We start from the raw sequence: 177,039 nt of genomic DNA, 5'->3' as shown, positions 1-177,039 counted from the left end.
TTGCCTCCCGCCGCACCCGGCGACAAAGAGAACATTACGCACACCCACACCCACACACAAATCCAGATGCCGCTTCTGAGCGTGTGCAAGAGCACCGCTGGCGCGATTTGGCCCTGCGGTACCTCCCGCTGCTATTCGCGCGCGCTCGCGCACCGCGGAATCGAGCAGTCAGACGTCGTACGCACCCGAAAACGGCGATGGCCGCCCGGTGCCGAAGCACCGAGCGGCCATCACCGCGAGTGACGAGCTCAGTTCGAGTAGGAACCGAAGTCGAAGTCGTCCAGGGCGACCGCCTGGCTGCCGCCGAACTCGTAGTCGTACGACTCGTAGCCGGTGACGGCGTACGCCGCCTGGCGGGCCTCCTCGGTCGGCTCCACCCGGATGTTGCGGTACCGCTCGAGGCCGGTACCAGCCGGGATCAGCTTTCCGATGATCACGTTCTCCTTCAGGCCACGGAGGCTGTCGGATCGACCGTTGATCGCGGCGTCGGTGAGCACCCGGGTGGTCTCCTGGAAGGAGGCCGCCGAGAGCCACGACTCCGTCGCGAGCGAGGCCTTCGTGATGCCCATGAGCTCCGGCCGACCCGAGGCCGGACGACCGCCCTCGGAGACGACGCGACGGTTCTCCTGCTCGAACCGGGAGCGGTCGACGAGGTCGGAGGGCAGCAGGTTGGTGTCACCCGACTCCAGCACGGTGATCCGGCGCAGCATCTGCCGCACGATGATCTCGATGTGCTTGTCGTGGATCGACACGCCCTGGCTGCGGTACACCTCCTGGACCTGGTCCACCAGGTGCTGCTGCGTGGTGCGAACACCCAGGATGCGCAGCACCTCCTTCGGGTCCTCGGTACCGGCGGTCAGCTTGGTGCCGACCTCGATGTGGTCACCGTCGCCGACCAGCAGCCGCGAGCGCCGCGAGACGACGTACTCCTTGACCTCGCTGCCGTCGTCCGGGGTGACCAGGACCTTGCGGGCCTTGTCGGTCTCCTCGATCTCCACGCGGCCGGCGGCCTCGGAGATCTGTGCGTAGCCCTTCGGGGTGCGGGCCTCGAAGAGCTCGACCACGCGGGGCAGACCCTGCGTGATGTCGTCCGCGGAGGCCACACCACCGGTGTGGAAGGTACGCATCGTCAGCTGCGTGCCCGGCTCACCGATGGACTGGGCGGCGATGATGCCGACCGCCTCACCGATGTCGACGAGCTTGCCGGTGGCCAGCGAGCGGCCGTAGCACTTCGCGCAGGTGCCGGTGTGCGCCTCGCAGGTCAGCACGGAGCGGACCTTGACCTCGGCGATGCCGGCCTCGATCAGCTCACCGATCTTGACGTCGCCCAGGTCCTCACCGGCGGCGGCGAGGACCTCGCCGGTCTCCGGGTGGGTCACCTCGACGGCGGCGCTGCGCGCGTAGGCCGCGGTCTCGGCGTTCTCGTGCTTGACGACGGTGCCGTCCTCGAGACGCTCGCCGATCACCTTGGGCAGACCACGCTCGGTGCCGCAGTCCTCCTCGCGGATGATCACGTCCTGCGAGACGTCCACCAGACGACGGGTCAGGTAACCCGAGTCGGCGGTACGCAGCGCGGTGTCGGCCAGACCCTTGCGAGCACCGTGGGTGGAGATGAAGTACTCCAGGACCGAGAGGCCCTCACGGAAGTTCGCCTTGATCGGGCGCGGGATGATCTCGCCCTTCGGGTTGGCCACCAGACCACGCATGGCGCCGACCTGGCGGATCTGGTTGAAGTTACCGGAGGCGCCCGAGTAGACCTGCATGTAGATCGGGTTGGACGGCTGGGCCTTGAAGGCCTCCTCCATCGCGTCTCCGACCTTCTTGCCGGCCTCGGTCCAGATCTCGATGAGCTCCTGACGGCGCTCCTCGTCGGTGACCAGACCACGCTCGAACTGCTTCTGGATCTTCGCGGCCTGCGCCTCGAAGCCGGCCAGGATCTCGGCCTTGTCGTCCGGGGTGGTGACGTCCGCGATGGAGACGGTCACACCCGAGCGGGTGGCCCAGTAGAAGCCGGTGTCCTTCAGCGCGTCCAGCGACGCCGCGACCTCGACCTTGCCGTAGCGCTCGGCGAGGTCGTTGACGATCGCGCCCAGCTGCTTCTTGCCCACCTCGTAGTTCACGAAGGGGTAGTCCGCCGGCAGGGTGTCGTTGAAGATCGCGCGACCCAGCGTCGTCTCGACGATCGCCTGCTCCGGGCCCTCCGAGCCGTCGACGACGGCGTCGTCGAAGCGGATCTTGACCCGGCTCTGCAGGGTGATCTCGTTGCGGTCGAACGCCATGATCGCCTCGGCCTGCGAGGAGAACACCCGGCCCTCACCGATGGCGCCCGGGCGCTCGGTGGTGAGGAAGAACAGGCCGATGATCATGTCCTGGGTCGGCATGGTCACCGGACGGCCGTCCGAGGGCTTGAGGATGTTGTTCGTCGACAGCATCAGGATCCGCGCCTCGGCCTGGGCCTCGGCCGACAGCGGCAGGTGCACCGCCATCTGGTCACCGTCGAAGTCCGCGTTGAACGCGGTGCAGACGAGCGGGTGGATCTGGATGGCCTTGCCCTCGATCAGCTGCGGCTCGAAGGCCTGGATGCCGAGGCGGTGCAGCGTGGGCGCACGGTTGAGCAGTACCGGGTGCTCGGTGATGACCTCTTCGAGGACGTCCCACACGACCGGGCGGGCGCGCTCGACCATCCGCTTGGCGGACTTGATGTTCTGCGCGTGCGACAGGTCGACCAGGCGCTTCATCACGAACGGCTTGAACAGCTCGAGCGCCATCTGCTTCGGCAGACCGCACTGGTGCAGCTTCAGCTGGGGACCCGACACGATGACCGAACGGCCCGAGTAGTCGACGCGCTTGCCGAGCAGGTTCTGACGGAAGCGACCCTGCTTGCCCTTGAGCATGTCCGAGAGGGACTTCAGCGGCCGGTTGCCCGGGCCGGTGACCGGACGACCACGACGGCCGTTGTCGAACAGCGAGTCGACGGCCTCCTGGAGCATCCGCTTCTCGTTGTTGACGATGATCTCCGGGGCGCCCAGGTCCAGCAGACGCTTGAGGCGGTTGTTCCGGTTGATCACGCGGCGGTACAGGTCGTTCAGGTCCGAGGTGGCGAACCGACCACCGTCGAGCTGCACCATCGGGCGCAGGTCCGGCGGGATGACCGGGACGGCGTCGAGGACCATGCCCTGCGGCTTGTTGCCGGTCTTGCGGAAGGCGTCGACGACCTTGAGTCGCTTGAGCGCGCGGACCTTGCGCTGGCCCTTGCCGGTGGCGATGGTCTCGCGGAGGCTGTCGACCTCGGCCTCGATGTCGAACGACTGGAGGCGCTTCTGGATCGCCGTGGCGCCCATGTGGCCCTCGAAGTACTTGCCGAACCACATCTTCATCTCGCGGTACAGCACCTCGTCACCCATGAGGTCCTGGACCTTGAGGTTCTTGAACGTGTCCCAGACCTCCTCGAGGCGGGAGAGCTCGTTCTCGGTGCGCTTGCGCAGCTGCGCCATCTCGCGCTCGGCGCCGTCCTTGACCTTGCGCTTCTGGTCGGACTTGGCACCCTCGGCCTCCAGCGCCGCGAGGTCCTCCTCGAGCTTCTGGGTGCGGTCGGCGATCGCGACGTCGAGGCGACCCTCGATCATCTTGCGCTGCTGGCCGATCTTGGCCTCGAGCGAGGACAGGTCGCGGTGACGCGCCTCCTCGTCGACGGCGGTGATCATGTACGCCGCGAAGTAGATGACCTTCTCCAGGTCCTTCGGGGCGAGGTCGAGCAGGTAGCCGAGACGGCTGGGCACGCCCTTGAAGTACCAGATGTGGGTCACCGGGGCAGCGAGCTCGATGTGGCCCATCCGCTCACGGCGGACCTTGGAGCGGGTCACCTCGACACCGCAGCGCTCGCAGATGATGCCCTTGAAGCGCACGCGCTTGTACTTGCCGCAGTAGCACTCCCAGTCCCGGGTGGGACCGAAGATCTTCTCGCAGAAGAGGCCGTCACGCTCGGGCTTGAGCGTGCGGTAGTTGATGGTTTCCGGCTTCTTGACCTCGCCGTGGCTCCACGTGCGGATGTCGTCCGCGGTGGCCAGGCCGATCTGAAGCTGGTCGAAGAAGTTAACGTCAAGCACGGGGCTGTGAGTCCTTCGTTAGTTCTTTGAAAGTGAGGCTGGGGACTGAGGCTGCTCCCCCGCCGGGCCGGGCCGCCGGACCGAGTGGGTCCGGTCGTCCCGGCCGGCGGGGAGCATCACGCTCAGACTTCTTCGACGCTCGAGGGCTCGCGACGCGACAGGTCGATGCCGAGCTCCTCAGCGGCACGGAAGACGTCGTCCTCCGCGTCGCGCATCTCGATGGTGGTGCCGTCCTGGGACAGGACCTCCACGTTGAGGCAGAGCGACTGCATCTCCTTGACGAGAACCTTGAACGACTCGGGGATGCCGGAGTCGGGGATGTTCTCGCCCTTGACGATCGCCTCGTAGACCTTGACGCGACCGGGCACGTCGTCGGACTTGATGGTGAGCAGCTCCTGGAGGGCGTAGGCCGCGCCGTACGCCTCCATCGCCCAGACCTCCATCTCGCCGAACCGCTGGCCACCGAACTGGGCCTTACCGCCCAGCGGCTGCTGCGTGATCATCGAGTACGGACCGGTGGACCGCGCGTGGATCTTGTCGTCGACCAGGTGGTGCAGCTTCAGGATGTACATGTAGCCGACCGACACCGCGTCCTTGAACGGCTCGCCGGAGCGACCGTCGAAGAGCGACGCCTTGCCGTCCTCACCGATCATCCGCACGCCGTCCCGGTTGGGGAGCGTCGCGCCGAGCAGGCCGGTGATCTCGTCCTCGCGGGCACCGTCGAAGACCGGGGTCGCGAGCTTGGTGTTCGGCTCGGCGGAGTCGGCACCGATCGCGGTCAGGCGCTGGGCCCAGTCCTGGTCCTGCAGGTCGGCGTCGATGTGCCAGCCCTGCTTGCCCAGCCAGCCCAGGTGCAGCTCGAGGATCTGGCCGATGTTCATCCGTCGCGGCACGCCCAGCGGGTTCAGCACCACGTCGACCGGGGTGCCGTCCTCCATGAACGGCATGTCCTCGATCGGCAGGATCTTGGCGATGACGCCCTTGTTGCCGTGGCGGCCGGCGAGCTTGTCGCCGACGGAGATCTTCCGCTTCTGGGCCACGTAGACGCGGACCAGCTGGTTGACGCCCGGGGGCAGCTCGTCGCCGGCCTCGCGGTCGAAGACCCGGACGCCGATGACGGTGCCGGACTCGCCGTGCGGGACCTTCATCGAGGTGTCGCGGACCTCGCGCGCCTTCTCACCGAAGATCGCGCGCAGCAGCCGCTCCTCCGGGGTCAGCTCGGTCTCGCCCTTCGGGGTGACCTTGCCGACGAGGATGTCACCGGTGGTGACCTCGGCGCCGATCCGGATGATGCCGCGCTCGTCGAGGTCGGCGAGCATCTCCTCGGAGACGTTCGGGATGTCCCGGGTGATCTCCTCGGGGCCCAGCTTGGTGTCGCGGGCGTCGACCTCGTGCTCCTCGATGTGGATCGAGGTGAGGACGTCCTCCTGCACCAGGCGCTGGCTGAGGATGATCGCGTCCTCGTAGTTGTGGCCCTCCCACGGCATGAACGCCACGAGCAGGTTGGTGCCCAGCGCCATCTCGGCCATGTCGGTGCACGGACCGTCGGCGATCGGCGAGCCGACCTCGACCCGGTCACCCGCGGCGACCAGCGGGCGCTGGTTGATGCAGGTGCCCTGGTTGGAGCGCTTGAACTTGGCCAGCTTGTACGACGAGTAGGTGCCGTCGTCGTTCATGGTCTCGACGAGGTCCGCGGAGACCTCCTTGACCACACCGGCAGCGGTCGCGCAGACCACGTCTCCGGCGTCGACGGCGGCGCGGTACTCGATGCCCGTGCCGACGATCGGGCTGTCCGACTTGATCAGCGGGACGGCCTGACGCTGCATGTTGGCGCCCATCAGCGCGCGGTTGGCGTCGTCGTGCTCGAGGAACGGGATCAGGGCGGTCGCGACCGACACCATCTGGCGCGGCGAGACGTCCATGTAGTCGACCTCGTCGGCCGGGACCTCGGAGACCTCGCCGTCGCGCTGGCGGACCAGCACGCGCTCGTCGACGAAGCGGAAGTCGGCGTCGAGCGCGGCGTTCGCCTGCGCGATGACGTAGCGGTCCTCGTCGTCGGCGGTCAGGTAGTCGATCTTGTCGGTGACGACACCATCCTCGACCTTCCGGTACGGCGTCTCCACGAAGCCGAACGGGTTGATCCGGCCGTAGGAGGCGAGCGAGCCGATCAGACCGATGTTCGGGCCTTCCGGCGTCTCGATCGGGCACATCCGGCCGTAGTGCGACGGGTGGACGTCTCGGACCTCCATGCCGGCGCGGTCACGGGAGAGACCACCCGGGCCCAGCGCCGACAGGCGACGCTTGTGGGTCAGGCCCGCGATCGGGTTGGTCTGGTCCATGAACTGCGAGAGCTGCGAGGTGCCGAAGAACTCCTTCAGCGCCGCGACGACCGGGCGGATGTTGATCAGCGACTGCGGCGTGATCGCCTCGACGTCCTGGGTGGTCATCCGCTCGCGGACCACGCGCTCCATCCGGGCCAGGCCGGTGCGGAGCTGGTTCTGGATGAGCTCGCCGACGGTCCGCATCCGGCGGTTGCCGAAGTGGTCGATGTCGTCGGCCTGGACCTTGATCGGCTTCTCGTCGGGGCCGAGCACGACCTCGCCCTCGGCCACCAGGTCGGGGGCCTCGGTCGGGGTGCCGGCCGCGTGCAGCTGCACGAGGTAGCGGATCGTGGCGACCATGTCCGCGATGGTCATGGTCTGCTGGTCGAACGCCTCGTCCTGACCCAGCTTCTTGTTGATCTTGTAGCGACCGACCTTGGCCAGGTCGTAGCGCTTGGGGTTGAAGTAGTAGTTCTTCAACAGGGTGAGCGCGGCCTCGCGCGTCGGCGGCTCGCCCGGGCGCAGCTTGCGGTAGATGTCCAGGAGCGCGTCGTCCGGGCCCTGGGTGTTGTCCTTCTCCTCGGTCAGCTGGATCGACTCGAACTGACGGAGGTCGGCCATGACGGCCTCGTAGTCGTAGAGCTCGCCGGTGTCCTCGGCGATGGCCTGCAGCGCCTTGAGCAGCACGGTGACGTTCTGCTTGCGCTTGCGGTCCAGGCGGACGCCGACCAGGTCGCGCTTGTCGACCTCGAACTCCAGCCACGCGCCACGGCTCGGGATGAGCTTGGCGGTGTAGATGTCCTTGTCGGAGGTCTTGTCGGCGCTGCGCTCGAAGTAGACGCCGGGGGAACGGACGAGCTGGGAGACGACGACCCGCTCGGTGCCGTTGATCACGAAGGTGCCCTTCGGGGTCATCAGCGGGAAGTCGCCCATGAAGACCGTCTGGCCCTTGATCTCGCCCGTCTCGTTGTTCGTGAACTCGGCCGAGACGTAGAGCGGCGCGGAGTAGGTGAGGTCCTTCTCCTTGCACTCGTCGACCGTGTACTTCGGGTCGTAGAAGACCGGGTTCTCGAACGAGAGCGACATGGTCTCGGAGAAGTCCTCGATCGGCGAGATCTCCTCGAAGATCTCGGTCAGGCCGGACTTGTCCGAGACGTCCTCACCGGCGGCGCGACGGGCCTCGACCCGGGCCTGGTGAACGTCGTTGCCGATCAGCCAGTCGAAGCTGTCGGTCTGGAGGGCGAGGAGCTGCGGGAGCTCGAGCGGTTCGTTGATCTTCGCGAAAGAGATGCGGGGCTTACCGGGAGTGGTGCGCGCGGCCAAGAGTTGTCCTTCGACGGGTTTCGCCTTCGAGAGCGCCGACCGACCACTTCCCCGGCCACCGGACAGGCCAGAGAGCATATGAGGGCAGGCGCAAAGCGCCACATTACCCGAATTGCGCGCGCGACACAATATCGGCATGGGACCGGCCCAGGGTACCCCGGAGAACCCTGCGGAGGATCATGCGCCGGACTCGTTGCCAGGTCAAGCACCTGCGCCAAATCGGGCGCGGCGCAGGCGGGCGCCGCCCGGGGGGACTCAGCTGCAGTCGCCCTCGGTGCAGATGTCGTCCAGCAGCCACCGGCCGTCGTCGTCGACCAGGGTCAGCGTCGCCCACATCCGCAGCGTGAACGGCTCGACGCCCTTCTTCTGGACCCGCTGGTCGATGAAGGCGACGACGGTCGCCCGGTCCGCGTCCGCCGAGACCCGGGTCAGGGCCACGTACGGCGCCTCGGCGGTCACCACCACCCGCTGACGGCGCGCCTCCTCGGCCAGCGCCGGCCAGGAGCTGGCCTGCCGGGCGGCCATCTCGTCGGTCATCTGCGCCTGGATCCGGGCCAGGCCCTCGTCCATCGTCCGGTAGTCGTAGCCCAGCAACGGCACGATCTCGTCCGCGGCAGCCGCCTGGGCGGACAGCCCGGCCGCCGCCTGCGCGTCCGCCGCTTCGGCCACCTCGCGCGGCGAGTCCTCCGCGCGGGCGCCCGGCAGCGTGAGGATCCAGGCGGCGAGCGCGACGGCGAGCGCCGCGGCGACCCCCGCCGTCCACAGCGACCAGGTCGGTGGGCCGGTGCGCGGCGGGCGCGCGGCGGGCCCGGCCGCCTCGTCGGCCTCGTCGGCCTCGTCGGACACGTCGGCCTCGTCGGACACGTCGGCCTCGTCGGACACGTCGGATGCGTCGGCCGGATCCCCGGTCACGACCGCCTCGTCCTGACGGCTGGTCGCCAGCTCCTCGTCGTACGCCGCTCGGCGGGTGTCGTCGAGCAGCACCTCCGCCGCGGCGCTGAACGCCCGGAACCGCCGGTCACCCGGGTCGAGATCGGCGACCGCGCGCTTCCAGGCCTCGCGCACCTCACCCGTGCTCGCGGCCTCGTCGACGTCGAGCAGGTCGTAGAGGCTCGGGCTGGTCACTGCTCCCCCTCGGCCTGGTCGCCGGCGCTCTTCCCGCCGTCACCGGTCCCCGCGCCCTGGCTGGGCAGCTCGCCGGGCAGGCCGGCGCCGTCCTGCGGGGTGGACTGGGCCAGCGAGGGCAGGTCGTCGTCGACGTCGTCGAGGTCGTCGACGAGCCACTCGCCGTGCTGACGGACCAGCGAGACCTGGTAGCGGAACCGCTCCGGGTCGAACTCCACCCAGGTCTTCCTCTTGTCCGGGTTCGGGTAGCTGAAGGTGGCGGTGCCCGCGACCAGCAGCTCGGCGGAGTCGGCGTCCGCCGAGGCCACGCCGACCGCGTAGACCTGGGCGCGGCGGCGGACGTCGAGCTCCGCCACCGTCTGCTCGGCGTAGGTGAGGTTGGACTCGAAGACCGCTCCGAACTTGGCGGTCATCTCGTCGGCGAGGGCGGCGTACTCCGGCATCGTGCCGGCGTCGTCGAGCAGATCGGGGCCGTAGGTGTTGAACCGCTGCACGAAGTCCGCGGCGACGCCGAGCAGCTGCTCGTGCTCCAGCGATACCGGGGCCGGCGGGTGCCGCAGGTCGTCGAGCCGCGCCAGCGGACCGCCCCCGTCGGTGTCGCGCCAGACGACGACGCCGCTGGCGACCACGGCCAGCAGCGCGACCGCGGCCAGTACGGCGAGCAGGCCGCGCCGGGACGCGACCGAACGGCGGGCGCTCGAGCCCCGGGCACTGTCGTCCCGGCCGGTCACGCGACCACCCCTACTGCCCCATCAACGGTTGCAGGTACAGCCACTCCCACGAGTCCTCCCCCAACGACGGCGGCGCCACGCTACCCGCGCGGGAGGCCGAACCCGTCGAGGACGCGGCCGGCGCGCCCCAGGTCAGGGTGCCGCTGGCGATGTCGTAGCGCGCCACCGGGGTGCTCTGCCCGCCGCTCAGCAGGGGCTGGACCCGCGACAGGTTCTGCGGGCCGCGCGCGTTGCTCTCCGTGATCGGCTCGGTGCAGCCGGCCTTGGTGTTCATCGGGATGTTGTCGCCCTCGTTCGGGCCCCGGCGGTCGGTCGACTCGTAGCCCTCGCGGCACAGCTTGTGCCCGAGGATGCCGCCGAGGTTGCCGGGCACCTCCAACCCGAGCGCGAGGCCGAAGTGGGCGTCGTACCTGCCGCTGCCCGGCGACTTGGCGACCACGGTGTAGGCGCCCGCGACCGCGTACGGGTAGAGGATGAGCAGCTGCTTGACCCCGGGCAGGTTCGCGACGACGACCTCGCCGGTGGTGACCAGGTTGCGCAGCAGCGAGGACAGGTGCACGTCGTTCTGCTCCAGCAGGGTGCGCAGCTGGTCGGCGGCCAGCGAGCCCGAGTCGATGACGGCCCGGAGGTCCTTGTCGGCACCGGCCACCGCGGTGGTGAACGCCGAGAGGTCGCGGGCGAAGACACGGAGCGAGCTCTCGGTGTCGGCCTGCCCGCGCAGCACGGTGTTGCCGTCGCGGATCAGCGCCGTGGTCAGGTCGAAGTTCTGCTGGGCGAGATCGATGAAGTCGTTGCCCGTGTCGATGATCCGCTGCAGGTCCTCGCCGGTGCCGGCGAACGCCTGGCCGAGGGACTCGATCGTGGTGCTCAGGTCCTTGCGGTTGATGCTGGAGACCGTGCCGGCGATGTCGCCGAGCAGCTGGGCGGTGCTGATCGGGGTGGTCACCTCGGCGATCTGCGAGCCCTCCTGGAGGTACGGCGCGGCGTCGGTGCGCGGCTGCAGCTCGAGGTACTGCTCGCCGACCGCGGACCGGTTGCCGACCAGCGCCCGGGAGTCGGTGGGGATCTGGTCCCACTGGCGGTCGATCTGGAGCACGATGTCCACGCCCTGCTCGGTGAGCCGGAGCTCGTCGACCTTCCCGATCCCGACGCCGCGGTAGGTGACCTCGGCCCCGGCGAAGATCCCGCCGGACTCCTCGGCGTGCGCGGTCACGGTGTACGCGCGGTCGACCACGAGCCGGTCGAGCTGGGCGTAGCGGGCGCCCACGAACGCGACGCCGATGAGTGTGATCAGCGCGAACACGATCAGCTGGATGCGGGTACGACGGTTGATCATCGGGCCCCCTCCCGGCTGCCGTCGGGGTCCCCGAGGGGGCCGCTCATCACGCGCAGCAGGCCCACGTCGTACTTCTCGTCGAAGGCACGCCAGTCGCGCTCCTCGCGCGCCTGCCGGGCATCTCCCGGCGCCACCCGGTTGAGCCCCAGGAGCCCGGAGAGACCGGAGAGACCGCTGCTCGCCCCCTCGGCGACCCCGCTGAGCAGGTCCTGGAGCGCCCCGGCCGACGAGCCGCTGCCCGAGCCGCCGGCGCCGGCCGCGGCACTCGGCGACGAGGCGCGGCCACCGCCCAGCAGGTTGCAGACCGCCCTGAGCCCGAGGGTGTCGCAGATCGAGTCGAGGGTGAAGTCGGGCAGCCGGAGGCAGGAGGTGAGATCGGCGGGCGCCGTGGCGCAGCCCCGCAGCGTCTGCTGCGCACCCGGGCAGAGGTTGTCGAGGCCGAGCAGGTCGGACAGCGGCAGGTCCGGCAGCGCGTTGACCGGGATGCAGGCCAGGTCCGTGATGCTGGAGAGCACGCCGGAGATGTCGAGGTCGAGGTCGATGGAGAGGTTCACGTAGTCGCCCATGTGCAGGTTGCGCGCCACCTGCGGGTCGCGGCCCACCGACTCGTCCACGAACGGGAAGGTGACGAACGTGCTGAACGCGCGGACGAAGGAGTCCCCGGCGGCGTTGATCTGGGTCAGCACCGGGTTCAGGTCGCGCAGCAGGTCGACGGTGTCGTCCTGCACGTTGCGGATCACCCGGGTGCCGACGTCGCCGAGCTCGGAGAGACCCTGCAGCATCGCCACCAGGTCCTCGCGCTGCCCGTCGAGGGAGTCCAGGGCGTCGGGCAGCTCCTCCAGCGCGAGGTCGATGCTGTCCATGTGCTCGCGGGCGGTGGACGCGAGCCGGTCGACGGCGTCGATCGCGTCGACGATCTCGGCCTTGCGGTCGTCGAGCCGCGAGACCAGGTCGTCGACCTGGGTGAGCACCGAGCGCGCGGTGTCCTCCCGGCCGCCGAGCACCTGGTTGACCTCCTTGGTGATCGACTTCAGCTGGGCGACGCCGCCGCCGTTGAGGATCAGGCTCACCGCACCCAGCACCTCCTCGACCTCGGGGTTGCGACCGGTCGCCGAGAGCGGGATGTCGTCGCCGTCGTCGAGGCTGCCGCGCCCGCCCTTCGCCGGGGCGTCGAGCGAGACGAACTTCTCGCCGAGCAGGCTGGTCTGCCGGATCGAGGCCGTCGCGTTGTCCGGCAGGCCGGTGTCGCCGCGCAGGCGCAGGGTGACCACGGCGTGGGTGCCGCTGAGCCGGATGTCGGTCACCTCGCCGACGCTCACGTCGTTGACCTTGACCGAGGACTGCGGCACCAGGTCCAGTACGTCGCGGAACGCGGCGGTGACCTCGATGGGGTCATCCCCGACGTCCGCGCCGCCGGGCAGCGGCAGCTCGTAGACGTCGAAGCTGCAGCCGGACAGCAGCACCGCGCCGGCCACGACGGCGGCGGCCCCACGCAGCAGTGATCGCATCCGTCCGCCCACGTCAGTCCACCTCCACGAGGCCGCTGAGCGTCGGGTCGTAGTCGTCACGCGTCCAGCTGCCGGTCCCGAACGGCGACACCCGGCCCAGCGGCAGGCTCTTGATCAGGTCGCAGAGGCTCCCGTTGGTGTCGGCGCCGGAGACGATCGCGCAGAGCACCGTCTGCGGGTTGTTGATGGACTCCGCCACCAGGTTGGTCAGGTTCGCGTTGGTGTCGAGCGTGCCGGCCTGCGGGTTGTAGGTGAGGGCGAGGTTGTTGATCGCCAACGGGCCGTCGCGCAGCACCTGGTTGAGCTCGTCGCGGCGCTTGACCAGCACCTTGGAGACGCGGTCCAGGCCGGCGATGTTGCGGGTCAGCGCGCCGCGGTTCTCCTGGACGAAGCCGCTGACCTGGTCCAGCGCCACGCCGAGGTTGCTCAGTGCCGCGGTGAGCTCCTGCCGCTCGCCGGCCAGCAGGCTGGAGACCTGCCCCAGCGAGCGGTTGAAGCTGCGCACGGTCTGGTCGTTCTCGGCCAGGGTCTGGAGGAAGGACTCCAGGCGCGCGGCGGAGCCGAAGAGCTCCTCCTTGTTGTCGTCCAGGGTGGCGCTGAGGTCGCCGAAGTCCTCGATCGTCCGGCGGAAGGCGGCGCCCTGGCCGCCGAAGTTCTTCGCGGTCTGCGCCAGCAGGTCGCTGAGCGCGCCGTTCTTGTTGGCGCCGTTGGGCCCGAGCGCCACGCTGAACCGGTCGATGCTGTCGTAGATGTCGTCCAGCTCGAGCGGGACCGAGGTCCGGCTCTGGGCGATCGTGGCGCCGTCGGCCAGCACGGGACCGCTGGTGTAGGCCGGGCTGAGCTGGATGAATCGGTCTCCGACCACCGAGGGCGAGACGATCATCGCGTCGGCGTCGGCCGGCACCCGCACCTGGTTGTCGTAGCGCAGCACGACCTTGACCCGGGTGCCCTCCGGCACCACCTGCTCGACCTCGCCCACCGACACCCCGAGCACCCGCACGTCGCTGCCCTCGTAGACCGAGACGGTCCGCGGGAAGTAGGCGGTGACGGTCTTGGTGCCGTTGCCGGCCCCGAACATCCACACGGCACCGACGACCACCAGCCCGATCACGACCAGGATCGGCAGGTTCCGCCGCAGCACGTCCGCGAGCCCGCGCATCAGTTGACCCCCGCGTCCGGGCCCGGGACGGGCGGCAGGTTGTAGATGTAGGTGTCGAACCACGGTCCGTTGCCGAGCGTGCTGGCGAAGACCTTGTAGAAGGGCGCCGCGAGCCGCAGCGAGTTGTCCAGGTTGTCCTCGTTCTTGTTCAGCACCTCGACGACCGACTCCAGGTGGTCCAGGGCGGGCTTGAGGTCGGCGCGGGTCTCCTTGACCAAGCTGGTCAGCTCGCTGCTCAGGTCGGCCGTGGAGACCAGCAGGTCGTGGATCGCCTGGCGCCGGGCCAGCAGGGCCTGGAACAGCACGTCCGCGTCGTCCATCAGCGCCACGATGTCCTCGTCGCGGGCGTCGAGGACCGCGGAGACCCGGTCGACGTTCTTCAGCAGCGAGTTGATCTCCTCGCTGCGCGAGGCGACCACCGTCGAGAGCTCGGAGACGCCCTTGAGCGCGGCACGGAACTCCTCGGGCGTGTTCCGGGTCAGGTCGGCCAGCGTGGTGAGCGCTTCGGCGAGCTGGTCGGTGTCGATCTTCGCGGAGGTCTCCGCCAGCCCCGTGAACGCGTCCACGACGTCGTACGGCGAGGAGGTGCGCGCCGTGGGGATCGTCGCCCCCTCCGCGAGCTCCCCCGAGCCCGCCGGCTCCAGCGCCAGGAACATCGAGCCCAGGATGGTGCCGACCTTGATCCCGGCCCGCGTGGAGGCCCCCAGATCGGCGTCGCTCTTGATCTTGAAGCCGACCCGGACGACGTCGCCGGCGAGCTCGACGGAGTCCACCCGGCCGACCCGGACGCCGGAGATCCGGACCTCGTCGTCGACCTTGAGCCCACCGGCCTCGGAGAACTCGGCGTAGTAGGTGTCGCCGCCGCCGATCAGCGGCAGGTCCTGCGCGCGCAGGGCGGCCAGCACGACGAGCGCCAGCACGGCGATGCTGATCGCGCCCACGATGACCGGGTTGCGCTCCTGGAACGGCTTCATCGCGTCATCCCCCCAGGCTGCAGCGCTCGGCGCCGACGTCGATGACGGGGCGGGCGATCACGGAGCCGTTGTTGCGCACGGTGACGGCCAGGTTGCAGAGGTAGAAGTTGAACCACGATCCGTAGGTGGCGGTCCGTCCGATCTTGTTGAGCTTGATGGGCAGCACCTGGAGGGTGCGGTCGATCTCGGCCCGGCCCTTGTCGAGCAGGGCGGCGGTCTTGCGCAGCTGGGCGACGTCGGCGACCAGCGGCTCGTGGATGTCCTCGGCCAGGGAGGCGGTCTGCACGGAGAGCGCGGAGATGCTGTCCAGCGAGGAGAGGATCGCCTGCCGGTCGTCCTTGAGCCCGCCGACCAGCGTCCGGAAGCTGCCGATCAGGCGGGTCAGCTGCCGGTCCCGGTCCGCGACGTGGCCGAGCACGTAGTCGAGGTTGTCGAGCAGGTCGCCGATCACCTGGTCGCGGTCGGCCAGCGTCTGGGTGAGCGAGGCCGTGCTCGCGAGCAGGCTCTCGACGGTGCCCCCCTCACCCTGGAAGACCTTCACGATCTCGGCGGAGAGCTGGTTGATGTCGTCGGGCGAGAGCGCCTGGAAGAGCGGCTTGAAGCCGTTGAACAGCACCGTCAGGTCGACCGAGGGCTGGGTGCGGGCGATCGGGATGGTCTGGCCCTCGGCCATCGTGTCGCTCGAGCGGCCGTCCTGGGTGAGCGCGATGTAGCGCTGCCCGAGCAGGTTGCGGTAGCGGATCGTGGCGTTGGTGGCTCCGTCGAGGCGGACGTCCTCGGCGACGGAGAAGGTGACCTCGACGCGGGCGTCGGGCTGGAGCGCGACGTCGTCGACCGTGCCGACGCGCACCCCGGCGACCCGGACGTCGTCGCCCTTGGCCACGCCCGTCGCGTCGGCGAAGACCGCGTGGTACTCCTTGCTGCTGCCGAAGGAGAAGTTGCCGATCGTGGCGACCAGCAGACCGGTGGCCAGCCCGGTGGTGACCACGAAGACCAGCAGCCGGACCAGGGCACCGGTGGTCTGCTTGTCGAAGCGCGCCATCACCGCTCACCCCCCGCGCTCGCGCCGCCGGCGCTGCCGGCCGTGGCCACCGTCGGCGCCGCCAGCAGCAGGTCGAGGTCGCCGGCGCCGGCGTAGGCCTCGCCCAGGAAGTCGCGCAGCAGGCCGAGGTCGGTGGGGTCCCCGCGGAACGCGGAGCCGCTGTCCGCGCCGGCGGCCCGGGCGGTCTCGGCGCCGAAGCCGGGAGCGACCCGGATCGTGCCCTTGCCGGTCGGCCGGTCCACTCCGTCGTCGAAGTTCGGGAAGTCGTTGAACGGGTTGGCCTGCGAGCCGACCGGGTCGGGCAGGCCGAGGCAGTTCGGGTCGTTGTCCGCACCGAAGTGCGGCTTGTCGCCGGCGTCGTAGGACCGCGGCTGGTTCGGGATGAACTCCAGGATGATGTGCAGCACGTAGCCGCGGAACGCCTCCGCCAGGCGGCCCTGGATGACGTCGATGCCCCGCGGCAGGCAGCTGAGCAGCGGAGAGTAGCGGGCCAGCACGCGCAGCTCCGTCGCGGTGAGGGCGGTGGCCTCCTCCAGCGCCTGGCCGTTCTCGGCCAGGAAGCCGGTCGCCGTCGTGGAGAAGGAGCGGACGTCGCGGAGCAGCTGGTTCAGCACGGTCTCCTTGGCCTCGAGCGTCCCGGTCGTCTTGACCGTGTCGTCGAGGATCCGGGCGACGTCCGGGAGGATGTCGGCGTAGGTGTCGGCGACCTCAGCGGTGAGCCGGATGTCGTCGAGCAGCGCCGGGATCTGCGGGTTGATCCGCTTCAGGTAGGCGTCGACCGTCTCCAGGTTCTCGCCCAGCTGCTCCCCGCGGCCCTCGAGCGCGGTGGAGATCGCCGAGAGGGTGGCGTTGAGGTCGGCGGGCCGGACCGCGCGCAGCAGCGGGTAGAAGTCGGCGAGCACCTCCTCGACCTCGGTGCTGACCTCGGTGCGGGGGATCACCGCGCCGGCGGCCAGCGTCCCGCTCGGGCCGCTCTCGGGGATGACCAGGGAGACGTACTTCTCGCCGAAGAGCGTCTTGGGGAGGATCGCGCCGGTCACGTTGGCCGGGACCACCTCGGCCTGGTCGGGGTAGAGCCCGAGCGTCACCGTCGCGCCCTCGGGGCCGTCGACCTCCGTGGCCAGCACCTCGCCGACCAGCACCCCGCGGATCTTCACGTCGGCGCGGTCGGGCAGCTGCAGCCCGATCGTGGAGGTCTGCAGCGTGACCTCCTCGTAGTCCGCGAACTTCTTGGTGAACGCGGCGTACGTCAGGTACACCGCCACCAGGAGGAGGACCACGAAGACGACGCCGAGCAGCCTCGGCGCGGCCAGCACCCTGTTCATCGACTCACCCGCATCGGCTCACCCGGCCAGCCGGACGGTGGTCGAGGCGCCCCAGATGGCCATCGAGAGCAGCAGGTCCACGACGTTGATGGCGACGATGCTGGTCCGGACCGCGCGGCCCACGGCGACGCCGACGCCCGCCGGGCCGCCCGAGGCCGTGTAGCCGTAGTAGCAGTGGATCAGGATCACGATCACCGCGAAGACCAGCACCTTGCCGAAGGACCAGAGCACGTCGGCGGGTGGCAGGAACGCGTTGAAGTAGTGGTCGTAGGTGCCGGCGGACTGCCCGTAGAAGACGGTGACCACGAGCCGGCTGGCCACGTACGAGGAGAGCAGGCCGACCACGTAGAGCGGCACGATCGCGATCAGTCCGCCGAACACCCGGGTGCCGACCAGGTACTGCATCGAGGGGATCGCCATCACCTCGAGCGCGTCGACCTCCTCCGAGATCCGCATCGCGCCGAGCTGGGCGGTGAACCCGCAGCCGACCGTGGCGGCGAGCGCGATGCCGGCGACCAGCGGCGCGATCTCGCGCGTGTTGAAGTACGCCGAGACGAAGCCCGCGAACGCCGAGGTGCCCAGCTGGTCGAGGGCGGCGTACCCCGAGAGGCCGACCTGGGCGCCGGTGAAGAAGGTCATCCCGAGGATCACGCCGACGGTGCCGCCGATCACGGCCAGGGCACCGGTGCCCAGCGTGGTCTCGGCGAGCACGCGCATCACCTCGCGCGGGAACCGCATCACCGACCGCGGCAGGTTGATCAGCACGCGGAGGAAGAAGGAGAGCTGGTTGCCGAGCGCGTCGAGGCCCTTGAGGGGGCGCTCGTAGACCGCCTTCACGTTCGCCATCGCGCGCCTACCCGCCCTTCGCGGGGACGATCTGGAGATAGATCGCGCTGAGGACGAAGTTGACGAGGAACAGCAGCAGGAACGTGATCACCACGGACTCGTTGACCGCGTCGCCGACGCCCTTCGGACCGCCGCCGGCGTTCATCCCCTTGTACGCCGCCACGACGGCGGCGATGAGCCCGAAGATGAGCGCCTTGACCATGCCCACCCAGACGTCGGGGAGCTGGGCGAGCGCGGCGAAGCTGGCCAGGTAGGAGCCCGGCGTGCCGCCCTGGAGCAGCACGTTGAACACGTAGCCGCCGGCGACGCCGACCACGCTGACCATGCCGTTGAGGAAGACCGCGACCAGCATGCAGGCGAGCACCCGGGGCACCACCAGGCGCTGGATGGGGTCGATCCCGAGGACCATCAGCGCGTCCAGCTCCTCGCGGATCTTGCGGGCACCGAGGTCGGCGGCGATCGCCGAGCCGCCGGCGCCGGCGATCAGCAGCGCGGTCGCGATCGGGCCCGCCTGCTGGATCACCGCGAGCACCGAGGCGGAGCCGGTGAACGACTGCGCGCCGAACTGCTTGATCAGACCGCCCACCTGCAGCGCGATCACCGCGCCGAAGGGGATCGCGACCAGGGCCGTCGGGACGATCGTCACCGACGCGATGAACCACGCCTGCTGGATGAACTCGCGGGTCTGGAAGGGTCGCCTGAAGAGTCCGCGCCCCACGTCGAGGCCGAAGGCGAAGAGCGAGCCAACGGTCCCGACCGGCGCGAGCACCCGTGCCGAAGTCGAGGACAAGGGCGCCTACTCAGGCCAACGCGGCGTCAGAGGTGAACGACCCCGGAGGCGGGGTGATGCCGTTCTCGCGGCACCACTCCCCGGGGGGCCGCTGGCTGCGCCGCGGGATCCCGTTGGAGGGCTCGAGCTGCAGTGCGATCGGCGGCAGCGGCGGGAGGTCCATGTCCTTCTCCGCGAGCAGCTCGTCGGCGTCCTTCTCCTCCGACATGCCGATCGGCCCGACCCGCTGCGCGTTGAGGAACTGGCGGACCACCGGCTCCTCCGAGCTCAGCAGCATCTCGCGCGGCCCGAACATCGCCAGGTGCTTGTGGTAGAGCAGGCCGATGTTGTCGGGCACGGTGCGGGCCGTGTTGATGTCGTGGGTGACGATCAGGAACGTGGCGTCGATCTGAGCGTTGAGGTCGACGATCAGCTGGTTCAGGAAGGCCGTGCGGACCGGGTCCAGGCCGGAGTCCGGCTCGTCGAACAGCACGATCTCGGGGTCGAGCACGAGGGCGCGGGCGAGACCGGCGCGCTTGCGCATACCGCCCGAGATCTCGCCGGGGAGCTTGTCCTCCGCGCCGAGCAGGCCGACCAGGTCCATCTTCTCCATGACGATGTCGCGGATCTCGGACTCGGACTTCTTGGTGTGCTCGCGCAGCGGGAAGGCGACGTTGTCGTAGAGGTTCATCGAGCCGAACATCGCGCCGTCCTGGAACAGCACGCCGAACAGCTTGCGGATCTCGTAGAGGTCCTTCTCCGAGCAGGAGGCGATGTCGGTGCCCTCGATGATGATCGAGCCGCTGTCGGGCTTGAGGAGGCCGATCAGCGCCTTGAGGAAGACCGACTTGCCGGTGCCGGACGGGCCGAGCATCACGCAGATCTCCCCGGCCGGGACGGTCAGGCTCACGTCGGCCCAGATCAGCTGCTTGCCGAACGACTTGGTCAAGCCGTCGACGGTGATCTCCACACCCATCTCGTGCCTCTCCTCGCTACTCCCCCAGCCACCGGGCGACCCCCGTCGCAGCAAGCAAGCCGCAAACGCCCCTACTGGGGAGTACAACGCGGCCTGCGGGGGGAGGTTACGGGCCGGCCGTGGCGCGCGTCACTTTGTTGCGGGAGCCGGCGCGGGCGGCACCGGCTTGTGCGTCGGCGTTCCGGCCGCGCCACCGGCGGGCGGGCGGGTGCGGGAAAAACGCATCGGGCCGCCAAGAGCAAGCTCTTGACGGCCCGATGGGCGTTCACGCGGCCCGGCAGACCGGGCGCGAGGTCACTTGAGGGTGACGGAGGCGCCGGCGGCCTCGAGGGCCTCCTTCGCCTTCTCCGCGGCGTCCTTGCTGACCTTCTCGAGGATCGCCTTCGGGGCGCTCTCGACGAGGTCCTTGGCCTCCTTCAGACCGAGCGAGGTGAGGCCGCGCACCTCCTTGATGACGTTGATCTTCTTGTCGCCGGCCGACTCGAGGATGACGTCGAACTCGTCCTGAGCGGCAGCGTCGTCAGCGTCGCCAGCGGCGCCACCGGCGGCCGGGGCAGCGGCAACGGCAACCGGAGCAGCGGCGGTGACGCCGAAGGTCTCCTCGAACTCCTTCACGAACTCGGAGAGCTCGATGAGGGTCATCTCCTTGAACGCGTCGAGGAGCTCGGCGGTGGTGAGCTTCGCCATGATGGCGTCTCCTTCATGCTTGTGGCTCGCGCTGACAGCCAGCGCGGGCCTGGGTTTCAGGTGGTGTGGTACGTCGGCCTGGGATCAGGCGTCAGTGGACTCGGCGGCCTCGTCGGCAGCCGGGGTGTCCTCTGCAGCGGCCGGCGCGCCGGCACCACCTGCGAGGATCGAGGGGTCCTCCTGGGCCTTCGCCTCCAGGGCGCCGGCGAGCCGGGCAGCCTGGGCGAGCGGGGCGTTGAGGAGGTAGACGGCCTGGCTGAGCGAAGCGAGCATCGCGCCCGCCATCTTGCCCAGCAGCACCTCGCGCGACTCGAGATCGGCCAGCTTGGCGATCTCCTTCGCGTCGAGGACGTTGCCGTCCAGAACGCCACCCTTGATCACGAGGGTGGGGTTCGCCTTGGCAAAGTCACGCAGACCCTTCGCCGCCTCGACGACGTCGCCCGTGATGAAGGCGATCGCGGTCGGGCCGGTGAGGAGGTCGTCGAAGCCGTCGATCCCCGCCTCCTTGGCGGCGATCTTGGCCAGCGTGTTCTTGACCACGGCGTAGTTGGCGTTCTCGCCGAGGGACCGGCGGAGATCCCGCAGGTCCTTCACGGTGAGACCGCGGTACTCGGTCAGCACAGCGCCAGCGGCGTCACTGAAAGCCTCAGTGATCTCCGCGACGGCGGCCTGCTTGTCTGCCCGCGCCATGGGTCTCCTTCCGGATTCGGATGAGATCGCCGGCTGTTCGGGGCCCGAAACGACGAACGCCCCGGGCGCAGGCCCAGGGCGTGATCACCGGCGCCGCGAACGGCGCCTGTCATGCTCTGTCTCCTGCGCGGGTCGCCCACCATCGGCGGGACCTTCCGTCAGTGGCTCGTGGAGCTACCGACGACCAGCGGTCTCTGGTTACAGGCAACAGATTGACACACGGGAGCGCCTGCACCCAAATCGCCGAGGCCCGTCGTACCGTCCGCGGGCGGACCCGCGCGCGCGGGATCGCGCGGAACTTGGCACGATGGTCCCGTGACCTCCTCCACGCCGACGACGCCGTTGACCGAACTGTCCACCGAGGAGCTGGCGGCCCGTCTGCAGACCGCCCGCACCGACTACGCCGCGCTGGTCGAGCGAGGCCTCAAGCTCGACCTGACCCGCGGCAAGCCGGGCAGCGACCAGCTCGACCTCTCCGACGGCCTGCTGCAGCTGCCGACCTCGACGAAGGACCGCGCCGGCGTCGACGTACGCAACTACGGCGGCCTCGACGGCCTGCCGGAGATGCGGGAGATCTTCGCCGACCTGCTCGGCGTGGACCCGGGGCAGGTCGTGGTCGGCGGCAACTCGAGCCTGACGATGATGTACCAGGTGGTGACCTGGCTGCTGCTGGCCGGCGCCCCGGACTCGCCGCGGCCGTGGTCGCAGGAGCCCGTGGTGAAGTTCATCTGCCCGGTCCCCGGTTACGACCGGCACTTCACCATGCTCGCCGAGCTGGGCATCGAGATGGTCACCGTGCCGATGAACGAGGACGGTCCGGACGTGGCCGCGGTCAAGGCGCTCGTCTCCGACGACCCGAGCGTCAAGGGCATGTGGATCGTGCCGACGTACGCGAACCCGACCGGCTCGGTGTGCTCGGCGGAGGTCGCCGCCGAGCTGATGGCGATGCCGACCGCGGCGCCGGACTTCCGGATCCTGTGGGACAACGCCTACGCCGTCCACCACCTCACCGACGTGGAGACCAAGAGCGCCGACGCCCTCGGCCTGGCCGCGGCCTCGGGTCACCCCAACCGGGTGATCATGTTCGCCTCGACCTCCAAGATCACCTACGCCGGCTCCGGCGTCGCCTGCCTGGCCGCCTCGGCGGAGAACCGCGCCTGGTACCTGGCCCGCCTCGGGTTCGCCTCGATCGGCCCGGACAAGGTCAACCAGCTGCGGCACGTCGAGTTCTTCGGCGACGCCGACGGCGTGCGCGCCCACATGCGCAAGCACCGCGACCTGATCGCGCCGAAGTTCGCCGCGGTCCAGGAGGCGCTCGGGTCGCGGCTGGCCGGACTCGGGATCGCCACCTGGAGCGACCCCGTCGGCGGGTACTTCGTGGACCTCAACGTCCTCGACGGCACCGCGTCGCGGGTCGTCCAGCTCGCCAAGGAGGCCGGCATCGCGCTGACGCCGGCGGGCTCGGCGTTCCCGCACGGCAACGACCCCGACGACCGCAACATCCGGCTGGCGCCGACGTTCCCGTCCCTGGACGACGTGGTCACCGCGATGGCCGGCGTGGCGGTGTGCGTCGAGCTGGCGGCGCTGGAGCAGCTGACCGCCTGACACCCATCTGCCGAGTGGGTGGGAAGCGCCGGTCGAGTAGGCCGGTCGACCGGTGCTTCCAACCCGTTCGGCCGGCGCTCTCCACCCACTCGGCCGGGGCTCTCCACCCACTCGGCCGTCGTGGTTGCGCCGGGAATGCGCGAAGCCCCGGCCACCTCACGGTGACCGGGGCTTCGTCGTACGCCGGGGCGTGGATCAGGCAGTCGCCTCGTCCTCGACCGCGACGTTCTTGATGCGGTTCGGGTCGACCTGGACGCCGGGGCCCATGGTCGTGGAGACGGTGACCTTCTTCAGGTAGCGGCCCTTGGAGCTGGACGGCTTGAGCCGCAGCACCTCCTCGAGCGCCGCCGCGTAGTTCTCCGCGAGCTGGGTCTCGGAGAAGGACGCCTTGCCGATGATGAAGTGGAGGTTCGCGTGCCGGTCGACCCGGAACTCGATCTTTCCACCCTTGATGTCGGTCACGGCCTTGGCCGGGTCCGGGGTGACGGTGCCGGTCTTCGGGTTCGGCATGAGGCCACGGGGGCCGAGCACGCGACCGAGGCGGCCGACCTTGCCCATCATGTCCGGGGTCGCGACCACGGCGTCGAAGTCGAGGTAGCCGCCGGCCACCTTCTCGATGAGCTCGTCGCCACCGACCTCGTCCGCACCGGCGGCGCGGGCGGCCTCGGCCTTGTCCGCCACGGCGAACACGAGGACGCGGGCGGTCTTACCGGTGCCGTGCGGCAGGTTGACGGTGCCGCGCACCATCTGGTCCGCCTTGCGGGGGTCGACGCCGAGACGCATGACGACGTCCACGGTCTCGTCGAACTTCTTCTTGCTGGTGGTCTTCGCGATCTTGATCGCGGCCAGCGGGGCGTAGAGCTCGTTCTTGTCGAACTGCTCGGCCGCCGCGCGGTAGGTCTTGCTGCGCTGCATGAGTGGTCCTTAGGTGTAGATCAGGAGATGTGGTTAACGAGCCAGCGCGGCTCTCCCACAGTGGGTCAGGCCTCGACGGTGACGCCCATGGAGCGGGCGGTGCCCTCCACGATCTTCATGGCGGCGTCGATGTCGTTGGCGTTCAGGTCAGGCATCTTGGTCGTGGCGATCTCGCGCACCTGGTCCTTGGTCAGCTTGCCGACCTTCTCCTTGTGCGGGACGCCCGAGCCCTTCTTCAGACCGGCGGCCTTCTTGATCAGCTCAGCGGCCGGCGGGGTCTTCGTGATGAAGGTGAAGGAGCGGTCTTCGTAGATGGTGATCTCGACCGGGATCACGTTGCCGCGCATGGACTCCGTCTGGGCGTTGTACGCCTTGCAGAACTCCATGATGTTGACGCCGTGCGGACCGAGGGCGGTACCGACCGGCGGAGCCGGGGTGGCGGCACCGGCCTGCAGCTGCACCTTGACGAGTGCTGCGATCTTCTTCTTGGGAGGCATGCTCAGTTCTCTTTCTTCTCGTGGTCATGACGAGGACCTGCGCCCTCTGCCACCTTCGTCGCCCCCACTGACTCGGGGCAACCCGGACATTCTCCTCGCGATCGGCCCGTACGGCGAATCGGCGACGAGCGGTGCGGGCAAGCGAAACGGGCCGACAGCCCCGAGGGACTGCCGACCCGCGTCGGAGGATCGGCACGGCGTCAGACGCGCTGGATCTGGCTGAAGCTCAGCTCCACCGGGGTCTCGCGGCCGAAGATCTCGACCAGCGCCTTGACCCGCTGGGCCTCGGCGTTGATCTCGGTGATGGTCGCGTGCAGCGTGGCGAACGGGCCGTCGACCACCATCACGGAGTCCGAGACGGCGAAGTCCATGACCTCGATCGGCTTCTTCGCGGCGGCGGCGGGCGTCTCCGCGGTCGCCGACGCGGCCTCGACCGGGGCCGCGGCCTCCAGCGTCGGGCGCAGCCAGTTGACGACCTCGTCGATGGTCAGCGGCACCGGCTGGTGGCTGTGGCCGACGAAGCCGGTCACCGACGGGGTGTTGCGCACGGCCGACCAGGACTCGTCGGTCAGGTCCATGCGGACCAGCAGGTAGCTGGCGTAGCGACGCTGCTTGACCATCTTGCGCTGACCGTTCTTGATCTGCGCAACCTCCTCCTCAGGGACGACCACCTCGTAGATGTAGTCCTCCATATTGAGGGAGTGGATCCGGTTCTCCAGGTTCTGCTTGACCCGGTTCTCCATGCCGGAGTACGTGTGCACGACGTACCACTCGCCCGGCTTGAGCCACAGGTCGCGGCGGAACTGCTCGAGCGGGTCGTCGTCGCCGTCGACCTCGTCCGCGCCGTCCTCGTCCGCGCCGTCCTCGTCAGAGTCGGCCTCGTCCAGGCCCTCGGTCTCGTCCAGGGTCGCCTCGTCAGCCGCCTCGACGACGTCCTCGGTACCCGTCTCCTCGGTAGCGACAGCCTCGTCGCCGTCGATCTCCGGGTCGTACTGGTCCGACACGTGTTGCTCCATCACTTGCGGGAATTGGTCACGACTGCGCTGGTCAGCATCGCCGATCAGATGTCGTCGGCGCCGGTGAACACCGCGAACGCCAGCTTGCCCAGACCCAGGTCGAGCAGCGAGACGAGCGCGATCATCACCAGCACGAAGGTGACGACCACCAGGAAGTACGTGACCAGCTGGTCACGGGTGGGGTAGACCACCTTGCGCAGCTCGGCGACCACCTGGCGGTAGAACGTCACCGGGCCGGTGCGCTTCTCGGGGTGGTTGCTGCCCGACCGGCCATCCTTCTGGCCGTGGACTGCAGGCGTGTCCGACACGTCCTCACCCTCTCCATGCGTCACGACATGTGAGCCGTTTGCCTTCGTTGTCAGTTTTGCAGGGCACGAGGGACTTGAACCCCCAACCTTCGGTTTTGGAGACCGATGCTCTGCCAGTTGAGCTAGTGCCCTCCGCGTGTCCTTCCCGATGCTTCGAGCCCGGGTTCACGGGCGCGACTCATCATGGGGGAAAGCCACCAGGGGTGGAGTCTACGCACACCGGCCAACGGGTCACCAATCCGAGGGTCCCCGGAGTGTCCCGGCGCCCACCGGCGCGGAGCCCGGCGCGTTCCCGGCGCGTTCCCGGCCGCGTGCCAAGATGTGGCGACCATGACTGAACCGCGGGACCTGCGTCGACTGCCCAAAGCACACCTGCACCTGCACTTCACCGGGTCGATGCGGCACGCCACGTTGCTGGAGCTGGCCGAGCGCGACGGGATCGCGCTCCCCGACCTGCTGGTCTCGGAGTGGCCGCCCCGGCTCTCGGCGGCCGACGAGAAGGGCTGGTTCCGGTTCCAGCGCCTCTACGACATCGCCCGCTCCGTGCTGCGCACCCCCGACGACGTACGCCGCCTGGTGCGCGAGGCCGCCGAGGACGACGTCGCCGACGGCAGTCGCTGGCTCGAGATCCAGGTCGACCCGAGCGGGTACGGCGCGCGCTTCGGCGGCATCACCGCGTTCACCGACCTCGTCCTCGATGCCACCCGGGAGGCCACGGCCCTGACCGGGCTGCCGATCGCGGTCGTGATCGCCGCGAACCGCACCCGGCACCCGCTGGACGCGCGCACCCTGGCCCGCCTGGCCGCCCAGTACGCCGACCGCGGCGTGGTCGGCTTCGGCCTCTCCAACGACGAGCGCCGCGGACGCACCGAGGAGTTCGCCGGCGCCTTCGCGATCGCCGAGCGCGCGGGGCTGCTGCTCGCGCCGCACGGCGGGGAGCTGCGCGGGCCCGACCACATCCGCACGTGCCTGGACTACCTGGGCGCACAGCGGCTGGGCCACGGCGTACGGGCGGCGGAGGACCCGGCGCTGCTCGACCGGCTGGCCGAGGCCGGCGTCGCCCTCGAGGTCTGCCCGGTCTCCAACGTCGCGCTCGGCGTCTACTCCGACCTGACCTCGGTGCCGCTGCCGACGCTGCTCGAGGCGGGCCTGACGGTCGCCCTCGGCGCGGACGACCCCCTGCTCTTCGGCTCCCGGCTGGCCGGCCAGTACGCGACGATGCGGGCGGCTCACGACCTCTCCGACGGCGCCATGGCCGACCTCGCCCGGATGTCCCTGCGCGCCTCCCGGGCACCCGCGGAGGTCCGGGCCGCCGCGGAGTCCGACATCGACGCCTGGCTGGCCGCTCCGCCCACTAGGGTGCCGGGGTGACCGACCCCGGGACTGCTCCCCCGCCGCACCATCCGCCGCCACCGTGGGTGGGCGCGCCGCCGACCCACCCCCAGGCGGTCACCGCGATGGTGCTGGGCATCGTCAGCATCGCCTCGATGATCCTCTCCTGCAGCGTGGCCGTGACGCTGCCCGGCGGCCTCTGCGGGCCGTTCGCGATCTGGCTCGGCGCCCGCGCGGGCCGCGAGATCCGGCGCGAGCCGTGGCGCTGGTCCGGCGCCGGCCTGGCCACCACCGGCCTGGTCACCGGGATCGTCGGCACCGTGCTGTTCCTCCTGGCCGCGGCGGCGGTCGCCGTCTTCCTCGCCCTGTTCTTCGTCGGGCTCAGGGAGACCGGCGGCCTGGACGACCTGATGCGCGTGATGGCGCGCTGAGGGTCGCTGCCGCGCAGCTCGGGGCCCGCAGCCTCGGGGCCCGCAGCGTCAGAGCTGGCAGCCCAGCGTGACCGGCTCGTTCTCCAGCTCGATCCCGTAGCGCTCGAGGACGCCGTCGCGGATCTCGCGCGCCAGCGCCAGCAGCTCGGAGGTCGCCGCGCCGCCGCGGTTGGTCAGCGCGAGCGTGTGCTTGGTGGACAGGCTCACCGTGCCCCCGTCACCGGGGTAGCCCTTGGCGTAGCCGGCGTGGTCGATCAGCCAGGCAGCGCTGGTCTTCACGGTGCCGTCCGGCTGCGGGTACGCCGGCGCCCCCTCGGGCACGAGCGCCGGGTCCACCACGGGGTTGGTGAAGAACGAGCCCGCGCTCCAGGTGTCGTGGTCGGCCGCGTCGAGGACCATGCCCTTGCCACGGCGCAGCCCGAGGACGGCGGCGCGAACCTCGGCCAGCGGGGCGCTCGCGCCGACCTCCACGCCGAGCGAGCGGGCGAGCTCGGCGTACGCCACCGGCGCCGACAGCTCGCCCCGAGCGAACCCGAAGGTCACCGAGAGCACCACGTGGCGGCCGCCGGCCGCGTCGAACCGGTCCCGCTTGAACCGGGAGGTGCGGTAGCCGAAGGCACAGTCGGCCGCGTCGAAGGTGCGGACGCCGCGCAGCCGCCGGTCCCAGACCCGGACGCGGCGCACCGTCTGCGCGACCTCCTGGCCGTAGGCGCCGACGTTCTGGATCGGGGTCGCGCCCACCGTGCCGGGGATGCCCGAGAGCGCCTCGACGCCGACCCAGCCCTCGGCCACCGCCCGGGCGACCAGGTCGTCCCAGACGACGCCCGCGGCGACCGTCACCTCGACGTGGTGGTCGTCGGGCCCGGACTCCTCGGTCACCGTCACCGCGTCGCGGTCGGGCACGCCGAGCGCGACCACGGTGCCGTCGAAGCCCTCGTCGGCGACGACCAGGTTGCTGCCGCCACCGAGGACCAGGAGCGGCGTGCCCGCGGCGTCGAGGGCGTCGACCGCGGCGATGATCTCGTCCTCGGTCGCCGCCGTCACCAGCGCTGCGGCGGGTCCGCCGAGGCGGAGGGTGGTGCGATCGGCCAGCCTGGCGGGAACGGAGTGCTCAGGCACGGACGACGGCCTTGGGTGCACCGAGCACCTTGGCGTCGGCGCAGGTGACCTCGAGGGCGAGCGTGGCGCGGCCGTCCTCGACCGACTTCACGGTGCCCGCCACCCGCACCCGCGCGGCGCCCTCGGCGGGCACGACCACGGGAGCGGTGAACTTGCAGCCCAGCTCGAGCACCTCGGCGCCACCGGTCCACCCGGCGACCGCGCGGCCGACCAGGGCCATCGTGTACATGCCGTGCGCGATCACCCCGGGCAGGCCGACCGCGAGCGCGATCTCCTCGTCCTGGTGGATCGGGTTGTGGTCGCCGCTCGCCGCGGCGTAGGCGACCAGGTCGGCGCGGGCGACGTCGTACTCGACGGGCGCCAGGGTGGCGCCCTCGGTCAGCTCGATCGGGGCGCTCATGCCGCACCTCCACGGTGGACGAGGGTGGCGGTCGTGGTGCAGACGGGCGCGCCGGCCTCGTCGGTGATCTCGCTGGTGGTGGCGATGATGTCGTTGCCACCGATCTGACGGAGCTTGGTGACCTCCATCGTGGCGGTCAGCACGTCGCCGACGCGGACCGGGCGGTGGTAGGTGAACTTCTGGTCGCCGTGCACGATCCGGCTGAGCTCGACCTCCTCGGCGGCCAGGAAGGCCAGCATCGCCTGGAAGGTGACCACGATCGGGAACGTGGGCGGCACCGCTCCGCTACCGTCGGACGACCCGACGGCGGCAGCGAAGTCCTCGACGGCTTCGGCGGTCACGGTGTACGGAGCGGTCGGCGGGAAGGACTTCCCGACCAGCGTGGAGTCGATCGGCACGTGCCCACCCTAGGCGGTCGGGGCGCAGGGGGGAGGATCGTGCGCCTCACACGGAGGAGACGCGGGGCCGCCGCCTCGGCGTTGGTCGCCCTGGTCCCAGCCCTGGTCGCGGGCTGCTCCTCGGCCCCCGGCAGCCCCGAGCCCCGCGGCTGCGGACCGGTCGCGTACGCCGAGGTCGCCGGGCGGGCGCCCGGCTACCTCGATCCGCCCCTGGCCGCGACGCCCAACGACCACGCGCTGTGCGCCGGCACCTGGCTTCCGCCCACCCGCGCCGAGGCCGCGGCCGGCGCGGCGTTCGTGCCGCAGGGCCTCGCGGTGCGCGGCCGCACCGCCTGGGTCGGCGGCCACGACGACGGCCCGGTCGGCGGCAAGTTCTGCCGCGTGCTGCGCCTGGACCTGAGGACCGGCCGGCGGGAGGCCGACAGCGGACTGGTCGAGGGCCCGACCGACGGCGGCGCCGGCGCGCGGTGTCGCCACGGCGGCGGTCTGGCCCTCGACGAGCACGGGTTGTGGCTCGCCGAGCGGGTCCGGCTCTGGCTGCTGGATCCGGGCACGCTGGAGGTGCGACGCTCCTGGGCGCTGGAGGCGCCCGTCTGGGGGTCCGTGCTGATCCTCGACGGGCGTGGCCGCCTCGGCGTGGTCGGCTACCGCGAGCGGCGCCCCGCGGCGGTGCACTGGTACCCCACCGCCACGCTGGTCGAGCCCGGCCTGACCAGCGTGACCGCGGAGCTGGCGAGCCGGGTGAGCCGTGCCCCGCACAGCGCCCAAGGTGCGTTCTGGGCAGACCTCGACGGCGCCGGGCGGGCGCGGGCGTGGTTCGTGCAGTCGACCACCCGGTGCGGCGTGCTGCGCACGGGTGCGAGGCGGCTGGGCTTCCTGCCCGGCGCGGAGGGCACGTCGTACCACCGGGGGCGGTTGTGGGTGGTCAGCGAGGCGACCGCGCGGCCCTACTTCTCACTCGGCGGACGGCCGGTGGTGCCGGAGCTCGCACGGTACGACGTGACGCGGCTGCGCGAGTGGGCCGAGGCCGACTGCGAGCCCTGATCGACGGGCCGGCGCCCGCGGGTCGACAGCAGCCGCTGCCGACTCCCGGAAAGCACGACGACCCCGGCCTCCCTGTCGGGAGCGCCGGGGCCGTGCGACGTGCGTCAGCCGGTGACCGGTGAGGTCAGCGGGTCTCGCGGTGCGCGGTGTGCTTGCGGCACCGCGGGCAGAACTTCGCCAGCTCGAGCCGGTCGGGGTCGTTGCGGCGGTTCTTCTTGGTGATGTAGTTGCGCTCCTTGCAGTCCACGCATGCGAGCGTGATCTTCGGGCGAACGTCGCTGCTCTTGCTGGCCACAGGAAGTCCTTCGTCGGTGGAGATGGTGCGTGGATTGGTAGCGGGAACGGGGATCGAACCCGTGACCTCACGATTATGAGTCGTGCGCTCTAACCGTCTGAGCTATCCCGCCACATGAGTAGGGCGCCTCCGCGACCCCGCTGCCGCGTGGTGACCTCGGAGGCGCCCATTCTCAGAGCCCCTTTACGGAATCGAACCGTAGACCTTCTCCTTACCATGGAGACGCTCTGCCGACTGAGCTAAAGGGGCAACGAGGAAGAACCATACCGGTCTGCCACCCAAGGGTGAAATCGAGGAAGCACTTTCCCCGACGGGCGGTTCTGACCTGCTGTTTTTCGGGTCCGGTCGACCCCTGCCGGCCCCGCGCTCAGTCCTGCACCCGGGCCCAGGGACGGGCCCGCTCGAGCTCGTAGGCCAGCCCCAGCAGAGTCGCCTCGCCACCCGCCGCCGCGCTGAAGCACATGCCCTGCGGCAGGCCGGACGCGCTGGTCGCCAGCGGCAGCGACAGGGAGGGATCGCCGGTGGCGTTCTGCAGCGGCGTGAACGCCACCCAGTCCAGCAGCCGTTCGAGCACCGTGTCGAAGTCCTGGGTCGGGTCGAGGTGCCCGATACGGGGCGTCGGCGAGGCCACCGTCGGCGTCAGGATCACGTCCTGACCTGCGAAGAAGCGACGAGACTGCCGCTGCGAGGACCGCAGCCGGGCGATCGCGGCGGGCAGCCGGTGCAGCCGCCGGGCGGCGTACCGGGCCAGGCCGAGGGTCAGGTGGTCGCACCGGGAGGCGTCCCAGGAGCGGTCGAACGTCCAGCGGCCGGAGCGGACGACGACCATGGCCAGGAAGCCCCAGTAGAGCAGGAAGTCGTCGGCGAACGTGTCGCCGACCGGCACGTCCTGCTCGGCGATCTCCGTCACGTGGTGCCCCAGCTCCTCGAGCAACGCGGCGGTGGCGACGACCTGCTCGCGCACCTCCGGTGTCGCGCCGCGACCGGCCCACGAGGTGACGAACGCCACCTTCAGCCGCCGGTGCGAGGGCCGGGTGATGTCGCCGATCGGCGGCAGGTCGAGGCGTCGGTAGTGCTTCTCCGACTCGCGCAGGAAGGCAGCGGTGTCCCGGACGCTGCGGGTGAGGACGCCGTCGGCGACGATCCGGACCGGCATCTGCCGGTGCAGGGCGTCCTGCGGGACCCGACCGCGGGTGGGCTTGAGGCCGACCAGCCCGCAGGCATGCGCCGGGATCCGGATCGACCCGCCGCCGTCGTTGGCGTGCGCGATCGGCACCGCGCCGCCCGCCACGAACGCGGCCGCGCCGGCGGACGAGGCGCCGGCGATGTGGTCGGGATCCCACGGGTTGCGGACCGGACCGAGCCGCGGGTGCTCGGCGGCCGCGCTGAACCCGAACTCCGAGAGCTGGGACTTGCCCAGCACCAGCATCCCGGTCGCGCGGTAGGTCCGCGCGAACTCCCCGTCCACCTCCGCGCGGCGGGCGGTGAACGCGTCGGTGCCGTGCTGGGTCGGCATGCCGGCGACGTCGCAGTTGTCCTTGACCAGCGTCGGGATCCCGGCGAAGAAACCGTCGCGGCGGGTCACCGACTCCCGGCGGGCCTCGTCGAAGGCGGCGTACGCCAGGCCGCCCAGGGCGGCGTCGAGCTTCTCCATCCGCGCGATCGAGGCCTCCACCAGCTCCCCCGGCGAGACCTTGCGGGCGCGCAGCCGCGCGACCAGGCCGACGGTGTCGTCATCGCCGAGGGCATCGTCGGTGAAGGCATGCACGCGGGTCATGGGCCCGGAGGCTACTGCCAGCCCGGGGCCGCGGCACGGGACTCACCAGAGGATCAGGGCGATCACCGGGAGCAGCAGGCTGGTGGCCAGCGCGGACAGGCCCATCCCGAGCCCGGCGAAGGCCCCCTCGACCTCGTCCTCGCGGAGCATCCGGGAGGCGCCGATGCCGTGGGAGACCGTCCCGACCGCCAGTCCCCGGGCCCGACGGTCGCGGACCCGGAACAGGTTGAGGACGGCGGGGCCGGTGAGCGCGGCGACGATGCCGATCGCGATCGCGAACGCGGCCGCCAGCGGCGCGATGCCACCGAGTCCGTCGGCCAGCGCGATCGCCACCGGGGTGGTGGCCGACTTGGGCGCGAGCGTCCGCTGCAGCACCTCGTCGGCGCCCAGCAGGCGGGCGAGCAGCACCGTGGAGGTCACCGAGACCACCGCACCGACCACCACCGCCACCAGCATCGGCAGCACGAACCCCCGCAGCTGGCCGGACTGGCGGTGCAGCGGGACCGCCAGCGCCACGACCGCGGGCCCCAGCCAGAACGTGATCAGGCCGACCCCCGCGCGGTAGTCGGCGTAGTCGACGCCGAGCAGGGTGATCGCCCCGCCGACCACGGCGATCGCCACCAGCACCGGCTGCGCCACCGGGTGCCCGCCCAGGCGTCCTTGCAGCCAGCGCCCGGCCTGGTAGCCGGCGAGGGTGATCCCGATCAGCCCGAGCGGGGACCGGGCGACGTCGAGCACCACGTCCCCCACGTGCGCCGGGCCGCTCATGCGGCTCGACCGTGGTGAGCCGGCGGCAGGTCGTCGCGCGGACGCCCGGTGAGCCGCTCCAGCCCGACCGCGGTCCAGCCGACCGCACCCATCCCGAGCAGCCACGAGCCGAGCATCGCCACCGCGATCGGCAGCGCGTCGTCGCGGAAGACACCGAGGTAGGCGACGATCCCGACGCCGGCCGGCACGAAGAGCAGCTGCAGGTGGCGCAGCAGCGCCGTCGAGGCGCGGACGATCGGCGCGTCGTCCCCGGTACGACGGATCCGGAGGGCCACGAAGCAGAGCAGCATCCCGACGACCGGACCGGGCACCGGGACCTCGAGGATCCCGACCACCAGCTCGCCGAGGATCTGGAAGCCGATCAGGTAGGTCAGGCCCCGGATCACGCGGCGCCCCGCCGGTGACACCCGGCCAGGTGCGGGTCGGGCAGCCCCAGCGCCTGCAGCAGCGCGTAGAGCGTGGTCGGCCCGACGAAGGCGAAGCCGCGCTTCTTCAGGGCCTTGGAGAGCGCGGTGGACTCGGGCGTGCTGGAGGGCCAGTCGGCCGCGGTGACCGGCGGCTCCGCGTCCTCGGCGGCGAACCCCCGGATGAACGCCTCCAGGCCGCCGTCGGCGCGCAGGTCGACGGTGGCGCGGGCGTTGGCGATGGTGGCCTCGATCTTGCGTCGGTTGCGCACGATGCCGGCGTCGCCGAGCAGCCGCTCCACGTCCGGCTCCTCGAAGTCGGCGATCACCTCGGCGTCGAAGCCGGCGAAGGCCGTCCGGAACCCGGGGCGCTTGGCCAGGATGACCGCCCAGGAGAGCCCGGACTGGAAGGCCTCCAGGGTCATCCGCTCCAGGTAGGCGGACTCGCCGTGCACCGGCATCCCCCACTCGCTGTCGTGGTAGTCGCGCATCGGCCCCGCGGCCGCTCCCCACGGGCAGCGCGCCAGCCCGTCCTCGCCGGTGATCGGTCCCATGGCGGACATCTTGGACCATCGCGCCGACGCGACCGGCGTCCGCGGACGGGGCTGTGGATCAGCGGCGTTCGCGCAGCCGCACGGTGGGGAGGACCGGCGCGGGGATCGGCGGCAGGGTCTCTCCGAGCACCACGCCGAACCGCCCCTCGGCGACGGCCTGGCCGTCGGTCACCGGCGTCCCGTCCGGCCCGACCACCTGCTCCTGCCACGCCGCCCGGAACGCCACGACCTCCTCGTGGCTGCGACCCACGAAGTTCCACCACATCACGATCGACTCGCCGAACGGCGTACCGCCGAGCACCAGCACGCGGGCGCCCTCGGGGCCCGCGTCGAGCCGGAGCCGCCGGGCGCCGGGCGGCACGTAGGCGAGGTCGGCTGCCTTCGCGTCGACGCCGCCCTCCCCGGCGCCCACCTCGAGGTCGCCGACGTCGACCAGGACGCCGTGCTCGAACGCCGGGTCCACGTCCACCTCCAGCACCGCGCCGGGTTCCAGCACCACCTCGGCGCCGAGCAGCGGCGTGAAGGTGGCCACCGGCGAGTCGCTGCCGAGCAGCGAGCCCAGGAAGACGCGCGCCGACCAGCCCGGACCGGCGACCCGCGGCGGGGCGTAGTGCTCGAACCCGGGCGCGGTGTCCCGGGCGGCATCGGGTAGCGCCACCCACAACTGCGCGCCGTGCAGCACCTCGGTGTCCGCCGTGGAGACCTCCGAGTGGCTGATCCCGCGGCCGGCGGTCATCAGGTTGACCTCACCGGGCCGGACGGTGGCGTGGTGGCCGGCGCTGTCGCGGTGCGTGATCTCGCCCTCGAAGAGCCACGAGACGGTCTGCAGCCCGGTGTGCGGGTGCGGCGCGACGCTCATCCCGCCGGAGTCGGCGACGCGGTCGGGGCCGTAGTGGTCGACGAAGCACCAGGCGCCGATCAACGAGCGCGACCGCTGCGGGAGGGTACGACGCACGCGCATCGCGCGCGGGCCGCCCAGCGGCACCTCCCGCGGCGCCAGCACCTCCAGGTCGCCCACGCGGCCCGGGGCGCAGGCCACCTCGTCCGGACGTGCCTCGGGGTTGCTCATCGCCGCATCATCCCCGAACCGGCGCCGGTCCGGGGCGGGATCGACGCGTCGCTCACCGCCCGCCACCGTGCGGCTCGAGGCGCACCACCACCGACTTGGAGGTCGGCGTGTTGCTGCCCACCGCCACCGAGCCGAGCGGCACCAGCGGGTTGGTCTCGGGGTAGTAGGCCGCGGCGCAGCCGCGGGGCTGGTCGTAGGGGACCACGCGGAACCGGTCCGCGCGCCGCTCGACGCCGTCCCCCCAGACCGCGACCAGGTCGACCAGGTCGCCGCCGGCGAGACCCAGGTCGGCCACGTCGTCGGGGTGGACGAAGACCACGCGGCGCCCGTTGCGGATGCCCCGGTAGCGGTCGTCGAGCCCGTAGATCGTGGTGTTGTACTGGTCGTGCGAGCGCAGCGTCTGCAGCAGCAGGTGCCCCTCGGGCAGGTCGAGCACGTCCAGCGGGCTCACCGTGAGCACAGCCCTGCCGGCCGCGGTCGGGAAGACGCGGGCGTCGCGCGGCGGGTGCGGCAGCACGAAGCCTCCCGGCTGGTCGATCCGGCGTTCGTAGTCGTCGAAGCCGGGGATCACCCGGGAGATCCGGTGCCGGATCTCGCCGTAGTCGGTGCGCAGCCGCTCCCACGGCACGCCCGAGCCCGGGTGGTCCTCGGCGAACAGCGCGAGCGCGATCGAGCAGACCACGTCGACCTCCGAGCGCAGCTCCGGGGAGGCCGGCGCGAGCGGCCCGCGCGAGGCGTGCACCATCGACATCGAGTCCTCGACCGTGACCCGCTGCGGGCTGCCGCCGGTGAGGTCGCGCTCGGAGCGGCCCAGCACCGGCAGGATCAGCGCGGTCGTCCCGGGCACCGCGTGCGACCGGTTCAGCTTGGTGGAGATCTGGACGGTCAGGTCGGCACGGCGCAGCGCGGCCTCGGTGACCGGGGTGTCCGGCGCCGCGGAGGCGAAGTTGCCGCCGAGCCCGACGAAGACCCGGGCGGCACCGGTGCTGAGGGCGCGGATCGCCTCGACGACGTCGAGGCCGTGCTCGCGCGGGACCGGGATCCCGAACTCGACCTCGAGCGCGTCGAGGAACCAGACCGGGGGCCTCTCCCAGATCCCCATGGTCCGGTCGCCCTGGACGTTGGAGTGTCCGCGGACCGGGCACAGTCCGGCCCCCGGGCGCCCGATGTCGCCGCGCAGCAGCGCCAGGTTGACGACCTCCTTGATCGTCGCCACCCCGTGCCGGTGCTGGGTCAGCCCCATCGCCCAGCACCACACGGTGGCGGCCGAGTCGCGGATCATCGCCGCGCCCTCCTCGATCTGGTCGCGGGTCAGGCCGGTCGCCTCCTCCACCTTGTCCCAGTCCAGGTCGGCCAGCCCTTCGGCGTACGCCGTGAAGCCGACGGTGTGCTCGGCGAGGAACTCCTCGTCGATGGCCCCCCACTTGAGCAGCAGCGCGCCCCACGCCTGGAACAGCGCCAGGTCGCCTCCGAGTCGGATCGGGAGGTGGAGGTCGGCGAGCCGCGTGCCGTGGCCGACCACGCCCCGCGGCCGCTGCGGGTTCTTGAACCGCCCCAGCCCGGCCTCCCGGAGCGGGTTGACCGAGATGATCCGGGCGCCGTTGTCCTTGGCGACCTCGAGCGAGGCGAGCATCCGGGGGTGGTTGGTGCCGGGGTTCTGACCGGCGACGACGATCAGGTCGGCGGTCTCGACGTCGGTGAGGGTGACCGAGCCCTTGCCGATCCCGATCGTCTCCGTCAGCGCCACCGAGGTCGACTCGTGGCACATGTTGGAGCAGTCCGGGAGGTTGTTGGTGCCGAAGGCGCGGACCAGCAGCTGGTAGACGAAGGCGGCCTCGTTGGAGGTGCGACCGGAGGTGTAGAAGACGGCCTGGTCGGGGTGGTCGAGCCCGCGCAGGTGATCGGCCACCAGCGCGAACGCCTCGTCCCAGCCGATCGGTGCGTAGTGGGTGGCGCCGGGCCGCAGCACCATCGGCTCGGTCAGCCGGCCCTGCTGGCCGAGCCAGTAGTCGCCGTGCCCGGCGAGGTCGGCGACCGAGTGCTCGGCGAAGAACCCCGCGTCGACCCGGCGCAGGGTCGCCTCCTCCGCGACCGCCTTGGCACCGTTCTCGCAGAACTCGGCGACGTGCCGGTGCCCGGCCTCGGCGTCCGGCCACGCGCAGCCCTGGCAGTCGAAGCCGTCGGCCTGGTTGACCCGGCGCAGGGTGGCGGCGCTCCGGCGTACGCCCATCTGCCCGACGGCGTGCCGCATCGCCGCGGCCACCGCGCGCGGACCGGCGGAGTGCTCGGGCGCCGCGGACACCTCCAGGCGGGACTCGTCCGGCTCTCCGTTCGGTGCGCGCGTGGCCATGCTGCCCAGTCTTCCCCCGCCGTCAACCGCCGCCGGCCGCGACGAGCGCTCATCTGGCTTCCACCCCGGGGTCGTCGTCCGTTCATCGGGAGCCGGCACGGTCTGCCGCGTGCGCATCGCCCAGCTCGCCAACTTCGTCGGGGCGGCGTCGGGCGGGATGAGGACGGCCGTCGCCGAGCTCGGCCAGGGGTACGTCGACGCCGGCGTCGAACGGCTCCTCGTGGTGCCCGGCCCCGCCGACTCGGTCCGGGAGACGCCGCTCGGTCCGGTCGCCACCGTCCGCGCCCCGCGGGTGGGCGGCGGCTACCGGCTGATCGTCGAGCCGTGGCGCCTGGTCGACACCCTGGAGCGGTTCGCGCCCACCTCGATCGAGTGGAACGACAAGCTCACGCTGCTGCCGGTCGCCTGGTGGGCGCGGCGCGCGGGGGTCCGCACCGTCTGCCTCTCACACGAGAACCTCACCGACATGTTCGCGCTGCGCAGCGGGAAGCCGACCACCGCGAAGGTGTCGATCGGGCTGGTGAACCGGCTGGTGGTGCGCAGCTTCGACACCCTGGTGGTCACCTCCCGCTACGCCCAGGACGAGTTCCGGGCGCTCGCCGACGCGGCGGACTGTCCGCTCGAACGGGTCCCGCTCGGGGTCGACCTCGCGACGTTCCGCCCCGCGCCCGGTGGGACCGACGCGCGCGGGACGGACGACGGCGTGCTCCGGCTGGTCCACGTCGGCCGGCTCTCCCGGGAGAAGTCGCCGCACCTGGCGGTCGCCACCGCCGTCGAGCTGCATCGACGCGGGATCCCGGTCCGGCTGGACGTGTACGGCGAAGGCCCGCACCTGGGCGAGCTGCAGGCGATCGCGGAAGGGGCGCCGGTCACCTTCCACGGCTTCGTCGGCGGCCGCGACGAGCTGTGCGCGCGGGTGGCGGCGGCCGACGTCGCGCTCTCGGTGTGCCCCGGGGAGACCTTCGGGCTCGCGGTGCTCGAGGCGCTGGCCTGCGGCACGCCGGTGGTCACCGCCGACCGCGGCGGCGCACGGGAGCTCGTCGACGCCCGGTGCGGCGCCTGGGGTGCGCCGGAGCCGGGCGCGCTGGCCGACGCGGTGCTCCGGCTCGCCGCGCGACCGGCCCGGCTGCGGCGTACCGGGGCGCGGGCGCGGGCCGAGGAGTTCCCGTGGTCCGCCACGGTGCAGCGGATGCTGGCGGTGCACGCCGGGGAGCGGCTCGAGGTGCCGGTGCCGGCCTGACCCGCGAGCTCGTCAGCGCAGCGCCAGCCAGCGCGATGAGGCGATCCGGTCGATCCTGTCGCGGGCGCGCGGCGTGAGCAGCAGGACCGGCACCAGCACCGCCACCGTCATGCAACCCAGCACGATCGCGAGGTAGGCGCCGTGCAGCGAGGAGTCCAGCGGCGCGACCAGGCCGAGCACCACCGAGAGGGCCAGGAGCGCGCTGGTCGCGCCGCGGCTCAGCCGCAGCGTCGCCAGGAACGGCGGCAGCAGCAGGAAGTACCACAGGTGCACCACCGGGCAGAGGACCACGAACAGGCCCCCGCTCACCGCCGCCGCGCGCACCGCGGCGGCGGCGTCGGCGGTGGGCCAGCGCAGCGCCACCCACGCGGAGACGCCCAGCGCGGCCAGCACCCCCGCCGTACGCAGCAGGTCGCGCAGCGCGTCGGGCCCCAGGCCGAGACCGGCGGCGGCCGCGAGCGCGTCGAGCAGCCGGCCGACCGTGGTGCTGATCGACAGCGGCGTCTCGACCTCGCCGGGGACCGTGAGGGCACCGATCCACCCGTGGCCCAGGCCGGTGGCTGCGCCGAGCCCGAACAGGGTGACGAGCGAGACCAGCGCGACCGCGCCGAGCCGGCGCAGCCGGGCCCACAGCGCGGCCGCCGGTGGCAGGCCGACCAGGGCGACCGCGACGCAGACCAGGCCGCCCGGCAGCTTGACGGCGGCGGCCAGCCCGCCGAGCACCGCGCCCCACGCCCAGCCCCGCTCCACGGCGACCACCAGCGCGGCCGCCATCAGGCCGACCATCAGCAGGTCGTTGTGGAGCCCGGCGACGCCGTTGGCCAGCATCAGCGGGGAGGCCAGCACGATCGCCGAGGCCAGCGCCGGGTTCGCACCGGTCCACCGGGCCATCCGCGGCACCGCCCAGGCGAGCAGCGCCAGGCCGGCCAGCGCGAAGCAGCGGTGCGCGATCACCAGCATCCAGGGGTTGCCGGTGACCCCGGCGACCAGCCGCCCCAGGAACAGCGGAAGCGGCCCGTACGGCGTGGAGGTCTCCATCCACATCGGGTCCACCGCCTGCACGATCGGTGCCGGCTGCCCGTGGAGCAGCGACCAGAACCCCGGTACCAGCGCCGCGGGGCCGTGGTCGTAGGGCGAGAGCCCGTGCCGGGCCAGCATGCCCTGGGCCGCGTAGGACCACCCGTCGCGGGAGAAGAGCGGGGGCGCCAGCAGCAGCGGCGCCGCCCAGACGACGGTGGCGAACCGGACCAGGCCCAGGGCGTCGGCCTGGTCCCGGGCGGCCGAGGTCGCGACGTGGCGGCACAGCGACAGCCAGGCGCTGGCGGCCAGGGCGAGCCCGACCAGCACCATCGTCAGCCCGAGCATCCGACCGGCCTCGGTGCCGCGCGCCGCGGCCAGGGTGGCGGCGCGGAGGACGGGGGCCGAGCTCGGGATGGTGGCGACGAGGAACCCGCCGGCGAGGACGAGCAGGCTGCCGAGCAGTCCCCGGAGCAGCGGCGGCACGGAGGTCACGCCCGGACGCTAGGGAGCCCAGCCGTCGCGGAGCTGAACGCGCCTCCAACCCCCGGCGACCGCTGGGTCGCCGGCACCCTCCGGCCCGATTCCACCGCTTTTCGAGGATGCCCCGGTGGCGGCGGCGCACCTAGATTGCACCGCGCGGACGCGAAGGCCCGGCGGGTCCGGCCACGAAGGAGGCACCATGTCGACCGCCCCTCCCCCACCCCCCGGCTACGAGCCGCCCCCCGGTGGGTACGGCGGCCCGCCGGCCGGCGGCTGGGACCTCGGCGCCGCGCTCTCCTACACCTGGGCGAAGTTCCAGGACAACATGGGTCAGCTGGTGCTGGCCACCATCGGCGTCTGGGTGGCGGTCGCGATCGTCGGCATCGCCAGCACCGGGCTCCTCGTCGCGCTGGCCGACGCCGGCACCCCGTGGCTCCTCCGGTCGCTGCTCCAGGCAGCCCTGTACGGCGCGGTCTTCGTCGTCGCCCAGCTGATCGCGGCGGCGCTGATCCGCGGCTCGCTCAGCATCACCGAGGGCCGGGACTTCTTCGCCGTGGACGCGTTCAAGTTCGCGCAGGTCGGCCCGGTGCTGGTCACCGCGCTGCTGGTCGGCGCCGCGACCGCCGTCGGCTACGTGTTCTGCGTCCTGCCCGGGATCGCGATCGCCTTCCTGACGATGTACTCGCTGTACTTCGTGGTGGACGAGGACCTGCCGCCGGTCGAGGCGATCACAGCCAGCTTCAACCTGGTCAAGGACAACCTCGGCAACGCGCTGCTGTGGTGGCTGGTCGGCGGCCTGATCGCCGTCGCCGGCTTCGTCCTGTGCTTCGTCGGCGCCCTGGTCACGATCCCGTTCGTGCTGATCGGCACCGCCTACACCTACAAGGTGCTCACCAGGCAGCCGGTGGCGGACTGAGCCGGCGCACCGTGGGTCGGCGAGAACTTCCGCCGACCCACGGCCCCACGCGGCCCGTCCGCACTACCGTGCCGGCATGGGGCTCCTGACACCGGTCGCGGTCAAGCTCGGCTCGTTCGCGTGGATGCCGCGGCTGCTCCCGCAGATCACGTGGACCGACAAGACGCTGCAGCGCGCCACCCGCGGGAAGGTCGGCGTACTCGACCTCGCCGGCCTGCCGAACCTGATGCTCACCGTTCCCGGCCGCAAGACCGGGATCCCCCGCTCCACGCCGCTGCTCTGCGTACCGCACGGCGGCGGCTGGCTCGTCGCCGGCTCCAACTTCGGCGGCGCCACCGCCCCGGTCTGGGTGGGCAACCTCCGAGCGGCCGAGACCGCCCAGGTCCGCTACCGCGGTCGCGAGCGGACGGTCACCTGGCGCGAGGTGACCGGCGCGGAGAAGGAGCGGCTCTGGGCGCACATGCGCACCATCTGGCCCAACTACGACAAGTACACCGAGTGGACCGACCGGGAGATCCCCGTCTTCCTCCTGTCGCCGGTCTGAGGCCCGCCGCGGGCGGCTACGCGAACCATCCCGACGGGGAGAGCTCGTTGCCCATCCGCGGCACGTACTGGTCGAAGTAGACCCGCGAGATCAGCTCGCGCCGCGACCGCACGTCGGCCTTCTCGAAGACCGACTTCAGGTGGTCCTGCACCGTGTACGCCGACAGGTGCAGCGTCTGCGCGATCTCCTTGGTGTCCACGCCCTGGAGCACCAGCTGGGCGACGTCACGCTCGCGCGGGGTGAGCCCGAAGGCGGCGACCACCAGTGCCACGATCTCCGGCGGCCGGGCCTCCTCGATCGTGACCACGACGTCGCCGTCCCGGTCGCCGAGCGTGCTCAGCGGTCCGGCCTGCAGCACCAGCCACGTGCCGGTGCCGGTCCGGACGCGGCTGCGCGCCGGGTTGCCGCCCTCACCGCGCCCGAACCGGCGGGCGGCGCCGATCAGCGCCGCGATCGGGGCGAGCGGGTCGCCGTGGTGCGGCCCGCTGACCAGGTCGACCAGTCGTTGCTCGGCGGCAGGCGTCATCTGGGTGATCTGGTTGTCCGGCCCGACGATCACCACCGCGGGCCCGGCCGCGGACGACGCGCCCGCGGCCCCCTCGGCGATGCGGGCCAGCAGTCCGGCGCGGACCCCGCGGGCGAACGGCGCGGCGAGCGAGGCCAGGAACGCGACCTCGCCGGCGTCGAAGGGCCGGTCGTCCCCGCCCCGGAACAGCGCCATCGCGCCCCACGCCTCGCGACCGTCGCGGAACGCCATCCGGGCCTCGTCGCCGAAGCCGAAGTGGGGCTTCATGAACGCCGCCATCCGGTGCGAGCGCTCCACCTCGCCGTCGGTCACCAGGTGCACGCCCGCAGCCGGAACGGCGGCCACCGCGAGCTCGGTGAAGGCGGTCTCCTCGACGGTGCCGTACTCGACGATCCCGAACTCGTGGTCCCGGCTGTTGCACTCACGCAGCGACCCGTACTTGCGGGCGCTGGTCATCATGTGGGTCGCCGGGTCGTGGGTCGCCACGCAGGCGGCCACCCACGGCACGGCGCGCCGGACCGAGTCGACGGCCTCGCCGAGGAACTCGTCCAGGTCGAGACCCGCCCGGGCCACGACGTCGACGTCCTGGCGCACGCGCTCGGCGGTCAGTCCTCGGGCCATGACAGCAGTGTGCGCCGAACCCCGGCACGGGGGAATCCCAGATTCCTGGGTGGTACAGACATCCCAGGCGTGACGCGGGAATCTCCCCAGCCGATCGGGATGGTCCGCGCGGATGGCGACGACCAGGGTCTCTGCCATGACAACCACCCCTGACATCACGCTCCGCTCGCGCCTCACCACGGACTGCGAGCTCCACCTGCCCGGCGACCCCGGGTACGACACCGCACGGCTGGCCTGGAACCTGGCGGTCGCCCAGCGGCCCGCCGCGGTGGCCCTCCCCCGCACCCCCGAGGAGGTCGCCGACGTCGTCCGCGCCGCCGCGGATGCCGGACTGCGGGTCGCACCGCAGACCACGGGCCACGGCGCCGCCGCACTCGGCGAGCAGGACCTCGACGACGTCGTCCTGGTCAAGCTCGCCGCGTTGACCGGCGCCACCGTCGACCCGACCGCGCGGACCGCCCGGGTCCTCGGCGGCACCCAGTGGCAGGAGGTCGTCGAGGCGGCCGCGCCGTACGGGCTGACCGCGCTGCACGGCTCGGCGCCTGACGTCGGCGTCGCCGGCTACCTGCTCGGCGGCGGCCTCTCCTTCTACGGCCGCAGCCACGGTGTCGCGGTGAACTCGGTCCGAGCGGCCGAGGTGGTCACCGCCGACGGCGCCCTGGTACGCGCCTCGGCCACCGAGAACGCCGACCTGTTCTGGGCGGTCCGCGGTGGCGGGGGCAACCTCGGCGTCGTCGTCGCCCTCGAGATCGACCTGCTCCCGTACGCCGAGGTGTACGCCGGCATGCTGCTGTGGGACCGCGAGCGCGCCCCCGAGGTGCTGCCCGCCTGGGTCGAGTGGAGCCGCACGGCGCCGGAGTCGGCGACCACCTCGCTGCGGGTGATGAGCTTCCCGCCGCTGCCCGAGCTGCCGCCGTTCCTGTCCGGCCGTGACCTGATCATCATCGACGGCGCGATCCTCGAGACCGACGCCGACGCCGACGCGGTGCTCGCGCCGCTGCGGGCGCTCGGCCCGGAGATGGACACCTTCGCCCGGGTCCCGGCGGCCGCGCTGACCCAGGTGCACATGGACCCGCCGGTCCCGTCCCCGGCGGTCGCCGACCACTCCGTGCTCGGCCCGCTCGACGACGAGGCCGTCGCCACGCTGCTCGCCCAGGTGGGGCCGGGCACCCGCAGCGGACTGATGTTCGCCGAGCTGCGCCACCTCGGCGGGGCCTTCGCCCGGCCTGCGGCGGGAGGCGGCGTACTGGCCTCGATCGCGGGGGACTACGCGCTGCTCTGCCTGGCGATGGCACCGACCCCCGAGGCGGTGGTGGCCGGCAAGGCCGCGGCGTTCAGCGTGGTCCGGGCGATGGCACCGTGGGCGCAGGCGTCGCTGGTGCCGACCTTCGCCGAGACCCGGGTCGATGCCTCCCGGTTCTACGGCGACGAGGAGTGGGAGCGGCTGCTCCGGATCCGCGCCGAGGTCGACCCGCACCGGGTCTTCGTGGCCAACCACGCCCTGTGAGGGGTGGCGACCCCTCGGCGTCGGGGCTCATCCGGCACGGAGCAGGTCGGCCGCCTCCTCCCCGACCATGAGCGTGGGCGCGTGGGTGTTCCCGTGGGTGATCCGCGGGAACACCGACGCGTCGGCGACCCGGAGGTGTCCCAGTTCGGCACGTGCATCGGGGGTCCATCAGTTGGCGCCGACGTTCGGGTTGTCGACCACGACTGGGGGCAATGCCCGAACTCATTCGGCTGCTGCCAGAGGGCGACGTCCCGCAGCCGATCGGCTTGTGACGCGCTCCGCGTGCCGATCGGCTCGCGGAGCGGCAGGTGGGTGGCGCGGCGGCGGCAAACGGGGAAACCTCCCGCGGTTGCGGCGCGGGTGATGGACCATGGCTGCGGTATCCGCCATCCGCGGAGATGGTCCCCGACCGAAGGATGAGCACGCGATGGGTTTGATCCGTTGGTCCGGCGCAGTCTCCGCAACGCTCGCGGTCCTCGCTGTCCTCGTGCTGAGCGCAACGGTCAAGGCCCCAACCGTCGAGGCGGCGTACGACTCGAGCCGTGCGGCATGCGGTTCCGCCCTGACGGTTGTTCAGCGGGGAACCGGATACGCCGGCGGCGAGATGCGGGCGGACGAGGACTCGTTCGACGCGGCGTGTGTGCGTCGGGCCGAGACAAGGGTTCGCGTTGCCGTCGTCATGGGCGGGACGGCTGCCGTGCTCGCGGGCGGCACCTTCATTCTCCTGCGACGGAGGCCGAAGAAGGCGCGACCGCGCACAATGAGCAACTCCGCGTCCGCGATCTGAGCCATCCGTCCCACCGCATCCACGACCTGCGATCTGCGGTCCCGGTGGCCGATCCGCCACCGGCACGCTCCCGCGTGGCCATTGGTCAGCGGCGAGGAGCGTGCAGCCACATAGGCGATCTTGTACGTTTCGGCGTTTCGCGCGCATACTGGCCACATGAGTGAGATGACCGTGAGCGAGGCTCGGGCACGCCTTGCCGACGTGATCGACGAGTCCCGCGTCGCGCACGACCCGGTCTTCCTGACCCGGCGTGGCCGCCGGGTCGCGGCGATCATCGATGCCGATCAGCTCGAGAGCCTGATCGAAGCGGCGGAGGACCTCGCTGACATCCGAGCCGCACGGGATGCCCGCAAGGAGATCGACGCCGGTGAGGCTCCGATCCCGTGGGATCAGGTCAAGGCCGACCTCGGCCTCGCATGACCCAGCCCAACTACCGCATCGAGGTCTCTCAACCCGCGGTGCGGCAACTCCGGAAGCTCGACCCGAGCGAGCGCCGACGGGTCCAGGCCGCTATCGAACTGCTGGCCTCGAACCCCCGGCCGCCCGGTGCGAAGAAGCTGGTTGACGGAGACGGCGAGTGGCGCGTGCGCACTGGCGACTACCGGATCGTCTACGAGATCCGTGACGAGGTGCTGGTGATCCTCGTCCTCGCAGTTGGCCACCGGCGCGAGATCTACCGTCGCCGCTGACCGATCCGCACCCGGGGCCTGGGCTGGCCTGTAACACGCTGTTGCACGCACTGGTCGGTCGTTGAGGGCGCTTCGATCCCGTTGGAACGGGCTGGAAGCAGCGCCAACGGCCTGTCAGAGCACGCAGCAGCGTGTTACATGGGCCCTCCGCACGGCGGCGCAGACCCGGAGACGGGTCGTGTGCCCCACACCCCGGCATGGCGGGTTCTCGGGCACACGACCCACCTCACGCGCCCGCACGAGCACACCCCGCAAGCCGAACCCCCACCGGCCAGCACCGACCGATCGGCCTCGTGGACAGCGGGGCCGTCTGCGCCGTATCCGATGGACCCGTCCGGTGAGATGGCCGGGACGGGGGCGTCATGCGGCACACCACGACGCGTGCTGACCACCTCGAACCTGGCTCGAGAACCAGATCACGGATCGCGCGCGCATCGCACGACGAGCAGAAACGAACCAGCCCTGACCAGCGTATTCGCTGGCCAGGGCCGATTTCTGTGCCGTGGCAGGTAGTGGATTCGAACCACTGTAGGCAATGCCGGCTGATTTACAGTCAGCTCCCTTTGGCCGCTCGGGCAACCTGCCGGGCTGTCGTCGATCAGCGCTCCGGTTAACCCCGGGTTTGCTGCTCGGTGACGACGCGAAACAATAGCGCAGCAACACCCGGAGACCGAAAACCGCACACAACCAGCGCAGGTGACACCATGGCCGACTCCTCCTTCGACATCGTCAGCAAGATCGACCGCCAGGAGGTCGACAACGCTCTCGGGCAGACCGCCCGCGAGATCGCGACCCGGTTCGACTTCAAGGGCACCGGCGCCACCATCGAGTGGAAGGGCGAGCAGGCGATCGAGATCAGCGCGTCCGCGGACGACCGCGCGAGCGCCGTGCTCAGCGTCTTCCAGGACAAGCTGATCAAGCGCAACCAGTCGCTGAAGATCCTCGACGCCTCCGAGCCGCGCCAGTCGGGCCAGGTCTCCAAGATCGGGATCACCCTCAAGGAGGGCATCACCTCCGAGGACGCGAAGAAGATCTCCAAGCTGATCCGCGACGAGGGCCCGAAGGGCGTCAAGGCCCAGATCCAGGGCGACGAGCTGCGGGTCTCCTCCAAGAAGCGCGACGACCTGCAGGCCGTGATCGCGCTGGTCAAGGGCCAGGACTACGACTTCGCGGTGCAGTTCACCAACTACCGCTGAGACGAGGACTCGGCGCGGTACGACGGCCGGCCCGCGATCGGGTCGGCCGCTGTCGCGCGGCGCCCGTCCCCTAGATGTGCAGATACCCCTTGTCGTGGGCTTCGGGCGGCTTGCCCGTGGCGAGCCGCCTCGTCCTGCCGCAGTAGCTGCACGTGTGGAACGCACGTCCCCCGTCGCCGGTCACCGGATTCCAGTGGTGCCACCCCACTGCGCAGGCCACTCCCCGCCTGATGCTCATGGCGCTGCTCCTCTCCCGAGACCACCAGTGTGCGCCCGCGAGGGCGAACGCGACAGGGGGCGCGGCGGGCCGGGTCAGGTCGTCGGCCGCTCGACGCTGACGGGAGCACCCCAGTCCGAGAAGTCGACCCGGACGCCACTGGGGCCGTCGCCCTCCTCGAGCGCTTCGAAGTAGCGGACCTCGAGGCGCACCGGGCGTTCGGCGGCGTCGACCCACAGCATCCCCAACACGGTCGCGGGCAGCTCGACCCCGGGCAGCACCCCGAGGGCGCTGTCCTCGACCTGGTCGCGCAGCAGCACGGTGCTGTCCAGGCCGAGGCGGTAGGAGGTGACCGCCCCCGGGACGTCCGCGTCGGGTCCCTCCTCGGCGGCGCTGATCACCGCGTCGAGCGTCACGCCGATGTCGCCCATGAGGTCACGCACGCCGGCGACCGAGGGTCCGGTGGCCGAGGCCGCGGAGACGGCGTGGAAGGCGTCGCCGCCGAGGCTCATGAAGAGGTCACCGTCGACGCGGCGGACGACGAACTGCTCCGGGTCGGACGGGGAGCGCTCCACCACCTCGAGGTCACCCTCCTCGCGCCGGAGGTCCAGATCGGCCTCGAGCTTCGCCGGTGCGGCGAGACCTCCGATGGACAGGTGCACCGACGACTGCTCGTCGATGGCGGCCTGCACCCGCTGCACGACGGTCCCCTCGCCCTCATCGCCGGCATCGACACCGCCGTCGGGACCCGAGGCGCAGCCAGCGAGCAGCACCAGCGCCGCCACCACGACCCCGACCGGACCGGTACGCCGACAACGCCCCATGCGTCACTCCCCTGACGACGGCCCGCCCCGTCGGCGAGTCCGACCGGGGCCGCGGGCACGTCCGCGCGCCTATCCTCGCCCCCGGGACCGAGTCCCGGACGGATCTGTCAGGAATCACCGAGATCCACCTACCCCCGATCGGGCAGGCGCCGACCACGCCTCCGGGCTAGCCTCCCCAGGTGAACCCATCGGCGCGGGTCGAGATCACCGCACCGCTCGAGCTGGTCTGGCAGATCATGCTGGACACCGACCGGTACGGCGAGTGGAACCCGTTCGTGGTGCGCGCGGAGACCACGCACCCGGCCGCCATCGGGAACCCGATCGTGCTCCATGTGGTGTGGGCGAACGGCCGCCGAACCCGGTCACCCGAGCGGATCACCGCGCTGGACGCGCCCTCGACGGTGGACGGCCGCACCGCCGCCCGACTCTCCTACAGCTACGAGGGCTGGCCGGCCCGCCTCGGCCTGGTGCGGGGCACCCGGCACCAGCGGCTGCAGCAGGTGGGCGGCGGGCCGACGGTCTACGAGACCGTCGAGGAGTTCTCCGGTCCGCTGGTGCGACTGGCCGGTCCGGCGCGGGTCGCCGACGGGTTCGCCCGCCACGCCGAGGCGCTCAAGACGCGCGCCGAACAGCTGGCCCGCTGACCCCGATCCGCGAGTCGGCAGCAACTCGCTGCCGACTCGCGGAACGCCCCAGGACTCGGTGGAGCCCAACCCCCGGCTCGATGGAACCCGATGCCCGGCTCGGCTCAGACGGCGACCATCGCCGGCACCGTGGTCGCCCCGACGGCCGGCGTCAGCCAGACCCGGCTGCCGAGCTCGAGGTCGAGCGCGTGCGCGTGGCTGCGGGTGAGCACCACCGAGACGGGGCCGCCGCGGTGGTGCGCGGCCACCGAGTCGTCGAGCTCGACGGTGAGCCGCATCTCGAAGCCGACCCGGAGCATCCGGACCACCCGTCCGGGCAGCGCCCCGGCCTGGCCGGGCTGCACCGCCACGTCGATGTCGTGCGGCCGCAGCCGCAGCGCCCCCAGCACGGTGACGTCGCCGAGGAAGCCCATCACGAAGTCGTTCGCCGGCTCGTCGTAGAGCTGGTCGGGGCTGCCGACCTGCTCGATCCGGCCGCCGTTGACGACCACGATCTCGTCGGCGACCTCCATCGCCTCCTCCTGGTCGTGGGTGACGAACACGGTGGTCACGTGCACCTCGTCGTGCAACCGGCGCAGCCAGTCGCGCAGCTCCTTGCGGACCTTGGCGTCCAGCGCCCCGAACGGCTCGTCGAGCAGCAGCACGCTGGGCTCCACCGCGAGCGCGCGGGCCAGCGCCATCCGCTGCCGCTGACCGCCGGAGAGCTGGGAGGGCATCCGGTGCGCGAACGGCGCCAGGTGGACCAGCTCCAGCAGCTCCTCGACCCGGCGCCTGACCTCGGCGCGCGGCCGCTTGCGGATCTCCATGCCGAACGCGACGTTCTTGGCCACGGTCATGTGCTTGAAGACCGCGTAGTGCTGGAAGACGAAGCCGACGTTGCGCTGCTGCGGAGGCAGCCGCGTGGCGTCGACGCCCTCGATGACCACCGTGCCGGAGTCGGCGGTGTCGAGCCCGGCGATGATCCGCAGCAGCGTCGACTTGCCGCCGCCCGAGGGCCCGAGCAGGGCGGTCAGCTGGCCGGTCGGCAGCGAGACGCTGACGTCGTCCAGGGCGTGGAAGTCGCCGTACTTCTTGGTGATGTTGCGAACCTCGATGGACATCAGTGGTTCTCCTTGGGTCGGAGGATGGAGACGACGACGATGCAGAGCACGCTCACGAAGGCGAGCACGAAGGAGACGGCGTACGCCGAGGACTGCTGGAAGCCCTGGTACTGGGTCTCGACCAGCAGGGTGGCTGTCTGGGTCCGGTCGACGACGTTGCCCGACACGATCTTGACCGCGCCGAACTCGCCGAGGGAGCGGGCCAGGCTGAGCACGACGCCGTACACGACGGCCCACTTGATGCTGGGCAGGGTGATCCGCCAGAAGGTCTGCCGGCCGTTGGCGCCGAGGCTGCGGGCGGCCTGCTCCTGCTCGTCGCCGATCTCGGTGAGCACGGGCACCACCTCGCGGATCACCAGCGGAAGCGCCACGAAGCAGGTCGCCATCACCATGCCGGGGCCGCTGAAGATCACCTGGATACCCCACTGCTCCAGCGTCGGGCCGAACCAGCCGGTGCGGCCGTTGTAGACCAGCAGCAGGGCGAGGCCGACGACGACCGGCGAGACCGCCATCGGCAGGTCGACGAGCGCCGAGAGCAGACGCTTGCCGGGGAACTCGTAGCGGACCAGCAGGATCGAGATGGTCACGCCGAAGACCAGGTTGATCAGCACCGCCTGGACCGCGACCTGCGCGGTCAGCAGCAGTGCGTGGGCGACGTGCGGGTCGCCGACCAGGCCGAGCACCGGTGCCACGCCGTCGGCGAACGCCTCCCGGACCACCGTGGAGACGGGCCAGGCCACGAGCAGGGCGACGTAGCCGACGGCCACCAGCCGCAGCAGCCAGCGCACCGGGGTGGTCACCTCAACCACGGCGGCTCACCCGCCTCTGCACGATGTCCAGGGTGACGATCACGAGCAGCGCCACGGCCAGCATCAGGCTGGCCACCGCGGCCGCGGACGCCGTGCTGCCGTTCTCGACGTAGGTGAGCACCCGGACCGAGACCACCTCGGTGTCGAACGGACGGTTGCCGCTGAGCAGCACCAGCGATCCGTACTCCGCGATCGCGCGGGCGAAGGAGAGCGCGGCGCCGGCGGCGATCGCGGGCACCAGCGCCGGCAGCACCACGCGGCGCAGGATCGTGCGCCGGTCGGCGCCGAGCGAGGCGGCGGCCTCCTCGGCGTCGGGCTCGAGCTCGCCGAGCACCGGCTGCACGGTCCGTACGACGAACGGCAGCGTGACGAAGGCCAGCGCCAGCGTGACCGCGCGCTCGGTGTAGGCCCAGTCCAGGCCCAGCGGGCTGGAGGGGCCGTAGAGGCCGAGCAGCACCAGGCCGGCGACGATCGTCGGCAGCGCGAACGGGATGTCGATCACCACGTCGAGCACCGCGCGGCCCCGGAACCGGTCGCGGACCAGCACCCAGGCGATGATCGTGCCCATCACCACGTTCAGCCCGGTGACCAGCAGCGCCTGGCCGACCGTCAGCCGGATCGCGGCCAGGGTCTGCGGGCTGGTGACCGTGTCCCAGTAGCCGGCCCAGCCGCGCTCGCTCGCCGCCACCACCACCGCGGTGAGCGGGATCAGCACCAGCAGGCTGAACCAGGTCACCGAGACTCCCAGCGCGAGCGAGGAGGCGGGCGTCAGGTTCGTGGCGGCACCCGACCGGCGCCGCCGCAGGCGGGCTGGCCTCTCCGTCAGGGGGACGGCGGTCATTCCACGGCCTCCGACCCCGACGCCGCGATCAGCGCGGGGATGATCCCGACCGGCTCGCCGTCCTCGCCGTCGGCGAAGAACTTGTCGCCCGCCTCGCCCCAGCCGCCGAAGTCGCCGTCGATGGTGAACAGCTGCGCCGGGGCCGGGAACGGGTCGGCCGGGTCGTTGGCACCCGGCACCTCGGGCAGCTCGACGCCGTCGACGCCGTCGACCGGGCGGAAGCCGAAGCCGGCGTACAGCTCCTGGGCCGGCGCGGACTCCATGAAGTCCAGGAACTCCTGGGCGCCGTCCGCGGCGCCGACGGTGACCGCCGCCGGGTTCTGGATCAGCAGGGTGTCCTCGGGGACGACGTAGTCGATGGCCTCGCCGTTCTGCTTGGCCAGGATCGCCTCGTTCTCGTAGGAGAGCAGCACGTCCTGGTCGCCCTCGACGAAGGCGGAGGTCGCCTCCCGGCCCGAGGCGGGCAGCACCGGGGTGTGGGCGAGGAGCTCGGCCACGTACTCCTTCGCCTCGGCCTCGGTCCCGCCGTTGCCGATCACGTGCGCCCACGCGGCGAGGATGTTCCAGCGCGCGGCACCCGAGGAACCCGGGTTGGGGGTGACCAGCTCGACGCCCGGCTTCACCAGGTCGTCCCACCCGGTGATGCCCAGCGGGTTGCCCTCGCGGACCACCAGCACGACCACCGAGGAGGTGGCGATGCCCTCGGTCGGGGTGTCCCGCCAGTCCTCGGCGACCAGTCCCTCGTCGACCAGGCGGGTGACGTCGGTCTCGAGCGAGAAGTGCACCACGTCGGCCCGGGCGCCGGCGACGACCGCGCGGCTCTGGTCCCCCGAGGGCCCGTACGACGGCGCGAAGCTCACGTCGGCGCCCGCATCGGTCCGCTCGAAGGCGTCGTAGACCCCCGCGTTGGCGGTCTCCATCACCGAGAACGCGACCACCGCCAGGTCGCTGCCCGTGCTCGCCGCACCGGTCGAGGTGCAGCCGGCCAGCGCGACCGTCCCGGTCACCGCCAGCGCCGCCGCCTTCATCGTCCGCTTCATGTCACAGCTCCTGTGCCTGGGGGCCGATCGAATCGACCCGTCTGAATTAACTCAAGCAGATTACTAGTCTTTAAAGACATAGATTGGCAAGCCGGGGGCGCTGGCGAGTCGTGCGGCGCGCCCATGCACAGTCGTGCGGCGAGGCGCGCCACGCTCAAGGAGCGAGCATCGCCAAGGAATATATGATTTTGCCGTTTATCCTTGTGTGGTGCGCTCGCGGCAGGCTGGACAGCTGTCCAGCCTGCTACCCAGAACGCGCGCCAAGAAGTGGAACAGGTTCTAGAATGGGCGGCGGGTGCGAGGCGGCACCTGCACGCCCCAGGACGAGGGAAGTAGATCGACGTGAACCAGACCAAGCAGGTCAAGCAGCTCGATCGGGTGATCATCCGGTTCGCCGGCGATTCCGGCGACGGCATGCAGCTGACCGGCGACAGGTTCACCCAGGAGTCGGCCGTCTTCGGCAACGACCTGGTGACCCTGCCGAACTTCCCGGCGGAGATCCGCGCACCCCAGGGCACGCTGCCCGGCGTCTCGTCGTTCCAGATCCACTTCGCCGACCACGACATCCTGACCGCCGGCGACCGTCCCGACGTGCTGGTCGCGATGAACCCGGCCGCCCTGAAGGCCAACGTCGGCGACCTGCCGCGGGGCGCCACGATCATCGTGGACACCCACGACTTCACCAAGCGCAACCTGGACAAGGCCGGCTACGCCACGAACCCGCTCGACCAGCTCGGCGACGCCAACGACCAGCTCGGTGAGTTCAACGTCTTCACCCTCGACCTGACCGGCATGACCGTCGAGGCGGTCAAGGAGTTCGGGCTCTCCCGCAAGGACGCCGGCCGGTCCAAGAACATGTTCGCCCTCGGCCTGCTGTCCTGGATGTACGGCCGGCCCACCGAGCCGACCGTGGCCTTCGTGGAGAAGAAGTTCGCCAAGAAGCCCGACATCCGCGACGCCAACATCGCCGCCTTCAAGGCCGGCTGGAACTTCGGCGAGACCACCGAGACGTTCGTGGTCCAGTACGAGATCAAGCCCGCCGCCCTGGCGCCCGGCACCTACCGCAACATCACCGGCAACCTGGCGCTCTCCTACGGTCTGGTCGCCGCCGGAGTCCGCTCCGGGCTCCCGGTCTTCCTGGGCTCCTACCCGATCACCCCGGCCTCGGACATCCTGCACGAGCTGTCGAAGCACAAGGCGTTCGGCGTCACCACGCTCCAGGCCGAGGACGAGATCGCCGGCATCGGCTCCGCCATCGGCGCCGCCTTCGCCGGTGCGCTGGGCATCACCACCACCTCCGGTCCCGGCATCGCGCTGAAGTCCGAGGCGATCGGCCTCGCCGTGATGACCGAGCTGCCGCTGGTGATCGTCGACGTGCAGCGCGGCGGTCCCTCCACCGGCCTGCCCACCAAGACCGAGCAGGCCGACCTGATGCAGGCCATGTACGGCCGCAACGGCGAGGCGCCGGTGCCGATCGTGGCGCCCCAGTCGCCCGGCGACTGCTTCGCCGCGGCGGTCGAGGCCGCCCGGATCGCGGTCACCTACCGGACCCCGGTGATGCTGCTGTCCGACGGCTACCTGGCCAACGGGTCCGAGCCGTGGCAGATCCCGGCCGTCGACGAGCTGCCCGCGATCGACCCCGCGTTCGCCACCGGCCCCAACCACGTCTCGGCCAAGAGCGCCGCGAGCGGGAGCGAGGAGCCGGACGAGTTCTGGCCCTACCTGCGCGACCCCGAGACGCTGGCCCGCCCCTGGGCGGTGCCCGGCACCGCGGGCCTGGAGCACCGGATCGGCGGCCTGGAGAAGGGCGAGGGCCACGGGAACATCTCCTACGACCCCGCCAACCACGACCTGATGGTCCGGACGCGCCAGGCCAAGATCGACCGGATCGCCGAGTCGCTGCCGCCGCTCGAGGTCGACGACCCGTCCGGCGCCGCGAAGGTGCTGGTGATCGGCTGGGGCTCGACGTACGGTCCGATCGGCGCCGCCGCCCGCCGTGTCCGCCGCGCCGGGTACAACGTCGCGCAGGTCCACCTGCGCCACCTCAACCCGTTCCCGAAGGACCTGGGCGCGATCCTGAAGCGCTACGACAAGGTGCTGGTCCCCGAGATGAACCTCGGCCAGCTCTCCCGCCTGCTGCGCGCCGAGTACCTCGTCGACGCCGTCGGCTACAACCACGTCTACGGCCTCCCGCTCAAGGCGGCCGAGCTCGCCGAGGCCATCGGCCACCTGGTCGCCGAGGCCGAGGAGATCCCCGTGGATCTCGGTGAGCACGGCGCCAACCCGCCCGCCGACCACGAGGAGGCACCGCTCCGATGAGCACCACCGATCTTCCCCTGCCCGTGCTGCGCGCCGGCACCGACGGCGTCCCGGCGCTGGCCGAGGGCCAGACCCAGACCGCCAAGGAGTTCTCCAGCGACCAGGAGGTCCGCTGGTGCCCCGGCTGCGGCGACTACGCCGTGCTCAAGGCCGTCCAGTCCTTCCTGCCCGACCTCGGCCTGCGTCGCGAGAACATCGTCTTCGTCTCCGGGATCGGCTGCAGCTCGCGCTTCCCGTACTACCTCGACACCTACGGCATGCACTCCATCCACGGGCGCGCGCCGTCGATCGCCACCGGCATCGCGACCGCGCGCGAGGACCTGTCGGTCTGGGTGGTCACCGGCGACGGCGACGCGCTCTCGATCGGCGGCAACCACCTGATCCACGCGCTGCGCCGCAACGTGAACATGACGATCCTGCTGTTCAACAACCGGATCTACGGCCTGACCAAGGGGCAGTACTCCCCCACCTCCGAGACCGGCAAGGTGACCAAGTCGACCCCGGTCGGCTCGATCGACAACCCGTTCAACCCGGTCTCCCTGGCGCTCGGCGCCGAGGCGACCTTCGTGGCCCGGACCATCGACTCCGACCGCAAGCACCTCACCTCGGTGCTCGCCGCGGCGGCCGCCCACCGGGGCACCTCGCTCGTCGAGATCTACCAGAACTGCCCGATCTTCAACGACGGCGCGTTCGACGCGATCAAGGGCATGGGCGACTTCGACCGCGACTCCGCCCAGCACGCCGTGATCCCGCTCGTGGACGGCCAGCCGATCACCTTCGGCGTCCGCGACGACGAGACCGGGCTGGGCGACAAGGCGCTGGTCCGGACCGCCGGGGGCAGCGTCGAGGTGGTCGACACCGCCTCGGTGGCGGTCGAGGACCTGCTGGTCCACGACGCCGCCGACCCCGACCCCTCCCAGGCGTTCGCGATCAGCCGGCTCACCGACGCCGGCTACCTGAACCGCTCGCCGATCGGGATCTTCCGCCAGGTCGAGAAGCCGACGTACGACGACCAGGCGCGCGCCCAGGTGGCGCACGCCCAGGCCGCCTCCGCGGGCAGCGCCGAGGAGCGCCTGGCGGCGCTGATCAGCGCCGGCGACACCTGGACCGTCGCCTGATCCGACCGCCACGCCGTACCGCCACGCGGGCCCCGTCCACCACGGACGGGGCCCGCGTGCGTCGGCACCTATGCTGACGCGGTGTCGGAGTCGCGCCGGGGGCTGCTGTTCGGGGTGGTCAGCTACCTCCTCTGGGGACTCTTCCCGCTCTACTGGCCGCTGCTCGAGCCCAGCGGCCCGGTCGAGATCCTCGCCCACCGGATCGTCTGGTCGGCGCTGACCATGGGCCTGGTGGTGCTGGCCACCCGGCACCTGCCGCAGATCCGCGCGATCCTCGACGACCGCCGTACGACTCTGCTCCTCGTGGTGGGAGCGGTGACGATCACCGTCAACTGGGGCACCTACATCTTCGGGGTCAACACCGGCCGGGTCGTCGAGACCTCGCTCGGCTACTTCATCAACCCGCTGGTGACCGTGCTGATGGGCGTGCTCATCCTCGGCGAACGGCTGCGCCCGGGCCAGTGGCTGGCCCTGAGCATCGGGTTCGCCGCGGTGGTCGTGCTCACCGTCGACTACGGGCGGCCGCCGTACGTCGCCCTGGTGCTGGCCTTCTCCTTCGGCACCTACGGCCTGGCCAAGAAGACGGCCGGCGCGGGCGCCGTCGAGAGCCTGGCGTTCGAGACCTCCGTCATGGCGCCCTTCGCGCTGGCCTACCTCGCCGTGCTCGGCGCCGGCGGCGGGGCGCACCTCGCCGGGGAGGGCCCCGCGCACGTCGCGCTGCTGCTGTCCACCGGGGTCGTCACGGCCGTGCCGTTGCTCTTCTTCGGTGCCGCGGCGACGCGCATCTCACTCACCTCGCTGGGCCTGATCCAGTACCTCGCACCGATCCTGCAGTTCACCCTCGGGATCACGGTGATCGGCGAGCACATGCCCCCCGGCCGCTGGATCGGGTTCGTCCTCGTCTGGCTCGCGCTGACGCTCTTCACCTGGGAGGCGCTGCGCTACCGCAGGACCCAGCTCGCGATGGTCGCCGAGGCGACCGCCGCCTAGCAGGCTCAGGCCCGACGACGCCCACCGCCGGCACGCGGCGGATCAGGCCGAGCGGATCGCCACCACGTCGGCGAAGGCCTCCAGCGCGGCACGCACCGAACCCTGCGGCAGCACCGCCAGCAGCTGCTTGGCCTCCTGCGCCCGGGCGACCACGTAGGCCTGGGCCTCGTCCATCGCCGGGTGCTTGCGGAGCAGCTCGAGGGCCTCGGCGTGGGCCTCGGCGTCGGCGGCCAGGTCGGTCCTCTGCGGGTCGAGCAGCTCCAGCAGCCGGGCGTCGGCGGGGTCGGTGGAGGCGCGCGCGATCAGCACCGGCAGCGTCGGCACGCCCTCGCGCAGGTCGGTGCCCGGGGTCTTGCCGGACTCCTCGCTCTCCGAGGCGATGTCGAGGATGTCGTCGGAGAGCTGGAAGGCGGTGCCGACGAGCTCGCCGTACTCGGTCAGCGCGGTGACCACCTCCGGCTCCGCGCCGGAGAACAGCGCGCCGTAGTGGGCCGACGTCGCGATCAGCGAGCCGGTCTTGCCGGCGACCACCTCGAGGTAGTGCGCCAGCGCGTCCTCGTCGGGCCCCGGCTCGACGGTCTCCAGGATCTGGCCCTCCACCAGGCGGGTGAAGGTCTCGGCCTGGATTCGCACCGCGTCGGGCCCGAGCCGCGAGGTCAGCTCCGAGGACTTGGCGAACAGGAAGTCGCCGGTCAGGATCGCGACCAGGTTGTCCCACCGCGAGTTCGCCGAGTCCGCGCCGCGGCGCAGGTCGGCCTCGTCCATCACGTCGTCGTGGTAGAGCGAGCCCACGTGGGTGATCTCCACGACGCTGGCCGCCGTCAGCACCTCCTCGGCGTCCGGGCGGGGGCCCGCCTCGGCGGCCAGCAGCACCAGCAGCGGCCGGAACCGCTTGCCGCCCGCGGCCAGCAGGTGCCGGGCCGCCTCGGTGACGAACGGCGCCCGGCTGGTCGCGTGCTCGAACAGCGCCGTCTCCACCTCCGCGAGCCGCTCGCGCAGGCGCTTCGCCAGGTCGGCGTCGTCGATGGGCAGCGCCAGCTCGGCCGTGGCCTCGGGCGCCGGTCGGTCCTGAACAGGAGGGGTCACCTGATGAAGTCTCCCGTACCCACCACGAGGTCGAGCACCGGCCCCGGTACGACGCCCAGCAGGAGCGTCGCCAGCAGGCACACCCCGACGGTGACCGTGGTGAACGGCGAGGCGATCACGACCGCGCCCTCCTCGTGCGGCTCGGCGTCGCTGAAGAACATCAGGCGCACGTAGCGGACGTAGAAGAACACCGCGATGATGCTCGACGCGATCGCCACCAGCACCACGGGCCAGGCGCCGGCCGACATCGCCGAGGTGAAGACGGCCCACTTGCCGATGAACCCGGCCGTGAGCGGGATCCCGGCCATCGACAGCAGGAAGAACGCGAAGGCGCCCGCCACCAGCGGCGACCGCTTGCCCAGGCCGGCCCAGTGGCCGAAGCCGGTGGCCTCGCCCCCGGCGTCGCGGACCAGGGTCACGATCGCGAACGCGCCGACCATCGAGAAGCCGTACGCGGTCAGGTAGAACAGCACGCCGTCCAGCGCGGAGTACTGGCCCTCGGCCAGCAACCCGGCGCTCTGCGCACCCAGCACACCGGTGAGGATGAAGCCGCTGTGCGCCACCGAGGAGTAGGCGAGCATCCGCTTCACGTCGGTCTGCGGGATCGCCAGCATCGCGCCGACCACCATGCTGAGGATGGCGACCACCCACAGCATCGGCTGCCAGCTCCAGCGCTCGCCGTCGAAGGCCACGTAGAGCAGCCGGGCCATCGCGCCGAAGGCGGCGATCTTGGTGCCGGCCGCCATGAAGGCCGTCACCGCGGTCGGGGCGCCCTGGTAGACGTCCGGGGTCCAGGAGTGGAACGGCACCGCGCCCACCTTGAACAGCAGGCCCACCGACAGCAGCGCGATGCCGGCCAGCAGCAGGCCCTCGTTGGCGGCCCCCGCGCGGATGGCGGCGTTGATCCCGGCGAAGTCCATCGCGCCCGAGTACCCGTAGACCAGCGCGGCGCCGTAGAGGAAGAAGCCGGAGGAGAACGCGCCGAGCAGGAAGTACTTCATCGCGGCCTCCTGGCTGAGCAGGCGGCGGCGGCGCGCCAGCCCGCAGAGCAGGTAGAGCGGCAGCGAGAGCACCTCGAGCGCCACGAACATCACCAGCAGGTCGCCCGAGGCCGGGAAGAGCAACATGCCGCCGGTCGCGAAGAGCATCAGCGGGTAGACCTCGGTGTGCTCGAGGCCCTTCGTGGAGGCCTCGCGCTCGGCCTCGGTGCCCGGCAGGGCCGCCGCCTGGCCGGCGAAGCCGGAGACACCGCCCTCCAGCCGGCGCTCGGAGAACAGCAGCGCGCCGGCGATGGCGAAGACGAGGACCAGACCCCACAGGTAGACCGTCGGGCCGTCGACGATCACGCTGCCCTCGGCTCCGACCAGGCCCTTGGCCGCCTGACCCGCGGCGCCCTCGTGCCCGTCCAGGCCGCGGCCGACCACGACGGTGACGACCAGCGCGCCGACCAGTCCGCCGAGCGTGACGACCAGCTGCGCGGCCCGGCGGACCCCGCGGGGCAGGAACGCCTCGACCAGCACGCCGAGGCAGGCGGCGCCGAACACCACGAGCAGCGGCATCAGCTCGGCGTACTCCAGGGTGGGCTTGGTGAACTCCATCAGTGCGCCTCCTCCACGCCGTCACCGGCTGGTTCCACCTGGACCACGGTCGGTTGGTCGTCGCTCACGCCGATCTGCGAGAACAGGTCGGCGACCATCGGGTCGGCGACGTCGAGCATCGGGGCCGGGTAGAACCCGAGCAGCACGAGGGCCAGCACCAGCGGCGCGACCGCCCCGACCTCGCGCACGCCCAGGTCCGACACGTCGTCGAACCGGTCGGGCGTCGGCCCGGTGAAGGACCGCTGGTAGAGCCAGAGGACGTAGACCGCGGCGAGCACGATCGCGGTCACCGCGACCAGGCCGACCCACCAGTGGTAGTCGAACGCCGCCAGCAGGACCATGAACTCCGAGACGAACGGGCTCAGGCCGGGCAGTCCCAGCGTGGCCAGACCGGCGACCAGGAACAGGCCCGCGAGCACCGGCGCGACCTTCTCCAGCCCGCCCATGCCGCTGATCAGCGTGGTGCCGCTGCGCTTGATCGCGTAGCCGGCGGTCAGGAAGAGCACCGCGGTGCCCAGGCCGTGGTTGACCATGTAGAGGATCGCTCCGGTGCCGCCCTGGCTGGTGAAGGCGAAGATGCCCAGCGTGATCAGGCCGAAGTGGCTCAGCGAGGTGAGGCCGACCAGGCGCAGGACGTCGTCCTGGCCGATCGCCAGCAGGGCGCCGTACACGATCGAGATCAGCGCGAGGGTGATCACCACGGGGGTGGCCCACTCCGAGGCCTCGGGGAAGATCCCCAGGCAGAAGCGGAGCATGCCGAAGGTGCCGATCTTGTCGAGGACGCAGACCAGCAGCACCGAGGTGCCGGGGGTCGCCTTCTCAGTGGTGTCGGCCAGCCAGGTGTGCACCGGGAACAGCGGCGCCTTCACCGCGAACGCCACGAAGAAGCCGACGAAGAGCCAGCGCCCGACATCGGTCGGGATGTCCAGCTGCTCCAGGTCGCCGAGCAGGTACGACGGCGTGCCGGCCTGCGCGGAGACCACGTAGAGCCCGACCACCGACGCCAGCAGCACCAGGCCGCCCGCGAGCTGGAAGATCAGGAACTTCAGCGCCGCGCTGCCGCGACCGGGGCGACCGAACCCGCCGACCAGGAAGTAGGCGGGGATCAGGGTCGCCTCGAAGACCACGTAGAACAGGAAGACGTCCGTGGCGCAGAAGACCGCCAGCGCCAGCGCCTCGAGGGCCAGCGCCCAGGCGACGTACGCCTTGGGACCCGCGGTGCCGTCGGCGCTGGCGTCGTGCCACTCCGCGACCAGCACGATCGGCACCAGCAGCACGGTGAGCAGCACCATCAGCAGGCCCAGGCCGTCGACGCCGAGCGCGTAGTGCACCCCGAACGCCGAGATCCAGTCGTGGGTCTCGGTGAACTGCCGGCCGCCGTCGGCCTCGTACCCGATCGCGACCGCGGCGCCGAGCCCGAGGGTGATCAGGGAGACCACGAGGCCGAGCTGCCGCGCCAGTGCCGCGGGGGCGAGCGCCACCACGACGGCGCCGACCAGCGGCAGCCAGACCAGCACCGAGAGGATGGGGAAGTCGTTCACCAGTTCACCGCCACCAGGGTCAGCACGAGGAGCAGGGCTCCGACGAGCACGGACAGGGCGTAGGAGCGGACGTAGCCGGTCTGCAGGCGGCGTAGGCCGATGCCGACGCCGGTGACCACGGTCCCCCCGCCGCCGAAGGCTCCGTCGACCAGCGTGTGGTCGGCGGCGACCGCGGTGTCCACGGTCCGCATCACGGGCGTCACCACCAGCGTGTCGTTGATGGCGTCGCCGTACAGGTCGGCGCGGGCGGCGCGGGTGACGAACGAGACCTCCTGCGGGGCTTCGCGCGGCACCGCCTGGCGGCCGAAGAACCACCAGGCCGTGAGGACGCCGACGGCCACCACGGCCACCGCGATGCCGGAGATCGCCAGCGCCGGGAGCGGCGGTTCCTCGTGCGCGGCGTGGCCGACCACCGGGCTGAGGAAGTCCACGATCCAGTCGCCGAGCAGCATCAGCCCGCCGAGGACCGAGAGGGCCGCGAGCACCATCAGCGGGATCGTCATCACCGCGGGGCTCTCGTGCGGGTGGACGCCGTCGGACCAGCGCTTCTCGCCGAAGAAGGTCATCAGCATCAGCCGGGTCATGTAGAAGCCGGTGATGCCGGCGCCGAGCAGCGCGCAGGTCCCGGCGACCCAGTTCTCGGTGAGCGCGACCTCGATGATCTTGTCCTTGGACCAGAAGCCGGAGAAGCCCGGGAAGCCGATGATCGCCAGGTAGCCCATGGCGAAGGTGAGGAAGGTGATCGGCATCGCCTTGCGCAGGGCTCCGTAGTGGCGCATGTCGACGTCGTCGTCCATGCCGTGCATCACGGAGCCGGCGCCGAGGAACATGTTCGCCTTGAAGAAGCCGTGGGTGAGCAGGTGGAAGATCGCGAACGCGTAGCCGGCCACGCCGAGCCCGGCGCCGAGCATCATGTAGCCGATCTGGCTCATCGTGGAGCCGGCCAGCGTCTTCTTGATGTCGTCCTTGGCGCAGCCGAGGATCGCTCCCCAGAGCAGGGTGACCGTGGCGACGATGACCACCACCGTCTGTGCGGTGGGCGCCAGCTCGAAGATGAAGTTGGACCGGACGACCAGGTAGACGCCGGCGGTGACCATGGTCGCGGCGTGGATCAGCGCCGAGACCGGCGTCGGGCCCTCCATCGCGTCGAGCAGCCACGCCTGGAGCGGCACCTGGGCGGACTTGCCGCAGGCCCCGATCAGCAGCAGCACGCCGATCCAGTTCAGGGTCGACTCCTCGGCGCCGGGCGCCAGCTCGCTGATGGTGGTGAAGCTGACGCTGCCGAAGGTGACGAACATCAGGAAGATGCCGAGGCTCATGCCCATGTCGCCGACCCGGTTCATCACGAAGGCCTTCTTGGCGGCCGCCGCGGCGGTCGGCTTGTGCTGCCAGAAACCGATCAGCAGGTACGACGCCAGGCCGACGCCCTCCCAGCCGAGGAAGAGCCCGACGTAGTTCTCGGCCAGCACCAGCATCAGCATCGCGGCCATGAACAGGTTCAGGTACGCGAAGAACCGGCGCCGGCGCGGGTCGTGGGCCATGTACCCGTTGGAGTACAGGAAGATCAGCGACCCGACGCCGGTGATCAGCAGCAGGAACAGCGAGGAGAGCGGGTCGTAGAGCAGGTCCATCCCGACGTCGAGGTCGCCGGCGGAGAACCAGGTGTAGAGGTGCTGGGAGATCTGCCGGTCGTCCTCGGCGCGGCCGAGGAGCTGGATGAAGAGCACCAGGCTGATCGCGAACGAGCCGAACGCGGTGGCGGTGCCGAGCAGGTGGCCCCAGGCGTCGGTCAGCCTCCCGCCGAGCAGCAGGATCGCTGCGCCGGCGAGCGGCAGGGCGATGACCACCCAGAGCAGGCTGAACGCCCCGGAGGCGTCGACAGGCGCGACCACCGGTGCGTGGGTCTCGGCGGCGCTAGCCAGTGACACGAGTGCAGACATCGGCGTCCCCTCAGAACTTCAGCAGGCTGGCGTCGTCGACCGAGGCCGAGCGGCGGGTGCGGAAGATGGTCATGATGATCGCGAGACCGACCACCACCTCGGCGGCGGCGACCACCATCACGAAGAACGCCGCGATCTGGCCGTCGAGGTTCCCGTTCTGGTGTGCGAACGCGACGAACGCGAGGTTGCAGGAGTTGAGCATCAGCTCCACGCACATGAAGACCACGATCGCGTTGCGTCGGGTCAGCACGCCGATCGCGCCGATGGTGAACAGGATCGCCGAGAGGACGATGTACTCGCTCATGCCTGCACGTCCTCTTCGCTGGAGGCGGTGACCCCGCCCTTGCCCGATTGCCCGGCGCCGGTCGCTTCGCTCCCCGCCTGCTTCGCATCCGGCATCGACGACGGGTCGGCCCCGAGCTGTTCGGACATCTCCTCGACGTCGTCGGCCATGACGCCCTGCATCGTGCCGCGGGCCGCGAGCACGCGGGAGACCGAGAGCGACGCGGCGGTGCCGTCGGGCAGCAGCGCCGGCGTGTCCACCGCGTTGTGCCGGGCGTAGACGCCGGGGGCGGGCAGCGGGCCCAGCGGCTTGCCGGTCGCGGTGAAGTCCCGCATCCGCTGCGCGGCCAGTTCCGCCTGGCCCACCTTCGGGGTGAGCCGCTCGCGGTGGGCCAGGACCATGGCGCCGACCGCGGCGGTGATCAGCAGCGCGCTGGTCACCTCGAACGCGAAGACGTAGCGGGAGAAGAGCAGGTTGGCCAGGGCCTGCACGTTGCCCTCGCCGTTGGCCTCGTCCAGGCCGACGGCGGTGCCGAAGGCGAGCTGGCTCAGCCCGATCAGCAGCACCACCGCGAACGCGCCGCCGATCACCCAGGCCAGCAGCCGCTGCCCGGGGATCGTCTCCACCAGGGAGTCCGACGCGTCGACGCCGACCAGCATCAGCACGAACAGGAAGAGCATCAGGATCGCGCCGGTGTAGACGATGATCTGCACGGCGAACAGGAAGGGCGCGTCGAGCCCGGCGTAGAGCACGGCCAGGGAGATCATCACGACGGCCAGCAGCATCGCCGCGTGCACCGCCTTGTGCACGAACAGCACGCCGAGCGCGGCCAGCACCATGATCGGTGCCAGGACCCAGAACGCGACCATCACTCATCCCCTCCCGAGACGCGCGGAGTCTCTCCGGTGGCGGTGAACTCGCCGCGGTAGTAGTCACCCTCGTCGTCGCCGAGCCGCATCGGGTGCGGCGGTTGCTCCATGCCGGGCAGCAGCGGGGCGAGCAGGTCGGACTTCTCGTAGATCAGGCTCTCCCGGCTGGTGTCCGCGAGCTCGTACTCGTTGGTCATGGTCAGCGCACGGGTCGGGCAGGCCTCGATGCAGAGCCCGCAGAGGATGCAGCGCAGGTAGTTGATCTGGTAGACGCGGCCGTACCGCTCCCCCGGTGAGAACCGCTGCGAGTTCCCGTCCTCGTCGGGCAGGTCGCTGTTGGACGCTCCCTCGACGTAGATGGCGTCGGCGGGGCAGGCCCAGGCGCAGAGCTCGCAGCCCACGCACTTCTCCAGCCCGTCGGGCCAGCGGTTGAGCTGGTGGCGGCCGTGGAACCGCGGTGCGGTGGGGAACTTCTCGTACGGGTACTGCTCGGTGACGACCTTGCGGAACATCGTCCGGAAGGTGACGCCGAACCCGGCCACCGGGTCCCAGAACTGCTCCTTGAGCGTGGGCCGGTCGGACTTCTTCTCGGGCTTGTCGCGGTCAGCCATTGCGCACCTCGGAGACGGTCACATCGGGGGCGGACGGGAAGACCAGGTCGGCGGCGGCGCCGCGCACCGGGCCGCCGTCCGGGATCGGCGGCGTCGGGAAGGCGCCGGGGCGCGCCCCGGGCTCCTCGTCCTCCACCGCCTCCGTCCTGCCCTCCGGCACGAAGTAGAGGGCCAGGAAGATCACCAGCAGGATGCCGGCGGCGATCATCACGGTCTGCCGGTCGAAGGCGAGGTCGTTGCGGGCGGCCCGCAGCGTGGCCACCGCCACGATCCAGACCAGCGAGATCGGGATCAGCCGCTTCCAGCCGAAGTGCATGAACTGGTCGTAGCGCAGGCGGGGCAGGGTGCCGCGCAGCCAGATGAAGATGAAGACGAAGAAGAGCACCTTGCCGAAGAACCAGATCACCGGCACGTAGCCCTCGTTGGCGCCCTCCCAGACCCGGTCGATCCAGAAGGGGGCGTGCCAGCCGCCGAGGAAGAGGGTGGTCGCCAGCGCCGAGACGGTCGCCATGTTGATGTACTCGGCCAGGAAGAACATCGCGAACTTCATGCTCGAGTACTCGGTGTGGAAGCCGCCGACCAGCTCGCCCTCGGCCTCCGGCAGGTCGAACGGCGCCCGGTTGGTCTCACCGACCATCGCGATCATGTAGATCACGAACGACGGCGCCAGGATCAGCCCGAACCAGAAGTCGTCCTGGGCGGCCACGATCTCGCTGGTCGACATCGACCCGGCGTACATGAAGACCGCGACCAGGGCCAGGCCCATCGCGACCTCGTAGGAGATCATCTGGGCGCTCGAGCGCAGGCCGCCGAGCAGCGAGTACGTCGACCCGCTGGACCAGCCGGCGAGGACGATCCCGTAGATCCCGATCGAGGCGATCGCCATCACGAACAGCACCGCGACCGGCATGTCGGTCAGCTGCAGCGGCGTGGTCTCGCCGAACAGGTTCACCTCGGGCCCGAACGGGATCACGCTGAAGGTGACGAACGCGGGGATCACGATGATCAGCGGGGCGAGCAGGAAGACCACGCGATCGGCGGCCTTCGGGATCAGCTCCTCCTTGAACATCAGCTTCGCGCCGTCGGCCAGCGACTGGAGCAGGCCGAAGGGACCGTTGACGTTCGGTCCGATCCGGTGCTGCATCCGCGCCACCACGCGGCGCTCGTACCAGATGTTGAAGAGCGTCAGCAGCACCAGCACCAGGAAGACCAGCACCGCCTTGATGACGACGATCCACCACGGGTCCTGCCCGAAGGCGTCCAGCGGGCTCATCGGCCACCTCCCTCGATCGTGACCCGGCTCCCGGGTGAGGCGAGGTCGGCGAGGACGCCGGCCCCGAACGAGTTGGCCGGCACCCAGACCACGCCCTCGACGAGGTCGGGGCAGGGCTCGGCCGGCAGCGTCACCGAGCCGCGGTCACCGGTGAGGGTGACGGTCGGCCCGTGCGCGTCGTACAGGTCGGGCGGGAGCAGCGCGACCACGGGCCGTGCGGTGGCCCGCAGGTACTTGTCGCCGTCGAGCATCGCGGCGTTGTCGATCGACTGCTTCCAGGTGGCCAGGCGCAGGCCGTCGGCCACCGCGTCGCCCTCGGTGCCACCCACGGCCGGGTCGACCGTGCCGTCGCCCTCCCACGGGCCGACGGCCGCCAGCTCGGCGCGCACCTCCTCGACGGTGCGGAAGCCCAGCGGCGCGCCGAGCTCGGCCGCGATCCCGGACAGCGCCCGCAGCTCGGGCAGCGAGGCCGGGTTCTGCAGTGCGGCCTCGAAGGGCCGGACCCGGCCCTCCCAGTTGACGAAGGTGCCGGCCTTGTCCGTGACCGGGGCGACCGGGAAGACCACGTCCGCCTGGTCGGTCACCTCGGAGTCGCGCAGGTCGAAGGCGACCACGAAGCCGGCGGCCGCGATCGCGTCGCGGGTCGCCTGCGGATCCGGGGTGTCGTCGGGGTCCACTCCGGCGATCACCAGGCCGCCGAGGTCGCCGGTGACCAGCGCCTCCACGATCGCGTCGGCGTCCCGCCCGGGCTCCTCGGGCAGCGTCTCCACGCCCCAGGCCGCGGCCAGGTCGACCCGGGCCTCGTCGACCGTCACCGGGCGCCCGCCCGGCAGCAGGATCGGCAGGCAACCGGCCTCAACCGCGCCCCGGTCACCGGCGCGGCGCGGCACCCAGGCCAGCCGCGCGCCGGCAGCCTCGGCGACCTCGAGGGCCTTGCCCAGCGCCCCCGGTACGACGGCCAGCCGCTCGCCCACCAGCACGACGGTGTCGCCGTCCAGCTCATCGGCCAGGTCGGCGATCGCGGCGGTCTCGTCACCGGGCGCCGTGAGCACCACGCGCGCCGAGAGCTTGGCCAGCCCGCGGGTGGTGAACGGGGAGACCGCGACCACCTCGGTGCCGCCGGCCAGGACCGACTTGCGCAGGCGGAGGAAGATCGTGCCGGCCTCGTCCTCCGGCTCGAGCCCGATGAGGACGACCTTGCTCGCCGACTCCAGGTCCGCGTAGCTGACCCCGCCGTCGCCCGGACCGGACAGCGCCACGTGCTGGGCCAGGAAGGCGGCCTCCTCGGCCGAGTGCGGCCGGGCACGGAAGTCGATGTCGTTGGTGCCCAGCGCGACCCGGGCGAACTTGCTGTAGGCGTAGGCGTCCTCGACGGTCAGCCGACCGCCGGTGAGCACCCCGACGCCGCCGGCCTCGCGCGCCGCGGCGAGGCCGCGGGCCGCCACGGTGAAGGCCTCGGGCCAGGAGGCGGGCCGCAGGCTGCCGTCGTCGTCGCGGACCTGCGGGTAGGTGAGGCGGTCCGCCTCGTGGGCGTAGGCGAAGCCGAACCGGTCCTTGTCGGTGATCCACTCCTCGTTGACGTCCGGATCGTCGCCGGCCATCCGGCGCATCACCTTGCCACGGCGGTGGTCGACCCGGATCGCCGCGCCGCAGGCGTCGTGCTCGGCGACGCCGGGGCTGGAGACCAGGTCGAACGGGCGGGACCGGAACCGGTACTCCTCGGAGGTGAGGGCGCCGACCGGGCAGATCTGGATCACGTTGCCGGAGAAGTAGGAGAGGAACGGCGCGTCCTCGGCGATGCCGATCTGCTGCTGGGCGCCGCGCTCGACCAGCGCGATGAACGGGTCGCCGGCGATCTCCGCGGCGAACCGGGTGCAGCGCTGGCAGACGATGCAGCGCTCCCGGTCCAGCAGCACGGTCGGGGAGAGATTGATCGGCTTGGGGAAGGTCCGCTTGGTGCCGTGGTTGCGGGCGTCGGAGAAGCGGGACTCCCCCTGCCCGTTCGACATCGCCTGGTTCTGCAGCGGGCACTCACCGCCCTTGTCGCAGACCGGGCAGTCGAGCGGGTGGTTGATCAGCAGCAGCTCCATCACGCCCTGCTGGGCCTTGTCCGCGACCGCGCTGGTGAGCTGCGTGCTCACCACCATGCCCTCGGCCACCGGCAGCGTGCAGGAGGCTTGCGGCTTGGGGAAGCCACGGCCGTTGCCCGCGTCCGGCACGTCGACAAGGCACTGCCGGCACGCGCCGACCGGGGCCAGCAGCGGGTGGTCGCAGAACCGCGGGACCTGGATCCCGGCCTGTTCCGCGGCGCGGATCACCAGGGTGTCCTTGGGGACGTTCACCTCGACGCCGTCGATCGTGACGGTGACCAGGTCCGCCCGCTCGGGGCTCTTCCCCGGGGTCGCGGCTGGGCTCTTCCCACCGCTCGCTTGCTCGCTCATGCCCGCACCTCCTGGCTGGCGAAGACGGTGGACCGGGCGGGGTCGAACGGGCACCCGCCCTCACTCAGGTGGGCCAGGTACTCGTCCCGGAAGTACTGGATGGAGCTCGACACCGGGCTGGTCGCCCCGTCGCCGAGCGCGCAGAACGAGCGGCCCAGGATGTTGTCGCACTGGTCGAGCAGCTGGTCCAGGTCGGCCTCGCTGCCCTCACCGTGCTCCAGCCGGGTCAGCGCCTGCACCAGCCACCAGGTGCCCTCGCGGCACGGGGTGCACTTGCCGCAGGACTCGTGCTTGTAGAACTCCGTCCAGCGCAGCACGGCGCGGACCACGCAGACGGTGTCGTCGAAGATCTGCAGCGCGCGGGTGCCGAGCATCGACCCCGCGGCGCCGACGCCTTCGAAGTCCAGCGGTACGTCGAGGTGCTCCGCGGTGAGCAGCGGCGTCGAGGAGCCGCCCGGCGTCCAGAACTTCAGCTGGTGTCCCTCGCGGACCCCGCCGGCCAGGTCGAGCAGCTCGCGCAGCGTGATCCCCAGCGGCGCCTCGTACTGGCCGGGCCTGGTGACGTGCCCGGAGAGGGAGAAGATCCCGTGGCCCTTGGACTTCTCGGTGCCCATCGAGGCGAACCAGTCGGCGCCCTTGGTGACGATGGCCGGCACCGAGGCGATGGACTCGACGTTGTTGATCACCGTCGGGCTGGCGTAGAGACCGGCCACCGCCGGGAACGGCGGGCGCAGCCGCGGCTGGCCGCGGCGGCCCTCGAGGCCCTCGAGCAGCGCGGTCTCCTCGCCGCAGATGTAGGCACCGGCGCCCGCGTGCACCACGATGTCGAGGTCGTACCCGGAGCCGTGGATGTCCTTGCCGAGGTGGCCGGCGGCGTACGCCTCGGCGACCGCGGCCTGGACCCGGCGGATCGGCTGCAGCACCTCGCCGCGGATGTAGATGAACGCCTTGTTGGCCCGGATCGCGTAGGAGGAGACGATCACGCCCTCCACCAGCACGTGCGGGTTGCCCATCATCAGCGGGATGTCCTTGCAGGTCCCCGGCTCCGACTCGTCGGCGTTGACCACGAGGTACTTCGGCTTGGGGTTGTCCTGCGGGATGAAGGACCACTTCATCCCGGTCGGGAAGCCGGCGCCGCCGCGGCCGCGCAGGCCCGAGTCCTTGACCGCCGCGATCACGTCGTCGGGCGCCATCCCGAACGCGACGTCGAGCGAGGCGTAGCCGCCCTTGGCGGCGTACGCGTCGAGCGTCCAGCCGCGCTCGACGTCCCACATCTCGGTGAGCACCGGGGTCAATGTGTCAGTCACGGAGTGTCCTCTCCCGGTGGTTGAGGTGCGAGCGGAGCGAGCCTCGAAGCTCAGTCATCGTCGGCCTCCTTGCGCTCGGTCGCGCTCGCCGCGCCGGTGGACTCCTCGACCGTCTCGCTCTCGGCCCGGGCGGTGTCGGCGTGGGCGACCGCGCCCTCCTTGTCCTGCGGCGTCCTGTCCTCCGATACGCCCCCGAGCGTCGCTGGCGCGGGAGGCTCCGGCGCGGTCCAGCCGTTCTCTCGCGCCATCCTCAGGCCGACCAGGCTGGCCGGGCCCGCGCCCGGCCCCTCGTCGACCCGGTCGTCGGGGAAGCCGGCGAGCACCCGCTCCGCCTCGCGCCAGGTGCACAGCCGCGGCCCGCGGGTCGAGCGCACGGGGTGTCCGGCCCGCAGCGCCTCGACGGTCTGCACCGCCGACTCCGGGGTCTGGTTGTCCAGGAACTCCCAGTTGACCATCATCACCGGGGCGTAGTCGCAGGCGGCGTTGCACTCGAGGTGCTCCAGGCTGACCGTGCGCTGGTCGCCCTGGCGCCGCGGGGCGACCTCGTCGTTGCCGATCCCGAGGTGCTCCTTGAGCCGCTCGAAGATCGCGTCGCCGCCCATCACCGCGCACAGGGTGTTGGTGCAGACGCCGACGTGGAAGTCGCCGACCTCGTGGCGCTTGTACATCGTGTAGAAGGTGGCCACGCCGTGCACCTCGGCGGCGCTGATGCCGAGGACCTCCGCGCAGGCCTCGACACCCTCCGGGGTGACCTTGCCCTGTGCGGACTGCACCAGGTGCAGCATCGGCAGCAGACCCGAGCGCGGCTCGGGGTAGCGGCCGGCGATCTCGCGCAGCTCGGCGAGCGTGGTCTCGGTGATCGCCTTCGGGGCCGCGCTCGCGCTGGCCCCCTTCGACGGCCCGTCGGAGAACGTGCTGCTCATCGGTCGACGCCTCCCATCACCGGGTCGATGCTGGCGATGGCGACGATGACGTCGGCGATCATGCCGCCCTCGCTCATCACGCCCATCGCCTGCAGGTTGTGGAACGAGGGGTCGCGGAAGTGGGCCCGGAACGGGCGGGTGCCGCCGTCGGAGACCACGTGCGCGCCCAGCTCGCCGCGCGGCCCCTCGATCGGCACGTACGCCTGGCCGGCCGGCACCCGGAAGCCCTCGGTGACCAGCTTGAAGTGGTGGATCAGGGCCTCCATCGACTCGCCCATGATGTGGCGGATGTGGTCGAGGCTGTTGCCCATGCCGTCGCTGCCGATGGCGAGCTGGCTGGGCCACGCGATCTTCTTGTCGGCCACCATCACCGGCTCGCCCTCCATCTTGCCCAGCCGGTCGGCGGCCTGCTCGACGATCCGCAGGGACTCCCACATCTCGTTGAGGCGGAGCCGGAACCGGCCGTAGGCGTCGGCGGTGTCCCAGGTCTGCACGTCGAAGTCGTAGGTCTCGTAGCCGCAGTAGGGCTGGGTCTTGCGCAGGTCCCACGGGTAGCCGGTGGCGCGCAGCACGGGACCGGTCATGCCCAGCGCCATGCAGCTCTCCAGGTCGAGGTGACCCACGCCCTCGAGGCGACCCTTGAAGATCGGGTTGGCGTTGCAGAAGGCGGCGTACTCCGGGAGCCGCTTCTTCATCAGCGCGATGAAGGCGCGGATCTCGTCCAGCGCGCCCGGCGGCAGGTCCTGGGCGACGCCCCCCGGCCGGATGAAGGCGTGGTTCATCCGCAGCCCGGTGATCAGCTCGAAGAGGTCGAGCACCAGCTCGCGCTCGCGGAAGCCGATGGTCATCACGGTGAGCGCACCGATCTCCATGCCGCCGGTGGCGATGCAGACCAGGTGCGAGGAGATCCGGTTCAGCTCCATCAGGAGCACCCGCATCACCGAGGCCTTCTCGGGGATCTCGTCCTCGATGTCGAGCAGCCGCTCCACCCCGAGGACGTAGGTCATCTCGTTGAAGAACGGGCTGAGGTAGTCCATCCGGGTGCAGTACGTGACGCCCTGCACCCAGGAGCGGTACTCCATGTTCTTCTCGATGCCGGTGTGCAGGTAGCCGATGCCGCACCGGGCCTCGGTCACCGTCTCGCCCTCGATCTCGAGGATCAGGCGCAGCACGCCGTGCGTCGAGGGGTGCTGCGGGCCCATGTTGACCACGATCCGCTCGACGGCCTCGCCCTCGGCGAGCCCGGCCGCGATCTCGTCCCAGTCCTGGCCGCTGACGGTGAAGACCGGGCCGTCGCCGGTCTCGGTGCTGCCGGCGTAGGCGTCGCCGCCGCGCTGGCCCGTGCGCTGCTCCGCGCCCTGATCACTGTGGGTGGTCATCAGTTGTACGACCTCCTCTGGTCCGGCGGCGGCACCGAGCCGCCCTTGTACTCCACCGGGATGCCGCCCAGCGGGTAGTCCTTGCGCTGGGGGTGGCCGGGCCAGTCGTCGGGCATCAGGATCCGCGTCAGCGCGGGATGTCCGGTGAAGACCAGGCCGAACATGTCGTAGGTCTCCCGCTCGTGCCAGTCGGCCGCCGGGTAGATGCCGACCAGCGACGGCACCTGCGGGTCCGCGTCCGGCGCCGAGACCTCAACCCGGATCCGCCGGTTGTAGGTCATCGAGCCCAGGTGGTAGACGGCGTGCAGCTCGCGCCCCTCGTCCTCGGGGTAGTGCACGCCGCTGACGCCGCTGAAGAACTCGAAGCGCAGCGTCACGTCGTCGCGCAGCAGCCCGGCCACCTCGAGCAGGTTGTCCCGGTGCACGTGGAAGGTGATCTCGCCGCGGTGGATCACCACGCGCTCGATCAGGGGGTCGAGCCGGTCGGCGACCTCGTCGAACCAGCCGCCGTAGGGCCGCTCCGCGGAGCCGGGCATCAGGACGGGGCGGACCAGGCCGCCGTAGCCGCTGGTGTCGCCGGTGCCGGCCGCACCGAACATGCCGCGGCGGGTGCCGACGGCGCGCTCCTCGTGCCCGGCCTCCTCGGAGAGCTCGGCGGCCAGCTCGGTGTCCGCGGTCGTCTCGGGGGTCTGCTCCGGCGGACCGTCGGGCTTCTCGTCGGTCATCGCAGCAGGCCCTTCATGTCGCTGGTCGGCAGCGCGGCGAGGCGCTCGGCCTCGAGCTCGCGGATCTGCGCCTCACGGTTGGCGCCGAGCGGGGTGTGCCGCACCTGCTCGCGGAGCTTCATGATCGCGTCGATCAGCATCTCGGGCCGCGGTGGACAGCCGGGCAGGTAGATGTCGACCGGAACCACGTGGTCGACGCCCTGGACGACCGCGTAGTTGTTGAACATCCCGCCGCTGCTGGCGCACACGCCCATCGCCAGCACCCACTTGGGCTCGGGCATCTGGTCGTAGATCTGGCGCAGGACCGGTGCCATCTTCTGGCTCACCCGGCCGGCGACGATCATCAGGTCGGCCTGCCGGGGGCTGGCCCGGAACACCTCCATCCCGAACCGACCGAGGTCGTACTTCGGTCCGCCGGAGGTCATCATCTCGATCGCGCAGCAGGCCAGGCCGAACGTCGCGGGCCAGAAGCTGGCCCGGCGCATGTAGCCGGCCAGCCCCTCGACCGTGGACAGCAGGACCCCGCTGGGGAGCTTCTCCTCGACACCCATTCCAGATCTCCCCTCAGTCCCAGTCGAGGCCGCCACGCCTCCACACATAGGCGTAGGCAACGAAGACGGTGCCGATGAACACGACCATCTCGACCAGCCCGAACCACGACATGGCGTCGAAGTGGACCGCCCAGGGGTAGAGGAAGATGATCTCGATGTCGAAGACGATGAAGAGCATCGCGGTGATGTAGTACTTCACCGGGAACCGGCCCGAGAGCGCCTGGGGCGTGGGCTCGATGCCGCACTCGTAGGAGTCGTACTTCGCGCGGTTGTACCGCTTCGGTCCGATCAGCGCGCTCATCGCCACCGAGACGACCGCGAATCCCGCGGCGAGAGCGGCAAGCACCAGCACCGGGGTGTAGAGCTCCATCACCATTCCCTTCCCAAGCGGTCGGGCGGCCCGTCGTCGGACCACCCGATCGGGCAGTGGTTCCCGCCTCCGGCGACCCCGTTCGTGACATTGTGAACGGAATCACTAGTGGCGTGCCCCACATACTGCCACTCCTTCGCCGCGGGCGCACTGGGACTGTCACGGCGTGTTCACGGCGGCCTGACCTGCAGATTTCCACCACTGTCGCGTAGCGAAAATGCGAGACGCCCCGGTCCGAGGGGACCGGGGCGTCTCGCTGAGGCGGACGTGTGTCGTCAGGCGGTGGCGCGGTGCAGGGCGACGATGCCGCCCGAGAGGTTGCGCCACTCCGGCGCGGTCCAGCCGGCCTCGGCGATCAGGTCGGCCAGGCCCGCCTGGTCCGGCCACGCCCGGATCGACTCGGCCAGGTAGACGTAGGCGTCCGGCGCCGAGGAGATGGCGGTCGCGATCGCCGGGAGCGCCTTCATCAGGTACTCCAGGTAGACGGTGCGCCACGGGGACCAGGTCGGGTGGCTGAACTCGCACACCACCAGCCGGCCACCCGGACGAGTCACCCGCCGCATCTCGGCGAGGCCGGCGACCGGGTCGACGATGTTGCGCAGCCCGAAGGAGATGGTCACCGCGTCGAAGGAGTCGTCGCGGAACGGCAGCCTGGTGCCGTCGCCGGCCGTGAACGGCAGGTGCGGCAGCCGCTCCTTGCCGACCTGGAGCATGCCGACCGAGAAGTCGCACGGAACCACCTCGGCACCGGCGTCCAGGAAGGGCTGGCTGGAGGTGCCGGTGCCGGCGGCCAGGTCGAGCACGCGGTCGCCGTACGAGGGGTCGACGGCCTCGAGCACCTCGCGGCGCCAGCGGCGGTCCTGCCCGAAGGAGAGCACGTCGTTGGTCAGGTCATAGCGCCGAGCGACGGTGTCGAACATGCGACGGACGTCGGCGGGCTGCTTGTCGAGCTCTGCGCGGGCCACCGGGGCAGGTTAGTCCGTCAGGCGCCGCTGCCGGCGACCAGGTCGTCGAGCGCGGCCGACGCGTCCTCCGGCGCCATGCCGTACGTGGAGACGTCGTAGGTCACGCCGTCGACGCTCGTGCGGCACTCCACCTGGTAGGTCGCCGACTCCTCGCCGGTCGCGGAGTAGCCGGACCGGCTGAGCACGGCGCAGTGGTGGCCGTCGATCTCCCGGAGCTGGTAGTTCGCGGCCTGGTAGGGGCCGTTGGTCATCAGCAGGCCCGCCTCGCCCGGGACGACGGTCGCCGTGACCTGCGCGATGGAGCCGCCGCTGAGCGCCTCCTGCAGCGCCGAGGCGTCGACGTACATGCGCACGGCGGCGGCGCCGTACTGCTCGGCGAGGGCGTCCGCGGCCTCGGCGTCGTTCTCGTCGGCACCCGCCGCCACCTGCTCGAAGTTCGCCCGGGCGTCGGCGTCGGTGAACCCGACGGCCTCGGGGTCGATGGTCGCCACCGCCTGCAGGCCGCCCACCTCGTCGGGAAGGGTCGGCAGCGCGACCACGGGGTCGGCCGCCACCTTCGGCAGGCCGACACCGAACCCGACGATTCCGGCAAGGACGAGGGCGCCGGTCGCGATGCCGGCGGCGGAGGAGCGTGCGGAAGACATCCCGCCATGATGCAGGTCGGCCTCCGGCGCGTCGGCACCAGGGTCGGGCCGTCAGCCCAGGTCGGCCCCGTCGGCCAGCCGCACGTACTCCAGGCCGGACTCGCCGAGCAGCCGGGTGAAGTGGGCGTCGGCCACCCCCAGGCCGGCCTCGGAGTAGATCCGGTCGTGGATCGCCACGTTCCGCGGCGCCCCCACCGACCGGGCGAAGTCGATGCCCTCGCTGACCTTCATCCAGGGCGCGCAGACCGGCGCGAGCAGCACGTCGACCGGCTCGCCAGGACCGGTCAGCGCGTCGCCGGGGTGGTAGACCCGGGTGCCGCCGACATCCAGCACGTAGCCGCTGTTGTGGAACCGGGGCAGGTCGGGGTGGATCACCGCGTGCAGCTCGCCGACCGCCGTGACCGCGATGCCGGCGGCCTCGAACCGTTGCCCGGGCTGCACCACGTGCACCCGCTCGTGCACGTCCGGCGCCTCCTCGCCGATCGCGGCGGCCACGGCGCCGATCGTGTAGATCGGGGCGTCGGTGGCGCGCAGCTGCTCGATCGAGTAGTGGTCGGCGTGGACGTGGGTGATCAGCACCGCGTCGGCGCCGGCGGCGGCGCCCGGATCGGTGAAGACCCCCGGATCCAGCACCAGGGTGGTGTCGCCGTCGGAGATCCGGACGCAGGCGTGGCCGAGCTTCGTCAACCGCATGCTGCCGACACTAGCGCCGCCGCGCGCTCCGATCACCCCGTCAGCCGGAGGGAGGCTCATCCGGTCAGGTGGTGCACGAAGCACCACCGCCACGACTCCCCCGGCTCCACCGAGCGCATCACCGGGTGCGCGGTCTCCCGGAAGTGCGCGGTGGCGTGCCGGTTCGGCGAGGAGTCGCAGCAGCCGACCTCCCCGCACTCCAGGCACATCCGCAGCGCCACCCAGCGCGAGCCGATCGCGACGCAGGCGGCGCACACCAGGCCCTCGCCCTCCGGGACGTCCGGTGCCGGCAGCACCTCGGCCTGCTCCAGGTGCGCGCACTGCTCGCCGACCTGCCGCTCCAGCGCCCCGGCCTCGACCCCGGCCCGGTCGGCCTCGGCGAGGTCCAGCATCGACTCCTCCACGTCCAGCAGCGCCAGCACCTCGCTCACCACCTCGGAGGCGACGCGGCCGTCGCTGCGGATCTCCAGCACCCGGCGCCGCTCGGCGGCGATCATCTCGGTCCGCAGCCGGTTGTACGACGCGCTCGGGCTCTCCTCGCCCGGAGTGGTGCCCAGCCGCTCCCAGGCGGCGAAGTTGCGCTGCTCGACCCGGTCCACCAGCGTGGCGCGGACGCCGTACGGGTCGTCCTCGGAGTCCGGATCGCTCCCGGTGAGCTCCATCAGCCGGATCTTCCCGGCCTTGGCCGCCTGCTGGAGCAGCGTCGCGCGGGCCAGCGCGTCCTCCATCGGGTCCGGCCCCGGGACCTTCAGCCGGCGCGCCAGCCAGGGCAGCGTCGACCCCTGCCCGAAGAGCGTCCCGGCGACCACGGTGAACGCGATCACCAGCACCAGCTCGCGGTAGGGGGTGTCCTCGGGGACCACGAACGCGGCGGCCAGCGTGACCACGCCGCGCATGCCCGCCCAGCCGATCAGCAGGGTGTGGCGCCACGTCGACGCGGTGCCGCCGACGTTGCGCTCCAGCAGGAAGCGGGTCGAGAACACCCAGACCAGCCGCAGCAGCACCACCGCCGCCAGCGTGACCAGGCTCGCGCCGGCGACCATCGCCCCGCTCAGCTCGCTGGCCCGGACCTCCTCCACCATCCAGTCGGCCTGCAGGCCGATCAGCAGGAAGACGGTGTTCTCCAGGACGTAGGCGATGGTGCGCCAGTTGGTGCGCTCGGCCAGCCGTGAGCGGGCCGTCTGCAGCACGGGCGCCTGGTGCCCCAGCAGCAGGCCCGCGATCACCACGGCGACGACGCCCGAGGCGTGGATCTCCTCGGCCACCAGGTACGACGCGAACGGCACGACCAGCGAGATCGCGGTGTCCAGCAGCGGGTCGCTCAGGCGCTTGCGGACGAACGCGACCACGAGGAACGTCAGCGCGCCCACCGCGACGCCGCCGCCGGCCGCGACCACGAAGTCCACGCCGACCTCGAGGGCCGTGACCGTCGTACCGAGGGCGGCGACGGCGGTGCGCAGCGCGACCAGCGCGGTCGCGTCGTTGAGCAGCGACTCGCCCTCCAGGATCGTCACCACCCGGCGGGGCAGCCCGATCCGCCGGCCGATCGCGGTGGCGGCGACCGCGTCCGGCGGCGCCACCACCGCACCGATCGCGAACGCCAGCGGCCAGCCCATGTCCGGCACCACCGCGTGCACGACCAGCGCGACGCCGGCGGTGGTGAACACGATCAGGCCCACCGAGAGCAGCAGGATCGGGCGGCGGTTGGCGTTGAAGTCGACCAGCGAGGTGGTCAGCGCGGCCGAGTAGAGCAGCGGCGGCAGCAGGCCCAGCAGCACGATCTCCGGCTCCAGCCGCACCTCGGGGAGACCGGGCACGTACGACGCGGCGACACCCGCCACGATCAGCGTCAGCGGCGCCGGGACCCGGTAGCGCTCCGAGACCGCGGTGACCGTGAGCACGGTGACCGCGATGGCCACCAGCAGCAGGGCGATCTCCATGCGCCCATCCTGCCGGCCCGGGCCCATACACGCCTGCCGAGTGGGTAGTTGGCGCCGGCCGACTGGGTCGGGATCACCGGCCGAGTCGGTCGGTCGCGACCTCCGGGCGTCGTCTTCGACCGACTCGGGCGGGGCTCACCACCCACTCGGCGAGCGGGTGGGGTCAGTCGGGGGCGAGCGCGCGCAGCCGCGCGTCGAGGTCACGCCGGTCGTCGCGGGACACGACCGCCTCGACCACCTCGATCCCGCCGTTGGGCATCGCCAGCGCCTGCTCCAGCTCCGGCCGCGAGGTGACCCGCAGGTGCGGCACCCGGACCGCGGCGCACACCGACGCCAGGTCGACCCCGTGCGGGGTGCCGAAGAGCCGCTCGAACGCCGGCGCGTGCACCGGAGCGCCCTGCTCCAGCATCGAGAAGATCGCGCCGCCGTCGTCGTTGGGCACCACGATGGTCAGGTCCGGGCGCGGCTCGTCGGGGCCGAGCACCAGCCCGTTCTGGTCGTGCAGGAAGGTCAGGTCGCCGACCAGCGCCAGCGCCCGCGACGAGCGCGGGCGGCCCAGCGCGGCGCCGATCGCGGTCGACAGCGTCCCGTCGATCCCGGCGAGGCCGCGATTGGCGATCACCCGCCGCCGCTCCCCGACCGTCGCCGGGCGGGCCATCAGGTCAAGATCGCGGATCGGGCTGGAGGCGCCGACCACGAGCAGCCCCCCGGCGGGCAGCGCCGCGAACGTCGCCCGCGCCACGTCGTACGGCGTCAGGGTGGCGGCTCCGGCCAGCTCGGCGTCGATCCGCCGGCCGAGGTCGCCGTCCGCCGCCCGCCAGGCATCCAGCCACTCCGGATCGTCGGGCTCGCCCTCCCACGCCGGCGCGGTGACGTGCCGGGCCTCGGGCGGGTCGGGCGGCCAGAAGCCGGCGGCGCGGACGACCAGCACCTCGACGCCGGGGCGGGCGAGCAGGTTCGTGATCGGGCGCGACAGCGTGGGCCGGCCGAAGACCACCACCCGCTCGATGCGGCGGCCGACCTCGGCGTTGACCAGGAGGCGACCGCAGCGCAGCGCGTGGCTGCCGGTGCGCGCGCCGCTGGTCGGTTCGGCCAGCAGGGGCCAGCCGGCGGTCTCGGCGAGCCGCCGCGCGGGCGGGCCGGCGTCGTCGCCGGCGACCACGACGGTGCGCGGTCCGCGGGTCAGCACGGTGGCGGGGCCGGCGGGCTCGCGCCAGTGCGGCGCCGGTGCGGGGGGCGCGGGGGGCATCGCCGCGGGGTAGACCGCCTCGGTCGGCACCAGCGGCGTGTCGAGCTGGACGTTGAGGTGCAGCGGCCCGTCGGGCACGTCGGCGACGGCGGAGAGCTCCTCGACCGAGGCCACGTCGTGGCACGGCACCGGCCGGCCGAAGAGCCCCACCTGCTCGGTGGTCTGGTTGGCGCCGGTGGCGCGCAACCGTGCGGGCCGGTCGGCGGAGACGACGACCAGCGGCAGGCCGGCGTGCAGGGCCTCGAGGACGGCGGGGTGCAGGTTCGCCACCGCGGTGCCGGAGGTGGTGACCACGGCGGCCCGGGCTCCGACGCGGGTCAAGCCGAGGGCCAGGAAGCCGGCGGTCCGCTCGTCGATGCGGGTGTGCAGCCGCAGGGCGCCGTCGCGCTCGGCCTGCCACAGCGCGAAGGCCAGCGGCGCGTTGCGGGATCCGGGGGCGAGCACCACCTCGCGGACCCCGGCGCGGAGCAGGTGCTCCACCACGGCGGCCGCCAGCGCGGCCGCGGACGAGTGCGAGTCCTTCACAGCGCACGATCCTCGCGCAGCGCCCGGACCTCCGCGAGCCGGGCCTCCCAGTGCGCGACCCGGTCCGGGGCCGCGGCCAACCGGTCCAGAGCCGCGGGATCGACGACGGGCGCCCCCACCGGGAGCTCGCCGTCGACCGGCAGCAGCGGCTCCCCGGCGACGTCGTCGGTGAGCAGCCGGACCGTGGCCAGCCCGCAGGCGTGCGGCAGCTCGGGAAGCGCCGCGGCCAGCGCGACGCCGGCGGCGATCCCGACCGAGGTCTCCAACGCCGAGGAGACCACCACCGGCAGCCCGATCCGCTCCGCGATCTCCAGGCAGGCCCGTACGCCGCCGAGCGGCTGCACCTTGAGCACCGCGACGTCCGCGGCCTCCAGGTCGCGCACCCGGTACGGGTCCTCGGCCCGCCGGATCGACTCGTCGGCGGCGATCGGCACGTCCACCCGGCGGCGGACCAGGGCCAGGTCCTCCACGCTCGCCGTCGGCTGCTCGACGTACTCCAGGCCGCCGGCGGCGCGGTCCAGCACCGCGATCGCCGCGACGGCCCGCTCGACGTCCCAGGCGCCGTTGGCGTCGACCCGGACGTGTCCTCCGGCGCCGAGGGCCTCGCGGACCGCGGCCACCCGGGCCTCGTCGTCGGCCAGCGTCTGCCCCGGCTCGGCGACCTTCACCTTGGCGGTCGAGCAGCCGCTGCCGGCGACGATCTCCCGCGCCCGTTCCGCGTCCACCGCCGGGACGGTGACGTTGACCGGCACCCGGTCGCGGACCGGGACGGGCCAGTCGCCGGCCGCCGCCTCCTCGGCGCAGCGCAGCCAGGGCTCGGCGACGTCGGCGGGGTACTCCAGGAACGGGCTCCACTCCCCCCAGCCGGCCGGACCCTCGACGAACGCCGCCTCGCGCACGGTGATCCCGCGGAACCGGGTCCGCATCGGGATCGAGACGACCCGCAGGCCGCTCACGCCCCCTCCCCCGGCCGGTCGGCCTCCAGCGCCAGCGCGCGCAGCGCCTGCCTGTCCGGCTTGCCGTTGGCCAGCAGCGGCAGCTCGTCCAGCACGACGAGCTGGCGCATCGCCCACGACCGCGGGTGCGCCTCGGCGACCCAGTCCCGCAGCGCGGACAGGTCCGGCACGGGCTCGCCACCCGGCGCGCCCGGCACCACGAACGCCACGACGCGGTTGCCCCACTCCCGGTCGGCCACCCCGAGCACCTCGGCCTGGTCGAGGGACGGGTGCTCGCGCAGCCGGACCGCGACCGCCGGCCCCGGGACGTTGACGCCGCCGGTGACGATCACGTCGTCGACCCGGCCGATCACCCGCAGGTGGCCGTCCTCGTCGAACCGGCCGGCGTCCGAGGTCAGGTACCAGCCGTCGACGAGTGCCTGCCGGGTCAGCTCGGGGTTGTCGCGGTAGCCGTCGAACAGCGTCGGGCCGCTGATCCGGATCCGCCCGCCGTCGCCGATCGCGACCTCGACCCCGTCCAGCGGCACCCCGTCGTAGACGCAGCCGCCCGCGGTCTCGGCGGCGCCGTAGGTGGCCACCACCCGGATCCCGGCCGCCTCCGCGCGGGCCCGCAGCGCGGGGTCGATCGGCCCGCCGCCGAGCAGCACGGTGTGGGCACGGGCGAGCGCGGCCACCTCGTCGGGCGAGGCCAGCGCCCGATGCAGCTGGGTGGGCACCAACGAGGTGAACCAGCCCTCCCCCTCCGGCCAGCCCGAGACGTCGTACGACGTGGGCGCATGCCCCGCGGCCAGGGAGCGGACCAGCACCTGCAGGCCGGCCACGTAGGTCGCCGGCAGCGCCAGCACCCACGGCCCGGCGGCGCCGAGCCGGCGTCGGCTGGCCTCGACCGAGGCCAGCACAGCGGCCCGGCTCAGCACCACCCGCTTCGGCGTCCCGCTGGATCCGGAGGTCGGGATCACCACCCGGTCCTCGCCCGGCCCGTCGAGCCACGCACGGACCTGGTCGACCACCTCGTCGAAGCCGCCGCGCGGCTGCCAGTCACCCACCCGGCCGACGCTATCGGGGACCGGGCGGCGCCGGGGGCGCGGTGCCTGCTTGAATCGCTGACCATGGCCACCCCCGCGCACTGGCTCGCCGGAGCCCGCCCCCGCACGCTCCCCGCCGCGCTCGCGCCCGTCCTCGCCGGCACCGGCCTCGCCGCGTACGCCGACGGCCTGGTGTGGTGGAAGGCCGTGCTCGCCCTGGTGGTCAGCCTCGCCCTGCAGGTCGGCGTCAACTACGCCAACGACTACTCCGACGGGATCCGTGGCACCGACGACGAGCGGGTCGGCCCGCTGCGGCTGGTCGGCTCCGGGCTGGCCTCGCCGGGTGCGGTGAAGCGCGCCGCGTTCGCCTCGTTCGGCGTGGCCGCGGTGGCCGGGCTGGTGATCGCGGCGACCACGGCGTGGTGGCTGCTCGCGCTCGGCGCGGTCTGCGTGCTCGCCGCCTGGTACTACACCGGCGGCTCGAAGCCGTACGGCTACCTGGGCCTGGGCGAGGTGATGGTCTTCGTCTTCTTCGGCCTGGTCGCGGTGATGGGCACGACCTACGTGCAGACCGAGACGCTGGCCGGCTCGCTGGGCTGGGCGGCCTTCGCCGCCGGCTCCGGCATCGGCGCGCTGGCCTGCGGGATCCTGGTCGCCAACAACCTTCGCGACATCCCGACCGACACCGTCTCCGGCAAGCGCACCCTCGCGGTGCGCCTCGGCGATGCCCGCACCCGCCGGTTCTACGTGCTGCTGGTCGCGCTGGCCGCCGTCGCGGTGGTCGTGGTCGCCGGCCTCACCACCTGGTGGGCGCTGCTCGGACTGGGCTTCCTGCTGCCCGCCGCCGCCGGCGTGCGGGTGGTGCTCTCGGGCGCCGGCGGCCCCGGTCTGATCCCGGTGCTGCAGAAGACCGGCGTGGCCGAGCTGGTGTGGGCGCTGCTGGCCACGGTCGGCCTGGTCATCGGCCGCTGAGGGCCTGTCCCCGGGGCGCGGTCGTGTGCCTCAGAACGCCCCTAGGCAGGCGTCAGGCACACGACCCGGCGCGGGACCGCGGTGAGGACGGTCAGTCCAGGTCTTCCTTGGCGCGCGCGGCCTCGTAGCGGTCGTTGACCTTCCCGGCCCGGGCCTCGACCTTCTTCGCGAACGCGTTGCGCTGGTCGTTGAGGAGCAGGAACGAGGCGACGCCGCTGAGCAGGAACGCCACCACGATCACCCAGATCACCGGGACCGAGTCGGCCGCCACGAACCAGATGCCGAAGACGATCGCGAACGCGCCGAGGAAGAGTCCGAGGCGCAGGGCGGTGTAGATCCAGAACTCCTTCACGACTCCAGGGTAGGCGACCGCGAGCCCGGGACCACGATCGCCGAGGATCGCCGAGGAACGCCGACCGAGCGACGACCGTGCGACCACCGAGAGACGGGCGGATCGGGGCGGCCGGTCAGATCCGATCGCCGGAGAGGTGGGTTATCGCTGCCGCGCGACCTACGCTGGGCCTTGTGAAGTTCCTGCTGGTGGTGATCGTCATCGCGGTCGCGGTGTACCTCGCCGTGCGCCTGATCCAGGATGGCGGGTTCCAGCCGCCCGGCGGTCGGACCCGGCAACCGCGCCCGCGCCCCAAGCCGTCGCCGCAACGCCCCGTCGCCCCGGACGACGACGAGGAGTTCCTCCGCGACCTCGACCGCAAGCGGCTGGACCCGCCGGACGGCTGAGAGTCGGACCAGAAGACGCGCGAGTCGGCAGGAAGCTCCTGCCGACTCGCGCGTTTTTCTTCGGAGTCTCAGCCGACCCGCATCAGCCGTCGGTCGGTACCGTGCCGCCGGGCACCGCCGGCGCGATCACCGGCGCCGGGCTCTCCCCGGCGTACGAGTGCTGGCTGGAGGTCGAGAAGTAGTTGATCCCGATGAAGTTGAACCACAGCGTGCCCAGGCCGACCAGGGCCAGGATCGCCGCGTTGCGGCCCTTCCACCCGGCCGTCGCGCGGGCGTGCAGATAGCCGGCGTAGACCACCCAGGTGATGAAGGCCCACACCTCCTTGGGGTCCCAGTTCCAGTACCGCGACCAGGCCTCGTGCGCCCAGATCGGGCCGGTGATCAGCACCGCGAAGGTCCACACCGGGAACGCGAAGGCGTGCACCCGGTAGGCGACCCGGTCCAGCGCGGGCAGCTCGGGCACGCGGCCCATCCAGCCGGTCAGCTCGGCGCCGCCGGCCTTGCGCTCGGCGCGCATCCTGACCAGGTACATGATCGAGGCGATGCCGCCGAGGGTGAACGCGCCGGTGGCGATCACGGCGGAGACCACGTGGATGACCAGCCAGTAGGAGTTGAGCGACTCGGCCAGCGGGGCGACCGGCTCGTGCAGCCAGATCACCGCGACCATCAGCACCGAGAGCACGAACGTGATCACCAGCGGCGCCATCCAGGCGAGCTTGAGCCGCTTGTAGAGCACGAGGTAGAGGGCCGTCACCACGAAGCTGCCGGAGATGGTGAACTCGTACATGTTGCCCCACGGCACCCGGTTCGGGTCCGCGGCCATGCCCCGGCCGACCAGGCCGACGAAGTGGGCGGCGCAGGCGATGACGGTGAGCAGCAGCCCGAGCCGACCGAGGAACTCCACCCGCGAGGACCGGTCCGGCCCGCCCGCCCCCTCATCCGGTACGGCGGTGCCCGGCGCCTCGGCGCCGCCGACTCCCGCGGGCACCGCCTCGCGCACCCGCGCCGTGGCGGGCTGGCGCATCGCGGCCCACTCGGCGAGGTGCGCCAGCAGCGCCAGGAAGTAGACGATCCCGGCGGCGGCGATCGCCTGGTTGCTCAGCGACTCCCACGCAGCGTTGCTCACGACGCACCCTTCTTCTGGTTCTCGGCGTTCTGCTTCTCGGCGCTCGACGTCGCGACGTCGAGCCTCTCGACGAGGCCGTCGAGGACCTCGCTGACGTCGGCGTTGCCCGACCGGTCGAGGACCGCGACCTCGACCATTGTGGACCCCGCGGAACCCTCCGCGCGACGCGCCCGCACCCAGACCCGGCGGGGCCGGATGAACAGCGAGCCGCACAGCCCGATCAGCGCCAGCACGACGCCGGCCAGCGCGACCAGCTTGCCGGGGGTCTGGCTGATCTGGACGCGCACCCAGGGCTCGACGCCCTCGAAGGTGACCGAGCCCAGCCCGTCGGGCAGCTCGCGGGTGTCACCGGGCTGCAGGTCGACGCGGAACGGCTTGCCGTCGTCCTTGGTCACCAGCTCGGCGTCGGAGGTGTCCAGCACGTAGACCGACTGAGCGGCGCCGTCGTCGAGGCCGAGGTCGCCGCGGTAGGCGAGCATCGACAGCGTCGGGTTGAGGTCGTCGCCGAAGACGGTGACCGGGTTGCCGTCGACCATGTCGAAGCTGGGGTAGAAGAGCCCCTCCAGCCCGATCTGCTCGGGCTTGGCCGCCGGCGCCTTGATCACGCCGAAGGAGAGGAAGCTGGAGTCCTGCGGCAGGAAGACGGTCGGCCCGGTGTAGGCGATGTCGCCCTCGCCGTCCCTGACCGTGACCACCGGGGCGTAGCCGTGACCGATCAGGAAGACGTCGGTGGATCCGACGCTGAGCGGATGGTTGACCCGCAGGTCGTAGGTCTGCTCGGCGCTCGAGCCGCAGTGCTCCTGGTAGGTCAGCCCGGCGTGGAACTTGATCGCCATGCCGGCGCGCGGTCCCTCGGTGAGCCAGGTGTCGTCGTAGGAGTCGACGTCGAAGCAGAAGTCGTCGAGCTGGCCGGTGCGGAAGAGCGCGCCGGGGTTGAAGTCGTCGTACTGGGTGAGGTTGTTGGTGAAGGTGCCGCCCTGCACCACGATGACGCCGCCCTGGTAGCCGAAGAGGCCACCGATGGCGAAGCCCGCGAGCACGATCAGCACGGAGAGGTGGAAGAGCAGGTTGCCGGCCTCGCGCAGGTAGCCGCGCTCGCCAGCGACGAAGTCGACCGGGTCCTCCGAGACCACGCTCCGCAGCCGGTAGCGCCGCCCCAGCACCGCGCGGGCCCGCGCCAGCACCGCCTCGGGCTCCTCGTCGGTGCTGAACGTGGCGTGCTCGGGCAGCCGGGTCAGATTCTTCGGCGCCGCGGGCGGCTGGGCCCGCATCGCGCGGAAGTAGACGGCCGTGCGGGGCAGGATGCAGCCGACCAGCGAGACGACCAGGAGCAGGTAGATCGCGGAGAACCAGACCGAGTCGTAGACCGAGAACAGGTCCAGCTTCTCGTAGATCGGGGTGAGGGTCGGGTGCTCCTCCTGCCAGCGGTTCACGCCGAGCGCGTCGACCCCGGACTGCGGGATCACCGATCCGGGGACCGCCGCCAGCGCGAGCAGCAGGAGCAGCACCAGCGCGGTGCGCATGGAGGTGATCTGGCGCCAGGTCCAGCGGCCGAGCTCGCGGGCGGTCAGCTCGCCGGAGCGGCGCTCGGGACCCCGGCCGCCGTCCGGCGTGGTCGCCGGCCTGGTCGTCGCGGTGCTCATACCGAGACCTCGAATCCGCCGACCAGCTGGAGCTGCACCCAGTCGGTCGCCACGCCCCACCACCCGGTCACCATCAGTACGCCGACGGTGACCAGCATCAGGCCACCCAGGCGCATCACCCAGACCTGGTGCCGGCGCACCCAGCCCAGCGCGCCCAGCGTGCGCCGGTAGAAGAGCCCGGCGATGATGAACGGCACACCCAGCCCGAGCGCGTAGCAGAGCGAGAGCAGCGCGCCACGGGCCGCGGTCGCGTCCACGAAGGTCAGGTTGACGATCACGCCGTACGTCGGCCCGATGCAGGGCTGCCAGCCGAGCGCGAAGAGCGCGCCGATCAGGGGCGCCGCGCCGAGCCCGACCGCGGGGATGGAGTGCACCCGCCACTCGCGCTGGAGCCAGGGCACCACGCCGGCGAAGACCAGGCCGAGGCCGATCAGCCCGAAGCCCATGACCAGCGTGATGGTGTCCTGGTACTCGCGCAGCCAGCGGCCGACCACGCCGGAGGCGGCGCCGATCAGCACGAAGACGGTCGCGAACCCGACCACGAAGAGCACCGAGCCGAGCAGCATCCGCCCGCGGTGGCGCGCCTCGGCGCTCCCGTCGGCCAGGTCGGCCCCGGACAGCCCCGTGGCGTAGGAGAGGTACCCGGGCAGCAACGGGATCACGCACGGGGAGAAGAAGGAGACCAGCCCCGCGATCACCGCCACCGGCACCGCCAGCGCCAGCGACCCCCCGGCCGCCTGGCTCTGGAACCACTCACCCATCGGCGGCCTCCGCGCTCGCGGGCAGCAGCTCCTCCACCAGGGTGGTCAGGGTGCTGCGCGAGGGGATCGGGCCGTTGATCAGCGCCGCGACCCGACCGTCGGTGTCGAGCACCAGGGTCGCCGGCGGCGCGTACGGCGCGTAGCGGCCGAAGCCGAGCAGGGTCTTGCTGCCGGGGTCGTAGAGCGAGGGGTAGTCGACGCCGCGGTCGCGCTCGAAGGCGGCGGCGTTCTCCGGCGCCGCGTCGCGGATGTTGATCCCGACGAAGGAGACCTGCCCAGGGTGATCGGCCGAGAGCGACTGCTCGGCCTCGACCAGCATCGGCATCTCGGTCCGGCACGGCCCGCACCCGGACCACCACACGTTGACCACGACCACCTGGCCGCGCAGGTCGACGAGGTCGAGGTCGTCCCCGGCGACCGTGGTGCCGGCGACCTCGACGGGCTCCTCCCGATCGACCTCGGCGACCTCGACCACCTGGCTGTCGCCCGCGATGTACTCCTTGCCCTCGGTCCCCTCGACCGACGAGCAGCCGGTGGCGAGCAGCGCGAGGGCCAGCCCGGCCCCCGCGGCGCGCAGGACGCGGTTCATGCTGGAGTCGGCCCCTTGGGCTTGTTCTCCTCGGGGGCGTCGCCCGCCGAGAACGGGTCGTGCAGGTCCTCGGCCGGGATCAGGTCGATCGCCGGCTCGGCGTAGGAGACCTGGGCGAGCTCGGTGCCGACGAAGTGCAGCGAGGTGACCGAGCAGAGCGTGCACTGCCGGCTGCGCGGGTTGTGCAGGAAGGAGCGCTTCTCCACCGCGAGCCGGGTGGTCCAGATCGGCAGCTGGTGGGAGACCAGCACCGCCTCGTGGCCCTCGGCCTCCTTGCGGGCGTCCTCGACGGCCGCGAGCATCCGCACCACGATCGCCTTGTAGGGCTCGCCCCAGGACGGCCGGAACGGGTTCCACAGCAGCGGCCAGACCCGCGGGTCGAGCAGCACCTTCGCCGGCTCGGCGAAGCTCTTGCCCTCGAACCTGTTGGTGGACTCCAGCACGCGGTCCTCGATGCCGACCTCGAGGCCGAGCTTCTCGGCCAACGGCGCCGCGGTCTCTCGCGCGCGCTCCAGCGGCGAGGAGCGCAGCACGGTCACGTCGCGGCCGGCCAGGTAGTCGGCCGCCGCGAGGGCCATCGCCTTGCCGCGGTCGGAGAGGTGGAACCCGTCGCGGCGGCCGTAGAGGACGCCCTCGGGGTTGTGCACCTCGCCGTGGCGCAGCAGGTGGACGATCGTGGTGGCGGGGCTCGCGGAGGCGTCAGGAGTGCTCATCGGCCCTCCCCCTTTCCGGCTGCGGCGGCCGCGATCCGGGCCGACTCGGGCAGTGCGTCGAGGATGGCCTGCACGGCGCGGTCGTCGTGCGCGGCGGAGACGAACCAGGCCTCGTACGCCGACGGCGGCAGGTGCACGCCCCGGTCCAGCATGGCGTGGAAGAACGCGCCGTACGCCGCACCGTCCGTGCGCTGGGCACCGGCGTAGTCGCGCACCGGCTCCTCGGTCAGGAAGACCGAGAACATCGAGCCGGTGGACTGGATGACGTGCGGCAGGCCGGCGGCGGTGAACGCCTCGGCCACACCGGCACGGAGCGTGTCGGCGACCGAGCCGAGGTGCGCGTACACCTCGTCGGTGGCGTTGCGCAGGGTCGCGAGACCGGCGGCGGTGGCGACAGGGTTACCCGACAGCGTGCCCGCCTGGTAGACGGGACCGTCGGGGGCGAGGTGGCCCATCACGTCGGCGCGACCGCCGAAGGCGGCGGCGGGCAGGCCGCCGCCCATCACCTTGCCGAAGGTCATCAGGTCGGGGGCCCAGCCCTCGACGGCGCCGTCGGTGCCCCACTGGCCCGCACGGGAGACGCGGAAGCCGGTCATCACCTCGTCGCTGATGAACAGCGCGCCGTGGGCGCGGCAGGTCTCGGCGAGGAAGTGGTTGAAGCCGGGCTCGGGCGGGACGACGCCCATGTTGCCCGGGGCGGCCTCGGTGATCAGGCAGGCGATCCGGTCGCCGTGCTCGGCGAACGCGGCGGTCACCGCGGCCCGGTCGTTGTAGGGCAGCACCAGGGTCAACGCCGTGGAGGACTCCGGGACACCGGGGGTGCCGGGGATCGCGAAGGTGGTCAGCCCCGAGCCGGCCGCGGCCAGCAGGGAGTCGACGTGACCGTGGTAGCAGCCGGCGAACTTCACGACGAGGTCGCGGCCGGTGAAGCCGCGGGCCAGCCGGATCGCGGACATCGTCGCCTCGGTGCCCGAGGAGACGAGGCGCGCCCGCTCCACCGGGGTGCGCGCGACGATCTCCTCGACCAGCGCGATCTCGCCCTCGGTCGGGGTGCCGTAGGAGGTCCCGCGCGCGACGGCGGCGTTGATCGCGGCCATCACCTCGGGGTGCTGGTGGCCCAGCAGCATCGGCCCCCAGGAGCAGATCAGGTCGACGTAGGTGTTGCCGTCCACGTCGGTCAACCAGGGGCCCTCGGCGCTCGCGATGAAGCGCGGAGTGCCGCCGACCGCGTTGAACGCGCGGACCGGGGAGTTCACCCCACCAGGGGTGACCGCGCGGCCCCGGGCGAAGAGCGCCTCGGAGGTCCGGGTCGGTCGGTCGACGGAGCGCTGCAGGTCAGGAGCGGGCGTCACGCCCTCATTGTCACCGATCGACCCCAATGGCCCACATCGCCGAACACCGGCCGGACGCGGAGGAGTTCTTTACCATCGATCTCGGTCCAAAGTATGGAACTTGTTCCTGTGACGCGCGTAACGTCATCTTGCATACTCTGTTGGAGAAGAGAGTGTCGCTTCCGCGGGAGGGCAGCGGCGACACGCGTTCCACCCGGATCGCGTGCTGGCGAGACCCGGTCACAGGTGACCGGTACTAGGGGAGAACGCAATGTCGAGGAAGCGTCTGGGGCGGGTGCAGCGCGTCGTCACGATCGTGCCGCTGGCCCTGCTGTCGGCGGCCTGGACCGCCAGCGTCGCCGGCGTGGGCGGCCCGACCGCCGCCTCGCTGGTCGCCGGCCCCGCGGCAGGAGCGGTCCCCGACGGCACCGGCGTCCCCGAGGACGCGATCGACGAGCCGGCCAGCATGTCCAACCCGGGCTCGGTGGAGGACGTCGTCGACAAGCGCCAGCAGGCGGGCATCGTCACCGCCGCGGCGACCGACGAGATCCCTTCGGCGGCACTGGCGGCGTACCAGCGCGCCGAGAGCGTGATCAACACCGCCGACAAGAGCTGCAGGATCAGCTGGGAGCTGATCGCGGCGATCGGCCGGATCGAGTCCAACCACGGCCGCCGCGGCGGCAACGTGCTCGACGACGACGGAGTGGCGCGGCCCGGCATCTACGGCCCCGCACTGAACGGCAAGAAGCAGACCACGGCCGTGCCGGACACCGACGGTGGCCAGTACGACCGGGACGAGAAGTGGGACCGCGCGGTCGGCCCGATGCAGTTCATCCCGTCCACCTGGTCGGTGGTCGGGCTCGACGCGGACGGCGACGACCGGCGCAACCCGCAGGACATCGACGACGCGGCGCTGGCGAGCGCTGTCTACCTGTGCTCGGGCAAGGACGACCTGTCGACCGCGGCCGGCGAGCGAGCCGCGGTGCGCCGCTACAACAACAGCCCGTCCTACGTGAACCTCGTGCTCAAGGTCACTGACATCTACGTCGAGACCGACTTCGCACCGGCGCCGAGCAGCTCGGCCGCCGCGGGCTACATCGTCCCCGACGCCCCGACCTACGACTTCGGCAAGAACCTCGGCGCGAGTGCGCCGTCCGCGACCATCAAGAAGAAGTCCGGAGGCTCGGGCACCACGAAGAAGGGCTCGGGGACGACGGCACCGAGCGCCGCGCCCAGCACGCCGTCCGGCTCGGGTGGCGCCTCCAGCGGCACGAAGTCCGGCGGCTCCTCGTCCGGCGGCAGCACGTCCGGCGGCACCACGTCCGGCGGCACCAAGTCCGGCGGCACCAAGACCAGCGAGCCCAAGGTCGACATCCCGGACACCGGCAACGAGGTGGTCGACAAGGCCAACGACGCCACCGAGAACCTGATCAACGGCATGCTCGGGGCGTTCGAGGCCTCGGTCGGCAAGGCCAAGTGCTGGGCGCGCTACCCGCTGCTGATCCTGCAGCGCAGCGACCGCGAGAAGTGCCTCGCGTCCTACGGCGGCTGAGTCTCGAGGCGGGGGCGGGGCGTGTGTCTGAGCGCCCGCTCTCCCGATGCCTCAGGCACACGACCCACCTCAGGCACACGACCCACCTCGGGGACCGGGTGACTCAGCGGCGCAGCAGGCGGGCTGCCTCGGTGGCCCAGTAGGTGAGGATCACGTCGGCGCCCGCGCGGCGGATCGAGGTGAGCGTCTCCAGGATCGCCGGCTCCCGGTCGATCCAGCCGCGCTCGGCGGCGGCCTCGACCATCGCGTACTCCCCCGAGATGTTGTACGCCGCGACCGGCACGTCGACCGCCTCGCGGACCCGGTGCAGCACGTCGAGGTAGGCCAGCGCCGGCTTCACCATCACCATGTCCGCGCCCTCGGCGACGTCCAGCAGCGCCTCGGCCACGCCCTCCCGGGCGTTGCGCGGGTCCTGCTGGTAGGTGCGCCGGTCGCCCTCGAGGCTGCTGTCGACGGCCTCGCGGAACGGGCCGTAGAACGCCGAGGCGTACTTGGCCGAGTAGGCGAGGATCCCGGTGCCGGTGTGGCCGGCGGCGTCCAGGGCGTCGCGCACCACCGCGACCTGGCCGTCCATCATCCCGCTCGGGCCGACCATGTCGACGCCGGCGGCCGCCTGCACCCGGGCCATCTCGGCGTACCGCTCCAGGGTGGCGTCGTTGTCGACCTCGCCGGCCTCGGTGACCACGCCGCAGTGCCCGTGGTCGGTGAACTCGTCGAGGCACAGGTCGGCCATCACCACCAGATCGGTGCCGACCTCCGCCTTCACGTCGGCGATGGCGACGTTCAGGATGCCCGCGGGGTCGGTGGCGCCGCTGCCGACCGCGTCCTTGGCCTCGGGGATGCCGAAGAGCATCACCCCGCGCAGGCCGGCCTCGGCGGCCTCGGCGACCGCCTTGCGCAGGGTGTCGCGGGTGTGCTGCACGACGCCCGGCATCGAGCTGATCGGGCGCGGCTCCGCGATCCCCTCGCGGACGAAGAGCGGCAGCACCAGCTGGGCCGGGCGCAGGGTCGTCTCGGCGACCATCTCGCGCATCGCGGCGCTGGAGCGGAGCCGGCGCGGGCGCACGACGGGGCGTTCGAAGTCGCTCATGGTGCGACCTTAGTCCGCCGCGCCCGGTGGGCCTCGACGCGGGCGACGAGGTGCGGCGTCACATGGATCTCCGCCCCTGATCGGGCAGGTTCGGGGCGGAGATCCATGTGACGCGGGCGACGAACGACCCGCCGGACGGTCAGGCCTTGCGGCGGCGACCCGACGGCTTGCGGTCCGACGGCTTGGTGATCGGCTCGCCGGCCTCGACCAGCGCGGCGCGACGGGCGGCACCGAAGCCGGCCAGCGCCTCCACCAGCACCTCCACGTCCGGCTTGGGGGCCATCACGTCGACCCGCAGGCCGTGCTCCTCGGCGGTCTTGGCCGTGGCGGGGCCGATCACCGCGATCACCGTCGACGGGTGCGGCTTGCCGGCGATGCCGACCAGGTTGCGCACCGTCGAGGACGAGGTGAAGACGACGGCGTCGAACTTGCCGGTCTTGATCGCGTCGCGGGTCGGCGCCGGCGGCGGCGAGGCCCGGACGGTCCGGTACGCCGTGACGTCGTCGCACTCCCAGCCCAGGTCGATCAGGCCGGCGACCAGGTTCTCGGTGGCGATGTCGGCACGCGGCAGGAAGACCCGGTTGATCGGGTCGAGCTGCTCGTCGTACTCCGGCCACACCTCGAGCAGGCCGGCGGCGGACTGCTGGCCCTCGGGCACCAGGTCGGCGCGCAGTCCCCAGGCGGCGATCGCGGCGGCGGTCTTGTCGCCCACCGCGGCGATCTTGAGCCCGGAGAAGGCGCGGGCGTCGAGGCCGTACTCCTCGAACTTCTCGCGGACCGCCTTGACCGCGTTCACCGAGGTGAAGGCGATCCACTCGTAGCGGCCCTCGACCAGGCCGCGGACGGCCTTGTCCATCTGCTGCGGGTTGCGCGGCGGCTCGACCGAGATGGTCGGCACCTCCTCCGGCACGGCGCCGAAGCCACGCAGGCGGGTCGAGAGCGACGCCGACTGCTCCTTGGTGCGGGGCACCAGCACGCGCCAGCCGAACAGCGGCTTGGTCTCGAACCAGGAGAGCTTCTCACGCAGGTCGACGACCTTGCCGACCACCGTGATCGCCGGCGGGGCGATCCGGGCGGCGCGGGCGTCGGCGGCGATGTTCTCCAGGGTGGAGGTCACCGTCTCCTGCTCGGTGGTGGTGCCGACCCGGGTCATCGCGACCGGGGTCTGCGGCGAACGGCCGGTCGCGATCAGCTTCTCGGCGATCTCGCCGATCTGGCCGACCGCGGAGAGGAGCACCAGCGTCGGCGCGTCCTTGTAGCGGCTCCAGTCGACCTTCTCACCGCAGGTGACCACGGCGACCTCGCGCTGGTCCTTGGTGGTCAGCGGGATACCGGCGTAGGCGGGCACCGCGGAGACCGAGGAGACGCCGGGGACGATCTCGAACGGGAAGCCGGCCTTGGCGACCGCCTGGGCCTCCTCGGGGCCGGAGGCGTAGAGGAACGGGTCCCCGCCCAGCAGACGGACGACGCGCAGGCCGCGCTTGACCTGCTTGACGACGACCTTGGCGCGGTTGGCGTGGGTGAGGGGCTGGCCGTCGTCGCCGAAGCCGCCGTCGAGGATCTGCGGGCCGGACTCGTCGGCGGGCTCCGCCTCCGGGTCGACCTCGACGCTCACGTCGTCGCGCAGCGCGGCGACCAGCGCCCGCTGCTCGGGCGCCTCGGTGATGATCACCTCGGCATCCCTGATCAGCTGTACGGCACGGACTGTCAGCAGCTCGGGGTCACCGGGACCGGTGCCGACGAAGGCGACACCTCCCGCGGTGATCTGGGGGGCGTCGGCGGTCGGGGCAGCCGTGGTGGCTGTCGTGGCTCGCGTCATGCGTTCTGCACCTCTGCTGATTGTGCGGTCGTGTGCGGGTCCTGCGTGGTCGTCGAGGGCGCGGAGAGGTCCTTCGCTCCGTCCTCGAGCATCTCGGTGGCGAGGGAGTCCCCGAGACCGGCCGCCTGCCGGGGCCAGTCCTGCGGGTCCTCGGCGAGCAGCACGGAGGCGGACCTCCGTACGGCGAGCGCGCCGTCCTCGGAGAGCACGACCGCCCGGAGCCACAGCTCCCAGCGACCGTCTTCGTCGCTCTCCGCCACCTCGGCCAGCGCCCCGATCGGGGCGGAGCATCCGCCCTCGAGGGTGGCCAGGGTCGCGCGCTCCGCGAGGACGGCGGCACGGGTGCCGGGGTCGTCCAGCGCGGTCAGCGCGTCCCGGGTCGCACCGTCGTCGGCGCGACACTCGATCGCCAGCGCGCCCTGTCCGGGCGCGGGCAGCATCTGGAGGGGGTCGATCACCTCGGTGATCTCACCCTGGCGGCCCAGGCGGGCCAGGCCGGCCCGGGCCAGGATCACGGCGTCGTACTCGCCGGAGGCGACCTTCGCGATCCGGGTGTCGACGTTGCCGCGCAGGCCGCGCACGTCGACGCCGAGGCCGAGCGCCCGCAGCTGGGCGGCGCGGCGCGGCGAGCCGGTGCCGACGACGCTGCCCGGGGGCAGCTCACCGAGGGTCAGGCCGTCGCGGGCCACCAGCGCGTCGCGCGGGTCCTCCCGCTGCGGGATCGCCACCAGGGCGATCCCCTCGGCCGGAGCCGTGGGCAGGTCCTTGAGCGAGTGCACGGCGACGTCGACCTCGCCCGCCAGCAGCGCCTCGCGCAGCGCGCTGACGAAGACGCCGGTGCTGCTGGAGCCGGCGAGGGGGGTGCCGGCCGCCTGGGAGCGGTCGCCGTCGGTGGTGATCTCGACCAGCTCGGTGCTCAGACCGAGGCCCTCGATCGCGGCAGCGACGTGGCCGGACTGGGTGGTGGCCAGGGCGGAGCGGCGGGTGCCGATCCGCACGGCTCCCACGGACGTCTGCTCGCTGCTCATGCGCCTCCCTCCTCGGGTACGCCGACGGGCCGGGTCACCGCGTCCACGGCCTCCGGGTCCAGGGCGAAGAGCTCGGCGAGCGCCGCGGCGTAGGAGACCGCGCCCTGGTCGTTGGCGAGCTCCTTCACGCGGACCGTCGGCTCGTGCAGCAGCTTGTCGGCGACGCGGCGCACGGTCTGCCGGACCTCCGCCAGGACGGTCGGGTCGAGGTCGGTCAGGCGGCTCTCGAGCCGGTTCATCTCGGCGTCGACCACGGAGGTCGCCATGGACCGGAGCGCGACCACGGTCGGGGTGACGCTGGCCTGGCGGCGGGCCGCCAGGAACGAGGTCACCTCCTCGCCGACGATGCGGCGGACCTCGTGCACCTCCTCCGCGGCGTCCGCGGGCAGCATCACGCCGGCCAGGTCGGCGAGGCCGACCAGGTGCACGCCGGGCAGGTCGGCGACGGCCGGCTCCACGTCGTGGGGCAGCGCAAGGTCGATCACGCCCAGCGGCGAGGAGTCATCGCCGCGGGCGGCGGCCACGTGCTCGGCGGTGATCACCGCGCCGAGCGCGCCGGTGCAGCTGATCACCACGTCGGCGCCGGCCAGCTCCGCGGTCAGGCCCGACCACGGCACCGGGTCGGCGGCGTACTGGGTGGCGAGCCGCTCGGCGCGGTCCATCGACCGGTTGACCACCGCGATCCGACCGGCACCGAGGCGGCGGGCGGTCGCGGTCGCGAGGCCCGCCATGGCACCGGCTCCGATCACCACGACGGAGCCGCCGGCGATCGGGTCGGGGCGACCGGTGGCCGCACCGATCTCGGCCAGCGCCGCGGTGACCAGGGTGGGCGCGACCTGCTCGATGCCCGTCTCGGCCCGGGTCCGCTTGCCGACCCGCAGGGCCTGCTGGAACAGCACGTTCAGCGCGGGCCCGACGGTGCCGATCTCCTGGCCGCGGCGCAGGGCGTCGCGGGTCTGGCCGAGGATCTGGCCCTCGCCCAGCGCCATGGAGTCCATCCCGGCGGCGACCTTGAACAGGTGCGAGATCGCGCCGTCGTCGTAGTGCACGTAGAGGTGCGGCAGCATCGCCTCGGTGCTGGCGCCGGCGCGCTCGACGAGGAGTCGGGAGAGCTGCTCGATGCTGCCGTGGAACCGCTCGACCTCGGTGTAGATCTCGAGCCGGTTGCAGGTGGAGATGACGGTCGCCTCGGTGACGTGCGCGCAGGAGGCGGCCTCGGCGACGAGCTTGCTCACGCCACTCTCGTCGAGGGCCACGCGCTCCAGCAGGGAGACGGGTGCGGAGTTGTGGGAGATGCCCACGACCAGGATGCTCACGCGGCGCCTCCGTCGGCTCCGTTGGCCTTGCGCTGCTCGTGGTAGGCCAGGATCTGCAGCTCGATCGACAGGTCGACCTTCCGCACGTCGACGCCGTCGGGCACGACGAGGACCGACGGCGCGAAGTTCAGGATGCTGGTGATGCCCACGGCGACCATCCGGTCGGCGACGGTCTGGGCCGCGGACGCCGGGGTCGCGATCACGCCGATCGCGACGTCGCTCTCGCCGACGATGGCCTCGAGCTCGTCGAAGGGTCGCACCGGGATGTCGGCGACGACCTCGCCATGCATCACCGGGTCGGCGTCGAGCAGGGCGACCACGCGGAAGCCGCGGCTGCGGAACCCGGAGTAGTTGGCCAGCGCCTGACCGAGGTTTCCGATGCCCACGATCACCACGGGCCAGTCCTGCGTCACGCCGATCTCTCGCGCGATCTGGTAGCGCAGGTAGTCGACGTCGTACCCGACACCACGGGTGCCGTAGCTGCCCAGGTAGGAGAGATCCTTGCGCAGCTTGGCGGAGTTGACCCCGGCGGCCGAGGCCAGGTCCTCGCTGGAGCAGGTGCGGATGCCACTGTCGGCAAGACCGGTCAGAGCCCGCAGGTAGACGGGCAGGCGGGCCACCGTGGCCTCGGGGATCACCCGGGCGCTCTCGCTCGTATTCCTTGCGGTCACAGCTCTTCTTTCCAGCCCTGTCCCTTCGGACGCGGCGGGCTCACTGTAGGAGCTTGTGAACGTGCGAAACAAATCTAAGGGACGAGGGTCCCGGACGCCGTGCAAACCAGCCGCGGGGCCTGTGCTAGCAGGTGATAACAGGTCGATAACGACTCAGAGAACGGGGCGTCTCGACCGGTCCTGCGGAGGGTGCGGGAGCGGCCGTCACCGGGTCAGCGCGGCCCGCAGTCGCACCGCGCTGACCCGCCAGAAGTCGTGCTGGGCGCCGTCGACGAAGGTCACCGGGATCTCGTGGCCGAACCGCGCCTGCAAATCGGCGTCGGTGTCGATCGAGACCTCCTCGAAGGCCTCACCGAGCTCCGCGCACACCGCCGCGATCACCTCGCGGGCGTCGTCGCAGAGGTGGCAGCCGGGGCGGGAGTAGAGGGTGACCCGCGGGGCCGGGGACCGGTCGGAGGTCATCGGATCAGCCCTCCGGCCCGTCGCCGGGCGATGCCGCGCAGCACGCCCTTGCGGATCTTCCCCGTCACCGTCCGCGGGAGCGTCTCGACCACCTCGACCCGCGCCGGCCGCTTGAACCCGGCCAGCTGCTCCTGGCAGCGCCGCTGCACCGCCGCCACCAGGTCCGCCGCCCCGTCCGGAGCCACCTCGGGCGTCGGCACCACGTAGGCCACGACCGCCTCGCCGGTCCCGGCGTCGGGCACCCCCACGACGGCGACGGCGCGCACGCCCGCGACCTCGGCGATCACCTGCTCCACCTCGATCGGGTAGACGTTGAATCCGGAGACGATGACCAGGTCCTTGATCCGGTCGACCAGGTACAGGTCGCCCTCGGCGTCGAGGAAGCCGACGTCACCGGTGGACCACCAGCCGCCCTCCCCCGGACCGTCGGCGCCGTCGGGCCAGTAGCCGCTGAACAGGTTGGCGCCGCGGATCTGGATCTCCCCGGGGTCGTCCGCGTCGGCGGCGGACCGCGGCTCGCCGTACTCGTCGACCAGTCGGAGCTCGATCCCGCCGAGCGCCGAGCCCACCGAGCCGATCTTCGGCTGGCCGGAGTGGAGCGTCGTGGTCACCACCGGCGCCGCCTCGGTCAGCCCGTAGCCCTGGTGGACCGGCACCCGGGCACCGGCCTGGAAGTCCTCGATCGTCTCGGCGGACAGCGGTGCCGAGCCCGACAGCACCAGCCGCACCGGACCGAGTCGCTCGGCGAGCCCGTCGACGCCGATCCAGTGCGCGAAGACCGGCGGCGCCACGGGCACCACGCTGCACGCCTCGTCCTCGATCAGGTCCAGGGTCCCCTCGGGGTCGAACCGGTCGGTGAGCACCAGCTTGGCGCGGTGGCGGAGCACGCCACCGAGAACGGCGTTCAGGCCGTAGACGTGGAAGAGCGGGACCAGCCCGAGGACCACGTCGTCGCTGTTGATCATCGGCGGGCTCACCGCCGCCACCTGCTCGACGTTGGCCAGCAGCGCGCGATGGCTCAGCATCGCGGCCCGAGGGCGGCCGGAGGCACCACTGGTGTAGAGCAGCACGGCCAGGCGCTCGGGGTCCGGCAGCGGCGGCACGGGCGACGGCGTCGCCGAGCACAGGTCCTGGTAGGCGCGCTCACCCGGGCGGGGCGGCACGTCGACCACGACCACGCCGACCCGCTCCCCGGCGCCGCCGCGGATCGCGGCCCGGACGGCGTCGATGCTCTCCTGGTCGGCCAGCACCAACCGAGCACCGGAGTCCGGGATCAGCCAGGCGAGCTCGGCCTCGGTGGAGCCCGGGTTGACCGGAACGGCCACGGCCTGGGCGCGCAGCACCGCGAGGTAGCCGGCGACGAACTCCAGCCGGTTCCCGAGCGCGATCATCACCCGATGGCCGGCCACGATGCCCGCCTCGCCGAGCCCGGTGGCGAGCCGCGAGACCTCCTCGTCGAGCTGGCCCCAGGTCACCCCGCGGCCGCCGGCCTCGATCACGGCGAGACGCTGCGGCAGGTCCGCCGCGGCGGCGGAGAGCAGCTCGGCCACGTCCGCACCTGGTTCCGGGAGCACCGTCGGGGGCATGCTGGAGATCCTACGGACTCGGAACCACCGCCGGCAGTGTTCACCGCAGCCCTACGCTGACCCCATGCACGGCACCTCGGACCGACACCGGCGCCCCAACCTGCAGCAGCGCTCCCGGCTCGCGGGCGAGGCCGCGGCCGCCGCGGCGGAGGTGGAGTCCGCGCTGACCACGCCGTCGGACCCCGGCTCGGCGGCGTTCTTCGACGTGGACAACACGGTGATGCAGGGCGCGAGCATCTTCTACTTCGCCCGCGGCCTCTACCGCCACGACTTCTTCACCACCCGCGACCTGCTCGACGCGGTCTGGAAGCAGGCCTACTTCCGGATCGCGGGCGTGGAGGATCCCGAGCACGTCGCCGAGGCGCGCAACTCCGCCCTCGCGATCATCGCCGGGCACACGGTCGCCGAGCTCGAGGAGCTCGGCGAGGAGATCTTCGACGAGGCGATGGCCCACCGGATCTGGCCGGGCACCAGGGCGCTGGCCCAGATGCACCTCGACCAGGGCCAGCGCGTCTGGCTGGTCACCGCGGCGCCGATCGAGATCGCCTCGCTGATCGCCCGCAGGCTCGGGCTGACCGGAGCACTGGGCACCGTCGCCGAGCACGTCGACGGGGTCTACACGGGGCAGCTCGTCGGCGACCTGCTGCACGGGCCGGCCAAGGCGGTGGCCGTCCGCGCCCTCGCCGAGCGCGAGGGCCTGGATCTCGCGCGGTGCTCGGCGTACTCGGACTCGGTCAACGACCTGCCGATGCTGAGCCTGGTCGGCGACCCGTGCGCGATCAACCCCGACCCGAAGCTGCGGGCGCACGCCCGCGCGAACGGCTGGCGGATCCGCGACTACCGCACCGGACGCAAGGCGGCCCGGGTGGGACTCCTCGCCGGTTCGGCCGCGGCGGGCGCCGCCATCGCCACCTCGTTGGTACGCCGGGCGAGCCGTCTCAAGCACTGACACCTGCGACACCGTGTTCTGCGATCCGGTTCCACAGCGGCCGGATCGCCCGTAGGATCCCGGCCCGGGGGAGTTGCACCGGAGGGAGGGGACCGGGCATGACATGGAGCGGCCACGCCGCGCAGGGCCTGGAGTCGCTGCGCGCTGCCGTGCTGGCCGCGCTCGCGGCCGAGCCGGCGCTCGCCGGCGCGGGCGGAGGCCGGCCGGCACGCCGTGCCCCGGACCGCTCGTGGCTGGCGATGGACGCCGGCACCGACCAGCGCCCGGGCTCCGGGATCGGCGGCGACGGCGGCCGGGACATCGGCCCCGCAGCGTCCTCCGAGGACTCCGCCGAGGAGCGGGAGCGACTGATCGGGCTCGTCGAGCTCGCGCGCGGCGGCGACTCCGACGCCTTCGGCCTCCTCTACGACCACTACCAGCCCTCGGTGTACCGCTTCCTCTACTACCGGACCCGGTCGGCACCGCTGGCCGAGGACCTCACCTCGGAGACGTTCTTCCGCGCACTGCGGAACATGTCGTCGTTCCGCTGGCAGGGCAAGGACTTCGGCGCCTGGCTGATGACCATCGCGCGCAACCTCGCCACCGACCACTTCAAGGCGGGGCGCACCCGGCTCGAGGTGACCACCGAGGACATGGGCGCCCACGACGACACCACCGAGGGCCCGGAGAACGCCGTGCTCGCCAGCCTCACCCACCAGGTGCTGCTGGAGGCCCTCACCCAGCTGCCCAGCGAGCAGCGCGACTGCCTGGTGATGCGGTTCCTCCAGGGGATGAGCATCGCGGAGACCGCCGCCGCGCTCGGCCGCAGCGACGGCGCCGTCAAGCAGCTCCAGCTGCGCGGCGTGCGGAACCTGGCCAAGCTGATGCCGGAGGGGATCCGATGAGCCGACCGGCGACCGCACGCGGGATTACCTGTACCGCGCTGTCACATGAAAAAGGCCTCTCACCTGCCGTAACCCCGATTGATGCCCGGTCGTTGTGCCGTCACACCAGTCACACAGAGCGAGTAGGACGAGCACGATGATGGGCCCCGCAAAGACGCGCCGAGCCGAGGAGTTCGACGCCCTCGCCAGCGGTCGCGCGCCCCGCACCGGGGACCCGCGGTACGACGACCTGCTCGAGGTCGTCGCGTCGCTGCGCTCGGTTCCCGACGTGACGGCGCGTCCCGCGTTCGTCGCCGACCTGCGCACCCAGCTGATCGCCGCCGCGGAGCGCCAGGACGTCCGGGTCGTCGACGACGCGACCGCCCTGCGACTGACCCCGACCCAGCGCCGCGGTGCCCGCGAGCGCCGCCTCGCCGCCGTGGTCGGCGGCTTCGCCGTCGTGGCGGCGACGGGCTCGATGGCGATGGCGGCGCAGAGCGCACTTCCCGGCGAGGTCCTCTACCCGGTCAAGCGGGCGATGGAGAACGCCCAGACCAACCTGGCCTCGAGCGACTCCGCCAAGGCCGAGTCGCTGCTCAAGCACGCCGACATCCGTCTCAGCGAGGTCGAGGCGCTGGCCGCGAAGCAGGACGCCGACGCCGACGCGATCAGCGCGACGCTCGACGACTTCAAGCAGCAGACCAACCAGGCCGCCACCCTCGCGCTGGACGAGTACGACGCCGGGGAGGACGCCGGACTGTCCGACCTCCGCGAGTTCAACAAGGACAGCATCGAGCGCCTCAGCGAGCTCAACCAGCGCGTCCCCGACGACAGCCGCGCCGCGCTGTCCGGCGCCGCTGAGAACCTGAGCCAGCTCGAGCAGGAGGCCGCCGGCCAGTGCCCCGAGTGCGGCGGCGCGACCCCGTTCAGCATGCCGGACTTCGACCCGGCGGCGTTCGCGGAGATGCTGGACTTCGACCTCAGCAAGCTCAGCCGGATCGCCGGCCAGGAGGGCGCGGAGGACACGGCCGGCCAGCACCGGTTCAAGGTCCGGGCCAGCGAGGCGACGATCTCCGCGGAGCCCACGACGCCGAGGAAGGGCAGCGGCGCCGCGGCAGACCCGAGCAAGTCGGCCACCGCGGCGCCGACGCCGTCCGGCGCCGCGACCGGCATCCCGGGGGTCGACGACCTGATCGACGCCGGCAAGGCCACGGCCGAGGACGCCACGACGCCGGGTGGCACGTCCCCCGGCAGCCTGCTCCCCGGCGGCAAGGACCGATCGACGTCGCTGAGCAAGGCCCTGCAGGCGCTCGCCGAGAGCCTCGGGCTCGACCAGACGGGCTACGGCGGGCCGAGCTCCGAGGGCGGCCGGTCCGGGTTCCTCGGGCTCCTCGGCCTCAACCGCTGACGCGAGTCGGCGAGGCCGACCGCCGGCACGGGTCCGGCGCTACCGTCCCGCCGGCCGAGGCTGCCGGTCAGCCGAAGACCGAGGGGCGCTGCATCAGCAGGCTGTAGAGCGTCTGCTGGATCGTCTCGCGCACCTGGTCGGTGACGTTGAAGACGAGCATCGGGTCGTCGGCGGCGCCGTCGTCGTACTCGTCCGTGCGGATCGGCTCGCCGAACTCCAGCAGCCACTTCGACGGCAGCGGCACCAGCCCGAGCGGCCCCAGCAGCGGGAAGAACGGCGTGATCGGGACGTAGGGCATGCCGAGCAGCCGGGCCAGGGACGGGATGTTGCCCACCAGCGGGTAGATCTCCTCGGCGCCGACGACCGACAGCGGGATGATCGGCACACCGGTGCGCAGGGCCGCCGAGACGAAGCCGCCACGACCGAACCGCTGCAGCTTGTAGCGCTCCGAGAACGGCTTGCCGATCCCCTTGTAGCCCTCGGGCCAGACACCGACCAGCTCACCGCCGCGCAGCATCCGCTCGGCGTCCTCGGAGCAGGCGAGCGTGGCACCACCCTTGCGGGCGACCGCGCCGACCAGCGGCAGCCGGAACACCAGGTCCGCCCCGAGCGGACGCAGGTGGCGTCCGGTCGCGTCGTGGGTGGAGACCATCGTCATCAGGCCGTCCACGGGGATGGTGCCGGAGTGGTTGGAGACGACCAGGGCGCCACCGGTGGCGGGGATGTTCTCGGCGCCGCGGACCTCGATGCGGAACCACTTCCGCGCGATCGGGCGCAGCGCCGCCATGAAGAACCGCTCGGTCACCTCGCGGTCGAACCCGTACTCGTCGACCGAGTAGTCGCCGCTGACCCGGCGCCGCAGGAAGGCGAGGAACCGCGCCAGCTGCGGCTCCCACTGGTCACCGAAGAGCTCGCGCGCAGCGTGCTGGAACGCCGCGAGCCAGTCGCCGGCCGGGATGCCGTGCGGCTCGCGGACCACGACCCGCTCCCCCTCGCCGGGCTCCTCGCCGGACTCCTCGCCAGACTCCTCGTCGGCGGCACCGTCGGCGGCACCGTCGTCGGCAGGGGGCCCAGCGGCGCCCGCACCGGTCTCGCCCGGCTCGAGGGTCGTACCCTCGCCGGGATCCGCGGCCTCGGAGGCGGCCTCGGAGGCGGCCTCGGATGCGGCCTCGGATGCGGCCTCGGATGCGGGGTCGGCGACGGGGTCCGTCGCCGGATCCTCGGGGCGCTCGGCGTCACCGGCGCGCTTCTTCGCGGCCGCCTTGCTGCCGCCGGCCAGGTTGCGCGCCGCGGCGGACGGTCGGGTCCCGGTCGCCCGGCCGGGTCGACCCCGTGTCCCGATCGGAATGATCTCTGCGTCACCCATCGCTGCCTCCGGCAATCGTGAGCGGGTGGCTGCGGCCCGCGGCGGCGGGGGCCTCGGAGGCGGTGGCCTCCGCTGACAGACGTGCGGAGAGGACGTCCAGCGCCCGCTCGGTCCGGCCGCCGCCCGGGGGCAGCGTCGCCGCGAACTCGGCGAACGCCTCGGCCGTGGAATAGAGCGGCTCGAACCCGAGGACGTCGCGCATCGCGGTGGTGTCCACGCCGCGGCCGTAGGTCAGGAACGCGACCAGCTCCGGGGAGAGGTCGGCCCGGCGCAGCGAGCGCAGCGCGGAGCCGACGCCGCCGAAGGCGACCGACGGCAGCGCCACGCTGGGACGCTGCGCACGGCGCAGCGCCTGGGAGAGCACGATCACGCCCTCACCGGCGACGTTGAACGTGCCGCCGATCCGCTCGGCCACGGCGTGCTGGAGCACCCGGTGCAGGTCCGCCTCGTGCAGGAACTGCAGGCGCGGGTCGAACCCGAGCACCGTCGGGATCACCGGCAGCCTCAGGTACGACGTCAGCGGGCTGATCACCTCCGCGCCGATCACGTTCGCGCACCGCAGCATGGTCACGGTGACGTCGGGTCGGCGCCGGGCGAAGCCACGGACGTAGCTCTCGACCTCGGCGACGTCCTTCGCGTAGCCGGTGCGCGGCGCGCGCCGCGGCTCCATGTCCTCGGTGAACATCGCGGGATCACGGCTGCTGGCGCCGTACGCCGTCGTGGTCGACTTGATCACGAGGTGGCGCACCTGCTCGGACTTCTGGCAGGCGGCCAGCAGCTGCATCGTCCCGATCACGTTGAGCTCCTTCATCGTGCCGCGCGCACCGGCGGAGCCGGGGGTGGCGATGACGCTCATGTGGACGACGGTGTCGACGTCCTCCTTCGCGATGATCTTCGCGATGACCGGGTTGCGGATGTCGGCGCGGACGAAGCTCACGTCCCCGATGTCACCCCGTGGCGGGATGGCATCGACGCCGATGACACGGTCGATCCCAGGCGCGGACGCCAGCGAGCGCGCGAACGTACGACCGAGGTCCCGGGAGACCCCGGTGATCAGGACGGTACGACCGGCGCCCACGACGTCGTGCCTGGGGGCGGTGCTTACTTGCCGAGCTTGCGGCGCTGCACCCGCGTCTTCTTGAGCAGCTTGCGGTGCTTCTTCTTCGCCATCCGCTTACGGCGCTTCTTGATGACCGAACCCACAGGGAACCTCCACGCCGGGCCTTCGACCCGAGCTCGTACGACTAAGCCCCCAACGGCAGTCGGGGGACTGGGCCAGCCTACTGGCCGATGGCTGCCCGCGGAGAATCAGGACGCCCCGATGGGACGCCACTGGCTCCGCGACGGCGGCCTCGATCGGCGTCAGCCGGCGTTGAAGAAGCTCTTCCGCAGGTACTCGTTGACGTCTTCCTCGGTCACCCGGAACGAGCGGCCGACGCGGACCGCGGGCAGGTCGCCGTTGTGGACCAGGCGGTAGACGGTCATCTTGGAGACCCGCATCATCGTCGCAACCTCCGCGATCGTGAGGAACTTGGGGTCCGGCAAGGACTCGGGACGCGACGATGGTGTCATCGGTGATAACCACGCTTTCTGTGCGCCCGTCACCGCCTTCCCCCAGCAGTGCCCAACAGACGCCTCGGCCGTGAGAATAGAGCCTGTTGTGACGGGTGTGGAAGAGAATCACCACTGAAACTTCAAACTTTCGGCGTGTCGCCTTGACCGACGTACCCCAAAGTGATGATTCTGCGCGCCCCGCCCGACCTCCCCGGGGCACCGGAGGCGTCGGAGCCACCTGGGAGACTGGCCGCATGCGGTTCCCCGGCTCCATCGATGCGGTTCTGTTCGACCTGGACGACACCCTCGTCGACCACCGGGGAGCCTCCGAGCGCGGACTGCGCGGCTGGCTGGCAGGGCTGGGCCTCGCGGAGGACGATGCCGACCTCGAGCGCCACGTGGACCGCTGGTTCGCGATCGAGGCCCGCCACTACGAGCGCTACCAGCGCCGGGAGATCACCCACCTGGAGCACCGGCGGCGGCGGATCCGCGACTTCCTCGCCGACTGGGACCTCAGCGACGACCGGCTCGCCGACGAGACCTTCGCCGACTTCCTCGGCTGCTACCAAGCCGCCTGGCGCGCGTTCGACGACGCCGCGGAGGCGATCGCCGCCGCCCGCGCGGCCGGCCTGCGCGTCGCGATCCTGACCAACGGCGAGCAGGCCGTGCAGGAGAACAAGGTCCGTCGGACCGGGCTGGCCGGCCTCGGGGCGCGGGTGCTGGCCTCCTCCGAGCTGCCCGCGGCCAAGCCGGACCCGCGCGCCTTCCACGCCGCGTGCGCGACGCTCGGCGTGGAGCCGTCGCGGTGCGCGATGGTCGGCGACTCCGAGCGCCACGACCTGCGCGGGGCACAGCGGGCCGGCCTCGTCGGCGTACTCCTGGACCGGACCGCCGCGCCCACGGCGGCCGGCACCCCGCGGATCAGCAGCCTCCGCGAGCTGGACTGGTCAGCCGCCCGCGGCGAGCGCGCGCGAGCGGTCGCGGGCGGCCTCGAGCGCGGCTAGGAACGCCGCCCGGACCCGGTGCACCTCGAGCTCGCGCAGCGCGGCGGCGGTCGTGCCCGCCGGGGAGGTGACCTGCTCGCGCAGCACCGTGGGGTGCTCGCCGGTCTCCTTGAGCATCGCCGCCGAGCCGACCAGGGTCTGCACCGCCAGCTCGTGCGCGGTGGTCCGCGGCAGCCCGAGGTGGACGCCCGCCTCGATCATCGACTCCACCACGAAGAAGACGTACGCCGGCCCCGACCCGCTGATCGCGGTCACCGCGTCCTGCTGCTTCTCGGGGACCCGGAGCACCTTGCCGACCGAGGCCATCAGCCCCTCGGCCTCGACCAGGTGCGCGTCGTCGCAGTGCGAGCCGGCCGAGATCGCCGACATGCCCTCGTCGACCAGCGCCGGCGTGTTCGGCATGACCCGGACGACGGCCACGCCGTCGGGGACGCGGGCCTCGATGAAGCCGGTGGTGATGCCCGCGGCGAGCGAGACCAGCAGCTGCCCGGCCCGGAGCACGGGGGCGATCTCGTCCAGCAGGTCGGCCATGTCCTGCGGCTTGACCACCAGCGCGAGGGTGTCGGCCTTGGTGGCCGCCTCGATGTTGTCGACCACGGAGACGCCGTACCGCTCCTCGAGCTCCGCGGCCCGCTCCGGGCGCTTCTCGCCCACGAGCAGGGTGTCGACGCGGCGGCCGGCGCGGACGAGGCCCGAGAGCAGGGTCTCGCCCATCACCCCGGCGCCGATGACGGCAGTCTGGTTCATCGCACTCACTTCTTGGAGATCAGGGACGTGACGAACAATGTCAGGTTGCGCGGACGCTCGGCGAGGCGACGCACCAGGTAGCCGTACCACTCCTCGCCGTAGGGCACGTAGACCCGCACCCGCTGCCCCGCCTCGGCCAGCCGGCGCTGCTCGACCGGGCGCACGCCGTAGAGCATCTGGAACTCGTAGGACTCCGCGCGGCGGCCGTACCGCTGCGCCAGCGCGTCGGCGATCCGGATCAGGCGCGGGTCGTGCGTGGCGATCATCGGGTAGCCCTGACCGGCCAGCAGCGTCTTCAGGCAGCGCACGTAGCTCCGGTCGACCTCGGCCGGGACGGTGAACGCCACGTCGGCCGGCTCGTCGTACGCGCCCTTGCACAGACGGACCCGGGAGCCCGCCCCGCTCAGCCGGCGGCAGTCGGCCTCGGTGCGGCGCAGGTAGGCCTGCAGCACCACGCCGGTCTCCGGGAAGTCCTGCCGCAGCTCGCGCACCAGCGCGATGGTGACGTCGGTGGTGGTGTGGTCCTCCATGTCGACGGTGACCATGGTGCCGGCGTTGCGGGCGGCCAGGCAGATCGCCCGGGCGTTGGCCAGCGCGGTCTGCTCGCCGTGCTCCGGCAGGCGCAGGCCGAGGGCGGTGAGCTTGACGCTCACCTCCGCCCGCTCGGCCAGCCCGGCGGCCGAGAGCGCGGCCAGCATCTCGCGGTAGGCGTCGACCGTCGCCCGCGCCCGCTCCGGGTCCAGCGTGTCCTCGCCGAGGTAGTCGATCGTCGTGTCGATGCCGTCCTCGGCCAGCGCCGCGACCGCCGCCACCACCTCCTCGGCGGACTCGCCCGGCACGTAGCCGCGCACCACGGACCCGGAGACCGGCAGCGAGGTCACCAGGTCCCTGACCCGCTCGCTGCCGGCGATCAGGAGGAGCGCGTCACGCAGGGGCCGCATGGTTCGAATGTACGGCGCCGCCGGCCCCCGAGGCTCACTCGGTACGCCGCCGGAGGGTCGCCGCGCCCAGCGCCAGCGCGCCGAGCGCGAACCCCGCGACGACCGCCACGTCACCCCAGACGTCGCCGGTCGCGGCGGAGGCGGACAGCGTCGACATGGCATCGACGGCGTACGAGAGCGGGAGCAGGTCGGAGACGAACGAGAGCACGCTCGGCAGCTGGTCGCGCGGCAGGATCAGCCCGCACAGCAGGATCTGCGGCACCACCACCGCCGGCAGGAACTGCACCGCCTGGAACTCGGTGCGCGCGAAGGCGGAGACGAAGAGGCCCAGCGCCGTGCCGAGCACCGCGTCGGCGATCCCGACCACGCCGAGCAGCCAGACCGGGCCCTGGATGTCCAGCCCCAGCAGCCCGACCGAGACCGCCACCGCGATCGCGGCCTGCACGGCGGCGACCAGGCCGAAGGCGAGCGCGTAGCCGAGCAGGAAGTCCAGCCGCTGCATCGGCATCGTGAACAGCCGCTCCAGCGTCCCGCTGGAGCGCTCGCGCAGCGTGGTCACGCTGGTCACCAGGAACATCACGAAGAACGGGAAGATCGCGAGCAGCGCCGGCCCGATCTGGTCGAAGATCGCGCTGCTGTCCCGGTAGACCCACCACAGCAGGGTCTGCAGGGCCACCGGGAGCACCAGCAGCATCGCCAGCGTCCGGTGGTCGCGCCGCAGCTGCATCAGCACGCGGCCGGCGATGGCGCCGGTCACCCGGGCGCTCATGCCGCGCCCCCGTCCCCGTCGCCGGACCGGCCGGCCTCGCCGACCAGCGCCAGGAACGCCGACTCGATGTCGTCGGCGCCGGCCGCCGCCTTCACCGCCGCCGGGGTGTCGTGCGCGAGGATCCGGCCCTCGCGCATCAGCAGCAGCTGCTCGCACCGATCGGCCTCGTCCATCACGTGGCTGGAGATCAGCACCGCCGTCCCGTCGTCGGCCAGCCGGTGGAAGAGGCCCCACAGGTCGCGGCGCAGCACCGGGTCCAGACCGACGGTCGGCTCGTCGAGGACCAACAGGTCGGGATCGCCGAGCAGCGCGACCGCCAGCCCGACCCGGGAGCGCTGGCCGCCGCTGAGGGTGCGGACCACCTTGTCCCGGTGGCTCTCGAGGTCCACGGTCGCGATCACCGGGTCGACCTGCCCGGCGTCGACGCCGAGCACGCGGGCGAAGAAGCGAAGGTTCTCGGTGACGCTGAGGTCGTCGTACACGCTGGACTCCTGGGTCATGTACCCGACCCGGTCCCGCAACGGAGCGCTGCCGCCGGGCTCGCCGAGCACGGTGACCGTGCCGGCCTCGATCCGCTGCACCCCGACGATGCTGCGCAGCAGCGTGGACTTGCCGCACCCCGACGGGCCGAGCAGCCCGGTCACCCCGGCGCCGACCTCGAGGTCCAGCCCCTCGAGCACGCGGTGGCCGCCGCGGACCACGGTGAGGCCCTCGATCTCGATGACAGGTCGTGCGTGGGATCCGCCCATGGCGCTCATCATGCTCCGCCGCGGTGCCGCCCCGCAGGCGCCGTGGGCCGAGAGGTCGAAGTTTCTGCCGGGCCCCGGGTCACGGGGTGGGCGCGGCCGCCTCCAGGTGGGTGCGCGCGAACTCCAGCGACTCCCGCAGGTCGGCCTCCCGCGCCTCACGGTTGGCGCAGCGCCGGGTGTTGATCTCGAGGACCACCTCGCCGGCGAACCCGGTGGTCGCCAGGTGCCGCAGGAACGCGTCGGCGCCGATGCTCCCCCGCCCCGGGACCAGGTGCTCGTCCTTCGCCGAGTCGGTGCCGTCGGTGAGGTGGATGTGCCGCAGCCGCGAGCCGAGCCGGTCCGCCATCGCGATCGGGTCCGACTGGGCGATCGAGGCGTGCGAGAGGTCGATGGTGGTGTTGGCGTAGGACTCCTCGGAGGGGTCCCAGCCGGGCAGGTACATCTCCAGGTGCCGTCGCGAGGAGGCGCGCCACGGGTACATGTTCTCCACGGCGAACGCGATCCCGCTGGAGCTCTCCAGGGCGGCGACCCCGTCCACGAACTCCCGGGCGTACTCGCGCTGCCAGCGGAACGGCGGGTGGACGACGACCACCTCGGCGCCGACCGCCTGGGCCATCTGCGCCGAGCGCTCGAGCTTGCCCCACGGCTCCAGCCCCCAGACCCGCTGGGTGAACAGCAGGCAGGGCGCGTGGATCGCGGAGATCGGCACCTGGTGGTGCTCCGAGAGGTTCTTCACCGCGCTGATCTGCTGGGAGAGCGCGTCCACCCCCACCATCACCTCGACCGACTCGTAGCCGACGGAGGCGGCGTACGCGAAGGCGTGCGCTGTCGACTCCGGATAGACCGACACGGTGGACAGTCCGATCCGGGGCCGGCGCGGGCTCTCGATCACGACGGGTCAGTGACCCCGAGCTTGTCGATCCGCTCCAGGATGACGCCCTCGCGCAGCGCCCAGGGGCAGATCTCGAGCCGATCCTCGTCGAAGATGTCCATGCAGGCCTCGGCCACCAGCGCGCCCGGCACGATCTGGTGGGCCCGACTCGGCGAGACGCCCGGCAGCGCCGCCAGCTCGGCCGGGCTCATCGTGACCAGCTTCGGGATCCAGCTGCGCAGCTCGTCCAGCGGCAGCGCGCGCGGCGCCAGCGGCCCGACGCCGGACGGCGCGGCGCCGCAGATCCGCGCCAGCGACCGGAACGTCTTCGAGGTGGCCGCGGCGCGGTGCGTCGACCCGGAGCGGAGCACCTGGCCGGCGTCGCGGGCGATCGTGGCGCGGATGTCGCGGCGGACCCGGCGCAGCCCCTCGGGGTCGGCCACCTCCGCGGCCCACTCCGAGGCGAGCCGGGCCGCGCCCAGCGGCAGCGACTGCGCGACGTCGGGGCGCTCGTCGGCCCCCGAGGCGATCTCCAGCGAGCCGCCGCCGATGTCGAAGACGAGCAGCCGGCCGGCGGACCAGCCGAACCAGCGTCGTACGGCGAGGAAGGTCAGTCGCGCCTCGTCCTCACCGGGCAGCACCTGGATGTCGACGCCGGTGCGCTCGCGGACGTGGGCCAGCACCTCCTCGGCGTTCCCGGAGTCGCGGACCGCCGAGGTGGCGAAGGGCAGCATCTCCTCGCAGCCCTTCTCCTCGGCCACCACCAGCGCCTCGGCGGTGAACGAGGCCAGGGCCTCGATCCCGGTCCAGGAGACGTCGCCGTTCTCGTCGAGGTGCTCGGCCAGTCGCAGCGGCTGCTTGTAGGAGAACGCCGGCAGCGGCGCCGCGCCGTCGTGGGCATCGACGACCAGCAGGTGACCGGTGTTGGAGCCGATGTCGAGGACGCCCAGACGCATGGGTCCCACGGTACTAGGGCGCGGCCTCGGCCCGGACCCGTCGAGCGGGCGACCGGCGGGTCACTAGATTGGGACGGTGCCCGAGGTCGACCTGGATTTCCCCCGAGCGTTCGTCGAGTTCGCCAACCCCGACGACGCCGACGAGGTGTTCCGCTGCGACCTGACCTGGCTGACCTCCTCGTTCGTGTGCATCTTCGGCCAGGGCTGCCGGGGCATCTACGCCGACTCCCCCGACACGGGCTGCTGCACGCTCGGCGCACACTTCTCCGACGCCGAGGACGAGCAGCGGGTGGCCGGGTTCGTCGCCCAGCTCACCGAGGACGACTGGCAGTTCCACCCCGGGCGCCGGGTGCGCACCTCGGACTGGGTGGAGACCGACGAGGACGGCGAGCGCAAGACGCTGGCCATCGACGTCGACGGCCAGGGCGCCTGCATCTTCCACAACCGCACCGACTTCGTCTCCCCGAGCGGCGGCGGCGCCGGCTGCGCGCTGCACGGGCTGGCGCTGCGGCAGGGGCGCAACCCGCTGGAGACCAAGCCGGACGTCTGCTGGCAGCTCCCGATCCGCCGCACGTTCCGGCAGGTGGAGCGCCCCGACGGCACCGAGTACACCGAGGTCGGGATCGGCGAGTACGACCGGCGCGGCTGGGGTCCCGGCGGGCACGACCTGGACTGGTACTGCTCCGGCAACACCGAGGCGCACGTGGGCATGGAGCCGGTCTTCGTCACCAACGAGCCCGAGCTGGTCGCGCTGATGGGCCGGGCGGCGTACGACGTCCTGGCCGGTCGCTGCGAGGCACACCTCCGGTCCCGCTCGGCGCTGGCGCTGCACCCCGCCTCGCCCCGCTGAGCGGGACCCCGGGGCGCCCGGGAGCCGGCCGATGTGGCGCAGATAACGCGTGTCGTTGCGCGCGTCCGCTTGAAGTGAGATCTACCTCTCGACATCAAGAGAGTTGGACCCCGCTGCACGACCGCCCGACAGGCATGCGAAGAATGTCAGGCATGCGCCTCGATCACCTGTCCTACGCCGCCGGACCGGACGGACTGGCCGCCACCGCCGAGCGCCTCGGCGCCGCGCTGGGCCGTGAGTTCGCCGACGGCGGGATCCACCCCCGCTTCGGCACCCGCAACATGATCATGCCGCTCGCCGGCGACATGTACCTCGAGGTCGTCGAGGCACTCGACCACCCCGCCTCCGACAAGGCGCCGTTCGGCCAGGCCGTCAAGGCCCGCTCCGCCCTGGGCGGCGGCTGGCTCGGCTGGGTGGTCGCGGTCCCCGACATCACCGTGGTCGAGGAGCGGCTGGGTCGCAACGCGGTCGAGGGCCACCGGCACCGGCCCGACGGCACCGAGCTGGTCTGGAAGCAGATCGGCATCAACGGGCTGATCGCCGACCCGCAGCTGCCGTTCTTCATCAAGTGGGAGACCCCGGGCGACCTGCACCCCTCCGCCGGCGCCGACGAGCAGTTCTCGCTGGCCGGCATCGAGATCGCCGGCGACCCGCTGCGGGTCAGCGAGTGGCTCGGCGAGTCCGTCGACGCACCGCTGGAGGACGTCAAGGTCGACTGGGTCGCCCCGCACGGCACCCCGGGCATCCTCGCCGCGCAGGTGCAGACGCCCACCGGCATCGTCCGGATCTGACGGGTCCCGACCTGACCCACCAGCCGCCCCTGCAGGGCTCGATCCCGAGCCCCAACATCTGGCGGCACACCTCGACGTACGAGATCGAGAACCACGCCGCCGACCCCGACGGACGACTGTGGGCGGCGATGCTCGAGCGGTGCGGGCCGGCCGGCTGGTCCGGCCGCACCGTCCTCGACCTCGGCTGCGGCTCCGGCTTCCACCTGCCCCGGTTCGCCGCGGACGCGGAGCGGGTGGTCGGCGTCGAGCCCCACCCCGGCCTGGCCCGCCTCGCGCAGCGCCGCACCCGGCGCCACCCGGGCGTGGAGGTGCTGCTCGGCACCGCGCAGCGGATCCCGCTGCCGGACCGCTCGGTCGACGTGGTCCACGCCCGCTGGGCCTACTTCTTCGGCCCCGGCTGCGAGCCCGGCCTGGCCGAGCTCGACCGGGTCCTGCGCCGCGGTGGCACGGCGCTGATCATCGACAACGACGCCAGCCGCTCCACGTTCGGCCGCTGGTTCCGCGAGGGGCACCCCGACGCGCACCCGCCCGAGGTCGTCGAGCGCTTCTTCGGCGCGCGCGGCTGGCGCCTGGACCGGATCGACATGGGCTGGCGGTTCTCCTCGCGTGCCGACCTGGAGGCGGTGGTCCGGATCGAGCTCGCCCCGGAGGTCGCCGACCGGGTCCTCGCCGGCCACACCGGCCTCGAGGTCGACTACGCGGTCAACCTCTGGTCGCGCCAGGCCTGAGCACTACCTACGACGTGGGCCGCCCGCGCTCGGACGGCGCTCGGGGTCGTCAGCCGTGACGGCGGCTCAGGACGGGACGGTGGAGCCGCGGACCGAGAGCGTGGGCGTGAGCAGGACGCCGGTCGGGGTGAACTGCTCGGCGCCGAGCAGTCCGCGCAGCGCGTCCACGACGGCCACCGCGGCGCGGTCCATCGGCGGCCGCACCGAGGTCAGCCCCGGCGGCACGGTCTGCGCGGTCGCGGAGTCGTCGAAGCCCACCACGGCCAGGTCGTGACCGGGCCGCAGCCCGCGCTCCGCCAGCACGTGCAGCACCGCCATCGCCAGGGTGTCGGAGGCGCAGACCACCGCGCTCGGACGGGCCACGTCGAGCATCGTCGCGGCCACCCGGCGGGCCGGTTCCAGGCTGTCCTCGGTGGTCCACGCCAGGCCACCGGTGTCGCAGCGTCGGGCCAGCATCGCCCGCTCCCACCCGGTACGACGGTCCTGCCCGATCCGGGAGCCCGCCGGCCAGCCGAGCCACGCGACCCGCTGGTGGCCCCGGTCCATCAGGTGCTCGGTCGCCAGCCGGGTGCCCGCGGCGCCGTCGACGTCGACCCACGCGTGCCGCGCGGCGGGGTCGTCCCAGGGACGGCCGAAGGCGACGAAGGGCGCCCGCCGCTCGGCCAGCCAGGTGGTCTGCGGGTTGCCGAGATAGGTGTCGGTGACCACGAACGCATCCACCGCGGTGGAGCGCAGGAGGTCGTCGTACCCCTTGATCGGATCGGGCATCCGGGTCCCGTCGGCGGCCTCGGTGTAGCCGTCCGCGACCAGCAGCACGTGGTACCCGGCCAGCCCCGACGCCTCGACCAGCGCGTGCACGAAACGGTCCATCGTGGAGTTCGCGGTGCTCTCGGGCACGGGTGGCACCCGCAGACCCACCAGCCGCGAGGTGCCGGTGCGCAGGTTGCGCGCGGCGCGGTTGGGCAGGTAGCCGAGGTCGACGATCGCGCGCCGGACCCGGTCCAGCGTGTCGGCGCGCAGCAGGGAGGGGTTGTTGATCGCGTTGGAGACGGTCTGGCGGGAGACGCCGGCGCGCTCGGCCACGTCGGCGAGCGTCGGCGGCAGCGTGCCCTGGCCGGGGTCGATCCCCATCCGCCACCTCCTCGCTCGTTCCGCGGCCCGTCGGACGCCGATTCTTCCACTCCCCGGCCGGTCGCCGACGGTGGTGTCGGGCCCCTCGCCTACGGTCGACCCATGCCCCCCGCTTCGCCACGCTCCGCCCGCGCCCCGCGGCCCGTCTACCGCTGCTCCGAGTGCGGGTGGACCGCTCCCAAGTGGGTCGGACGCTGCGGCGAGTGCCAGGCCTGGGGCTCGGTGGCCGAGAGCGCGCCCGAGCCGGCGCTGGGGTCGGCCCGCACGGCGGCCTCGCCGGTCACCGCTCCGGCGGTCCCGATCGGCCGGGTCTCGGCCGAGCAGGCGCTGCACAACGGGTCGGGGGTCCCGGAGCTGGACCGGGTGCTCGGCGGCGGGATGGTGCCGGGCGCGGCCGTCCTGCTGGCCGGCGAGCCGGGCGTGGGCAAGTCGACGCTGCTGCTCGAGGTGGCCGCCCGGACCGCCGCGAAGGGCCAGCGGACGCTGTACGTGACGGGCGAGGAGTCGGCGTCCCAGGTCCGACTGCGCGCCGACCGCACCGACGCGGTGCACGACGAGCTGTACCTGGCCGCCGAGACCGACCTCGGCGCGGTGCTCACCCACGTCGAGCAGGTCCGGCCGACGCTGCTGGTCCTCGACTCGGTGCAGACCATCGGCGCCTCCGGGGTGGACGGGGTGCCCGGCGGCGTCACCCAGGTCAAGGAGGTCGCCCAGGCGCTGGTCCGGGTGGCCAAGACCCGGGACATCACCGTCGTCCTGGTCGGGCACGTGACCAAGGACGGCGCGATCGCGGGACCTCGGGTGCTGGAGCACCTGGTCGACGTCGTCCTCCACTTCGAGGGCGACCGCAACTCCCGGTTCCGGATGGTCCGGGCGGTCAAGAACCGGTTCGGCCCGGTCGACGAGGTCGGCTGCTTCGACCTCGGCCCCGCGGGCATCACGGCCGTCGACGACCCCACCGGCCTCTTCGTGGAGCGCCACCACGGTCGCGTCGCCGGTGCCTGTGTGGCGGTGACGATGGAGGGCCGGCGACCGCTGCTGGCCGAGGTCCAGGCGCTGGCCACCGAGACCGGCGCCGATCGACCGCGCCGGACCACCTCCGGACTCGACTCCTCCCGCCTCGCGATGGTGCTGGCCGTGCTCCAGCAGCACGTCGGCATCAACCTGAGCAAGCACGACGTCTTCGCCTCCACCGTCGGCGGCGCCCGGCTCACCGACCCCGGCAGCGACCTCGCCGTCGCCGTGGCGGTGGCCTCCGCGCACGTCCTGACCCCGCCGCCCCTCGGCACGGTGGCGCTGGGCGAGATCGGCCTCTCCGGGGAGCTGCGCCGGGTGCGGGACCTTCCCCAGCGGCTCGCCGAGGCGGCCCGCCTCGGCTTCGCGATGGCGGTGGTGCCGGCCGAGCCACGCGACTCCGGCGGCCGCGGCCGGTCTGCCGACCGGGTGGTCGACGGGATGCGCGTGGTGGAGGCGCCCGACGTGACCAGCGCGCTGCGGTTGCTCGGGCTGGGCGGCGGCCGCAGCGCCCGGCGCGAACCGCGTGCCCTGGAGCTGGTCGAGGGCGGCGAGGACCGTTAGCAGCACCCCCGGCCCGATCTCCACCGGATCGGGGTCATCGGCAACAACGCCGACACGCCGACCGGGGGGTGGTATTGAATGCGGGGTGAGCGGGCGCTCACCTAGGGTGAGCGCAGCAGATCTGCTCGGGGATCGTGGTTGAGGGAGAGCACGTGGCGACGGAACGAGTCGGCGATGTCCGCCTTCGCGAGACACTCGCGTCGATCGCACCGGGCACCCCGCTGCGCGACGGCCTGGAGCGGATCCTCCGCGGCCGCACCGGCGCACTGATCGTGCTCGGCCACGATCCCGTGGTCGAGCAGATCTCGACGGGCGGCTTCGAGCTGGACGTGCCGTTCACCGCGACCGGCCTGCGCGAGCTGGCCAAGATGGACGGCGCGGTGATCGTGGACAACAACCGCACCCGGATCATCCGCGCCGCGGTGCACCTGATGCCGGACCAGTCGATCCCCACCGAGGAGACCGGCACCCGGCACCGGACCGCCGATCGGGTGGCCAAGCAGACCGGCTTCCCGGTGATCTCGGTGTCGCAGTCGATGCAGATCATCGCCGCCTACGTCGGGGAGACCCGGCACGTGCTGGAGGACTCGGGCCAGATCCTGTCCCGCGCCAACCAGGCGCTGGCCACGCTGGAGCGCTACAAGCTCCGCCTGGACGAGGTCTCCAGCACCCTCTCCGCCCTGGAGATCGAGGACCTCGTCACCGTCCGGGACGTCGCCGTGGTCGCCCAGCGCCTGGAGATGGTCACCCGGATCGCCCGCGAGATCGAGGACTACGTGCTCGAGCTCGGCACCGACGGTCGCCTCCTGTCCCTCCAGCTGGAGGAGCTGGTGACCGGCGTCGACATCGAACGCGAGCTGGTGATCCGTGACTACGTGCCCTCGCGGGAGCGCAGCCGTGACCCGATCGAGCTGTTGCAGCACCTCGACCAGCTCTCGGCGACCGACCTCGTCGACCCCGCCGCGGTGGCACGGGTGCTGGGCATCGGCACCGGCGAGCACCTCGACGGCGCCGTCGCACCCCGCGGCTACCGGCTGCTGACCAAGGTGCCGCGGCTCCCCGCGCTCGTCGTGGAGGGCCTGGTCGACCACTTCGGCACCCTGCAGAAGCTCCTGTCGGCCGGGATCGACGACCTGCAGGCCGTCGAGGGCGTCGGCGAGCTGCGCGCCCGGAGCGTGCGAGAGGGGCTCTCCCGCCTCGCGGAGTCGACGATCCTCGAGAGGTACGTCTGAGCCTGCCTCCGGCGATGCTCGGCTTCGGCGCGACCATCGGCGGATGCGGGGTGGGTCAGCGCCGCGGCTCGCCGGTCGGCTGATCGGTCGCCCGGGCGGAGCCGTTCTGGGACCGGTCCTTCTTCGGAGAGCCGGACTGCTGGGCCCGCTGGGACTTCTTCGCCTTCTCCGCGTTCTTCGCCTTCGCCGACTGCTGGCCCTGCGGGGCCTTCTTCGTCGGCTCCGGGGTCACCTCGACCGTCGTGGCGCTCGGCGCGACCAGGTCGAAGGTGCTGGTGCTCGGCTCGCCGCCGATCGCCGAGGCGACGAGCGTGTAGTCCCCGGGCAGCACCCACCCCGCCCGGTCGGTGCAGCCGTCGTCGGACTCGCGCGCGTTCCAGGTCATCGGCACGACGGTGGCGATGATCCGACGCACGACCACGGACCGCGCCGGCAGGGCGCCCGGGCACTGGCGGCTGGTCCAGATCTCCTCCCCCGCGTCCAGGATCTTCAGCGACACCGAGACACGGCTCAGCCGCCAGGTGCACGCCTCCGCGGAACGGGTCTGCAGCCGCAGCCCCACCGTCACGTCCTGACCGGCGACGCCGTGCTCGACCTGGGCCGCGACCGCGACGTCGTCGTCGGCGCAGCGGCCGCTCGGCGCGGCGAGCTCGGTGGTCGGCGCCGACGGCCCGAAGGTCGGGCCGGCCGGCGCCTGCGCGCCGCGCTGCTTCGCCTTGCGTGCCTTCTTGGCCTTCCCGACCTTCTTGCCCTGCGCGGTGGCGGCGGGCACCGTCACCGTCCGGCTGGCCTCCACCGACCCCGCCTGCTGCGCCACCGGCTCGGTCGACCGGCCGTCGCTGCTTCCGGAGAGGATGCTCCCGATCAGGAAGACGAGGGTCCCGGCGAGGGCGACCACGAAGAAGCGTCGCCGCCAGTAGACCTCCGGCGGGAGAGGCCCGCGGGTCAACGAGCGGCGGCTGGTCATGGCGGGAACGGTAGCCAGCCGGGGCGCCGGATCGGCGCTCCCTCGCCGGGGGCCGATGACTCGTGGCCCACGCCACCCGGCACCATGGCTTCGTGAGCCCCTCCCTGGTCGACCCCGTCCTGCGCTGGTACGACGCGAACGCCCGCGACCTGCCGTGGCGCCGGGCCGAGGCCACCGCCTGGTCGGTGATGGTCTCGGAGTTCATGCTGCAGCAGACCCCCGTCTCGCGGGTCCTGCCCGTGCACGCCGCCTGGATGGAGCGGTGGCCGACGCCGGCCGACCTGGCTGCCGAGTCGAGCGGCGAGGCGGTGCGCGCCTGGGGTCGGCTCGGCTACCCGCGCCGGGCGCTGCGCCTGCACGGCGCCGCCGTCGCGATCGTCGCGGACCACGGCGGGGAGGTGCCGGCGGAGTACGACGCGCTGCTGGCGCTGCCGGGCGTGGGCGACTACACCGCCGCCGCGGTGGCGACCTTCGCCTACGGCCGTCGCCACGTCGTCCTCGACACGAACGTGCGCCGGGTGCTGGCCCGGGCTCTCTCCGGCGTGGAGTTCCCGGCCCGCTCGGTGAACCGCGCCGAGCGCGACCTCGCCGCGAGCGTGCTGCCCGAGGACGAGCCGACCGCCGCGACCTGGTCGGTCGCCGTGATGGAGCTGGGCGCCCTGGTGTGCACCGCGGACCGCCCGCGCTGCGACGCCTGCCCGGTGCGGACGCTGTGCGCGTGGCAGGCCGCCGGCAAGCCGGCGTACGACGGGCCGCCGCGACCGGTGCAGGCATGGGCGGGCACCGACCGGCAGTGCCGCGGCCGGCTGATGGCGGTGCTGCGCGACCACGTCGGCGCCGTCGGCAAGGACCGTCTGGACGCGGCCTGGGACGAGCCGGTGCAGCGCGAGCGGGCGCTGGCCTCGCTCCTCGCCGACCGGCTGGTGGTGCGGGTCGGCGAGGACCGCTACGCCCTCCCCTGACCCCGAGAGCCGGGGCTCGCGCACCCCCGAGCCGGGGCTTGGCCTCATCGACAAGCACGAACCGGCAGCCGCACCGTCTCGCGACGGCGCAACTGCCGGTTCGACTGCGCCTGAGCCCCGGTTCGAGGGTGCCTCAGCCCCGGGTCGGCGGATCAGGCCTCGGGGTCGGTCTCGCCCTCGGAGACCGTCTCCAGCGGCGGCATGTCGGGCAGCTCGGTGATCTTCTGCCCCTCGAAGGTGAAGCTCGCGTTCGGGCCCTCGCCGTCGACACCGACCAGGACGATCTGGCCGGGGCCGACCTCGCCGTACAGCATCTTCTCGGCGAGCACGTCCTCGATCTCGCGCTGGACCGTACGACGCAGCGGCCGGGCGCCCAGGACCGGGTCGAAGCCCCGCTGCGCGAGCAGGTTCTTCGCGGGCTGGGTGAGCTCGATCTTCATGTCGCGGTCCTTCAGGCGGACCTCGACCGCGGCGATCATGTTGTCGACCATCGCGATGATCTGCTCCTGGCTGAGCGGCGGGAACACGATGATCTCGTCGACACGGTTGAGGAACTCGGGCCGGAAGTGCTGCTTGAGCTCCTCCGAGACCTTGCCCTTCATCCGCTCGTAGGAGCCGGCCGCGTCGCCACCCTGGTTGAAGCCCAGGTGGACGCCCTTGGCGATGTCCCGGGTGCCCAGGTTGGTGGTCATGATGATGACGCAGTTCTTGAAGTCCACGACCCGGCCCTGGGAGTCGGTCAGGCGACCCTCCTCCAGGATCTGCAACAGGCTGTTGAAGATGTCCGGGTGCGCCTTCTCGACCTCGTCGAAGAGGACCACGGAGAACGGCTTGCGGCGCACCTTCTCGGTGAGCTGGCCGCCCTCCTCGTAGCCGACGTAGCCCGGCGGCGAGCCGAACAGGCGGGAGACGGTGTGCTTCTCGCCGAACTCGGACATGTCGAGCTGGATCAACGCGTCCTCGTCGCCGAAGAGGAACTCGGCCAGCGTCTTGGAGAGCCACGTCTTACCGACACCGGACGGACCGGCGAAGATGAACGAGCCGCCGGGACGCTTCGGGTCCTTCAGACCCGCACGCGTACGACGGATGGCCCGCGACAGCGCCTTGACGGCCTCGTCCTGGCCGATGACGCGCTTGTGGAGCTCGTCCTCCATCTTGAGCAGGCGGGTGGACTCCTCCTCGCTCAGCTTCACGATCGGGATGCCGGTGGCGACCGCCAGGACCTCGGCGATCAGCTCCTCGTCGACCTCGGCGACCTCGTCCATGTCGCCCGAGCGCCACTGCTTCTCGCGCTCGGACTTCTTCAGGATGAGCTGCTTCTCCTCGTCGCGCAGGCGGGCCGCGGCCTCGAAGTCCTGCCCGTCGATCGCCGCCTCCTTGCGCTGGCGGACCTCGCCGATCTTGTCGTCGTACTCGCGCAGGTCGGCCGGCGCGGTCATCCGCCGGATCCGCAGGCGCGAGCCGGCCTCGTCGATCAGGTCGATCGCCTTGTCCGGCAGGAACCGGTCGGAGATGTAGCGGTCGGCCAGCGTCGCCGCCGAGACCAGCGCCTCGTCGGTGATGGTGACCCGGTGGTGGGCCTCGTAGCGGTCCCGGATGCCCTTGAGCATCTCGATGGTGTCCGCGATGGAGGGCTCGGGCACCTGGATCGGCTGGAAGCGGCGCTCGAGCGCGGCGTCCTTCTCCAGGTACTTGCGGTACTCGTCGAGGGTGGTGGCGCCGATGGTCTGCAGCTCGCCACGGGCCAGCATCGGCTTGAGGATGCTGGCGGCGTCGATCGCGCCCTCGGCCGCGCCGGCGCCGACGAGGGTGTGGATCTCGTCGATGAACAGCACGATGTCGCCGCGGGTCTTGATCTCCTTGAGCACCTTCTTCAGGCGCTCCTCGAAGTCACCGCGGTAGCGCGAGCCGGCGACCAGCGCACCCAGGTCGAGGGTGTAGATCTGCTTGTCCTTGAGCGTCTCGGGCACGTTGCCCTTGACGATGTCCTGGGCCAGGCCCTCGACGATCGAGGTCTTGCCGACGCCGGGCTCGCCGATCAGCACCGGGTTGTTCTTGGTGCGTCGCGAGAGCACCTGCATCACGCGCTCGATCTGCTGCGCGCGGCCGATGATCGGGTCCAGCTTGCCCTCGCGGGCGTCCTGGGTCAGGTTGCGGCCGAACTGGTCCAGCACCAGGGAGGAGGACGGCGCCTCGGTGCCGCTGCCCGTCGACGCCGCGGCGGAGGCGGAGGACTCCTTGCCCTGGAAGCCCGAGAGCAGCTGGATGACCTGCTGGCGGACGCGGTTGAGGTCGGCGCCGAGCTTCTGCAGCACCTGGGCGGCGACGCCCTCGCCCTCGCGGATCAGGCCCAGCAGGATGTGCTCGGTGCCGATGTAGGAGTGGCCGAGCTGCAGCGCCTCGCGCAGGGACAGCTCGAGCACCTTCTTGGCGCGGGGGGTGAACGGGATGTGGCCCGAGGGAGCCTGCTGGCCCTGCCCGATGATCTCCTCGACCTGGGCGCGGACCGCCTCGAGCGAGATGTCGAGGGACTCCAGCGCCTTGGCCGCGACACCCTCGCCCTCGTGGATCAGGCCCAACAGGATGTGCTCGGTGCCGATGTAGTTGTGGGACAGCATGCGGGCCTCTTCCTGGGCCAGCACCACCACACGACGGGCTCGGTCGGTGAACCGCTCGAACATTTATCACTCCTCAGCTTCCGGGGCCTCCGCACCGCGGAGGGTCCTCACGAGAGGGACAACCCCGCGGACAGCCTACGCGTTCCAGGTAACTGCAAGATCACGTCCGCTGTCAGCGAACAGTCAGGAGCCGCCGGTCATCGGATCGCGGTAGTCGGGCTCCAACCAGTCCGACAGATCCACCCCGGTCAGGGTGGCGGTCTCGCGGATGTCGTCGGCGAACACCTCGCGCAGGTAGTCGCGGTCCTCGGGGTCGAGCGGGTCGAGCGCGACGCTCTGGACGCGCGGCACGACGTACTCCTGGCCGTCGGTCAGCCGTCGCTGCTCGACCCCGAGGAAGTCGAGCAGCGCCTCGACCACCTCGTCCGATCGGCTCCAGAGCTGGTCGGTGCGCACGAAGTGCACCTGATCGGGCCCGAAACCCTCGAGCAGCGCGCGGGCCTGCCCGGCGTAGAAGCCACGCTCCACGTGGGAGAAGCGGCGCCGGTAGATGCGCGGCTGCTCCGCCGCCCGGGCCCGACCCTCGCGGATCGCCTGGGCGAACGGCAGCGTCTCGCGGCCGCGGGCGGACTCCATGCGCCATTGGGAGAAGGCGCGGTAGACGGGGTGGCGCAGGGCCATCACCATCCGGGCACCGGGGTTGTAGGCGCGGATCCGCTCGAGCGCCCCGGGCCAGTAGGTGTAGATCGGCGTGCTCTCGCCGCGGACGGCCGGACGCGTCCAGTCGAACTGGGCGTGCAGCTCGGCGTAGTCCTCCGCCGACCAGTCCCGCGACTCCTGGTCGAAGAAGTGCAGCTCCTTGCGCGTCGGCATCTCGATGCCCGGGTGGCGGCGCAGCATGGCGTCGAGCGCGGTCGTGCCGCACTTCTGGCCACCGGCGACGAAGAAGTCCAGACGCTGCCCGGGATCACTCACCGGCACATCCAAGCACGCGCTCCGGCGCGGCGAGATCGCGGGACGCCCTCCCCGCGCCGGAGCCCGGCCTCAGCTGGCGGCGTCGAAGGCCTCGCGGACCTCGGCCGGGATCCGGCCGCGGTCGGGGACCTCGTAGCCGTTGGAGCGGGCCCAGTCGCGGATCTCCTTGGCCGACGGGCCGTCGCTGGCCTTGGCGGTGCGCTTGCCGGTCGCGCGACCGACCTTGCGGGCGTGACCGACGTAGGTCGCCACCGCCTCGCGCAGGGCCGCGGCGTTGTCGTCGTTGAGGTCGATCTCGTAGTTCGCGCCGTCGATGCCGAAGGAGACGGTCTGGGACGCCTCGCTGCCGTCGATGTCGTCGACGAGGATGATGTTGACCTTCTGAGCCATGAAAGCTGACTGCCTTTCGGAGGAAACGAGAACGAATTTCCACCGAATGCTTCGACGGTGGATTAATTCGGACCGTAGCACGCCACCGGGCCGGCGGGAATGACAGGGGAAATAGCGCGCGTTCACCGAAGGGAATGCGGCGCGCATCGCCCAGGAGAATATCGACGTCGCGAACCGCCCGAGGGGAAGTCGATTCGGCGGTTATTCACCGTTGGTTTCGGACGAAGATCTTCTCCAGGCCCCGGAGCGTCAATGCGGGCGCATGATCGGTGAAACAGGAACATTCGGAGATAACCAGGTCGGCCAGATATCCCGTGGCGATCACGGCCACGTCCTCCTCGGCGCAGCCGAGCGCCTCGACGATCCGCTCGACCATCCCCTCGACCTGGCTGGCGACGCCGAACACGACGCCCGACTGCAGCGCCTCGACGGTGTTCTTTCCGATCACGCCGCGCGGGCGGACGAGCTCGACCATGCGCAGCTGCGCGCCGCCGCGGCTCAGCGCCTCCAGCGCGATCTCGATGCCCGGGGTGATCGCACCGCCGACGTAGCGGCCCTCCGCGTCGATCACGTCATAGGTCGTCGCCGTGCCGCCGAAGTCGACGACGATCGCCGGACCGTCGAAGTCGGCCGCGGCCGCCAGCGCGTTGACGATCCGGTCCGTGCCTACCTCGCGGGGATTGTCGACCAGAATCGGCACGCCGGTCCGCACACCCGGTTCCACGATGACCCGCGGCACCTCGGCGAAATGCGAGTCGAGCATGTCGCGCCATTCGTTCAGCACCGCGGGGACGGTGGCGCAGACCGCGATTCCGGTCACCGCGGCGACATCCCGGCCGAGCAGCCCACGGATCAGCACCGCCCATTCGTCGGCGGTGCGGTGCTCGTTGGTGGAGACCCGCCAGTCGGCCAGCACCTCGCCGTCGGCGACGAGGCCGAGCACGGTGTGGGCGTTGCCGATGTCGGCGGCGAGCAGCGGCATCAGGCCATCTCCTCCCGGAAGTCCAGCCCGAGGTCGAAGACCGTCACCGAGTGGGTCAGCGCCCCGACCGAGATGAAGTCCACCCCGGTCTCGGCGACCTCCCGGGCCCGGTCCAGGGTGAGCCCGCCGGAGGCCTCGAGCGTGGCCCGGCCCCCGTTGACGCCGTCGTTGATCCGTACCGCCTCGGCCATGTCGGCGGTGCTCATGTTGTCCAGCATCACCTCGGTGCAGCCGGCCGCCAGGACGGCCCGCAGCTCGTCGAGGTCGGCGACCTCGACCTCGACCCGCAGGCCGGGGTTGGCGGCGACGACGGCGCGGTAGGCCTCGACCACGCCGCCGGCGGCGACCGCGTGGTTGTCCTTGACCATCGCCCGGTCGACCAGGCTGAACCGGTGGTTGACCCCGCCGCCGCAGCGCACCGCGTACTTCTGCAGCGCGCGCCACCCCGGCAGCGTCTTGCGGGTGTCCAGCACCCGGGCCCGGGTGCCGGCCAGCGCGTCCACCCAGGCGGCGGTCGCGGTCGCGATCCCGGACAGGTGGGAGGCGAAGTTGAGCGCGGTCCGCTCGGCGGTGAGGACGCCCTGCAGCGACCCGCTCGCCGTCAGTACGACGTCCCCGGGCTTCACGTGGGTCCCGTCGGGGACGCGGCCGGTGATCTCGACGGCATCCCCGAGCGCGTACCGGAAGGCCAGCTCGGCGATCGCCAGGCCCGCGACCACCCCGGGCTCGCGGGCGGCGAAGTCCGCGACCGCGGTGCCCATCGCGGGCATCGCGGCGCTGGTCACGTCGTCGACCCCGCCGGGCAGGTCCTCGTCGAAGGCGAGCGCGACGTGGGCGTGGACCGCCCGCGGGTCGAGCCCGGCCTCGGTGATCTCGGCGACCAACGGCGCCGGCAGGTCGTCGTACGGGGTGCGGGCGATCATGCTGCTCCGTCGGGTTCGGCGGGGATGGTGTCGGCGGGGACGGCGCCGGGCGGCAGGGCGCCCGGAGGCAGGGTGTCGGTCGGCGGCGCGGGGACGAACGCGGCGGCGATCACGCCGTCGGTCATGGTCACGTCGAAGTGGCCGCCCCAGCGCAGGTCGTCGCGCTCGGGGTGGTCCTCGCGCCAGTGCGAGCCGCGGGTCTCCTCGCGGCCGGCCGCGGCGTCGGCGAGGGCGGCGGCGACGGTGACCAGGTTGGTCGTCTCCCACGACTCCTGGTCGGGGGTGGCCGCCACGCAGCCGGCGAGCTTGTCCAGGAGCAGGGCGGCCTCGGTCAGGCCGGGCGCGCTGCGCAGTACGCCGACCCGGGCCGTCATGGCCTCCTGCAGCTCGCGGCGGACCTCGGCGTCGATCAGGCCCGAGGGGCGGCGGTCGGTGCGCAGGGGCGTCCACGGGGCGAGCTCGCCGGGAAGCACCGCGGCGATCCGGCGCGAGAACACCAGGCCCTCGAGCAGCGAGTTGGAGGCCAGCCGGTTGGCGCCGTGCACGCCGGAGCAGGCCACCTCGCCGGTCGCGTAGAGGCCCGGCACGCCGGTGCGCCCGTCGAGGTCGGTGCGCACGCCGCCGGAGGCGTAGTGGCAGGCGGGGGCGACGGGGATCAGCTCGGTGACGGGGTCGATGCCGTGCGAGCGCGCGGTGGCCAGGATGGTCGGGAAGCGGCGCTCCCAGAACTCCGCGCCGAGATGGCGGGCGTCGAGCCACATGTGCGCGGCGCCGGTCTCCAGCATCCGCTTCATGATCGCCTTGGCGACCACGTCGCGAGGCGCCAGGTCGGCCAGCTCGTGGACGCCCTGCATGAACCGGCTGCCGCCCTCCTCGGGCGGGCCGTCGACGAGGAAGGCGCCCTCGCCGCGGACCGCCTCGGAGATCAGGGGCTGCTGTCCGCGGGAGTCGGGGCCGAGGTACATCACCGTCGGGTGGAACTGGACGAACTCCAGGTCGCGCAGGGTGGCGCCGGCGCGCAGCGCGACGGCCAGCCCGTCACCGGTGGCGACCGACGGGTTGGTGGTCTGGGTGAAGACCTGACCCAGCCCGCCGCTGGCGAGCACGACGGCGCGGGCATGGACGGCGCCGATCCCGTCGCGCTGCCCCTCGCCCATCACGTGCAGGGTCACGCCGACGACCCGCTCGACGCCGTCGGGGCCCGAGCCGAGCATCAGGTCGACGGCGAGCGCGTGCTCGATCACCTCGATGTCGGGCGCGGCCTGCACGGCCGCGATCAGGGCCCGCTGGATCTCGGCGCCGGTGGCGTCTCCTCCGGCGTGCGCGATCCGGTCCCGGTGGTGCCCGCCCTCACGGGTCAGGGAGAGCGCCCCGTCGGGGTCGTGGTCGAAGTTGGTGCCGAGCGCGATCAGCTCGCGGACGGCCTCGGGACCCTCGGTGACCAGCACCCGGACGGCGTCGGCGTCGCAGGCGCCGGCACCCGCGACCAGGGTGTCCCACTCGTGCTCCTCGGGAGTGTCCCCGGGCCCGAGAGCGGCGGCGATCCCGCCCTGCGCCCACTGGGTCGAGCCGGCGTTGAGCACGTCCTTGGTGACCACCAGGACCTTGCCGACCTGGCCGCGCAGGCGCAGGGCCGCGGTCAGGCCGGCGATGCCGGAGCCGACGATGACCACGTCGGCCATCGTCGTCCAGCCCGGCGCGGGCGCGAGGAGCCGCCCGGGCAGGCGGCGGGGGGCGGCAGTCACGGGGGTTCCGATCGTTCGGGTCGGCGGGGGCCGACGTCTTCGACCAGCCAGTATCGCCCAGCGCCGTGCGGTGGGGCCCGCCGGCGGGCGGTCGGCGAGACCGGCTCGGGCCGGCTCAGTGTGCGGCGGCGAGGTCCCCGCGCACCAGCGCGGGGTCGGCGAAGGTCTCCGCGGCGTCCCCACCGGTGCCGACGATCCGGTTCTCGGCATCGACGAAGACCACGTGCGGCCGGTGCGCACGGGCCTCCTCGGTGCTCATCTGGCCGTAGCCGATCAGGATCACCAGGTCGCCCGGGTGCACCAGGTGCGCGGCGGCACCGTTGATGCCGATCACGCCCGAGCCGCGCTCGCCGGCGATCGTGTAGGTCTCCAGCCGGGCGCCGTTGGTGATGTCGACGATGTGCACCAGCTCCCCGGGGAGCAGGTCGGCGGCGTCGAGGAGGTCCTCGTCGACGGTGACCGAGCCGACGTAGTGCAGGTCGGCCTGGGTCACGGTGGCCCGGTGGATCTTGCTCGTCATCATCGTGCGCAGCATCAGTGGTCCTCTCCGGAGGGGGCGCTCCCGCTCGGCCCGAGTGTCAGCGGGAGGTTGTCGATCAGCCGGGTCGTGCCGACCCGCGCGGCGACCAGCACACGCGCCTCACCGGTGGCCCCCGGGGCGAGGTCGCCCAGGTCGGGCGCGGTGACGGCGAGGTAGTCCAGGTCGACGCCGGACGCCTCGGCGAGGACGGCGACGGCCGCGGCGCGGGCGGCCTCGGACCCGTCGGCGGCGGCCCCCTGCGCGGCGCACAGCGCCCGGCTCAACGCCAGGGCGCTGGCCCGCTCGTCCGCGGAGAGGTAGCGGTTGCGGCTGGACAGGGCCAGCCCGTCGGGGTCGCGGCACGTCTCGGCGCCGACCACCTCGACGCCGAGGCACAGGTCGGCGGTCATCTGACGGATCAGGGCCAGCTGCTGGTAGTCCTTCTGGCCGAAGACCGCCACGTCGGGCCGGACCAGGCCGAAGAGCTTGGCGACGACGGTCAGCACGCCGGCGAAGTGGCCCGGCCGGGTCCGCCCCTCCAGCACGTCGGCCAGCGGCCCCGGCGCGACCGTGACCTGAGGCTGCGCGGGCCAGGAGGGGTAGACCTCGGTCACCGCGGGGGCGAAGACGACGTCGACGCCCTCCCGGCCACAGACCTCCAGGTCGGCGTCCAGGGTGCGGGGGTAGCGGTCCAGGTCCTCACCGGCGCCGAACTGCAGCGGGTTGACGAAGATCGAGACCACCACCGGCCCGCGACCGACGCGATCGCGTGCCGTGCGCATCAGGCTGGCGTGGCCCTCGTGGAGCGCGCCCATCGTCGGCACGAAGCCGACCCGGCCGCGGCCGCGAGCAGCCTCGAGGTACGCCGCCAGCTCCGCGCGGGTGTCGACCAGGGTCGGCAGGTCCGGCAGGGTCACGCCGGGCCGCCCCACGGGGTCTCGGTGCGGTCCTCGGGGGTCCGCTCGGCGACGGCCTCGTCGAGGACCCGGACCATCTTGACCGCGCGCAGCGGCAGCAGCCTGCCGTCGGCCGCGGCCCGGTCCAGGGTGGCGCGGGCCATGGCGACGTACGACGGCACGGTGTGCGCCGCGTTGGCGGTCAGGTCCCGCAGGTGGGCCTCGACGGTACCCACGTCGCCGCGCACGATCGGGCCGGTCAGGGCCGCGTCGCCGTGCTGCAGCGCGTTGTCGAGCGCCGCGGTGAGCAGCGGGCGCAGCGTGCCGGCCGGGTCGTCGGCGCCCGCCGCGCGAAGGATCTCCATGGCCTCGGTGACCAGGGTGACCAGGTGGTTCGCGCCGTGGGCCAGGCCCGCGTGGTAGAGGGTGCGCATCTCCTCGGGCACCCACATCACGCGGCCGCCGAGCGCGTCGACCAGTCGTTCGGCGGTGCGCCGCTCGGAGCGTCCGGCGGTCGCGCCGAAGACGCATCCGGAGAGCCGGTCGAGGTCGAGCGCGGTGCCGGTGAAGGTCATCGCGGGGTGCAGCGCGAGCACCCGGGCGCCGACGTCCGCCGCCGGGTCCAGCACGGCCAGGCCGTGCCGACCGGAGGTGTGCACGACGTACTGCCCCTCGCGCAGGGCGCCGCTGTCGGCGAGCACCCGGACCACGTTGGCGAGCATGTCGTCGGGCACGGTGAGCAGCAGGACGTCACAGGCACGGGCCACCGCGCTCGGCTTCTCCACCGGAACGCCGGGGAGCAGGTCCGCGGCGCGGGCCAGGGAGACCTCGGAGGCTGCGGCGACCGCGACGACCTCGAAGTCGTCGTGCGCGCGCAGGCGGGCGGCAAGGACGGCGCCGACGCGACCCGCGCCGACGACGCCCACCCGGAGCAGGTGGGTCATCGGTGAACCTTTCGTTCCCGTCCCGCCGACCACCCCCGCAGCGCGAGGGCCGGTGTGGGTACCGGACGTTGTGCTCGTGCGCGACGGTCCCGCCGCGCGGTGACCACGGTACGCCGGGCTCCGAGACCCGCAAAACCGCTCCGCCTGGTGGCGTACGTCACATCCGGGCGCGGTGGGGTGCACGGGAGGACTGCGCGGCCGACCGAGCGGCCGGTCGCATAGCATCGGCTGTCGAGGCCGCCCGGCCTGGAGGGCCTCATCGACACAGGAGAGCCTCCATGACCATGCGCCGACGGATCCGTCGCGTGCTGAAGCGGCCCCACCCGGCCGCTGCCGCCAGCCCGACCCCCGCCAGCAGCCCGGCCTCCCCTCCCCCGGCCGAGCCCGTGCCCGGCGTGGTGGAGCTGTTCAGCCGCCGCCTCGTCCTCGGCTGGGTCTCGGTGCCCGACTCCGCGGCACCGACCCGGGTCGACCTCCACGTCGGCCCCACCCGGATCGCCTCGACGTACGCCACCCCCGACGTGCCGATGGTCGGGGTCAGCCACCAGCCGGGGCGCGAGGCCGGCCGCGACGTGCCCCAGATGCCGCAGAGCATCCCGAGCCGCCGCGACCACCGCCGCAACAGCGCCCACCAGGTGCGCGTGTTCTCCTTCCGCGTGCGCGGGATCTGGCGCTTCGTCAACCCCCGCAACCGGATCACGGTGCGCGTGGACGGCGCCCCGCTGCCGATCGTCGGGCACGGCATGTACCTCTCGCCGCCCCGGGCCGGCGAGCTGAAGCCGGCCGACCTGCGCGAGATTCTCGACAGCGGCCACGTGCTGACCCAGCACGGCGACATCGCGCTGTCCAAGAAGCTGGACACCGCGTGGCAGGCCGACACCCTCGACCTCTACGGCCGGGTCCGGTCGTTCCTGGCCGACCGGTTCGACCTGGACCTCTTCGTGATCTACGGGACCCTGCTGGGCGCCGTGCGCGACGACGGATTCATCGGCCACGACGTCGACTTCGACGCGGCGTACCGCTCCCGGCACACCACCGGCCAGGCGGCCGCCGAGGAGCTGGTCGAGATCGGGCTGGCACTGGTCGAGGCGGGCTACGAGGTCGAGGTGATGGTGGCCTGCCTGCACGTCGCCCTGCCGGACAAGCCCGAGAGCCGGATCGACATCTTCCACACCTACTGCGAGCCGGAGGAGCTCGGCGCGCGCTGGCGGTTCCCGTTCGGTGTCGCCGGCACCACCACGCTCACCGCGCACGACTGGCAGGGCACCGAGGAGCGCTCCTTCGCCGGCGCGAACGTGCTCGTCCCGGTCGCCGCCGAGGAGACGATCCGCCACCTGTACGGCGACGACTGGCGGCTGCCGAAGCCCGGCTTCAACTGGTCGCTGGACCGCACCGATGCCGCGACCGACGGCGCCTTCACCGCGGAGCAGAGGACCAAGGTCTACTGGGCGAACTTCTACGCCCGGACCGAGTACACCGAGGGATCGACCTTCTTCTCGTTCGTCGAGCGCTTCCCCGACCTGCCGACGACCGTGATCGACATCGGCTGCGGCGACGGGCGCGACGCCTGCGCCTTCGGTGCGGCCGGGCGCCGGGTGCTCGGCCTGGACCAGTCCCCGGTGGGCATCGAGCACGCGGCCGGACGCGCCGCCGCCCTGGGCCTGGCCGACGCGGAGTTCGCGACCTGCGACGTCGGCGACCGCGACGCCCTGAGCGCGCACCTGGACAAGGTCCGCGAGCAGGACGAGCCGGTGGTCTTCTACCTCCGCTTCTTCCTGCACGCGATCCACCCCGAGGCGCAGGAGACGCTGCTGGACGCCATCGGCGCCTGCAGCCGGCCCGGCGACATGTTCGCGGCGGAGTTCCGCACCGACAAGGACGCGGACCGCGAGAAGGTGCACGGCCGGCACTACCGACGCTTCCAGAACGCCGAGGAGCTGGTGGCCGACCTGCATCGACGCGGGTGGCCGGTCCTGCACTTCGAGGAGGGCACCGGGCTGTCGCCGTACCAGGGCGAGGACCCGGTCCTGGCGCGGGTGGTCGCCCGACGCTGAGCGCGGCCGCGGCGGTGCCCGAGCCGCTGGATCGCCCCGGCGCGGCGGCGGCTATTCTCCGAGCATGCCGGTGTTCCTCTCCGCCCAGCAGAGCGTGCTGTTCGTCCACATCCCCAAGTCCGGTGGCACCACGATGGAGAGGATGTTCTCGGCGACGGGCTGGAAGATGCGGTTCTACAACACGGCGAAGACCGAGCCGCGCCTCATGCCGCTGCGACGCTGCTCGATGCAGCACTACCACGGCGCGCTGCTGCGCGAGATGCTCGACCTCCCGCAGTTTGACCTGCGGTTCACGGTGGTGCGCGACCCGATCGCCCGGTTCCGCTCGGAGTACATGATGCGCAACCGCAAGGACCCGCGCACCGACGCCGCCTCGGTCGAGGCGTGGGCCGACCGGGCGTTCGAGCAGTACGCCGCGAACCCCTACGTGCTCGACAACCACCTGCGCCCCCAGCACGAGTTCCTCGTCGACGACGTTCGCGTCTTCCGACTGGAGGACGGGATGGAACAGGCCGTCGCGGGCGTGGAGGCCGCGCTCGGCGTCACGCTGGAGCGCGACGTGAACCGCGGCCAGGACAGCACGAAGCACGTCGGGATCCCGAGCAGCGCGGTCGAGGTGAGCCCGGCGCTGGAGGAGCGGCTGCGCGACTTCTACGCCGAGGACTTCCGCACCTTCGGCTACTGAGCGTCCCGCTCAGAGCGCCTCGAGCACCGAGCGCAGGTAGGGGCCCTCGCGCTCCAGGTCGACGGCGAAGTCCGCCTGGACGCCGGCGGCCTGCGCCGCGCTGACCACCGCGTCGATCCGGTGGCCGCGCAGCGCGGACATCAGCACCTCGTTGCGCGGCGTGTACCCGTCGGAGCTGATCTGGATCACGCGCAGCGGGTGGGGCACGAAGGCGATGTGGAACATCCCGCTGCCGGCGTACCCGGCCACCACGTCGGCGGCTCGGAACATCGCCACCTGGTCGCCGAGCGGCAGGTCCTCGGGGTAGACGACCTCGAAGCCGTACTCGGCGAAGACCGCCTCGACCTCCTCGGCGTTGAGGCAGGCCCGCTTGGCGAGCCGACGCCCGATGAAGATCCGGCTCGGCCACTCCCGGTCGCTGGCGCGGGCCGCCAGCGTGTCCCCGACCCGATCCCAGGTCTCGAGGATGCGCGGGTGCACGAACTGCGGGTTCGAGAACATCGGACTGCCCGAGAGCAGCCGCTCGACCCGGGCGGCACCGTCCAGCTTGAGGATCCGGTCGCGCGGGATGCCACAGGTCTCGTAGAAGTCCAGCTCCCACTCCGCCAGCTCCGGCCGCACCCGGGCAGCGGTCATCAGGACCTTGACGTCGGGGTCGATCTCCAGCGCGGCCGACCAGCTCCACATCCGGGACAGGACCTCGGTCAGCGTGTGCCCGAAGTGGCCGCGGATCTCGTTGTCGAGGTGCAGGTAGGTGCCCTCGAGCAGCGGCAGGTCGTCGGGGACCGGGCGGACCGGAACCCCCAGGCGCGGCGAGACGTCGATGATCCCGCGGTTGACCAGCCGCGCGTACTGGTTGTGCCGGTAGCTGTCGGGGAGCACGACCCGGTCGGTGAGCACGAGCTGCTCGACGTCGACGACCACGTCGCGGTAGTCCCGCAACCGGATCGCCGCCTGGGTGATCGGCGCGGCCATGTCCCGGGCACGGGTTCCCGGCCCCTCGGTGATCACCCGAGCGTCGGGCGGCGTCTCCGCGGGGATCTCGAGGAGCACGCGGTGCGGCCCGCCGAGCCGCTCCAGGTAGGCGTCGGCCTCGTCCTCGTCGAGCTTGGAGAGGACGTCCGGGAGGTCGTGGCTCAGGACGAGGTGCCGGCCCACGGTGCGGGCCTGCACGTGCATCCGGATGGCGAGCGCGATGTTCTCCGGAACCCTGCGCGTCCCCTCCCGCGGGGCGCGGAGCGGCTCCGCCTCCAGCGCGGCGGCGCTCGCCAGGTGCCGCCCCAGGCCCCCCGGCTCGGGACCGAGCTCGGTCCCGCCACCGGGCACCACGTAGACGCCACCGGCACGCACGTGGAAGAACACGTCGCGGAACCGCACCAGGCGCCCGGCCGGCTGGGCGCGGTCGACCACGACGTCGACGGGACCGGCCAGGGTCAGCTCGAGGTGACAGGCGCGCTCATCGGTGTCGTCGACCTCGAGGACGGTCCAGCCGGGCCCGAGCGTCCGCAGCCGCTGCAGCAGCTGGGGACGGTTGCTGCCCAGCAGCACGACGACGGCCTCGGTGCGCCCGTCGAGGTGGTCGGCGACGACGTCGGCGACCCCGTCCCGCGGTGCGGCCGGCTTGGCCTGCGTGGTCGGCGGGGACGGTGCCTCCCCGCGGAGCAGGCGCCCGAGTCGGCGCCCCACCGTCGTCCTCGTCCACGTGCTCATGTCCGCGTCAGTCTAGAGGATGCGGTCCACGGCAGCGTCGACCGCCCGGCCCGGTCAGAGGCCGAACGGGTCGTCCCTGCGGACGTCGTAGACGTGGCCGGACTGCTCGGAGACCAGGACGTCGATCGACGTGCGCGCCACCGTCGGGGAGTCGAGCAGCGTGCCGGGCGCCTCCTGGCCGAAGGCGCGCGTACGCATCGGGGTGGCGGTCCGCTCCGGGTTGATGCAGTTGACCCGGACCCCGGCGTCGGCCCACTCGTCGGCCAGCGCCTGGGTCAGGTTGACCGTGGCCGCCTTCGCCGAGGAGTAGAGCGCGTAGCCGGAGCGGCCCCGGGTGTAGGAGCTCGAGGTGAACAGCAGGAGCGAGCCGCCGGTCGCCGCCAGGTGCGGGAAGAACTCCTGAGCGATGAAGATCGGCCCCAGGTAGTTGATCTCGGTGGCGCTGTAGATCGTCTCCTCGCTGGTCTCGCTCAGCTCGCCGCGCGGCAGCACCCCGGCGGTGTTGACCACGAAGTCGACCGAGCCGGTGACCTCGAGCGCCTTCTTCGCGGCAGCCGCGACATCCGCTCGGCGACCGACGTCCGTGTTCGTGGTCGACCGGCTGAACGTGATCACGTGCGCGCCGTAGGAGGCCGCCACCTCCGCGATGTCGGCGCCGATGCCGTAGCTGCCGCCGAAGACGACCACCGTCTTGCCGGCCAGCGCCTCGCGGTAGCCCTCCTCGGTCCGGGTGCGCGGCAGGTCGATGCCGGTCAGCTGGAAGAGCTTGTCGGCGATGAAGACGTCGATCGGCTCGGTGACCTTCATGTTCCGGTCGTCGCCCCGCACCACGATGATCGGCTCGTCGGGCAGGTAGCGCAGGACGACGCTGCAGTCGTCGGTGGCCGCGAAGTCCGGGTCCTGGCCGGCCAGCTCGTAGGCGCGCGCGAGCACCTCGAGCCGGAAGGCCTGCGGGGTCTGGCCCCGGCGCAGCGACGCGCGCGGGGGGATGTTGCTGATCGTGTCGGCGCCGTCGACCTCGATGATCGTGTCGGCCGAGGGGATCGCCACGTCGACGGCCGGGTACTCCTCCAGCGCGGCGAAGCACTCCCCGATGATCCGCGGGGTGACCAGCGGTCGCACCGCGTCGTGCAGCAGGATCCGGACCTCAGCGCCGCCGGCCGTGGCGTGCAGGTGCTCGATCGCGCGCAGCGTGGTGTCGTTGCGGGTCTCGCCGCCCTCGAGGATCCCGGTCACCTTCGGGTAGGCGCCGCTCCGGGTGATCTGGCGGACCGCGTCCAGGTGGCCCGGCGCCATCATCACGACGACCTCGTGCACGTCCGGGTGGTCGTGGAGGGTGACCAGGGTGTGCTCGAGCAGGGTCTTCCCGGCCACCTTGATCAGCTGCTTGGGGATGTCGAGGCCGACGCGGCTGCCCACCCCTCCTGCGAGGAGCACAGCGACGTTCTTCACTTCTGCGGACATGCCGGCATCAACCTTTCCGAGCCTTGGCCGCTCGGCCAGCGACCCGGTCCGACAGGCTATCCGCTGGGGTGCCGCGGTGCCGCACCGGGAAGCCTGTCCCGCACCCGCCGGGCCAGGCGCCGAGCCCTCCTCCGCCAGGCCGGCCCCTCGGCGGCGGGCGCCGGGCTCGACGCGGCGGAGGCCAGCACGACGGCGCGATGCCGGGACCACACCCGCTGCTCGGCGACGCCGGCCCCCGGACGTGGGCTCTGCACGCCGCGGACGCCGGTCATCCCGTTGACGAGGCCCGCCACCAGGGCGCCCAGCACGGCTGGGTCCACCCCCTCGACCTGCTCGTTCTCCCCGGTCTCCGGCGCCAGCGCGGGGTCCCCGAGCAGGTCGAGCGAGCCGACGACGCGCGCGCCGGACGCCTCGATCTCCCGGGCGAAGCCGGCGCCGATCTCCAGCGCCCGGCGCACCGCCCACTCGGGCGTCCGCAGCTTGTGGTCCCCCGCGGTCGGCGGCCGGGCCTGGACCGCGCGCGCGGCCCCGAACCGGACGAACCGGTCGTAGTCGACGTCGTCCCAGGCCTCCCGCCTGCGCAGGCCGTTGAAGGCGCGCATCAGCTCGGCCTCCTCGAGGGTCAGCGACCGGTTGGCCCGGTCGCCGCTGGGGACGAGCGTGCCCGGCGGGACGTCGAGCAGGCGCTCGAAGCCGCCGAGCAGGACCCCGGGGTCCCGGTCGTCCACGACGACGACGGTGACCCGGTCCGCACCCGCCGCGGCCACCCATCGCCGCACCAGGAGGTCGTGGCGGTGCCGGCCCCAGAAGGTCGGGGTGAGCTGGGGGCCGTCGAGGTCGCCCAGCGTGACCTCCAGCCACCGCTCGTAGGGCGCGGCGAGCTTGTTCTGGACGTACTGCTGCCACTGCGAGCCGATGATCCGGGCGAGCGGCCGCAGCGTGATGACGACGTGCGCGCCCGGCCCGAGCCGGTCCAGCAGCCAGCCGGTCCGCTCGTCGCCGGCCTCGGAGTAGAACTCGCTGCTGATGACGCCCACCCTCGGCCGCCGGTCGTGCAGCTCGGCCACCATCCGGAGCCACTCGGCGCGGTGCACGGCGAGGTCCCTGCCGGGGTCGACCCGGTCCGTGGCCACGGCGGTGGCCGGTGCCATCTCGTGCGTGCTGCTTCCCGGGTACTCGACGCCGAGCCCGGTCAGGGTCGCCCGGCTGTCCCAGAGCGCGCGCTGGATCGCGGTGGTCCCGGTCTTGTGCGGGCCGATGTGGAACAGGATCGAGCCGTCGGGGAGCGCGAGGTCGTTCATCGGGCCCACCCTCGGGGGTGGTCTTCGACGGCACCGTCGCCCGGGACGGCGGCGGGTCGTTCCACCTGTCCCCGCAGGACCTCGGCCGCGCACTCCACGGCCAGGTCCAGCGGCACCCGGCCCGCCACCGGCGGCACCGGCCAGAGCAGCAGGTCGCGGCGGCCGTGCAGCCGGATCCCGGCGTCGATCAGGGCGTTCTGAACCCGGCGCGACTCGGCGCGCAGCGCGGGGGCGTCCGCCAGCTCCTCGGCCGGCGCATCGGCCGACGCCAGTCCGCGGGCGAGCACGTCGGCGGCGTCGCCGGCGGCCGCCGCGGCGGTGATCCAGGTCGGCGGGCGGCCGGTGGTGCGCGCCGCCGCGAGGCCGGCAGCGAAGGCGCCCAGGGCCCCTGACCCTCCGGCGCCGGCGGGGCCGGCGGGGCCGCCGGTCGAGCTGCCCGGCAGCAGGTCCTCGAGCACCGGGTCGTCGGCGCTGTGCTCGACGGCGGCGCCGACGTCGAGCAGGGGCCGCTCGCCGATGGCCATCGCCACCACCTGCGCGGCCTCGCGCGGCGGATCGGGCCAGCAGAAGAGCACGGTGCTCGCCGCGGGGTGGGATTCGGCGAGCGCGAGGACGCCGTCGCGCCAGGCGTGCAGCGAGACCATCCGCTCCGCGAGGCCGCCCGCGGGCAGCCAGTCGACCACCGGTGCCGCCACCAGCAGCACCCGCTCCCCGTCGTCAGGGTCGGCGCCGCGCAGGGCCTCCCCGGTCACCCGGGTGCCCCCGTCGACCTGAACGGCGGCGACCCGCGCACCGGCGCGGCCAGCCCACCAACCAGCGTGCGAGAACTCGTTGACGCCCGGCAGCCCCGAAGGGAGCACGACGGCGCGCATCAGTCCGCCGACCCGCCCACGAAGGCCTCGGCCACCCGGCGAGCCGAGTCCCCGGTCTGCAGGTAGTTGTAGGTGCGGTGGAACCGGTCCAGCTCCGGGGCCGAGCGCTCAGCCAGTGCCGGCAGGTCCCGGAGCAGCTCGACCGCCTCGTCAGCGGTGTCCACCAGCGGACCGGGCGCCGAGTCGCGGTAGTCGAAGAGGAAGCCGCGGACGTCTCCGACGTAGGTGTCCAGGTCGGGGACGAGGAAGACCATCGGCCGGCGGGTGAGGGCGAAGTCGAACCGGAGCGAGGAGTAGTCAAGGACCGCGGCGTCGGCGGCCAGGATGAGGTGGTTGATCTCCGGGTAGTCGGTGACGTCGAGGATCTGCGCGCCCGGCGCGCCCGGACGCCGGACGGCGCCCGCGTGGAACCGGTGCCCGCGCATCAGCAGGACGTAGTCGGGTCCGAGGGCGCGGCTCGCGCTCTCCAGGTCCAGGTGCGAGACGATCTCGGCCCGCCGCCAGTTGGTCGCCAGGTCGTCGCGCCACGTCGGCGCGTAGAGGATCACCTTCTGCTCGGGCGAGATGCCGAGGCGGCGGCGGGTCTCCTCGCGCAGCCGCTCCGCGTCCGGTCCGACCAGCTCGTCGTCGCGGGGGTAGCCATGGCTGTGGATCGGCCCCTCGTAGGCGTACTCCCGGCGGTAGTGCTCGTCCATCTCCGGGGCCGGGGTGAGGATCAGGTCCCAGGTGCCCGAGGTCCGCTCCAGCTCCAGCGCGATCCGGCGCGGGGTGTTCTGCTTGGCGCGCCACATCCGCAGGCCCATCGACTTGGCCGGGTACCCGTGGAAGGTCTGCAGCAGTCGCTGGCCCGGCTTGCGCCGGAACCAGCGGTCGGGGTCGATGTTCAGGCAGAGGTAGCGCACCGAGCCCAGCACCCGGTACCACTCGCGCGAGCCCATCAGCACCGGTACGCCGCCCTCCGGGACCCACGACGCGGACGAGTGGACGCCCCAGTAGAGGGTGAGGTCGGGGCGGGTGCGGCGCAGCTCGTGGTGCAGCGCCAGCTGGCTGTCGGTCGCGGACGCCCCGGCATAGGACTGCAGGTAGACGGCGTCCTCGAGGGGGAAGTCGGTCGCGGCGTACCAGTCCTGGAGGGACTGCTGGGCGAAGCCGCCGCGCTCGTCGTCGGCGAGCGCGCGGTTCAGGCCCAGCTGCCAGCCCTCGGCCGTCCGACGCAGTCCGGAGGTGAACCTCGTGCCGACGTCGAATCCGTGCAGCCGGGCGATCGCCCGCTCGCCGAGGAGCGGCTCGACGTCGCCGCGAGCGGTGCGAACCTCGATCCGGTAGGGCCCGGGCGCCACCGGCGCGGCACCGAGACCCCACCGGTCGGACAGCAGCGAGAAGTCGACCCGGAGGCCGCCGTCGACCTGCGTCAGCGCGCCGGGCAGGCGAACGGCGCCGACGAGCTCGACGTCGACCGCCTCCGGCGGCTCCGCGGCCAGCCACCGGCAGGTCGCCGTGACGGACTCCTCGTCGACCACGACCTCGTCCACGACCAGCAGGTCGGCCGCCTCGAGCAGCGACACGCATCCGTCGGGCTGGCGGGCGCCGACGACGCCGCCCTCGCCCACCCCGAGCCAGAGGTCGTCGACGGCAGGCCAGCGCAGCCGCCGGCCGCGGGCGTCCGGGTCGGGGCCGTGCAGCAGGAGGCTCCAGAGCGACCCGCCGGCGGGCGCCCCCGGAAGCTCGAGCCGGAAGACGGCGCGGTCCGGCGCCTGCAGGGCGACCTCCGCCACGCACCGCGTCCCGGCCGGGCCGCCGACGGTGGCGCTCACCGTCGCCGCGGGGTTGCCGCGGGGGTCGAGCGTGCCGGTCACGACCCGCCCCTCGACCCGGAGCTCCAGCAGCCGCGGGAGCGGGTCGGGGCACACCACGAGGCCGGTCGGGCGGGAGCGGCCGGCGAGCGTCACCAGGTCGTCACCGGAGGACCGTGGCGCCAGTGGCGCCTGGCCCAGGTAGCCGGCGCCCCCGAAGTCGTCGATCTCCCCGATCCGGCCCGTGCGACGCACGCCATCGGTCGTCAGCGTGACCTCGAAGGCCCAGTCGGCGGCGCCCGTGTCCGCCATCGCGGGCAGGGAGAGCCGGCGCAGCTCGGCCACCGGCACCGTCGCGACGAACGCTCCCCAGGAGTAGTCCTGGAAGCGGTTGCCGGGCAGGTTGGCCCGCAGGTCGCGGAACTGGCGCACGGCCAGCTCGACCCGCTGCCCACCCGCCGGGTCGACCAGGGCGCACGTCAGCTCGGGTGTCCGGCCCATGCCGACGTGCTCGATGTGGGCGGTGACCGTCACCTCGATCTCGTCATCGCCCACCCAGCGCAGGTCGCGCAGCGTGGCCCGCAGCCGCGTCTGCTCCGCGGTCATCTCGTAGAGCTCCGCGGGCACCCCCAGGTCGGCGTCGTCGTGGAAGGGCAGCAACGCCCACACCCGGCCGTCCCGGACCTCGGTCCGCCGGTCTCCCCCGGTGAAGAGGCGCTGGGTCGCGTAGTCGGCCAACCGCTCGCGGTGGTCGTTCAGCAGCAGCCACAGCTGCACCCGGGCGTCGGCCGACAGCCGGGGCCAGACCTGGTCGCGCGCCCGCTCGAGCAGCGCACGCACGCCGTCGCGCAGCAGCGCCCACCGCTCGTCGTCGGCACGCTCGACGTCGGCGAGGAAGGGCGCGGTGCCGACGTCGAGGACGCCCCACAGCCACCACGCGAGCACGTCCTGGTCCTCGAGCGCCTCGACCTGGCGTCGCAGCCGGTCGGACTCGGCCAGCCACTCGGCGAGCCGGTCGAACGCGTCGGGGGTGTGCCCGACGGCCACGCCGTCGCGGCGCCGGGTGGGCAGGTAGGTGGGCTCGGTGAGCAGGTCGACGGCGGGCGCGGCGGAGAGCAGGCTCAGCACCGCGTCGGCCCCGCTCGCCACCTCCGGGGTGAACCGGGCACCGGACTCACGCCACAGGCGCCCGGTGAAGAGTCGGTTGCCCAGGAGCAGGTCGGTGACGGCGACCGGGTGCTCGGCCAGCGCCGTGCCGCTGACGTGCTCCTCGTGAGCGGCGCGGTACGACGCGAAGGGGACGTGGCCCGCGACGCCGGCCTCGCGCATCGTCCCCACGACCAGCGGCGAGCCGCTGCTGCGATGAGCACGCACCAGCCGGGCGATCCCGCGCGGCGGGAAGTCGTCGCCACCGGAGCCCACCACCACCAGCTCCGCGAGCGCCGCCTCGACGCCCGCGTTGCGGGCGGAGGCCAGGGAGTCCTGCGGGGCGAGCAGGCGGATCCGGTCGTCCTGGGCCGCGAGCGCAGCGGCCGTCGCGGACACCCGCTCATGGCGCCCGTAGGGCACCACGGCGACGTCCAGAGCGCGGTGGGTCTGCGCCTGCAGCGACCGCAGGCACTGCTCGATCCGGGTGGTCTCCTCGTCGCTGACCGGCACGACCACCGTGACCTGCGGTCCGCCGGGCCGCCTCTCCGCCGCCGGCTCGCGAAGCCTCAGCGACTCCGAGAGCGCTCGCAGCGCGCCGCGGACTCGGGTTCCCGCACGAGCCAACGCTGTTCCTTCCAGGGTCCACGAGAGGGGGCGCTCACGCCCACCGTGACGATCCCAGGATCCTAGGGCGCCGGGGCCCCGCGCGGGAACTCGGACCCCAGCCGCCGCGGGAGCTCCCGCGGGCTCAGGCCGGGCCGGTGCTCTCGCGGGCTCAGGCCGAACGGGAGACCCGCGCCTTCCAGCCGGCGAGCTCGCCGCGGAGCGACTCGACCTCGGACTCCAGCTCGGCGACCCGGACGACGGCGTTCGCGGCGCGCTCCTCGGCCTCCTCGAGGCGGAGCGACAGCTGTGCCGAGGCGTTCTCGGCGGTGTTCGCGCGCTGAGCGGCGGCGGCGACCCGTTCGGTCGCGTCGGCCAGCCGGCGGCGGGCGTCGACGAGCTCGGCGGCAGCGGCCGAGAGGCGCTTCTCCAGGCGGGCGACGGTGGCGTCGCGCTGGGCGATCTTCTTCTGCATCCCCGCGACGAACTCGAGGTTCTCCTGCGCCTGCACGTCGGCCATCTTCCGATAGGCCTGAGCCTGCTCGGCCCGGTCGCGGGCCGCGTCGCGACGGGTGGCGAGGAGCTCGGAGTGGGTGATCTTGGTGGCGGCGGCGCCGAGCAGCACCGCGGCCACGGCGGTGCTGGCAGCGGCGGCCCAGGACCCGGCGAGAAGCCCGCCGGTGACCGCGCCGGCGGCGAGCACCAGCAGGGCCACAGCGGCCAGGACGCGCGCCGAGCGCTGGCGACGGCGGGAACCGACAGGTCTAGTCATGCTGGCACCGTATGCGCCACGCGGGTCGGAGGCGCGGCGACGCGCCGTGTGACCAGGGACTCGGTCCCAGCCGTTTGCCGAGGTCAGCGCGGCATTCCGGGAGCGGGCGCGGTCGACCCGGGGGTCGCCGGGCTCAGTCGTCCTCGGTGCGGACCCGGCACGCGCGCTCCAGCAGCAGCCCGCCCACCGCCACCAGCAGCCCACAGACGGCGGCGACCAGCGAGCGCACCTGACGGACGTCGGCCAGCTCGGCGGGATCGCCGATCCAGCTCACCGCGTAGCCGAGGTAGCCGGCGCCCACGAAGGCGCCCACGATCGCGGAGGCACGGGCCAACAGCAGCCGGTTGACCGCGTGCTGCGTGGCCAGGCGCTCGCGGCGTACCTGCACCGCGCGGTGCGTGGCCCAGGCGGTGTAGCCGAGGATGGCGGCCAGCAGCAGCAGTGCCAGCGGCTGCGCCCACGACACCAGCGGCGGCACCCAGCCCACGCGGCTGCAGACGGCGTGAACTCCCCAGCCGACGACCACGCCGGCCACGGCCCAACCGAGCAGGGTGGAGATCGAGGTGGGCGGGATCGACCCCGGGCCAGGGGTCGGCCCTTCCTCCCGGTTCTCCTCCCGGTGGTTCCCGGGCTCCGGGCTCACTCGAACTCGAGCACCAGGTCGTCGCGTCGGGTCAGGCCGTCGGTGCCGACCTTGTCCAGGAGGTCCGCGACCGCGCCGTGGTCCAGCAGGTGCGCATCCGGCTCGAGGTCCAGCCAGGGCCGGAGCACGAACGCACGCTCGGCGGCGCGCGGGTGCGGCAGGATCAGCGACGGCTTGTCGCTGCGACGGTCACCGACCACGATCAGGTCCACGTCCAGGGTCCGCGGAGCGTTCTGCTCCTCGCCGCGCAGCCGGTCGAAGGCGTCCTCGACGGCGAGCGCCCGGTCGAGCAGGCGGCTGGCGGACAGCGTGGTGTCCGCGAGGATGACGGCGTTCAGGAAGGTGCCCGCGTCCGCCGGGGAGTCGACCGGCTCGGTCTCGTAGACCGGCGAGACCGAGGTGAGCCACACGTCCGGGGTGTCGGCGAGCGCCGAGACCGCCCCCTGCAGGTTGCCGAAACGGTCCCCGAGGTTCGAACCGAGGGCGATCACCACCCGCCGGATCGGCCGCATCTCGCCGGTCAGCGTGTCGGCGTCGATGATGTTCGGATTCGGGGTCTCGGTCATCAGTGGCCCTCTCCCATTCCGGCTTCGTCCGGGTGTCGTGTGCTGGTGCTGGCGGATGTGCGGGTGCGCGTACGCGTGATGGTCAACGTGACGTCGCCGAACGGGTGGTCGATCGGGGCATCGGGCTTGTGCACGGTCACTCGCGCCCATTCAACACGGGTGTCCAAGAGGCAGACGTCGGCGATCCGCGCGGCCAGCTTCTCGATCAGGTCCACCGGGTCGCGCTCGACCGCCGACGCCACTTCGGCGACGAGGCTTCCGTAATCAACGGTGTCACGCAAGTCATCCGAGGCGGCCGCCGGCGCGGTGTCCACGCCGAGGGTCAGATCGATGACGAAGCGCTGTCCCTCGCGCCTCTCCGTGGCGAACACGCCGTGGTGTCCCCAGCACTCGATACCGGTCACCGACAGCTCGTCGAGGGGGGCCGGGGTCATGGCTCCACCTTCCCATCCCCGGATCCGGCGCCGACACCGGCCCGCCAGTGCCGCGCGACGCGCACCGCGTCGAGGTGGTCCCGGACGGCGTGCACACGCACGCACCACACCGGGGCCCCGGCCGCGCCGGCCGCCAGCAGGGTGGTCAGCGCCAGCCCCGCCGCCTCCCGCTCCCCGGTCGGGCGCGGAGCGCCGTCGGGCCCGGCCAGCAGGCGGCCCAGGAAGGTCTTGCGGCTCGCCCCGACCAGCAGCGGGAAGCCCAGGTCGGCGAGCCGGTCCAGCCGGCGCAGCAGCTCCCAGTTGTGCTCGGGCTGCTTCGCGAAGCCCAGGCCGGGGTCGAGGACGATCCGCTCCGCGGCCACGCCGGCCGACCGGATCGCGGCGACCCGGTCGGCGAGCTCGGCGCGAACCGCCTCCACCACACCACCGGGGCCGTCGTACCGGGCGAAGTCCTGCATCCGGTCGCTGTGGGCGCGCCAGTGCATCGCGACGTACGTCGCGCCGGCCGCGGCGGTGACCGCCAGGATCTCGGGGTCGGCCAGGCCGCCGGAGACGTCGTTGACGATCTCGGCGCCGGCCGCGAGCGCGGCCTCGGCCACCTCCGCGCGCATCGTGTCCACCGAGACCCGCGCACCGGCGGCGACGAGCCCCGCGATCACCGGCACCACCCGGTCCAGCTCCTCCCCGACCAGCGGCCGGGTGGCGCCGGGGCGGGTCGACTCGCCGCCGACGTCGAGGATGTCGGCTCCGTCGGCCAGCAGCCGCAGGCCGTGCGCGACGGCGCGATCGGTGTCGTCGTACCGGCCGCCGTCGGAGAAGGAGTCGGGGGTGACGTTGACGACGCCCATCACCAAGGGCGCCGCCGATGTCGTGCTCATGGTCGCCGAGGCTATCGAGGCGACGTCACTGCCGCGGGCTGTGGATCAGCGACATCGCCTCGGCGCGGGTGGCGGGGTCGCGCATCTGCCCCCGGACGGCGGAGGTCAGCGTGCGCGCTCCGGCCTTGCGCACCCCGCGCATGGTCATGCACAGGTGCTCGGCCTCGATCACCACGATCACCCCGCGGGCGTCCAGGATCTCCACCAGCGCGTCGGCGACCTGGGTGGTCAGCCGCTCCTGGACCTGCGGGCGCTTCGCGTACACGTCGACCAGGCGGGCCAGCTTGGACAGGCCGGTGATCTTGCCGCTCTCCGCCGGGATGTAGCCCACGTGCGCCACGCCGGTGAACGGCACCAGGTGGTGCTCGCACATCGACCACAGCTCGATGTCGCGCACCAGCACCATCTCGTCGTGACCGAGGTCGAAGGTGGTGGTGAGGACGTCCTCGGGGTCCATCCGCAGGCCGACGGTCAGCTCGGCGTAGGCCCGGGCGACCCGGGCCGGCGTCTCGCGCAGGCCCTCGCGGTCGGGGTCCTCCCCGATCGCGGCGAGCAGCTCACGGACAGCGGCCTCGGCCCGGTCCTGGTCGAACGCCGCGACGTCGGCGCCGCGCCGCTTCGGGAGGGTGATGGGGTCGGTCAATGGTTCCGTCTCCGCTCAGGACGCCGACGGCGTTGTCGGGTCGCTCGGCGGGACCGGCGGCGTGCCGCCCAGCACGTCGCCACCGGGCCCCGGAGGGGTCAGCACCTGGCCGGCCGTCGGAACGTCGGGCTTGGTGCCGTTCTGCGCCCGGCGGCGGATCTCCTCGGGGATCTCCACCGGCGGGATCGCCGAGGGCACCCGGGTCGGCGAACCGGTCCAGGCCGGCCGCTCCGGACGGCGGCGCAGCGGCTCGAAGAGCGAGGCCACCTCCGCCTTGTCCAGGGTCTCCTTGTCCAGCAGGGCCAGGACGAGGGAGTCCAGGACGTCGCGGTTCTCCTCCAGGATGTCGAACGCCTCCTGGTGGGCGTGGGCCAGCAGCAGCTTGGTCTCCTCGTCCACGATCGCGGCGACGTCCTCGGAGTAGTTGCGCGAGTGGCCCAGGTCGCGGCCCAGGAACGGCTCGGAGTTCGACTCGCCCAGCTTGATCGCGCCGAGGCGCTCGGTCATGCCGTACTGGGTGACCATCGCCCGGGCCACGTTGGTGGCCTTCTCGATGTCGTTGCCGGCACCGGTGGTCGGGTCGTGGAAGACCATCTCCTCCGCCGCGCGGCCACCCAGCATGTAGGCGAGCTTGTCCAGCATCTCGCTGCGGGTCTGGGAGTACTTGTCCTCGTCGGGCAGCACCATCGTGTAGCCCAGCGCCCGACCACGCGGCAGGATCGTGATCTTGTGCACCGGGTCGGTGCCCGGAAGCGCCGCCGCGACCAGGGCGTGGCCGCCCTCGTGGTAGGCGGTGATCAGCTTCTCCTTCTCCGTCATCAGACGGGTCCGGCGCTGCGGTCCGGCGATCACGCGGTCGATCGCCTCGTCCAGCAGACCGGCGGTGATCACCTTCTGGTTGCTGCGGGCGGTCAGCAGCGCGGCCTCGTTCAGCACGTTGGCCAGGTCGGCGCCGCTGAACCCCGGCGTACGGCGGGCCACGTTGGTCAGGTCGACGTCCGCCGAGAGCGGCTTGCCGCGGGAGTGGACCTCGAGGATCATCTTGCGGCCCGACAGGTCGGGCGCGTCGACCTGGATCTGGCGGTCGAAGCGGCCCGGGCGCAGCAACGCCGGGTCGAGCACGTCGGGCCGGTTGGTGGCCGCGATCAGGATCACGCCGCCACGCACGTCGAAGCCGTCCATCTCGACCAGCAGCTGGTTGAGGGTCTGCTCGCGCTCGTCGTGGCCGCCGCCCATGCCGGCGCCACGGTGCCGGCCGACGGCGTCGATCTCGTCGATGAAGACGATCGCCGGCGCGTTCTCCTTGGCCTGCTCGAACAGGTCGCGGACGCGGGAGGCGCCGACGCCGACGAACATCTCGACGAAGTCGGAGCCGGAGATCGAGTAGAAGGGGACGCCGGCCTCGCCGGCCACGGCGCGGGCCAGCAGCGTCTTGCCGGTGCCCGGCGGACCGTAGAGCAGCACGCCCTTGGGGATCTTGGCGCCCACGGCCTGGAACTTCGCCGGCTCGGAGAGGAACTCCTTGATCTCGTCGAGCTCCTCGATCGCCTCGTCGCAGCCGGCGACGTCGGCGAAGGTGGACTTGGGCATGTCCTTGGAGATCAGCTTGGCCTTGGACTTGCCGAACTGCATCACGCCGCGGCCGCCGCCCTGGACGTTGTTCATCAGGAAGATGAACAGCAGGATGATCAGCGCGAACGGCAGCAGCGTGGCCAGGATCGACCCGAGCAGGCTGGGCTGCGGGTTCTCCGAGTTCGACTCCTCGATGGTGCCGGCCTCGACCTGCTTGTCGACCATCTTGAGCAGCGTCTCCTGCTGCCCCTGGATGTAGTAGGCGGCCACCTGGTCACCGGACTCGCGGACGCCGGAGTCGAGGGTCGCCTCGATCTTCTGGTCGCCGTCGATGAAGGTGATGTCCTTGACCTCACCCTTGTCGATGTAGCTGGCCAGCTTCGACGTCGAGACCTCGTCGTACCCGCCACCGGGCGCCAGGAACTCCAGAGCGAGGACGACGGCCAGCACCGCCACCACGATCCACAGCCAGGGTCCCCTGAAAACGCGCTTCACAGACTTCCGCTCCCGCCGACGACACGTTGGTCCGGATGACGGTACACGTCACCAGGCATTCCATTGTTCCCGGTCCGTGGTGACCGGGTACTGCGAAAACGCGTACCGGCCCCCCGGGGTTCCGCTACCGGACCCGGATCCGGTACGACGCGGGGGTGATCCGCGTCGCGCGGATCAGGAGTACACGTGCGGCGCGAGGGTGCCGATGTCGCGCATGTTGCGGTACTTCTCCCGGTAGTCGAGGCCGTAGCCGACCACGAACTCGTTGGGGATGTCCCAGCCGACGTACTTGGCCTGGACGGCCATGGTCAGCGCCTCCGGCTTGCGCAGGAGCGTGCAGATCTCGACGCTCGCCGGGTTGCGGGAGGCCAGGTTCTTGGTCAGCCAGGAGAGGGTGAGGCCGGTGTCGATGATCTCGTCGACGATCACCACGTGCCGGCCGGCGATGTCGGCGTCGAGGTCCTTGAGGATCCGCACCACGCCGGAGGACTTGGTGCCCGAGCCGTAGGAGGAGACCGCCATCCAGTCCATCTCCACGTGGCGGTTCAGCGACCGCGCCAGGTCGGCCATCACCATCACCGCGCCGCGCAGCACGCCGACGATGACCAGGTCCTTGCCCTCGTAGTCACGCTCGATGTCGGCGGCCAGCTCGCCGAGGCGATCCTGGATCTGCTTCTCGGTGAAGAGAATCCCGGACAGGTCCTTCTCGACGTACGAGGAATCCATGGGGCAACTGTGGCACACCGGCCCGGGACCGACCCGAATCGCGAGCCCCTCCGGCGGGGGTGCTCCGGATCACTCCGCGACGGCCCCCGCGGACCCGGTACGCCGGAACCGGACGGCGCCCTCGGCGCGGACCGCGCTGACGTGCCCGGGCAGCTGCACCTCACCGGTGATCTCGGCCGCGGCCAGGTCGAGCAGGGCGCTGACGTGCACGTGGAACAGCTCCGCGTCGATCGCCCCCGCCTCCAGCGCGGCCAGGCGCAGCACGCGGGAGGCGACGGCCCGGTACTGCTCCCACAGCGGCCGCAGCGGCACCGCGACCCGGTCGCCGGGCTGCTCCCCGGCGGCCCGCAGCTCGGCGTAGACCCGCTCGGCGATCGCGTCCAGCGCCTCCACGTCGTCACGGACCTGGTCGGCGGTGCGAGCGAGGGTGGCCGCGACGCCCGGCCCCAGCTCGGCCTCCAGCACCGGCAGCACCCGCTGCCGGACCCGGACCCGGGTGTAGCCGGGGTCGCTGTTGTGCGGGTCGTCCCAGAACTCGATGCCCTCGACCTGGCAGGCGGTGACGGTGTCGTCGCGCGACACGTCGAGCAGCGGCCGGGCGTAGTGGTCGAAGCCGCGGCGCATCCCGGCCAGCGAGCGGCCGCCCGAGCCGCGGGCCAGCCCCAGCAGCACGGTCTCGGCCTGGTCGTCGCGGGTGTGGCCGAGCAGCACCAGGCGCGCCCCGAAGTGCTCGCGCATCTGCTCCAGCACGGCGTACCGGGCGCGCCGCGCCGCGGCCTCGGGGCCGACCCCGGCCGGGTCCACCTGGACCCGCGCGGCCGCGGTCTCGTCGACGCCCAGGGTCGCCATCTGCACCACCACGGCGTCCGCGTGGGCCGCGGAGCCCTCCTGGAGGCCGTGGTCGACCGTCGCGCCGACCACCCGGACGTGCCGCTTGCGCGCCTCGAAGATCGTCGCCGCGAGCAGCGCCAGCGAGTCCGGCCCGCCGGAGCAGGCGACCACCACGCTGTCACCGGGCTCGACGCCGTCCAGGCAGCGTCGTACGCCGCGCCGGACCGCGGCCACGGAGGGGTGCAGTGCCATCGGCGCCCGCGCCACCCTCAGCCGAGCACCCGGCGGACCCACGTGTCGGGGTCGCTGAGCTCGGCCTTGGCCGGCAGGTTCTCGGGACCCGCCCAGACGGCGTTGAACTCCTCCATGCCGACCTTGTCGACGACGGCGCGCACGAACGTGGCGCCGTCGCGGTACTGGGCCATCTTGGCCTCCAGCCCGAGCAGCCGGCGCAGCATCCGGTCGAGCGTGCCGACCCCCTGGCGGCGCTTGGTGAACCTGCGGCGGATCTCGGCGACGCTCGGGATCACCGACGGCCCCACGTCGTCCATCACCACGTCCGCGTGGCCCTCGAGCAGCGACATCATCCCGGTCACCCGGTCCAGCACCACCCGCTGCTCGGGGGTGCTGAACATCTCGACCAGGCTGCCGCCCTCCCGGCCGGCCGCCATCGCCTCGCGGATCCGGGCCAGCCCGCCCTCGAGGAAGGAGGACGGCTCGACGGTGTCGCTGATCTCCTGGATGGTGGCGTGCAGGTGCTCGCGCATCCACGGCACCGCCGTGAACTGCACCCGGTGGGTCTCCTCGTGCAGGCAGACCCAGAGGCGGAAGTCGTCGGGGTCCACCCCGAGCTCGCGCTCGACGTGGACGATGTTCGGCGCGACCAGCAGCAACCGGCCGTTCGGCGCGGTGACCGGCTGCCCGAACGGGTCGAACTGGCCGAGGACCTTCCCGGCCAGGAAGCCCAGCAGGCCGCCCACCTCGGCGCCGGTGACCTTCGAGCCGATCGTGCGACCGAAGCCCTCGGGGCTGTTGGCCGCCAGCTTGTCCACCAGCGGGCGGGTCGCCGCGGCGAACCCCTCGGCGTTGGCGCGCACCCACCCGGGACGGTCCACCACCAGCACGGGCGCCGTGCCCTCGGGGGCGTCGAGCCCGGTGAAGTCGCGGACCAGCTCGCCGGCCCGCTGCGCGCCGGCCCGCAGCTGGGCCACCGCACGGTCGGCCTCGGCGCGGGTCACCTGCGGCCCCTCCCCGGCCAGGCGGGTGCCGAGCGCGACGGCGACCTTCCAGTCGATCATCGCGGGCGCGGCGGCAGGCACGACGGTCATGGGGAGAGCCTAGGAGGTCGACCCACGCGGCGGGCCGACCCGAGGCGACGGGCGTGCCGCTAGGAGCCGCCGGCGGCGCCCCCGGCGCGCCCGCAGCGGCACGCCCCCAGCGCGGCCGCGGCGTTGTCCATCGCCACCCGGGCCAGCAGGTCCTTGTCCTCCGGCACCCGGTCGGCCATCAGCGCGAAGACCATCAGCTCACCGTCGGGGCCGACCGCGATCCCGGCCAGCGAGGTGACCCCGGTCAGCGTGCCGGTCTTCGCCCGCACCCGACCCAGCCCGTCCGGGTCCCCGCGGTCCATCCGGTCGGTCAGCGACCCGGTGAACCCGGCGACGGGCAGGCCGGTCAGCGCCGGCCACAGCTCGTCCTGGTCGGGGCGACCCGCCCAGCGCAGCACCCCCAGCAGCAGGGCGGGCGACATCCGGTTCTGCCGGGACAGGCCGCTGCCGTCGTACAGGACCGAGCCGTCCATGGCGACGTCGTTGGCGGCGAGCACCCGCTCGACCCCGGACCGGCCGGCGTCGGTGGAGCCGACACCCTCCTGGCTCAGGCCGACGTGGCGCAGCAGCACCTCGGCGCCCTCGTTGTCGCTGACCTCGAGGACCCGCTGCACGATCTCGGCCAGCGGGGCGCTGTCCATCGCGGCGAGCGGCCGGGCATCCTCCGGCGCCACCCGGCGACGGGTCGTGCCGACGACGCTGATCCCCCGCTTCCGCAGCTCGGCGGCGAAGACCTCCGCGGCGTGCGCGGCGGGGTCGGCCACCCGCCCGTAGCCGCTGGGGCTGCGGCCCTCGTCGACCCAGAGCGCGCTGATCGGGGCGACCACCCCGTCGGGGACGTAGTCGGGCTCCCAGCGCGGGTTGACCGCCGGGCCGGTGAACAGGGAGTCGTCGTAGGCGACCTTGACCTCCCCGGCCCCGGTGCGGACCAGCCGGCGTGCGGTCCGCTGGGCCAGCGTGGCGACGTCGGCCCGCTCCGGGACCACCGTCGCCGAGGTCGACACCGTGGACGCCGCCGGGGCGGAGGCGAGGAACGGGTCACCGCCGCCGACCAGCGTGACCAGGGGAACCCCGCCCCCGGCCGAGCGCACGGTCCGGGTGGTGAAGACGTGGTCGGCGCCCAGCGCCCAGAGCGCCACGGCCGAGGTGACCACCTTGGTGGTCGACGCCGGGATCGCCAGGTCCGGCCCGGAGTGCGGGAGCTGGTAGGTGATCGCGGTGCCGTCCATCGGGCCGACGGCGGCGAGCACGTGCGGGCCCAGGTCCCGGTCGGCGAGGGGCCGGTCGATCGCGCGCGCGATCGCCCCGCGGCGCAGCGGCCCGTCGACGTCGGCGGGCTCGGCCACCGCGGGCGGTCGCACGACGGGGGGAGCCTCGACCTCCGGCGGCGGCGCGACGGCGGCCGGATCGGTGCTCGCGGCGGCGTCGTCGGCGGTCCACTCGTGCCAGCGGTCCTCGGCCCACCCGGTGCGCCAGGCGACCACCCCGCCGCCGACCAGGGCGACCACCACGACCAGCACGAGAAGGGTGCGCAGCGGTCGGCGGCGGGGCTCCCCACGTCGACGTGACACTGGCCCACCCCTTGAGAAGTCCGCCTCGATGGCGATGTCTGGGCCATTGTGCGCGACAATGGCCCCGCCCCGCGTAGGCGGGTGCCCGCTGAACTTGAGTGTGTGGAGGAAGCACGTGCTGGAATTCGATGTCCTTGTGGAGATCCCGAAGGGGAGCCGCAACAAGTACGAGGTCGACCACGAGACCGGCCGGATGCGCCTGGACCGGTTCCTCTTCACCTCGACGATGTACCCGGCCGACTACGGCTACATCGAGGACACCCTGGGCCAGGACGGCGACCCGCTGGACGCCCTCGTGCTGCTCCAGGAGCCGACCTTCCCGGGCTGCCTGATCAAGTGCCGCGCGATCGGCATGTTCCGGATGACCGACGAGGCCGGCGGCGACGACAAGGTCCTGTGCGTGCCCGCCGGTGACCCGCGCATGGAGCACCTGCGCGACATCAACCACGTGCCGAACTTCGACCGCCTGGAGATCCAGCACTTCTTCGAGGTCTACAAGGACCTCGAGCCCGGCAAGTCCGTCGAGGGCGCCGACTGGGTCGGCCGTACCGAGGCCGAGGACGAGATCGCCGCCTCCTTCGAGCGGTTCAAGACCTCGGGCCACTGAGCCACTGACAGCGCGGGTCGGCAGAGGCTCTCTGCCGACCCGCGCTGTTCACGTTCCGATCAGGGACTCGGCGCGCAGCAGCGGGCGCGGGACGCCGAAGGCGGCGACCAGGTCGCCGGCCACCGGACGGGTACGCCGGCACAGGGCCGCGACCTCCCGGGTGATCGACTTCGAGCGCTGGACCGACAGCCGGCCGTGCTCGATGAACCAGGCCCGGTCCGCCTCGATGCCGGACAGGGCGTGCAGGTCGCAGAGCAGGTTGAGCGCGTCGCGGACCGGACCCTCCGGCTGCTCCTCGACCTTCTCCACGAACGCCTCCAGCACCAGCCGCTCGACGTGCGCGCGGGCGGCGGCGATGACGTGGTCCTGGACCCGTGAGAAGACCTGGCCCGCGTCCATGCCGGCGTCGACGCCACGCTTGAGGCGTCGGGCCACGCCGCCGATCAGGTGCTCCTCGCGGAACCGGTAGAGCGCCAGGTGGTAGTCGGGGTCGAGCAGCCCGGCGTCGTCGGCCGCGCCGGTCTCGGCGTCGCCGCCGGGCAGCGCGTCCTTGATCTGCTCCAGCAGCCGGTGCACGCGGGTCCGCTCCAGCACCGTCTCCACGGCCAGCCCGGCCACGAACCGGACGGTGCCGAGCTGGTCGAGGTCGGAGAAGTCGCTGGCGTAGTCGGTCAGCAGCCCCTTGGCGACCAGCTGCAGCAGGACGTGGTTGTCGCCCTCGAAGGTGGTGAAGACGTCGGTGTCGGCCTTCAGCGCGGCGAACCTGTTCTCGGCCAGGTAGCCGGCGCCGCCGCACGCCTCGCGGCACTCCTGGATCGTGCGGGTCGCGTGCCAGGTGGCCAGCGCCTTGGTGCCGGCGGCACGCGACTCCAGCAGCCGCCGCGACTCCTCGTCGACGCCGGTGTCGCTCGCGGCCGCGGAGAAGACCTCGTCGAGCCGGGAGACCAGCACCTCCTGGGCGAAGTGCAGGGCGTAGGTGCGCGCCAGCAGCGGGAGGAGCCGACGCTGGTGCATGCCGTAGTCCAGGAGCAGCTCCTCGGGTCCGCCGTCGCGGGCCTGGAACTGTCGGCGGCGCAGCGCGTACTCGACGGCGATGGTGAGGGCGACCTTCGCGGCCGAGGTCGCCGCGCCGCCCACGCTGACCCGCCCCTGGACCAGGGTGCCGAGCATGGTGAAGAAGCGGCGACCGGGGTTCTCGATCTCGCTGCGGTAGACCCCGTCCGCGTCGACGTCGGCGAACCGGTTGAGCAGCGCCTCACGCGGGACCCGGACGGCGTCGAAGGAGATCCGGCCGTTGTCGACGCCGTTGAGGCCCATCTTGGGGCCGTCGTCGGTGATCGTCACGCCGGGCAGCACCGCGCCCGCCTCGTCGCGGATCGGCACCAGCAGCGCGTGCACCCCGTGCCGCTCGCCGCCGACCTCCAGCTGGGCGAAGACCACCGCCATCCGGCCGTGGGCGGCGGCGTTGCCGATGTAGTCCTTGGTCGCCTCGGCACTCGGGGTGGTGATCACGAACTCGCCCGCGCCCGGGTCGTAGGTGGCCGTGGTGCCCAGCGCCTGCACGTCGCTGCCGTGGCCGGTCTCGGTCATCGCGAAGCAGCCCAGCAGGCGGCCGGCGACCACGTCGGCGAGGTACGCGTCGTGGTGGCGGCGGGTGCCGAGCTGGAGGATCGCGCCACCGAACAGGCCGAACTGCACGCCGACCTTGGTCATCACCGAAAGGTCGCCGAAGCCGAGGGTCTCGAACGAGGCGATCGAGGCGCCGATGTCGCCGCCTCCGCCGTACTCCTTCGGGAAGCCGAGGCCGGTCATCCCGGTCCCGGCGACCTCCTGCACCACCTCTCTGACGCGTTCGCGGAACTCCGCGCGCGGCATCGTCTCGGCGTCCTCCAGCACGGAGGCGTACGCCGCCAGCGACTCCCGTACGTCGCGGCGGACCGCTGCGTGCTCGCCGTCGAGCACGGCGGCGAGGGCATCGACGTCGAACTCGGGCGGGGGCGCTTCGGCGGCGGTCATGCCCCAGGGATACCCCGGCCGCACCCGCCGAAACGGGGCTCAGGCACCGCTGACCCGGGTGCGGGCGCCGGAGGCCCGGGTCGGGTCAGGGGCGGGCGTAGAAGTCCGGGGTCCGCCAGGCGTACATCGACTCCTCGGAGACCGGCCGCCCGGTGCGCGGGGCGTGGATGATCATGCCGCCACCCGCGTAGAGCGCGACGTGGTAGATCGAGCCTGGACCGGCACCCGAGCCCCAGAAGACGAGGTCGCCGGGGCGCAGGTCGGCGGGCGAGATCGGCGTGGAGACCTGGTACTGGGCCACGGAGTAGTGCGGCAACGCCCGGCCGCCGGCCTGCCAGGCGGCCATGGTCAGACCGGAGCAGTCCCAGGACGAGGGGCCCGCGGCGCCCCAGACGTAGGGCTCGCCGATCTGCGCGCGGGCGAAGGCGACCGCGGCGGCGGCGCCGCCCGACGGTGCGGGCGGGCCCGCGGGTTCGGGCGCGGGCTCGGGGGCGGGCGCGGGGGCAGGCGCGGGAGCGGGCTCCGGCTCGGGCGTCGGCGAGCTCTCCGGCGAGGTCGCCGGGTCCTCGGCGGGCGGGGCCGACGGGGTGCTCTCCGCCGGCTGCGCGGCCGCGGCGGCCTCGCGCTGCGCCCGGGCGGCGGCGCGCCGCGCCAGGACCGTGCGGCGCTCCTCGACCAGGGCGACCGCGACCCCCTCCAGCTGGGCCAGCCGGCGGACCAGGTCGTCCCGCTGGGCGGTGAGGTCGGCGGCGCGCGCCGCGGCGGCGGCCTGGGCGGCCGCGGCGGCGTCCCGGGCGTCGCGGGCGGCGGCGAGCGCGTCCTCGGCCCGGCTCGCGGCGCGAGCGGCGCGCTGCTCGGCGGCCTCGGCGGCTTCGACGGCGCGCAGGTAGGCGTCGCGCTGCTGGGCGAGCACGCCCTGCACCCGGTCGACGGCGGCGTCGTTGGCGAGCAGCGTGGAGACGCCGTCGCTGTCGACGAGCGCGGTGAACGCGCTCAGGTCCAGCTCGGTGCCCAGGGTGGCGATCAGGACCTCACGGTAGGCGACCCGCTGCTCCTCCAGCGTGTCCGCGGCCCGGGCGGCCTCGGCGACCGCCTCCCGCTCTGCCGCCTGCGCGCGCTGCGCACGCCAGCGTGCCCCGTTGAAGGCCTCCGCCGCCCGCGCCGCGGCGTCCGCGGCGGCGTCCAGGGCAGCGTCGGCCGCGGCGAGGGCGGCCTGCACCTGTGCGGCGGTGTCGGCCGCCTGCGTCTGCTCGGCACGGGCCTCGCGGATCTGCTGACGGGTCGGCGCGTCACCGGAACCGTCCGCGCCGGTCCCGCCGCCGGTCGGGTCGTCGGCTGGCGCGGCCTTGGCGCCCGGCGCGACGAGGACCACGACCAGGAGGGCAGCCATCGCCGCGATCAGCAGCGAGACGGCGCTGCCCGGGGCCAGCGGTCGGGTGCGTTCGGGGCGGCGCACGGGGGGCTCCTGTTCGTCGCGGACGTCGGGCGGTCCGCTGGTACGACGGCGCGTCGCAGCAGCGGCAACTCGCGGAACGCTAGTCAACTTTCGTCACAGAAGAAACATTTTGCCCCAAAAAACTGGAGGATCGCGGCGTGTCGCCTTGACTAACTACACCATTGTAATTCTCGCCGGGCGCTCGACAAGCAACAGCGCCGGACCCGTTCGACGGATCCGGCGCAGGGGACGGGAGGCCCGTCCGTCACCTCTCGACGGGGACCTTCGAGGTGGTCGTCGTGGGATGTGAGTGCATCCCCCGATCGAACTTCTGACCGCTGGCCAGTCCGCCGAGGTAGAACGACACGATGGCGATCGCGATGCCGGCGATGTCGTCGGCGACGTAGTGCCAGCCGAAGTAGATCGTGGCGATCACGGTCAGGCCGAAGTTGACCCAGAAGACGACCTGCAGGGCCCGCGAGCGCACGGTGTACTGCACCATCAGCGCCCACAGCAGGGTGATCCCGCAGTGCAGGCTCGCGAACCCGGCCACCGAGTTGAGCGAGTCGGTGACCGTCGGGTCGTAGAGGACCGCGCTGCGCCCGTTGGCGATCGACTCCATCAGGTCCGTCGTCGGCGTCGGCACCAGGTCGGTGTACTCCGAGGGGTACTGGATGCCCGGGCCCAGCGTCGGCAACAGGTAGTACGACAGCGTGCCCAGCGTCCAGGCCAGCGCCTGCGACGTCACGAACCAGTAGCCGTAGGAGACGTTGCGCGACCAGACCAGCCAGATGACGACCATGATCATCACCAGCGGCAGGAACGTCACGTACACCTGCGAGAGCACGTAGGCGCTGTACTCGGTGCCGAAGATCCCGTGCAGCACGTCGGACGGGTCGTGGCCGAAGAAGAGCACGCGATCCATCACGTGCAGCTCGCGGTCGAAGAGCAGCGCCTTGACCTCACCCGGCGCACGATCCGGATCGGGACGCACGAACGGCAGGTTCGACTTCAGGTTCCGGTAGCAGACGTAGGTGATGTAGAAGCACACCATCCCGACGAGCACCAGTCGCCGTCGCTCCCGGGTCCAGTGCGTCCGCCAGCGCTCGCCGGCGATCTCCCGGATCGACGGGCGCGGCCCCTGCTCGACCCCCTCGCGCCAGGACCGGACCACCGCGAGGGCGCGGCTGCCGATCGCCCGCACCACCAGGTCGATCGCCAACGTGATGACCAAGATGCTTCCCGCCCGGATCATCATGTCCACCAGCAGCACGGCGGCGTGCAGGACGGAGTTGGTGGGCACCACGCCGAAGAGCTCGAGCGCCCAGCTCAGCGAGGGGCCGAGGAGCTTGCCCTCCGGCTCCACCAGCGGCCGGTCGTAGGCGAAGGCGACCACGTACGCGGCGATGAAGATGGACGCGGCCGTGCAGATCAGGAGCGTGGAGGCACGGCGGTACACGCGAGGGAGTCTAGGGCGTTGCCCCAGCGTCTCAGACCGGTTACCCGCCGCCCCGGTGCGGCTAGTGGCTCAGGTCACCCAGCGGCGCCAGCCCGGCCGGCTCCACCCGCACGCGCACCGCGTCGCCCACCAGGGGGAAACCGCCGACCGGGCCCGTCGCGTCCAGCTCGCCGACCCCGTCGACCCGCAGCACCAGGCGGGCGCCGTCCGGCGAGGCGACGGCGCTCAGCACGGTCGCCGTGAGGTCACCCTCGGCCCCCGCCCGCAGCGCCGACGGGCGTACGGCGACCCGCTCCGCCGCGCCCCCGGTCAGCAGCCGGGCACCGGCGCCGTCGACCACCCGGGTGAACCCCAGGAAGCGGGCGGTCTCCGCGTCCGCCGGCGCCGACCAGACCTGGCGCGCGGCGCCCTGCTGGACCACCCGGCCGGCGCGCATCACCGCGAGCCGGTCCGCGACCGCGAAGGCCTCCGCCTGGTCGTGGGTGACGAACAGCGCGGTGGTGCCCGCCTCGCGCAGGATCCGCCGCAGGTCCGCGGCCAGCCGCTCGCGCAGGCCCGCATCCAGCGCGCTGAGCGGCTCGTCGAGCAGCAGCAGCCGGGGGCGCGCCGCCAGCGACCGGGCCAGCGCGACCCGCTGCCGCTCCCCTCCCGACAGCGTCCGGGGCAACCGGTCGCCGTAGCCGTCCAGCCCGACCAGCGCGAGCAGCTCGGCGACCCGGTCCGCGCGCGCCGCGCGCCGCACCCGCGCACCCCGCAGCGCGTAGCCGACGTTGCCGGCCACCGTCAGGTGGTCGAAGAGCTGACCGTCCTGGAACATCAGCGCGAAGCCACGACGGTGGGTCGGCACCCGGGACAGGTCCTCCCCGTCCCACGCCACCGAGCCGCCGGCCAGCGGCTCGACGCCGGCGACCGCCCGCAGCAGCGTCGACTTCCCGCAGCCCGACGGGCCGAGCACCGCGAGCACCTGCCCGGCCGGGAGCGCGAGGTCCACGCCGTCGACGGCCGTCTTGCCGTCGTACACGACCCGCGCGCCGCGCACCTCGAGGATCGCTCGCCCTCCGTCAGCAGCGCCCTCAACGGGCCCGGAGGCCGCCGGGCCGACCGTCTCGTCGAGCCTGTCGTGAACCCCGGTCACAGCGCACCCACCCCCGGCACCCGCAGCCGCTCGACCACCAGGATCACCGCCGCCGTCACCCCGGCGAGCAGGACCGAGGCCGCCATCGCCACCCCGTAGTTGGCGGGGTCGGGGGTGCCGATCAACCGGAAGATCACCACCGGCAGCGTCGGCGTCTCCGGGCGCACCAGGAAGGAGGTGGCGCCGAACTCGCCCAGCGAGACCGCGAACGCGAAGCCCGCCGCGGCCAGCAGCGGCCGCCACAGCACCGGAGCCTCCACCGTCAGCACGCTCCGCCACAGCCCCGCGCCGAGCGAGGCCGCGGCCTGGCGCTGGCGGTCGTCGATGCCGCCCAGCACCGGCACCAGCACCCGCACCACCAACGGCAGCGCGACCAGCGCCTGGGCGATCGGCACCAGCAGCGGGCTGGAGCGCAGGTCCAGCGGCGGCGCGTCGAGCGTGATCAGGAAGCCGAAGCCGAGGGTCACCGCGGAGACCCCCAGCGGCAGCATGAAGAGGCCGTCGAAAGCGGCACGCAGCCGGCGCCCCGCCCGGCTCCGCACGCGACGGGTGACCACCACCGCGACCAGGGTGCCGAGCAGCACCGCCATCCAGGTCGCGTCCACCGCGATCCGCAGCGAGTTGGCCAGCGCCTCGGTGACGGGGACCCGGAGCAGACCCTCCCCGACGCCGTCCGCGCCGGTGCCGGCCAGGCCGCGGTAGGACGCCAGCGACCAGCCTCCGCCGACGCCCCGGAACGAGGACAGCACCAGGCCGGCCACCGGCGCGGCGACTGCGACCAGCACCACGACGGTCGCGGCCAGCACCGGCAGGTCACGGGCGCGGGGCCGCGCGGGGGCGGCCGGCACCCGTCGTACCGTCGGGTCGGGCTGGCGCCGCAGCCGGGCCGCGACCCCGAGCAGCGCCACCACGGACGCCAGCTGGACCAGTGACAGGGCGGCCGCCGCGCTCAGCTCCGGCGATCCGGTGATCGCGCCGGTGGTGAGCAGGTAGATCTCGGTCTCCACGGAGGAGTAGCGGACCCCGCCGAGGGTCAGGACCACCCCGAACCCGGTGGCGCAGAACAGGAAGACCACCGACGCCGCCGAGACGACCGCGGGGCGCAGCGCCGGGACGGTCACCGTCCACCACACGCGCCACGGCGTGGCGCCCAACGCGGCGGCCGCATCGGCCGGACGCCGGTCCAGCCCCTCCCACGCGGTGCCGACGGTGCGGATCACCACCGCTACGTTGAAGAACGCCAGCCCGGCGACGATCGCGGCCGGGGTGCCGTCCAGGTCGAGGAAGCCGAGCGGCCCCCCGGGCCGCAGCAGCTGCCGGATCGCGATGCCGACCACCACCGTCGGCAGCACGAACGGCACCAGCAGCGCGGCCCGGATCGCGCCGCGCCCCGGGAACCGCAGCCGATAGAGCACGTACGCCGCCGGCAGCCCGCCGGCCAGCGCGACCGCGGTCGCGGTCAGCGAGGTCCAGGCGGTGAACCAGACCACGCGACCGGTGCGCGGCCAGCCGAGCACCTCCAGCACCGCGCCGGGGTCGAAGACGCCCGCGGGCCAGAAGCCGCGCTGCACCATCCCGGCGACGGGCAGCACGAAGAAGACCGCGAGCACCGCGGTCGGCACCACGGCGAGGCCGACCAGGCCGAGGCGGCGGCCCCAGCGGCCACCGACCAGCCCGCCGCCCCGTCCGCCGACCCTGCGCGGTAGGGCCGGCGGCAGCGGCCGGTCGCCGGTGAGGGGCCGGTGGATCAGCGGCTGGTGAGCTCGGTCCACGTCGACAGCCAGTCGCGCCGGTTCTCGGCGATCTCGTCGGGCGCCACCTCGAGGGTCGAGGTCGGCTGCTGGGCGAAGGCCGCCCACTGCTTCGGCAGGGCCACGTCGGCGTCCACCGGGAACACGTACATGCTCGTCGGCAGGGCCGCCTGCACCTCCGGGGAGAGCAGCCAGTCGACGAGCGCACGGGCGCCGTCGGGGTTGGCCGCGCCCTCCAGCACGCCGGCGTACTCGACCTGCCGGAAGCAGGTGTCGAGCAGCGCCGCCGTCGAGGTCTTCCCGCCCTCCACGGTGAACGCCGGCGAGGTGTCGTAGGAGAGCACGATCGGCCGGTCGCCGCCGGAGTAGGTGAAGTCGACGTAGTAGGCGTCCTCCCAGCCCTTGACGATCGCCGCGTCGTTGGCGAGCAGGTCGCTCCAGTAGTCGGTCCACCCCTCGCCGTACTGGCCGATGGTGGCCAGCAGGAACGCCATGCCCGGGGTGCTGGTGGTGGCGGCGGGGGTGACGAAGAGGCCCTCGTAGGCGGGGTCGGTCAGGTCGTCGAGGTCGGCCGGCGGCGCCAGGTCGCGCTCGGCGAACCAGGCGGTGTCGACGTTGACGCACACCTCGCCGGTGTCGACCGGGGTCAGCGCGTGCTCCTCGTCGCCGGGCAGCCGGTACTGGTCGGCGCCCGCCGGCAGCGCGGCGTCGTACGGCGCGAAGACGCCGGCGTCGAGCGCGGAGGCGGCGAAGGTGTTGTCGACGCCGAAGGCCACGTCGCCCAGCGGGTGGTCAGCGGTGAGCTCGAGCTTGCTGGTCAGCTCGCCGCCGTCGCCGGCGGGGGTGTGCACCACCGTGTAGCCGGTCTCGGACTCGAAGGCCCGGATCAGCTTCTTGGGCAGCGAGAAGCTGTCGTGGGTGACCAGCACGACGTCGCCCCCGGACGTCGATCCGTCGGAGGCCGCGGCGTCGGGCGTCGGCTCGTCGTCGCCGGAGAGCGAGCAGCCGGCCGCGGACAGGGCGAGCGCGGAGAGGACGGCGCCGGCGGCCAGGCGGGCGCGGGCAGGACGGGAAAAGTGGAAAGCCACGGAGTGGACTCCCTTCGCCGGTGCTAACCGGATCAGGTTCGGAGGGTCTGCGGCTCGGTCCCGCACTCTCAGCACGCTTGGGTCGTGCTCCCCTGTCTTTGCGGCACCCAGCCTAGTCCGCCGGCGGTGGCCGGTCGCCGGGGGCCCGGCCTCCGAGCCGGCCCCGGACGGAGGTCAGGAAGCGCCGTCGCGGAGGGTGGCGGCGAACAGGATCTCCTCGCCGTGCTGTGCGCGGGTGGCCTCGCCCCGGGCGACCAGCAGCTCGAGGTGCGCCTTGGTCTCCATCGCGGCCATCCCGCGGCTGAACGGGTCGAGCGTGTCGTACGGGTGCTCGTGGCGGGTCCAGCCCAGGTCGCCGGCGACCACGTGGGCGGTGACCGCGCCGCGGTTGCGCAGCGACTCCAGCGACGCCTCCAGCCGCTCCTCGTGGTGGGCCAGCAGCTCGTCGACCCGAGCATGGGAGGACGGCGCGACCGGGCCGTGGGCGGGCAGGATCCGCAGGTCGGGCAGCGAACGGACCCTGGTCAGCGACGCCATGAAGTCGCCGAGCGGACTCTCGGTGGCGGGGACGGTGAACCCGATCGACGGGGTGATCGTGGGCAGCACGTGGTCGCCGGCGAAGAGCACGCCGTCGGCCCGGTCGGCGTACACGTAGTGGCCCGGCGTGTGGCCCGGGGTGTGCACCGCGTCGATGGTGCGCGCGCCGACGGCGAACGTGCGGTCACCCTCGATCCAGATGTCGGGGAAGTCCCAGTTGGCCGGGTCGGGCAGGTCGGCCGGGCCGCCGGCGGCCCACTGCTCGGCGATCTCCGCGGCGCCGGCGGTGCGGAGCACCGCGAGGAACGGGCTCTCGTCGAGCTCGCCGCGCCCGGCCCGGTGGAGCAGCTCGAGCGCGGGCTTCTCGTCGATGCCCAGCGCGACCTCCGCCCCGGTCTCGGCGCCCAGCACCCGGGCCAGCGTGTAGTGGTCACGGTGCACGTGGGTGACCAGGAACCGCTTGATGTCCCCGAAGCCGGAGCCGATGTCGCGCAGGCACTTGTCGAGCAGCTCGCGGGCCACCGGGATCGCCCAGCCGCCGTCGATCAGGGTGAGCCCGTCGTCGGTCTCGAGGACGTAGACGTTGATCGCCTTCAGGCCGTCCATCGGCAGCGGGAGCGGGATCCGGTACAGACCGTCGGCGACCCGCCACGCCCCCTCGTCGGCCCAGTGCCGGCCGCTGTCCGGCGAGATCGCCTTGCCGGTGCTGACGCCCTTGTCGGTGGCCCTGCTGGTCGATCCGTCGGTGCCTGTCACGGCTGCAAGTCTGGCAAACGCAGATCCAGGTTCGGGTGCTGGATCCCACCGTCGACCTCGAGCAGCTTGCCGGTGACGTACTGCCCGGCGCGCGAGGAGAGGTAGACGACGGCGGCCGCGATGTCCTCGGCCTCGCCGATCCGACCCAGCGGGGTCTTGGCCTCCATCTCCGCCTTCGTCTCCGGTACGCCGGCCACGAACTCGAGCGCCGAGGTCATCACCGAGCCCACGTAGATGCCGTTGACCCGGATGCGCGGGGCGAGGTCGGTGGCGGCCAGCCGTGACCAGTGCGCCAGCGCCGCCTTGGCGGTGCCGTAGGCCAGGTAGCCGCGGTCCGCGGTGCGGCCCATCATCGAGGAGATGCTGGTGATCGACTTCTGCCGGCCGTCGCCGAGCGAGGCCAGCATCAGCGGCACGGCGGCCCGGCTCAGCGCGTGCGCGGTCGCGACGTTGAAGTGGAACGCCTCCTCCAGGTAGGCCACGTCGGTGTCCAGGAAGGCGTTCGGGATCGTGCCGCCCACGTTGTTCACGACGACGTCGAGGCGGCCGAAGGCGTCGTACGCGTGCTGCGCGAGGCCCGCGACCGCGTCGGTGTCCGCCAGGTCCGCCGGTACGACGACCGCCCGGCGCCCCGCGCCCCGGATCCGCTCCGCGACCTGCTCGAGCTGGCCGGGCGTGCGGGCGGAGATCAGCACGTCCGCACCGGCCTCGGCCAGGGCCACCGCGGTGGCGGCGCCGATGCCGCGGCCGGCGCCGGTGACGACGGCGACGTGGTCGGTGAGGCGGAACCGGTCGAGGATGCTCATGCGGTGCCGGTGCCGGTGCCGGTGCCGGAGCCGGAGTCGGTGCGGGTGCCGGTGACCAGCCCGCGGCCGGTGACCAGCGGCAGGTCGATCGGCGAGACCAGGCCGGGCTCGGCCGCGACGACCGCGGGGACCGCGTTGATCAGCCGCTGCGCGGTGACGATCATCCCGGAGACGTTGTGGTCGCCGTGCTCGCCGTGGTGGCTGAACTCGACCTTCATCATCGGCTCGCCGGTGATCTCGACCCGGTAGCAGCCGTCACCCTCGGCCGGCCGGGGCCAGTCGTCGTCGCTGGCGGCGTCGGTGCGGGTGACGTGCTCCAGGGTGATCCGCGGGACGCCGTCGACCTTGCCGATCACCCGGAAGCGGACCGAGCCCATGGTGCCCTCGGCGACGTCGACGGAGACCGTCTCGACGCTGCGGGTGGCCGGGCGACGCTCGATCTCCTCGGTCAGCGGCTCCTCGAGGGTGACCCCGAGGCCGGCGGCGATCACCCGGACGACCGGGCCCCAGGCGGTGGAGAGGAGGCCGGGCTGCCAGAGCACGGCCTCGAAGTCCATCGGCTGGCCGAAACCGAAGAGCTCCTTCATCACCACCGGCTGGTAGTAGGTGGAGTAGTCGGCGACCTCGCTGACCTTGACGTGGTCGATGCGCTGGGAGAGCGACGTCATCACCAGCGGCAGCACGTCGTTGGCGAAGCCGGGGTCGATGCCGTTGACGTGCAGGCTGGCGCCACCCTCGCGCCCGGCCGCGTTGAGGTCCTCGATCATCTCCGGCGGGAGCACGTTGTCGGGGTGGACCAGGATGACCGGACCGGAGGAGACCACGTTGACCCCGTCGCGGATGAAGCCGGTCAGGTCCTCGATCGCCTCGAAGATCCGGTCGTCGGTCATCGCCCCGTGCACGATGCAGTCGGGGCGCAGCGCGATCAGCTCGTCGCGGTCGGTCGTCGCCTTCACGCCCAGCTCGCGGCCGAGGCCGGCCAGCTCACCGGCGTCCTTGCCCGCCTTGGCCGGGGTGGAGGTCCAGACCCCGACGAGCTCGAGGTCGGGGTGGGCATCGACGCCGGCGATCGCGTGCCGGCCGATGGTGCCGGTGGACCAGACAACGACGCGGAGGGGCTTCTCGGGGATCACCTGGGACATGACCGCACCGTAGAACAGGTTCTAGTTCTTGGGTAGGGGTTCGTGTGACTGCGGTCACGCGGGCAGGTGGGCGGCGAGCTGCAACAGCGTGTTACAGCACCCCACCACCGGCACCGGCACCCACGACCGGGACCCCCTCCCCCGGCCCCCACTCGGTGCACCGGGTACCGGAGTAGATGGTCGGCATGCACCGGTTGCAGTGGATGCAGACGCCGGCGTCCGCCTCGCCCGACGCCAGCCGGTTCACCAGGTCAGGCTCGCGCAGCAGTGCCCGCCCCATCGCGACCAGCTCGAACCCGTCGGCCATCGCCCGCCGCATCGTGGCGACCGAGTCGATCCCGCCGAGCAGCATCAGCGGCATCGCCACGGCCTTCCGGAACCGGAGCGCCTTCTCGCGGAAGTACGCCTCCTCGAACGGATACTCCTTGAGGAAGGACCGACCCATCGGCGTCCGCATCCCCCAGCGCACCGGCGGCGGCATCGCGTCCGCGAACTCGCGCGCCGGGACGTCGCCGCGGAACAGGTACATCGGGTTCATCAGGGACGAGCCGCCCGAGAGCTGCAGCCCGTCCAGGTGGCCGTCGGCCTCCAGCAGCTGCGCCAGCTCGACGCCGATCTCGGTGGTCACCCCGCCGGGGAAGCCGTCGCCGACCGACACCTTCGCGGTCACGGCCACCGAGGAGCCCACCTCCTCGCGGACCACCCGCGCCACCTGCCGCGCCAGCCGGGCCCGCCGCTCCAGGGGACCGCCCCACCGGTCGCGGCGCCGGTTCAGGCCGGGCGCGAGGAAGGAGGAGATCAGGTAGCTGTGCGCCATGTGCAGCTCGAGCACGTCGAACCCCGCGTCCGCCAAGGTTCGCGCGGCGTCGACGTAGCAGCGCGTGATCCGGGTCAGGTCCCGCTCCGAGGCCGACCGGACCAGCTGCATCGACAGCGGGCTCGGCATCGGGCTCGCCGCCACCGCCGGTACGCCGTTGGACCGCCCGTTGGCGACCGGACCGGCGTGTCCGACCTGCCCGGCGATCGCGGCGCCGGCCTCGTGCACCGCGTCGGCGAGCCGCGCCAGCCCGCTCGCCGAGGCCGACCCGACGACGATCTGCTCGCGGTGGGTGCGCCCCTCCGGCGCGACCGCGAGGTACGCGACGGTGGTCAGCCCGACGCCGCCGCGCGCCGGCGCCCGGTGGTAGGCGATCAGCTCGTCGGTGACCTGGCCGTCCGGCGTACGACCCTCGAAGGTCGCCGCCTTCACCGTCCGGTTGCGCAGCCGCACCGGCCCCAGGTCGTAGGGAGCGAACACGTCCGGGACCGCACCAGGTGCATCAGAGGGAGCGAGCACCGGCCGACTGTAACCCGTTCTAGTGGCCGCCGATCGGGGATACGCTCCACGCCATGGCCAAGACCCTGGGCAAGTCGCTGTGGCGGGACCGCAACGAGGCACTCGACCCGGAGACGGACTACGTCGAGATCTACCAGAACCTCGCGCTCTACGAGTTCACCTGGGACATCACCCAGTCGCTCTCCTTCGCGCTCTTCCGCACCTACGCGGTGCCCAGCATCGGCCGGCTGCTGCACGAGACCCAGCAGTTCGAGCAGGCCTGCCAGAAGCGGTACGACGACACCTCGCTGCTGCTCGAGGCGCCGTTCGTGCACGGCTTCGACTCCGAGGAGGGCAGGACCGCCCTGCGCCGGATCAACCAGATGCACAGGATGTACGACATCAGCAACGACGACATGCGCTACGTGCTGTCGACGTTCGTCGTGGTGCCGAAGCGCTGGCTCGACGACTACGGCTGGCGGACGCTCACCGACACCGAGCTGCGGGCGAGCGTGAACTACTACCGCGACCTCGGCCGGCACCTGGGCATCACGGACGTCCCCGAGACCTTCGCGGGCTTCGAGGCGCTGCTCGACGGCTACGAGGCCGAGCACTTCGCCTACGACGAGGGCGGACGCAAGGTCGCCGACTCCACGCTCGACCTGATGACCACCTTCTACCCGAAGGCGGTGCGCAGGCCGGTCGAGGTGTTCAGCCGGGCCCTGATGGACGACCCGCTCCTCCGGGCCTTCCGGTACGACGCCCCGCACCCCGCGATCATCCGGATCAGCCGGGGCGCGATGCGGGCGCGGGCGCGGCTGCTGCGGTACACCCCGTCCAACCGGAAGCCGACGTACACCGCGGACCTGCCGCGGATCAAGAGCTATCCGGGCGGCTACGCGCTCGCGGAGCTGGGCACCTTCGCGCCGACCGGGGCCAAGGCCGCTCCGGACGGCGCCACCGGGGCGCCCGGCTGCCCGGTGCCCCACGGCCCCTGAACCCGGCGGGCGAACCGCCGCTCGACCGCCGACAGCCCCCGCTCGACAGGGCGCGGCAGCCGGAAGAGCGCCGCGCCGCCGAGGTACACGGCGGCATCGTGCAGCGCCAGGCAGGCGCCGATCACCAGCGCCGTGCCGAGCAGCGGGGCGGCGGCCGCCAGCAGCATCGCCGCGGGCCCGGTCCCGTCCAGCCGCAGCGGCAGCGCGACGAGCACGCCGATCACGGCGAAGTGGAGCACGTAGATCCGCAACGTGCGCTGGCCCAGCCACGCCAGCCCCTGACCCAGGCCGGGGACCCCGGCCAGCCGCGCGGCCAGTCCGAGGCCCAGCGGCACGCCGACCGCGCTGCACGCGACCAGCGTGACGCTCCACGGCAGCCCGCTGGCCCGCAGCAGCACGAACCCCGCGGTGTACGCCGCCGCGAGGCCGAGCAGCGCCCGGCCGGACCGGTTGCCGGCCCACGCCAGCAGCGCCGGGAAGTAGGCGCCGAGCGCGAAGAAGCAGAAGTGGGCCAGGACGGCGACCTTGTTGTTGGCCTCGATGCCCGACCAGCCGGTGCCGAGGGCGACCACCGTCGCCGCTCCCACCACGAACCGCGGGTCGAGGCGGCGCAGCGCCTTCGCGAGGACGAAGTACGCCGCCAGCGAGAACAGGAACCACATGCTGGTCTCGGCCCAGACCAGGTCGCTGAGCAGGTCGCCGACGCCCTGCACCCGGTTCGCCGGCGTGCGGGTCTCCCACCGGTAGAAGAGCAGGTAGACGCCGAGCCAGACGAGGTAGAGGTAGTACGGGCTGACGACCCGGCGCAGCACGGTCGGCCAGGGACGGGCGATCGCGCCGGCGGCCAGGAAGCCGCTGACCACGAAGAAGACCGGCATCCGCGCCGGCTTCAGCGCCAGGCTGACCCCGGCCCAGGCGTCCGCCACCGGGTGCAACGCGGGCACCGCCAGCAGCGGCAGGTACTTGCCGATCACGTGGTGCAGGACCACGAGCACGATGCAGGCGCCCTTGGCCACGTCCAGCCAGGCGATCCGCTGCGTACCGGGTGCTTGCACCGCGGCATCCTCACCCGGACACCGGGCCACCACCAATCCGGCGGCTGCCCTCCGCGGCGTGGCGTTGGTTACCCCGCCCCGTCAGCGGCCGCCGGGGCCGCGCGCCCGACGACCGCGGACCGGCGGCCGCGGGTCAGCTGAACGAGGCCGGCCGCTTCTCCAGGAACGCCGCGATCCCCTCCCGGCCGTCCGCCCCGACCGCGAGGGTCCGGATCGAGAGCAGCTCGCGGCGCAGCGCCGCCTCCGGCGCGGCCACGGCCTGCTCGCGGACCAGCCGCTTCGCGGCCGCCTGGGCGGCACGGGAGCCGGCGAGCAGCTGGCCGACCACGGCGTCGACGGCGTCGGCCAGCTCGGCGGCGGGGACGACGCGGGCCACCAGCCCGGCGTCGTACGCCTCCTGCGCGGTGATCAGGTCACCGAGGAGCGCCAGCCGCAGCACCCGGTGCAGCCCGAGGGTGTGCACCAGCAGCGAGCTGCCGCCGTCCGGGGAGAGCCCGACCTTGGTGTAGGCCAGGCTGAACTTCGCGGTGTCGGCGGCCAGCACCACGTCGGCGGCCGCGGCGAGCGGGAAGCCCGCGCCCGCGGCGGTGCCCTGCACCACGCTGACCACGACCGCGTCGGAGCGGACCAGCTCGCTGACCACCCGGTGCAGGCCGTCGGCCAGGTCGTCGATGAACGCTGCGGTGTCCTCCGCCGCGTGGAAGGCCGACAGGTCGCCGCCGACCGAGAAGAACCGCCCCTCGGCGTCGAGCACGATCACCTTCGCGTCGTCGCGGCCGGCCCGGCGGACCGCGGCGAAGAGCTGGTCGATCTGGGCGGGCTCGACGGGGTTGCCGCGATCGGCACCGGTCAGCGTGATCCGGGCGGCGCCGTCGGCGAAGGCGTAGCGGACGAGGTCGGGAGCGTCGGTCATGGGGGTCAGCATGCCCGACCCGGTCAGGCCGCGCAGTTGCCCGTCTCGACCTCGACCTCGCGGGTCCGGCCCGCCGCCGCCGCGTCGGCGACCTGGCCGGCCGTCAGCGCGTAGCCGGTGTCGGGGTCGGTGACCGAGGCGGCGAAGACCACGCCGGCGACCTCGCCGTCCGGCGTGATGATCGGGCCGCCGGAGTTGCCCGGCCGGACCAGTGCCCGCAGCGAGAAGACCTCGCGCAGCACCGTGCCGTCGCCGTAGATGTCGGGGGAACGCAGCCGCTGCTCGGAGCGGATCCGGCCCGGCTGGACGTCGAACGGGCCGTCCTGCGGATAGCCGACCACCGCGACCGGGTCGTTGGGTCCGGCCGGCGCTCCCTGGGCGATGTCGAACGGCAGCTCGGCGATGTCGCCGGTGTCGACCTGCAGCACCGCGATGTCGAGGTCGGGGTCGTAGAGGACGACCCGGCCCAGCTCGGTGCCGTCGCCGATCTGCACCTCGGGATCGGGGACGCCCGCGACCACGTGCGCGTTGGTCATCACCCGGTCGGGTGCGTAGACGAAGCCGGTGCCCTCCACTCCCCGGCCGCAGATGTTGGCGCCGCGGATCTTGACGACAGCGGACCGCGAGCCGGTGATGTCGGGGTCCTGGAGCAGCCGCTTCGGGCCGGGGCCGACCTCGACGATCCGCTCGGGCGCGAACGGCTCGAGGTAGCGCGGGAAGAAGCCGGTGCCGACCACGTTGTTGAACGCCTGCAGCACCCGCGGCGCCATGTCGGGCAGCGCGCCGTCGACCTTGGCCAGCACCTCCGAGCTGCGCACCATCGAGGTGACCGGGCCGAGCCGGGTGCCCGACACCGCGACACCGAGCGCCCACGCCACCAGCAGCACCGCGAGGGCGCTGAGCAGTGCGCCGCCGACCGCGTCGACCACGCGGGCCGGCTGCCAGGTGACCCGTTCACGGGCCTTGGCGCCGACGAACTGGAGCACCGCCTGGCCCAGCATCGCGCAGAGGATCACGATGAACAGCGCGCCCAGCGACACCTGGATCGACGGGTTGGCCCCGCCCAGCACGATCGGTGCCAGCCAGATGCCGAAGACGCCGCCGAGCAGCAGCCCGATCGTCGCGAAGGCGCCGGTGATGAATCCCTGCCAGTAGCCCGAGAGGGCATAGGCGGCAACCAGCAGCAGGAGCAGGATGTCGAGGAGGTTCATCGTTCCTTACGCGGTGCGGGATTGGGCTCGGCGAGGTCAAGACCGTTGTCGGCGTCCTTGCCGGCGTCGCTCGCCTCCGCCGTACGGCGGGAGTACTCCGCGAGCATGTAGTCGGGGAGATCATGCACGGGCGACTCGGCCACCGGGGGGAGCCACCCCAGAAAATCGAAGAACCTGGTGATGATCCCGCCCGTGAAGCCCCACAGGATGACGTCCTTGTCCGGACCGATCAGGAAGCCCGGACCCGTCCAGCCGCCGGGGTGACGGACCTCGATCCGGTGCTCGGGCGCGAGCAGCTCGGCGAGGGTCACCCGGTGGATCGCGTGCACCTCCTCCGGTGAGGCGACGCGGATCGGGCTCGGCGCGTGCCACCAGCCGAGCACCGTGGTCACCGCGAAGTTCGACGGCGGCAGCCACAGCTCCGGGAGCGTCGCGAAGGCCTGGACCCCGGCCGGGTCCACGCCGATCTCCTCCTCGGCCTCGCGCAGCGCGGCCTCGACGGTGGTCTCCCCGGCGTCGATCGAGCCGCCCGGGAACGAGACCTGGCCGGGGTGGGAGCGCATGTCGTGGGCGCGCTCGGTGAGCAGCAGCTCCGGACCCTCCGGGCCTTCGCCGAAGAGCATCAGCACGGCGCCGCGGCGCGCGCTGCCGTCGGCCGGCGGCAGGAAGCTGGTGAGGTCGCTGCCGGCGATCCGGTCGGCCGCGGCGGCGACCTCGTGCAGCCACTCGGGCAGGTCGGTGCGGTCGATCACGAGCCCTCACCCTTCCGCGCGGGCGCCGCCAGGTCCAACCCGAGCTCGGACTCGACCATGTCGACGATCTCCCGCTCCGAGTCGACGCCGCCGAGCCTCTGGGTCCAGCTGCCGTCGGCGCGGACGAAGAAGAACTGCGGCAGCCCGCCGTTGAGCACCAGGTCGGTCGACTGCAGGTCGCCGCAGCCGTCGGCCAGCGACGGGTAGGTCACCCCGGCCTCCGCGGCGAGGTCCACCGCGGCGCCCGGGTAGCTGTCGAGGAAGTCGACGCCGAGCACGGTGACCTGGTCGCCGTAGTCCTCCGAGAACGCCTGCAGCGCCGGCAGCTCCTCACGGCACGGCAGGCAGTTGGAGGCCCAGAAGTTGATCACCGCCGGGCCGCGGACGTCGGCCAGCGAGGCGGTCGCGGTGCTGCCCAGGCAGTGCAGCTCCACGTCGGGCAGGTCGGCGGCGACGCCGTCGGCCGAGGTCGACCAGTCATCGGGGTCGCAGTCGGCGATGCCGGCGGCTTCGCGGTCCGCGATCAGGTCCGGGTAGGTGACGTCGACCCGGCACGCGGCCGCGGGCGCGCCGCCGTCGCAGCCGGTGAGCAGGACCCCCGCGGCCAGCAGGCTGACCGCGACCGTGCGTGCCCGCATCAGTTGGGGCCCTCCGTGCGGACCAGGGCCTCGGCCGCGACCGGGTCCGTCGGTCCGGTGCCGTACGACGGGCACCAGCGCGCCACCGGGCAGGCGCCGCAGGCCGGCTTCTTGGCGTGACAGCGCCGCCGGCCGTGCCAGATCACGTGGTGCGACAGCATCGTCCAGTCGCGCTTAGGGAAGAGCGCACCGATCGCGTGCTCGACCTTCACCGGGTCGGTCTCCTCGGTCCAGCCGAAGCGGCGCACCAGCCGGCCGAAGTGGGTGTCGACGGTGATCCCGGGGACGTCGAAGGCGTTGCCGAGCACGACGTTGGCGGTCTTGCGACCGACGCCGGGCAGCGTGACCAGGTCCTCCAGCCGGCCGGGCACCTGGCCGTCGTACCGCTCCACGAGGGCGGCGCTGAGCTTGAGCAGCGCGTCGGTCTTGGCGCGGAAGAAGCCGAGCGGGCCGACGATCTGCTCCAGGTGGGCCCGGTCCGCCGCCGCCATCGACACCGGATCGGGGTAGGCCGCGAACAGGATCGGCCGCACCGCGTTGACCCGCTTGTCGGTTGTCTGCGCCGACAGCACGGTGACCACGAGCAGCTGGAACGGGTTGTCGAAGTCGAGCTCGGCGTGCGCGTCCGGATAGGTCTCGGCGAGCACCCGGTTGATCTTGCGGGCCCGACGCACCAGCTGGGTCGAGGTCTCCTCGGCGGTGTCGATCGGGCGCACGAGCGCAGCCTACGGCGTGGCGCCGACAGGCCCGGAAGCGACGCATGTTAGGTGTGAACATCGCCACTGGCTAGGATTCGGGGGACGCGTGTCGTCCGCCGGCGCCTCACCAGGGGGCCCGCACGACACCCTGGGACCAGGAGGAGAAGTGGACCACGACGTACTCCGTCAGGCGCCGCTGTTCAGTGCCCTCGACGACGAGGCGATGACCGCCCTGCGCTCGTCGATGGCCGAGACCCGGCTGCGGCGCGGCGAGGTGCTGTTCCACGAGGGCGACACCGGCGACAAGTTGTACGTCGTGCTCGACGGCAAGGTGAAGCTCGGCCGCACCTCGTCCGACGGTCGCGAGAACCTGCTCGCGATCATGGGCCCCGGCCAGATGTTCGGCGAGCTGTCGCTGTTCGACCCGGGCCCGCGCTCGGCGACGGTGACCGCCGTGACCGACGCCGGCTTCGCCTCGCTCTCCCACGAGGACCTGCTGCGCTGGCTCGAGGGTCGCCCCGCCGTGGCCCGCGGCCTGCTCGCCCAGCTCGCCGGCCGGCTGCGCAAGGCCAACGACGTCGTCGCCGACCTGGTCTTCTCCGACGTCCCCGGCCGCGTCGCCAAGGCCCTGCTGGACCTGGCCGACCGGTTCGGCCGCAGCGCCGACGACGGCGTGCACGTCCACCACGACCTCACCCAGGAGGAGCTGGCCCAGCTGGTCGGCGCCTCCCGCGAGACCGTGAACAAGGCGCTGGCCGACTTCGCCTCGCGCGGCTGGCTGCGCCTGGAGCCCCGCTCGGTGGTCATCCTCGACATGGAGCGGATGTCGCGCCGGGCCCGCTGAGCCCGCCTGCCTGACACCCGCACAGCCTCTCTCCGGCCGCCCGTCCTGGGCGGCCGGAGATCTTTTTCCCGCAAGAGACCCTCCGACGACGCCCCGGACCGCCTAGGAACGGGCGAAGGGGGTCGCCATGATCGACAGCAGCGCGCCGACACAGCGCGGAGCGCCACCGCGCGGGCGGGCGGCGTTCGACGAGTTCGTGCGCACCCGTACGCCGGCGCTCACCCGGACCGCCTACCTGCTGACCGGCGACGCGCACCTCGCCGAGGACCTGCTGCAGACCGCGCTGTTCCGGGCCGCGAAGGCCTGGCACCGGATCGACGGCGACCCCGAGCCGTACGTGCGGCGGATCCTCTACACCCAGAACGTCTCCCGGTGGCGGCGGCGCAGGGTCGCGGAGACCCGCCTGCCCGAGCAGTACGACGCCGCGTCACCGCACGGCGACGCGACCGACCCGGCCCTGCGGCTGACGCTGGTCGCCGCCCTGGCGCGGCTCACCGAGCGGCAGCGCACCGTGCTGGTGCTGCGCTACTTCGAGGACCTGACCGAGCGACAGACCGCCGAGGCGCTGGGGATCGGCCTGGGCACGGTGAAGTCGGCGACCCGCGACGCGTTGGCCCGGCTCCGGGCGCTGGCCCCCGACCTCGAGGAGCTCCGGGAGGAGACGCGATGAACGACGCCGCACTGCGCGAGGCGCTGCACCGGGCGTCCACCGAGGCACCCCCGGCGGCGGTCGACCCGGACCTGTTCCGCCGCGGCCGGCGGGCGGCCCTGCGTGCCCGGGTCGCCGGCGCCGCCGCGGCGCTCGCCTGCCTCGCCCTCGTCGCGGGCCTGGGCTGGCGGGTCCTCCAGGCGCCGCCCCCTCCCGTCGCGGACGGCCAGGAGCAGGCTGGCGTCCCCGACGCGATCTACGGGCCGCGCGACGGCGCTGCGCCGGACCTGCCCGAGGCGACCTTCAGCAACGGCCTGGTGCCCGTCGCCGCGTCCTACGTGGACTCCGGCATCACCGACACGGTGGTGCTGGTGACCGCCGGCGGCCGCTACGTGCAGGCTGACCTGCCGGACCTGCGCGACGCGATGCTGGCCAGCGTCGGGCCGACGCTGTCCCCCGACGGCACCCACCTGGCCTACTCCTACGCGGAGGTCGGTCCCGTTGGGATCGCCGTCCTCGACCTGGCGACGGGCGACGTCCGCCGGCTCAGGGTCCACGGCGACCAGGGCGTGGAGCTGCGGACGATGCAGTGGTCACCCGGGGGCCGGAAGATCGTGTGGTCGGGACAGCTGGTCACGTTCGCGACCGAGAGCAGGGCGAGCTTCGGCCGAGCCGTGGCCGGCGTGGTGGACACCCGCACCGGCCGGGCGACCGACCTGCCGGGCCGCGGGCTGGCCTGGGACGGCGCCGGGATCTGCGACGACGGCACCCCGCTGCGGTACGACCCGCCCCGCTTCGTCGACGACGAGGGGTCGCCGCACCTGGGCTGGCGCGGGATGGACGGCGCCCACGTCGCGTGCACCCCGCCGACCACGCTCGTCGGGAACAGCTACGAGTCTCTGCGCCCGGTCGTCGGGTGGCTGACGCGTGATCCGGGCGAGACACCGTGGCCGGTGGTCTCCGAGTCCCGATGGGTGGACGAGGCGGCCCACACGTCCGATGGTCGTGTGCTCCGCGTCGTCGAGCCGCGGGGCGACGCCGCCCGGGAGGTCGGCACAGTCGAGGCGCTGGGCGCTCAGAGCCTCAGCCTCGCCTCCGCACTGATGGCGTGGGACCAGCCGACCGTGCACGCCGGCCCCGATCCCTGGGCCGACGCCGGGGGCTGGGGCGACCAGTGGTCCGCCGCGCGCCCGTGGGTCCTGGGAGGCGGGGTCGCCGCGGTGATCGCGGTGGTCTACCGCCGGTACCGGCGCCGTACCTGACCCCGCGGGTCGGCAGCAAGCTTCTGCCGACCCGCGCTCAGCGCGACGCCAGGTAGGCCAGCTGCGCCCGCACCGACCACTCGGCGGCGCCCCACAGCGACTCGTCGACGTCGGCGTACACGACCTCGACGACCCGGCGCGGCAGGTCCGGGTCCTCGGCCGCGTCGGCCGGCAACGAGGAACCGCCCAGCCCCAACGACGCGAGCGCCGCCTCCACCTGGGCCAGCCGCTCGGCGCGGTGCACCCGGTAGTGGTCGAGCACGCCGGCGGCGTCGGCCAGCACCGGCCCGTGGGCCGGCCAGAGCGTCTCGACGCGTCCCTCGGTGACCAGCGCCCGCATCCTGGCGAGCGAGTCGAAGTACCCGCCGAGGTCGCCGTCGGGGTGGACGATCACGGTGGTGCCGCGCCCGAGCACCATGTCGCCGGTGAGCAGCGCGCTGTCGGCGCCGACCAGCAGCGAGATCGAGTCGCGGGTGTGCCCGGGCGTGGTCAGCACCTCGACGTCCAGGCCGCCGACCGAGAGCACCTCGCCGTCGGCCACCGGGTCGGAGCGCCAGCACTGCGCGGGGTCCAGCGCCCGGACGCCGCAGCCCATCCGCTCCGCGAACGAGCGGGCGGCCTCGGTGTGGTCGAGGTGGTGGTGGGTGACCACGACCGCCTCCACCTGGCCGGCGACCTCGGCGACCGCGTCCAGGTGCTCGTCGGCGAGCGGGCCGGGGTCGACCACGATCGAGCGCTCGGCGCCGGGCTCGCGCAGCACCCAGGTGTTGGTGCCGTCGAGCGTCATCAGGCCGGGGTTGGGCGCGAGCACGCAGCGCCCGCGGTCGCCGAACGCGCCGCCGTGCCAGTGGCCCGGCGGCGGGACCTGCGGGTCCGCGCTCATGCCCGGCGGTCGGCGACCAGCGGTCGGAGTCGCTCGGGCATCGAGAGCGTGTAGCCCTCGCCGAGGCGCTCCACCTCCGGCATGAACATCTCCACCGACCGGCCGTCGCTGGCCGCGACGACCTCGGCCACCGAGCCGTGCTGGCCGACCTCCAGGCAGGTCAGGTACGTCGGCGGCAGCATCGCCAGGGTGCCCGCGTCGGCCGCGTCGGCGGCGTCTGCGGCGCCCAGCCACACCACGTGGTCGGACTCGGTGGAGACGTCGCGGGTGACCTGTCCCTCGGGCAGCAGCGCCACGAAGAACCAGGTCCGGTAGCGCTTCGGCTCGAAGATCGGGGTCAGCCAGCCGTCCCAGACGCCGAGCAGGTCGGTGCGCAGCACCAGGCCGCGGCGGGCCAGGAAGTCGGTCAGCGCCAGCTCGCGGGACTCCAGCGCGACCCGGTCGGCCTCCCAGTCCTCGCCGGTGGTGTCGGCGACGACGGTGTCGGCGGAGGGGCCGGCCAGCAGCACGCCGGACTCCTCGAAGGTCTCCCGGACCGCGGCGCAGACCAGGGCCCGGGCCAGGTCGGGCTCGACGCCGAGCCGGGTGGCCCACTCCTCGGGGCTGGGGCCGGCCCAGCCCGCGGCGTGGATCTCGGCGTCGAAGTCGCGGGCGTCCACGCCGCCGCCGGGGAAGACGCACATGCCGCCGGCGAAGTCCATCGAGACCTGGCGGCGCAGCAGGTAGACCTCCGGTCCGCTGCCGCCGTGGGCCTCGCCGTCGCGCATCAGCACCACCGTGGCCGCGTTGCGCGGGTCGGCGGGGGTGCGTTCGCCGTCGTGGAACTGACGGACGACGTCGGCGACCGCTGCGGGCAGCGGGACCGGCGGCAGCGGGATCCTCACCCGACCGTGCCCTCGGGCAGGATCTCGGCGATCACCTCGACCTCGACCGGGGCGTCCAGCGGGAGCACCGGCACGCCGACCGCGGAGCGGGCGTGCACGCCCGCGTCGCCGAAGACCGCGCCGAAGAAGTCCGAGGCGCCGTTGGCGACCTTCGGCTGGCCGGTGAAGTCGGGGGTGGAGGCCACGAAGGCGACGACCTTGACGATCCGGACCCGAGACAGGTCCTTGACCTGGGAGCGGATCGCGGCGACCGCGTTGAGCGCGCACTGCCGCGCGCACTCGGTGGCCTCCTCCGCGCTCACCTGCGCCCCCACCTTCCCGGTGGCGAGCAGCGCGCCGTCGCGCATCGGCAGCTGGCCCGAGGTGTAGATCCGGTCGCCGGAGGTGACCGCCGGCTGGTAGTTGGCCACCGGCGGCACGACCTCGGGGACGCTGACCCCGAGCGCGGCCAGACGCTCCTCCGGTGTGCTCTGCGCCGCCATCGCGCTCAGCCCTCGACCGGGCGCTTGAAGTAGGCCACGTCGTTGCCGGTCGGGCTCGGGATCAACGTCACGAGCTCCCAGCCGTCCTGGCCGAAGTTGTTGAGGATCTGCGCCGCGGCGTGGTTGAGGACGGGCGCCACCTGGTACTCCCACTTGGTCATACCCGGCACCCTACTCAGCCCGGGGAACGGCGACCGCGGTGGTGGAGGAGCGAGACGGGCTCGTCCTGAGGCGCGAGCTCGCCAGCCTCGGAGGGAGCCTCGAAACCGCCACCGCCTTCGAGGCGTTCACTAGGGTGGGCGACG

The 177,039-nt window shown here is 72.6% G+C and carries 167 protein-coding genes, 4 tRNA genes, 1 pseudogene and 1 riboswitch (1 of these 173 running past the window's edge); of the genes and pseudogenes, 38 read left to right on the top strand and 134 right to left on the bottom strand.

Annotation, left to right across the window (positions count from 1 at the left end):
* Window positions 1–243 (top strand): hypothetical protein (locus E8D34_RS21000; protein ID WP_206056495.1); only part of this gene is annotated, 243 nt, incomplete at its 5' end.
* Between the two features lie 5 nt (window positions 244–248).
* On the opposite strand, the gene E8D34_RS02285 is transcribed toward E8D34_RS21000, so the two are convergent.
* From E8D34_RS02285 to rplJ, 15 genes are all read right to left on the bottom strand, one after another.
* On the bottom strand, window positions 249–4,106 hold the full coding sequence (locus E8D34_RS02285; RefSeq protein ID WP_136592919.1) for a DNA-directed RNA polymerase subunit beta': 3,858 nt from the start codon (window positions 4,104–4,106) through the stop codon (window positions 249–251).
* 122 nt (window positions 4,107–4,228) lie between these two features.
* Window positions 4,229–7,750 carry a DNA-directed RNA polymerase subunit beta gene (gene rpoB / locus E8D34_RS02280; RefSeq protein WP_240771040.1) on the bottom strand — a complete coding sequence of 1,174 codons (3,522 nt, stop codon included), beginning with the start codon at window positions 7,748–7,750 and terminating at the stop codon, window positions 4,229–4,231.
* Between the two features lie 255 nt (window positions 7,751–8,005).
* Window positions 8,006–8,875 (bottom strand): hypothetical protein, encoded by an 870-nt coding sequence (locus E8D34_RS02275; RefSeq protein WP_136592917.1) that lies wholly within the window; start codon window positions 8,873–8,875, stop codon window positions 8,006–8,008.
* Window positions 8,872–9,606 (bottom strand): hypothetical protein, encoded by a 735-nt coding sequence (locus tag E8D34_RS02270; RefSeq protein WP_136592916.1) that lies wholly within the window; start codon window positions 9,604–9,606, stop codon window positions 8,872–8,874. The genes E8D34_RS02275 and E8D34_RS02270 overlap by 4 nt, the downstream gene beginning before the upstream one ends.
* Before the next feature lie 10 nt (window positions 9,607–9,616).
* Window positions 9,617–10,942 (bottom strand): MlaD family protein, encoded by a 1,326-nt coding sequence (locus E8D34_RS02265; protein WP_136592915.1) that lies wholly within the window; start codon window positions 10,940–10,942, stop codon window positions 9,617–9,619.
* A complete protein-coding gene (locus E8D34_RS02260) occupies window positions 10,939–12,462 on the bottom strand; it encodes an MCE family protein (RefSeq protein WP_136592914.1) in 1,524 nt (507 codons plus the stop codon). The genes E8D34_RS02265 and E8D34_RS02260 overlap by 4 nt, the downstream gene beginning before the upstream one ends.
* Before the next feature lies 1 nt (window position 12,463).
* A complete protein-coding gene (locus E8D34_RS02255; RefSeq protein ID WP_136592913.1) occupies window positions 12,464–13,609 on the bottom strand; it encodes an MCE family protein in 1,146 nt (381 codons plus the stop codon).
* The gene (locus tag E8D34_RS02250) at window positions 13,609–14,583 is read right to left on the bottom strand and encodes an MCE family protein (protein WP_136592912.1); all 975 of its coding nucleotides are present in this window, start codon (window positions 14,581–14,583) and stop codon (window positions 13,609–13,611) included. Before E8D34_RS02250 ends, E8D34_RS02255 begins: the two co-directional genes overlap by 1 nt.
* 4 nt (window positions 14,584–14,587) lie before the next feature.
* Window positions 14,588–15,625: an MlaD family protein gene (locus E8D34_RS02245; protein ID WP_136592911.1), complete on the bottom strand. Its 1,038-nt coding sequence runs from the start codon at window positions 15,623–15,625 to the stop codon at window positions 14,588–14,590.
* Window positions 15,625–16,950: an MCE family protein gene (locus tag E8D34_RS02240; protein ID WP_136592910.1), complete on the bottom strand. Its 1,326-nt coding sequence runs from the start codon at window positions 16,948–16,950 to the stop codon at window positions 15,625–15,627. Before E8D34_RS02240 ends, E8D34_RS02245 begins: the two co-directional genes overlap by 1 nt.
* 18 nt (window positions 16,951–16,968) lie before the next feature.
* Window positions 16,969–17,796, bottom strand: coding sequence for an ABC transporter permease (locus E8D34_RS02235; RefSeq protein ID WP_136592909.1), 828 nt, complete (start codon window positions 17,794–17,796; stop codon window positions 16,969–16,971).
* Between the two features lie 7 nt (window positions 17,797–17,803).
* A complete protein-coding gene (locus E8D34_RS02230; protein ID WP_136592908.1) occupies window positions 17,804–18,586 on the bottom strand; it encodes an ABC transporter permease in 783 nt (260 codons plus the stop codon).
* A gap of 10 nt (window positions 18,587–18,596) precedes the next feature.
* Complete coding sequence (locus E8D34_RS02225) at window positions 18,597–19,541, bottom strand: ABC transporter ATP-binding protein (protein WP_136592907.1); 945 nt, start codon at window positions 19,539–19,541, stop codon at window positions 18,597–18,599.
* Between the two features lie 294 nt (window positions 19,542–19,835).
* On the bottom strand, window positions 19,836–20,228 hold the full coding sequence (gene rplL, locus E8D34_RS02220) for a 50S ribosomal protein L7/L12 (protein ID WP_136592906.1): 393 nt from the start codon (window positions 20,226–20,228) through the stop codon (window positions 19,836–19,838).
* 84 nt (window positions 20,229–20,312) lie between these two features.
* The gene (rplJ, locus tag E8D34_RS02215; RefSeq protein WP_136592905.1) at window positions 20,313–20,918 is read right to left on the bottom strand and encodes a 50S ribosomal protein L10; all 606 of its coding nucleotides are present in this window, start codon (window positions 20,916–20,918) and stop codon (window positions 20,313–20,315) included.
* 315 nt (window positions 20,919–21,233) lie between these two features.
* Between rplJ and E8D34_RS02210 the strand changes: the two genes are divergently transcribed.
* Entirely contained in the window at window positions 21,234–22,523 is a 1,290-nt protein-coding gene (locus E8D34_RS02210; RefSeq protein ID WP_136592904.1) for an aminotransferase class I/II-fold pyridoxal phosphate-dependent enzyme, read from the top strand.
* Window positions 22,524–22,718: 195 nt separating this feature from the next.
* On the opposite strand, the gene rplA is transcribed toward E8D34_RS02210, so the two are convergent.
* The 5 genes from rplA to E8D34_RS02185 all read right to left on the bottom strand — a co-directional run bounded on the left by rplA (window position 22,719) and on the right by E8D34_RS02185 (window position 25,391).
* Complete coding sequence (gene rplA, locus E8D34_RS02205; protein ID WP_136592903.1) at window positions 22,719–23,438, bottom strand: 50S ribosomal protein L1; 720 nt, start codon at window positions 23,436–23,438, stop codon at window positions 22,719–22,721.
* 65 nt (window positions 23,439–23,503) lie between these two features.
* Window positions 23,504–23,935: a 50S ribosomal protein L11 gene (gene rplK / locus E8D34_RS02200; RefSeq protein ID WP_136592902.1), complete on the bottom strand. Its 432-nt coding sequence runs from the start codon at window positions 23,933–23,935 to the stop codon at window positions 23,504–23,506.
* A gap of 200 nt (window positions 23,936–24,135) precedes the next feature.
* A complete protein-coding gene (nusG, locus tag E8D34_RS02195; RefSeq protein WP_240771039.1) occupies window positions 24,136–24,939 on the bottom strand; it encodes a transcription termination/antitermination protein NusG in 804 nt (267 codons plus the stop codon).
* A gap of 56 nt (window positions 24,940–24,995) precedes the next feature.
* On the bottom strand, window positions 24,996–25,259 hold the full coding sequence (gene secE / locus E8D34_RS02190) for a preprotein translocase subunit SecE (RefSeq protein WP_168929301.1): 264 nt from the start codon (window positions 25,257–25,259) through the stop codon (window positions 24,996–24,998).
* A 59-nt stretch (window positions 25,260–25,318) separates the two neighbouring features.
* Window positions 25,319–25,391 (bottom strand) — tRNA-Trp (locus E8D34_RS02185).
* Window positions 25,392–25,589: 198 nt separating this feature from the next.
* On the opposite strand from E8D34_RS02185, the gene E8D34_RS02180 reads away from it, so the two are divergent.
* Together E8D34_RS02180 and E8D34_RS02175 are read left to right on the top strand one after the other, a co-directional pair.
* Window positions 25,590–26,630: an adenosine deaminase gene (locus tag E8D34_RS02180; protein WP_136592899.1), complete on the top strand. Its 1,041-nt coding sequence runs from the start codon at window positions 25,590–25,592 to the stop codon at window positions 26,628–26,630.
* Window positions 26,627–27,022 (top strand): DUF4190 domain-containing protein, encoded by a 396-nt coding sequence (locus tag E8D34_RS02175; protein WP_136592898.1) that lies wholly within the window; start codon window positions 26,627–26,629, stop codon window positions 27,020–27,022. The genes E8D34_RS02180 and E8D34_RS02175 overlap by 4 nt, the downstream gene beginning before the upstream one ends.
* Before the next feature lie 48 nt (window positions 27,023–27,070).
* On the opposite strand, the gene E8D34_RS02170 is transcribed toward E8D34_RS02175, so the two are convergent.
* From E8D34_RS02170 to E8D34_RS02160, 3 genes are read right to left on the bottom strand one after another with little or no spacing between them, the layout of a single operon-like run.
* On the bottom strand, window positions 27,071–28,141 hold the full coding sequence (locus E8D34_RS02170; RefSeq protein ID WP_136592897.1) for a UDP-N-acetylmuramate dehydrogenase: 1,071 nt from the start codon (window positions 28,139–28,141) through the stop codon (window positions 27,071–27,073).
* Window positions 28,134–28,541 carry a MaoC/PaaZ C-terminal domain-containing protein gene (locus tag E8D34_RS02165; RefSeq protein ID WP_136592896.1) on the bottom strand — a complete coding sequence of 136 codons (408 nt, stop codon included), beginning with the start codon at window positions 28,539–28,541 and terminating at the stop codon, window positions 28,134–28,136. Before E8D34_RS02165 ends, E8D34_RS02170 begins: the two co-directional genes overlap by 8 nt.
* A complete protein-coding gene (locus tag E8D34_RS02160; RefSeq protein ID WP_136592895.1) occupies window positions 28,538–28,939 on the bottom strand; it encodes a MaoC family dehydratase N-terminal domain-containing protein in 402 nt (133 codons plus the stop codon). The genes E8D34_RS02165 and E8D34_RS02160 overlap by 4 nt, the downstream gene beginning before the upstream one ends.
* Before the next feature lie 39 nt (window positions 28,940–28,978).
* On the opposite strand from E8D34_RS02160, the gene E8D34_RS02155 reads away from it, so the two are divergent.
* Complete coding sequence (locus E8D34_RS02155) at window positions 28,979–29,983, top strand: hypothetical protein (RefSeq protein ID WP_136592894.1); 1,005 nt, start codon at window positions 28,979–28,981, stop codon at window positions 29,981–29,983.
* Between the two features lie 124 nt (window positions 29,984–30,107).
* On the opposite strand, the gene rpmG is transcribed toward E8D34_RS02155, so the two are convergent.
* From rpmG to E8D34_RS02110, 9 genes are all read right to left on the bottom strand, one after another.
* Window positions 30,108–30,278 carry a 50S ribosomal protein L33 gene (gene rpmG, locus E8D34_RS02150; protein WP_121804265.1) on the bottom strand — a complete coding sequence of 57 codons (171 nt, stop codon included), beginning with the start codon at window positions 30,276–30,278 and terminating at the stop codon, window positions 30,108–30,110.
* Between the two features lie 35 nt (window positions 30,279–30,313).
* Window positions 30,314–30,390 (bottom strand) — tRNA-Met (locus E8D34_RS02145).
* Window positions 30,391–30,454: 64 nt separating this feature from the next.
* Window positions 30,455–30,527 (bottom strand) — tRNA-Thr (locus E8D34_RS02140).
* A gap of 118 nt (window positions 30,528–30,645) precedes the next feature.
* Window positions 30,646–32,055: an amidase gene (locus E8D34_RS02135; protein WP_136592893.1), complete on the bottom strand. Its 1,410-nt coding sequence runs from the start codon at window positions 32,053–32,055 to the stop codon at window positions 30,646–30,648.
* Window positions 32,056–32,097: 42 nt separating this feature from the next.
* Complete coding sequence (locus tag E8D34_RS02130; protein WP_136592892.1) at window positions 32,098–32,823, bottom strand: LrgB family protein; 726 nt, start codon at window positions 32,821–32,823, stop codon at window positions 32,098–32,100.
* On the bottom strand, window positions 32,820–33,209 hold the full coding sequence (locus E8D34_RS02125; protein ID WP_168929299.1) for a CidA/LrgA family protein: 390 nt from the start codon (window positions 33,207–33,209) through the stop codon (window positions 32,820–32,822). The genes E8D34_RS02130 and E8D34_RS02125 overlap by 4 nt, the downstream gene beginning before the upstream one ends.
* Window positions 33,206–33,790 (bottom strand): DNA-3-methyladenine glycosylase I, encoded by a 585-nt coding sequence (locus E8D34_RS02120; RefSeq protein WP_346763601.1) that lies wholly within the window; start codon window positions 33,788–33,790, stop codon window positions 33,206–33,208. Before E8D34_RS02120 ends, E8D34_RS02125 begins: the two co-directional genes overlap by 4 nt.
* A 49-nt stretch (window positions 33,791–33,839) precedes the next feature.
* Complete coding sequence (locus E8D34_RS02115) at window positions 33,840–34,850, bottom strand: pirin family protein (protein WP_136592890.1); 1,011 nt, start codon at window positions 34,848–34,850, stop codon at window positions 33,840–33,842.
* A 52-nt stretch (window positions 34,851–34,902) separates the two neighbouring features.
* The gene (locus E8D34_RS02110) at window positions 34,903–37,200 is read right to left on the bottom strand and encodes an FdhF/YdeP family oxidoreductase (protein ID WP_136592889.1); all 2,298 of its coding nucleotides are present in this window, start codon (window positions 37,198–37,200) and stop codon (window positions 34,903–34,905) included.
* Window positions 37,201–37,357: 157 nt separating this feature from the next.
* Between E8D34_RS02110 and E8D34_RS02105 the strand changes: the two are divergent.
* A pseudogene (locus E8D34_RS02105) lies at window positions 37,358–38,479 on the top strand (glycosyltransferase).
* Here the strand turns inward: E8D34_RS02105 and mptB are convergent.
* Entirely contained in the window at window positions 38,453–39,952 is a 1,500-nt protein-coding gene (gene mptB, locus E8D34_RS20665) for a polyprenol phosphomannose-dependent alpha 1,6 mannosyltransferase MptB (protein ID WP_168929298.1), read from the bottom strand. The pseudogene E8D34_RS02105 and the gene mptB overlap by 27 nt on opposite strands.
* 187 nt (window positions 39,953–40,139) lie before the next feature.
* Here mptB and E8D34_RS02095 point away from each other — a divergent pair, with 187 nt between their 5' ends.
* Together E8D34_RS02095 and E8D34_RS02090 are read left to right on the top strand one after the other, a co-directional pair.
* Window positions 40,140–40,856, top strand: a complete 717-nt coding sequence (locus E8D34_RS02095) for a hypothetical protein (protein ID WP_136592888.1) — start codon at window positions 40,140–40,142, stop codon at window positions 40,854–40,856.
* Window positions 40,857–40,932: 76 nt separating this feature from the next.
* Entirely contained in the window at window positions 40,933–41,400 is a 468-nt protein-coding gene (locus E8D34_RS02090) for a nitroreductase family deazaflavin-dependent oxidoreductase (protein ID WP_136592887.1), read from the top strand.
* Between the two features lie 16 nt (window positions 41,401–41,416).
* Here the strand turns inward: E8D34_RS02090 and E8D34_RS02085 are convergent, their stop codons facing one another.
* Complete coding sequence (locus E8D34_RS02085) at window positions 41,417–42,547, bottom strand: helix-turn-helix transcriptional regulator (RefSeq protein WP_136592886.1); 1,131 nt, start codon at window positions 42,545–42,547, stop codon at window positions 41,417–41,419.
* A 136-nt stretch (window positions 42,548–42,683) separates the two neighbouring features.
* On the opposite strand from E8D34_RS02085, the gene E8D34_RS02080 reads away from it, so the two are divergent.
* Entirely contained in the window at window positions 42,684–44,054 is a 1,371-nt protein-coding gene (locus E8D34_RS02080) for an FAD-binding oxidoreductase (protein ID WP_136592885.1), read from the top strand.
* A gap of 27 nt (window positions 44,055–44,081) precedes the next feature.
* Here the strand turns inward: E8D34_RS02080 and E8D34_RS02075 are convergent, their stop codons facing one another.
* Window positions 44,082–44,198 carry a GMC oxidoreductase gene (locus E8D34_RS02075; protein WP_136592986.1) on the bottom strand — a complete coding sequence of 39 codons (117 nt, stop codon included), beginning with the start codon at window positions 44,196–44,198 and terminating at the stop codon, window positions 44,082–44,084.
* A 283-nt stretch (window positions 44,199–44,481) separates the two neighbouring features.
* Between E8D34_RS02075 and E8D34_RS02070 the strand changes: the two genes are divergently transcribed.
* The 3 genes from E8D34_RS02070 to E8D34_RS02060 all read left to right on the top strand — a co-directional run bounded on the left by E8D34_RS02070 (window position 44,482) and on the right by E8D34_RS02060 (window position 45,530).
* Complete coding sequence (locus E8D34_RS02070; protein ID WP_136592884.1) at window positions 44,482–44,841, top strand: hypothetical protein; 360 nt, start codon at window positions 44,482–44,484, stop codon at window positions 44,839–44,841.
* A gap of 156 nt (window positions 44,842–44,997) precedes the next feature.
* A complete protein-coding gene (locus E8D34_RS02065; protein WP_136592883.1) occupies window positions 44,998–45,261 on the top strand; it encodes a type II toxin-antitoxin system Phd/YefM family antitoxin in 264 nt (87 codons plus the stop codon).
* Window positions 45,258–45,530 carry a type II toxin-antitoxin system RelE/ParE family toxin gene (locus tag E8D34_RS02060; protein ID WP_136592882.1) on the top strand — a complete coding sequence of 91 codons (273 nt, stop codon included), beginning with the start codon at window positions 45,258–45,260 and terminating at the stop codon, window positions 45,528–45,530. The genes E8D34_RS02065 and E8D34_RS02060 overlap by 4 nt, the downstream gene beginning before the upstream one ends.
* 503 nt (window positions 45,531–46,033) lie before the next feature.
* Here E8D34_RS02060 and E8D34_RS02055 read toward each other — a convergent pair.
* Window positions 46,034–46,115, bottom strand: a tRNA-Tyr gene (locus tag E8D34_RS02055).
* A gap of 119 nt (window positions 46,116–46,234) precedes the next feature.
* Here E8D34_RS02055 and E8D34_RS02050 point away from each other — a divergent pair.
* Window positions 46,235–46,726: a YajQ family cyclic di-GMP-binding protein gene (locus tag E8D34_RS02050; protein ID WP_136592881.1), complete on the top strand. Its 492-nt coding sequence runs from the start codon at window positions 46,235–46,237 to the stop codon at window positions 46,724–46,726.
* Between the two features lie 312 nt (window positions 46,727–47,038).
* On the opposite strand, the gene E8D34_RS02045 is transcribed toward E8D34_RS02050, so the two are convergent.
* Window positions 47,039–47,767: a hypothetical protein gene (locus E8D34_RS02045; RefSeq protein ID WP_136592880.1), complete on the bottom strand. Its 729-nt coding sequence runs from the start codon at window positions 47,765–47,767 to the stop codon at window positions 47,039–47,041.
* 179 nt (window positions 47,768–47,946) lie between these two features.
* Here E8D34_RS02045 and E8D34_RS02040 point away from each other — a divergent pair, with 179 nt between their 5' ends.
* Window positions 47,947–48,411: an SRPBCC domain-containing protein gene (locus E8D34_RS02040; RefSeq protein ID WP_136592879.1), complete on the top strand. Its 465-nt coding sequence runs from the start codon at window positions 47,947–47,949 to the stop codon at window positions 48,409–48,411.
* Between the two features lie 104 nt (window positions 48,412–48,515).
* Here E8D34_RS02040 and E8D34_RS02035 read toward each other — a convergent pair whose 3' ends face one another.
* From E8D34_RS02035 to E8D34_RS02020, 4 genes are read right to left on the bottom strand one after another with little or no spacing between them, the layout of a single operon-like run.
* Window positions 48,516–49,511 carry a sulfate ABC transporter ATP-binding protein gene (locus E8D34_RS02035; RefSeq protein ID WP_136592878.1) on the bottom strand — a complete coding sequence of 332 codons (996 nt, stop codon included), beginning with the start codon at window positions 49,509–49,511 and terminating at the stop codon, window positions 48,516–48,518.
* Window positions 49,511–50,320 carry a sulfate ABC transporter permease subunit gene (locus E8D34_RS02030; protein ID WP_136592877.1) on the bottom strand — a complete coding sequence of 270 codons (810 nt, stop codon included), beginning with the start codon at window positions 50,318–50,320 and terminating at the stop codon, window positions 49,511–49,513. Before E8D34_RS02030 ends, E8D34_RS02035 begins: the two co-directional genes overlap by 1 nt.
* On the bottom strand, window positions 50,313–51,161 hold the full coding sequence (gene cysT / locus E8D34_RS02025; protein WP_136592876.1) for a sulfate ABC transporter permease subunit CysT: 849 nt from the start codon (window positions 51,159–51,161) through the stop codon (window positions 50,313–50,315). The genes E8D34_RS02030 and cysT overlap by 8 nt, the downstream gene beginning before the upstream one ends.
* Entirely contained in the window at window positions 51,158–52,201 is a 1,044-nt protein-coding gene (locus E8D34_RS02020; protein ID WP_136592875.1) for a sulfate ABC transporter substrate-binding protein, read from the bottom strand. The genes cysT and E8D34_RS02020 overlap by 4 nt, the downstream gene beginning before the upstream one ends.
* A gap of 342 nt (window positions 52,202–52,543) precedes the next feature.
* On the opposite strand from E8D34_RS02020, the gene E8D34_RS02015 reads away from it, so the two are divergent.
* From E8D34_RS02015 to rarD, 3 genes are all read left to right on the top strand, one after another.
* A complete protein-coding gene (locus E8D34_RS02015; protein ID WP_346763600.1) occupies window positions 52,544–54,520 on the top strand; it encodes a 2-oxoacid:acceptor oxidoreductase subunit alpha in 1,977 nt (658 codons plus the stop codon).
* Window positions 54,517–55,638 carry a 2-oxoacid:ferredoxin oxidoreductase subunit beta gene (locus E8D34_RS02010; RefSeq protein ID WP_136592873.1) on the top strand — a complete coding sequence of 374 codons (1,122 nt, stop codon included), beginning with the start codon at window positions 54,517–54,519 and terminating at the stop codon, window positions 55,636–55,638. The genes E8D34_RS02015 and E8D34_RS02010 overlap by 4 nt, the downstream gene beginning before the upstream one ends.
* An 81-nt stretch (window positions 55,639–55,719) precedes the next feature.
* A complete protein-coding gene (rarD, locus tag E8D34_RS02005; protein WP_136592872.1) occupies window positions 55,720–56,628 on the top strand; it encodes an EamA family transporter RarD in 909 nt (302 codons plus the stop codon).
* A 42-nt stretch (window positions 56,629–56,670) separates the two neighbouring features.
* On the opposite strand, the gene E8D34_RS02000 is transcribed toward rarD, so the two are convergent.
* The 22 genes from E8D34_RS02000 to E8D34_RS01895 all read right to left on the bottom strand — a co-directional run bounded on the left by E8D34_RS02000 (window position 56,671) and on the right by E8D34_RS01895 (window position 81,543).
* Complete coding sequence (locus tag E8D34_RS02000) at window positions 56,671–57,714, bottom strand: polyprenyl synthetase family protein (RefSeq protein ID WP_136592871.1); 1,044 nt, start codon at window positions 57,712–57,714, stop codon at window positions 56,671–56,673.
* Window positions 57,711–59,312 carry an NADH-quinone oxidoreductase subunit NuoN gene (gene nuoN / locus E8D34_RS01995; RefSeq protein WP_136592870.1) on the bottom strand — a complete coding sequence of 534 codons (1,602 nt, stop codon included), beginning with the start codon at window positions 59,310–59,312 and terminating at the stop codon, window positions 57,711–57,713. Before nuoN ends, E8D34_RS02000 begins: the two co-directional genes overlap by 4 nt.
* Window positions 59,312–60,853, bottom strand: a complete 1,542-nt coding sequence (locus E8D34_RS01990) for an NADH-quinone oxidoreductase subunit M (protein WP_136592869.1) — start codon at window positions 60,851–60,853, stop codon at window positions 59,312–59,314. Before E8D34_RS01990 ends, nuoN begins: the two co-directional genes overlap by 1 nt.
* Entirely contained in the window at window positions 60,850–62,793 is a 1,944-nt protein-coding gene (gene nuoL / locus E8D34_RS01985; RefSeq protein ID WP_136592868.1) for an NADH-quinone oxidoreductase subunit L, read from the bottom strand. Before nuoL ends, E8D34_RS01990 begins: the two co-directional genes overlap by 4 nt.
* A 10-nt stretch (window positions 62,794–62,803) precedes the next feature.
* Window positions 62,804–63,097 (bottom strand): NADH-quinone oxidoreductase subunit NuoK, encoded by a 294-nt coding sequence (gene nuoK, locus E8D34_RS01980; protein ID WP_136592867.1) that lies wholly within the window; start codon window positions 63,095–63,097, stop codon window positions 62,804–62,806.
* The gene (locus E8D34_RS01975) at window positions 63,094–63,945 is read right to left on the bottom strand and encodes an NADH-quinone oxidoreductase subunit J (protein ID WP_136592866.1); all 852 of its coding nucleotides are present in this window, start codon (window positions 63,943–63,945) and stop codon (window positions 63,094–63,096) included. The genes nuoK and E8D34_RS01975 overlap by 4 nt, the downstream gene beginning before the upstream one ends.
* Complete coding sequence (gene nuoI / locus E8D34_RS01970; RefSeq protein WP_136592865.1) at window positions 63,945–64,556, bottom strand: NADH-quinone oxidoreductase subunit NuoI; 612 nt, start codon at window positions 64,554–64,556, stop codon at window positions 63,945–63,947. The genes E8D34_RS01975 and nuoI overlap by 1 nt, the downstream gene beginning before the upstream one ends.
* Window positions 64,549–65,829: an NADH-quinone oxidoreductase subunit NuoH gene (gene nuoH, locus E8D34_RS01965; protein ID WP_136592864.1), complete on the bottom strand. Its 1,281-nt coding sequence runs from the start codon at window positions 65,827–65,829 to the stop codon at window positions 64,549–64,551. The genes nuoI and nuoH overlap by 8 nt, the downstream gene beginning before the upstream one ends.
* Window positions 65,826–68,270 (bottom strand): NADH-quinone oxidoreductase subunit G, encoded by a 2,445-nt coding sequence (locus E8D34_RS01960; protein WP_136592863.1) that lies wholly within the window; start codon window positions 68,268–68,270, stop codon window positions 65,826–65,828. Before E8D34_RS01960 ends, nuoH begins: the two co-directional genes overlap by 4 nt.
* Complete coding sequence (gene nuoF, locus E8D34_RS01955; protein ID WP_168929297.1) at window positions 68,267–69,577, bottom strand: NADH-quinone oxidoreductase subunit NuoF; 1,311 nt, start codon at window positions 69,575–69,577, stop codon at window positions 68,267–68,269. The genes E8D34_RS01960 and nuoF overlap by 4 nt, the downstream gene beginning before the upstream one ends.
* Window positions 69,578–69,627: 50 nt before the next feature.
* Window positions 69,628–70,500 carry an NADH-quinone oxidoreductase subunit NuoE gene (gene nuoE / locus E8D34_RS01950; protein WP_136592862.1) on the bottom strand — a complete coding sequence of 291 codons (873 nt, stop codon included), beginning with the start codon at window positions 70,498–70,500 and terminating at the stop codon, window positions 69,628–69,630.
* Window positions 70,497–71,879 (bottom strand): NADH-quinone oxidoreductase subunit D, encoded by a 1,383-nt coding sequence (locus tag E8D34_RS01945; RefSeq protein ID WP_136592861.1) that lies wholly within the window; start codon window positions 71,877–71,879, stop codon window positions 70,497–70,499. Before E8D34_RS01945 ends, nuoE begins: the two co-directional genes overlap by 4 nt.
* On the bottom strand, window positions 71,879–72,604 hold the full coding sequence (locus E8D34_RS01940; protein ID WP_136592860.1) for an NADH-quinone oxidoreductase subunit C: 726 nt from the start codon (window positions 72,602–72,604) through the stop codon (window positions 71,879–71,881). The genes E8D34_RS01945 and E8D34_RS01940 overlap by 1 nt, the downstream gene beginning before the upstream one ends.
* Window positions 72,601–73,155, bottom strand: a complete 555-nt coding sequence (locus tag E8D34_RS01935; RefSeq protein WP_136592859.1) for an NADH-quinone oxidoreductase subunit B — start codon at window positions 73,153–73,155, stop codon at window positions 72,601–72,603. Before E8D34_RS01935 ends, E8D34_RS01940 begins: the two co-directional genes overlap by 4 nt.
* 13 nt (window positions 73,156–73,168) lie before the next feature.
* Entirely contained in the window at window positions 73,169–73,525 is a 357-nt protein-coding gene (locus E8D34_RS01930; RefSeq protein WP_136592858.1) for an NADH-quinone oxidoreductase subunit A, read from the bottom strand.
* 275 nt (window positions 73,526–73,800) lie between these two features.
* Window positions 73,801–74,490, bottom strand: coding sequence for a demethylmenaquinone methyltransferase (locus E8D34_RS01925; protein WP_136592857.1), 690 nt, complete (start codon window positions 74,488–74,490; stop codon window positions 73,801–73,803).
* 17 nt (window positions 74,491–74,507) lie between these two features.
* Entirely contained in the window at window positions 74,508–75,134 is a 627-nt protein-coding gene (locus E8D34_RS01920) for a hypothetical protein (RefSeq protein ID WP_136592856.1), read from the bottom strand.
* Window positions 75,135–75,185: 51 nt separating this feature from the next.
* Window positions 75,186–75,827 carry an MBL fold metallo-hydrolase gene (locus E8D34_RS01915; protein WP_136592855.1) on the bottom strand — a complete coding sequence of 214 codons (642 nt, stop codon included), beginning with the start codon at window positions 75,825–75,827 and terminating at the stop codon, window positions 75,186–75,188.
* Window positions 75,828–75,883: 56 nt separating this feature from the next.
* On the bottom strand, window positions 75,884–77,767 hold the full coding sequence (locus tag E8D34_RS01910) for a Na+/H+ antiporter (RefSeq protein ID WP_136592854.1): 1,884 nt from the start codon (window positions 77,765–77,767) through the stop codon (window positions 75,884–75,886).
* Between the two features lie 163 nt (window positions 77,768–77,930).
* Window positions 77,931–79,541 carry a 2-succinyl-5-enolpyruvyl-6-hydroxy-3-cyclohexene-1-carboxylic-acid synthase gene (gene menD / locus E8D34_RS01905; RefSeq protein WP_136592853.1) on the bottom strand — a complete coding sequence of 537 codons (1,611 nt, stop codon included), beginning with the start codon at window positions 79,539–79,541 and terminating at the stop codon, window positions 77,931–77,933.
* Window positions 79,538–80,488 carry an o-succinylbenzoate synthase gene (locus E8D34_RS01900; protein ID WP_136592984.1) on the bottom strand — a complete coding sequence of 317 codons (951 nt, stop codon included), beginning with the start codon at window positions 80,486–80,488 and terminating at the stop codon, window positions 79,538–79,540. The genes menD and E8D34_RS01900 overlap by 4 nt, the downstream gene beginning before the upstream one ends.
* A 5-nt stretch (window positions 80,489–80,493) precedes the next feature.
* Window positions 80,494–81,543, bottom strand: a complete 1,050-nt coding sequence (locus E8D34_RS01895) for an AMP-binding protein (protein ID WP_240771037.1) — start codon at window positions 81,541–81,543, stop codon at window positions 80,494–80,496.
* Window positions 81,544–81,606: 63 nt separating this feature from the next.
* On the opposite strand from E8D34_RS01895, the gene E8D34_RS01890 reads away from it, so the two are divergent.
* Window positions 81,607–82,494, top strand: a complete 888-nt coding sequence (locus E8D34_RS01890; protein WP_136592852.1) for a 1,4-dihydroxy-2-naphthoate polyprenyltransferase — start codon at window positions 81,607–81,609, stop codon at window positions 82,492–82,494.
* A 91-nt stretch (window positions 82,495–82,585) separates the two neighbouring features.
* Here the strand turns inward: E8D34_RS01890 and E8D34_RS01885 are convergent, their stop codons facing one another.
* Entirely contained in the window at window positions 82,586–82,846 is a 261-nt protein-coding gene (locus E8D34_RS01885; protein WP_136592851.1) for a DUF4229 domain-containing protein, read from the bottom strand.
* 173 nt (window positions 82,847–83,019) lie between these two features.
* Between E8D34_RS01885 and E8D34_RS01880 the strand changes: the two genes are divergently transcribed.
* Window positions 83,020–83,232 carry a hypothetical protein gene (locus E8D34_RS01880; RefSeq protein WP_136592850.1) on the top strand — a complete coding sequence of 71 codons (213 nt, stop codon included), beginning with the start codon at window positions 83,020–83,022 and terminating at the stop codon, window positions 83,230–83,232.
* A gap of 82 nt (window positions 83,233–83,314) precedes the next feature.
* Here the strand turns inward: E8D34_RS01880 and ccsB are convergent, their stop codons facing one another.
* Genes ccsB through hemL form a run of 6 tightly spaced genes read right to left on the bottom strand, consistent with a single transcriptional unit; the run spans window position 83,315 to window position 89,416 of the window.
* Window positions 83,315–84,358: a c-type cytochrome biogenesis protein CcsB gene (gene ccsB / locus E8D34_RS01875; RefSeq protein WP_136592849.1), complete on the bottom strand. Its 1,044-nt coding sequence runs from the start codon at window positions 84,356–84,358 to the stop codon at window positions 83,315–83,317.
* The gene (locus tag E8D34_RS01870; RefSeq protein WP_136592848.1) at window positions 84,355–86,001 is read right to left on the bottom strand and encodes a cytochrome c biogenesis protein ResB; all 1,647 of its coding nucleotides are present in this window, start codon (window positions 85,999–86,001) and stop codon (window positions 84,355–84,357) included. The genes ccsB and E8D34_RS01870 overlap by 4 nt, the downstream gene beginning before the upstream one ends.
* A complete protein-coding gene (locus tag E8D34_RS01865; protein WP_136592847.1) occupies window positions 85,998–86,762 on the bottom strand; it encodes a cytochrome c biogenesis protein CcdA in 765 nt (254 codons plus the stop codon). Before E8D34_RS01865 ends, E8D34_RS01870 begins: the two co-directional genes overlap by 4 nt.
* Window positions 86,755–87,351: a TlpA disulfide reductase family protein gene (locus E8D34_RS01860; protein WP_136592846.1), complete on the bottom strand. Its 597-nt coding sequence runs from the start codon at window positions 87,349–87,351 to the stop codon at window positions 86,755–86,757. Before E8D34_RS01860 ends, E8D34_RS01865 begins: the two co-directional genes overlap by 8 nt.
* The gene (locus E8D34_RS01855) at window positions 87,348–88,064 is read right to left on the bottom strand and encodes a histidine phosphatase family protein (protein WP_136592845.1); all 717 of its coding nucleotides are present in this window, start codon (window positions 88,062–88,064) and stop codon (window positions 87,348–87,350) included. Before E8D34_RS01855 ends, E8D34_RS01860 begins: the two co-directional genes overlap by 4 nt.
* Window positions 88,061–89,416 (bottom strand): glutamate-1-semialdehyde 2,1-aminomutase, encoded by a 1,356-nt coding sequence (gene hemL, locus E8D34_RS01850; protein ID WP_240771036.1) that lies wholly within the window; start codon window positions 89,414–89,416, stop codon window positions 88,061–88,063. The genes E8D34_RS01855 and hemL overlap by 4 nt, the downstream gene beginning before the upstream one ends.
* 250 nt (window positions 89,417–89,666) lie before the next feature.
* Here hemL and E8D34_RS01845 point away from each other — a divergent pair, with 250 nt between their 5' ends.
* Entirely contained in the window at window positions 89,667–90,947 is a 1,281-nt protein-coding gene (locus E8D34_RS01845; protein WP_136592844.1) for a hypothetical protein, read from the top strand.
* Window positions 90,948–91,050: 103 nt separating this feature from the next.
* Here the strand turns inward: E8D34_RS01845 and hemB are convergent, their stop codons facing one another.
* The 7 genes from hemB to E8D34_RS01810 all read right to left on the bottom strand — a co-directional run bounded on the left by hemB (window position 91,051) and on the right by E8D34_RS01810 (window position 98,919).
* The gene (hemB, locus tag E8D34_RS01840; protein WP_136592843.1) at window positions 91,051–92,037 is read right to left on the bottom strand and encodes a porphobilinogen synthase; all 987 of its coding nucleotides are present in this window, start codon (window positions 92,035–92,037) and stop codon (window positions 91,051–91,053) included.
* Between the two features lie 139 nt (window positions 92,038–92,176).
* Window positions 92,177–93,856: a uroporphyrinogen-III synthase gene (locus E8D34_RS01835; RefSeq protein WP_136592842.1), complete on the bottom strand. Its 1,680-nt coding sequence runs from the start codon at window positions 93,854–93,856 to the stop codon at window positions 92,177–92,179.
* Entirely contained in the window at window positions 93,853–94,863 is a 1,011-nt protein-coding gene (hemC, locus tag E8D34_RS01830) for a hydroxymethylbilane synthase (RefSeq protein ID WP_240771047.1), read from the bottom strand. The genes E8D34_RS01835 and hemC overlap by 4 nt, the downstream gene beginning before the upstream one ends.
* Window positions 94,864–94,880: 17 nt before the next feature.
* Complete coding sequence (locus E8D34_RS01825; RefSeq protein WP_136592840.1) at window positions 94,881–96,200, bottom strand: glutamyl-tRNA reductase; 1,320 nt, start codon at window positions 96,198–96,200, stop codon at window positions 94,881–94,883.
* On the bottom strand, window positions 96,197–96,871 hold the full coding sequence (locus E8D34_RS01820; RefSeq protein ID WP_136592839.1) for a redox-sensing transcriptional repressor Rex: 675 nt from the start codon (window positions 96,869–96,871) through the stop codon (window positions 96,197–96,199). The genes E8D34_RS01825 and E8D34_RS01820 overlap by 4 nt, the downstream gene beginning before the upstream one ends.
* 204 nt (window positions 96,872–97,075) lie before the next feature.
* Window positions 97,076–97,333, bottom strand: coding sequence for a glutaredoxin family protein (locus E8D34_RS01815; protein WP_136592838.1), 258 nt, complete (start codon window positions 97,331–97,333; stop codon window positions 97,076–97,078).
* Complete coding sequence (locus E8D34_RS01810; protein ID WP_136592837.1) at window positions 97,330–98,919, bottom strand: AMP-binding protein; 1,590 nt, start codon at window positions 98,917–98,919, stop codon at window positions 97,330–97,332. Before E8D34_RS01810 ends, E8D34_RS01815 begins: the two co-directional genes overlap by 4 nt.
* Before the next feature lie 64 nt (window positions 98,920–98,983).
* On the opposite strand from E8D34_RS01810, the gene E8D34_RS01805 reads away from it, so the two are divergent.
* From E8D34_RS01805 to E8D34_RS01795, 3 genes are all read left to right on the top strand, one after another.
* Window positions 98,984–99,868, top strand: a complete 885-nt coding sequence (locus E8D34_RS01805; RefSeq protein ID WP_136592836.1) for an HAD-IB family hydrolase — start codon at window positions 98,984–98,986, stop codon at window positions 99,866–99,868.
* 98 nt (window positions 99,869–99,966) lie between these two features.
* Entirely contained in the window at window positions 99,967–100,752 is a 786-nt protein-coding gene (locus E8D34_RS01800) for a sigma-70 family RNA polymerase sigma factor (protein ID WP_136592835.1), read from the top strand.
* Between the two features lie 136 nt (window positions 100,753–100,888).
* Window positions 100,889–102,139: a DUF5667 domain-containing protein gene (locus E8D34_RS01795; protein ID WP_136592834.1), complete on the top strand. Its 1,251-nt coding sequence runs from the start codon at window positions 100,889–100,891 to the stop codon at window positions 102,137–102,139.
* A gap of 67 nt (window positions 102,140–102,206) precedes the next feature.
* Here the strand turns inward: E8D34_RS01795 and E8D34_RS01790 are convergent, their stop codons facing one another.
* From E8D34_RS01790 to E8D34_RS01775, 4 genes are all read right to left on the bottom strand, one after another.
* The gene (locus E8D34_RS01790; RefSeq protein ID WP_136592833.1) at window positions 102,207–103,505 is read right to left on the bottom strand and encodes a lysophospholipid acyltransferase family protein; all 1,299 of its coding nucleotides are present in this window, start codon (window positions 103,503–103,505) and stop codon (window positions 102,207–102,209) included.
* Window positions 103,498–104,583 carry an NAD-dependent epimerase/dehydratase family protein gene (locus tag E8D34_RS01785; RefSeq protein ID WP_240771035.1) on the bottom strand — a complete coding sequence of 362 codons (1,086 nt, stop codon included), beginning with the start codon at window positions 104,581–104,583 and terminating at the stop codon, window positions 103,498–103,500. Before E8D34_RS01785 ends, E8D34_RS01790 begins: the two co-directional genes overlap by 8 nt.
* A gap of 23 nt (window positions 104,584–104,606) precedes the next feature.
* On the bottom strand, window positions 104,607–104,708 hold the full coding sequence (locus E8D34_RS01780; protein ID WP_008356322.1) for an AURKAIP1/COX24 domain-containing protein: 102 nt from the start codon (window positions 104,706–104,708) through the stop codon (window positions 104,607–104,609).
* 159 nt (window positions 104,709–104,867) lie between these two features.
* Window positions 104,868–105,077 carry a helix-turn-helix domain-containing protein gene (locus E8D34_RS01775; protein ID WP_136592832.1) on the bottom strand — a complete coding sequence of 70 codons (210 nt, stop codon included), beginning with the start codon at window positions 105,075–105,077 and terminating at the stop codon, window positions 104,868–104,870.
* Window positions 105,078–105,313: 236 nt separating this feature from the next.
* Here E8D34_RS01775 and E8D34_RS01770 point away from each other — a divergent pair, with 236 nt between their 5' ends.
* Window positions 105,314–106,063 carry an HAD family hydrolase gene (locus E8D34_RS01770; RefSeq protein ID WP_136592831.1) on the top strand — a complete coding sequence of 250 codons (750 nt, stop codon included), beginning with the start codon at window positions 105,314–105,316 and terminating at the stop codon, window positions 106,061–106,063.
* On the opposite strand, the gene proC is transcribed toward E8D34_RS01770, so the two are convergent.
* The 6 genes from proC to E8D34_RS01740 all read right to left on the bottom strand — a co-directional run bounded on the left by proC (window position 106,007) and on the right by E8D34_RS01740 (window position 111,096).
* Entirely contained in the window at window positions 106,007–106,810 is an 804-nt protein-coding gene (gene proC, locus E8D34_RS01765) for a pyrroline-5-carboxylate reductase (RefSeq protein ID WP_136592830.1), read from the bottom strand. The genes E8D34_RS01770 and proC overlap by 57 nt on opposite strands.
* Window positions 106,811–106,815: 5 nt before the next feature.
* Window positions 106,816–107,751, bottom strand: a complete 936-nt coding sequence (locus E8D34_RS01760; protein WP_136592829.1) for a proline dehydrogenase family protein — start codon at window positions 107,749–107,751, stop codon at window positions 106,816–106,818.
* Window positions 107,752–107,785: 34 nt separating this feature from the next.
* Window positions 107,786–108,520 carry an ABC transporter permease gene (locus E8D34_RS01755; protein ID WP_136592828.1) on the bottom strand — a complete coding sequence of 245 codons (735 nt, stop codon included), beginning with the start codon at window positions 108,518–108,520 and terminating at the stop codon, window positions 107,786–107,788.
* On the bottom strand, window positions 108,517–109,269 hold the full coding sequence (locus E8D34_RS01750; RefSeq protein WP_136592827.1) for an ABC transporter ATP-binding protein: 753 nt from the start codon (window positions 109,267–109,269) through the stop codon (window positions 108,517–108,519). The genes E8D34_RS01755 and E8D34_RS01750 overlap by 4 nt, the downstream gene beginning before the upstream one ends.
* Before the next feature lie 79 nt (window positions 109,270–109,348).
* Window positions 109,349–110,161, bottom strand: coding sequence for a sugar phosphate isomerase/epimerase (locus E8D34_RS01745; protein WP_240771034.1), 813 nt, complete (start codon window positions 110,159–110,161; stop codon window positions 109,349–109,351).
* Window positions 110,158–111,096, bottom strand: a complete 939-nt coding sequence (locus tag E8D34_RS01740) for a Ppx/GppA phosphatase family protein (RefSeq protein ID WP_136592826.1) — start codon at window positions 111,094–111,096, stop codon at window positions 110,158–110,160. Before E8D34_RS01740 ends, E8D34_RS01745 begins: the two co-directional genes overlap by 4 nt.
* Before the next feature lie 76 nt (window positions 111,097–111,172).
* Here E8D34_RS01740 and E8D34_RS01735 point away from each other — a divergent pair, with 76 nt between their 5' ends.
* The 3 genes from E8D34_RS01735 (at window position 111,173) to E8D34_RS01725 (ending at window position 113,465) form a co-directional block, all read left to right on the top strand.
* Window positions 111,173–111,946, top strand: a complete 774-nt coding sequence (locus E8D34_RS01735; protein ID WP_136592825.1) for a hypothetical protein — start codon at window positions 111,173–111,175, stop codon at window positions 111,944–111,946.
* A 152-nt stretch (window positions 111,947–112,098) separates the two neighbouring features.
* On the top strand, window positions 112,099–112,737 hold the full coding sequence (locus E8D34_RS01730; protein WP_136592824.1) for a VOC family protein: 639 nt from the start codon (window positions 112,099–112,101) through the stop codon (window positions 112,735–112,737).
* Window positions 112,734–113,465 (top strand): class I SAM-dependent methyltransferase, encoded by a 732-nt coding sequence (locus tag E8D34_RS01725; RefSeq protein WP_346763602.1) that lies wholly within the window; start codon window positions 112,734–112,736, stop codon window positions 113,463–113,465. The genes E8D34_RS01730 and E8D34_RS01725 overlap by 4 nt, the downstream gene beginning before the upstream one ends.
* Window positions 113,466–113,531: 66 nt before the next feature.
* On the opposite strand, the gene E8D34_RS01720 is transcribed toward E8D34_RS01725, so the two are convergent.
* Window positions 113,532–114,596 carry a LacI family DNA-binding transcriptional regulator gene (locus E8D34_RS01720; protein ID WP_136592823.1) on the bottom strand — a complete coding sequence of 355 codons (1,065 nt, stop codon included), beginning with the start codon at window positions 114,594–114,596 and terminating at the stop codon, window positions 113,532–113,534.
* Between the two features lie 102 nt (window positions 114,597–114,698).
* On the opposite strand from E8D34_RS01720, the gene radA reads away from it, so the two are divergent.
* Together radA and disA are read left to right on the top strand one after the other, a co-directional pair.
* The gene (gene radA, locus E8D34_RS01715; protein ID WP_136592822.1) at window positions 114,699–116,174 is read left to right on the top strand and encodes a DNA repair protein RadA; all 1,476 of its coding nucleotides are present in this window, start codon (window positions 114,699–114,701) and stop codon (window positions 116,172–116,174) included.
* A 152-nt stretch (window positions 116,175–116,326) separates the two neighbouring features.
* Window positions 116,327–117,406 (top strand): DNA integrity scanning diadenylate cyclase DisA, encoded by a 1,080-nt coding sequence (disA, locus tag E8D34_RS01710; protein WP_136592821.1) that lies wholly within the window; start codon window positions 116,327–116,329, stop codon window positions 117,404–117,406.
* A gap of 55 nt (window positions 117,407–117,461) precedes the next feature.
* Here disA and E8D34_RS01705 read toward each other — a convergent pair whose 3' ends face one another.
* Window positions 117,462–118,373: a hypothetical protein gene (locus tag E8D34_RS01705; RefSeq protein WP_136592820.1), complete on the bottom strand. Its 912-nt coding sequence runs from the start codon at window positions 118,371–118,373 to the stop codon at window positions 117,462–117,464.
* Between the two features lie 92 nt (window positions 118,374–118,465).
* On the opposite strand from E8D34_RS01705, the gene E8D34_RS01700 reads away from it, so the two are divergent.
* Window positions 118,466–119,335 carry an A/G-specific adenine glycosylase gene (locus E8D34_RS01700; protein WP_206056494.1) on the top strand — a complete coding sequence of 290 codons (870 nt, stop codon included), beginning with the start codon at window positions 118,466–118,468 and terminating at the stop codon, window positions 119,333–119,335.
* 152 nt (window positions 119,336–119,487) lie between these two features.
* Here E8D34_RS01700 and E8D34_RS01695 read toward each other — a convergent pair whose 3' ends face one another.
* The 9 genes from E8D34_RS01695 to E8D34_RS01655 form a co-directional block, all read right to left on the bottom strand.
* Window positions 119,488–122,016 (bottom strand): ATP-dependent Clp protease ATP-binding subunit, encoded by a 2,529-nt coding sequence (locus E8D34_RS01695; RefSeq protein ID WP_136592818.1) that lies wholly within the window; start codon window positions 122,014–122,016, stop codon window positions 119,488–119,490.
* 120 nt (window positions 122,017–122,136) lie between these two features.
* Window positions 122,137–122,928, bottom strand: a complete 792-nt coding sequence (locus E8D34_RS01690; RefSeq protein WP_168929296.1) for a sulfotransferase — start codon at window positions 122,926–122,928, stop codon at window positions 122,137–122,139.
* 69 nt (window positions 122,929–122,997) lie between these two features.
* Window positions 122,998–123,318: an Lsr2 family protein gene (locus E8D34_RS01685; protein WP_136592816.1), complete on the bottom strand. Its 321-nt coding sequence runs from the start codon at window positions 123,316–123,318 to the stop codon at window positions 122,998–123,000.
* A gap of 205 nt (window positions 123,319–123,523) precedes the next feature.
* Entirely contained in the window at window positions 123,524–124,300 is a 777-nt protein-coding gene (locus E8D34_RS01680; protein WP_136592815.1) for a type III pantothenate kinase, read from the bottom strand.
* Window positions 124,300–125,223, bottom strand: a complete 924-nt coding sequence (gene nadC, locus E8D34_RS01675) for a carboxylating nicotinate-nucleotide diphosphorylase (protein WP_136592814.1) — start codon at window positions 125,221–125,223, stop codon at window positions 124,300–124,302. The genes E8D34_RS01680 and nadC overlap by 1 nt, the downstream gene beginning before the upstream one ends.
* Window positions 125,220–126,968, bottom strand: a complete 1,749-nt coding sequence (locus E8D34_RS01670) for an L-aspartate oxidase (protein ID WP_276606562.1) — start codon at window positions 126,966–126,968, stop codon at window positions 125,220–125,222. Before E8D34_RS01670 ends, nadC begins: the two co-directional genes overlap by 4 nt.
* Before the next feature lie 115 nt (window positions 126,969–127,083).
* Window positions 127,084–127,503: an aspartate 1-decarboxylase gene (panD, locus tag E8D34_RS01665; protein WP_136592813.1), complete on the bottom strand. Its 420-nt coding sequence runs from the start codon at window positions 127,501–127,503 to the stop codon at window positions 127,084–127,086.
* Complete coding sequence (panC, locus tag E8D34_RS01660) at window positions 127,503–128,405, bottom strand: pantoate--beta-alanine ligase (RefSeq protein WP_240771032.1); 903 nt, start codon at window positions 128,403–128,405, stop codon at window positions 127,503–127,505. The genes panD and panC overlap by 1 nt, the downstream gene beginning before the upstream one ends.
* Window positions 128,402–129,328, bottom strand: a complete 927-nt coding sequence (locus E8D34_RS01655; protein WP_136592812.1) for a Rossmann-like and DUF2520 domain-containing protein — start codon at window positions 129,326–129,328, stop codon at window positions 128,402–128,404. Before E8D34_RS01655 ends, panC begins: the two co-directional genes overlap by 4 nt.
* A gap of 278 nt (window positions 129,329–129,606) precedes the next feature.
* Between E8D34_RS01655 and E8D34_RS01650 the strand changes: the two genes are divergently transcribed.
* Window positions 129,607–131,382: a class I SAM-dependent methyltransferase gene (locus tag E8D34_RS01650; RefSeq protein ID WP_136592811.1), complete on the top strand. Its 1,776-nt coding sequence runs from the start codon at window positions 129,607–129,609 to the stop codon at window positions 131,380–131,382.
* 64 nt (window positions 131,383–131,446) lie between these two features.
* The gene (locus tag E8D34_RS01645; protein WP_136592810.1) at window positions 131,447–132,067 is read left to right on the top strand and encodes a sulfotransferase family 2 domain-containing protein; all 621 of its coding nucleotides are present in this window, start codon (window positions 131,447–131,449) and stop codon (window positions 132,065–132,067) included.
* A gap of 9 nt (window positions 132,068–132,076) precedes the next feature.
* Here the strand turns inward: E8D34_RS01645 and E8D34_RS01640 are convergent, their stop codons facing one another.
* The 16 genes from E8D34_RS01640 to dacB all read right to left on the bottom strand — a co-directional run bounded on the left by E8D34_RS01640 (window position 132,077) and on the right by dacB (window position 151,418).
* Entirely contained in the window at window positions 132,077–133,777 is a 1,701-nt protein-coding gene (locus tag E8D34_RS01640) for a glycosyltransferase family 61 protein (protein ID WP_136592809.1), read from the bottom strand.
* A gap of 54 nt (window positions 133,778–133,831) precedes the next feature.
* Entirely contained in the window at window positions 133,832–135,241 is a 1,410-nt protein-coding gene (locus E8D34_RS01635; protein ID WP_136592808.1) for a bifunctional cytidylyltransferase/SDR family oxidoreductase, read from the bottom strand.
* Window positions 135,242–135,297: 56 nt separating this feature from the next.
* Window positions 135,298–136,542, bottom strand: coding sequence for a hypothetical protein (locus tag E8D34_RS01630; protein WP_136592807.1), 1,245 nt, complete (start codon window positions 136,540–136,542; stop codon window positions 135,298–135,300).
* On the bottom strand, window positions 136,539–137,414 hold the full coding sequence (locus E8D34_RS01625; protein ID WP_136592806.1) for a hypothetical protein: 876 nt from the start codon (window positions 137,412–137,414) through the stop codon (window positions 136,539–136,541). Before E8D34_RS01625 ends, E8D34_RS01630 begins: the two co-directional genes overlap by 4 nt.
* A complete protein-coding gene (locus E8D34_RS01620; protein ID WP_136592805.1) occupies window positions 137,414–140,980 on the bottom strand; it encodes a CDP-glycerol glycerophosphotransferase family protein in 3,567 nt (1,188 codons plus the stop codon). The genes E8D34_RS01625 and E8D34_RS01620 overlap by 1 nt, the downstream gene beginning before the upstream one ends.
* Window positions 140,981–141,131: 151 nt before the next feature.
* Complete coding sequence (locus E8D34_RS01615) at window positions 141,132–141,731, bottom strand: hypothetical protein (RefSeq protein WP_136592804.1); 600 nt, start codon at window positions 141,729–141,731, stop codon at window positions 141,132–141,134.
* A gap of 133 nt (window positions 141,732–141,864) precedes the next feature.
* On the bottom strand, window positions 141,865–142,374 hold the full coding sequence (locus E8D34_RS01610; protein ID WP_136592803.1) for a DUF3180 family protein: 510 nt from the start codon (window positions 142,372–142,374) through the stop codon (window positions 141,865–141,867).
* A complete protein-coding gene (gene folK, locus E8D34_RS01605) occupies window positions 142,371–142,940 on the bottom strand; it encodes a 2-amino-4-hydroxy-6-hydroxymethyldihydropteridine diphosphokinase (RefSeq protein ID WP_136592802.1) in 570 nt (189 codons plus the stop codon). Before folK ends, E8D34_RS01610 begins: the two co-directional genes overlap by 4 nt.
* Window positions 142,940–143,374, bottom strand: coding sequence for a dihydroneopterin aldolase (gene folB / locus E8D34_RS01600; protein WP_136592801.1), 435 nt, complete (start codon window positions 143,372–143,374; stop codon window positions 142,940–142,942). The genes folK and folB overlap by 1 nt, the downstream gene beginning before the upstream one ends.
* Complete coding sequence (gene folP, locus E8D34_RS01595; RefSeq protein WP_240771031.1) at window positions 143,371–144,252, bottom strand: dihydropteroate synthase; 882 nt, start codon at window positions 144,250–144,252, stop codon at window positions 143,371–143,373. Before folP ends, folB begins: the two co-directional genes overlap by 4 nt.
* A gap of 25 nt (window positions 144,253–144,277) precedes the next feature.
* On the bottom strand, window positions 144,278–144,883 hold the full coding sequence (folE, locus tag E8D34_RS01590) for a GTP cyclohydrolase I FolE (RefSeq protein WP_206056511.1): 606 nt from the start codon (window positions 144,881–144,883) through the stop codon (window positions 144,278–144,280).
* Window positions 144,884–144,910: 27 nt separating this feature from the next.
* On the bottom strand, window positions 144,911–146,962 hold the full coding sequence (gene ftsH, locus E8D34_RS01585; protein WP_136592799.1) for an ATP-dependent zinc metalloprotease FtsH: 2,052 nt from the start codon (window positions 146,960–146,962) through the stop codon (window positions 144,911–144,913).
* Window positions 146,963–147,136: 174 nt separating this feature from the next.
* Entirely contained in the window at window positions 147,137–147,688 is a 552-nt protein-coding gene (gene hpt, locus E8D34_RS01580; protein WP_136592798.1) for a hypoxanthine phosphoribosyltransferase, read from the bottom strand.
* A 69-nt stretch (window positions 147,689–147,757) separates the two neighbouring features.
* Window positions 147,758–148,771 (bottom strand): tRNA lysidine(34) synthetase TilS, encoded by a 1,014-nt coding sequence (tilS, locus tag E8D34_RS01575; RefSeq protein ID WP_136592797.1) that lies wholly within the window; start codon window positions 148,769–148,771, stop codon window positions 147,758–147,760.
* A 17-nt stretch (window positions 148,772–148,788) separates the two neighbouring features.
* Window positions 148,789–149,847 carry a zinc-dependent metalloprotease gene (locus E8D34_RS01570; protein ID WP_240771030.1) on the bottom strand — a complete coding sequence of 353 codons (1,059 nt, stop codon included), beginning with the start codon at window positions 149,845–149,847 and terminating at the stop codon, window positions 148,789–148,791.
* Window positions 149,848–149,906: 59 nt separating this feature from the next.
* Entirely contained in the window at window positions 149,907–151,418 is a 1,512-nt protein-coding gene (gene dacB, locus E8D34_RS01565; protein WP_136592796.1) for a D-alanyl-D-alanine carboxypeptidase/D-alanyl-D-alanine-endopeptidase, read from the bottom strand.
* 118 nt (window positions 151,419–151,536) lie between these two features.
* Here dacB and E8D34_RS01560 point away from each other — a divergent pair, with 118 nt between their 5' ends.
* Window positions 151,537–152,025 carry an inorganic diphosphatase gene (locus E8D34_RS01560; protein WP_136592974.1) on the top strand — a complete coding sequence of 163 codons (489 nt, stop codon included), beginning with the start codon at window positions 151,537–151,539 and terminating at the stop codon, window positions 152,023–152,025.
* A 48-nt stretch (window positions 152,026–152,073) separates the two neighbouring features.
* Here the strand turns inward: E8D34_RS01560 and E8D34_RS01555 are convergent, their stop codons facing one another.
* From E8D34_RS01555 to E8D34_RS01510, 10 genes are all read right to left on the bottom strand, one after another.
* Window positions 152,074–154,041 (bottom strand): acyl-CoA dehydrogenase, encoded by a 1,968-nt coding sequence (locus E8D34_RS01555; RefSeq protein ID WP_136592795.1) that lies wholly within the window; start codon window positions 154,039–154,041, stop codon window positions 152,074–152,076.
* Between the two features lie 85 nt (window positions 154,042–154,126).
* Window positions 154,127–155,497, bottom strand: coding sequence for a C40 family peptidase (locus E8D34_RS01550; RefSeq protein ID WP_136592794.1), 1,371 nt, complete (start codon window positions 155,495–155,497; stop codon window positions 154,127–154,129).
* A gap of 244 nt (window positions 155,498–155,741) precedes the next feature.
* Window positions 155,742–156,935, bottom strand: coding sequence for a phosphatase PAP2 family protein (locus tag E8D34_RS01545; protein WP_240771029.1), 1,194 nt, complete (start codon window positions 156,933–156,935; stop codon window positions 155,742–155,744).
* Window positions 156,936–156,996: 61 nt separating this feature from the next.
* The gene (locus E8D34_RS01540) at window positions 156,997–158,070 is read right to left on the bottom strand and encodes an ABC transporter ATP-binding protein (protein WP_240771028.1); all 1,074 of its coding nucleotides are present in this window, start codon (window positions 158,068–158,070) and stop codon (window positions 156,997–156,999) included.
* Window positions 158,067–159,842 (bottom strand): ABC transporter permease subunit, encoded by a 1,776-nt coding sequence (locus E8D34_RS01535; RefSeq protein WP_240771027.1) that lies wholly within the window; start codon window positions 159,840–159,842, stop codon window positions 158,067–158,069. Before E8D34_RS01535 ends, E8D34_RS01540 begins: the two co-directional genes overlap by 4 nt.
* Window positions 159,818–160,909 carry a thiamine ABC transporter substrate-binding protein gene (locus tag E8D34_RS01530; RefSeq protein WP_136592793.1) on the bottom strand — a complete coding sequence of 364 codons (1,092 nt, stop codon included), beginning with the start codon at window positions 160,907–160,909 and terminating at the stop codon, window positions 159,818–159,820. Before E8D34_RS01530 ends, E8D34_RS01535 begins: the two co-directional genes overlap by 25 nt.
* Window positions 160,902–161,013, bottom strand: a riboswitch (TPP riboswitch). It overlaps the preceding gene by 8 nt.
* Before the next feature lie 70 nt (window positions 161,014–161,083).
* On the bottom strand, window positions 161,084–162,202 hold the full coding sequence (locus E8D34_RS01525) for an MBL fold metallo-hydrolase (protein WP_206056493.1): 1,119 nt from the start codon (window positions 162,200–162,202) through the stop codon (window positions 161,084–161,086).
* Window positions 162,199–163,008: an SDR family oxidoreductase gene (locus tag E8D34_RS01520; RefSeq protein WP_136592792.1), complete on the bottom strand. Its 810-nt coding sequence runs from the start codon at window positions 163,006–163,008 to the stop codon at window positions 162,199–162,201. Before E8D34_RS01520 ends, E8D34_RS01525 begins: the two co-directional genes overlap by 4 nt.
* Complete coding sequence (locus E8D34_RS01515; RefSeq protein WP_136592791.1) at window positions 163,005–164,150, bottom strand: diacylglycerol kinase; 1,146 nt, start codon at window positions 164,148–164,150, stop codon at window positions 163,005–163,007. The genes E8D34_RS01520 and E8D34_RS01515 overlap by 4 nt, the downstream gene beginning before the upstream one ends.
* Window positions 164,151–164,241: 91 nt before the next feature.
* Window positions 164,242–165,447, bottom strand: coding sequence for an NADH:flavin oxidoreductase (locus E8D34_RS01510; RefSeq protein WP_240771026.1), 1,206 nt, complete (start codon window positions 165,445–165,447; stop codon window positions 164,242–164,244).
* A gap of 92 nt (window positions 165,448–165,539) precedes the next feature.
* Here E8D34_RS01510 and E8D34_RS01505 point away from each other — a divergent pair, with 92 nt between their 5' ends.
* Window positions 165,540–166,463, top strand: a complete 924-nt coding sequence (locus tag E8D34_RS01505) for an oxygenase MpaB family protein (RefSeq protein WP_136592789.1) — start codon at window positions 165,540–165,542, stop codon at window positions 166,461–166,463.
* Here E8D34_RS01505 and E8D34_RS01500 read toward each other — a convergent pair.
* From E8D34_RS01500 to nth, 6 genes are all read right to left on the bottom strand, one after another.
* Window positions 166,361–167,518, bottom strand: a complete 1,158-nt coding sequence (locus E8D34_RS01500; protein WP_168929295.1) for an acyltransferase — start codon at window positions 167,516–167,518, stop codon at window positions 166,361–166,363. The genes E8D34_RS01505 and E8D34_RS01500 overlap by 103 nt on opposite strands.
* Window positions 167,519–167,651: 133 nt before the next feature.
* Entirely contained in the window at window positions 167,652–168,431 is a 780-nt protein-coding gene (locus E8D34_RS01495; RefSeq protein WP_136592787.1) for an enoyl-CoA hydratase-related protein, read from the bottom strand.
* Between the two features lie 23 nt (window positions 168,432–168,454).
* The gene (locus E8D34_RS01490) at window positions 168,455–169,642 is read right to left on the bottom strand and encodes a MarP family serine protease (protein ID WP_136592786.1); all 1,188 of its coding nucleotides are present in this window, start codon (window positions 169,640–169,642) and stop codon (window positions 168,455–168,457) included.
* Window positions 169,639–170,394 (bottom strand): CoA pyrophosphatase, encoded by a 756-nt coding sequence (locus E8D34_RS01485; protein ID WP_240771025.1) that lies wholly within the window; start codon window positions 170,392–170,394, stop codon window positions 169,639–169,641. Before E8D34_RS01485 ends, E8D34_RS01490 begins: the two co-directional genes overlap by 4 nt.
* Window positions 170,391–171,032: a TlpA disulfide reductase family protein gene (locus E8D34_RS01480; RefSeq protein WP_136592785.1), complete on the bottom strand. Its 642-nt coding sequence runs from the start codon at window positions 171,030–171,032 to the stop codon at window positions 170,391–170,393. Before E8D34_RS01480 ends, E8D34_RS01485 begins: the two co-directional genes overlap by 4 nt.
* Complete coding sequence (nth, locus tag E8D34_RS01475) at window positions 171,032–171,748, bottom strand: endonuclease III (protein WP_136592784.1); 717 nt, start codon at window positions 171,746–171,748, stop codon at window positions 171,032–171,034. Before nth ends, E8D34_RS01480 begins: the two co-directional genes overlap by 1 nt.
* A gap of 205 nt (window positions 171,749–171,953) precedes the next feature.
* On the opposite strand from nth, the gene E8D34_RS01470 reads away from it, so the two are divergent.
* The 3 genes from E8D34_RS01470 to E8D34_RS01460 all read left to right on the top strand — a co-directional run bounded on the left by E8D34_RS01470 (window position 171,954) and on the right by E8D34_RS01460 (window position 174,485).
* Entirely contained in the window at window positions 171,954–172,574 is a 621-nt protein-coding gene (locus tag E8D34_RS01470; protein ID WP_206056508.1) for a Crp/Fnr family transcriptional regulator, read from the top strand.
* 127 nt (window positions 172,575–172,701) lie between these two features.
* On the top strand, window positions 172,702–173,244 hold the full coding sequence (locus tag E8D34_RS01465) for a SigE family RNA polymerase sigma factor (RefSeq protein ID WP_136592782.1): 543 nt from the start codon (window positions 172,702–172,704) through the stop codon (window positions 173,242–173,244).
* Window positions 173,241–174,485: a hypothetical protein gene (locus E8D34_RS01460; protein WP_136592781.1), complete on the top strand. Its 1,245-nt coding sequence runs from the start codon at window positions 173,241–173,243 to the stop codon at window positions 174,483–174,485. The genes E8D34_RS01465 and E8D34_RS01460 overlap by 4 nt, the downstream gene beginning before the upstream one ends.
* 37 nt (window positions 174,486–174,522) lie before the next feature.
* On the opposite strand, the gene E8D34_RS01455 is transcribed toward E8D34_RS01460, so the two are convergent.
* From E8D34_RS01455 to E8D34_RS01440, 4 genes are read right to left on the bottom strand one after another with little or no spacing between them, the layout of a single operon-like run.
* A complete protein-coding gene (locus E8D34_RS01455; protein WP_136592780.1) occupies window positions 174,523–175,368 on the bottom strand; it encodes an MBL fold metallo-hydrolase in 846 nt (281 codons plus the stop codon).
* Window positions 175,365–176,252, bottom strand: a complete 888-nt coding sequence (locus tag E8D34_RS01450) for an NUDIX hydrolase (RefSeq protein ID WP_136592779.1) — start codon at window positions 176,250–176,252, stop codon at window positions 175,365–175,367. Before E8D34_RS01450 ends, E8D34_RS01455 begins: the two co-directional genes overlap by 4 nt.
* Window positions 176,249–176,734, bottom strand: a complete 486-nt coding sequence (locus E8D34_RS01445; RefSeq protein WP_136592778.1) for a RidA family protein — start codon at window positions 176,732–176,734, stop codon at window positions 176,249–176,251. Before E8D34_RS01445 ends, E8D34_RS01450 begins: the two co-directional genes overlap by 4 nt.
* A gap of 5 nt (window positions 176,735–176,739) precedes the next feature.
* Complete coding sequence (locus tag E8D34_RS01440) at window positions 176,740–176,895, bottom strand: DUF4177 domain-containing protein (protein ID WP_136592777.1); 156 nt, start codon at window positions 176,893–176,895, stop codon at window positions 176,740–176,742.
* Between the two features lie 143 nt (window positions 176,896–177,038).
* Here E8D34_RS01440 and E8D34_RS01435 point away from each other — a divergent pair, with 143 nt between their 5' ends.
* Window position 177,039 carries a 1-nt sliver of an ArsA-related P-loop ATPase gene (locus E8D34_RS01435; RefSeq protein ID WP_136592776.1) on the top strand. It continues 998 nt past the right edge of the window, so only 1 of the gene's 999 nt is visible here; only part of the start codon is in view: it crosses the right edge, with 1 base visible at window position 177,039; its stop codon lies beyond the right edge, outside the window.

Origin of the sequence: Nocardioides sp. GY 10113 (genome assembly GCF_004919105.1) — a bacterium.
In the GTDB taxonomy this organism is placed as follows: Bacteria; Actinomycetota; Actinomycetes; order Propionibacteriales; family Nocardioidaceae; genus Nocardioides.
The sequence above is the reverse complement of the archived record's forward strand: the minus strand, read 5'-3'. Positions and strand labels throughout refer to the sequence as shown.

Coding starts and splice junctions, on each gene's coding strand:
- E8D34_RS01455 (WP_136592780.1), bottom strand. CDS start 175,368: ATGAGCGCGGACCCGCAGGTCCCGCCGCCGGGCCACTGGCACGGCGGC.
- E8D34_RS02090 (WP_136592887.1), top strand. CDS start 40,933: ATGGGGCTCCTGACACCGGTCGCGGTCAAGCTCGGCTCGTTCGCGTGG.
- E8D34_RS01910 (WP_136592854.1), bottom strand. CDS start 77,767: ATGGAGATCGCCCTGCTGCTGGTGGCCATCGCGGTCACCGTGCTCACG.
- E8D34_RS02255 (WP_136592913.1), bottom strand. CDS start 13,609: ATGCGCGGGCTCGCGGACGTGCTGCGGCGGAACCTGCCGATCCTGGTC.
- E8D34_RS01440 (WP_136592777.1), bottom strand. CDS start 176,895: ATGACCAAGTGGGAGTACCAGGTGGCGCCCGTCCTCAACCACGCCGCG.
- E8D34_RS01975 (WP_136592866.1), bottom strand. CDS start 63,945: ATGGTCGCGTTCTGGGTCCTGGCACCGATCATGGTGCTGGCCGCGCTC.
- E8D34_RS01750 (WP_136592827.1), bottom strand. CDS start 109,269: ATGGGCGGATCCCACGCACGACCTGTCATCGAGATCGAGGGCCTCACC.
- E8D34_RS02250 (WP_136592912.1), bottom strand. CDS start 14,583: ATGAAGCCGTTCCAGGAGCGCAACCCGGTCATCGTGGGCGCGATCAGC.
- E8D34_RS01730 (WP_136592824.1), top strand. CDS start 112,099: ATGCGCCTCGATCACCTGTCCTACGCCGCCGGACCGGACGGACTGGCC.
- rplJ (WP_136592905.1), bottom strand. CDS start 20,918: ATGGCGCGGGCAGACAAGCAGGCCGCCGTCGCGGAGATCACTGAGGCT.
- E8D34_RS01705 (WP_136592820.1), bottom strand. CDS start 118,373: ATGACCAGCCGCCGCTCGTTGACCCGCGGGCCTCTCCCGCCGGAGGTC.
- E8D34_RS02165 (WP_136592896.1), bottom strand. CDS start 28,541: ATGAGCGCCCCGATCGAGCTGACCGAGGGCGCCACCCTGGCGCCCGTC.
- E8D34_RS01460 (WP_136592781.1), top strand. CDS start 173,241: ATGAACGACGCCGCACTGCGCGAGGCGCTGCACCGGGCGTCCACCGAG.
- E8D34_RS01795 (WP_136592834.1), top strand. CDS start 100,889: ATGATGGGCCCCGCAAAGACGCGCCGAGCCGAGGAGTTCGACGCCCTC.
- E8D34_RS01890 (WP_136592852.1), top strand. CDS start 81,607: ATGGCCACCCCCGCGCACTGGCTCGCCGGAGCCCGCCCCCGCACGCTC.
- folK (WP_136592802.1), bottom strand. CDS start 142,940: ATGACCGAGACCCCGAATCCGAACATCATCGACGCCGACACGCTGACC.
- E8D34_RS01720 (WP_136592823.1), bottom strand. CDS start 114,596: ATGGGGATCGACCCCGGCCAGGGCACGCTGCCGCCGACGCTCGCCGAC.
- E8D34_RS01570 (WP_240771030.1), bottom strand. CDS start 149,847: ATGACCGTCGTGCCTGCCGCCGCGCCCGCGATGATCGACTGGAAGGTC.
- E8D34_RS01515 (WP_136592791.1), bottom strand. CDS start 164,150: ATGTCCCAGGTGATCCCCGAGAAGCCCCTCCGCGTCGTTGTCTGGTCC.
- E8D34_RS02135 (WP_136592893.1), bottom strand. CDS start 32,055: ATGACCCGCGTGCATGCCTTCACCGACGATGCCCTCGGCGATGACGAC.
- E8D34_RS01445 (WP_136592778.1), bottom strand. CDS start 176,734: ATGGCGGCGCAGAGCACACCGGAGGAGCGTCTGGCCGCGCTCGGGGTC.
- E8D34_RS01685 (WP_136592816.1), bottom strand. CDS start 123,318: ATGGCTCAGAAGGTCAACATCATCCTCGTCGACGACATCGACGGCAGC.
- E8D34_RS01915 (WP_136592855.1), bottom strand. CDS start 75,827: ATGCGGTTGACGAAGCTCGGCCACGCCTGCGTCCGGATCTCCGACGGC.
- E8D34_RS02060 (WP_136592882.1), top strand. CDS start 45,258: ATGACCCAGCCCAACTACCGCATCGAGGTCTCTCAACCCGCGGTGCGG.
- rplK (WP_136592902.1), bottom strand. CDS start 23,935: ATGCCTCCCAAGAAGAAGATCGCAGCACTCGTCAAGGTGCAGCTGCAG.
- E8D34_RS02045 (WP_136592880.1), bottom strand. CDS start 47,767: ATGGGGCGTTGTCGGCGTACCGGTCCGGTCGGGGTCGTGGTGGCGGCG.
- E8D34_RS01555 (WP_136592795.1), bottom strand. CDS start 154,041: ATGACCGCCGCCGAAGCGCCCCCGCCCGAGTTCGACGTCGATGCCCTC.
- E8D34_RS01645 (WP_136592810.1), top strand. CDS start 131,447: ATGCCGGTGTTCCTCTCCGCCCAGCAGAGCGTGCTGTTCGTCCACATC.
- E8D34_RS01790 (WP_136592833.1), bottom strand. CDS start 103,505: ATGGGTGACGCAGAGATCATTCCGATCGGGACACGGGGTCGACCCGGC.
- cysT (WP_136592876.1), bottom strand. CDS start 51,161: ATGACCGCCGTCCCCCTGACGGAGAGGCCAGCCCGCCTGCGGCGGCGC.
- E8D34_RS01635 (WP_136592808.1), bottom strand. CDS start 135,241: ATGTCCGCAGAAGTGAAGAACGTCGCTGTGCTCCTCGCAGGAGGGGTG.
- rplA (WP_136592903.1), bottom strand. CDS start 23,438: ATGCAGCGCAGCAAGACCTACCGCGCGGCGGCCGAGCAGTTCGACAAG.
- proC (WP_136592830.1), bottom strand. CDS start 106,810: ATGAACCAGACTGCCGTCATCGGCGCCGGGGTGATGGGCGAGACCCTG.
- E8D34_RS01680 (WP_136592815.1), bottom strand. CDS start 124,300: ATGCCGCTGCTCGCCGCCGACATCGGCAACGCCCACACCGTGCTCGGC.
- E8D34_RS02010 (WP_136592873.1), top strand. CDS start 54,517: ATGAGCACCACCGATCTTCCCCTGCCCGTGCTGCGCGCCGGCACCGAC.
- hpt (WP_136592798.1), bottom strand. CDS start 147,688: ATGGATTCCTCGTACGTCGAGAAGGACCTGTCCGGGATTCTCTTCACC.
- E8D34_RS01640 (WP_136592809.1), bottom strand. CDS start 133,777: ATGAGCACGTGGACGAGGACGACGGTGGGGCGCCGACTCGGGCGCCTG.
- E8D34_RS01655 (WP_136592812.1), bottom strand. CDS start 129,328: ATGACCCACCTGCTCCGGGTGGGCGTCGTCGGCGCGGGTCGCGTCGGC.
- E8D34_RS01740 (WP_136592826.1), bottom strand. CDS start 111,096: ATGCGTCTGGGCGTCCTCGACATCGGCTCCAACACCGGTCACCTGCTG.
- nuoI (WP_136592865.1), bottom strand. CDS start 64,556: ATGGCTGACCGCGACAAGCCCGAGAAGAAGTCCGACCGGCCCACGCTC.
- E8D34_RS02070 (WP_136592884.1), top strand. CDS start 44,482: ATGGGTTTGATCCGTTGGTCCGGCGCAGTCTCCGCAACGCTCGCGGTC.
- E8D34_RS01960 (WP_136592863.1), bottom strand. CDS start 68,270: ATGAGCGAGCAAGCGAGCGGTGGGAAGAGCCCAGCCGCGACCCCGGGG.
- E8D34_RS01650 (WP_136592811.1), top strand. CDS start 129,607: ATGACCATGCGCCGACGGATCCGTCGCGTGCTGAAGCGGCCCCACCCG.
- E8D34_RS01630 (WP_136592807.1), bottom strand. CDS start 136,542: ATGAACGACCTCGCGCTCCCCGACGGCTCGATCCTGTTCCACATCGGC.
- E8D34_RS02020 (WP_136592875.1), bottom strand. CDS start 52,201: ATGAAGCGGACGATGAAGGCGGCGGCGCTGGCGGTGACCGGGACGGTC.
- E8D34_RS02115 (WP_136592890.1), bottom strand. CDS start 34,850: ATGAGCAACCCCGAGGCACGTCCGGACGAGGTGGCCTGCGCCCCGGGC.
- E8D34_RS02225 (WP_136592907.1), bottom strand. CDS start 19,541: ATGGGTGTGGAGATCACCGTCGACGGCTTGACCAAGTCGTTCGGCAAG.
- E8D34_RS02080 (WP_136592885.1), top strand. CDS start 42,684: ATGACAACCACCCCTGACATCACGCTCCGCTCGCGCCTCACCACGGAC.
- E8D34_RS01465 (WP_136592782.1), top strand. CDS start 172,702: ATGATCGACAGCAGCGCGCCGACACAGCGCGGAGCGCCACCGCGCGGG.
- E8D34_RS01755 (WP_136592828.1), bottom strand. CDS start 108,520: ATGAGCGCCCGGGTGACCGGCGCCATCGCCGGCCGCGTGCTGATGCAG.
- E8D34_RS01920 (WP_136592856.1), bottom strand. CDS start 75,134: ATGTCTTCCGCACGCTCCTCCGCCGCCGGCATCGCGACCGGCGCCCTC.
- E8D34_RS02095 (WP_136592888.1), top strand. CDS start 40,140: ATGTCGACCGCCCCTCCCCCACCCCCCGGCTACGAGCCGCCCCCCGGT.
- nuoN (WP_136592870.1), bottom strand. CDS start 59,312: ATGGAGTTCACCAAGCCCACCCTGGAGTACGCCGAGCTGATGCCGCTG.
- E8D34_RS01520 (WP_136592792.1), bottom strand. CDS start 163,008: ATGAGCATCCTCGACCGGTTCCGCCTCACCGACCACGTCGCCGTCGTC.
- folB (WP_136592801.1), bottom strand. CDS start 143,374: ATGACCCCGGCCCCCCTCGACGAGCTGTCGGTGACCGGTATCGAGTGC.
- E8D34_RS01760 (WP_136592829.1), bottom strand. CDS start 107,751: ATGCGGCCCCTGCGTGACGCGCTCCTCCTGATCGCCGGCAGCGAGCGG.
- E8D34_RS01870 (WP_136592848.1), bottom strand. CDS start 86,001: ATGAGCACCGCGACGACCAGGCCGGCGACCACGCCGGACGGCGGCCGG.
- nadC (WP_136592814.1), bottom strand. CDS start 125,223: ATGATCGCCCGCACCCCGTACGACGACCTGCCGGCGCCGTTGGTCGCC.
- E8D34_RS01625 (WP_136592806.1), bottom strand. CDS start 137,414: ATGCGCGCCGTCGTGCTCCCTTCGGGGCTGCCGGGCGTCAACGAGTTC.
- E8D34_RS01945 (WP_136592861.1), bottom strand. CDS start 71,879: ATGACCACCCACAGTGATCAGGGCGCGGAGCAGCGCACGGGCCAGCGC.
- E8D34_RS01805 (WP_136592836.1), top strand. CDS start 98,984: ATGCACGGCACCTCGGACCGACACCGGCGCCCCAACCTGCAGCAGCGC.
- E8D34_RS01835 (WP_136592842.1), bottom strand. CDS start 93,856: ATGACGCGAGCCACGACAGCCACCACGGCTGCCCCGACCGCCGACGCC.
- E8D34_RS01860 (WP_136592846.1), bottom strand. CDS start 87,351: ATGAACCGCGTCCTGCGCGCCGCGGGGGCCGGGCTGGCCCTCGCGCTG.
- folP (WP_240771031.1), bottom strand. CDS start 144,252: ATGAGCACGACATCGGCGGCGCCCTTGGTGATGGGCGTCGTCAACGTC.
- E8D34_RS01930 (WP_136592858.1), bottom strand. CDS start 73,525: ATGGAGCTCTACACCCCGGTGCTGGTGCTTGCCGCTCTCGCCGCGGGA.
- E8D34_RS01935 (WP_136592859.1), bottom strand. CDS start 73,155: ATGGGTGTCGAGGAGAAGCTCCCCAGCGGGGTCCTGCTGTCCACGGTC.
- E8D34_RS02130 (WP_136592892.1), bottom strand. CDS start 32,823: ATGAGCGGCCCGGCGCACGTGGGGGACGTGGTGCTCGACGTCGCCCGG.
- E8D34_RS01855 (WP_136592845.1), bottom strand. CDS start 88,064: ATGAGCACTCCTGACGCCTCCGCGAGCCCCGCCACCACGATCGTCCAC.
- E8D34_RS01865 (WP_136592847.1), bottom strand. CDS start 86,762: ATGGGTGAGTGGTTCCAGAGCCAGGCGGCCGGGGGGTCGCTGGCGCTG.
- E8D34_RS01480 (WP_136592785.1), bottom strand. CDS start 171,032: ATGCGGGCACGCACGGTCGCGGTCAGCCTGCTGGCCGCGGGGGTCCTG.
- E8D34_RS02265 (WP_136592915.1), bottom strand. CDS start 10,942: ATGATCAACCGTCGTACCCGCATCCAGCTGATCGTGTTCGCGCTGATC.
- rplL (WP_136592906.1), bottom strand. CDS start 20,228: ATGGCGAAGCTCACCACCGCCGAGCTCCTCGACGCGTTCAAGGAGATG.
- E8D34_RS01470 (WP_206056508.1), top strand. CDS start 171,954: ATGACCGCCCTGCGCTCGTCGATGGCCGAGACCCGGCTGCGGCGCGGC.
- E8D34_RS01495 (WP_136592787.1), bottom strand. CDS start 168,431: ATGACCGACGCTCCCGACCTCGTCCGCTACGCCTTCGCCGACGGCGCC.
- nuoL (WP_136592868.1), bottom strand. CDS start 62,793: ATGTCTGCACTCGTGTCACTGGCTAGCGCCGCCGAGACCCACGCACCG.
- E8D34_RS01770 (WP_136592831.1), top strand. CDS start 105,314: ATGCGGTTCCCCGGCTCCATCGATGCGGTTCTGTTCGACCTGGACGAC.
- E8D34_RS02120 (WP_346763601.1), bottom strand. CDS start 33,790: ATGTCCGCCATGGGACCGATCACCGGCGAGGACGGGCTGGCGCGCTGC.
- radA (WP_136592822.1), top strand. CDS start 114,699: ATGCCCCCCGCTTCGCCACGCTCCGCCCGCGCCCCGCGGCCCGTCTAC.
- E8D34_RS01810 (WP_136592837.1), bottom strand. CDS start 98,919: ATGCCCCCGACGGTGCTCCCGGAACCAGGTGCGGACGTGGCCGAGCTG.
- E8D34_RS01775 (WP_136592832.1), bottom strand. CDS start 105,077: ATGACACCATCGTCGCGTCCCGAGTCCTTGCCGGACCCCAAGTTCCTC.
- E8D34_RS02245 (WP_136592911.1), bottom strand. CDS start 15,625: ATGGCGCGCTTCGACAAGCAGACCACCGGTGCCCTGGTCCGGCTGCTG.
- E8D34_RS02065 (WP_136592883.1), top strand. CDS start 44,998: ATGAGTGAGATGACCGTGAGCGAGGCTCGGGCACGCCTTGCCGACGTG.
- E8D34_RS02085 (WP_136592886.1), bottom strand. CDS start 42,547: ATGGCCCGAGGACTGACCGCCGAGCGCGTGCGCCAGGACGTCGACGTC.
- panD (WP_136592813.1), bottom strand. CDS start 127,503: ATGCTGCGCACGATGATGACGAGCAAGATCCACCGGGCCACCGTGACC.
- E8D34_RS01940 (WP_136592860.1), bottom strand. CDS start 72,604: ATGACCGACGAGAAGCCCGACGGTCCGCCGGAGCAGACCCCCGAGACG.
- E8D34_RS01815 (WP_136592838.1), bottom strand. CDS start 97,333: ATGACCTCCGACCGGTCCCCGGCCCCGCGGGTCACCCTCTACTCCCGC.
- E8D34_RS02050 (WP_136592881.1), top strand. CDS start 46,235: ATGGCCGACTCCTCCTTCGACATCGTCAGCAAGATCGACCGCCAGGAG.
- nuoK (WP_136592867.1), bottom strand. CDS start 63,097: ATGAGCGAGTACATCGTCCTCTCGGCGATCCTGTTCACCATCGGCGCG.
- E8D34_RS01845 (WP_136592844.1), top strand. CDS start 89,667: ATGTCGAGGAAGCGTCTGGGGCGGGTGCAGCGCGTCGTCACGATCGTG.
- E8D34_RS01800 (WP_136592835.1), top strand. CDS start 99,967: ATGACATGGAGCGGCCACGCCGCGCAGGGCCTGGAGTCGCTGCGCGCT.
- E8D34_RS01695 (WP_136592818.1), bottom strand. CDS start 122,016: ATGTTCGAGCGGTTCACCGACCGAGCCCGTCGTGTGGTGGTGCTGGCC.
- E8D34_RS02235 (WP_136592909.1), bottom strand. CDS start 17,796: ATGGCGAACGTGAAGGCGGTCTACGAGCGCCCCCTCAAGGGCCTCGAC.
- nuoH (WP_136592864.1), bottom strand. CDS start 65,829: ATGAGCCCGCTGGACGCCTTCGGGCAGGACCCGTGGTGGATCGTCGTC.
- E8D34_RS02180 (WP_136592899.1), top strand. CDS start 25,590: ATGACTGAACCGCGGGACCTGCGTCGACTGCCCAAAGCACACCTGCAC.
- nuoE (WP_136592862.1), bottom strand. CDS start 70,500: ATGAGCAGCACGTTCTCCGACGGGCCGTCGAAGGGGGCCAGCGCGAGC.
- hemB (WP_136592843.1), bottom strand. CDS start 92,037: ATGAGCGACTTCGAACGCCCCGTCGTGCGCCCGCGCCGGCTCCGCTCC.
- E8D34_RS02035 (WP_136592878.1), bottom strand. CDS start 49,511: ATGTCCATCGAGGTTCGCAACATCACCAAGAAGTACGGCGACTTCCAC.
- tilS (WP_136592797.1), bottom strand. CDS start 148,771: ATGGCACTGCACCCCTCCGTGGCCGCGGTCCGGCGCGGCGTACGACGC.
- E8D34_RS02240 (WP_136592910.1), bottom strand. CDS start 16,950: ATGAACAGGGTGCTGGCCGCGCCGAGGCTGCTCGGCGTCGTCTTCGTG.
- E8D34_RS01490 (WP_136592786.1), bottom strand. CDS start 169,642: ATGAACCTCCTCGACATCCTGCTCCTGCTGCTGGTTGCCGCCTATGCC.
- E8D34_RS01505 (WP_136592789.1), top strand. CDS start 165,540: ATGGCCAAGACCCTGGGCAAGTCGCTGTGGCGGGACCGCAACGAGGCA.
- E8D34_RS01615 (WP_136592804.1), bottom strand. CDS start 141,731: ATGACTAGACCTGTCGGTTCCCGCCGTCGCCAGCGCTCGGCGCGCGTC.
- E8D34_RS02110 (WP_136592889.1), bottom strand. CDS start 37,200: ATGGCCACGCGCGCACCGAACGGAGAGCCGGACGAGTCCCGCCTGGAG.